General features: G+C 69.2%; 189 protein-coding genes and 3 pseudogenes. 95 read left to right on the forward strand and 97 right to left on the reverse strand.

From position 1 onward, the window contains the following. Window positions 1-282 precede the first annotated feature (282 nt). Both ACG00X_RS06085 and ACG00X_RS06090 read left to right on the forward strand, forming a co-directional pair. Complete coding sequence (locus ACG00X_RS06085; protein WP_394487137.1) at window positions 283-2,154, forward strand: ATP-binding cassette domain-containing protein; 1,872 nt, start codon at window positions 283-285, stop codon at window positions 2,152-2,154. 214 nt (window positions 2,155-2,368) lie between these two features. Next, the gene (locus ACG00X_RS06090) at window positions 2,369-2,749 is read left to right on the forward strand and encodes a hypothetical protein (RefSeq protein ID WP_394487138.1); all 381 of its coding nucleotides are present in this window, start codon (window positions 2,369-2,371) and stop codon (window positions 2,747-2,749) included. 20 nt (window positions 2,750-2,769) lie between these two features. Here ACG00X_RS06090 and ACG00X_RS06095 read toward each other — a convergent pair whose 3' ends face one another. The 8 genes from ACG00X_RS06095 to ACG00X_RS06130 all read right to left on the reverse strand — a co-directional run bounded on the left by ACG00X_RS06095 (window position 2,770) and on the right by ACG00X_RS06130 (window position 8,399). Continuing rightward, window positions 2,770-3,372, reverse strand: a complete 603-nt coding sequence (locus ACG00X_RS06095; RefSeq protein ID WP_394487139.1) for a response regulator — start codon at window positions 3,370-3,372, stop codon at window positions 2,770-2,772. Window positions 3,373-3,717: 345 nt separating this feature from the next. Then, window positions 3,718-4,215 carry a GNAT family N-acetyltransferase gene (locus ACG00X_RS06100; protein WP_394487140.1) on the reverse strand — a complete coding sequence of 166 codons (498 nt, stop codon included), beginning with the start codon at window positions 4,213-4,215 and terminating at the stop codon, window positions 3,718-3,720. A 15-nt stretch (window positions 4,216-4,230) separates the two neighbouring features. Next, the gene (locus ACG00X_RS06105; protein WP_394487141.1) at window positions 4,231-4,752 is read right to left on the reverse strand and encodes a phage tail protein; all 522 of its coding nucleotides are present in this window, start codon (window positions 4,750-4,752) and stop codon (window positions 4,231-4,233) included. A 10-nt stretch (window positions 4,753-4,762) separates the two neighbouring features. Continuing rightward, window positions 4,763-5,281: a phage tail protein gene (locus ACG00X_RS06110; protein WP_394487142.1), complete on the reverse strand. Its 519-nt coding sequence runs from the start codon at window positions 5,279-5,281 to the stop codon at window positions 4,763-4,765. 15 nt (window positions 5,282-5,296) lie between these two features. After that, window positions 5,297-5,806, reverse strand: a complete 510-nt coding sequence (locus tag ACG00X_RS06115) for a phage tail protein (protein ID WP_394487143.1) — start codon at window positions 5,804-5,806, stop codon at window positions 5,297-5,299. A gap of 57 nt (window positions 5,807-5,863) precedes the next feature. Beyond that, entirely contained in the window at window positions 5,864-6,169 is a 306-nt protein-coding gene (locus ACG00X_RS06120) for a DUF6916 family protein (protein WP_394487144.1), read from the reverse strand. Further along, entirely contained in the window at window positions 6,162-6,872 is a 711-nt protein-coding gene (locus ACG00X_RS06125) for a PEP-CTERM sorting domain-containing protein (protein ID WP_394487145.1), read from the reverse strand. Before ACG00X_RS06125 ends, ACG00X_RS06120 begins: the two co-directional genes overlap by 8 nt. 90 nt (window positions 6,873-6,962) lie before the next feature. Then, entirely contained in the window at window positions 6,963-8,399 is a 1,437-nt protein-coding gene (locus tag ACG00X_RS06130; protein WP_394487146.1) for an aminotransferase-like domain-containing protein, read from the reverse strand. A gap of 74 nt (window positions 8,400-8,473) precedes the next feature. Here ACG00X_RS06130 and ACG00X_RS06135 point away from each other — a divergent pair, with 74 nt between their 5' ends. The 29 genes from ACG00X_RS06135 to ACG00X_RS06275 all read left to right on the forward strand — a co-directional run bounded on the left by ACG00X_RS06135 (window position 8,474) and on the right by ACG00X_RS06275 (window position 35,385). Continuing rightward, a complete protein-coding gene (locus ACG00X_RS06135; protein ID WP_394487147.1) occupies window positions 8,474-9,439 on the forward strand; it encodes a DMT family transporter in 966 nt (321 codons plus the stop codon). Then, window positions 9,436-9,735, forward strand: a complete 300-nt coding sequence (locus tag ACG00X_RS06140; protein WP_394487148.1) for a DUF2917 domain-containing protein — start codon at window positions 9,436-9,438, stop codon at window positions 9,733-9,735. Before ACG00X_RS06135 ends, ACG00X_RS06140 begins: the two co-directional genes overlap by 4 nt. Further along, the gene (locus ACG00X_RS06145; RefSeq protein ID WP_394487150.1) at window positions 9,732-10,940 is read left to right on the forward strand and encodes an aminotransferase-like domain-containing protein; all 1,209 of its coding nucleotides are present in this window, start codon (window positions 9,732-9,734) and stop codon (window positions 10,938-10,940) included. The genes ACG00X_RS06140 and ACG00X_RS06145 overlap by 4 nt, the downstream gene beginning before the upstream one ends. A 171-nt stretch (window positions 10,941-11,111) precedes the next feature. Continuing rightward, the gene (locus ACG00X_RS06150; RefSeq protein ID WP_394487151.1) at window positions 11,112-12,341 is read left to right on the forward strand and encodes an ABC transporter substrate-binding protein; all 1,230 of its coding nucleotides are present in this window, start codon (window positions 11,112-11,114) and stop codon (window positions 12,339-12,341) included. 150 nt (window positions 12,342-12,491) lie between these two features. After that, complete coding sequence (locus tag ACG00X_RS06155) at window positions 12,492-13,367, forward strand: branched-chain amino acid ABC transporter permease (RefSeq protein ID WP_394487152.1); 876 nt, start codon at window positions 12,492-12,494, stop codon at window positions 13,365-13,367. A 15-nt stretch (window positions 13,368-13,382) separates the two neighbouring features. Continuing rightward, complete coding sequence (locus tag ACG00X_RS06160; protein WP_394487154.1) at window positions 13,383-15,374, forward strand: ABC transporter permease subunit; 1,992 nt, start codon at window positions 13,383-13,385, stop codon at window positions 15,372-15,374. Window position 15,375: 1 nt separating this feature from the next. Next, entirely contained in the window at window positions 15,376-16,098 is a 723-nt protein-coding gene (locus tag ACG00X_RS06165; RefSeq protein ID WP_394487156.1) for an ABC transporter ATP-binding protein, read from the forward strand. A 2-nt stretch (window positions 16,099-16,100) separates the two neighbouring features. Continuing rightward, window positions 16,101-16,553, forward strand: coding sequence for a GNAT family N-acetyltransferase (locus ACG00X_RS06170; protein ID WP_394487157.1), 453 nt, complete (start codon window positions 16,101-16,103; stop codon window positions 16,551-16,553). Continuing rightward, window positions 16,546-17,385 carry a PhzF family phenazine biosynthesis protein gene (locus ACG00X_RS06175; protein ID WP_394487158.1) on the forward strand — a complete coding sequence of 280 codons (840 nt, stop codon included), beginning with the start codon at window positions 16,546-16,548 and terminating at the stop codon, window positions 17,383-17,385. The genes ACG00X_RS06170 and ACG00X_RS06175 overlap by 8 nt, the downstream gene beginning before the upstream one ends. An 8-nt stretch (window positions 17,386-17,393) precedes the next feature. Continuing rightward, on the forward strand, window positions 17,394-18,113 hold the full coding sequence (locus tag ACG00X_RS06180) for an alanyl-tRNA editing protein (RefSeq protein WP_394487159.1): 720 nt from the start codon (window positions 17,394-17,396) through the stop codon (window positions 18,111-18,113). Between the two features lie 92 nt (window positions 18,114-18,205). Continuing rightward, on the forward strand, window positions 18,206-18,721 hold the full coding sequence (locus ACG00X_RS06185; protein ID WP_394487160.1) for a GNAT family N-acetyltransferase: 516 nt from the start codon (window positions 18,206-18,208) through the stop codon (window positions 18,719-18,721). Between the two features lie 262 nt (window positions 18,722-18,983). Then, window positions 18,984-19,886 carry an SMP-30/gluconolactonase/LRE family protein gene (locus ACG00X_RS06190; RefSeq protein ID WP_394487161.1) on the forward strand — a complete coding sequence of 301 codons (903 nt, stop codon included), beginning with the start codon at window positions 18,984-18,986 and terminating at the stop codon, window positions 19,884-19,886. Window positions 19,887-20,045: 159 nt separating this feature from the next. Next, window positions 20,046-20,549 (forward strand): ATP synthase subunit I, encoded by a 504-nt coding sequence (locus tag ACG00X_RS06195; protein ID WP_394487162.1) that lies wholly within the window; start codon window positions 20,046-20,048, stop codon window positions 20,547-20,549. Window positions 20,550-20,561: 12 nt separating this feature from the next. Next, entirely contained in the window at window positions 20,562-21,428 is an 867-nt protein-coding gene (gene atpB, locus ACG00X_RS06200) for a F0F1 ATP synthase subunit A (protein ID WP_394487163.1), read from the forward strand. Window positions 21,429-21,484: 56 nt separating this feature from the next. Beyond that, window positions 21,485-21,754 carry a F0F1 ATP synthase subunit C gene (atpE, locus tag ACG00X_RS06205; protein ID WP_394487164.1) on the forward strand — a complete coding sequence of 90 codons (270 nt, stop codon included), beginning with the start codon at window positions 21,485-21,487 and terminating at the stop codon, window positions 21,752-21,754. A 36-nt stretch (window positions 21,755-21,790) separates the two neighbouring features. Further along, complete coding sequence (locus tag ACG00X_RS06210; RefSeq protein ID WP_394487165.1) at window positions 21,791-22,261, forward strand: F0F1 ATP synthase subunit B; 471 nt, start codon at window positions 21,791-21,793, stop codon at window positions 22,259-22,261. 2 nt (window positions 22,262-22,263) lie between these two features. Next, window positions 22,264-22,809 (forward strand): F0F1 ATP synthase subunit delta, encoded by a 546-nt coding sequence (locus ACG00X_RS06215; RefSeq protein ID WP_394487166.1) that lies wholly within the window; start codon window positions 22,264-22,266, stop codon window positions 22,807-22,809. Window positions 22,810-22,851: 42 nt separating this feature from the next. Then, window positions 22,852-24,405, forward strand: a complete 1,554-nt coding sequence (gene atpA / locus ACG00X_RS06220; RefSeq protein ID WP_394487167.1) for a F0F1 ATP synthase subunit alpha — start codon at window positions 22,852-22,854, stop codon at window positions 24,403-24,405. 59 nt (window positions 24,406-24,464) lie between these two features. Next, window positions 24,465-25,337, forward strand: coding sequence for a F0F1 ATP synthase subunit gamma (gene atpG / locus ACG00X_RS06225; RefSeq protein ID WP_394487168.1), 873 nt, complete (start codon window positions 24,465-24,467; stop codon window positions 25,335-25,337). A gap of 43 nt (window positions 25,338-25,380) precedes the next feature. Further along, the gene (gene atpD / locus ACG00X_RS06230) at window positions 25,381-26,805 is read left to right on the forward strand and encodes a F0F1 ATP synthase subunit beta (protein WP_394487169.1); all 1,425 of its coding nucleotides are present in this window, start codon (window positions 25,381-25,383) and stop codon (window positions 26,803-26,805) included. A 132-nt stretch (window positions 26,806-26,937) separates the two neighbouring features. Beyond that, window positions 26,938-27,351 (forward strand): F0F1 ATP synthase subunit epsilon, encoded by a 414-nt coding sequence (locus ACG00X_RS06235; protein ID WP_394487170.1) that lies wholly within the window; start codon window positions 26,938-26,940, stop codon window positions 27,349-27,351. A gap of 197 nt (window positions 27,352-27,548) precedes the next feature. Further along, complete coding sequence (locus tag ACG00X_RS06240) at window positions 27,549-27,947, forward strand: hypothetical protein (RefSeq protein ID WP_394487172.1); 399 nt, start codon at window positions 27,549-27,551, stop codon at window positions 27,945-27,947. Between the two features lie 72 nt (window positions 27,948-28,019). Beyond that, the gene (locus tag ACG00X_RS06245) at window positions 28,020-28,973 is read left to right on the forward strand and encodes a CsgG/HfaB family protein (RefSeq protein ID WP_394487173.1); all 954 of its coding nucleotides are present in this window, start codon (window positions 28,020-28,022) and stop codon (window positions 28,971-28,973) included. Window positions 28,974-29,152: 179 nt separating this feature from the next. Continuing rightward, window positions 29,153-29,839, forward strand: a complete 687-nt coding sequence (locus tag ACG00X_RS06250) for a CsgG/HfaB family protein (protein WP_394487174.1) — start codon at window positions 29,153-29,155, stop codon at window positions 29,837-29,839. Between the two features lie 8 nt (window positions 29,840-29,847). Further along, window positions 29,848-30,246, forward strand: coding sequence for a DUF4810 domain-containing protein (locus ACG00X_RS06255; protein ID WP_394487175.1), 399 nt, complete (start codon window positions 29,848-29,850; stop codon window positions 30,244-30,246). A gap of 13 nt (window positions 30,247-30,259) precedes the next feature. Next, on the forward strand, window positions 30,260-30,961 hold the full coding sequence (locus ACG00X_RS06260) for a DUF799 domain-containing protein (RefSeq protein WP_394487176.1): 702 nt from the start codon (window positions 30,260-30,262) through the stop codon (window positions 30,959-30,961). Window positions 30,962-31,028: 67 nt separating this feature from the next. Continuing rightward, on the forward strand, window positions 31,029-31,871 hold the full coding sequence (locus tag ACG00X_RS06265; RefSeq protein ID WP_394487177.1) for a D-hexose-6-phosphate mutarotase: 843 nt from the start codon (window positions 31,029-31,031) through the stop codon (window positions 31,869-31,871). 39 nt (window positions 31,872-31,910) lie between these two features. After that, complete coding sequence (gene hemE / locus ACG00X_RS06270; protein WP_394487178.1) at window positions 31,911-32,990, forward strand: uroporphyrinogen decarboxylase; 1,080 nt, start codon at window positions 31,911-31,913, stop codon at window positions 32,988-32,990. A 298-nt stretch (window positions 32,991-33,288) separates the two neighbouring features. Then, window positions 33,289-35,385 carry a primosomal protein N' gene (locus tag ACG00X_RS06275; protein WP_394487179.1) on the forward strand — a complete coding sequence of 699 codons (2,097 nt, stop codon included), beginning with the start codon at window positions 33,289-33,291 and terminating at the stop codon, window positions 35,383-35,385. Between the two features lie 124 nt (window positions 35,386-35,509). Here the strand turns inward: ACG00X_RS06275 and ACG00X_RS06280 are convergent, their stop codons facing one another. From ACG00X_RS06280 to ACG00X_RS06290, 3 genes are all read right to left on the reverse strand, one after another. Then, window positions 35,510-35,869 carry a hypothetical protein gene (locus tag ACG00X_RS06280; RefSeq protein ID WP_394487181.1) on the reverse strand — a complete coding sequence of 120 codons (360 nt, stop codon included), beginning with the start codon at window positions 35,867-35,869 and terminating at the stop codon, window positions 35,510-35,512. A gap of 264 nt (window positions 35,870-36,133) precedes the next feature. Continuing rightward, complete coding sequence (locus tag ACG00X_RS06285; protein WP_394487183.1) at window positions 36,134-38,197, reverse strand: UvrD-helicase domain-containing protein; 2,064 nt, start codon at window positions 38,195-38,197, stop codon at window positions 36,134-36,136. A gap of 202 nt (window positions 38,198-38,399) precedes the next feature. Beyond that, window positions 38,400-39,335 carry a serine/threonine-protein kinase gene (locus tag ACG00X_RS06290; RefSeq protein ID WP_394487184.1) on the reverse strand — a complete coding sequence of 312 codons (936 nt, stop codon included), beginning with the start codon at window positions 39,333-39,335 and terminating at the stop codon, window positions 38,400-38,402. A gap of 106 nt (window positions 39,336-39,441) precedes the next feature. Between ACG00X_RS06290 and ACG00X_RS06295 the strand changes: the two genes are divergently transcribed. Beyond that, entirely contained in the window at window positions 39,442-40,410 is a 969-nt protein-coding gene (locus ACG00X_RS06295) for an AEC family transporter (RefSeq protein WP_394487185.1), read from the forward strand. A 25-nt stretch (window positions 40,411-40,435) separates the two neighbouring features. On the opposite strand, the gene ACG00X_RS06300 is transcribed toward ACG00X_RS06295, so the two are convergent. After that, window positions 40,436-41,791, reverse strand: a complete 1,356-nt coding sequence (locus tag ACG00X_RS06300; protein WP_394487186.1) for a sensor histidine kinase — start codon at window positions 41,789-41,791, stop codon at window positions 40,436-40,438. Next, on the reverse strand, window positions 41,788-43,128 hold the full coding sequence (locus ACG00X_RS06305; protein ID WP_394487187.1) for a sigma-54-dependent transcriptional regulator: 1,341 nt from the start codon (window positions 43,126-43,128) through the stop codon (window positions 41,788-41,790). Before ACG00X_RS06305 ends, ACG00X_RS06300 begins: the two co-directional genes overlap by 4 nt. Before the next feature lie 219 nt (window positions 43,129-43,347). Here ACG00X_RS06305 and ACG00X_RS06310 point away from each other — a divergent pair, with 219 nt between their 5' ends. From ACG00X_RS06310 to ACG00X_RS06325, 4 genes are all read left to right on the forward strand, one after another. Next, window positions 43,348-45,006 carry an OFA family MFS transporter gene (locus ACG00X_RS06310; protein ID WP_394487188.1) on the forward strand — a complete coding sequence of 553 codons (1,659 nt, stop codon included), beginning with the start codon at window positions 43,348-43,350 and terminating at the stop codon, window positions 45,004-45,006. A gap of 146 nt (window positions 45,007-45,152) precedes the next feature. Continuing rightward, complete coding sequence (locus ACG00X_RS06315) at window positions 45,153-47,432, forward strand: FdhF/YdeP family oxidoreductase (RefSeq protein ID WP_394487189.1); 2,280 nt, start codon at window positions 45,153-45,155, stop codon at window positions 47,430-47,432. After that, complete coding sequence (locus ACG00X_RS06320) at window positions 47,425-47,682, forward strand: hypothetical protein (RefSeq protein WP_394487190.1); 258 nt, start codon at window positions 47,425-47,427, stop codon at window positions 47,680-47,682. The genes ACG00X_RS06315 and ACG00X_RS06320 overlap by 8 nt, the downstream gene beginning before the upstream one ends. Further along, on the forward strand, window positions 47,679-48,293 hold the full coding sequence (locus tag ACG00X_RS06325) for a glutathione S-transferase family protein (protein WP_394487191.1): 615 nt from the start codon (window positions 47,679-47,681) through the stop codon (window positions 48,291-48,293). The genes ACG00X_RS06320 and ACG00X_RS06325 overlap by 4 nt, the downstream gene beginning before the upstream one ends. Before the next feature lie 113 nt (window positions 48,294-48,406). On the opposite strand, the gene ACG00X_RS06330 is transcribed toward ACG00X_RS06325, so the two are convergent. The 4 genes from ACG00X_RS06330 to ACG00X_RS06345 form a co-directional block, all read right to left on the reverse strand. Beyond that, on the reverse strand, window positions 48,407-49,954 hold the full coding sequence (locus ACG00X_RS06330) for a Do family serine endopeptidase (protein WP_394487192.1): 1,548 nt from the start codon (window positions 49,952-49,954) through the stop codon (window positions 48,407-48,409). Between the two features lie 341 nt (window positions 49,955-50,295). After that, complete coding sequence (locus ACG00X_RS06335) at window positions 50,296-50,502, reverse strand: hypothetical protein (protein WP_394487193.1); 207 nt, start codon at window positions 50,500-50,502, stop codon at window positions 50,296-50,298. Window positions 50,503-50,772: 270 nt separating this feature from the next. Next, window positions 50,773-51,063, reverse strand: coding sequence for a hypothetical protein (locus ACG00X_RS06340; protein ID WP_394487194.1), 291 nt, complete (start codon window positions 51,061-51,063; stop codon window positions 50,773-50,775). Between the two features lie 13 nt (window positions 51,064-51,076). Beyond that, window positions 51,077-51,889: an SOS response-associated peptidase gene (locus ACG00X_RS06345; RefSeq protein WP_394487195.1), complete on the reverse strand. Its 813-nt coding sequence runs from the start codon at window positions 51,887-51,889 to the stop codon at window positions 51,077-51,079. A gap of 358 nt (window positions 51,890-52,247) precedes the next feature. On the opposite strand from ACG00X_RS06345, the gene ACG00X_RS06350 reads away from it, so the two are divergent. The 6 genes from ACG00X_RS06350 to ACG00X_RS06375 all read left to right on the forward strand — a co-directional run bounded on the left by ACG00X_RS06350 (window position 52,248) and on the right by ACG00X_RS06375 (window position 59,228). After that, window positions 52,248-53,198 carry a LysR family transcriptional regulator gene (locus ACG00X_RS06350; RefSeq protein WP_394487196.1) on the forward strand — a complete coding sequence of 317 codons (951 nt, stop codon included), beginning with the start codon at window positions 52,248-52,250 and terminating at the stop codon, window positions 53,196-53,198. Beyond that, complete coding sequence (locus tag ACG00X_RS06355; protein WP_394487197.1) at window positions 53,195-55,291, forward strand: FUSC family protein; 2,097 nt, start codon at window positions 53,195-53,197, stop codon at window positions 55,289-55,291. Before ACG00X_RS06350 ends, ACG00X_RS06355 begins: the two co-directional genes overlap by 4 nt. Then, complete coding sequence (locus tag ACG00X_RS06360; RefSeq protein ID WP_394487198.1) at window positions 55,288-55,497, forward strand: DUF1656 domain-containing protein; 210 nt, start codon at window positions 55,288-55,290, stop codon at window positions 55,495-55,497. Before ACG00X_RS06355 ends, ACG00X_RS06360 begins: the two co-directional genes overlap by 4 nt. Then, complete coding sequence (locus tag ACG00X_RS06365) at window positions 55,494-56,507, forward strand: HlyD family secretion protein (protein WP_394487200.1); 1,014 nt, start codon at window positions 55,494-55,496, stop codon at window positions 56,505-56,507. The genes ACG00X_RS06360 and ACG00X_RS06365 overlap by 4 nt, the downstream gene beginning before the upstream one ends. Continuing rightward, window positions 56,504-57,916 carry an efflux transporter outer membrane subunit gene (locus ACG00X_RS06370; protein ID WP_394487201.1) on the forward strand — a complete coding sequence of 471 codons (1,413 nt, stop codon included), beginning with the start codon at window positions 56,504-56,506 and terminating at the stop codon, window positions 57,914-57,916. The genes ACG00X_RS06365 and ACG00X_RS06370 overlap by 4 nt, the downstream gene beginning before the upstream one ends. 184 nt (window positions 57,917-58,100) lie before the next feature. Then, complete coding sequence (locus tag ACG00X_RS06375; RefSeq protein WP_394487202.1) at window positions 58,101-59,228, forward strand: alpha/beta hydrolase; 1,128 nt, start codon at window positions 58,101-58,103, stop codon at window positions 59,226-59,228. Between the two features lie 4 nt (window positions 59,229-59,232). Here the strand turns inward: ACG00X_RS06375 and ACG00X_RS06380 are convergent, their stop codons facing one another. The 18 genes from ACG00X_RS06380 to glmS form a co-directional block, all read right to left on the reverse strand. Then, window positions 59,233-61,350 carry a site-2 protease family protein gene (locus ACG00X_RS06380; protein ID WP_394487203.1) on the reverse strand — a complete coding sequence of 706 codons (2,118 nt, stop codon included), beginning with the start codon at window positions 61,348-61,350 and terminating at the stop codon, window positions 59,233-59,235. Then, window positions 61,347-62,678: an efflux RND transporter periplasmic adaptor subunit gene (locus ACG00X_RS06385; RefSeq protein WP_394487204.1), complete on the reverse strand. Its 1,332-nt coding sequence runs from the start codon at window positions 62,676-62,678 to the stop codon at window positions 61,347-61,349. The genes ACG00X_RS06380 and ACG00X_RS06385 overlap by 4 nt, the downstream gene beginning before the upstream one ends. Next, window positions 62,675-63,454: an efflux RND transporter periplasmic adaptor subunit gene (locus ACG00X_RS06390; RefSeq protein WP_394487205.1), complete on the reverse strand. Its 780-nt coding sequence runs from the start codon at window positions 63,452-63,454 to the stop codon at window positions 62,675-62,677. Before ACG00X_RS06390 ends, ACG00X_RS06385 begins: the two co-directional genes overlap by 4 nt. Beyond that, window positions 63,451-64,965, reverse strand: coding sequence for a TolC family protein (locus tag ACG00X_RS06395; RefSeq protein ID WP_394487206.1), 1,515 nt, complete (start codon window positions 64,963-64,965; stop codon window positions 63,451-63,453). Before ACG00X_RS06395 ends, ACG00X_RS06390 begins: the two co-directional genes overlap by 4 nt. 34 nt (window positions 64,966-64,999) lie before the next feature. Next, entirely contained in the window at window positions 65,000-74,185 is a 9,186-nt protein-coding gene (locus ACG00X_RS06400; RefSeq protein WP_394487207.1) for a DUF4347 domain-containing protein, read from the reverse strand. Window positions 74,186-74,206: 21 nt separating this feature from the next. Then, entirely contained in the window at window positions 74,207-75,040 is an 834-nt protein-coding gene (locus tag ACG00X_RS06405; RefSeq protein WP_394487208.1) for a sulfotransferase family protein, read from the reverse strand. Between the two features lie 236 nt (window positions 75,041-75,276). Next, window positions 75,277-79,476, reverse strand: coding sequence for a hypothetical protein (locus tag ACG00X_RS06410; protein WP_394487209.1), 4,200 nt, complete (start codon window positions 79,474-79,476; stop codon window positions 75,277-75,279). 48 nt (window positions 79,477-79,524) lie between these two features. Continuing rightward, window positions 79,525-83,478 (reverse strand): GNAT family N-acetyltransferase, encoded by a 3,954-nt coding sequence (locus tag ACG00X_RS06415; protein ID WP_394487210.1) that lies wholly within the window; start codon window positions 83,476-83,478, stop codon window positions 79,525-79,527. Next, a complete protein-coding gene (gene virB11 / locus ACG00X_RS06420; protein WP_394487211.1) occupies window positions 83,475-84,503 on the reverse strand; it encodes a P-type DNA transfer ATPase VirB11 in 1,029 nt (342 codons plus the stop codon). The genes ACG00X_RS06415 and virB11 overlap by 4 nt, the downstream gene beginning before the upstream one ends. Continuing rightward, entirely contained in the window at window positions 84,500-85,690 is a 1,191-nt protein-coding gene (virB10, locus tag ACG00X_RS06425) for a type IV secretion system protein VirB10 (RefSeq protein ID WP_394487212.1), read from the reverse strand. Before virB10 ends, virB11 begins: the two co-directional genes overlap by 4 nt. Continuing rightward, on the reverse strand, window positions 85,687-86,532 hold the full coding sequence (locus ACG00X_RS06430; protein ID WP_394487213.1) for a TrbG/VirB9 family P-type conjugative transfer protein: 846 nt from the start codon (window positions 86,530-86,532) through the stop codon (window positions 85,687-85,689). The genes virB10 and ACG00X_RS06430 overlap by 4 nt, the downstream gene beginning before the upstream one ends. Next, entirely contained in the window at window positions 86,529-87,251 is a 723-nt protein-coding gene (locus ACG00X_RS06435) for a VirB8 family type IV secretion system protein (protein WP_394487214.1), read from the reverse strand. The genes ACG00X_RS06430 and ACG00X_RS06435 overlap by 4 nt, the downstream gene beginning before the upstream one ends. A 229-nt stretch (window positions 87,252-87,480) precedes the next feature. Next, a complete protein-coding gene (locus ACG00X_RS06440; protein WP_394487215.1) occupies window positions 87,481-88,902 on the reverse strand; it encodes a type IV secretion system protein in 1,422 nt (473 codons plus the stop codon). A gap of 3 nt (window positions 88,903-88,905) precedes the next feature. Then, window positions 88,906-91,275 carry a VirB4 family type IV secretion/conjugal transfer ATPase gene (locus ACG00X_RS06445; RefSeq protein ID WP_394487216.1) on the reverse strand — a complete coding sequence of 790 codons (2,370 nt, stop codon included), beginning with the start codon at window positions 91,273-91,275 and terminating at the stop codon, window positions 88,906-88,908. Then, window positions 91,272-91,655, reverse strand: coding sequence for a VirB3 family type IV secretion system protein (locus ACG00X_RS06450; RefSeq protein WP_394487217.1), 384 nt, complete (start codon window positions 91,653-91,655; stop codon window positions 91,272-91,274). The genes ACG00X_RS06445 and ACG00X_RS06450 overlap by 4 nt, the downstream gene beginning before the upstream one ends. A 109-nt stretch (window positions 91,656-91,764) precedes the next feature. Continuing rightward, window positions 91,765-92,055 carry a TrbC/VirB2 family protein gene (locus ACG00X_RS06455; protein ID WP_394487218.1) on the reverse strand — a complete coding sequence of 97 codons (291 nt, stop codon included), beginning with the start codon at window positions 92,053-92,055 and terminating at the stop codon, window positions 91,765-91,767. 20 nt (window positions 92,056-92,075) lie between these two features. Next, window positions 92,076-92,579, reverse strand: coding sequence for a lytic transglycosylase domain-containing protein (locus ACG00X_RS06460; protein ID WP_394487219.1), 504 nt, complete (start codon window positions 92,577-92,579; stop codon window positions 92,076-92,078). A 1,341-nt stretch (window positions 92,580-93,920) separates the two neighbouring features. Next, complete coding sequence (glmS, locus tag ACG00X_RS06465; RefSeq protein WP_394487221.1) at window positions 93,921-95,792, reverse strand: glutamine--fructose-6-phosphate transaminase (isomerizing); 1,872 nt, start codon at window positions 95,790-95,792, stop codon at window positions 93,921-93,923. Window positions 95,793-95,930: 138 nt separating this feature from the next. On the opposite strand from glmS, the gene ACG00X_RS06470 reads away from it, so the two are divergent. Further along, window positions 95,931-96,401 carry an Lrp/AsnC family transcriptional regulator gene (locus tag ACG00X_RS06470; protein ID WP_394487222.1) on the forward strand — a complete coding sequence of 157 codons (471 nt, stop codon included), beginning with the start codon at window positions 95,931-95,933 and terminating at the stop codon, window positions 96,399-96,401. Between the two features lie 79 nt (window positions 96,402-96,480). Beyond that, window positions 96,481-97,545, forward strand: a complete 1,065-nt coding sequence (locus ACG00X_RS06475; RefSeq protein WP_394487223.1) for an NF038122 family metalloprotease — start codon at window positions 96,481-96,483, stop codon at window positions 97,543-97,545. Here the strand turns inward: ACG00X_RS06475 and ACG00X_RS06480 are convergent, their stop codons facing one another. The 6 genes from ACG00X_RS06480 to ACG00X_RS06505 all read right to left on the reverse strand — a co-directional run bounded on the left by ACG00X_RS06480 (window position 97,546) and on the right by ACG00X_RS06505 (window position 103,945). Next, window positions 97,546-98,727 (reverse strand): class I SAM-dependent rRNA methyltransferase, encoded by a 1,182-nt coding sequence (locus ACG00X_RS06480; RefSeq protein WP_394487224.1) that lies wholly within the window; start codon window positions 98,725-98,727, stop codon window positions 97,546-97,548. It lies immediately after the preceding gene. Between the two features lie 82 nt (window positions 98,728-98,809). After that, on the reverse strand, window positions 98,810-100,330 hold the full coding sequence (locus ACG00X_RS06485; protein ID WP_394487225.1) for a hypothetical protein: 1,521 nt from the start codon (window positions 100,328-100,330) through the stop codon (window positions 98,810-98,812). Window positions 100,331-100,337: 7 nt separating this feature from the next. Further along, window positions 100,338-101,270 (reverse strand): tyrosine recombinase XerC, encoded by a 933-nt coding sequence (locus ACG00X_RS06490; RefSeq protein WP_394487226.1) that lies wholly within the window; start codon window positions 101,268-101,270, stop codon window positions 100,338-100,340. Window positions 101,271-101,387: 117 nt separating this feature from the next. Further along, entirely contained in the window at window positions 101,388-102,101 is a 714-nt protein-coding gene (locus ACG00X_RS06495; RefSeq protein ID WP_394487227.1) for a DUF484 family protein, read from the reverse strand. Next, entirely contained in the window at window positions 102,098-102,937 is an 840-nt protein-coding gene (gene dapF, locus ACG00X_RS06500; RefSeq protein WP_394487228.1) for a diaminopimelate epimerase, read from the reverse strand. The genes ACG00X_RS06495 and dapF overlap by 4 nt, the downstream gene beginning before the upstream one ends. 141 nt (window positions 102,938-103,078) lie before the next feature. Further along, window positions 103,079-103,945, reverse strand: coding sequence for a lysophospholipid acyltransferase family protein (locus ACG00X_RS06505; protein WP_394487229.1), 867 nt, complete (start codon window positions 103,943-103,945; stop codon window positions 103,079-103,081). 129 nt (window positions 103,946-104,074) lie between these two features. Here ACG00X_RS06505 and metK point away from each other — a divergent pair, with 129 nt between their 5' ends. Beyond that, complete coding sequence (metK, locus tag ACG00X_RS06510) at window positions 104,075-105,256, forward strand: methionine adenosyltransferase (protein ID WP_394487230.1); 1,182 nt, start codon at window positions 104,075-104,077, stop codon at window positions 105,254-105,256. Between the two features lie 556 nt (window positions 105,257-105,812). Further along, the gene (locus ACG00X_RS06515; RefSeq protein ID WP_394487231.1) at window positions 105,813-107,357 is read left to right on the forward strand and encodes a methyl-accepting chemotaxis protein; all 1,545 of its coding nucleotides are present in this window, start codon (window positions 105,813-105,815) and stop codon (window positions 107,355-107,357) included. A 13-nt stretch (window positions 107,358-107,370) separates the two neighbouring features. Here ACG00X_RS06515 and glcF read toward each other — a convergent pair whose 3' ends face one another. The 7 genes from glcF to ACG00X_RS06550 all read right to left on the reverse strand — a co-directional run bounded on the left by glcF (window position 107,371) and on the right by ACG00X_RS06550 (window position 114,321). Next, window positions 107,371-108,621 carry a glycolate oxidase subunit GlcF gene (glcF, locus tag ACG00X_RS06520; protein ID WP_394487232.1) on the reverse strand — a complete coding sequence of 417 codons (1,251 nt, stop codon included), beginning with the start codon at window positions 108,619-108,621 and terminating at the stop codon, window positions 107,371-107,373. Further along, entirely contained in the window at window positions 108,621-109,691 is a 1,071-nt protein-coding gene (gene glcE, locus ACG00X_RS06525; protein WP_394487233.1) for a glycolate oxidase subunit GlcE, read from the reverse strand. Before glcE ends, glcF begins: the two co-directional genes overlap by 1 nt. After that, entirely contained in the window at window positions 109,688-111,181 is a 1,494-nt protein-coding gene (locus ACG00X_RS06530; protein WP_394487235.1) for an FAD-linked oxidase C-terminal domain-containing protein, read from the reverse strand. Before ACG00X_RS06530 ends, glcE begins: the two co-directional genes overlap by 4 nt. A 78-nt stretch (window positions 111,182-111,259) precedes the next feature. Beyond that, the gene (locus ACG00X_RS06535; protein WP_394487236.1) at window positions 111,260-112,120 is read right to left on the reverse strand and encodes a substrate-binding periplasmic protein; all 861 of its coding nucleotides are present in this window, start codon (window positions 112,118-112,120) and stop codon (window positions 111,260-111,262) included. An 18-nt stretch (window positions 112,121-112,138) separates the two neighbouring features. Further along, window positions 112,139-112,885: a PhaM family polyhydroxyalkanoate granule multifunctional regulatory protein gene (locus tag ACG00X_RS06540; RefSeq protein WP_394487237.1), complete on the reverse strand. Its 747-nt coding sequence runs from the start codon at window positions 112,883-112,885 to the stop codon at window positions 112,139-112,141. A gap of 33 nt (window positions 112,886-112,918) precedes the next feature. Beyond that, window positions 112,919-113,839 carry a TraB/GumN family protein gene (locus ACG00X_RS06545; RefSeq protein ID WP_394487238.1) on the reverse strand — a complete coding sequence of 307 codons (921 nt, stop codon included), beginning with the start codon at window positions 113,837-113,839 and terminating at the stop codon, window positions 112,919-112,921. Continuing rightward, window positions 113,836-114,321 carry a retropepsin-like aspartic protease family protein gene (locus ACG00X_RS06550; RefSeq protein ID WP_394487239.1) on the reverse strand — a complete coding sequence of 162 codons (486 nt, stop codon included), beginning with the start codon at window positions 114,319-114,321 and terminating at the stop codon, window positions 113,836-113,838. The genes ACG00X_RS06545 and ACG00X_RS06550 overlap by 4 nt, the downstream gene beginning before the upstream one ends. A 68-nt stretch (window positions 114,322-114,389) precedes the next feature. Here ACG00X_RS06550 and ACG00X_RS06555 point away from each other — a divergent pair, with 68 nt between their 5' ends. Further along, window positions 114,390-114,863: a DUF6265 family protein gene (locus ACG00X_RS06555; RefSeq protein WP_394487240.1), complete on the forward strand. Its 474-nt coding sequence runs from the start codon at window positions 114,390-114,392 to the stop codon at window positions 114,861-114,863. A 176-nt stretch (window positions 114,864-115,039) separates the two neighbouring features. Further along, window positions 115,040-115,867, forward strand: coding sequence for a DUF6279 family lipoprotein (locus tag ACG00X_RS06560; RefSeq protein ID WP_394487241.1), 828 nt, complete (start codon window positions 115,040-115,042; stop codon window positions 115,865-115,867). 44 nt (window positions 115,868-115,911) lie between these two features. Here ACG00X_RS06560 and ACG00X_RS06565 read toward each other — a convergent pair whose 3' ends face one another. From ACG00X_RS06565 to ACG00X_RS06585, 5 genes are all read right to left on the reverse strand, one after another. Beyond that, on the reverse strand, window positions 115,912-117,141 hold the full coding sequence (locus ACG00X_RS06565) for an ABC transporter permease (protein WP_394487242.1): 1,230 nt from the start codon (window positions 117,139-117,141) through the stop codon (window positions 115,912-115,914). A gap of 57 nt (window positions 117,142-117,198) precedes the next feature. Further along, a complete protein-coding gene (locus ACG00X_RS06570; RefSeq protein WP_394487243.1) occupies window positions 117,199-118,506 on the reverse strand; it encodes an ABC transporter permease in 1,308 nt (435 codons plus the stop codon). Beyond that, the gene (locus ACG00X_RS06575) at window positions 118,506-119,768 is read right to left on the reverse strand and encodes a TolC family outer membrane protein (RefSeq protein ID WP_394487244.1); all 1,263 of its coding nucleotides are present in this window, start codon (window positions 119,766-119,768) and stop codon (window positions 118,506-118,508) included. Before ACG00X_RS06575 ends, ACG00X_RS06570 begins: the two co-directional genes overlap by 1 nt. A 132-nt stretch (window positions 119,769-119,900) precedes the next feature. After that, window positions 119,901-120,584, reverse strand: coding sequence for an ABC transporter ATP-binding protein (locus ACG00X_RS06580; RefSeq protein ID WP_394487245.1), 684 nt, complete (start codon window positions 120,582-120,584; stop codon window positions 119,901-119,903). Between the two features lie 664 nt (window positions 120,585-121,248). Next, complete coding sequence (locus ACG00X_RS06585; protein ID WP_394487246.1) at window positions 121,249-122,526, reverse strand: efflux RND transporter periplasmic adaptor subunit; 1,278 nt, start codon at window positions 122,524-122,526, stop codon at window positions 121,249-121,251. A 272-nt stretch (window positions 122,527-122,798) separates the two neighbouring features. Between ACG00X_RS06585 and ACG00X_RS06590 the strand changes: the two genes are divergently transcribed. Further along, window positions 122,799-124,472: a methyl-accepting chemotaxis protein gene (locus tag ACG00X_RS06590; RefSeq protein WP_394487247.1), complete on the forward strand. Its 1,674-nt coding sequence runs from the start codon at window positions 122,799-122,801 to the stop codon at window positions 124,470-124,472. A gap of 32 nt (window positions 124,473-124,504) precedes the next feature. On the opposite strand, the gene ACG00X_RS06595 is transcribed toward ACG00X_RS06590, so the two are convergent. From ACG00X_RS06595 to ACG00X_RS06605, 3 genes are all read right to left on the reverse strand, one after another. Next, window positions 124,505-124,876, reverse strand: coding sequence for a response regulator (locus ACG00X_RS06595; RefSeq protein WP_394487248.1), 372 nt, complete (start codon window positions 124,874-124,876; stop codon window positions 124,505-124,507). A 192-nt stretch (window positions 124,877-125,068) separates the two neighbouring features. Beyond that, window positions 125,069-125,788 (reverse strand): Hpt domain-containing protein, encoded by a 720-nt coding sequence (locus tag ACG00X_RS06600; RefSeq protein ID WP_394487249.1) that lies wholly within the window; start codon window positions 125,786-125,788, stop codon window positions 125,069-125,071. Between the two features lie 18 nt (window positions 125,789-125,806). Then, the gene (locus tag ACG00X_RS06605; RefSeq protein WP_394487250.1) at window positions 125,807-126,439 is read right to left on the reverse strand and encodes a helix-turn-helix domain-containing protein; all 633 of its coding nucleotides are present in this window, start codon (window positions 126,437-126,439) and stop codon (window positions 125,807-125,809) included. 89 nt (window positions 126,440-126,528) lie between these two features. Here ACG00X_RS06605 and ACG00X_RS06610 point away from each other — a divergent pair, with 89 nt between their 5' ends. Then, on the forward strand, window positions 126,529-127,197 hold the full coding sequence (locus ACG00X_RS06610) for an HD-GYP domain-containing protein (protein ID WP_394487251.1): 669 nt from the start codon (window positions 126,529-126,531) through the stop codon (window positions 127,195-127,197). A gap of 7 nt (window positions 127,198-127,204) precedes the next feature. On the opposite strand, the gene ACG00X_RS06615 is transcribed toward ACG00X_RS06610, so the two are convergent. The 5 genes from ACG00X_RS06615 to ACG00X_RS06635 all read right to left on the reverse strand — a co-directional run bounded on the left by ACG00X_RS06615 (window position 127,205) and on the right by ACG00X_RS06635 (window position 130,870). Next, entirely contained in the window at window positions 127,205-127,960 is a 756-nt protein-coding gene (locus ACG00X_RS06615) for an amino acid ABC transporter ATP-binding protein (RefSeq protein WP_394487252.1), read from the reverse strand. Then, window positions 127,950-128,597: an amino acid ABC transporter permease gene (locus ACG00X_RS06620; RefSeq protein WP_394487253.1), complete on the reverse strand. Its 648-nt coding sequence runs from the start codon at window positions 128,595-128,597 to the stop codon at window positions 127,950-127,952. The genes ACG00X_RS06615 and ACG00X_RS06620 overlap by 11 nt, the downstream gene beginning before the upstream one ends. Beyond that, window positions 128,594-129,265, reverse strand: a complete 672-nt coding sequence (locus ACG00X_RS06625; RefSeq protein ID WP_394487254.1) for an amino acid ABC transporter permease — start codon at window positions 129,263-129,265, stop codon at window positions 128,594-128,596. The genes ACG00X_RS06620 and ACG00X_RS06625 overlap by 4 nt, the downstream gene beginning before the upstream one ends. A 97-nt stretch (window positions 129,266-129,362) precedes the next feature. Next, window positions 129,363-130,151, reverse strand: coding sequence for a transporter substrate-binding domain-containing protein (locus tag ACG00X_RS06630; protein ID WP_394487255.1), 789 nt, complete (start codon window positions 130,149-130,151; stop codon window positions 129,363-129,365). After that, window positions 130,148-130,870, reverse strand: coding sequence for a GntR family transcriptional regulator (locus ACG00X_RS06635; protein ID WP_394487256.1), 723 nt, complete (start codon window positions 130,868-130,870; stop codon window positions 130,148-130,150). Before ACG00X_RS06635 ends, ACG00X_RS06630 begins: the two co-directional genes overlap by 4 nt. A gap of 186 nt (window positions 130,871-131,056) precedes the next feature. On the opposite strand from ACG00X_RS06635, the gene ACG00X_RS06640 reads away from it, so the two are divergent. Then, window positions 131,057-131,848 (forward strand): SDR family NAD(P)-dependent oxidoreductase, encoded by a 792-nt coding sequence (locus tag ACG00X_RS06640; RefSeq protein WP_394487257.1) that lies wholly within the window; start codon window positions 131,057-131,059, stop codon window positions 131,846-131,848. On the opposite strand, the gene ACG00X_RS06645 is transcribed toward ACG00X_RS06640, so the two are convergent. Beyond that, a complete protein-coding gene (locus tag ACG00X_RS06645; protein WP_394487258.1) occupies window positions 131,845-132,471 on the reverse strand; it encodes a choice-of-anchor R domain-containing protein in 627 nt (208 codons plus the stop codon). The genes ACG00X_RS06640 and ACG00X_RS06645 overlap by 4 nt on opposite strands. Before the next feature lie 18 nt (window positions 132,472-132,489). Beyond that, entirely contained in the window at window positions 132,490-134,706 is a 2,217-nt protein-coding gene (locus ACG00X_RS06650) for a phosphocholine-specific phospholipase C (protein ID WP_394487259.1), read from the reverse strand. Between the two features lie 206 nt (window positions 134,707-134,912). Between ACG00X_RS06650 and ACG00X_RS06655 the strand changes: the two genes are divergently transcribed. The 3 genes from ACG00X_RS06655 (at window position 134,913) to ACG00X_RS06665 (ending at window position 137,530) form a co-directional block, all read left to right on the forward strand. Next, entirely contained in the window at window positions 134,913-135,578 is a 666-nt protein-coding gene (locus tag ACG00X_RS06655) for a response regulator transcription factor (protein WP_394487260.1), read from the forward strand. A 210-nt stretch (window positions 135,579-135,788) separates the two neighbouring features. Beyond that, window positions 135,789-137,117: an ATP-binding protein gene (locus ACG00X_RS06660; protein WP_394487261.1), complete on the forward strand. Its 1,329-nt coding sequence runs from the start codon at window positions 135,789-135,791 to the stop codon at window positions 137,115-137,117. Beyond that, window positions 137,114-137,530: a hypothetical protein gene (locus ACG00X_RS06665; protein WP_394487262.1), complete on the forward strand. Its 417-nt coding sequence runs from the start codon at window positions 137,114-137,116 to the stop codon at window positions 137,528-137,530. Before ACG00X_RS06660 ends, ACG00X_RS06665 begins: the two co-directional genes overlap by 4 nt. On the opposite strand, the gene ACG00X_RS06670 is transcribed toward ACG00X_RS06665, so the two are convergent. Then, window positions 137,527-138,132, reverse strand: a complete 606-nt coding sequence (locus ACG00X_RS06670) for an alpha/beta fold hydrolase (protein WP_394487263.1) — start codon at window positions 138,130-138,132, stop codon at window positions 137,527-137,529. The genes ACG00X_RS06665 and ACG00X_RS06670 overlap by 4 nt on opposite strands. A gap of 115 nt (window positions 138,133-138,247) precedes the next feature. Between ACG00X_RS06670 and ACG00X_RS06675 the strand changes: the two genes are divergently transcribed. Further along, on the forward strand, window positions 138,248-138,832 hold the full coding sequence (locus tag ACG00X_RS06675; RefSeq protein ID WP_394487264.1) for a LysE family translocator: 585 nt from the start codon (window positions 138,248-138,250) through the stop codon (window positions 138,830-138,832). After that, window positions 138,832-140,295 (forward strand): aminotransferase-like domain-containing protein, encoded by a 1,464-nt coding sequence (locus ACG00X_RS06680; protein WP_394487265.1) that lies wholly within the window; start codon window positions 138,832-138,834, stop codon window positions 140,293-140,295. Before ACG00X_RS06675 ends, ACG00X_RS06680 begins: the two co-directional genes overlap by 1 nt. On the opposite strand, the gene ACG00X_RS06685 is transcribed toward ACG00X_RS06680, so the two are convergent. The 3 genes from ACG00X_RS06685 to ACG00X_RS06695 form a co-directional block, all read right to left on the reverse strand. Then, window positions 140,282-141,442, reverse strand: a complete 1,161-nt coding sequence (locus tag ACG00X_RS06685; protein WP_394487266.1) for an acetyltransferase domain-containing protein — start codon at window positions 141,440-141,442, stop codon at window positions 140,282-140,284. The two genes, ACG00X_RS06680 and ACG00X_RS06685, sit on opposite strands and share 14 nt — an antisense overlap. A 24-nt stretch (window positions 141,443-141,466) precedes the next feature. Then, on the reverse strand, window positions 141,467-143,539 hold the full coding sequence (locus ACG00X_RS06690; RefSeq protein ID WP_394487267.1) for a TonB-dependent siderophore receptor: 2,073 nt from the start codon (window positions 143,537-143,539) through the stop codon (window positions 141,467-141,469). A gap of 225 nt (window positions 143,540-143,764) precedes the next feature. Beyond that, the gene (locus ACG00X_RS06695) at window positions 143,765-144,133 is read right to left on the reverse strand and encodes a hypothetical protein (RefSeq protein WP_394487268.1); all 369 of its coding nucleotides are present in this window, start codon (window positions 144,131-144,133) and stop codon (window positions 143,765-143,767) included. A gap of 234 nt (window positions 144,134-144,367) precedes the next feature. Here ACG00X_RS06695 and ACG00X_RS06700 point away from each other — a divergent pair, with 234 nt between their 5' ends. The 15 genes from ACG00X_RS06700 (at window position 144,368) to ACG00X_RS06770 (ending at window position 165,494) form a co-directional block, all read left to right on the forward strand. Next, entirely contained in the window at window positions 144,368-146,707 is a 2,340-nt protein-coding gene (locus ACG00X_RS06700) for a TonB-dependent receptor (RefSeq protein WP_394487269.1), read from the forward strand. Window positions 146,708-146,867: 160 nt separating this feature from the next. Beyond that, a complete protein-coding gene (locus ACG00X_RS06705; RefSeq protein WP_394487270.1) occupies window positions 146,868-148,184 on the forward strand; it encodes an LLM class flavin-dependent oxidoreductase in 1,317 nt (438 codons plus the stop codon). Next, the gene (locus ACG00X_RS06710; protein ID WP_394487271.1) at window positions 148,181-149,107 is read left to right on the forward strand and encodes an aliphatic sulfonate ABC transporter substrate-binding protein; all 927 of its coding nucleotides are present in this window, start codon (window positions 148,181-148,183) and stop codon (window positions 149,105-149,107) included. Before ACG00X_RS06705 ends, ACG00X_RS06710 begins: the two co-directional genes overlap by 4 nt. A gap of 483 nt (window positions 149,108-149,590) precedes the next feature. Further along, window positions 149,591-150,739, forward strand: coding sequence for a galactonate dehydratase (dgoD, locus tag ACG00X_RS06715; RefSeq protein ID WP_394487272.1), 1,149 nt, complete (start codon window positions 149,591-149,593; stop codon window positions 150,737-150,739). Window positions 150,740-150,893: 154 nt separating this feature from the next. Beyond that, window positions 150,894-151,799: a 2-dehydro-3-deoxygalactonokinase gene (locus ACG00X_RS06720; protein ID WP_394487274.1), complete on the forward strand. Its 906-nt coding sequence runs from the start codon at window positions 150,894-150,896 to the stop codon at window positions 151,797-151,799. A gap of 1 nt (window position 151,800) precedes the next feature. Then, entirely contained in the window at window positions 151,801-152,418 is a 618-nt protein-coding gene (locus tag ACG00X_RS06725; protein WP_394487276.1) for a 2-dehydro-3-deoxy-6-phosphogalactonate aldolase, read from the forward strand. 33 nt (window positions 152,419-152,451) lie between these two features. Then, window positions 152,452-154,905: a beta-galactosidase gene (locus tag ACG00X_RS06730; protein WP_394487277.1), complete on the forward strand. Its 2,454-nt coding sequence runs from the start codon at window positions 152,452-152,454 to the stop codon at window positions 154,903-154,905. Between the two features lie 138 nt (window positions 154,906-155,043). Further along, window positions 155,044-157,686, forward strand: coding sequence for a TonB-dependent receptor (locus ACG00X_RS06735; RefSeq protein WP_394487279.1), 2,643 nt, complete (start codon window positions 155,044-155,046; stop codon window positions 157,684-157,686). After that, window positions 157,686-158,576, forward strand: coding sequence for an SMP-30/gluconolactonase/LRE family protein (locus ACG00X_RS06740; RefSeq protein WP_394487280.1), 891 nt, complete (start codon window positions 157,686-157,688; stop codon window positions 158,574-158,576). Before ACG00X_RS06735 ends, ACG00X_RS06740 begins: the two co-directional genes overlap by 1 nt. 20 nt (window positions 158,577-158,596) lie before the next feature. Beyond that, the gene (locus ACG00X_RS06745) at window positions 158,597-159,571 is read left to right on the forward strand and encodes an arabinose ABC transporter substrate-binding protein (RefSeq protein WP_394487435.1); all 975 of its coding nucleotides are present in this window, start codon (window positions 158,597-158,599) and stop codon (window positions 159,569-159,571) included. Window positions 159,572-159,709: 138 nt separating this feature from the next. Next, window positions 159,710-161,215 (forward strand): L-arabinose ABC transporter ATP-binding protein AraG, encoded by a 1,506-nt coding sequence (gene araG, locus ACG00X_RS06750; protein WP_394487281.1) that lies wholly within the window; start codon window positions 159,710-159,712, stop codon window positions 161,213-161,215. A 165-nt stretch (window positions 161,216-161,380) separates the two neighbouring features. After that, entirely contained in the window at window positions 161,381-162,373 is a 993-nt protein-coding gene (araH, locus tag ACG00X_RS06755) for an L-arabinose ABC transporter permease AraH (protein WP_394487282.1), read from the forward strand. Window positions 162,374-162,597: 224 nt separating this feature from the next. After that, window positions 162,598-163,767, forward strand: a complete 1,170-nt coding sequence (locus ACG00X_RS06760) for a glycosyl hydrolase 53 family protein (RefSeq protein WP_394487283.1) — start codon at window positions 162,598-162,600, stop codon at window positions 163,765-163,767. After that, the gene (locus ACG00X_RS06765) at window positions 163,764-164,537 is read left to right on the forward strand and encodes an SDR family oxidoreductase (protein ID WP_394487284.1); all 774 of its coding nucleotides are present in this window, start codon (window positions 163,764-163,766) and stop codon (window positions 164,535-164,537) included. The genes ACG00X_RS06760 and ACG00X_RS06765 overlap by 4 nt, the downstream gene beginning before the upstream one ends. 12 nt (window positions 164,538-164,549) lie before the next feature. Beyond that, the gene (locus tag ACG00X_RS06770) at window positions 164,550-165,494 is read left to right on the forward strand and encodes a LysR family transcriptional regulator (protein WP_394487286.1); all 945 of its coding nucleotides are present in this window, start codon (window positions 164,550-164,552) and stop codon (window positions 165,492-165,494) included. Between the two features lie 15 nt (window positions 165,495-165,509). Here the strand turns inward: ACG00X_RS06770 and ACG00X_RS06775 are convergent, their stop codons facing one another. Next, window positions 165,510-166,745: an MFS transporter gene (locus ACG00X_RS06775; RefSeq protein ID WP_394487287.1), complete on the reverse strand. Its 1,236-nt coding sequence runs from the start codon at window positions 166,743-166,745 to the stop codon at window positions 165,510-165,512. Between the two features lie 179 nt (window positions 166,746-166,924). Here ACG00X_RS06775 and ACG00X_RS06780 point away from each other — a divergent pair, with 179 nt between their 5' ends. Then, window positions 166,925-167,389 carry a hypothetical protein gene (locus tag ACG00X_RS06780; protein ID WP_394487288.1) on the forward strand — a complete coding sequence of 155 codons (465 nt, stop codon included), beginning with the start codon at window positions 166,925-166,927 and terminating at the stop codon, window positions 167,387-167,389. Window positions 167,390-167,470: 81 nt separating this feature from the next. Here ACG00X_RS06780 and ACG00X_RS06785 read toward each other — a convergent pair whose 3' ends face one another. Continuing rightward, complete coding sequence (locus ACG00X_RS06785) at window positions 167,471-169,360, reverse strand: AsmA family protein (protein ID WP_394487290.1); 1,890 nt, start codon at window positions 169,358-169,360, stop codon at window positions 167,471-167,473. Window positions 169,361-169,544: 184 nt separating this feature from the next. On the opposite strand from ACG00X_RS06785, the gene ACG00X_RS06790 reads away from it, so the two are divergent. The 4 genes from ACG00X_RS06790 (at window position 169,545) to ACG00X_RS06805 (ending at window position 173,930) form a co-directional block, all read left to right on the forward strand. Next, window positions 169,545-169,991, forward strand: coding sequence for a BON domain-containing protein (locus ACG00X_RS06790; protein ID WP_394487291.1), 447 nt, complete (start codon window positions 169,545-169,547; stop codon window positions 169,989-169,991). Window positions 169,992-170,088: 97 nt separating this feature from the next. After that, window positions 170,089-171,132 (forward strand): branched-chain amino acid ABC transporter permease, encoded by a 1,044-nt coding sequence (locus ACG00X_RS06795; protein ID WP_394487293.1) that lies wholly within the window; start codon window positions 170,089-170,091, stop codon window positions 171,130-171,132. 174 nt (window positions 171,133-171,306) lie between these two features. Continuing rightward, window positions 171,307-173,181 (forward strand): branched-chain amino acid ABC transporter ATP-binding protein/permease, encoded by a 1,875-nt coding sequence (locus ACG00X_RS06800; RefSeq protein ID WP_394487295.1) that lies wholly within the window; start codon window positions 171,307-171,309, stop codon window positions 173,179-173,181. After that, window positions 173,178-173,930 (forward strand): ABC transporter ATP-binding protein, encoded by a 753-nt coding sequence (locus ACG00X_RS06805; protein WP_394487296.1) that lies wholly within the window; start codon window positions 173,178-173,180, stop codon window positions 173,928-173,930. Before ACG00X_RS06800 ends, ACG00X_RS06805 begins: the two co-directional genes overlap by 4 nt. Before the next feature lie 75 nt (window positions 173,931-174,005). Here ACG00X_RS06805 and ACG00X_RS06810 read toward each other — a convergent pair whose 3' ends face one another. The 4 genes from ACG00X_RS06810 to ACG00X_RS06825 all read right to left on the reverse strand — a co-directional run bounded on the left by ACG00X_RS06810 (window position 174,006) and on the right by ACG00X_RS06825 (window position 178,084). Continuing rightward, window positions 174,006-174,623, reverse strand: coding sequence for a DUF938 domain-containing protein (locus tag ACG00X_RS06810; protein WP_394487437.1), 618 nt, complete (start codon window positions 174,621-174,623; stop codon window positions 174,006-174,008). Then, the gene (locus ACG00X_RS06815; protein WP_394487298.1) at window positions 174,620-176,374 is read right to left on the reverse strand and encodes a methyl-accepting chemotaxis protein; all 1,755 of its coding nucleotides are present in this window, start codon (window positions 176,372-176,374) and stop codon (window positions 174,620-174,622) included. The genes ACG00X_RS06810 and ACG00X_RS06815 overlap by 4 nt, the downstream gene beginning before the upstream one ends. A 159-nt stretch (window positions 176,375-176,533) precedes the next feature. After that, window positions 176,534-177,394 carry a pirin family protein gene (locus ACG00X_RS06820; protein ID WP_394487299.1) on the reverse strand — a complete coding sequence of 287 codons (861 nt, stop codon included), beginning with the start codon at window positions 177,392-177,394 and terminating at the stop codon, window positions 176,534-176,536. A gap of 84 nt (window positions 177,395-177,478) precedes the next feature. Continuing rightward, window positions 177,479-178,084, reverse strand: coding sequence for an FMN-dependent NADH-azoreductase (locus tag ACG00X_RS06825; protein ID WP_394487300.1), 606 nt, complete (start codon window positions 178,082-178,084; stop codon window positions 177,479-177,481). Window positions 178,085-178,196: 112 nt separating this feature from the next. On the opposite strand from ACG00X_RS06825, the gene ACG00X_RS06830 reads away from it, so the two are divergent. Then, window positions 178,197-179,111, forward strand: a complete 915-nt coding sequence (locus tag ACG00X_RS06830) for a LysR family transcriptional regulator (protein WP_394487301.1) — start codon at window positions 178,197-178,199, stop codon at window positions 179,109-179,111. 9 nt (window positions 179,112-179,120) lie between these two features. Here the strand turns inward: ACG00X_RS06830 and ACG00X_RS06835 are convergent, their stop codons facing one another. Then, the gene (locus tag ACG00X_RS06835) at window positions 179,121-179,513 is read right to left on the reverse strand and encodes a TonB family protein (RefSeq protein ID WP_394487302.1); all 393 of its coding nucleotides are present in this window, start codon (window positions 179,511-179,513) and stop codon (window positions 179,121-179,123) included. 488 nt (window positions 179,514-180,001) lie between these two features. After that, on the reverse strand, window positions 180,002-180,415 hold the full coding sequence (locus ACG00X_RS06840) for a MerR family transcriptional regulator (RefSeq protein ID WP_394487304.1): 414 nt from the start codon (window positions 180,413-180,415) through the stop codon (window positions 180,002-180,004). Window positions 180,416-180,465: 50 nt separating this feature from the next. On the opposite strand from ACG00X_RS06840, the gene ACG00X_RS06845 reads away from it, so the two are divergent. Beyond that, window positions 180,466-181,524 (forward strand): MBL fold metallo-hydrolase, encoded by a 1,059-nt coding sequence (locus tag ACG00X_RS06845; RefSeq protein WP_394487306.1) that lies wholly within the window; start codon window positions 180,466-180,468, stop codon window positions 181,522-181,524. A gap of 229 nt (window positions 181,525-181,753) precedes the next feature. Here the strand turns inward: ACG00X_RS06845 and ACG00X_RS06850 are convergent, their stop codons facing one another. The 7 genes from ACG00X_RS06850 to ACG00X_RS06880 all read right to left on the reverse strand — a co-directional run bounded on the left by ACG00X_RS06850 (window position 181,754) and on the right by ACG00X_RS06880 (window position 189,612). Next, the gene (locus tag ACG00X_RS06850) at window positions 181,754-182,563 is read right to left on the reverse strand and encodes a M48 family metallopeptidase (RefSeq protein ID WP_394487307.1); all 810 of its coding nucleotides are present in this window, start codon (window positions 182,561-182,563) and stop codon (window positions 181,754-181,756) included. 5 nt (window positions 182,564-182,568) lie between these two features. Next, the gene (locus ACG00X_RS06855; RefSeq protein WP_394487308.1) at window positions 182,569-183,363 is read right to left on the reverse strand and encodes a lysophospholipid acyltransferase family protein; all 795 of its coding nucleotides are present in this window, start codon (window positions 183,361-183,363) and stop codon (window positions 182,569-182,571) included. Further along, on the reverse strand, window positions 183,363-184,007 hold the full coding sequence (gmhB, locus tag ACG00X_RS06860; protein ID WP_394487309.1) for a D-glycero-beta-D-manno-heptose 1,7-bisphosphate 7-phosphatase: 645 nt from the start codon (window positions 184,005-184,007) through the stop codon (window positions 183,363-183,365). Before gmhB ends, ACG00X_RS06855 begins: the two co-directional genes overlap by 1 nt. 83 nt (window positions 184,008-184,090) lie before the next feature. After that, complete coding sequence (glyS, locus tag ACG00X_RS06865) at window positions 184,091-186,226, reverse strand: glycine--tRNA ligase subunit beta (RefSeq protein ID WP_394487310.1); 2,136 nt, start codon at window positions 186,224-186,226, stop codon at window positions 184,091-184,093. Next, on the reverse strand, window positions 186,226-187,158 hold the full coding sequence (gene glyQ / locus ACG00X_RS06870; RefSeq protein ID WP_394487311.1) for a glycine--tRNA ligase subunit alpha: 933 nt from the start codon (window positions 187,156-187,158) through the stop codon (window positions 186,226-186,228). The genes glyS and glyQ overlap by 1 nt, the downstream gene beginning before the upstream one ends. Before the next feature lie 133 nt (window positions 187,159-187,291). Next, window positions 187,292-188,734 (reverse strand): apolipoprotein N-acyltransferase, encoded by a 1,443-nt coding sequence (lnt, locus tag ACG00X_RS06875; RefSeq protein ID WP_394487312.1) that lies wholly within the window; start codon window positions 188,732-188,734, stop codon window positions 187,292-187,294. Continuing rightward, window positions 188,731-189,612, reverse strand: a complete 882-nt coding sequence (locus tag ACG00X_RS06880; protein WP_394487313.1) for an HlyC/CorC family transporter — start codon at window positions 189,610-189,612, stop codon at window positions 188,731-188,733. Before ACG00X_RS06880 ends, lnt begins: the two co-directional genes overlap by 4 nt. Window positions 189,613-189,724: 112 nt before the next feature. Between ACG00X_RS06880 and ACG00X_RS06885 the strand changes: the two genes are divergently transcribed. From ACG00X_RS06885 to ACG00X_RS06930, 10 genes and pseudogenes are all read left to right on the forward strand, one after another. Continuing rightward, window positions 189,725-190,789, forward strand: a complete 1,065-nt coding sequence (locus tag ACG00X_RS06885) for a CobW family GTP-binding protein (RefSeq protein ID WP_394487314.1) — start codon at window positions 189,725-189,727, stop codon at window positions 190,787-190,789. Between the two features lie 157 nt (window positions 190,790-190,946). Then, window positions 190,947-191,600, forward strand: coding sequence for an RNA polymerase-binding protein DksA (gene dksA, locus ACG00X_RS06890; protein ID WP_394487315.1), 654 nt, complete (start codon window positions 190,947-190,949; stop codon window positions 191,598-191,600). 139 nt (window positions 191,601-191,739) lie between these two features. Then, on the forward strand, window positions 191,740-193,518 hold the full coding sequence (locus ACG00X_RS06895; protein WP_394487316.1) for a hypothetical protein: 1,779 nt from the start codon (window positions 191,740-191,742) through the stop codon (window positions 193,516-193,518). A gap of 155 nt (window positions 193,519-193,673) precedes the next feature. Beyond that, window positions 193,674-194,240, forward strand: coding sequence for an ATP-dependent protease subunit HslV (hslV, locus tag ACG00X_RS06900; RefSeq protein WP_394487317.1), 567 nt, complete (start codon window positions 193,674-193,676; stop codon window positions 194,238-194,240). Next, entirely contained in the window at window positions 194,237-195,550 is a 1,314-nt protein-coding gene (hslU, locus tag ACG00X_RS06905) for an ATP-dependent protease ATPase subunit HslU (RefSeq protein WP_394487318.1), read from the forward strand. The genes hslV and hslU overlap by 4 nt, the downstream gene beginning before the upstream one ends. A gap of 43 nt (window positions 195,551-195,593) precedes the next feature. Beyond that, window positions 195,594-196,400, forward strand: a complete 807-nt coding sequence (locus tag ACG00X_RS06910; protein ID WP_394487320.1) for a potassium channel family protein — start codon at window positions 195,594-195,596, stop codon at window positions 196,398-196,400. Window positions 196,401-196,834: 434 nt separating this feature from the next. After that, entirely contained in the window at window positions 196,835-197,185 is a 351-nt protein-coding gene (locus ACG00X_RS06915; RefSeq protein WP_394487321.1) for a hypothetical protein, read from the forward strand. Between the two features lie 103 nt (window positions 197,186-197,288). After that, the gene (locus tag ACG00X_RS06920) at window positions 197,289-199,643 is read left to right on the forward strand and encodes a protein kinase domain-containing protein (RefSeq protein WP_394487322.1); all 2,355 of its coding nucleotides are present in this window, start codon (window positions 197,289-197,291) and stop codon (window positions 199,641-199,643) included. 113 nt (window positions 199,644-199,756) lie between these two features. Beyond that, complete coding sequence (locus ACG00X_RS06925) at window positions 199,757-200,209, forward strand: Imm26 family immunity protein (protein WP_394487323.1); 453 nt, start codon at window positions 199,757-199,759, stop codon at window positions 200,207-200,209. 183 nt (window positions 200,210-200,392) lie between these two features. Beyond that, window positions 200,393-200,801: pseudogene (locus tag ACG00X_RS06930) on the forward strand (IS1634 family transposase); the annotation flags it as partial. A 65-nt stretch (window positions 200,802-200,866) separates the two neighbouring features. On the opposite strand, the pseudogene ACG00X_RS06935 reads toward ACG00X_RS06930, so the two are convergent. The 5 genes and pseudogenes from ACG00X_RS06935 to ACG00X_RS06955 all read right to left on the reverse strand — a co-directional run. Next, window positions 200,867-201,220, reverse strand: a pseudogene (locus ACG00X_RS06935) (IS1634 family transposase); the annotation flags it as partial. Window positions 201,221-202,182: 962 nt separating this feature from the next. Continuing rightward, on the reverse strand, window positions 202,183-202,944 hold the full coding sequence (locus ACG00X_RS06940; RefSeq protein WP_394487324.1) for a type III pantothenate kinase: 762 nt from the start codon (window positions 202,942-202,944) through the stop codon (window positions 202,183-202,185). A 108-nt stretch (window positions 202,945-203,052) separates the two neighbouring features. After that, entirely contained in the window at window positions 203,053-205,821 is a 2,769-nt protein-coding gene (locus tag ACG00X_RS06945) for a nitrate reductase (RefSeq protein WP_394487325.1), read from the reverse strand. Window positions 205,822-205,845: 24 nt separating this feature from the next. Continuing rightward, window positions 205,846-206,634, reverse strand: coding sequence for a type IV pili methyl-accepting chemotaxis transducer N-terminal domain-containing protein (locus ACG00X_RS06950; protein WP_394487326.1), 789 nt, complete (start codon window positions 206,632-206,634; stop codon window positions 205,846-205,848). A gap of 11 nt (window positions 206,635-206,645) precedes the next feature. After that, a pseudogene (locus ACG00X_RS06955) lies at window positions 206,646-207,905 on the reverse strand (NAD(P)/FAD-dependent oxidoreductase); the annotation flags it as partial. 224 nt (window positions 207,906-208,129) lie between these two features. Here ACG00X_RS06955 and ACG00X_RS06960 point away from each other — a divergent pair. Further along, window positions 208,130-209,878, forward strand: a complete 1,749-nt coding sequence (locus tag ACG00X_RS06960) for a bifunctional protein-serine/threonine kinase/phosphatase (protein ID WP_394487327.1) — start codon at window positions 208,130-208,132, stop codon at window positions 209,876-209,878. Between the two features lie 64 nt (window positions 209,879-209,942). On the opposite strand, the gene ACG00X_RS06965 is transcribed toward ACG00X_RS06960, so the two are convergent. After that, complete coding sequence (locus tag ACG00X_RS06965; RefSeq protein ID WP_394487328.1) at window positions 209,943-211,205, reverse strand: MFS transporter; 1,263 nt, start codon at window positions 211,203-211,205, stop codon at window positions 209,943-209,945. A 186-nt stretch (window positions 211,206-211,391) separates the two neighbouring features. Between ACG00X_RS06965 and ACG00X_RS06970 the strand changes: the two genes are divergently transcribed. From ACG00X_RS06970 to ACG00X_RS06985, 4 genes are all read left to right on the forward strand, one after another. Beyond that, entirely contained in the window at window positions 211,392-212,639 is a 1,248-nt protein-coding gene (locus ACG00X_RS06970) for an ANTAR domain-containing response regulator (RefSeq protein WP_394487329.1), read from the forward strand. Window positions 212,640-212,756: 117 nt separating this feature from the next. Further along, window positions 212,757-213,653, forward strand: a complete 897-nt coding sequence (locus tag ACG00X_RS06975) for a dioxygenase family protein (RefSeq protein ID WP_394487330.1) — start codon at window positions 212,757-212,759, stop codon at window positions 213,651-213,653. Further along, a complete protein-coding gene (locus tag ACG00X_RS06980; RefSeq protein WP_394487331.1) occupies window positions 213,650-214,360 on the forward strand; it encodes a response regulator in 711 nt (236 codons plus the stop codon). The genes ACG00X_RS06975 and ACG00X_RS06980 overlap by 4 nt, the downstream gene beginning before the upstream one ends. Further along, the gene (locus tag ACG00X_RS06985; protein WP_394487332.1) at window positions 214,354-215,679 is read left to right on the forward strand and encodes an ATP-binding protein; all 1,326 of its coding nucleotides are present in this window, start codon (window positions 214,354-214,356) and stop codon (window positions 215,677-215,679) included. The genes ACG00X_RS06980 and ACG00X_RS06985 overlap by 7 nt, the downstream gene beginning before the upstream one ends. Here the strand turns inward: ACG00X_RS06985 and ACG00X_RS06990 are convergent. Then, window positions 215,570-216,097, reverse strand: coding sequence for a cupin domain-containing protein (locus tag ACG00X_RS06990; RefSeq protein ID WP_394487333.1), 528 nt, complete (start codon window positions 216,095-216,097; stop codon window positions 215,570-215,572). The genes ACG00X_RS06985 and ACG00X_RS06990 overlap by 110 nt on opposite strands. A gap of 77 nt (window positions 216,098-216,174) precedes the next feature. On the opposite strand from ACG00X_RS06990, the gene pdxR reads away from it, so the two are divergent. Both pdxR and ACG00X_RS07000 read left to right on the forward strand, forming a co-directional pair. Further along, window positions 216,175-217,620, forward strand: a complete 1,446-nt coding sequence (pdxR, locus tag ACG00X_RS06995) for a MocR-like pyridoxine biosynthesis transcription factor PdxR (RefSeq protein WP_394487335.1) — start codon at window positions 216,175-216,177, stop codon at window positions 217,618-217,620. A 75-nt stretch (window positions 217,621-217,695) separates the two neighbouring features. Further along, window positions 217,696-218,493, forward strand: a complete 798-nt coding sequence (locus ACG00X_RS07000; RefSeq protein WP_394487336.1) for an MBL fold metallo-hydrolase — start codon at window positions 217,696-217,698, stop codon at window positions 218,491-218,493. Between the two features lie 14 nt (window positions 218,494-218,507). On the opposite strand, the gene ACG00X_RS07005 is transcribed toward ACG00X_RS07000, so the two are convergent. From ACG00X_RS07005 to ACG00X_RS07040, 8 genes are all read right to left on the reverse strand, one after another. Continuing rightward, window positions 218,508-219,449 (reverse strand): HD-GYP domain-containing protein, encoded by a 942-nt coding sequence (locus ACG00X_RS07005; protein ID WP_394487338.1) that lies wholly within the window; start codon window positions 219,447-219,449, stop codon window positions 218,508-218,510. A 145-nt stretch (window positions 219,450-219,594) separates the two neighbouring features. Further along, window positions 219,595-220,395, reverse strand: coding sequence for an ABC transporter ATP-binding protein (locus ACG00X_RS07010; RefSeq protein ID WP_394487339.1), 801 nt, complete (start codon window positions 220,393-220,395; stop codon window positions 219,595-219,597). 4 nt (window positions 220,396-220,399) lie between these two features. After that, complete coding sequence (gene ntrB, locus ACG00X_RS07015) at window positions 220,400-221,305, reverse strand: nitrate ABC transporter permease (RefSeq protein ID WP_394487340.1); 906 nt, start codon at window positions 221,303-221,305, stop codon at window positions 220,400-220,402. 2 nt (window positions 221,306-221,307) lie between these two features. Further along, window positions 221,308-222,558: a CmpA/NrtA family ABC transporter substrate-binding protein gene (locus tag ACG00X_RS07020; RefSeq protein WP_394487341.1), complete on the reverse strand. Its 1,251-nt coding sequence runs from the start codon at window positions 222,556-222,558 to the stop codon at window positions 221,308-221,310. A 349-nt stretch (window positions 222,559-222,907) separates the two neighbouring features. After that, window positions 222,908-223,525: an ANTAR domain-containing response regulator gene (locus ACG00X_RS07025; protein ID WP_394487342.1), complete on the reverse strand. Its 618-nt coding sequence runs from the start codon at window positions 223,523-223,525 to the stop codon at window positions 222,908-222,910. 119 nt (window positions 223,526-223,644) lie between these two features. Further along, window positions 223,645-224,925 (reverse strand): TRAP transporter large permease, encoded by a 1,281-nt coding sequence (locus ACG00X_RS07030; RefSeq protein WP_394487343.1) that lies wholly within the window; start codon window positions 224,923-224,925, stop codon window positions 223,645-223,647. Next, a complete protein-coding gene (locus ACG00X_RS07035; RefSeq protein ID WP_394487344.1) occupies window positions 224,922-225,470 on the reverse strand; it encodes a TRAP transporter small permease in 549 nt (182 codons plus the stop codon). Before ACG00X_RS07035 ends, ACG00X_RS07030 begins: the two co-directional genes overlap by 4 nt. A 137-nt stretch (window positions 225,471-225,607) precedes the next feature. After that, window positions 225,608-226,606 carry a TRAP transporter substrate-binding protein gene (locus ACG00X_RS07040; RefSeq protein ID WP_394487345.1) on the reverse strand — a complete coding sequence of 333 codons (999 nt, stop codon included), beginning with the start codon at window positions 226,604-226,606 and terminating at the stop codon, window positions 225,608-225,610. Window positions 226,607-226,688 lie beyond the last annotated feature (82 nt).

A 226,688-nucleotide genomic window follows, 5' to 3' on the forward strand; every position in this document is an offset into this window, starting at 1 on the left:
TTGGGCCTGGAGCGCGCCGGGGCGAGTTGCGGGGCAAGGCAAGGCGCCGACGAGGCGTGGGATCGGCCCCCACAACGAGTCGGCAACGCCGAATTGCCCCGCAACTCGCCCCGGCCCTTCGGGTTGGGCCTGCGAGGAGGCTGATCCGTCGTTGCAAATGCTCGCTGGACATCGAGTCCAGCTCCGCTTTGCGCCTCGGCTGAGCCGCCTTGCAGGGCCAACGCGCTCCAGGCCCAATGCCCGACAGCCTCCTAGGCTGATCCCGCAGGGGACAATGCCGATATGGCTGTCCTCTCCCTCACCAACGCCCACCTCGCCTTCGGGCATGTTCCGCTGCTCGACGGCGCCGGCTTCTCGCTGGAGGTCGGCGAGCGCGTCGGCCTCATCGGCCGCAACGGCACCGGCAAGTCCTCGCTGCTGAAGATCCTCGCCGGGCTCGAGAAGCTCGACGACGGCCTGCTGCAGCAGCAACAGGGCCTCACCAACGTCTACGTGCCGCAGGAGCCCGAGCTGCGCGGCGACGCGACCATCTTCGACGTCGTCAGCGAGGGCGTGGCCGAGGCCAAGGCGCTGCGCGAGCGCTACGAGCGCCACGACGAGAACGACGACCTCGCCTGGGTGCAGGAGCGCATCGAACACATCGGTGCGTGGAACTGGGAGCAGCGCGTCGACGAGACGCTGCACCGCCTGGGCCTCGATGGCAGCCGCCTCGTCGGCAGCCTGTCCGGCGGCCTGAAGAAGCGCGTGGCGCTGGGCCGCGCGCTGGTGGCCCAGCCCGATGTGCTGCTGCTGGACGAACCCACCAACCACCTGGACCTGGACGCGATCAGCTGGCTCGAAGGCCTGCTGAACGACTTCAAGGGTTCGCTGCTGCTGATCACCCACGACCGGCAGTTCCTCGACAACGTGGCCAACCGCATCGTCGAGCTGGACCGCGGCCAGCTGCGCGGCTACCCCGGCAACTACGCCGCCTTCCAGGCCGCCAAGGCCTACGAGCTGGAGAACGAGGCGCTGGCCAACGCCCGCTTCGACAAGCTGCTGGCGCAGGAAGAGGTGTGGATCCGCAAGGGCGTGGAAGCGCGCCGCACCCGCTCCGTGGCCCGCGTGCAGCGGCTGCAGGAGATGCGGCTGCAGCACGCCGCGCGCCGCGATGTGCAGGGCAAGGTGAGGCTGGACATCGACACCGGCAGCGCCAGCGGCAAGATCGTCGCGGAGCTGGAGGATGTGGGGAAGAGCTATGGCGACCGCCCGATCGTGCGCGGCTTCACGAGCACCATCCTGCGTGGCGACAAGGTCGGCCTGATCGGCCCCAACGGTGCCGGCAAGACGACGCTGTTGAAGATGATCCTCGGCGAGCTGCCGCCCGACAGCGGCACCGTGCGCCTGGGCTCACGGCTGACGGTGGCCTACTTCGATCAGATGCGCGACACGCTGAATCTCGACGCCACGCTGGCCGACACCATCAGCCCCGGCTCGGAGTGGATCGAGATCGGCACGCAGAAGAAGCACGTGAAGAGCTATCTCGGCGACTTCCTGTTCTCGCCGGCGCGCGCCAACTCGCCGGTGCGCACGCTGTCGGGTGGCGAGCGCAACCGCCTGCTGCTGGCCCGCCTGTTCGCGCGGCCGGCCAACGTGTTGGTGCTGGACGAGCCGACCAACGACCTCGACATCGAGACGCTGGAGCTGCTGGAAGAACTGCTGGCCGAGTACGACGGCACGGTCTTCCTCGTCAGCCATGACCGCCGCTTCCTGGACAACGTCGTCACGTCGACCATCGTCTACGAGGGCGACGCGCGCTGGCGCGAGTACGAAGGCAGCGTGCAGGACTGGCTGACGCAGTCCAAGCGCGCCGCTGCACTGCAGGCCCAGGCGGCCCCCAAGGCGGCGCCAACGCCACCTCCGGCACCGGAGCCCGCGACGGTCGTCGCCACCAAGCGCAAGCTCAGCTACAAGGAGCAGCGCGAGCTCGACGAGATCCCCAAGCAGATCGCCGCGCTGGAGGCCGAGCAGACGCAGCTGAACGCCTTGATCGCCGGCAGCGAGCTCTACACGCAGGGCGCCAAGCGCATCGCCGAGGTCACCGATCGCGCGGCGGAGATCGACACCGAGCTGCTGGCGCTGATGGAGCGCTGGGAAGTGCTGGAAGCCAAGTGAGGCTGCCCCTCGCCCAGGCTGCGATCCTGATCGGTCTTGCAGACCGCGCCGCGGCAGTGCCGCAGCTCTTCGGCAGGCGCATGCCACCCACTGGGCGCCATGCCCCGAGGGGACGGCGATGCTTACGGCATGGAGCCGCAAGCACATCGTCTGCCGGCCGGCTTGAGGCGGCTCGGCGCCGAGCCGCCAATTTCATGCACGATGGATCGCTGAAATGAATGCCTTGCATCACGAATGGCTCGCCTTGCAGAGCCAGCACGAACGCTACGAGGTGCTGGCGCTGGGCGTGAAGCTGGCGGCGTTCGCCATCACGCTGTGCGCTGCAGCGCCCTGGCCCGTGCTGCCGCTGCTGGCCTTGCTGTGGCTGCAGGAGGGCGTGCTCAAGACCTTCCAGGCGCGCCTGGGTGAGCGACTGCTGGCCATCGAGCCGGCGTTGAGGTCGGGCGCCGACGCTGCCGCGATGCAACTGCACAGCGACTGGGCCGCCCGCCGCCCGCGCGGCCTGGCGTTGCTGGCCGGCTATCTGCGCAGCGCGCTGCGGCCCACGGTGGCGCTGCCGTATCCGCTGTTGATGGCCGTCGCCTGCTGGCGCTGATGTGAACGCGCGAGCGCGCCTCAGAGCCGCTGCAGCTCATGCAGCGGGATCAGCGCCGCCATGCCCTTGAGCTGCACGACGGTTTCGCCGGGGCGATGCACCACGTACTGCGCCACATGGCGCTCGCCCTTGTAGCGCACGGTGTCGCCGGGTTTGATGATGGGCTGCGGCGGTGCGGCGGGCACGACGACCCGTGGCGCGGGGCGTGCTGCGTCGCGCGGTAAGGCCGGCGCGTCCTTGGCCAGCGTTTCCAGCGAGCGCAGCATCTGCGTCTTGAGCTGGTCGGCCGTGAACGGCTTCTTCAGCAGGAAGTGCGCGCCGTGGGCCTGGGCCTGCTGCTCGTGGTCGGGCGTCACCTCGAAACTCAGCAGCGCCAGCTGCAGGCGTGGCTGCACTTCCTTCAGGCGCTGGAACAGCTTCAGGCCGTTCAGCGGTGTCTTGGGGAACCAGTCCGTGATGATGAAGTCGGGCTTGAACGCCAGGCCTTGCGCGAGCCCGCCCTCCGTGTCGGCGCAACACAGGATGGTGTCGGGCGCAAAGCCCTGGCTCTGCAGCAGTTGGCGGACGAAAGTCTGGACGCCGGCGAGCGGGTCGACAACGAGGAATTTGAGGGGGGTGGGCATGTCGCCTTCGACGCCGCAACCGATCGCGGCGCCGAAGGTCGCGGATTTTGCGGGTTGGGCCGGGGCGGCCTGGTAACAACAGGCGTTGAGCTGAGAACTATTCGTCGGCCTTGAAGCCGATGGAAGTCAGCGGGCACCCCTGTCTGCGTACGGCTGAGGTAGGAACTAGGGGTTCTCCCCGATCCGCGGTCAGTTCGTGAATACGGTTACCGGCGGTTTCTTGTGACAGCCGGCGCCGTGCCGTTTGGGCGGTGCGTCAGGCGGTAGCGGCGTCGACCTGCGGCGGATCCCCGGAGGCCCCGCCCGGCGAGGGTTTGCCGCCGTGCAGGAACTCGCGTCCGCTTATCAGGGCAGGCAGGCCTCGATGGGGGCCGCGGTCACGGGCCGCAGCATCGGCTGATACAGGCCTTGGGCTTCACCATCGGCCGCAAAACCCAGGCGTTCGTAAAGCCGCCGGGCCGGGTTGTGCACCTCGACCTGGATGCCCAGCGGCCGGTCCGTGGCGGCGGCCTCTTTGGCGAGGTTCAGCAGGCAGCGGGTGCCCAGGCCCCGGTCACGGAATGCGGGTAACAGCGAGATGTCGAGCACGTGCAGCCGATCCGCCCGGCTGTCCACCCAGAGTCTGCCGGCCACCGCGCCATCCACGAGGATGAGCTGACACAGCGATCGCGGGTAATGCCGCCAGTAGTGCTGCTGCTGGGCCCGGTGCTGCTGCGCGACGAAGGCGTCGCACTGCGCGCGCGGCCAGCCGGTCAGCGCAAGTTCCTCGGTGCGCGTGCTGGCATAGATGGCCAGTTGCCAGGCGTCGTCGCCCGGGCCCGTCGGGCGCAGCTGGTACTCCATGGCCGGTCTGGCGGTTCAGCCGCGTGGCGGGAAGATGCCCTGCAGCGCGATGCAGAAGGGCACGGCCAGGTAGGGTTGGCGGTTTTCGTGCGCCTGCCCGCCGCCTGCGGTGCCGAGCGATGCCGGCGCCATGGGCGCGGCAGCGCCTGGCGTGCGATAGACGTTGCCGCCACCGCTGGCTGTGGGGGACATCAGCGCGGCGGTCGGGCTGGTCGAGGCCGGCGTGGCGCCGGCCATCAAGTTGTGGCTGTGACCAGGCATCTGCTGCGGTTGCAGGGTCACCGTCGGAGCGCCGATAGCCTCGCCGAGCACACGATCGCTGAGCCCGGTGCCCTGGCCGGTGCCCATGGCGTAGTCGTTGCGAAGGTCGGGCAGCGCGAAGTTGGACACGCCGTTGCCGCCGTAGTAGGTGCCGAGCAGCGCGAAGAGGGCGGTGTTCTGGCTGATGGGCATCAGCTGGCCATCGCAGCGCGCCCAGCCCTTGGGCGCGAACGGGTAGGGCATGACTCGGATCTCGGCGACGAAGGGGTCAGACATGCCGTGCTCCTCAGTTGGGGGAAGGGAAGATGCCGTACAGCGCGATGATGTAGTTGACGGTCAGCGTCGGCGCCATGTTCTCGTGCGGTTGCGCGTTGCCCCAGGTGGTGTCGATGGCGCCGCTGGCCATGGCGGTGGAGGCCGGCCCCGGGCCATAGCTGGCCGCGGACGTGGCGGCCAGCACGTTGCCGCCGGGTGTGGCGACGCTCGCGGGCGCCGTGCTGGCATGCAGGGTGTGCGTGTGCAGCGGCGTCTGGTTGGTCAGCAAGGTCACGCGCTCGAAGCCAGCCGTCTCGCCCAGCGGGCGGGGCGACAGCCCCGGCCCCTGCCCCTGGTGCACGGGGACGCGGCCGCGCAGGTCGGGCAGCGCGAAGCTGCTCACCCCGTCGCCGCCGTAGGTCGTGCCGATCAGTGTGTACAGCGTCTCGTTGTCCGTGATCGCGATCAGCTGCCCCTGGCACAGCGCCCAGCCGGACGGTGCGAAGTTGCCGGCGAAGAGGCGGATCTCGCCCACATAGGGTTGCGACATGTCGATCTCCTCGTGTCAGTCACGGCTGGGGTAGATGCCGACCAGCGCGATGGCCCAGCTGAGCACCTGGTAGGGCTGCATGTTGGGATGGGGCTGGCCCCCCGCGTTCAGCGCGAACGAACCGGCATCCATCGGCGTGTCATTGCCCACCGGGGCATAGCGGTCGACGCCGCCGCGGCCCTTGGCGGCTGGCACGGCCCCGGCGGGTGCGCTGGCGCTGGCGACGTCGCTGGTGGCGATCAGGTGGTGCGTGTGTTCGGGCATCTGGTTGGCATTCAGCGTGACCGCCTCGGCGCCGGCCGCGGCGCCTTGCGGCAGCGCGTCGCTCACGTGCAGTGCCGTGCGGCCGCGCAGGTCCGGCAGCATGAAGGTGGTCTGGCCGTTGCCGCCATAGGTCGTGCCGAGCAACGAGAAGAGCGCCTGGTTCTGCTGGATGGGCAGTACCTGCCCGTTGCACAGCGCCCAGCCCTTGGGCGGGTTGGCGAAGCTCATCAGCCGGAGTTCGCCGAGGTAGGGAGTGGACATGGCGTGTTCCTTTGGGGCCGGTTGTGGCGGTGGTGCCGGGCACCGTCTGGCGGCACCTCAGCCGAAGACAGCTTCGTACTGCAGGCCGGTCGCGGTGCGGGCGACCGGCACGAGGAAGAGCTCCAGGCAGCCCAGTTGCTCGTGGTCGAGCCGGTAGGTGCGCTGCGGCAGGAGCGGCTCGGGTGCGGCTTCGAAGAGCAGGCTGAACGCGGTGGCGCTCAGGGGCCGTGTGGGCAGCGGGTGATGGCTCGCGCGCGCGTCCAGCAGCCGGGCGGTGGTGGGCGCCGCGCCGCCGGTGTGCAGCGTGAAATCGCTGCCGATCAGCGGCTGGAAGTCCGCGAGCGTGAGCGCAGCGTCAGCCACGCCGGCGGCGCGCCAGACCGGCACCCAGCGCGGCGGTCATGAACAGCGCCAGCGTGGCCGGCTCCGGCAACGGGTTGCCCGGGCCACCCGGGTTGGTGCTGCTATCCCGCGTGACGAGGTCGATGCGGAAATCGGCGTGATCGAAGCTGCTCCCCTTGCCGCGGCTAACGAACAGGATGTCGTCCAGATCCAGGCTCAGCGTGTCGGCGTCGATGAGGTGAACCAGGCTGGTGGCCGACGGGCCGAGCAGTCCGACGAAGCCGCTGTCGGCATAGCCATCGAAGACCGACACATTGAAGCCGACGATGGTCTTGCCGGCGATGCTCAGGCCGTCGAACTCGTAGCGGGCATGCTCGCCGCCGCTGCCGAGGTAGCCGGTCGTCGGCGACGGGCCGATGTCATAGCCTGCGTAGCTGCGCACGCGGATGGACTCGCCGACGAAGGTGACCTCCTCGCCGGCCAGCATCCAGGTGCCGGTGATGGGGCCGGGCGCGCCGGCCTGAAGGCCCGTGGCCAGGTTGGCGACACTGACCGTCTGCTGCTCGCTGATCGCACCGGGGATGCCGACAACGCCGCCGGGTGCGATCAACTTGACGACGATGTCGCTCTGGAAGCCGGCCCGGGCCGACAGCGAGCTCAGCGCCAGCAGCGTGCCGGCAGCGGCAAGCAACAGGCGACGGACGGGGGATGCAGTGGCGGGCATGGGGCGCTCCCAGGTGTTGACCGAGGCGCCAGTGGACGCGCCGTCACGGCGATGCACCAGTGCCGTGCCCCACGGATGAGGGGGAAAAACCTAGGGAGTCGTCATCGTGCCGTGGATGTCGTCCGCGCAGGCGCGCAGCTGACGCCAGAACGCCGGATCGAGCGACGTGGCCAGGTTGACGCGCATCAGCGAGCCGGGGCGGCGCGTGGCGCTGAACAGGGCACCCGGCGCGGTCAGCCAGCCGGCGTCCAGCAGCGGCTGGGCCAGGCGCTCGGTGTCCACGCCCACGTCCAGCCAGCCGAATAGGCCGTCGGGCGGCGCGGCCCAGGTGAAGCCGTGGCGCGTGGCCAGCGTCGCGACGCGTTGCCGCGCCTGGGCCAGCCGCTCGCGCAGGCGCTGCGCGTGCCGTCGCAGCCGCCCCTGTTCCAGGCACAGCGCGACGGCGCGTTCCATGACGGGTGAGCTGGTCAGCCCGTCCAGCAGCTTGATGTCGGTCAGCGCGACGAGCCGTTCGGGGCTGGTCGCGAGGTAGCCGACGCGCCAGGCCGGCGTCAGCACCTTGGAGAAGCCGCTGACGTAGACGACGCGGCGCAGGCCGTCGAGTGCGGCCAGCCGGGGCAGGTGCTCGGGCGCGAGGAAGCCGTAGCTGTCGTCCTCGAAGATCAGGAAGTCGTGTTCGTCCGCCAGCCGCAGCAGCCGGTGCGCGGTGGACAGGTCCAGGCTGTGGCCGGTCGGGTTGTGCAACACCGGCACCGTCAGGTAGGCGCGCGGCGCGTGGGCGGCCGCCAGAGCGGCAAGGGTGTCGAGGTCCGGCCCGTGGGCGCTGCGCGGCACGGGCAGCAGGCGGATGCCGGCCCGGCTCAGCCGCGCGAAGAGGATGGCCCAGCCGGGGTCGTCCACCAGCACGGCATCGCCCGGCTGCAGCTGCGTGCGGATCAGCAGGTCCAGCGCGTGCGTGGCGCCGTGCGTGGTGAGGATCTGGGCGGGCTCCGCATGGATGCCCAGGTCCGCCAGGCGCTGTGACAGCGCCGCGCGCAGCCGGGCGTCGCCGCTGGGGTCGCCGTAGCTGACCTGCAGACCGTGCGAGTCGGCCTGGTTGAGACGCCGCAGCGCCGACTGCAGCAGCACGGGGTCTAGCCAGTCGGCGGGCAGCGTGCCCAGGCCCGGCGAGCGCGCGGCGTCGGCCTCGAACATGCCGCGGATCAGCGCGGTGGCGTCCACCGGCGCCTGGCGCGTGGCGGCAGCCTGCGGCGGCGCGCTGCGCGTGGCGGCGGGGCGTGTCTCGCGCACGAAGAAGCCGCGCTGGCGGCGCGCCTCCAGCAGCCCGGCGGCCTGCAACTGGTCGTAGGCCGCCACGACGGTGTGCGGGCTGACGCCATGCTGGCGCGCGCAGTCGCGCACGGAGGGCAGGCGGGCGCCCGGCAGCAGCAGCCGTTCGCGGATGCGCTGGGCATAGCGTTCGGCGAGCTGCCCGGCGAGGGGCTGGCTGGCGCCGCGTTGCAGCGGCGGCGGTGTACCGGTCGGCATGGCAGTACAGAATCGGTCTGTGATGCGGTCGACTGTACTGGTTCTGTATCGGTTGCTGTCCCTAGACTGGCCGCATGCCAGCGATCTCCACGACGACTTCCTCCGACGCCACGCGCGGCCTGCTGCTCGGGCTGGCGGGCGTCGCCATGTTCGCGCTCAGCCTGCCGATGACGCGGCTGGCGGGCGGCTCCGTCGACGCGCCGCAACTGGCGCCGGCCTTCGTGGCCTTCGGGCGGGCCGTGGTGGCCGGCGTGCTGTCGTTGCTCTATCTCGCGGTCACCGGGGCGCGCTGGCCGCGCGGTGGCGAATGGCGGTTGCTGGCGCTGACGGCGGGCGGCGTGGTGTTCGGCTGGCCGCTGCTGTCGGGGCTGGCCGTGCGGCAGGTGGACGCCGTGCACGCCGCCGTCATCTCGGGCGTGCTGCCGTTGGCCACGGCGGTCATCGCCGCGCTGTCGCTGCGCCAGCGGCCCAGTGCGGCGTTCTGGGCATGCGCGCTGGCCGGCCTCGCGCTGGTGGTGGGGTTTGCGGCCTGGCGCGGTGCCGGTGGGCTGGAGCTGGCCGATGGCCTGTTGCTGGGTGCCGTGGTGTGTGCGTCGGCGGGCTATGTCAGCGGGGCGCGGCTGACGGTGGGGGCGGCCGCTCCAGGAGTGGCCGCATCGGGCGGAGCGCGCGGCGGCGCGGGCTTGTCGGCGGAGCAGGTGATCTGCTGGGTGCTCGTGATCAGCCTGCCGGCGACGCTGCCGCTGGCCATCGCCACACGCCCGGTGGCGCCGGTCGCCGCGTCCGCGTGGCTGGGCTTTGCCTATGTGTCGTTGTTCTCGATGTGGATCGGCTTCTTCGCCTGGTACCGCGGCCTCGCGCTGGGCGGCACGCTGCGCGTGAGCCAGGTGCAGGTGCTGCAACCTTTTCTTTCGATGCTGCTGGCGGTGCCGTTGCTGGGCGAGCGGCTGGATGCGATGACGCTGGTCTTCGCCGCGGCCGTGCTCGCGGTGGTGTGGGTGGGCAAGCGGCAGCCTGTCGATGTGCGGAGGTCGGCATGAGCGAGCACTTCACCACCCGGCTGCTGCCAGGCCAGGCGCTGACACTGCCGGCCGAGCGCCAGCCTCGCCTGCTGGTGGTCACGCAGGGGCGGCTGTGGGTCACATGGGCGGGGCATGCGCAAGACCATTGGCTCGCGGCCGGGGAGGCGCTGACGCTGCCGGCCGGCCTGGCGGCGGTGGCCGAGGGCTGGCCCGAGGCCCGGTTTCAGTTGTTGCAGCCGGCGGCGGTGCGTCGCGGCACCGCCCGGCCCGGTGCTAGGCTGATCCCTTTGACATTTCGCTTCACCACGTCATGAGCACCATCTGGACCCAGGCGCGCCGCGCCGCGCGCATGAACCCGTCCATCATTCGCGAGATTCTCAAGGTCACCGAGAAGCCGGGCGTGCTGTCCATGGCCGGCGGCCTGCCCAGCGCCGACACCTTTCCGGTCGACGCCATCAAGGCCGCCTGCGACCGCGTGCTGACCGCCACGCCGCGCGAGGCGCTGCAATACGCCTCCAGCGAGGGCTACGCACCGCTGCGCGAATGGGTGGCCGGGCGCGTCGCGTCGCTGGGCATGAAGGTCAAGCCCGAGCAGGTGCTCATCACCAGCGGCTCGCAGCAGGGGCTGGATCTCGTCGGCAAGATCCTCTGCGACGCCGGCGCGCCGGTGGCCGTGGAGACGCCCACCTACCTCGGCGCGCTGCAGGCCTTCACGCCGTTCGAGCCGCTGTTCGCCAGCCTCGCCAGCGATGAGGAAGGCCCGCGCCCCGAGGCCATTGCCACGCTGCCGCACGACGCACCCGGCACGCGCTTCGCGTACCTGCTGCCCAACTACCAGAACCCCACCGGCCGCGTCATGGGCGCGCCGCGCCGCGTGGAAGTCGTCGAGGCGCTGCGCAAGGCCAATGTGCCCTTCGTCGAGGACAACCCCTACGGTGACCTGTGGTTCGACGAGCCGCCGCCGGCCGCGTTGTCCAGCCTGTGGCCCGAGGGATCGCTCTACCTCGGCTCCTTCTCCAAGGTGCTGACGCCGGGCTTCCGGCTGGGCTACGTCATCGCGCCGCCGGAGCTCTACCCCAAGCTGCTGCAGGCCAAGCAGGCGGCCGACCTGCACACGCCGGGCTTCAACCAGCGTGTCGTGCACGAGGTCGTGAAGGACGGCTTCCTGGACAGCCATGTGCCGACCATCCGCTCGCTCTACAAGGCCAATCGCGACGCGATGGCCGAGGCCCTGCAGGCCCACCTGCCGCGTGGCTGTGAGTGGCAGCTGCCGCAAGGCGGTATGTTCTTCTGGGTGCGTCTGCCGGCGGGCCTGGACGCGATGGCGCTGTTGCCGCGTGCCGTGGATGCGGGCATTGCTTATGTGCCCGGCGCGGCCTTCTACGCGCACCAGCCCGATCCGCGCACGCTGCGACTGTCTTTCGTCACGCTGACCCCCGACCTCATCCGCGAGGGCGTCGAGAAGCTCGGCCGGCTGCTGCACGAGGCGCTGGAGCCGGTGGCCGAACACGCGCCGTAAAACTCGCCGCAGAGTTCGCAGTAAAGCGCCAGCCTGACAGCCAGCTGAAGCGGGGGTGCCCGGCCTACCCGGGTTTCCATATTCCCACGCCGCCCTCGCTCTGGCATCGTATGCAGCCGGCCCCCGGCGAAGCCGCCGGGGCGGATCGAATAACGACAGACGAGGCAAGCGATGAAACAGCTCTGGACGGCCGTCGCGACGGCGGCAATGGCGTGGGGTGCGCAGGCGGCGGAGCCGATCAAGATCGGCGTTTCGGGGCCGTTCACCGGCGGCTCGTCGTCGATGGGGGTCAGCATGCGCGACGGCGTGCGCCTCGCTGCCGACGAGATCAACAAGGCCGGGGGCGTGCTCGGCCGCCAGATCCAGCTCGTCGAGCGTGACGACGAGGCCAAGAACGAGCGCGGCGTGCAGATCGCACAGGAGCTGATCAACAAGGAAAAGGTCGCCGCGACCGTCGGCTACATCAACACCGGCGTCGCGCTCGCGTCGCAGCGCTTCTACCAGGACGCCAAGATCCCGGTCATGAACAACGTGGCCACGGGCTCCATCGTGACCAAGCAGTTCGAGGCCCAGCCCGACAACTACATCTTCCGCAATGCGGCGCACGACTCCATCCAGGCGCCGATGATCGTGGAAGAGGCCATCGCCAAGCGCGGCTTCAAGAAGGTCGCCATCCTGGCCGACTCCACGAACTACGGCCAGCTCGGCCGCGCCGACCTGGAGGCTGCGCTCAAGCTCAAGGGCATCGCGCCGGTGGCGGTCGAGAAGTTCAACATCAAGGACGTCGACATGACGGCGCAGCTGCTCAAGGCCAAGGAGGCCGGCGCCGAGGCGATCCTGACCTACGGCATCGGGCCCGAGCTGGCGCAGATCGCCAACGGCATGACCAAGCTGGGCTGGAAGGTGCCGATGATCGGTTCATGGACGCTGTCCATGGCCAACTACATCGACAACGCCGGCCCTGGCGGGGAGGGCGCGCGCATGCCGCAAACCTTCATCCAGGAGCCCACGACGCCCAAGCGCCAGAGCTTCATCATCAATTACCTGAAGACCTTCAACCCGAAGAACTCGCGCATCGAGTCGCCGGTGTCGGCCGCCCAGGGCTACGACTCCATCTACCTGCTGGCCGCAGCCATCAAGCAGGCCGGGGTCACCGACGGGCCCAAGATCAAGGCCGCGCTGGAAGACCTGAAGACGCCCGTGGACGGCGTCGTGACGACCTACAACAAGCCCTTCTCCAAGACCGACCACGAGGCCATCACGGCCAACATCCCGGTCATGGGCGAGGTCAAGGGCCAGCGGGTGGTCTACGCCTATCAGGAGGACTTCAAGAAGGCCTCCGACGTGCGCGTGAAGGACGTCAACGCCAAGGGCGCGCTGGAGCAGAAGAAGCGGCAGTAGGACAAGCCCACCCCCTACTCGCTGCGCGAGCCCCCTCAAGGGGGCGCCGCTGGCGGACCGGCGGAGCCGGATCCGCGGCGGCCGCTGGAGGGGCCGGGCGGGGGGGGGCGCTTCGCGACCCCGCCCTCTTGTTTTTGATGGGAACGACTGATGCAAATCCTGACCCAGCTCGTGTTCAGCGGCATCGCGCTGGGCATGATCTACGCCGTCATCGCCTTCGGCTACCAGCTCACGTTTGCGACCAGCGACACGCTGAACTTCGGGCAGGGCGAGTCGTTGATGCTGGGCGCGCTGGTGGGCCTGACGCTGGTCGGCTGGGGCGTCAACTACTGGTTGATGCTGCCGCTGGTGTGCCTGTTCGGCGGTTTCCAGGGCGCCGTGGTCGAGCGCGTCGGCGTGCGGCCGGCCATCAAGATGAAGAGCGAGTTCGGCTGGATCATGTCCACCATCGCGTTAGGCATCATCTTCAAGAACGTGGCCGAGAACGTCTGGGGCCGGGACGACCTGAAGTTCCCGTCGCCGCTGCCCGAGGCGCCGATGAAGGTGCTCGGCGCCAACGTGCTGCCGATGGAAGTGCTGGTCATCGTCGGCGCGGTGGGCATGATGCTGGCCGTGGAGTTGTTCAACCGCCGCAGCATCTACGGCAAGGCCGTCGTCGCGACCTTCAACGACCGTGATGCCGCCAAGCTGATGGGCATCAACACCGGCCTGGTCATCACGTTCTCGTATGCGCTGTCGTCGCTGACGGCCTCGTTTGCTGGCGTGCTGATCGCGCCGCTGACGCTGACCGGCGCGACGATGGGCGCGGTGTTGGGCCTGAAGGCCTTCGCCGTGGCCATCATCGGCGGGCTGACCAGCGGCATGGGCATCATCGTGGGCGGCATCATCCTCGGCGTGGCCGAGACGACGACGGGCTTCTACCTGTCCACCGGCTACAAGGACGTGCCGGGCCTCGTGTTGCTGCTCATCGTGCTGGCCGTCAAGCCGGCCGGCCTGTTCGGCAAGACCGCGATCAAGAAGGTCTGAGGGAAGGCCCGACACGTGAATCTCAAGAAACTCGTTCTCGGCGCCCTGGCCCTCGTGGCCGTCGCCGGCTTCCCCATCGCTTCGGGCAACCCGTACTACATCCATCTGGTCGAGACCATCATGATCTACGCGATCGTGCTGTTCGGCCTGGACATCGTGGTGGGCTACACCGGCCAGGTGTCGCTGGGGCATGCCGGGCTGTTCGGCATCGGCGCCTACACCGCCGGCGTGCTCATCCTCAAGCTCGACGCGCCCGTCTACGCGACGCTGCCGGCCGCCATCGCCGTGGCGGCCTGCTTCGGCGCCATGCTGGCACTGCCGGCGCTGCGCGTGACGGGGCCTTATCTCGCCATGGTCACGCTGGCCTTCGGCACCATCATCCAGATCCTCATCAACGAGATGACCTTCCTGACCGAGGGGCCGATGGGCATCACGCTGACCAAGCCCACGCTGCTCGGCCACCCGCTCGACGAGATGCAGTACTACTGGCTCGTCATGGCCTGCCTGGTCGCGGCGCTGGTCTTCGTGCACCGCGTGCTGCACTCGCAGCTGGGCCGCGCCTTCGAGGCGCTGCGCGGCAGCCCGGTCGCGTCGGACTGCATGGGCGTCTCGGTCTATCGCTACAAGGTCTATGCCTTCGTCATCTCGGCGGCGCTGGCTGGCCTGGCCGGCGCGCTGTATGCCTACTCCGAGCAGTACATCAGCCCCAATACCTACAACTTCGAGCAGACGGTGATGTTCCTGCTGGCCATCATCATGGGTGGCCGCAAGACGCGCACTGGCGCGTTGCTCGGCGCGGCCATCATCGTCATGCTGCCCAAGTTGCTGGACGACCTGGAGGTCTTTCGCATCGGTGCCGTCGTGCTGGCGGTCATCGTCACCCTGTCGGTCGGCGTGGCGATGAAGCGCGGCAAGATGACGGGCCAGCTCGCCGCCATTCCGGTGTGCGGCACGATCGGCCTGGCACTGCTGTCCTTCAAGTTGCAGACGATGACCGACTGGCGGCTGTCCATCTTCGGTCTCATCACGCTGTTCGTCGTGTACTACCTGCAGGACGGCATCGTCGGCTTCGTGCGCAGTGCGTTGAACCTCAAGGCCGGCGCCGATGCCGGCGATGGCGACGTGGCCGCGACGGCGTTGACGCGGGCCAGCGCTCAGGGCGAGGCCATCCTGCTGAAGGCCAGCGGCGTGCTGATGCAGTTCGGCGGGCTCAAGGCGCTGAACAACGTCGACCTCGTCGTGCAGCGCGGCAGCATCCACGGCCTCATCGGCCCTAACGGCTCCGGCAAGAGCACGATGATGAATGTGCTGACCGGCATCTACCAGCCCACCGCCGGGTCGGTCGTGTTCGCCGGCCAGACGGTCAATGGCCGCACGTCGTCGGACATCGCGCTGTCGGGCATCGCGCGCACCTTCCAGAACGTGCAGCTGTTCGGCGAGATGACGGCGCTGCAGAACGTGCTGGTCGGCCTGCATCACAGCTTCCGCAGCAACCTGGTGGAGGTGGCCCTGCATCTGCCGCGTTACCGCCGCGAGGATCGGGAGCAGCGCGCGCGGGCGAGGGCGCTGCTGGACTTCGTCGGGCTCGGCCAGTTGGCCGCCGAGGAGGCGCGCAACCTGCCCTACGGCAAACAGCGGCTGCTGGAGATCGCCCGGGCGCTCGCGCTGGACCCGCAGCTGCTGTTGCTGGATGAGCCCGCGGCCGGCCTGACCGCGCCGGACATCAAGGAGCTGCTGGAGATCATCCGCAAGATCCGCGACGCGGGGGTGACGGTCATCCTCATCGAGCATCACATGGACGTCGTCATGAGCCTGTGCGACCGGGTCTCTGTGCTGGACTTCGGTCAGAAGATCGCCGAAGGACTGCCCGCCGAAGTGCAGGCCAACGAGAAGGTCATCGAGGCCTATCTGGGTGGCCCCCAGGACGGTGGCGTACCGCCGTCACCCCCCGAGGGGGCGCCTGAAACTCGGGAGCGGCCCAGCGCTGCAGGGGGCGGAGGGGCCTGACATGCTGAGCATCAACAACCTCAGTGCCGGCTACGGCAAGGTGCAGGTCCTGCACGGCATCTCCCTGCAGGTGCCCAAGGGCCAGGTCGTGACGCTCATCGGCTCCAACGGCGCCGGCAAGACGACCACCATGCGCGCCGTCAGCGGCATGATCAAGCCCACCGGTGGCGAGATCAAGCTCAACGACCGCCGCATCGACGGGCTGGAGAGCTATCACATCGCACGCCGAGGCCTCGCGCATTCGCCGGAGGGACGCCGCGTGTTCGCGACGATGACCGTGACCGACAACCTGCGCCTGGGCGCGTTTCCGCGCTACACCGGCGAGCGACCCAAGGGCGACATTGCCGGCGACCTGGAGCGTGCGCTGGAGCTCTTCCCGCGCCTCAAGGAGCGGCGCCAGCAGCTGGCCGGCACCTTGTCGGGCGGCGAGCAGCAGATGCTGGCCATGGCGCGTGCGGTCATGCTCAACCCGGAGGTCGTGCTGCTGGACGAGCCATCGATGGGCCTGGCACCCATCCTGGTTGACGAGGTGTTCCGCATCATCGAGAGCCTGAAGGCGCGCGGCGTGACCATGTTGCTGGTCGAGCAGTTCGCGGCCGCCGCGCTGAAGGTGGCCGACTACGGCTATGTGCTGGAGAACGGCCGCATCGCCGTGCACGGCCCGGCCGAAAAGCTGCGCAGCGACCCTGCGGTGCAAGCGGCCTATCTCGGCGGCGGGCACTGATCGTGGAACGCCCTGGATACCGCCTCAGCTTTGCGGCGGAGGACATCGACGCCGTCGCGGCCCACGCCTTCCTGACCACCGCCTACTGGTGCGAGGGGATTCCGCTCGCGCTGATCGAGCGGGCCATCGCCAATTCGCTGTGCATTGCGCTGCATGCGACGGGCCAGGGCCAGGTGGGCTTCGCCCGCGTCGTCACGGACCGCACCACCTTCGCCTATCTCTGCGACGTCTACGTGCTGCAAGACCACAGGCAGCAGGGGCTGGCCGATTGGATGGTTCAATCGCTGCTCGCCCACCCGGACCTGCAAGGCCTGCGCCGCTTCATGCTGTTCACGCGAGACGCCCATTCGCTGTACGCCCGCCACGGCTTCCAGCCGCTGGTGACGCCTGAGCGCGGCATGGAGGTCGTGCGGCCGGGGATGTACCGCCAGCTCACCTCGCCCACCGATGTCTGAACTCCGCCGTTTTGCCCAGGTCGATGTTTTCACCGCCACGCCCCTGAAGGGCAACGCCCTGGCCGTCGTCATCGACGGCGCGGGCCTGTCAGAGGCCGACATGGCGGCGTTCGCGCGCTGGACCAATCTCTCCGAGACCACCTTCCTGCTGCCGCCCACCGATCCGGCCGCCGACTACCGCGTGCGCATCTTCACGCCGGGCGGCGAGCTGCCGTTTGCCGGCCACCCGACGCTGGGCAGCGCGCATGCCTTCCTGGCGAGCGGCGGCGACACGAAGAAGCCCGGCGAAGTGGTGCAGCAATGCGCCATCGGCCTCGTGCGCGTGAAGCGCGACGGCGCACGGCTGGCGTTTGCAGCGCCGCCGCTCAAGCGCAGCGGGCCGGTCGGGGATGCGGAGCGCGCGCAGGCGCTGGCGGCGCTGGGTGTGGCGCCGGATGCGGTGCTGGATGTGGTCTGGGTGGACAACGGCCCGGGCTGGCTGGCTGTGCGGCTTGCCGATGCAGCCCGCGTGCTGGCGCTGAAGCCGGACTTCGTCGCCATGCGCGGCCTCAAGGTCGGCGTCGTGGGCGCCTACCCGGCCGGCAGCGAATGCCAGTTCGAGGTGCGCGCCTTCGTGCCCGACATCGGCGTGCCGGAAGACCCGGTCACCGGCAGCCTCAATGCCGGCCTGGCCCTGTGGTTGCAGGCATCCGGCCTGGCGGGTGAGCGCTATGTGGCCGCGCAGGGCGCCGCACTGGGCCGCGCCGGCCGCGTGCATGTGACCCGCGACGCCGAAGCGACGTGGATCGGTGGCGACGTGGCTCCCCTCATCCATGGCCAGGTCCGCTTGTGACCCTCGCGATGAAGACCGACGAACTGTTCCGTGAGGACGCCACGCTGCTGGCCTGTGACGCCACGGTCATCGGCCACGGCGAGGGCGGCGTGCTGCTGGACCGTACCGTTTGCTATCCGCTGGGCGGCGGCCAGGCCGGCGACACCGGCTGGCTCGCCGAGGGCGGCCAACGCTGGCGTGTGGCCGATACGCGCAAGAGCAAGGAGCACCCGGGCGCCATCGTGCACCGAGTCGACGGTGAATCGCTGCCCGCCGTGGGCGCGACGGTGCGCGTCGAGGTGGACGCCGCCCGCCGCCAGGCGCACCGCCGCTTCCACACGGCCACGCATCTGCTGTGCGCGCTGCTGCCGTATCCGGTGGATGGCTGCTCGATCACCGAGACCTACGCGCGGCTGGACTTCCACACCGACGAGCCGTTCGACAAGGACGCCATCCAGGCCGGCCTGCAGCGCCTCGTGGCCGAGGCGCATCCGGTCCGTCATCGCTGGATCAGCGAAGAAGAGCTGGACGCCAACCCGGGCCTCGTGCGCTCCATGAGTGTGCAGCCGCCGCGCGGGCTGGGGCGCGTGCGCGTGCTGGAAGTGGAGGGCGTGGATCTGCAGCCCTGTGGCGGCACGCATGTGTCCAACACCGCCGAGATCGGCGCGATCGTCGTCACCAAGATCGAGAAGAAGGCGGCCAAGACCCGGCGCGTCGTGCTCGGCTTTGCGGACGCGAGCCTTCCCTGATGCGTTGCCGATGGAGCCGTGGCGATGCGCTCGGCAGCACTGCGAGGCGTGGGGATTCGTGGCGCGAGGCCAATCGCTAAACTGCGTCGCCTATGGCCGGCCCTGACATCCAGCTCATCACGCCCGAGTCCGCGGACGACTGGCACGAGACGCGCCTCGTGCTGCGCGACTATGCGGCCAGTCTCGAGGTCGATCTTTGCTTCCAGGGGTTCGAGGAGGAACTGGCGGATTTGCCCAGCACCTATGCGCCGCCCGGAGGCCTCATGCTGCTGGCCATCGTGGATGGTGCCGTTGCGGGCAGTGGTGCCTTCCGCCCGCTGCCTGATGCCGACTACCCCAACGCCTGCGAGATGAAGCGGCTGTTCGTGCGGCCGGCCTTCCGGCGCTTCGGCCTGGGGCGGCTGCTGGCGCAGTCGCTGATCGACCGTGCCACCGAAGCCGGCTATTCGTCCATGCTGCTCGACACGCTGGACGACATGGAGGCCGCGCGCGGCCTGTACGAGAGCCTGGGCTTCGTCGAGGTGCCGCCGTTCTACTTCAACCCCATCCCCGGCGCGCACTACCTGAAGGTGGATCTCGGCGCCTTCCGGCCGAGTTACTTCGGATAACGGCCCAGCCCGGATATCTCGCGAGGTACGCGGGAATTGCGCGGATGCCAGGCGCCGGCGGATGTGCCGAGACGGCCGCAGCCAATGCCCGTAGGCATTGGCGAGGAGTTGAGGTGCAGCCCACAAGCCTGGCGCCGGGCAAGCCCGCGTAGGCCCGTGAAGCCAAAGTAGGGATCGCGTTGAGCGGCGAGATCGCCGTGTTCATCGGTGTTGCAGGTCGGAGAGGGCCGGCCTCGCGAGATATCCGGGCTAGAGTGCCGCTATGGCACTTGAATTCGACATTCGCCCGCTGGGCACTCACCGCTGCCTGCTGGGTGAATCGCCGCTTTGGCATCCCACCGAGCAGGTGCTCTACAGCGTGGACATTCCCGGGCGTCAGGTGTTGCGCTGGCGCGCGGACGGAGGGGTGCCCGACGTATTCCCGCAGGACGCCGAGCCGGCCTGCATCGCGGCGCGCGCGACGGGTGGGCTGGTGGTGGCACGGCGCGACGGCTTGTGGGCGCTGGATACCGCCAGCGGCGCCGTCACGCCGCTGGCGTCGCCGCCCTACGACACCACCCGCCAGCGCTACAACGATGGCAAGCCGGACGCGGCCGGGCGGTTCTGGATCGGCGCCCTCAGCGATGCGCGTGAGCCAGAAGCGGCGCTGTACCGCATCGATGCGGCCGGCGCCGAGCCGCAACTGGACGGCATCGTCACGTCCAACGGCCTGGCCTGGAGCCCCGACGGCCACTGGCTCTACCGCAGCGACACCAAGGCCCACACGATCTGGCGCCATGCCTTCGACGTCGAGCGCGGCGGGCTGGGCGAGGGTCAGGTCTTCGCCCGCTTCACGCCGCGTGCAGCCGATCAGCCGTTGTCTGCCTACGGTGGCCGGCCCGACGGCGCGGCGGTGGATGAGTCCGGTGCCTACTGGGTGGCGATGTTCGAGGGCGCGCGGCTGCTGCGCTTCTCGGCCGCTGGCGAGTTGCTGCAGGACGTGGCGCTGCCGGTGCGTTGCCCCACCATGCCCTGCTTCGGCGGCGCGGACCGACGCACGCTGTATGTGACGACGGCGCGCGACAAACGGCCGGCCGATGAGCTGGCATGCGAGCCCTGGGCTGGCGCGGTGCTAACACTGCGTGTGGGCGTGCCGGGGCTGCCCGCCAACCTCTGCCAGCTGTAGCGCTGCGGCGCGCCAGCCACATCGCCGTCCCGGCGAGGGGCGCCCCTGCACCCGCGCCGACCGGGTGCATTTTGGGAGTGTGCGGGTTTCCACATATACTCCCGTGGTTTTGCCGGCCGGCATTTTGGGTCGGCGCCTCAACGTTCCGTCAACGCCGACATGACCGCCACCCACAAGGTTCGTCCTGCCAGCACTTCCGTTGACAAATGGGACGACGAAGCGCCCGATTCCGTGCCCGCGCCGCCCTGGACCGCCCAGCAGGTGCAAGCCTTGGTGGCGCGTGAACGGTCACTGTCGCCCTGGGCGCTCGTGGCTTGCCAGGCGGCAGTCGGCGGCTTGTTGATGCTGGTGTGGTGGCTGTTTGGCACCGCGCCGGCGCAGCAGGTGCGCGCCACGGTCTGGGGCGCGGCTGCGGTGGTGTTTCCCCATGCCTTGATGGCCTGGGGCTTGCGCCGCCAGGCCGCTCAGGCTCAGGCGGCGCTCCTGTCGTTCCTCATGTGGGAACTGGTCAAAGTGGGCTGCGCGGTCGCCATCCTGGTGGTGGCTGCGTGGCTGGTGCGGGACCTGAGCTGGCCAGCTCTGCTGGTGGCGGTGGTTGCGTGCCTGAAGGTGCATCTGGGGGCCTGGTGGTGGTTGAGCCGGCCCGTTCATGGAACGAATTGAGTCACAAAGACGATGAGCAGCGAACAGCACGCGCCCAGCGCCGGTGAGTACATCACCCACCATCTGCAGCATCTGCAGAAGAATTTTTCGTTCGAGAGCGTGAAGCAGACCAGCATCGTCGACTTCAGCCTCTTCAACCTCGACTCGCTGGTGTTCGCATCGGCGCTGGGCCTGCTGGGCGTCTTCCTGCTGTGGCTGGGCGTGCGCAAGGCCACGTCCGACGTGCCGGGGCGCTTCCAGGCGGCGGTCGAGATCCTGTTCGAACTGGTCGACAACCAGGCCAAGAGCGTCATCAGCGACGCCAACAGCCGCAAGTTCGTCGGCCCGCTGGCGCTGACCGTGTTCGTCTGGATCTTCCTGATGAACTTCATGGACATGCTGCCGGTGGACTGGCTGCCGTCGCTGGCCTCGAAGATGGCCGACGACCCGCAGCACGCCTTCCTGCGCGTCGTGCCCACGGCCGACCTGTCCACCACGCTGGGCATGTCCACCTTCGTGCTGCTGGCCTGCCTGTACTACAACGTCAAGATCAAGGGTCTGGGCGGCTGGGGCCATGAGCTGATCGCCGCCCCGTTCGGCGACCACTGGGCGCTGTGGCCGTTCAACTTCCTGATGCAGATGATCGAGTTCCTGGCCAAGACCGTGTCTCACGGCATGCGGCTGTTCGGCAACATGTTTGCCGGCGAACTGGTCTTCATGCTGATCGCGCTGATGGGCGGTGCCTGGGCCATGAACGCCACCGGGCTGAGCCTGGCGTTCGGTCACGTCGTCGCCGGCACGATCTGGACGCTGTTCCACATCCTCGTGATCGTGCTGCAGGCGTTCATCTTCATGATGCTCACGCTGATCTATATCGGTCAGGCGCACGACCATCACTGATCCCTGTTTTTCCTGTTCCTTTCCTTTTTTCCCTCACTGTCTCTAGGAGATTTCAAATGAACGACATCCTCGGTCTGGTTGCTCTGGCTTGCGGCATCATCGTGGGCCTCGGCGCCATTGGCGCTTCGATCGGCATTGCGCTGATGGGCGGCAAGTTCCTGGAGTCTTCTGCTCGTCAGCCGGAACTGATGAACCAGCTGCAAACCAAGATGTTCATCCTGGCCGGCCTGATCGACGCGGCCTTCCTGATCGGCGTTGCCATCGCCCTGCTGTTCGCGTTCGCCAACCCGTTCGCTGCCACCTTCCTGGCTTCCGTCGCTCACTAAGCACCTATCCCTTTCAGGCTTGAAAGGAGATAAGCCGTGAACATCAACGCAACACTGTGGATCCAGTGGATCCCGTTTGCGATCCTGGCATGGGTGACGGCCCAGTTCATCTGGCCCGTCATTGCCAAGGCGCTGGACGAACGCGTCGCGAAGATCGCCGACGGCCTGGCCGCGGCTGATCGCGCCAAGACTGAGCTGGCTTCCGCCAACAAGGCGGTCGAGGCTCAGCTGGCGCAGACGCGGACCGAATCGACGAAGCTGCTGGGCGACGCTGAAAAGCGCGCCACGGCCATCGTCGAGGAGGCCAAGAAGCGCGCCGAGGACGAAGCTGCCAAGATCATTGCGCAGGCCAAGGCCGAAGCCGAGCAACAGGTCGTGCGTGCCCGCGAGGCGCTGCGCGAGCAGGTCGCCGTGCTGGCCGTCAAGGGGGCTGAAGCCATCCTGCACAAGGAAGTCAACGCCGGCGTTCACGCCGATCTGTTGGCACGTCTGAAGCAGGAGCTCTGACCATGGCAGAACTCGCCACCATCGCCCGCCCCTACGCCGAGGCGCTGTTCCAGGTTGCCCGCAACGCCGACCTGCCCGCCTGGCGCGGTCAGCTCGACGCCCTGGCTGCCGTGGCGGGTGACGCCGCGCTGCGTCAGTTCGCCGAGGACCCCAAGGTCGCCGCCGGTCAGGTGGTCGGCCTGGCCGCTGAGGTCGCCGAGAAGAAGCTGGGCCAGCCCCTGCTGCCGGGCGTGCGCAACTTCCTGCAGACGGTGGTGGAGAACCGCCGGCTCGAGGCCTTGCCTGCTGCCGTGACGCAGTTCCACACGCTGGCCAGCGAAGCCCTGGGCGTCGCCGAAGCGACCGTCGAGAGCGCCTACCCGCTGGACGCGGCCCAGGTCGCCGAGCTGACCGAGGTGCTGCAGAAGCGCTTCGGCCGCAAGCTGACGCTGGACGTGCGCGTCGACCCGGCGCTGATCGGCGGCGTGCGCGCCACCGTCGGCGACGAAGTGCTCGACACCTCCGTGCGTGCCCGCCTGGAGCGCATGAAGACCGCGTTGATTGCCTAAACATCCAACCACCTGGCGCCTGGCGCCGGGCGGGAGACCGACATGCAACTGAACCCTGCAGAAATTTCCGAATTGATCAAGAGCCGCATCGAGGGCCTGGCCCCGAGCGCGGACATCCGCAACCAGGGCACCGTCGTGTCGGTCTCGGACGGCATCGTCCGTGTGCACGGCCTGTCGGACGTGATGCAGGGCGAAATGCTCGAATTCACGGCGGCTCCGGATGGCACTCCCACCTTCGGCCTGGCGCTGAACCTCGAGCGCGACTCCGTCGGCGCCGTGATTCTGGGCGCCTACGAGCACGTCTCGGAAGGCCAGACCGTCAAGTGCACGGGCCGCATCCTGGAAGTGCCGGTCGGCCCCGAGCTGATCGGCCGCGTCGTGAACGCGCTGGGTCAGCCCATCGACGGCAAGGGCCCGATCAACGCCAAGATGACCGACGTCATCGAGAAGGTCGCCCCGGGCGTGATCGCGCGTAAGTCGGTCGACCAGCCGGTGCAGACCGGCCTGAAGTCCATCGACGCCATGGTGCCCGTCGGCCGCGGTCAGCGCGAGCTGATCATCGGTGACCGCCAGACTGGTAAGACCGCCGTCGCCATCGACGCGATCATCAACCAGAAGGGTCAGAACATGACCTGCGTCTACGTCGCCATCGGCCAGAAGGCGTCGTCGATCAAGAACGTGGTGCGCGCGCTGGAGCAAGCCGGCGCGATGGACTACACCATCGTTGTGGCCGCCTCGGCCTCCGACTCCGCTGCCATGCAGTACGTGTCGGCCTACTCCGGCTGCACGATGGGCGAGTACTTCCGCGACCGCGGCCAGGACGCCCTGATCGTCTATGACGACCTGTCCAAGCAAGCCGTGGCCTATCGCCAGGTCTCGCTGCTGCTGCGCCGCCCGCCGGGCCGCGAAGCCTTCCCTGGCGACGTGTTCTATCTCCACAGCCGCCTGCTGGAGCGTGCCGCTCGCGTGAACGCCGACTACGTCGAAGCCTTCACCAAGGGTGAAGTCAAGGGCAAGACCGGTTCGCTGACGGCCCTGCCCATCATCGAAACGCAAGCTGGTGACGTGTCCGCCTTCGTGCCGACCAACGTGATCTCGATCACCGACGGCCAGATCTTCCTGGAAACCAACCTGTTCAACGCCGGTATCCGTCCCGCCATCAACGCCGGTATCTCGGTGTCGCGGGTCGGCGGTGCTGCCCAGACCAAGCTGATCAAGTCGCTGTCCGGCGGTATCCGTACCGACCTGGCCCAGTACCGTGAGCTGGCCGCGTTCGCGCAGTTCGCTTCCGACCTGGACGAAGCCACCCGCAAGCAGCTGGACCGCGGTGCCCGCGTGACCGAACTGCTGAAGCAGGCCCAGTACTCGCCGCTGCCCATCTCGCTGATGGCCGCCAGCCTGTACGCCGCCAACAAGGGCTTCATGGACAGCATCGAAGTGAAGAAGGTCCTGGCCTTCGAACACGGCCTGCACCAGTTCCTGAAGACCAGCCACGCTGCGCTGCTCCAGACCCTGGAGTCCAAGCAAGCGATGGACAAGGACGCCGAGGCCGAACTGAACGCCGCCATCACGGCTTTCAAGAAGTCCTTCGCCTGAAGCCACGGAACAGCGGGGCAGAGCCTCAACCCTCAGCCCCGCACTGACTAGGAGTTCGCATGGCTTCAAGCAAAGAAATCCGCGGCAAGATCAAGTCGGTCGAGAACACCAAGAAGATCACCAAGGCGATGGAGATGGTCGCCGCATCCAAGATGCGCAAGGCGCAGGACCGGATGCGTGCGGCTCGCCCCTACGCCGAGAAGGTCGCGCAGATCGCCGGCGCGCTGGGTGAGGCCCATCCCGAGTACCGTCATCCCTTCCTCGTCAAGAACGAGGGCGTGAAGACGGCCGGCATGGTGGTCGTCACGACCGACAAGGGCCTGTGCGGTGGTTTGAACACCAACCTGCTGCGCGCCGCGACGGCCAAGCTCAAGGATCTGGAAACCGACGGTCAGAAGACCGAGGTCGTTGCCATCGGCAGCAAGGGCCTGGGCTTCATGAACCGCATCGGTGCCAGGGTCGTGGCTCACGCCACCCAGCTGGGTGACGCGCCGCGTATCGAGTCGCTGATCGGCCCCGTCAAGGTGCTGCTGGACGCCTACGCCGAGGGCAAGCTCTCGGCGGTCTATCTGGCGTACACCAAGTTCATCAACACGATGAAGCAGGAAGTCGTCGTTCAGCAGCTGCTGCCGCTGAAGGCCGAAGACCTGTCGGCCAACAAGGCCGAGCACGCCTGGGACTACATCTACGAGCCCGACGCTGCGTCCGTGATCGACGAGCTGTTGCTGCGCTATACCGAGGCCCTGGTGTACCAGGCCGTTGCCGAGAACATGGCCAGCGAGCAGTCCGCCCGCATGGTGGCCATGAAGGCGGCGACCGACAACGCCGGCACGCTGATCGGCGAACTGAAGCTGGTCTACAACAAGACCCGTCAGGCCGCGATCACGAAGGAACTCTCCGAGATCGTCAGCGGCGCTGCCGCGGTGGGTTGATCGAGTTCAGGCACGCAAAGATTTGAATTGAAGGAACTACCAAATGGCTAACACCCAAGAGAACGTTAAGGCTTTGGGCAAGATCGTTCAGTGCATCGGCGCCGTCGTGGACGTGGAATTCCCGCGCGACGCCATGCCCAAGGTGTACGACGCCCTCAAGATGGAAGGCTCGGCGCTGACGCTGGAAGTGCAACAGCAGCTGGGTGACGGCGTGGTCCGCACCATTGCGCTGGGCTCGTCCGACGGCCTGCGTCGTGGCACCCAGGTCTACAACACCGGCGACACCATCCAGGTGCCGGTCGGCAAGGCGACCCTCGGCCGCATCATGGACGTGCTGGGCAACCCCATCGACGAGCGTGGCCCGGTCTCTTCCGAGCTGACCGCCTCCATCCACCGTGCCGCGCCGGCCTACGACGAGCTGAGCCCGTCGCAAGACCTGCTGGAAACCGGCATCAAGGTGATCGACCTGATCTGCCCGTTCGCCAAGGGCGGCAAGGTGGGCCTGTTCGGTGGCGCCGGTGTCGGCAAGACCGTGAACATGATGGAGCTCATCAACAACATCGCGAAGGCTCACTCGGGCCTGTCGGTGTTCGCTGGTGTGGGCGAGCGTACCCGTGAGGGCAACGACTTCTATCACGAGATGTCGGACTCGAACGTGGTCGTCCAGGACAAGCTGGAAGACTCCAAGGTCGCCATGGTCTACGGCCAGATGAACGAGCCCCCGGGCAACCGTCTGCGCGTCGCCCTGACCGGCCTGACCATCGCCGAGTCGTTCCGTGACGAAGGCCGTGACGTGCTGTTCTTCGTGGACAACATCTACCGCTACACGCTGGCTGGTACCGAAGTGTCCGCGCTGCTGGGCCGCATGCCTTCCGCCGTGGGCTACCAGCCGACGCTGGCCGAAGAAATGGGCCGCCTGCAAGAGCGCATCACGTCGACCAAGGTCGGCTCGATCACGTCCATCCAGGCCGTCTACGTCCCTGCGGACGACCTGACCGACCCGTCGCCTGCCACGACCTTCGCCCACTTGGATGCCACCGTCGTGCTGTCGCGTGACATCGCTTCGCTGGGTATCTACCCCGCGGTCGACCCGCTGGACTCCACCAGCCGCCAGATCGACCCGAACGTTGTCGGCGAAGAGCACTACTCGACGACCCGCTCGGTTCAGGCCGTGCTGCAGCGCTACAAGGAACTGCGCGACATCATCGCCATCCTGGGCATGGACGAACTGTCGCCGGAAGACAAACTGGCCGTGGCCCGCGCCCGCAAGATCCAGCGCTTCCTGTCGCAGCCCTTCCACGTGGCTGAAGTCTTCACCGGCTCGCCCGGCAAGTACGTGCCGCTGAAGGAAACCATCCGCGGCTTCAAGATGATCGTGGCCGGCGAGTGCGACCACCTGCCGGAGCAGGCGTTCTACATGGTCGGTACCATCGACGAAGCCTTCGAGAAGGCGAAGAAGATTCAGTAAGACTTCGCATTCGGGCGTGATGCGTCGTTGCCGTGCTCGCTGGACGCGAGTCCAGCTCTGCGCGGCGCCTAGCCTGACGCCCGACTGCTCGCTTACTGAACCTTCTTCAACATTCGCTAAGGAAGATTGAACATGGCAACCCTCCACGTCGACGTGGTCTCCGCCGAAGAGCAGATCTTCTCCGGCGAGGCCAAGTTCGTCGCCCTGCCGGGCGAATCCGGCGAGCTCGGCATCCTGCCGCAGCACACGCCGCTGATCACCCGCATCAAGCCGGGCGCGGTGCGCATCGAGCGCGCCGATGGCAGCGAAGAGTTCGTTTTCGTCGCCGGTGGCATCCTCGAAGTGCAGCCGCACCGCGTGACCGTGCTGGCCGACACCGCCATCCGCGGCAAGGACCTCGACGAAGCCAAGGCCTCCGAGGCCAAGAAGCTGGCCGAAGAAGCACTGAAGAACGCCAAGAGCGACATCGACCTCGCCAAGGCGCAGAGCGAACTGGCCATCCAGGCTGCGCAGCTCGCGGCGCTGCGCAAGTTCCTCAAGAAATAAGCAAGCCTCGGCAACGAGGCTGGCGCAAGAAGGCGACGGGTTTTCCCGTCGCCTTTTTTCGTTACGGCGCCACCCTCGGTTCAGGTGGGAAAAGTCACGGACAGGAGCGGGTGGTGGCGCGCGCGTCCGCGTAGCATGCATCGCTTCGCAATGGCCTGACAGTTGGCTGTCAAGGCGGCGCCGACGGAGCTTCCCAGATGATGAAGATCGTGACGTTGAAGTGGCTCGTCGCCGGCATGGCCAGTCTGCTGTCGGTCGTTGCACTGGCCCAAGTGCCGTATTACTTCAACTACAACCCCGGGCCCACGCGGGGCACGAAGTGGATGGCCAAGCCCTCGGACAGTCAGGTGGAATCGTCCGCGTCCGTGCTGATGGGCGCGCCGCGTCCGGTGTGGGCGCGGGTGTGCTACAGCATCGGGCCGTCCGACAGTGCGGTCACCGTCTACGCGCAGACGCGCAACGCTGAACCGAAGTCATCTGAAATTGCCTGGGGTGGCTGTACCGACGTGTTCGGCACCAGCATCTGGATCGGCAATCCCCACGGCCAGGTCGTGGGGGGCTACTACGGCATTGCTCCCGCAACGCCAGGAGACTGAACCTGGTATCCGTCTCGGCCGGGCCTCTGCCTGGCCACGCTTCAACACGCTCTTGATTACCCGGAGGAACTCATGACTGCATTCAGCGCACTGCGCACCACTGGTATCGCTCTTAGCCCATTGCTGCTGGCAGGTTGCCTGGCCACGGCGCCCAAGATGGGTGAGGACAAGGGCACGGTGTCTGGCGCCGCTGGCGGCGCGACGGCCGAGAACCAGAACAGTACGTTGGAGCGTTGCGACGAAACGCTGGGCACCATCACGCTGCAGGAGGACACCCAGGCGCCTTGGTGGGCCCAATTGCGCGAGCGTCAACTGGGTTCCACGATCCCGGTCCTGCGTCTGATGATTCAGCAGAGCAACTGCTTCGTGGTCGTCGAGCGCGGCCGTGCGTTTGCGAACATGGAGCGCGAGCGCGCGCTGATGCAGTCGGGCGAAACTCGCAGCGGCAGCAACTTCGGCCAGGGTCAGATGGTGGCGGCCGACTACACGCTGAGCCCGGAGATCCAGTTCTCCGGCAAGACCGGCGGCGGCGGGGGCGGCTTCGGGACCGGCGCGATCGGCCTGCTGACGGCCGTCGCGGCGAGCGTCAACAAGAATGAAGCGTCGACCACGCTGCTGTTGGTCGACAACCGCTCGGGTGTGCAGATCTCGGCGGCTGAAGGCACGGCGAAGAACTTCGACTTCGGCGTTGGCGGCTTCAGCTTCCTGGGCAACAGCGCCGTGGGCGGCGGTGCCTACGCGAAGACGCCGCAAGGCAAGGTGATCGTCGCGGCGTTCGCGGACTCCTTCAACCAGATGGTCAAGGCGCTGCGCAATTACAAGGCGCAGATGGTGAAGGGTGGGCTGGGTACCGGTGGGCGCCTGGGCGTTCAGGGTGGCTCGACGCCAGCCTCCAAGGAAGTCGACGCTGCCGCTGCGCCGGCGCCAGCTCCCAAGCCCGCCGCGAAGCCAGCGGCCAAGCCGGCGCCGAAGCCGGCCGCCAAGCCGGCCGCGCAGGCGGCTCCGGCACCGGCGAAGACCAACTGAAGCTGGCTTCTGCGCGGCCGGACGTCGCTGTCCGGCCAGTGGTTCGACAGGGCGATGGCACCAGGGGCCATCGCCCTTTGTCTTTGGGCATGCCGGGTGTTGTTGGGCGGTGATTTGACACGGAGCGTGTGTCCCGCCCGAACCTACACTGCCCGGCTCAACAAATTTGAGGGAGAACCATGACGAACACGAAGATCGCCAGCCGCCTGCTGACGCTGACAGCCCTGGCTGCGACGTTGGCCGGTTGCGCCGCCACCGAACAGTCCCGCACGCTGGAAGTACCCAAGGTGGCCGCGGCCACGGCACCGGCCTATCAGGGCGTTCGCGCGCCCATCGCCGTCGGCCGTTTCGACAACCGCAGCAACTACCAGCGCGGCATCTTCTCGGACGGCGTCGACCGCCTGGGCGCGCAAAGCAAGACCATCCTGGTCTCGCATCTGCAGCAGACCAACCGCTTCAACGTGCTGGACCGCGACAACCTCGAAGAGGCCAAGCAGGAAGCGCAATTCAAGGGCGCGGCGCAGGCCATCAAGGGCGCCGACTACCTCGTGACGGGTGCCGTCAGCGAGTTCGGGCGCAAGGAAGTCGGCGACCGGCAGCTGTTCGGCGTGCTGGGGCGCGGCAAGTCGCAGGTGGCGTATGCCAAGGTCACGCTGAACATCGTGAACCCGGCGACCTCCGAGGTCGTCTACTCCGTGCAGGGCGCGGGTGAATACAGCCTGTCCGAGCGCGAAGTGCTGGGCTTCGGTAGCACCGCGAGCTACGACGCCACCCTGAACGGCAAGGTGCTGGATCTGGCTGTCCGTGAGGCCGTCAACGCGCTGACCGCTGGCATCGACAGCGGCGCCTGGAAGCCGGTGAAGTGAGCGCGCCCATGAAAGCCTTGACCGCCGTGGCGACGTTGGCGCTGGTGGGCTGCGCGCAGCCACCCAAGCCCCTCTATCAGTGGGAGGGTTACCAGCCCGCCCTGTACCAGCATCTGAAGTCTGACGGCGCCGATTCCGGCGCTCAGATCCAGAAGCTGGAAGCCCAGTTGCAGAAGAACGCGGCAGCCGGGGCGGCGACGCCCCCGGGCATGCGCGCGCATCTGGCGCTGCTGTACACGCGTGCCGGCGACGATGTCGCCGCACGGCGACTGCTCGAGGAGGAGCGCGCCAGCTTCCCGGAGTCCGCTGCCTACGTGGACTTCCTGCTGAAGCCCAAGAACAAGGATGCCGCGCAGAGCGCTGCCGCCACGCCGCCCGCTGCTGCGGCGAGCCAATCGAAGATCTGACGGAGGCCCGCAAATGAATCAGTTGTTCCAGGCATTGCGCCGCTGGGGTGCCATGGCTGCGGGTGCGGCTGCGCTGCTCGTGCTGCAAGGCTGCGCCACGCCGGCCAAGCCCTATGACTACGCGGCCTATCACGCTGCCAAACCCGCCTCCATCATCGTGCTGCCGCCCGTCAATGCGACGCCGGAGGTGCTGGCGACGCCCGGCGTGATGGCGCAAGTGACGCTGCCGCTTGCCGAGTCCGGCTACTACGTGCTGCCCGTGTCTTTGGTGGATGAGACCTTGAAGCAGAACGGCGTCCTGACGGCCGACGAGGCGCAAGCGATTGACCGGACGAAGCTGCGGGAGATCTTCGGCGCCGACGCGGGGCTCTATCTGAAGGTGACCCGCTACGGCTCGGTCTACCGCGTCATCAACAGCGAGACGGCGGTCACGCTGGAGGCTCGGCTGGTGGACCTGCGCAGCGGCCAGCTGTTGTGGGACGGCAGCGCCTCGGCGTCCAGCGCCGAGCAGAACAACAACAACCAGGCCGGGTTGGTGGGCTTGCTGGTGAAAGCGTTGGTGGAGCAGATCGTGGCGTCGACCACGGACAAGAGCTACCCGATTGCCGGCATCGCCAGCGACCGCCTGCTGGCCGCTGGCCGCCCGAACGGGCTGCTGTTCGGCCCGCGTTCGCCGCGCTATGGCAAGCCCGAGGGGGGCAAGTCCGGCGGCTGATAATTCGGCACCGCCGCGAGCAGCCGCCTGAACGGGCGGCTGTTTTTATTTGTCCGTCCGAATTGCCATGACTCCAACCGCATCCCCCGACATCGTTGAACTGGTGGCACCCGACGGCGCCACCGCCACCTTGGCCCTTCACGGGGGGCATTTGCTGTCCTGGCGGCCTGCCAACTCACCCGAGCAGCTCTACCTGTCGCCGCGCAGCGAATACGCGAGTGGCAAGGCGATCCGGGGCGGTGTGCCGGTGTGCTTCCCGCAGTTCGCCGAGCGCGGGCCGCTGCCAAAGCATGGCTTCGCGCGCACGCTGCCTTGGGAGCTGGTGAGCCGGGAGGTCGGCAAGGAGGACGCGCTCGCCGTGCTGCGCCTGCGTGACAGCGACGCCACGCGGGCGATCTGGCCGCATGCCTTCGAGCTGGAGCTCAGCGTGCGCGTGGCCGGCAAAACACTGGACATCGAGCTCGCCTGCGAGAACAACGGCGAAGCCGCGTTGCAGTTCACGACCGCGCTGCACACCTATCTGCGCGTGGCGGATCTGGACGACGTCAGCGTCGAGGGCCTGGCTGGCCTGCGCTACTTCGACAGCATCAAGCAGGCCGAGGCGCTGCAGCGCATGGATTTGCTGCTGACCGGCGAGAAGGGCGTGCTGGACCTGGACCGCATCTACTTCGGCGTGAAGGAGAAGCCGTTGCTGGTGGCCGAGAACCGCCGTCAGGTCGTCATCACGCAGCAGGGGTTCGACGACGCGGTGATCTGGAACCCGGGCCCCGAGCGCTGCGCCAAGCTGGCGGACATGCCGCCGCAGGGGTGGTCGGAGATGCTTTGTGTGGAGGCCGCCAACATCGGTCGTCCCATCGAACTGCAGCCAGGCGACAGCTGGGTGGGCCGCCAGAGCCTGGCCTTGCTCTGAATCAGAGGCTGCGGACGGGGTGGCGTCGATAATCCGCCGATGTTCGCCCCCCTGCAAAACGACACCTTCCTGCGCGCCTGCCTGCGCCAGCCCACCGAACACACGCCCATCTGGCTGATGCGCCAGGCCGGGCGCTACCTGCCGGAATACCGCGCCACGCGTGACAAGGCGGGCAGCTTCATGGGGCTGGCCACCAACACGGACTACGCGACCGAGGTGACGCTGCAGCCGCTGGAGCGCTTCCCGCTCGACGCGGCCATCCTGTTCAGCGACATCCTGACCGTGCCCGACGCGATGGGCCTGGGCCTGTCGTTCCAGCAGGGCGAGGGGCCGAAGTTCGCGAAGGTGGTGCGTGACGAGGCGGCCGTCGCGGCGCTGGAAGTGCCGGACATGGGCAAGCTGCGCTATGTGTTCGACGCGGTCACCTCCATCCGCAAGGCCTTGAACGGCCGCGTGCCGCTGATCGGCTTCTCCGGCAGCCCGTGGACGCTGGCCTGCTACATGGTGGAAGGCGGCGGCTCCGACGACTACCGGCTCGTGAAGAGCCTGATGTATTCGCGCCCGGACCTGATGCATCGCATCCTGGACATCAACGCCCGCGCCGTCGCCGCCTACCTGAACGCGCAGATCGAGGCCGGCGCGCAAGCCGTCATGGTGTTCGACTCCTGGGGCGGCGTGCTGGCAGACGGCGCGTTCCAGCAGTTCAGCCTGGCCTATTCGCGCCAGGTGCTGGCGGCGGTCAAGACCGAGCACGACGGCGTGCGCATCCCGCGCATCCTGTTCACGAAGGGCGGCGGGCTGTGGCTGGACGAGATCGCCGGTGCCGGCTCCGACGTCGTGGGGCTGGACTGGACCGTGAACCTCGGCGCCGCCCGCGCGCGCGTGGGCGACCGCGTCGCGCTGCAGGGCAACCTGGACCCCAACGTGCTGTTTGCACCGCCTGACGCCGTGCGTGCCCAGGCGCGGGCCGTGCTGGACAGCTTCGGCAAGCCGGCGGCGGGCAGCGGGCACATCTTCAACCTGGGGCATGGCATCAGCCAGTTCACGCCGCCGGAGAGCGTTGCCGCCTTGGTGGATGAAGTGCACAACTACTCGCGGCGTCAGCGCGCAGAGGCCTGAACGGGTCGTGACATCCGCACTTGCCCTGGGACTTATCCCCAATTCTCGGGATGCGACGTGACCGCTCGAAAATTGCTGCGGCGCACATGATCGTTTTCCCTTGCTGATGCTAAGTCATTGATTTTCAAGGGATGCCCCAAAGGTGGGCGGCGCCAGCTAACGGGCTGGCACGCGGCACGCCGCGGCGAGCGCAAGCGTTGTTCCTCGTTTTGCTCACAAACTTATCCACAGATTTTGTGGGCAACCCAAGAAGCCTTTTCAATCATGGACTTGCCGCCGGTTCCTGAGTCAGAGCTTCATGAAGTGCGCGGAGTCGGCTGTGGTTGAAGCACCGGCGGGTGTGGTGGTGCGCGTGGCGGTGGACGCACCGCAGCACAGCGGGCTGAACGCCCCGCTTGACTATGCGAGTGAGCGGGCGCTCGCCTCTGGCTCGCTGGTGCGGGTGCCTCTGGGCAAGCGCGAATTGCTGGGCATCGTCTGGCCCGGTGACGCCGTCGGCGAGCCGGCGCCCGCGCTGCGCCCCGTAACGGCCGTCTTCGACGCGCTGCCGCCGCTGGGCCCGGCCTGGTGCCGCATGCTCGATTTCGCTGCCGGTTACTACCAGCGAAGCGTCGGAGAACTCGCCAGCGCCGTGCTGCCGCCGCAGTTGCGGGAGTTGTCGCCCGAGCAGCTGGTGGCCCGCCTGCGCAAGCTGCAGAAGAAGCTAGCGCGACCGGCTGCCGCAGAGCCCGTCAGGCCGGCGCTGGCCGCCGAGCAGGCCGAGGCGGTCGCGCGCATCCAGGCGCAGCTGGCGGCGCCGTCGCCCAAGCCCATGCTGCTGTTCGGTGTCACCGGCAGCGGCAAGACCGAGGTGTATCTGCGTGCCGCCGAGGCCGCGTTGGCGTCGGGGCGGCAGGTGCTGGTGTTGGTGCCCGAGATCAACCTGACGCCGCAGCTCGAAGCCCGCTTCACCGAGCGTTTTGCCGCCTTGCTGCCCGAGCCTATGGCCATCGTGTCTTTGCACAGCGCGTTGACACCGGCCCAGCGCCTGCAGAACTGGCTGGCCGCCCACCTCGGCCGCGCACGGCTGGTGCTGGGCACGCGGCTGGCCGTGTTCGCGTCGTTGCCGGATCTTGGGCTCATCGTCGTCGACGAGGAGCATGACCCGTCCTACAAGCAGCAGGACGGGGCCCGCTACTCCGCCCGCGATCTGGCCGTCTGGCGCGCGCACGACGCCAAGGTGCCCGTCGTGCTGGGCTCGGCCACGCCGTCGCTGGAGAGCTGGCAGCACGCCGAGAGCGGGCGGTACGAGCGCCTGACGTTGACCACGCGCATTGGCGGCGGCGCCTTGCCGCGCGTGAAGCTGTTCGACATGAAGACGCTGCCGCCGTCGGCGGGGGTGACGACGGCACTGACGGCGCCACTGCTGGCCGCGCTGAAGGAGCGGCTGGACCGCGGCGAGCAAAGCCTGGTGTTCCTGAACCGCCGCGGTTACGCGCCGGTGCTGCATTGCGGCGAATGCCAGTGGAAGAGCGATTGCCCGCACTGCAGCGCGTGGCGCGTCTTTCACAAGCGGGACCGCACGCTGCGCTGCCATCACTGCGGCTTCACCGAGCGCGTGCCGCAGGCCTGCCCCAACTGCGGCAACCACGACATCGCCCCCCTCGGCCGGGGCACCGAGCGGCTGGAGGAGCAGCTCGCCGAAGCGCTTCCCGGCGCCCGCGTGATGCGCATCGACGCCGACTCCACGCGCCGCAAGGGCGAGCTGGAGGCGCAGCTGCAGGCCGTGCATGACGGTGACGTGGACATCCTCGTCGGCACGCAGATGATCACGAAGGGGCACGACTTCCGCCGCATCCGCTTCGTCGCGGCGGTGAACCCGGACGGCGCGCTCTTCAGCAGCGACTTTCGTGCGCCGGAACGCTTGTTCGCCTTGCTGATGCAGGCCGGCGGCCGCGCCGGTCGCGACGCGGCCGGGGAGTCGCCCGCCGAGATGTGGGTGCAGACCTGGCATCGAGACCATGCGCTCTACCAGGCGCTGGCACGGCACGACTACGTCCGCTTTGCGCGGGACCAGCTCGCCGAGCGGCAGTCAGCCGGCCTGCCGCCGTTTGCCCATCTCGCTTTGCTGCGCGCCGAGGCCCGCACGGCGGAGGCGGCCCAGGCCTTCCTGGCGGCCGCCGCCGAACTGATGCAGGACGACGGGGTGCTGGTCTATCCGCCCGTGCCGCATGCGGTGGCGCGCGTGGCGGACGTGGAGCGCATGCAGATGCTGCTGGAGGCCCCGCAGCGCGGCCGCCTTCAGGCGTGTCTGCGGGCTTGGGTGCCGGCGCTCATCGCGCTCAAGCGAGAACGTTCCGCCGAATTCCGCGCCGTGCTGCGCTGGGCCGTGGACGTCGATCCGTTGGCGATTTAACCTAGATCCGGCCCCGCGGGCTTGCGTCGCTGCTCACCGATGTGGTGAACGTCGCCGAAAACGCAAGGCGTTGATACGGCTAGCGTTTCGATGCGTAGCGAGCGGTCAACTGCCGGATCTGGGTTTAGTGATGCAGCGTGCTGGCCAGCGCCGTGGCGCGGCGCTGCTGCTCCTGTCGGCGCAGGCGGCGCAGCGCCGGGCGTGACAGCGCGGCGCCCACCACGCCCAGCAGGATCAGCCATTGGCCCGGCTCGAACAGGGCCGTCAGCGAGTCGAAGCCTGCGCCATCGTCTGCCGAGCCCATGGCCTCGGCCCACGGGCCGCCGTCGGTGATGGTGGCCTGCGTCGCTTGCGAGAGTCTGCCGGCATCCGCCAGCACGGCGACGCGGGCGTCGTCGGTCGGCTCTTTGGGCTCACGGGGCGCGCCTGCCAGCGCGGCGGAACTGAGGGCAGCGAGGGCGGCAGCAAGGATCAGGGCTTTCATGGCGCGTGCTCACCGTGAGTCGGGACGGAAACGCATTGTTCTCAGACTAACGTGGCGAGGGTGTGAAGACTTCACGCGCTCAGGGGGCCCCCCCGTGAATGGGCGACTCAGCCTAGGAGGCTGTCGGGCTTTGGGCCTGGAGCGCGTTGGGCCTCCTAGATCCGGTAGTTGAGCAAGCCCGAGGGGCGGGCGAGGCGGGTCGCTGGCAAGGCGCGCCGCGCCGGCGTTTGTGCAACGGCTGACTGCAGTCAGTGCTCCTTAGGCTCAGTCCTTCGCCGTGTCGACACGGGCCGCGACCTTGGCGGCCAGCTCGGCGCGCATGCGTTTTAGCTTCTCCCGCGGGTCCTCGCGCGTGCCGCCTTCGTCCAGCTTCATCTCGGCCAGGAAACGGCTGGGAATGCCGACGACGGTGTCACGGCCCTTCTTGCGCCGGCGCAGCGTGGAGACGGCCAAGGTCGTGCGCGCGCGGGTGATGCCGACGTACATCAGGCGGCGCTCTTCCTGCAGGGCCTCGGCCGTCAGCTCGGCTTCTTCGCGCTTGAACGGCAGCAGCCCTTCGTTGACGCCGGCCAGCACGACGTGCGGCCATTCCAGGCCTTTGGAGGCGTGCAAGGTGGTGAGGGTCACCTGGTCCTGTTCGTCGCTGCGTTCTGCCAGTGACAGGATGACCGAGATCGTCTGGGCCACGTCCAGCACGCTCTGCTTGGGTTCGGTGAAGCTGACGCCTCCTTCCTCGCTGTGCTGGCCGCCGCAGCGCTTGGATACCCAGTCGACGAAGTCCAGCACGTTGCCCCAGCGGGCCTGGGCCACCTTCTCGTTTTCTTCGTTGTCGACCAGGTGCTGTTCGTAGCCGATGTCCTTGAGCCATTCCATCAGCAAGGCGTGGGCCGCCGTGTGGCCCTCGGTGTGCTTGGCCTTGTATTGCAGCTCGTTCACGGCGCGGCCGAACTCGTGCAGGCTGTCCAGGCCGCGCTTGGTGACGGCGCTGGCCAGGCTTTCGGAGAAGAGCGCCTCGAACATGCTGCATTTCCACTGGGCCGAAAACGTGCTCAGCGCGCCCAGCGTCGTGTGGCCGATGCCGCGCTTGGGCGTCGTGACGGCGCGCAGGAAGGCCGGGTCGTCGTCCTGGTTCACGAGCAGGCGCAGCCAGGCGCACAGGTCCTTGATCTCGGCCTTGTCGAAGAAGCTCTGGCCGCCGGACACCTTGTACGGGATCTGCGCACGGCGCAGCGCCTGCTCGAACACGCGCGCCTGGTGGTTGGCGCGGTAGAGGATGGCGAAGTCCTTGAAGTTGGGGCCCTTGCCGTCGCCGCGCAGCTGCTGGATGCGCGCCACGGCGCGTTCGGCCTCGTGCTCCTCGCCATCGGCCTCCAGCAGGGCGATGGGCTCGCCGTCGCCGTACTCACTCCACAGCTTCTTCTCGAACAGCTTGGGGTTGCCGGCGATGACGTTGTTGGCCGCACGCAGGATGCTGCCGGTGGAGCGGTAGTTCTGCTCCAGCGGGATGACCTTCAGCGCCGGGTAGTCCTGCGGCAGGCGCTTGAGGTTTTCGATGGTGGCGCCGCGCCAGCCGTAGATGCTTTGATCGTCGTCGCCCACGGCGGTGAACATGCCGCGCTCGCCCACCAACGCCTTCAGCAGCTCGTACTGCACGGCGTTGGTGTCCTGGTATTCGTCCACCAGCACGTAGCGCAGCTTGTTCTGCCACTTCTCGCGCGCCTCGGCGTCGGTGGTCAGCAGCTTCAGCGGCAGCGTGATGAGGTCGTCGAAGTCCACCGCCTGGTAGGCGGCCAGGCGTTCCTGGTAGCGCACCATCACGGCGGCGGCGGCACGCTCGTCGTCGTCCGCGGCGATCTGCGCCGCTTGCAGCGGGCCGATGCCTTGGTTCTTCCACAGCGAGATGGTCCATTGCCAGCGCTGCGCCTGCTTGGCGTCGGTCGTGCCGCCGGCGTCCTTCAGCACGTTGAGCACGTCGTCGCTGTCGAGGATGGAGAACTGCTCCTTCAGCCCGACGCGCGTGCCTTCCTCGCGCAGCAGCCGCACGCCCAGGCTGTGGAAGGTCGAGATGGCCAGGTCCTTGGCGGCCTTCTTGCCCACCAGATGCTGGGCGCGCTCGCGCATTTCCTGCGCGGCCTTGTTCGTGAACGTGATGGCGGCGATCTGGTTTGCGCGGTAGCCCGACTGCAGCAACTGCCAGATCTTGGTCGTGATGACCTTGGTCTTGCCCGAGCCCGCGCCGGCGATGACGAGGCAGGGGCCGTTCAGGTGATGGACGGCGGAGAGTTGGGCCGGGTTGAGGCCGGCGGAGGGCGGGGCGGAGGAAGACATGGAAAGCAGGAACTGGGCGGGCCGCACGCCGTGCCGACGCTGGACGGACGCGCTGGGGCGATGCGCGCGTGGCCTGGCGCCGCGCGGGCGGCCAGCCACTGTGCGCCTGGGATGCGCGGCGGCCATCATGCCATGCGCGCCGCGCCGCGCCCCAGCGCCCGCCAGCCCAGCCTCGGCCGCAGCGTGATGAACAGGTCGAAGCTCAGCCGCGCGGCGGCGCCGGGCGCAGCCAGCGCTTCCACCAGGGGCTCGCCCTGGGCGACTCGGCGGCCGCCGTTGCCCGGGAGGGGTTCAGGCTCAGCCATTCCCGCAGATCATCGGCGAGCCCCTCGGCGCCGCGCGTGCGCAGCTCGGGCGACTCGGCCATGGACGAGCGCAGCAGGTTGTCGAGCTTGAGCTGCTGCTGCTCGTGCATCTGCGGCCAGGTCTCGGCCACGCTGCCTCGGCGCGGGGCAGGGCCCTTGGGCGTGTCTTCCCAGCCGCAGATCAGCAGTCGCGCCAGCGCGCCGAGGCCGTAGACCTCGCTGGCCAGGCTGGGTGGCTCGCCGTTGCGGCATTCCGGCGCCAGAAAGGCAGGCGCCGCGCCCAGGCTGAGGCCGCGGTCGAACGGGTCGGTGGGATCGGGGATGCGGGCCAGGCCCAGGCCCATCAGCCGCACACCGCCGTCCGGGCCGATCCAGATCATGGCCGGGTCCACCTCCGCCAGCAGCCAGCCCTGCTGGTGCGCGGAGCGCAGCGCCTCGCACAGCTGCACCAGCAGTTCGATGCGTTCGCGCAGCGCCAGGCCGTGCAGGCGGGGCAGCAGCGGTTCGCCGTGCTCGCCTTGCAGGATGAGATAGGGGTGGGCGTCGGGCGTGACGCCGCTGTCGCTGGGCACGGCGATGTGCGGGTGCTGCAGCCGGGCGAGGTCGACAGCCTGATCGGCATAACGCAACATCACGCCGGCGCCGAGGTCGCTGCGGCTCAGCACGAGGACGGCCGCCTTCTGCGTCGTGGCCAGCCCGTGATGCGCGCTGTACCACTGGCCGGCGTGGGCCTGCTCACCATCGGGCAAGGGATTGTCCAGCCGCCACACGCCCAGCACCTGGTCTGCATCCAGCGTGGCGGCGGCAGGCGGTGGCAGAGAGAGGTTGGGCATGCGCATGGCGACGAATATTAGGGGTGTCCCGGAGGCTGGCGCCAGCCCCCCTGGGCATAAACGACGGCCACGGCCTCGCGCATGACGCCGATACTCGTTCGCCAGCATGGTTGATGTTCTCGCGACCACCATCCCGTTCTTCGCGCTGGTGCTCTGCGGCTGGCTGGCCGCGGAAAGTGGGCGCCTGCCGGACAGCGCCATTCCGGGGTTGAACGGCTTCGTGCTGTTCTTCGCCTTGCCCTGCCTGCTGTTCAGATTCGGGCGCGACACGCCGCTGCTGCAACTGCTCAATCCCGCACTGCTGGGTGTCTATGTGCTGGCGGCGTTGCTCATCGTGTTCTTCACCGTGGCGGTCACCTTGTCGCCGCGTGTGGGCATGAAGGACGCGGCGATGGGCGCGCTCGTGGCGGCCTTCCCGAACACCGGCTTCATGGGCGTGCCGTTGCTCGTTGCGCTGCTGGGCAGCTCGGCGGCAGGCGTCGTCATCGGCACGATCCTGGTCGACCTGTTCGTGACCAGTTCGGTCTGCATTGCGCTGGCACGGGCGGGCACGAACCTGCGCGCCGAGCGCTTGGCATTTCTTCAGGCGCTGAAGGCCGCTGGGTCCAATCCGCTGCCCTGGGCCATCGCGGCTGGCGCGGCTGCCGGGGCGTCGGGCCTGGCCTTGCCGGGGCCGTTGAACCGCACGGTGGCGATGCTGGCGGATGCCGCATCGCCGGTGGCCTTGTTCACCATCGGTGCGGTACTGAGCCGTGCGGCGCGTGTCAACCGCGCCGCCGGCCGTCTGACCCCACTCGCCGACTACCTCAGCGTGGCGGCCATCAAGCTGGTCGTGCATCCGGCGCTGGTGTTCACGCTGGCGGCGGCGGTGCGGTGGCTTGGCGCGCCGTTGTCGCATACGCAGCTCGCGGCGCTGACGCTGGCCGCGGCGCTGCCGAGTGCCAGCAATGTGTCACTGCTGGCCGAGCGTTATGGCGCCGACAACGGTCGCATCGCTCACATCATCCTGGCGTCGACGGTGCTGGCCTTCGTGAGCTTCAGCGCGCTGGCGGCGCTGCTCATCGACGCGCACTGAGCGCCTGCTGGCGTTGTGCGCGCCGTCAGCGCGGGCCGGGCAGGTGGATCGAGACGCGCAGGCCGCCATCGTCGCGGTTGACCAGCGTGACACGGCCGTCGTGGGCCTCGGCGATCTCGCGCACCAGCGCCAGCCCGAGGCCGGTGCCACCCTGCGTGCCACTCCGGGCGCCTGGCTCCGCACGCTTGGTCGAATAGAACGGCAGCAGGGCCTGGGCCAGCACGGCCTCGCTCATGCCAGGGCCGCGGTCCAGCACATCGATACGCTGCTCGGTGGCTGTCTGAGTCAGGCGCAGTGCGACCTCGTCTGTCGCGCTGCCGGATTCGTGCGCGTTCTTGATGAGGTTCAGCAGCGCCTGCTCGATCTGCGCGGCGTCGAACCAGCCGGGCAGCTCGGGCGGCGCGCTGTCGAGCCGGAACTCGCCCAGCGTGCTCAGCCGCGCCAGGAAGGCCGGCCAGTCGACGGGTTCGCGGCGCGGCGCCGGCAGTTTGGCGAAGCTGGCATAGCCGCTCAGAAAGCCATGCAGATGGGCCGCGCGCTCGCCGATGCTGGCGAGCACCTGGGGCAGCCGCTGCGTGTCGCCGCGGCGTGCCAGCTCTGCGCCGCTGTGGGCCAGCGACGAGATTGGCGCCAGTGAGTTGTTCAGTTCGTGGCTGAGCACGCGGATGACGCGCTTCCACGTCGACACCTCGGCGCGCGACAGGTCCCTCGTCATGCGGCGCAGCAGCCGCAGCCGGTGCGGCTGGCCCTGCAGGCGAAAGGCCCGTGTGCTGTGGTGGAAGGTTTCCTCCGTGCCATCGGGCAGCGTGACGGTGAACAGCCGGTCGCGGTCGCCCGCCAGGGCTTCGCGCAGCGTCTCGGGCTGCGTGGCGATGACGTGGCCGAACGCCAGCCCGACGAGGCTGCGGCCGTCGGAGAGCAGCTGGCGGGCTGCCAGGTTGGCGACGGCGACGCGCTCGTCCGGCCCGGTGAGCACCAGCGCCACCGGTGTGTTCTGCACCACGGTGTCCAGCAGCAGCTCGCGCTGGGCCAGGTGCTGCCTCTGCTCGCGCAGCGCCAAGCCCAGTTCGGCATGCAACTGGGCGAGCTGCCTGAGTTCGTGCGGCCCGTCAGGAGCGAGGTTGAGGCTGAAGTCGCCATCGCGATAGCTCAGCACCGCCCCCTCCAGTGCACGTGTCAGGCGCCGCAGCGGCGCCAGCCAGCGTGAGGCCAGCCAGCCCAGCAGGGGGGCCGTCAGCAGCGCCGCGGCAGCGGCGGCCTCGGTCTCGTCCAGCCCCAGGCGACGCGCGCCGGTGAAGAGCATGGGCGGCAACACCGCCGCGGCGGCCAGCGACAGCAGCGCGCGAGCACGCAGTGGCAGCGTCATAGCCACCATCGTCATGGTGTGATGCCGTAACGCTCGAGCCGCCGGTACAGGGCCTGACGCGACAGCCCCAGCTGCTGGGCCGCGCGGCTGACGTTGCCGCCGGCCGCGTCCAGCGCCGACATGACGGCGTCGCGATTTGGCTCGTCGAGGTTGCGCCAGGCCCCACCGCTTGCCTGCGCGTCCGCCAGGCCCAGCAGTGCCGCCGAAATGTCGCCGCCCTGGCTCAGCAGCGCCGCGCGCTCCACGGCGTTCTTCAGTTCACGCACGTTGCCGGGCCAGCGGTGCGCGAGCAGCGCGTCGCGTGCCGCGTCGGTGAGGCGCGCGCGGCCGGCCAGGAAATGCTCGGTCAGCGGCAGCACGTCGTCGCGGCGCTCGCCCAGCGGCGGCAGTTTCAGCTCGATGAGGTTGAGGCGGTACAGCAGGTCTTCTCGAAACGAACCGGCCCGGACCATGGCCCGCAGGTCTGCGTTGGTGGCGCTCAGCACGCGCACGCGGGTCTGGCGTGTCTTGCTCGACCCCAGCCGCTCGAACTGCCCGGTCTCCAGCACGCGCAGCAGCTTGACCTGACCGGCCAGCGGCAGGTTGCCGATTTCGTCGAGAAACAGCGTGCCGCCGTCGGCCGCCTCGAAGCGGCCGACGCGAGCCTTGGCGGCGCCGGTGTAGGCGCCGCTGTCGCTGCCGAACAGCTCGGCCTCGATGAGGTCGGCCGGCAGCGCGCCGCAGTTGAGCGCAACGAAGGGGCCGTCCTTGGCGGCAGAGTTGGCATGCACGAAGGCGGCAACGCGCTCCTTGCCGGCGCCGTTGGGCCCCGTGATGAGCACGGGCACGGGAGCGGCCGCCACCTGGCCGGCCAGCTCCAGCAGGCTCAGCATGGCGTCCGAGCCGAACACCAGACCGGCGAGGTCATGGCGACGCGCCAGCGCCGCGCGACGGCTCGCCCGTGCCTCTCGCAGCTGCGCGATCTCGCGGTTGGCCTCGCCCAGTTCCAGCAGGTTTTCCACCGTGGCGACGAGCTTGGCATCGTCCCAGGGCTTGGGCAGGTAGTCGGCCGCGCCGGCCTTCACCAGCGCAACAGCGGCATCCAGCCGCGTCCAGGCCGTCAGCAGGATCACGGGCAGGTCCGGGCGGCGGCCGCGGATGGCTCTGAACAAGGCCTCGCCTTCTTCGCCGGACGTGGTGTCGGCGGTGAAGTTCATGTCCTGAATCACGAGGCCGAAGGCTTGCGCGTCCAGCAGCGCGAGGCCTTCGGCCGGGCTGGCGGCCAGTCGCGTGTCGATGTCGTGCAGGGACAGCAGCAGCTCCAGGGCCTGGCCCACGCCGGGGTGGTCGTCGATGATCAAAACACGTCGCATGGCGCGCGAGGATAGGCGGTTTTTCGCCGCATCTGCCGCGCACACTACTAACGCATTGTTACAACGTAACTCGATGATCTAAGTGTTTGCCTTAACGAGTGCTCATGGTGGGCACTACATTGCGCGCTTATCCTGGCTGCACGAGCTGGCCGTGCCTGGCATGGGTGGCAGTGAAAGTCGCGTTAGCGGCAGTAACCGATGTTTTAAGGAATCCAAGGAATGACTTCCGTGGGAATTGATGTTGTGCCCGGTCCGGGCCCGAGCGCTGGCTGGCTGGCGAAGGAGCGGACCATCGCGGGTGCGGGGTTCAATCGCTGGCTGGTGCCGCCGGCTGCCCTCGCCATCCATCTTTGCATCGGCATGGCCTATGGCTTCTCGGTGTTCTGGTTGCCGCTGAGCAAGGCGGTGGGCGCCAAGTGCGGCCCGGAGGTCGGCTTCTTCGCCGAGTTCTTCGTCAGCGATTGCGACTGGAAGATTTCCACGTTGCAGCTCATGTACACGCTGTTCTTCGTGTTCCTCGGCTGCTCGGCCGCGCTGTGGGGCGGCTGGCTGGAGCGTGCGGGTCCGCGCAAGGCGGGTGTGGTGTCGGCGCTGTGCTGGTGCGGCGGCATGCTGCTCTCCGCCATCGGCATTCATCAGCATCAGCTGTGGCTGATGATCCTGGGCTCGGGCGTCATCGGGGGGATCGGGCTTGGGCTCGGCTACATCTCACCGGTGTCGACGCTGATCAAGTGGTTCCCGGACAAGCGCGGCATGGCGACCGGCATGGCCATCATGGGCTTCGGCGGTGGCGCGATGATCGGCTCGCCGCTGGCTGTGGAGCTGATGAAGAACTTCAGCTCGCCCACGGACGGCGGCGTGATGTTGACCTTCGTCGTCATGGCGCTCGTCTACTTCGTCTTCATGATGGGGGGCGCGCTGGGCTACCGCGTGCCGCCCACCGGCTGGAAGCCTGAAGGCTGGACGCCGCCCGAGGCGCAGACCAGCAACGCCATGATCACCGAGCACCATGTGCACGTGAAGAAGGTGTGGGGCATTCCGCAGTTCTGGCTGGTCTGGATCGTGCTGTGCATGAACGTCTCGGCCGGCATCGGCGTGATCGGCATGGCCAGCCCGATGCTGCAGGAGATCTTCGGTGGCAGCCTGATCGGCGTGGAAGCCAAGTTCGGCGACCTGAACAAGGAGCAGCTCACGGCCATCGCCGCTGTGGCCGGCGGCTTCACGGCGTTGCTCAGCCTGTTCAACATCGGTGGTCGCTTCTTCTGGGCCAGCCTGTCTGACAAGCTCGGCCGCAAGGCCACTTACGCGGTGTTCTTCGTGCTGGGCGGCATCATGTACGCCAGCCTGCCGAGCAGCGCGGCTGCGGGCTCCAAGCTGGCATTCGTGGGCGCGGTTTGCGTGATCCTGAGTATGTACGGCGGTGGCTTTGCCACGGTGCCGGCCTATCTGGCCGACCTGTTCGGCACGCAGATGGTGGGCGCCATCCACGGCCGCCTGCTGACGGCCTGGGCGACCGCGGGCATTCTGGGCCCCATCGTCGTGGGCTATATGCGCGACTATCAGCTGGGCCTGGGCATTCCGCGTGAGCAGGTCTACAACCAGACCATGTACATCCTGGTCGGCATGCTGGTCATCGGCTTCATCGCCAACCTGCTGGTGAAGCCGGTCGCGGCGCATCACTTCATGAGCGAAGAGGAGCTGGCTGAAGAGAAGCGACTGGCCAGCGAGCGTGCCGTGGCCGCCGAGGTGGGCGAGGGCAGCGGCACGGACGCTGTCACGCCGCCCGTGGTGGTGGTGCTGGCCTGGGCCGCTGTGGGCATTCCGCTGGCCTGGGGTGTCTACAAGACCCTGCTGAGCGTGGGCAAGTTCTTCTACTGAGACCTTGCTGCTAGGCTGTCCGGCCCCGCTGCCGTTGCAAGGCGCGGGGCCTTTTTCTTTGAAGACGATGACCCTGCCGCCCTCGTGCGCGCAGCCGGCGAGCCGCCAGGCTCGACGTGCTGCCGAAGAGGCCGGGAGCCACTGACATGAACGAACAGAAAATCGAGCTGTATGACGGCCCTGCCGGCGGTTGGGGCGCGTTGAAGAGCGTGGCCCGCAGCCTCAACGAGCAGGGCATCGCCATCAAGGGCGCCAAGACACTGCTGCACGCCAACCAGGCCGATGGCTTCGACTGCCCTGGCTGCGCCTGGCCCGACCGCGATCACCGCTCGACCTTCGAGTTCTGCGAGAACGGCGCCAAGGCCGTGGCCGCCGAGGCGACCGCACGCCGCGCGACACCCGAGGTCGTTGGCGCGAAGACGCTGAAGGAGTGGGCCGAGGTGTCGGACCACGAGCTCGAGGCCATGGGGCGGCTCACCGAGCCCATGCTCTACGACGCTGAGACCGACCGCTACCAGCGCACGAGCTGGGACGCCGCCTTCGCGCTGATCGCGAAGGAGCTGCAGGCCTTGCCCGACCCCAACCAGGCGATCTTCTACACGTCGGGTCGCACCAGCAACGAGGCTGCCTTCCTGTACCAGCTGTTCGTGCGCGAGTACGGCACGAACAACTTCCCTGACTGCTCCAACATGTGCCACGAGCCCAGCGGCTCGGGGCTGCGGCCGACCATCGGCGTGGGCAAGGGCACGGTCACGCTGCACGACTTCGAGCAGGCGGACTGCATCCTCGTGTTCGGCCAGAACCCCGGCACCAACCACCCGCGCATGCTGGGTGAGCTGCGCGCGGCCCGCAAACGCGGCGCGCGCATCGTCAGCTTCAACCCGCTGCGGGAACGGGGCCTGGAGCGCTTCGCCGACCCGCAGAACAAGATGGAGATGATGACGCTGGGCGATTCGCCGATCAGCAGTCACTACTTCCAGCTCAAGGTGGGCGGCGACTTCGCGCTGCTCAAGGGCATGTGCAAGGTCGTCGTCGAACGCGGCGTGCTGGACGATGCCTTCATTGCCGAGCACACGACTGGCTTCGACGCCTTCATTGCCGAACTGCGGGAGCAGCCGTGGGAGCCGCTCGTCGAGGCCTCGGGCCTGACGCGCGAGCAAATCGAGCAGGCAGCAGACATCTACGCGAGCAGCGAACGCGTCATCGCCTGCTGGGGCATGGGCATCACGCAGCACCGGCACTCGGTGGCGACCATCCAGATGATCGTCAACCTGCTGCTGCTGCGCGGCAACCTGGGCCGCGAAGGCGCGGGCGCCTGCCCGGTGCGCGGGCACAGCAACGTGCAGGGCGACCGCACGATGGGCATCTACGAGAAGCCGGCACCGGCCTTCCTCGACAAGCTCGGCGAGGTGTTCGGCTTCGAGCCGCCGCGCGAGCACGGCTACGACACGGTCGGCGCCATCCAGGCCATGCTCGATGGCAAGGGCAAGGTCTTCATTGCGATGGGGGGCAACTTCGCCGCCGCCACGCCCGACACCGCCGCCACCTGGCGCGCGCTGCGCCAGTGCGAGCTGACCGTCCATGTGACGACCAAGTTCAACCGCAGCCATGTCGTGCACGGCCGTCAGGCGTTGGTGCTGCCGGTGCTGGGCCGCACCGAGATCGACGTGCAGGCCACCGGGCCGCAGGGCGTCACCGTGGAAGACTCCATGAGCATGGTGCATCTGTCGTCGGGCATGAACGCACCGGCCAGCGAGCACCTGATCTCCGAGCCCATGCTGGTGGCGCGCATGGCCGCCGCGACGTTGCCGAACAGCCGCACGCCGTGGCTGGCGCTCGCGGGCGACTACGCCACCATTCGCGACAAAATCGAGGCCGTGCTGCCCGACTTCGCCGGCTTCAACGAGAAGATCAAGCAGCCGGGGGGCTTTCGCCTGCGCAACACGGCCAGCGAGCGCGTCTGGGTCAATCCCGCCGGCAAGGCCGTCTTCAGCACGCACGCGATGCCCACCGACCTGGCCGTCGAGCGCGTGGCCGAGCGCCAGCGCGATGTCCGTGTGTTCACGCTGACGACGGTGCGCTCGCACGATCAGTACAACACGACGATCTACGGCAACGACGATCGCTACCGTGGCGTCTACGGGCACCGGCGTGTCGTCTTTATCCACGCCGACGACCTGAAGGACCTCGGCATGAAATCCGGCGATTGGGTGGACATCACTAGCCTCTACATCGCGGAGTCGGGCAACGACGTGCAGCAGCGCCGAGCCGAGCGCTTCATGCTCGTCGAGTACGACATTCCGCGCGGCTGCTTGGCCAGCTACTTCCCCGAAACCAACCCGCTGGTGCCGCTGGAGAGTTTCTCGATCACGGCCCGCACGCCAACGAGCAAGTCCATCCCGGTGACCTTGAGCCGGCATGGCTGAGCACGCGCTGCTGCGCCTGCTGCTGGAACTGGACGAAGGCAGGGGCGTGGCGCTGGCGCGGCTGGCCAAGCGGCTGGACGAGCGCGTCAGCGTGCTGCTGCGGGAGGGCACGGCGCTCAGTGACGCCGTCATCGGCGGCGAGGCCGGGCCCGGCTGGGTGCGGCTGGTCTGCGACGATGCGGGTCGCTGGACCGCCCACCTTACCCCCGCCGGCCGCGAGGCCGCGCGGCAACTGCCTGCCCCGCCATGAAACTCCTCGGCCGCCTCGCCTCGATCAACGTCCGCAAGGTCATGTGGACCGCCGCCCAGCTGGGCCTGGCGCTTGAACGCGAGGACTGGGGGCCGGGCTTTCGATCGCCCAAGGAGCCTGAGTACCTGGCGCTGAACCCCAACGGCCTGATCCCCGTGCTCATCGACGGCGACTTCGTGCTGTGGGAGAGCAACACGATCTGCCGCTACCTCGCCACGCAGCGCTATGCGACGACGCTGCTGCCCACCGAGGCGCGGTCACGGGCCCACGTCGAGCAGTGGATGGACTGGCAGGCCGGCGAGCTGAACAACTCGTGGCGCGTTGCCTTCATGGCGCTGGTGCGCGGCCAGCCGGCGGCGCCCGATGCGGTCGAAGCAAGCGTGGCGAACTGGAACCGGCACATGACGATGCTGGACGCGCAGCTGGCCAAGACCGGCGCCTACGTTTGCGGTGACACCTTCACGCTGGCGGACGTGGTGCTGGGCCTGTCGGCGCAGCGCTGGCAGAACGCGCCCATAGCGCGGGTCGAACTGCCGGCGGTGGCGGCCTGGCTGCGGCGGTTGAGCCACCGGCCGGGGTTTGCGGAGTACGTGGGCAACGGCATGCCGTGAGCGTCACGCCAGCGGCCGCTGCGCCTGATTGCCGACGCTGACGTGGCAACAGCCCAGGCTCGGGCGTGCTGCGCCGAGCCTGGGCCAGATGGCGTGCGGGCCGAGAAGGACGATCAGCCCAGCCGCACCGGCACGAAGATCTGCTGGCCGTCGCGCGACACGAGCAGCGCCACCTGCTTGGGGTTGCTCTTGAGCGCGGCGCGCACCTGCTCGACGTCCTGCACGGGCTTGCCGTTCAGCGCCAGCAGCACGTCGCCCGGCTGCACGCCCGCCAGTTGCGACGGTCCGCCCACGCGTTCGATCAGCAGGCCGTGGTCCAGGCCGGAGCCGCGCAACTCCTGCGGTTGCAGCGGGCGCAGTGCCAGGCCCAGGGACGCGCCCTGCGGGGCGGCGGCGGCTTCCTGCACGTCCTTGTCGGCACGGCCCAACGCGACGGTCTCGCTGACCCGCGACTTGTCACGCCACAGTTCCAGCTTGAGCTTGTCGCCGGGGCGCGCCAGGCCCACGCGGCTGGACACATCACCCGCCACGCGCACCGGCTCGCCGTCGACGGTGGTGATGACGTCACCCGCCTTCAGGCCGGCCTTGGCTGCCGCGCTGCCGGGTTGCACGCTGGAGACGAGTGCGCCGTCGGGCGCGTCCAGCCCGAACGAGGCGGCCAGCGGCGCCGACAGGTCTTGCAGCGTCACGCCCAGGCGTGCGTGCTCGACCTTGCCGTGGGCGACGATCTGGTCCTTGACCTTCAGCGCCACGTCCACCGGGATGGAGAAGGCCAGGCCCTGGAAGCCGCCGCTTTGCGAGTAGATCTGCGCGTTGACGCCGACGACGCGGCCCGAGGCGTCGAACAGCGGGCCGCCCGAGTTGCCGGGGTTCACGGCGGCGTCGGTCTGGATGAAGGGCACGACGCTCTCGCCGGGCAACGAGCGGCCCTTGGCGCTGACGATGCCCTGCGTGGCCGACTGCTCGAAGCCGTAGGGCGCGCCGATGGCCAGCACGTAGTCGCCCACCTGCACCTGCTTGGGGTCGCCCAGCTGCACGGTGGGCAGGCCCTTGGCGTCGACCTTCAGCACGGCGATGTCGGTGGCCGGGTCGCTGCCCAGCACCTGGGCCGAGAACTCGCGGCGGTCGCTGAGCTTGACGGTCACCTGCTTGGCGTCGCGCACGACGTGGGCGTTGGTCAGCACCAGGCCGTCGCTGCTGATGATGAACCCCGAGCCCTGGCCGCGGAAGGGTTGGGCGCCGGGGTTCATCTGCTGCGGCATGCGCAGGCCCGGGATGCCCTGGAAGAAGCGGAAGAACGGATCGTCGCCGCCCTGGCCACGCGCGGCGCTGGGCGCGTCGTCATCCGACTCCATGTTGGCGACCTTGTGCAGCCCGGCGACCGTGATGCCGACGACGGCAGGGCCCTGGGTCTGCACGATGGCGCGGTAGTTCGGCACTTGCGCCACCGGCAGCACGGTGGCCGGCGCTGCCGTGGCGGCGAGCATCGCTGCGGAGGGCGCGCCGCCGCTGGTGTCGCCGGCCGTGCTCTTGGCTGCAGCGGCGGGCGGCTTGTTGAAGCCGGGCAGTGTCCAGCCCGAGGCCGTGGTGGTCAGTGTCACGCCGGCCGTCAGCAGCGCGGCAGCGGCGGCGGTCAATGTCATCTTGGCGGTCTGGGTCATCGAGAGCTCCTCTGAACGGGCTGCGGTGCAGCCCACGTCGCTGACTCTAGGCAGGGCGGGTGAGGGCTCGATGAGGGGAAGGTGAGGCCAAGATTAGGGCGAGCGTCGTGGGCTGCGCCGGCGCTGTCCTGTGGCGGCCTGTGGGCGACGGCGCCAAGCCGATCGCGAGGCGGCGCGCAAGGCCGGCGGCGAATGTTGCGCGCATGGTCTCGGGCGCATGGCCCGGGCGGCTTGTGCGGCGCTTTTGCCGATGGGCGGCGTCGGGCATCTGAACCGGTGGCTGGCGAAGCCCGGCGCGCGGGCTGGTCGATCACCGTGCGGCCGGTGGCCGCGGCGCGCTGTCAGCGCGTGGCGGGGGCAGCCGCCGGGGTGGTGGACCACTGCGGTTGCCGGGCCAGTTCGGCGGCGGTGACTTCGTCGGCGGTCACGGCGTATTCATTGCTGCTGCGCTCCACGAAGTAGGCGGAGCGGAAACGTTGCAGCAGGCCGCCGAGTGCCTGGCGCGCCTGGTGGGCGGGGCCGTTGAACGTGAGGGTCAGCGTGGTCATGGTCGTCACTTTCATGCAGAGCCGGCAGAAGCTTGTGGTGGCTGCCGGTCACTCATGAACGTCAGTGTGCCCAGTGCGTTGACGACCGATTGCTACAGCTTGTGAGCGTGTGAAATTGCAGTGGCATCGGTGTATCGCCTCGCCGGGCCGGCCGACCGCCCGGATACAAAAAAGGGCTCGGCGGCCGATGCCGCCAAGCCCAAAGCCGCGTCGTCAACGAGACGCACGGCAACTGCTCGGGTGAAACGGCCAGCGGCCAAGCGTGTCGGGTCAGGCCGGCGAGGCGGCGCCCGTGCCAGGCGCCGCCCATGCTGCCGCGGCCCCGGGCAGCTCGTCTTCACGGGCCATCTCCGCCATCCGTTGCCGGCGGCGCTCCTGGGCCGACTGCCGGCGCAGCCGCTGCAGGTCGGGGTCGGCCGCAATCAGGCGCCGGGCCGCGCCGATGCTGTGCGCGAACTCGGGGCTGGCCTTGGCCTTGTAGTCGAGGTAGCTGTCGTGCCGGCCCGGCCAAACGCGCCACCACGCCACGATGCTGTCCACATTGTTCAGGTCGAGTTGCATCGGATGCTCCTTGTCAGAAAAGGTCGCCCGTCGTCGGTGCGGCGCGCTCGGGGGCGGGCGGCGGCACCGCACGAGGTGGCCGCGCTCGGCGTCGGCGAGGGGGCTGGGGCTCGGCGGCCAGCGCATGCCATTCGGGCGCGAACATGTCGAGGCTCAGCGCCCAGCTGCTGGGTTCGCGTGGCGCTTTGAACAGCGGCGCGGTGGACGTGACCTGCAACTGTGCAGCGGGGTAGCGCGCCAACAGCCGCTCGGCGTCTTTCAGCGAGCCCAACAACCACAGGTCCTGCGAGCTGGCCGGCAGGATGGCCGGCATGCGCTTCTCATGGTCGGGGGCGCCCATGCGACCGAAGACCTCGTGGCCGTCGGCCTTGACGGTGAGCAGGGCGAAGGTCGGCACCGGGTCGCCTCCCGGGCCGGGCCAGTCGTTCCACAGGCCGGCCACGCGCAGCGGCTCGTCGTCGGCATGCTGGATATGGCACAGCTCGGGGCGGCCGGATTCGTGGCGCCATTCGGCGATCCACTGGACCGGGACGACGCAGCGACGCCCCGACCACCAGCTTTCCCGGAAAGTGGGCTGGGACTTCATCGTCTCGACGCGGCAGTGGCTGCCCTGGCGCGCCATGCCGATGTCGCCGGCGAAATGGGGCAGCAAGCCGTGCAGCCCCAGGCGCGCCTGGGCCGGTGCGGCGCCGGCGCGCACGATGAAGGGCGCCACCAGGCCGGCCCCTGCCCAGGGCGGCGCGGCCTCCGCTGCGTCGGGCAGCGAGACGCCGAAGCTGGCGAGCAGCTGCGTCGGGTCGGTGACGGGTTCGTAGGTCGGGCTCATGGGCGAGGGCCTCTGGCGGGGACGGTGGACGGCGCCGAGGTCGTCATGTCGCAATGCGCGGATGGTACTGTATATAAAAACAGTATTTCAAGCCCTGCGCGCCGGCCCGTCGGCCTGATGCCGACCGGCGCCGATTTTTGCAGCGCCGCAGCCCCGGAGTGTTGAGTGCCGTGCGCCTGCTGCCTGCGTGCCGACGTCTGTATTTCGGCTATTTGCGCCCTGATATTTGCCAAATTGGCAATAAACCATTCTCGGCGGGCATGTTGTGCCCGCCGGTGGCGCCAAACAGAATGCATCCATTCGCAGATCGTTGCCCGATCCGCAACATCCAACCCGCGCCTCCGGCGAGATTCCTCTCATGGACCGACTGCACAGCCTGCAAGCCTTCTGCCGCGTCATCGACCTGCAGGGCTTCTCTGCGGCAGCGCGCGAGATGGGGTTGTCGCCCTCGGTGATCACCCGGCTCATCAACGACCTGGAGGCGCACATCGGCGTGCGCCTGATCAACCGCACGACGCGCCGGCTGGCCCTGACGGAGGCCGGCGAGGCCTACCTGGAGCAGGTGCGCCGGGCGCTGGCCGAGCTGGACGAGGCGGATGCCTCGGTGCGCTCCAGCAGCCACTCGCTGAACGGCCACCTCAAGGTGCTGGCGCCGCCGGCCTTCGCCACGCACCAGCTAGCGCCCTTGCTCACCGGTTTCCGGCGGCGTTACCCCAAGCTCACGGTCCACCTGTCGTCACCCGGGCCGGTGGAGACGCTGGACGAGAGCTTCGACGTCAGCATCCTGACCTCGCGCGGCACGGTGGAGGGCGAGTTCGTGGCGCGGCGGCTGGCGCGCTCGCACATGATCCTGTGCGCCGCGCCGGCCTACCTGGCGCGCCACGGCCGGCCTGTCCAGCCGCGCGACCTGCACGACCACGAGGTCATGCTGCCGCCACTCGCCAAGGACTTGACCTTGCACCGCGACCGCGATGCCGACGCCGGCCACGACCCCGTGCAGTTCACGCCGCTGAACGTACCGCTCGCCACGGCCCATATGGACATCGCGCTGTCGGCCACCACCGCCGGCCTGGGCATCAGCGCCATGCCCAGCTATGCCGTGGCCCAGGCCATTGCCGAGCGGCGGCTGGAGCGCGTGCTGCCGGGCTGGCATCTGTTCGAGATCTTCGTCTTCGCCGCCATGCCGTCGCGCAAATACGTGCCGGCCAAGACGCGCGCATTGCTGGACTTTCTGCTGGAGGTCTTCCCCGACGACGACAGCGACCCCTGGCTGCCGGGCCGGGCGCCGCAGCTGGGAGCCGCGCGATGAGCGCCGCCGCTGCGCCGCAGCCGTGGCTTGAGCGCCTCGACCGTGTCACGCGCCACTTGCCCACGGGGGCCGAGTGGCTGCTCTCCGCCAAGACCTTCGCGGCGGCGCTGCTGGCGTTCTATCTGGCGTTGTCCATCGGTCTGCCGCGGCCGTACTGGGCGTTCGCGACGGCCTACGTGGTGTCCAACGCGCTGACCGGCGCGACGCGCTCCAAGGGCCTGTACCGCATGCTCGGCACGCTCATCGGCGCGGGCGCTGCGGTGCTGGTGCTGCCCGTCCTCGTGGACACGCCGGTGCTGCTGAGCCTGTTCGTGTCGGTCTGGACCGGCACGCTGCTCTACCTGTCGTTCCTGGACCGGCTGCCGAGCAACTACGTCTACATGCTGTCGGCGTACTCGCTGCCGATGCTCGCGCTGTCGATGGTGCAGACGCCGGATCAGGTGTTCCCGCTGGCCGTGGCGCGCAGCGAGGAGATCCTGCTGGGCATCCTGTGCGCCGGCCTGGTGTCTTCGCTCGTGTTGCCCGGCAAGGTGGCACCGGTGCTGCAGGCGCGCTTCCAGGCCTGGCTGGCCGACGCCGGCAGCTGGGCCACCGGCCTGCTGCGCAGCGAGGCGGCCGGCACGCCGCGCGACGCGGCCACGCAGGTCAGCAGCCACCGCCTGGCGGGCGACGTGCTGGCACTGGACCAGTTCATCAGCCATCTGCGCTACGACACCGACAGCGCCGACGCCGTGCGCCTGGCGCGCGAGCTGCGCATGCGCCTGGGGCTGCTGCTGCCCACGCTGTCGTCGCTGAGCACGGCGGTGCGGGCGTTGCGTGCGTCGCGCCAGGGTGTGCCGCCCGCGCTGGCCGCACGCATGGACGAGATCGCCGACTGGATCGCGGCGCCCGCGTCCGTCGAGGGCGCCATGCGCGGCGAGCGGCTGCAGCAGCAGTTGCGCGAGCTGGTGCTGCCCGGCCGGCCGTCGCAGGGGTGGGACGCACTGCTGCACCGCCACGTGCTCAAGCGCCTCGAAGGTCTGGTGCAGCTCTGGCGCGATGGCCAGGCCCTGCAGCGCATGATGGCCGCCGGCCGCATGGACCCGGCCTGGACGCCGGCCTACGAGCGCTGGACCTTCAGCCCATCCGTGCGCCACCACGACCGCGGCATGCAGCTGTTCTCGGCGGCGTCCGTCAGCGCGGTGACGTTCCTGGCCAGCATGATCTGGATCTGGAGTGGCTGGAGCGACGGCGCGGGCATGGTGATCATGTGCGCCGTCGTGGCCTGCTTCTTCGCCGCGCAGGACGAGCCGGCGCCGGCCCAGTTCGGCTTCTTCGTGGCCAACACCTTGTGCCTGTTGCTGGGCGTGGCGTTGCTGTTCCTCGTGCTGCCGGCCGCGCACGAGTTCGAGACCCTCGCGCTGGCGCTGGCGCCGATCTTCCTGCTGATCGGCACGCTGGTGGCGCGCCCGGCCTTCGCCGTCATTGCGCTGGGGCTGACGGTCACGCTGGCCACCAACCTGGCGCTGGGCGACGCCTACAGCGCCGACTTCGGCGTGTTCGCCAACAGCGGCCTCGCGGCCATCGCCGGCAACCTGCTGGCCTTCGTGTGGACGCTGCTCACCCGCCCGTTCGGCGCGTCGCTCAGCCTGCACCGGCTGCTGCACGCCACCTGGCGTGACCTGGCGCGCACGGCGGCCGGCCGGCAGCGCGGTGACGTGCCGGAGCTGCGCGCCCGCATGATCGACCGCCTGAGCCAGCTGATGCCGCGTCTGGCCAGCAGCACCGGCCTGCATGGCACCGACGGCTTGCCCGAACTGCGCGTGGGGCTGAGCGCCGTCATGCTGCAGCAGCGCCGGGCCGCGCTGCCGGCCGCCGCGCAGTTGCGCGTGCAGGCGGCGCTGGACGCCGTGGCGCTGCACTACCGCCGGCGGCTGCAGGCACCGGGCGCGCGGGCTGCGGGCGTCGTGCTGCGCGGCCGGCTCGACCGCGCCATCGACACGCTGGCGCCGCTCGCCCCCACGTCCGACGACGCCCGCGAAGCGCTGCACGGGCTCACCGAACTTCGACTGACCTTGGTGACCCCCACCGCCACTCCCGGAACCTCCTCATGATCGGCGACCTCACGATCTACGGCCTCTACCTGCCGGCCATCGCGCTGCCGATGCTGCTGGCCTACGCCCTCATGGGCGGCGTGCGCTGGCTGCTGGGCCGCGCCGGCGCCTACCGCTGGGTGTGGCACCGCTCTCTCTTCAACTTCTCGCTCTACCTGATCGCGCTCTACGCCATGGTGCGCTGGACCGCCGCCTGGACGTCATGAAACGCAAAGCCTTCTCTTCCATCGCTCCGCTGGCGCGCCGGCTGGCCCCCGTGGCGCTGACGCTGGCGCTGACCGCCGCCGGCTGGGTGGCCGGCCGCAACGTGTGGACGCACTACACCGATTCGCCGTGGACGCGTGACGCGCACATCCGCGCCGATGTGCTGCAGATCTCGCCCGACGTGTCGGGCCTCATCACCGCGGTGAACGTGCGCGACAACCAGCCCGTGCATCGCGGCGACGTGCTGTTCATGGTCGACCGCGCACGCTTCGACCTCGCGCTGGGCCAGGCCCGCGCTGCGCTGGCCCAGGCGCGTGCCGCGGCCGGGCAGGCTCGCGCCAACCTGGCCAACCAGCGCGCGCTGCTGGCGCAGGCCGAGCGCGAGGACGCGCGCAACCGGCGCCTGGCCGACCTGGTGGCGCAGGAGAGCGTCGAGCAGGGCCAGCTCAAGGTCAGCCAGGCCCAGGCGGCGCTCGCGCTGGCGCAGGCCGGGCACGACGCGGCGCAGGCCAGCGTGGCGGCCGCCAGCGCCACGATGCAGGTCGCCGAGCTGAACCTCGAACGCACGACGGTGCGCAGCCCCGTGGACGGCTACCTGAACGACCGCGCGCCGCATGTGGGCGACTACGTGGCCACCGGCCGTGCCGTGCTGTCCATGGTGGACGCCGGCGCCGTCTACGTGGACGGTTATTTCGAGGAGACCAAGCTCGACAAGGTGCACGTCGGCGAAGCCGTCAACATCCAGATCATGGGCCAGTCGCAGACGCTGCAGGGGCGGGTGCAGAGCATCGCCGCCGGCATCGAGGACCGCGACCGCAGCAGCGGCAGCAACCTGCTGCCCAACGTGAACCCGAGCTTCAACTGGGTGCGGCTGGCCCAGCGCATTCCGGTGCGCATCAGCATCGACCACTGGCCCGCCGGGCAGCGGCCCACCGTCGGCCGCACGGCCACGGTGTCGGTCATGGGCGACGCCGCCGGCCACACCGCCGCGACGGCCCGGGAGCACACATGAGGTACGCGCTTGCCGCCGCTGCCGCCGCCACGCTGGTGCTGGCGGCCTGCAGCACCGTCGGCCCCGACTACCACCTGCCCGACCAGGCGGTCGTGCATCGGCCGGCGGCCCAGGCGGCGCTGCAGCAGGCCCAGGGCGAGGCCGTCAGCGTGACGGCGCTGCCTGCGCATTGGTGGCAGCTGTACCGCAGCGAGGAGCTGGATGCGCTGGTCACGCAGGCCCTGGCCGCCAACACCTCGCTGCGCGTCGCCGAGGCGCACCTGCGCCGGGCCACCGCGCTGCGCGCCCAGGTCGATGGTGAGCGTGATCCACACGTCGCTGCCGTCGCGACCGTGAAGCGCGCCCGCGAATCGGGCGAGTCCTTCCTGATGCCCGAGCAGCTGCCGGTCATGAACGAGGGCGAACTGGCGCTGCAGGTGTCCTACCAGCTCGACCTGTGGGGCCAGCTGCGGCGCGGCGAGGAGGCGGCCGAGGCCAACCTCCAGGCCGTCGAAGCCGCGCAGGACGTCGCCCGGGTCAGCGTCGTCGCGCAGACCGTGCAGGCCTATCTGCAGCTGTGCCATGCGCAGGCCGAGAAGCAGGTGGCCGTCCACGCGCTGGAGGTGCAGCAGCGCAGCCTGGCGTTGAGCGAGCGCCTCTTGGCGGCCGGCCGTGGCAGCAGCGCCGACGTGCTGCGCGCGCAGGGGCAGCTCGAGGCCCAACGCGCCGCGCTGCCGCGCTTCGATGCCGACCGCGACACCGCCTTCTACCGCCTGGCCGCCGTGCTGGGCAAGGCGCCGGCCGAGTTGTCGCCGGCCGCCGCCACCTGCGCGGTGGCGCCGCAGCTGGCGCAGCCACTGCCGGTGGGCGACGGCGGCGCGCTGCTCAAGCGCCGGCCCGACGTGCGCCAGGCCGAGCGTGAGGTCGCTGTGGCCAGTGCCCGCATCGGCGTGGCCACGGCGGCGCTCTATCCCAACATCAGCATCGGTGCGTCGGCCGGCCTCGTCGGCGTGGCGGAGCACCTGGGGCAGCCGGCCACGCAGTCCTATGGCATCGGGCCGCTGCTGCACTGGCACATCCCCGACGCCGGCGCCAAGGCGAGGGTGCGCATGGCCGAGGCCGACGAGCAGGCCGCGCTGGCCACCTTCGACGGCGTCGTGCTGCGCGCGCTGGCCGAGACCGAGGGGGCACTGAGCCATTACCGCCGCACGCTGGAGCGCCAGGCGGCATTGGGTGCCGCGCGCGACCTTGCCGCCGCGCTGGCCGCCGAGCAGCGCCGCTTTGTCGAGGAGGGGCGGCGCCGCTATGCCAGCAGCCTGGATGCGCAGCGCGTGCTGATCAACGCCGAGGCCGCGCTCGCCGCGGCCGATGCTGAGGTCGCGCAGGACCAGGTGCGCGTCTTTCTGGCGCTGGGGGGCGGCTGGGAGTGAAGGAGCGGCAGCGCTGCAGTGAACGATTTCCGGCGGCGGAATCCGACATGAGCACCTGGGTAATGTTGATGATTGCATAACGCATCAACAACACGACACTGGCGCGGTCGACAGGCCACGCGAGGACTTGCCGGCAATGCCCGTTGGCATTCGCCCCTCGCGCTCCAACCCCCAGGAGATGGTCATGAGCTTTCCCACCCGCACCTACATGTTGTCGAACCGGGTCAACGAGGCCGATTGCACGGCGCCGGGGCCCGTGGTGTATCTGAGCAACATGAACTTTCCGGCGCAGGCCTACAACGAGCTGCTGCCTCAGCACGTGGTGGACAAGGCCGCGTGGATTGCCCAGCTCGCCGACGACCTCGTTCGCGTCTGCGTGGACCCGAGCCGGCCGGTGGTGCTGGCCTTCTACATTCATGGTTATGACACCTCGGCCACCGATGCCCGTCTGGCGCACGCTCTCTACGGTTCGCGCCTGAGCAGCACGGGGCTCGGGCAGAGCCTGGTGGTGGCCGCGAGTTGGCCGTCCAACTGCGACACGCCGTACTGGGCGCGTCAGTACGCCGAGCAGTCGGCCAACCTGATGGCGGCCATGCTCGACGCGATTCCGCTGGTCAGGAAGCAGCTGGAAGCGAAGTACGGCAAGCGGGCGCCGCTGCTCGTCACGGCCGTCATTGCGCACTCCATGGGCAACTACCTGATGAGCACCACGCTGGCCAGCCGCACCGTGCCCAACTACATCGGTGCCGTGGACTGGGTGCTGATGCTCGCGCCGGACGTGGACCACGCCATCTTCACGCGTGGCAGCTTGGTCGAGAACCAGGGCCAGGCGATCTACCAGATGGCCGGCGGCAATGTCTGGGTGTTCTGGACCTGGAACGACGATGTGTTGAAGGCCGACGAGTACGCCGGGAATTGGTATGTGCTCGGCTATCGCGGGCCGCAGCGGCCAATCTCGCCGACCACGCCGGGCGTCTTGTTCATCGATTCCGGCACGGTGGCGTATGCGGGCAATGCGGAGTCGTATGTGCCTTACGACTACGGCACGCTGGCCGCTGTGCACAGCTCCTACCGCTTCGTCACGCAGCTGGTGTTCTGGCAGATCCTGGCCTTGCGCTACGGCAAGCCTGACGAGGCGCTGCAGCGCGTCATCGATGCCAGGGCGGCGGGCGAGGACGCCGCTGCGGCGGCCCCGGCACAGATGCCGCTCGATCAGTTCATCTACCAGAACCTGCGCCGGCGCTCGCACGCGTCGAAGGCGGTTTGCGGGCCTTGCAGCGCCACGCCGCCGCAGGTCGCGCCGTCTGCCTGACGGTTCAGAGGGCGGCCTCGCGCCGGAACCACGCGACGATGTGCAGCCAGGCCGCCGCCGCCAGGCTGCGGCGCTCGCCCTGCAGCCAGACCTGCCCGGCAAGCTCCCGGTCCAGCGTGTGCCGTTCGCAGTCCGTCAGACGGGCGCGGTAGGTGGCGTTCAGTGGCCGCAGCTCCTGGCCTTGCTGGACGGCACTGACGGGCCCGCCGTAGACGCTGGCCAGGGCCGGTTGCGTCAGGCTGCGCAGATTGACGGCGTCCAGCTGCACGGTGGCGCAGGCCACGCTGCCGAACTCCGGCAGGTTGGCGATGAAGCGTGAGGGCCCGGGTTCGCGGTGCCGCAGCGTGGCGAGGTCGGTTTCGTCGACCAGCGCCTCCACCTTCAGGCTGCCGGCGGCGCCGACGATCTGGAACAGCCGCTCGCCGCGCGTGAACCAGGCGTTGTCGGCCAGCATGGGATGGGCCGTGACGATGGTGCCGGCGAACGGCGCGCGCACCTCCAGCTGCCCACGCTGGCGGCCGAGCCCGGCCACTTCCTCGCGAGCCGCCTGCCAGCGCTGGTGCAGCGCCTGGCCTTCCTGCAGCAAGCGGCTGTCCAGCGGCTGCTGTTCCACCTGCCACCGCAGCAGGGCTTCCTGCAGCGAGGCGACCTTCAGGCGCTGCTCCAGCTCGGGAGAAGTCAGCCGCACCAGCAACTGGCCCGCGGTAACGGTGGCGCCTTCGGGCACCGCCGCGCCGGTCTGCCGGGCGGTTTCTGCCGCATACAGGGCCTGGCTTTCGCTGTGGCTGAGCACGGCTGGGGCGGTCACGCCGCGTTGCCAGGGCAGCAGCACCCACAGGCACAAGCCCAGGGCGACGCCCAGGCTGCGCGCCGTGGCCCGGTTCCAGCGCAGCTCACCGCGCCGCTCCCACCAGACCTTCAGTTCGCGCCACACCGGGAGGGCGATGAACCAGCCCAGCTCCACGGCCATCATCAGCAGGCCCAGCGCCTTGAAGAACAGGTGATAGACCAGCAGCGCGATGCCAAAGAACAGCACCAGGCGGTAGAGCCAGGTCGCGAACGCGAATGCGATGAGAAAGCGCTGCCGTGCGGGCGGGAAGGCTTCGGGCGGCGTGTCGCCGAAGCCGTAGAGCGCTTCGCGCAGCCACCAGCGGCCCTGGGCGAAGGCCCGCTCGTGCAGGTTGGGCAGGTTCAGCGCATCGACCAGCAGGAAGTAGCCGTCGAAGCGCATGAAGGGGCTGGCATTGATGCCCAGCGTGATCAGCCAACTGCTGGTGGCCAGCAGAAAGGCGCCGGCGCGCAGCGGGCCGTCGGGCAGGAAGCTCCAGGCCAGCGTGGCCGCGGCCGCCAGTGCCAGTTCGGCCAGCATGCCGGCGGCGGCGATCTGCAGGCGCTGCTGGCGGCGCGACAGCTTCCAGGCTTCGTTGGTGTCGGTGTAGAGCACCGGCCACAGCACGAGGAAGGCCACGCCCATCGCCGGCACGCGGCAGCCGTGGCGGTAGGCGGTGAGGGCATGCCCCAGCTCGTGCAGCACCTTGGCGAGGCTCAGCGCGATGCCCACGCCCAGCAGGCCGCCGGGGCTGGTGTAGGCCGAGAACGTGTGCGTGAACTCGTCCCAGCGCCGCGAAACGAGGAACAGGCCCAGCAACGCGGCGGCGGCCACGCCCCACCAGAAGCCGGGGCGGAACAGGCCACGGGTGAGTGGCAGCAGTCGGCGCAGCAGCGGCTCGGGCCGCAGCAGCGGGATGCGGAAGAACAGGTAGTGCTTGAGCAGCCACATGGCATGGCTGCTGCGGCTGGCGTCGGCGGCGCGAGCCAGGCGGCGCGAGTGTTCGGCGCTGTGCGGCAGCAGCAGGTGGTGCTGGGTCAGGAACTGCAGCACGGCCTGCAGGTCGTGCGCCTGCAGCGCCAGCGTGGTCTCGCGCGCGACGGCGGCCAGCACGGCATCGGGGCGGCCCAGCGGCCAGCGCGAGATCAGCTCGAAGGCCGGCCACGACAACTGGTGGAAGCGATGCGCGGCGGGGTCGTGCAGCGTCCACGTCGGGGCGCCGTCGGGGTCGGGCGGCCCGGCGTGCAGGCTGAGGTCCTGCCGCAATGGCGGGAGCGTGGCGGCGGCTGTCACCAGCCGGTCCACTGCCGCAGCGTCGCGATCGGGCGGCGCAGGGCGTAATACGCGAACGGCACCCAGCGGCCGGACAGCCGCACCGTGCCGCGCTGGCCCAGCCGCGGCAGGGCCTGGCCGGCGCTGAACTCGGCGCGCACGCGGTAGGCCAGCACGCCCTGGTCGGTGGGCTCGGCGCTGTAGGCAACGCTGGCGATGCGGGCCTCGTAGCCGTCGGCGGGGCTGGCATCGGGGTAGAGCGTGACGACGTCGCCGGGCTGCAGCTCGATTTGGTCGGCCGCCGGCATGCGGGCCACCAGCTCCACCTGCGCGGGGTCGGCCAGCAGCAGCACTTTTTCGCCGGTGGTGACGGCCTTGCCCTGCCAGTCGTTGACGTCGCCGAACACGGCCACGCCGCCGCGCTCGGCCTTGACCTGCACGCGCTCCAGCTGCTGGGACAGGTATTGCAGTTCCAGCGCCCGCTGCTCCAGCTCGCCGCGCACCGTGCCCATCTTCAGGCGCCCCTTGTCGTCGGTGACGGCGAGTTGCGCCGACTGGCGGTATTCCTCCAGCGCGGTGTCGTGCGCACGCAGGGCGACGGCGCGGCGTGTCTGCAGCGCGGCGGTGTCCAGATCGAACAGCGGTGCGCCGGCCTCGACGGCCTGATCCGGCTGCACATGGAAGCGGCCGATGACGCCGTCCATCGGCGCACGCACGAGGAAGGGCTGGCGCGGTGTCACCTCGGCCGGCGCGAGCACGCTCAGCCGCACCGGCACCAGGCACGCCACCAGCAGGCCGGCCAGCACGCGCCGCTGCAGCCGGCCGGGGCGCAGCACGGACAGCAGCCGTGCCAGCGCGTGTTCGCGCGGCCGAAAGCCCGCCAGCGCATGCCCATACGTGCCGGCCAGCTCGGTCAGCAAGGTCTGCTCGGCGGGGTCGAACGGCGCGTCGCGGGCCAGCAGCAGCCCGCCTTCCCGCTGGCCGCCGTGGGCCGTCAATGGCAGCCACAGCGCATGTGCCGGCAGCCAGGCGGCCCAGTCGTCACCGCAATGGGCGGGTGCGCTGCTGGCGTCGAGCGCCTGCAGCCCGCCGGCCTTGGCCAGCGCGCGGCAGAGCCGGTTGAGCCATTGCAGGTAGGGCGTGTTCGGGTCGACCTGCGGCAAGCCCGAGACGGCCACGACGCCGCCCAGCCCGGCCTCGCTCCACAGCGCGGCCTGGCGGTAGGGCAGCACGCTCAGCGTCTCGTTGACGATGACGAAGCCGAGTGCCGGCACGCTGTCGGCCTCACGCGCCCGGCGGCCGAGCTGCAACAGCCCCAGCAGGGCCTGGACGGCGGCGTCCTGGCTCACTGCACGCCGGAGAAACTGGCCCAGCCGCTCATGCCGGGCTGCAAGCCGGCGTGGTTGCCGTTGACCTGGCCCGTGATGGTGACCGACTGGCTGACCGGGTCGATGCGCGCGCCGATGCGGATGACGCGCGCCGGGTAGCTCCGCCCCAGCTCGTCCACCGTGACGGTGAACTCGCTGCCCGGCTTCAGGCGCGCGAGCCAGCGTGACGGCACGATCAGCTGCAGCTCCGGCGGGCTGCCGTCGACGATCTCCAGCAAAGGCCGGCCTGGCGTGGCGAACTCGGCGCCCGCCGCCAGCCGCTTGGCGACGCGGCCGGCGAACGGCGCGGGGATCACGCACTTGCCGACGGTGGCGCGCATGTAGGCGGCCTCGGCCGCGCTTTCCTTCACCCGCGCCTCGGCCTGTTCAAGCTCCAGCCGGCTGGCGGAGTTGAGCTCGGCCAGGCGCTGCTGCACGGCCAGCGTCTTGCGGGCGGCCTCGTTGCTGGCCTCGGCCTTGTGGAGCTGGGCCTCGAACAGTGCGCAGTCGAAGGCCACCAGCGGCTGGCCGGCCCTGAAGCTGTCGCCTTCCTTCAACGGCAGCCGTGCGATGCGGGCGCTGATTTCACTGGCGATGACGGCGGTCTCGCGGGCGCTGAGCTGTGTGCGGATGCGGCCGTCACGGTCGGGTTCTGCGAAGTTCTTGCCCCCGGCGACGGCCGGTGCGGCGGGCTGGGCCTGCGCGAGCAACGGCCCCATGGCGGCCAGCAGGCCGGCCAGTGCATGTCGGCAGGTCATGGGGTCGGGGTCGCCTTGCTGCCGCCTTGTTGCAGCTGTTGGTCGCGTTGGGCGAAGGCCGCCCGCAGCGTGGGCAGGTCGTGCGCGGGCAGGCTGTTGGGCATGGGATCCAGGCCCAGTGTCATCAGCATCTGGCCGTAGGCGTTTTGCAGCGCGCCGTAGCTCTGGTAGAGCCGCAGCTCCGACATGACGGCGCCGGCCTGCGCGCGGATCTCGGCGAGCTTGTTCTGCGCGTTGGCGCTGGTGGCGTTGCGGGTGTGGCCGAGGATGCTCTGGTCCACCTGGTTGAGTTCGTCGGCCAGCTCGAACTGGCGCTGGCGGCCGGCCAGGTCGCGGTAGGCGACATGCACCTGCGTGAGCACGGCCATGCTCAGCGCGAGCTTTTGCTGGCGGGCGATGTCGTACTGGGCCTGCGCCGCGTCGCGGATCTGGCCGTAGCTCAACACGTTCAGCAGGTTCCAGCTGACGCGCAGGCCGGCCTCGCCCCAGCTGTTGTTGATGAGGTAGCTGTCGTTGTCGTAGCGGGGGCCGAGGTCGATGCTGACGCCCGGCAGCACGCGGGCCAGCGCCTTGCGCGTCTCCAGCAGGCCGATGCGCTCCTGGTAGCTGGCTTCCACCAGCTCGGGGCGCTGCAGCAGTGCGGTTTCTTCCATCGCCTCGACCGGCAACGGCAGGCGTGGCGTGGCCAGCGCACCCGGGGCGGCCAGCTCGAAGGCCTGGCCCGGCGGCACATTCATCATTGCGGCGAGCCGCGGCCTGGCCTGTGCCAGCTCGTCGCGCACGGCCTCGAGCTGCCGCACGAGGTCCAGCAGCTGGCGCTGGTAGCCCAGGCTCTCCAGCGGCGGCTGCAGCTTCTCGCGCTCGACGCGCCGTGAATCGGCCAGCGCGCTGCGCGTGAGTTCCAGCAGCGGCACGATCTTCGTCTCCAGCTGCTGTGCGCCCACGGCCTGCCAGTAGGCCTGGCGCAGCTGCTGCATGAGCTGGTGGATGACTTTGCGGCGGCGCTCCTGCATGACGAGCACGCGGTCCGCCTGCTGCTTGGCGCCGTAGTAGCTGACGCCGAAGTCCAGCGCATTCCACGACAGCGTGAGCCCGGCGGTGCCGTGTTCCCGGTCGGACGACGTCGACGGCGCGAGGGACTGCTGGCCGGTCACGAGGTCGCGCGACGACGACGCTCGATCATTGCTGCGCCAGGCGTAGCCGGCATCCGCCACCAGCCGCGGCAGCAGGTCGAAGCTGGCCAGGCCCAGCTGGCGCTGGGACAGCGCCTCTTCCATGAGCTTGATGCGGTGGTCGAGGTTGTACTTCAGCGTGCGCGCCGCGGCTTCTTCCAGCGTCAGCGGGCCCTGCAGCGGCGGTTGATCGGCGAACAGCGCCTGGCGCTGCGAGGCCAGGGCTGCCTTGGCTTCATCGGGGGTGATGGGCTGCGGCGTGATGGCACAACCCGTCAGTGCGACGGTGATCAGCGCGGCGAGGGGCTTCAGCGGCAGTCGTGTGCGGGTGTGTTTCAACGGCGTCTCCTGGTTTGGAATGAGGGCGCGACGATCAGGCCGGCTCGACCGGTCGGCTTTCTTGTTGTTCAGCCTGCTGCTGGAGTTGGTGCAACAGGCGTGCGGTGTCGGGCTGGCGGTGCTGGCGGGCGAGCAGCTCGAACTGGCCGGTCAGTGACAGCCGGCCCTGCGGCGGCGCGGCGGATTCGGCCGGCATGCCCAGCTGCCCCAGCAGGGCCGCGAGCGGCCGGGCATCGGGCGTCGGCGGTGCCTCGGAGCTGGAGCGCGGCTTGTCGGGTGTCTGCGTGGAGAGCTTGATCGTGCTGACGACTTCGTGCCCGGCGGCGTCGCGGGCAATCACCCGGATCGCCAGCTCGCCGCTCAGGCCGGGTGGCGCCTTGCCGCTCAGCGTGCCGGTGACGGGGTCGAAGCGCAGCCAGCTCGGCAGTGCCTGCCCATTGGCCATGCGTGCTGTCAGCACGATGGGGCTGCTGCCATCGGAGCTGGTGAACGTGCCTGCCGGGATGGCGAAGTTGATGGACCGGTCGGTGCTCAGCGTGACCGTGCCCATGTTCGGGATGGCGGTCTGCAGCGACGATTCGCGCGTCGAGCCCTGCGACGTGAGCCGCACGAAGCCCGACGACGAGGGCAGAACGAAGTCAGGCCTTGACGCCACAACATCGTTGCGCGAGGTGTCGACCGTGAGGGGCAGGTACGGTTGGGGGGGCTGCGCGACGGTCGTCAGCGCGGGCGGCGCGTCGGCGCGGAACGTGTAGATGCCGGTACCCAGCGGCCCGAGGCCGACCGCCGTTGGGCTCGTCGTGGTCGACGTGTCGACGGTGTAGATCGGCAGACTGCTGGTGAACGTCGGCGTGATGGGCGGCGGCGGTGCGACGGGCGATGGCGCGGGGGGCAGGGCGATCGGCAGCGCGGCGTTCACGTGCACGCCCTGGCCATCGGCGGCTGGCAGCGTGGTTGTCATCGGGTTGCCGGTGAGGTCTTGCACGACGGCGCCGCGCGCCTCGTAGCCGGTGATGGTGATGCCCTGCAGCGCCACCTGGCCTGGCAGCACGGTGTAGCGGAAGTTCAGCGTGTCGGTGCCGGTGCTGCCCACGTAATCGGCGAAGGCCTGGCCGCCGTTTTGCAGCTGGATGACGAGGCGCGGCGTGCCGGCGCCGGTGTCGATCCGCACGGCCTCGCTGAGTTGCAGGCTGAAGTCCAGCGTGTCGCCGATGCCATAGGTGCCGTCGGTCGGCAGCTTGATCGACGTGACGGTGGGCACGACGCGGTCGACGGCATAGGCCTCACCGGCCAAGCCGCCGCTGAGCACGTTGCCGGCCACGTCGACGATGCCCGTCGCGCTGCCCTTGAGGTTGAGCTGCAGGTTGCCGGTGCCGGCGACGTTGCCGAGCTGCACCGTGTAGGTGTGGGCGTCGACCTGCGTGACGCCGGTGATGCTGCCGCTGGCGCTGCCGGTGGCGGCGAGCGTGAAGTCGGTGGCATCGACGCCGCTGACGTCTTCGGAGAAGCTGACCGTGAAGCCCAGGCTGCCCGCGGCCGTTGGCGTCGGGTTCACGCGCACGATGCTGACGGGCGTCGGCGCAGTGGTGTCCACGCGCACGGCGGTGGTGGACGCAACGCTGTTGAGCGTGAGCGTGAGGGCGTTGCCGGCCGCATCACGCAGCGTGCCGCCGTTGGCCTGCAGGCTGCCGACGGCGATGCCGTCCGCATCGGTATCGCCGGTCTGCACGGTGTAGCGGAACTGCAGTGCGCTGCCGCCGGAGCCCGAGACGTAGCTGGCGTACACCGTGCTGCCGCCGATATCCAGCGCCAGCCGCGGCGTGCCGCCGCTGGTGTCGATGATGACCGCCTCGCTGGTGTTGACGGTGAAGCTCAACACGTCGCCGGCCTTGTAGGTGCCGACCGCGGGCACGCCCACGCTGGCCACCGTCGGCACGATGGCATCGACCAGCACGCCGGTCGTCGCGCCCACGCTGTTGAGCGTCGCGACCGCGTCGTTGCCGACCGCGTCGCGCACCGTGCCGCCGTTGAGGTCCAGCGTGCTGCCCAGCGTGATGCCGTTGCTGTCGAGCTGACCGCTGGCGACGGTGAGCCGGAACACCAGCGTGCCGCTGCCCGAGCCGCTGAGGTAGTCGGCGTAGATCGTGCCGCCGGTGTCCAGCGTGACCGCCAGCCGAGGCGTGCCGCCGCTGGTGTCGACGACGACGGCCTCGCTGAGGTTCACGCTGAAGTCCAGGTGCTGGCCGGCCACATAGGTGCCGCTGGCCGGCACGGCCACGGCGGTCACGGCCGGTGCATCGCGGTCGACCGCGTAGGCCTCACCGGCCAAGCCGCCGTTGATCGCGTTGCCGGCCACGTCGACGATGCCCGTCGCGCTGCCCTTGAGGTTGAGCTGCAGGTTGCCGGTGCCGGCGACGTTGCCGAGCTGCACCGTGTAGGTGTGGGCGTCGACCTGCGTGACGCCGGTGATGCTGCCGCTGGCGCTGCCGGTGGCGGCGAGCGTGAAGTCGGTGGCGTCGACGCCGGTCACGTCTTCCGAGAAGCTGACCGTGAAGCCCAGGCTGCCCGCGGCCGTCGGCGTCGGGTTCACGCGCACGATGCTGGCGGGCGTCGGTGCGGTGGTGTCCACACGCACGGCGGCGGTGCTGGCCACGCTGTTCAGCGGCAGTGCCATGTTGTTGCCGGCCGCATCACGCAGCGTGCCGCCGTTGGCCTGCAGGCTGCCGACGGCGATGCCGTCCGCATCGGTGTCGCCAGCCTGCACGGTGTAGCGGAACTGCAGCGCGCTGCCGCCGGAGCCCGAGACGTAGCTGGCGTACACCGTGCTGCCGCCGATATCCAGCGCCAGCCGCGGCGTGCCGCCGCTGGTGTCGATGATGACCGCCTCGCTGGTGTTGACGGTGAAGCTCAGCACGTCGCCGGCCTTGTAGGTGCCGGCCGCCGGCACGCCCACGCTGGCCACCGTCGGCACGATGGCGTCGACCAGCACGCCGGTCGTCGCGCCCACGCTGTTGAGCGTCGCGACCGCGTCGTTGCCGACCGCGTCGCGCACCGTGCCGCCGTTGAGGTCCAGCGTGCTGCCCAGCGTGATGCCGTTGCTGTCGAGCTGACCGCTGGCGACGGTGAGCCGGAACACCAGCGTGCCGCTGCCCGAGCCGCTGAGGTAGTCGGCGTAGACCGTGCCGCCGGTGTCCAGCGTGACCGCCAGCCGAGGCGTGCCGCCGCTGGTGTCGACGACGACGGCCTCGCTGAGGCTCACGCTGAAGTCCAGGTTCTGGCCAGCCACATAGGTCGCGTTGGCAGGCACGCTGACCGAGATCACGACCGGCACATCGCGATCGACGGCATAGGCCGCGCCGGCCAAGCCGCCGTTGATCGCGTTGCCGGCCACGTCGACGATGCCCGTCGCGCTGCCCTTGAGGTTGAGCTGCAGGTTGCCGGTGCCGGCGACGTTGCCGAGCTGCACCGTGTAGGTGTGGGCGTCGACCTGCGTGACGCCGGTGATGCTGCCGCTGGCGCTGCCGGTGGCGGCGAGCGTGAAGTCGGTGGCGTCGACGCCGGTCACGTCTTCCGAGAAGCTGACCGTGAAGCCCAGGCTGCCTGCGGCGGTCGGCGTCGGGTTCACGCGCACGATGCTGACGGGCGTGGGCGCGGTGGTGTCCACGCGCACGGCGGCGGTGGACGCAACGCTGTTGAGCGTGAGCGTGAGGGCGTTGCCGGCCGCATCACGCAGCGTGCCGCCGTTGGCCTGCAGGCTGCCGACGGCGATGCCGTCCGCATCGGTATCGCCGGTCTGCACGGTGTAGCGGAACTGCAGTGCGCTGCCGCCGGAGCCCGAGACGTAGCTGGCGTACACCGTGCTGCCGCCGATATCCAGCGCCAGCCGCGGCGTGCCGCCGCTGGTGTCGATGATGACCGCCTCGCTGGTGTTGACGGTGAAGCTCAGCACGTCGCCGGCCTTGTAGGTGCCGGCCGCCGGCACGCCCACACTGGCCACCGTCGGCACGATAGCATCGACCAGCACGCCGGTCGTCGCGCCCACGCTGTTGAGCGTCGCGACCGCGTCGTTGCCGACCGCGTCGCGCACCGTGCCGCCGTTGAGGTCCAGCGTGCTGCCCAGCGTGATGCCGTTGCTGTCGAGCTGACCGCTGGCGACGGTGAGCCGGAACACCAGCGTGCCGCTGCCCGAGCCGCTGAGGTAGTCGGCGTAGACCGTGCCGCCGGTGTCCAGCGTGACCGCCAGCCGAGGCGTGCCGCCGCTGGTGTCGACGACGACGGCCTCGCTGAGGTTCACGCTGAAGTCCTGGTGCTGGCCGGCCACATAGGTGCCGCTGGCCGGCACGGCCACGGCGGTCACGGTGGGGGCGATGCCGTCGATGACCAGCGCGCTCTGGCCCGCCAGCGAGTTGGCGCCGCCCAGTGTCGGCAGCGTCAGCACGGCAGCGTCGCCACCGGTGCTGCGGATCGTCGCGCCGTTCAGCGCCAGGGCGGCGGTCGACGCGGCGTCGAGGTCGCCCGAGCTGTCGCCGGCCTGCACGGTGTAGGCGAAGGCCAGCGTGTTGGTGCCTGAACCGGAGAGGTAGATGGCGTTGCGGTCGATGCTGCCTGTTTCCAGCAGCAGCGTCGGCGTGCCGCCAGAGGTGTCGACGTTGACGTCCATGTCGAAGGTCACCGTCACCAGCACCGTATCGCCGACCTTGTAGCCGCCGTTCGACGAGGCGGCCTGCACCGTCGTGACGGTCGGGTTGAGCGGGCTGACGGTGATGGCGATGGCGTCGGTGTCGGTTTTGGCACCGCCGGGCCCGGTCGCGCCCTGGTCGTTGCTGGTGATCTGCAGCGTGGCCGCGCCGTTGTAGCCGGTGGTGGGTGTGAAGCTGAGACCGGCCAGGGCGGTGTTGGCGTCGGCGGCCGTGCCGGTGAACGTCATCGTGGCGTCACCCGTGCCGGTGCCGACGAAGAAGACCAGGCCCGAGGTGCCAGACAGCGACAGCAGGCCGTGCGTGGCCGTGAGCGTGATCTGCAGCGAACTGCCGCCCAGGTCGACGTCGCTGACCGAGATCAGGTTGCCGTTGCCGGACGAGAACACGAGGCTCTGATCCTGGCGCATCGTCTGCGCCGCAGGCACGCCGTTGACCGGCGTGTCGTTGACGGCAGTGACCGTGACGCTGCGGGTGGCTGCCACGCTGTCGAGGCCGCCGTCGTTGGTGACGAAGCTGATCGTGCGTGTCGCCGTGTTGGGCGTGTCGGAGCCGTTGCTGTAGGTGACGCTGCGCAGCGCCGCCTGCCATTGCGCCAGCGTCGCGCTGCCGCCTGCCGAACTCAGCGTCAGCACGCCGGTGCCGCTGGTGTAGCTCGCGGTGATGTTGCCCATCGTCGCGCCGTCATTGCTGAACGCCAGCACGTCCTGCGCGGATTGGAAGTTGCCGGTGATGGTGACGGTGGCGCTGGCCAGTGTGGGCGAATCCGAATCGGCCACGAGCAGGCCGCTGTCGATGACCACGGGTGTCGAGCTGGTGCCGTCGGCCTCGACGAAGGCCGCGCTGCCGCCGCTGGTGACCACGGAGGGCGCGTCGTTGACGGCGGTGACGGTGATGCTGGCGGTGTCGCTCGCCGACGAGAACGGCGTGCTGCCGCCCGTGCTGCCGGCGTTCACCTTGGTGCCCTGCTGGCCGGCGGTGGCGCCGGTCTGGTCCCAGCCGACATAGCTGAGGCTGCCGGTGGTGCCGGTGACGCCATCGGGCACGAAGCGCACGAGGTCGGCGCTGCGCAGCAGCAGCGCACTGGCCGACGTCACGGTGCCGACGTTGCTCCAGCTGCTGCCGCCGTTCGTGCTGTACTGCCAGGTGCCGGTGCCCGACACCAGGCCGGTGACGGCGATGCCCTGCACGGCGCCGCTGTCGACGTCGGTGATGCTGCTGCCGATGATGCTGGCGACCGTCTGCCCGGCGTTGTTGATGTCGCTGTCCGTGAGTCCGGTCAGCGTGGGCGACGCGGGCGTCAGCACCGGGGCGTCATTGACCGAGGTCACCGTCAGGCTGGCCTGTGCGGTGCCGTTGGAGAAGGCCGTCGTGCCGCCGTTGGTGCCGGTGTCGGCGGTGTTGCGCGTGGCGTTGGTCGAGGCGATGCCGCTGGTCTGGTCCCAGGCGCGGAAGGTCAGCGTGGCGGTTTCGCCGTTGGTCGCGTCGGGCACGTAGCGCAGCCGCGTGCCGCTGGTCAGCAGCAGCGCCGCGCTGGCCGACACGCTGCCCACGCCGTTCCACGTGACGCCGTCGGTCGAGTACTGCCAGGTGCCGTTGCCGGTGCCCGCGGTGATGGCGATGCCGGACGACGCGCTGGCGTCGACGTCGGCGTAGGTCAGGCCCGCGAGCAGCGTGGACACCAGCGTGCCGGCGGTGGTGGTGTCCTCGGTGGTGCCGGTCAGCGCGTAGGGGCCGCCTGAGAGCGTGGGCGCGTCGTTGACGGCCACCACCGAGACGGTGGAGGAGACCGATAGGCTCGTGGTGTCGACGCCGCCGTTCGCGGTGCCGCCGTTGTCCTGGATGCTGGTCAGCGTGACCACGCGGTTCGTCGTGGTCGGCGCCTCGCTGCTGTTGCGGTAGGTCATGCCGTTGACCAGCGTCTGCGTCGCCGCCGTGCTCAGGCCGCCGGCCTTGGTCAGCGTCACCGTGGCGGTGCCGGCAGAGACCGAGACGCTGTAGCTGACCGAGTTGGTCGCAGTGGTGCCGCTGTTGCCGTTGGTCAGCGCGAAGGTGCTGCCGTCGGTGGCGATGATCTCGTTTGCGCCGTCGCTGACGTTGCTGACGGTGAAGGTCAGCGAGGTGATCGTCTGGCCCGACTCGACGGTGGCGACGCTGGTGCCGCTGAACAGCGTGACTGCGCTGCCGTTCTCGGTGAAGGTGGGCGTGCCGCCGGTGCTGCTCAGCGTCGGCGCGTCGTTGACGGCGACGACGCTGACGCTGATGTCGGAGCTGTTGCTGTTGCCGCCGCCGTCGCCGTCGTTGACCGTGACGCGCACCGTGCGTGCCAACGAGGCGGGCTCCGTGCCGTTGCTGTTGCTGTAGGTCAGGTTGCGCACCAGGGCCTGCACCGCCGTCGGCGTGGCGCTGGCGTTCAGCGTGATGACGAGGTCGTTGGTGCCGGACCCGCCGGCCAGGGTGCCGATGGTGACGCCGCCGTACGTGACGTTGCTGCCCGACACGCCGATCTGGCCCGCGCCCGTGCCTTCATTGCGGACGCCCAGCACGTCTTCGCCGCTGACTCGGTTGGTGACGATGGAGGCCGTCACATTGCCGCCACTGAGGTCGGCCGAGTCGCTGTCGGTCAGCGTGGCGTTGCTGCCGCTGTCCAGCAGCGTCGCGCTGCCACCCTCGGTGTAGCTGATGCTGTCTCCAGCCAGGCCGGCGACGGCTGGTGGGGCGTTGTAGCTGGTGTTGAGCGTGCCGAGGGTGGTGCCGCTCGACCCCGTCGAGCCATTGCCGCTCGCTGGCGAGATGCCGACGCTGCCCGCCACGCCCGTGTTCCCCGTGGACAGCGAGGCGTTGGTCGTGGCATCGAGGTTGACGGTGCCGCTGGGGTTCCAGATGCCCGCGATGCCAGAGCCAGCATTGCCGCCGCTGCCGGAGTGGGCTCCGTAGGCGCCGCCACCACCGCCACCACCTGCGGCGATGTTGCCGGTGATCGAGCTGCGCACGATGGTCAGCGTGCCGGTGTTGTAGACGGCGGCCGCAGCGTTGCCGCCGCGCCCGCCAGCGTAGTTGTAGCCGGCGCCGCCGCCGCCGCCGCCGATGCTGATGGAGCCGTTGTTGGCTGTGGCGCCGTTGCCGCCGTTGGTGTAGGTGCCACCGTAAGTGGCCCCCGCACCGCCGGTGGTGCTGCCACCTCGCCCGCCCATGTTGGTAAAGCCCGCGCCGGTGCCACCGGTTCCAGCCGTACCCGCATTGCCGCTGATCCCGTTGTTGCTGCCGCCCGCGCCGCCAGGCGTCGTGCCGAAGCCGCCGCCGCCGCCGCCCGCACCGCCGCCGCTGGCCGCGCCGCCGCCGCCGCCGCCGCCGCCTGCAGCCTTGTTGGCCGTGATCGTGCTGTCCGAGATGGTCAGCGCGCCGGCGTTGCGGATGCCCGCGCCCAGCGCGTCGCCGCCGGCCAGCCCCGCACTGTTGCCTGGCGTGTTGCCACCGGCGCCGGTCAGGAAGCCGTTGGTGATGGTCAGGTGGTCGATGGCGACCGCGCTGCCGGCACCGCTGGTGCTGACGTTGAGCACCTGCGTCAGGTTGTTGCCGCTCAGCGTGTAGCCAGCGCCCGCGATGCTCATCGTGTGGCCGTCGGTGACGTTGATCGTGATCGTGTCGGCGGCGCTGGCGAAGGTGATGTTGCCGGTCAGCGTGATGACGTCGTCCACGCCATCCGTGTTGCCCGTGGCAATGGCGGACTTCAGCGCGCTCACCGAGCTGACGACGGTCGTGACCAGCAGGTCGTTGTAGGCCGCGAGCTGGGTGGCATCCAGCGCCTGGCTGGTGCCGATGGTGCCGGTGGAGACTTCCAGGTCCCAGTTGCCGCCGCGCGCGGCGGTGCCGGTGCCGTCGGTCGACGCGGCAATGTCGGCGCCTGTCACGTCGGCCAGCTTGGCGAGGAAGGCCGCACCCTCCGTGCCGGCACCGACGTCGCAGCCGTACAGCCGGATGTCGCCGTCGGCCTTCAGCGCATGGCCGATGGTTGCGAGCTGGCCGGTGTAGCGATCGACGTTGCCGTTGAACAGCGGCCCGCTGCCGAGCAGCAGCAGCCCGTCGTCGCCGTGCGAGATGATGTGCACCGCATCGATGTCGTGGCGCGTCGCGAGCGCATCGGCGATCTGCTGCACGCCGTCGCTGTGCGTGTCCAGCAGCACCACGTCGACGCCGGGAGCCACCGCGTCGACCAGCTTCTGGTAGTTCGGCACGCGCGTGTCAACAAACACGATCTCGTGCCGAGCCTCGGCCACTGCCGGCGCGATCACGATGCGTGAAGCTTCTGAGTGATCTGCCGCATGCGCAGTGTCAGGCGCCGCGTGTGCGACGTCCGCGTGTGCGGCTTCGGCCGCAACAGCCACGGTGCTGCCGGCCGCCGCGTCGAACATGATGCGCGGCTCCAGCGGGATCATCAGGGCCAGCGTCGGCTGGCCCGTGGGCCGCAGCGCGGGTTTGGCTGGAGGAACGGCGGTGGTGGAGGGCTTGAACCAGTGCTTCACGGTCGTGTCTCCCGGTGGCGCTCAAGCGCCCTTGATGCGAATGACGTTGGCGGCGCTGCCGCTGCCGTCCTGCCAGAACGACAGCGCGGCGTACTGCTCGAAGAGGTCCGGTGGCAGGATGCTGCGCCGTGGTTCCAGCGAGACGCGTGGCCTGACCTTGTGCATGCCCTTCAGGCCCAGCGCCTCGTCGAACTCGGGCGCGTCGTACTCGATGTGCTCGAAGTCATGCGCATGCCACGGCTCGCCGATGAAGTCGTAGATCAGGCGCAAGACCTTTTCCGGCGCCTTGGCGAGCAGGTCGTACTCCACGAGCAGCAGCGACTTGGCGTGCTCACCGTAGTAGGCGTCCTTCAGCGCCGACCAGGCAAAGCCCACCAGACGGTTGCGCTGGGCCAGGGTGTCGACGCGGCTGTAGACCGTGCTGCGCTCGGCGTCGTCGCTGAACAGCTTGGTGTTCTCGTAGGGGTTGGCGCGGTAGAGCTTTTCGATGCTGTCCATCACCCAGGCCACATTGCGCACGCAGCCGATCACCTTGGCCTGCGGGAACAGCTGCATGAGGGCGGGCAGCTTGGCGCACCACAGGCGGTTGGTGTCGAACACCACGGGCGTGTCGGCCACATCGCCGTAGTAGTTGGTGAAGATGCCGCCGAGCAGGCGATGGCGCTGCTCTTGCGTGATGACGGGGCCGAACTCGCTGCCGGCGCTGAACTGAGCGAGCAGCGCGTTGAACAGGCTGCCCACCGGGCTGCTCATGCCGGCATGGAAGCGGGGGTTCTGCCTGAGCAAGGCTGCCAGCAGTGTCGAGCCTGATCTCGGCAACCCGGAGATGAAATGGAATTGCTGGCTGGATGCCAAGCTGCCCCCCTTGGTGTCAGGTGGTGTCTCCTGGGCTCATGCTACGACGAGCGTCCGGAATTGCCGAGCTGAATCTGGCGGGGGGCGGCGCCCCGAGGCTGTGGCAGCGCTTCTACTGATTGACCCTGATTGACCCGGGCATGCCGAGCACCTCACCTCCTGGCACCAGCCACGCGCGTGTGTCTGCTCCCGCGGTGGCGTGGATCGGCAGCCGCGCCATCGGGCGGCGGCCTGCTTTATGCGGTGGTCGGTCCCGGTGTCTCGGGCCGCGTCAACGCCTCGTACTGCGAGAGAAGCTCCAGGGGGCGGCCCATGCCGGCCGACTCGAGTGCGGTCAGGATGTCGCGGTTCTCCGCGCGCCGCAGCATGGTGTCGAGCGCCTTCGCCGTGGCGTGGTCGAGCATGTCCGTGCCCGATGGGTAGCCTGCGCTTTGCGCGCTGCTGGTCGAGCGCTTCGACCGTCCCGTCACGCCCTTGACCTTGGACGAGGTGTCCTGGTTCTTGAACCCGCCCGCTGCGCCGATGGTCGAGTAGTTCAGGCTGTTGTTCAGAATGGTCTCGCGCACCAAGGGCCCGTCGCGACGATTGATCTTCGCGGCGGCGAGGCGTGCGGCCGCAGCGGGCGTGAGCGCTGCCGTCACGTTGATCGTGAGGTTGTCGTTCGGCGGCGTCTGCGGCTCTGTGAGATCGCCGTCCGTGGGCTGCGGGCTCTCTCGGAGGTCGTCGTCCGTGCGCTCCTTGCGCACGGTGATGACGCCGGCTTTGCTGTAGTGGCTTGCCAGCGTGGACAGGCACAGCAGCTTGGTGACGGTCTCCTTCTCGATCGGCGGCATATCGCGGCCGCCGTCGGCGATGCGCTGTGACACAGTGGCGCTGATCAGGCCTATCTCGTTGACCAGGTTGTTGACGAGCAGCCGGCCGTCGGTGGAGGTCTTGCTGTCGCGTACCAGAGACGGGATCTCATTGCCGAACTGGTCGCGAACCACCCGTTTGTAGAGCTCCTTGTACTCACGGGAATGCTCGATGCCACGACTGAGCTTGGTCACGTCGACGTTCATGCCGTAGCGGAAGCGAGGCACCTCCTTGGCCCGATCGGCCGCCAATTTCGCCGCGTCGCGCGCCGCGATGGCCTCGGCGTGATCGTCCCCCAGTTGTTGAGCCAAGCGACTCGCTTCCTTGCTGGCCTCCTCGCTCAAATGGGCGGCCACGCCCCCGTCTGTCAGCACGCCGCCCCCTAGCCGCATCGAGAGGCCGGCGCTGGCGGAGCGGGTGTCGGAGAAGGTGTCGCTCGCGGTGAACTTGTGGAGCGTGGCCGTGCTGATGGTCTCCTCGCGGAAGCTGTGGGACATCTTGCCGTCGAGGGCCACCGCGATCCGACCCGAAAACTGGCCATGGTTCATCCCATCGGGAAAAAATGATTCGGACGCGGTCACACCCGCTGGAGATATGCCCTCACCGAACGACAGCGTCGTCGTGACCTCCTTGCGCTCGATCAGCGGCTCGAGCGTCGCGCGGTCCGTCGCGGCGAAGAAGCGGTTGAGGTTGTCCCACCCGTCGATGGTCGTGTTGACGGTCTGGAGGTTGTCGACCTCCGGCTTGCTGAAGAGCGCCTGGTTCACGTTGTCGTTGATGGCCAGGTGCGTGGCTCCGGCGAGCTTGGCGTTCGAGGCCGTGCCGTCGAGCACCGGGGCCTTGTGCACCATGCACACCAGACCCGGTCCCTTGTTCTGGATGGTCACGCGCTCGAAGCCGATGCCGGCGTTGCCTGCCGCTGCGAAGGCCGTCGGCCCCAGCATGGAGGCGCCGAACGAGAAGTTGCCTTTCAGCGTGCCCTTGTCGACCTTGGTCTCGAGATCGACGATGGCCTTCATGGCGTACGCGCTCGATTCGAGCAGCACGAGGCTGTTGGGGACCTCGTTGCGTACCGGTGCCAACATGTGGTAATCCGTCGGGAACTGGCGGGCGAGAGAGCCGTCCAGGCTGCCGTTGAGGCTCACCGCGCCACCCACCTTGCCCCCTATGGAAGCGCCGAAATTGCCGGAGAGGTTCATGTTTTCCGCGATCACGGCATCGGTGCCGCATCGGGGGTCGTTGTCGGCAAGCTGGCGCAGCAGGATTTCCGGCTCCGTAGCGTTGGCGTCGCGGACGTAGTTCTCCATCAGGAACATGCGCTGTTCCAGCCGCTTCACAGCGTCGGGACGGTCCGCGCGCTGCGCATTTGCGGTCTGCTCGGCAACCTCGTAGGGCCGCAACAAGGCCTTCGCTGCGCTCACCGCGTTGTTGACCTCGTCGCGCCCGTAGCTTGTCTCTGCCTTGTAATCGGGGTTTACCTCGAGGACGCTTGCGCGCAGAGCATCCAGGCGCATGCGGGCGTTGGCGCGTTGCTCGACCGGGTCGTAGCTGGCGCCGGTGGAGCCGTTGCGCAGCATCTTCAGCATGTCCGGGCTGTTGCCCAGTTCGGTGACGTACCGCTCCTGCGTGCGCTGCAGGTTCGCGGCCAGGCCCCTGACGTCAGCGCCGTGATCCAGGATGCACTTCGCGAGCTTGACGTTGAGCTTGTCCTGCTGCGCCACGTCGTCACCTGGCGGGCGTTTGATCAGGCGCTGAAAGGAAGCCTCGAAGTTGCGAGCGACTGCGGCGCCCGGATCGCCCGGATCGCCCTGGAACAGCGCGTCGAGTTGGCGCTGGAGCGCGCCCGTCTTGGCGGCTGCACGCACATGCATGGCGATCGACGTGAGTTCGGCATGTACCTTCTCCATGTCACGCGCCTGCTCGTGGCGCACCTTGCCGGGTGCATCTGCCGGCGCTTGCGCGGCCGGGGCCCAGGCGGTGCGGTAGATGCCCTTGTAGGCGCGCAGGACCTCGTCGAGCGGTGGGCCGTTCATCTCGGCCAGCCTTTGCAGGAACTCTCTTGCGCTCTGATCCTTGATGAAGCCGGGACGCTCGTTGGTCAGCTCGGTGACCAGTTCGATGACCCGGTGATCCTGGCGGCCTACGGCGGCGTCGTCGATGGACAGGCTGTCGATACGGCGGCTGATGTTCGCCCGATCTATCGGGTCGTGCACGGCTTCGAGCGCTTGGTCGATACGGCGTTCGGCCACGACCTTGGTCATCACTTGGGCGTGCAGCGTCGCGCGCTCGGCTGGGGACGTCGCTGGACTCGCGATCTTTTTGATGTCGTCCGCGTAGTTTCCAGGCGAGCCGGACCCGAGCTGGTTCCGGACGAAGTCCGTGTACTGGCGCTCGAAGTCTTCGAGCTCCTTCCTGGTGTCCCGGCACTGTCCTTCAAGGCGCTCCGCAGACTCCTGCAAGTCATCACGCTCCGCCGGCTTATGGTCTGATACAGAAGGCTGCCGGATCGATGCCTGCAGCGCCATCCCCTCGGACAGCAGGTTCAAGGTCTTGATGCCCTGCTCGATGTGGGCTTCCGGTGTCCGCGCGACGGTGTCGACCTGTCGGTCCGCATAGTCGGTGTTACTCGGTGGCATGGCTGCGACCGTGCGAACGTAGTTGGCGGTGTGCGCGAACGCCGTGGCTTCGAGCTTGGAGTTGACGCAGTCGTGCAGGACCTGCTTCGTGGCGGTGCTGTCTGCGCGCAGGTTCTGCAACAGGTTGGTGTTGCGCGCCAGGCGTACGGCCAGCGCGTCGCTGTTCACCCGCGCGAGCGCTTTCACGTCGGCCCGGTCGGTGGTGGCGAGCGTCTCCGCCGGCTTGAGTTTTGCCAAAGCGGCATCAGTCATCGACGTGTAGATGCTTGCGCTCTTGTCCGCAATGGACAGGGGCTCGCTGATCGTCGACTTTGTCTTGCTGTACCACAGGCTCGAATGGCTGGTCGTTTGCTTCAGCAGCCTGGCGTTCTTGCGGGTGACCGCCTTCAACGCGAGATCCACCGGCGGCCGAAGCAGCGGCACGGTGGCCTTCTTGATGCCCCTGGTCGCGGCGTTCGCGACGCTGGAGACGGCGTCCACCACCATCGTGCCAAGCGCCTGCGCCTGAGCCACAGTGGGTAGCCTGGGTCGCCAGCGTCCACCGTCCGGGGTCGCAGCGATTTCGCCCGTATCGGCGGCGCCCCGCTGCGCTTCGAGGTCGGGGCCGTGATCCCTATGCGTCGATGACAGGTCCACCATCGGGACGTCCGGCGTCTGGTGCTGGATGGCCCCAGATGACGAGCCCTCGGCGCGTGCCTGCTGCTGGGATTGCGGTGACAGCGACTGCTCCGAGATCGGCTGCAGGCTCGGCTGCCAGCCCTGGCCAACCTGGCCTGCGGCGGTTTCCCACTGCGCTTCAAGGTCGCGTTCGACGTCCCGGGGCCGCGTTGGCAGTTCCGACATCGGGACGTCCTGCCCTGGCGTCAGCAGCGGGCGGGCAAGCGTTTCGCGGACGGGGGTCTCGACGGAGCGTGCGGGGGCCAAAGGGTTTTTGATGAATCTCTCCATTGCAGGTCTCCGGTGAGGCGTGTGGCGGCGTGACGCAGCGCCGAGAGGTCAGGCCGGCGCCAGAGCGGCTTGTTCTGCGCGCAGGCGGTTGAGTGCATCCAGCACCTCGGGTGTCACGTCCGAGGGGCGGCCGTGGTGCAGGACGCGGGTGTCGTCGTCGCCGGGGGGCGTGGCCACGTCGAGGGCATGGAAGCCCAGGCGCGTCAGCGCGCCGAGCGAGCGTCGGTTGGTGTGCTCGACCGCCGCGAAGACATGGCGCAGGCCCGCGCGGCGCAGCATTGCGAGCAGCAGGCGCGCGGCGGCGGGGCCGTATTCCCGGGCCTGGTGTTCGGCGGCGATCCAGAAGTGAAACCAGCCGGCGTCGCCCAGGGTGTCGACGCCGACCATGCCGATCTCGCCCCACGCCTCGTGCAGGACGACGCAGGCGACGGCGCGCTCGTCGTCGGCGACCGAGGCGATCCATGCCGCGGTGTCGTCGAGCGACGTCCAGTTGGCGCGGCGCAACGCGTGGGTCAGGTCGGTGCCCTGGCTCTGCATCCACAGCGCGGCTGCATGGTGGGCGGCCAGCGGTTGCAAACGCAACGGCCCGGCGACTGCGCCCGCATGGTCGAACCATGGGGTGGATGTCAGCGCCTGTTCGCGGCGATACAGCTCGACAGCGATCTGCCGGTGGGTGGCATCCGTTTCGCCGCCCGCCACGGCCTCGGCGCGGGCGAGGGCCCGGTGCGCGGCGTCGTAGTCACCGGTGTGCAGGCCGCACAGCGCCTCCAGGTGCAGGTCCTGCACGTGATCACCGGCCACGGCCCGGCCGGCGCCCACCGCTTCGCGCGCCAGCGCGAAGTGCCCCAGCTGCACAGCGAGGGCGGCCACCGCGCTGTGGACGGCATGCCCGGTGGCGACCGGCAGGGCCAGCCGCCAGGCCTGCTCCAGCGCGTGGTGCCATGCGCGGTGCGGCAGGCCGGCATCGGCCCAGTCGAGGGCGGCGAGTGTGTCGTACATCGCCAGCAGCACATGAGGATCGTGTTCGGCGCGGCGTAGCGCGGCGAGACACTGGCCCGCCGACGGTGCGCCGCCGGACCGCAGCAGGGCCGCCTCGGCGCTGGCTTGGCGGATGCCTGCAAGCGGGTCGGCCAGCCGCGTCAGGTCGCCGATGTGGCCGGGCATCGGCCCCATGATCAGCAGCAGGTCGGGCGCGCTGTCGCCGCCGCTCTCCAGCGAGACTTCTAGCGCCATCTTGCGAGCCAGTGCCACCAGCGCGTGGTAGTTCGCGCGCAGCGGCGGTGGCGGCACCGCCAGGTCCTTCGGCAGTGCCAGCGCACCGGCACGAACATCGGGCTCACGGGAGACTGCGGCGTCGGCCGCGAGCAGCAGGAACCGCCCCTCCGCCAGCCGGTGCACGGCTTCGAGCACCTCGGCACCCGCCAGCGGCAGCCGCAACGTCGACGGCGACGCTGACCGTGCGCAGGCGTCGAGCCAGGACTGCAGCATCGGTGAGTGCCGCGTCATGTTGAGTGCAGGCCATTCGGCCTCGAGCGTGACGCGGGCGTCGCCGCCTGCCGACGCCCTGGCCTTCACCTGGCCCACGGCCGGCACGTCGTGCGCCATGGACACGAGCGTGTGCGGTAGCGCCGAGAACAAGGCCTCCGCCACGACGACGATCGGGTTGACCGACAGCAGCGGGTCGTCGCTGGACAGCAGCTCCTCGCGCGGCATGGCCGTGAAAACCCCGCTGGCCACGAGGTCAGCGAAGTAGGGGTGGGCCTCGAGCGTGTGCGCGTGGTCGGTGTCCGAGGTGCAGGCCACGTACCGCAGCGGCGGGAATCCATCGCCCAGCAACGCGAGGCGCTCCTGCAGGGCCAGCAAGAGCTTCCACGTGAACTCGCCATCGGCGGGCTGCAGTTCGATGAGGAGCACCGGCTCGTCGGCTGTCAGCGCGCCGCGTTCGGCGAACAGGCGCCAATACGCCACGATGGCGTCGATGTACGCCTTCGCAACCGTCACGGTGGGTACGGCATGCGTGGCCGGCGCGCTGAGCTGCAGCGCCTCGTGCAGCGTGTCGTACGGCAGGGCCTGCGACGGCAAGTCCTTCAGCAGCGGATGCACAGAGGTTGCGGGCGGGCGCGCGACGGCCGCCGGTGCCGGGAGGGGGGCGGCTTGCGGTGCGGGTACCGCCGGTGCGGGCAGCGCCGGGCCTGCAACCGGTGGCGACGTCTCATGCTTCAGCGCGGTCGCATAGAACTCGCTGCTCGCGACGGCCGCGTGGTACGGCGCCCAGTCGCCCGATGGCAGTGCGGCCGGGATGGGCACCTTGCGGCGGTCGCCGCCGACGTTCACTTCGTGCATGGGCACGGCGGTGAAGCGCTCGCTGAAGTACGGGTCGGTGAAGTAGCGGATCTTGTCGGCCCGGATGACCGGCATGCCCGAGCGCACGATGAGCTCCAGGTCCTTGCTCATCTGCAGCAGCTCCTGCGGCAGCATGATGGCGCGCGACTGGTACTGCTCCGTGGTGCTGGGGTTGCCGCCGTCGCTCTTCACGCCGAACAGGCTGCCTTGCGGCGTCGAATGGCTAGACGTCGCCACGGTGTCGTTGCCGATCATCTTGGAGTACTCCTCCGCCTCCGAGATCTGCGACGGCGTGAAGTAGATGACCGCGCCCATGTTGCTGACGATGTTGTGCGCGTCTTCCTTGCCGTACACCGCCTCGAGCTGGTTCTTGTCCTGGATCACGATGGCCAGGCGCATGTTGTAGCCGGCCATGTAGCCCACGCCCTTGGCGATGATGTCCACCTTGCCCATGGCGGTGAACTCGTCCATCAGCAGCAGGCACTGGTGCTTGAGCTCGGGGTTTTGCTCGGGCAGCTCCTTGACGTTCTCGTTGATCAGCTGCGAGAAGAACAGCTTGATGATGGGCGCTGCCTGCAGGATCTCCCCGGCGGGGATGTTCAGGTAGATCGTCATCTTCTTGCGGCGCACGTCGCGCAGGTCGAAGTCGTCGCCGGAGGTCGCCTTGTCGATCACCGCGTTGGCCCAGGGCGTGAGCGACGCGGTGAACGTGGCGTGGACGCCCTTGAGGGCCTGCTCGCCGCTGTTGAGGAAGCGGTTCAGCGCGTCGCGGCAGACGCTGGACAGCGGCCGGTCGCCGGCCGCGCGCAGGTCCATCACCTTGCGCAGATACTCGTCGATCGCCATGCCCTTGCCCGAGCCCTGGCGCAGGATCTCCCCGATGGTCGGGCTGAGCTCGGGTGTCTCGAGCACAAGCAGCCCGAGGCCGATGAAGAGGTTCTTCGCCGCGTCAGACCAGAAGGGGTCTTTCTCGTTGACGGGGTAGATGATGGTCGCGAGGGCCATCAGATCGTTGGCGCGGAAGTTCGGGTCCGTCGAGACATAGCTCAACGGGTTCCAGCGGTGCGTGGAGGCCGAGAACGGGTTGAAGTAGATGATTTCGTTGCCGAGATAGCGGCGGCGGAACTCCGAGGTCAGGTTGTAGTTCTCGCCCTTGATGTCCAGCACCACGGCGGAGCCGGCGAACTGCAGCAGGTTGGGCACGCAGAAGCCCACGCCCTTGCCGGTGCGGGTCGGGGCCGCGAGCAGCACGAACTCGTAGCCGCCCAGGCGCAGCAGGCGGTCCTTGAACCTGCCGATCACCACGCCCTTGTCGCCGTCGAGCTTCTCGTTCTGGATGTCCTTGCGGGTGGCGAACCGGGCCTTGCCGAACAGCGTCTTGTTGGTGATGCGGTCTCGCACCGACATATAGGCCGCGAACGTGCCGCCGAAGCACAGCAGCATCGACATGAAGAACAAGGTCTTCACGCGCAGCAGGATGGCCGGCTCCGTGTAGGAGAAGTAGGCCTGCTCGATGGTGAACAGTCCCGCTTTCAACGGCGACTGCTTGAACGACACAAACAGCATCACGCCGGCCAGATAGTTCGCGACGGCGAACAGCAGGAGCGCGCCGCACACGATGGCGGCAACCGTCAGAGGGTGCTTGAGTTCTTTCTTCATGAGAACGCCGCGAGCTTCTTGTGGGGGTCGAAATAGATCTCGCTGATGAAGCGCTCGCCATCGTGGTTCTGGAACTGCACGACGACGTCGATGGTGAGCGTCAGCAGCCGCTTGATCACATCGAAGGTCAGGTTCGCTCCTCCCGGAGAGTCCTGGATCATGATGGCCAGCTGCTCGAAGGCCAGCGCCGGCGAGCCGGCATGGCAGCTGGTGATGCTGCCGGGGTGGCCCGAGGCCGCGTTGCGCACGTAGTACAGGCACTCGTCGCCGCGCACTTCGGCCAGCAGGATGCGGTCGGGCTTCATGCGCAGGCAGCTCTCGAGTAGGTCCTTCGGGCGGACCTTGGACTTGTCCTGCCCGCCTTTGCTGTAGAGCAGATGGACGCAGTTCTCGTGCGGCAGGAACAGCTCGCGCACGTCCTCGATCGTGATCAGGCGCTCCGTCATCGGGATCTGCCGCACCAGACCCTTCATGAACGTCGTTTTTCCCGAGCCCGTGGCGCCCGAGACGATGATGTTCTTGCGGTAGCGCACCGACTGCTTGATGAACTCCTCGTAGTGCTCCGCCTTGAGCAGGTCGAGCAGCTCCTGGTCCTGCGCGCTGACCTGGCCCTGCAACGGGCGGACCTTGCGGAACAGGCCTTCCGCCGCGAAGTCCTCGATGCCGCGGATCAGCCGGGACGGCTTGCGCATCGTGAAGGAGTAGCGCCCTTCCTCGACTGCGGGTGGCATGACCAGCTGGATGCGTGAGCCGTCAGGCATGGAGGCGCTCAGGATCGGGGCCGTTTCATCCCACTTCTGGTTGGAGTAGGTGGCCACGGCGGTGCCGAGGGCGCGCAGCTGTGCACTGACGGCCTCGGGGCAGGCGTGGCGGGTCCAGGTTGAGTGCGCCTCCACCCACACGACGCCGGGGGCGTTGACCGCGATCTCGGTGACCTCCGGGTCGTCCATCCACGCCTTGAACGGCTGCAGGAAGACGAGGACCGAGGTCTCGCGCGCCAGGCCGGGAGTCGCCAGCGAACTCATGGGGCCGCCGTCTCCGTGTGGGTGTAGACCGTGTTGAACCAGAGGTCGCGGTTGAGGTACACCGTCACCCGGTCACCGCGGTTTTTCGAGATCGTCGGCGGGATGTTGATCGTCGACTCGAGCACCTTCTCCGCCAGGCTCTTGGAGGTGTTTTGCGTGTTCTGGCCCGTCACGACCGTCGTCGACGCGTTCGAGGCCTTGGCCTTCTCGATGTCGATGGCGTCACCCACGATGGACAGCAGCACCGCTGCACCGATGCGTTGGGGCCAGTGATAGTCGATCCCGCCTTCGACGCCCATCGCCCCGACGGCGTCGGTCGTCGGCGAGTCGACATCGATCACTACGCCCGTGGGCGTCTTGATGCGCTGCCACAGGATGGCGATGCGCACGCTGCCCTGGTTCACGTTGGACTTGTACTCGCCGATGATCTTGCTGCCCTTCTCGATCAGCAGCACCTTGCCGTTCTCCGAATACACATGCTCCGGCACCACGCAGTTGGAGCTGCCCGAGATGGTGGAGATGAGCTGGGTCTCCAGCACGCAGGGAATGAAGGAGCCGCGCGCCAGCAGATAGGAGCGATCACCGAACTTGCGGGCGCTGACCTGGGCCGTGGTGGTTGGCACCTTCATGCCATCCGCCGTGTGTTCGGCATAGGCTTCGATGGTGCGCATCCGTGGCGGCTCGGCGCCCGATGGCTGCTGCGCCAGCCCGAGCGCCTGCGTCGGGGCCGCCGTCAATGCCAGTGCTGGTGCCGTCGCTGGTGCCGCCGGCGTCGCGCTGCCCAGCATCATGTTGGGTGGCGGGGGAGGCGGGGCTTGCGGGCCCGCAGGCGCGCTCGCTGAGGTGACCACCGGGATCGCCGCTGGCGCAGAGGGCGGCGGGGTCGGGATGGCCGGGGTGAGGGCGGTGCGCAGCACATCCTCGAAGCGGCGCGTCTCCGGCGGCTTTTCGTCGACCTTCAGATGCTGTTCGCTCGCCGTGGGTTGGGTCTGCGCCCGCATGAAGTTGGCGATCTTCGTCTTGATGAAGTAGGCCGTGCCGCCGATCACGGCCAGGCAGACCACGAAGCCGACGACGATCTTCGGGAAGACGTTGGACTTGCGGCGGGTGCGCTCGACGTCGAACCGGTGCGGGTCGTAGTCGTCGGCGGGCACCGCCGCTGCGGCGGCGTTGGGTTCGGTGCTCATGGCTGGTCCACGCGCGTCACGCCGGGGAACACCGTCTTCGTCCCGGAGCCCACGCCCATCGCGTCATAGGCCTCGTTGAACACCCCGACCATGGACCCGGCCAGGCGCAGGTTCCACAGCGGCGCCACTGCGTGCAGCACGAGCCAGTCGCCCTCCATGTGCGAGTTGACGACGACCTCTTCCTCCGTGCCGGGCACGCTCTTGTAGACGGCGGGCAGTTCCTGGTTGCGCGGGAACAGCAGCCAGGTGAAGCGGCCGTCGTCGAAGGCCTCGCGGGGGCGGATGTCCACCGTCTCGGACACCACCTGCATCGTGTAGCTGGCGTTGCGGTAGGGCTGGTGGTTGGCGCCGGCCATGGGCATCGCCTCCAGGCCAGGGCGCTTGCCGGACGAGGCGTTCGCAGCGGCGGACGAGGCAGCGCCGGAGCCGGGCGACGCTGCGCCGTCGTAGTCGAACACCACCTTGGACATCCGCAGGTCGACGCCTCCCTTGGGTGACGGCCGCAGCGGGATGAGATCGAACACGTAGGAACGGCTGCGGGTCGTCACCAGCATCGTGGCCTTTGTGGCTGTTGTGAGCGCACGCACGAACAGGCGAGAGCCGCGCTTTTGAACCTCCCACCCCGAGATGCCACCCCCGGCGACGTCTTCGATGACCTCGGCGGCGCTGAGCTCGATGAGCACCGGGTGATCGATGGCGCCCAGCACACGCGTGACGGTGTCAGCCGCGTACGGGACCCGCGTGATCCGGCCCGACTCGGCGCCCTGATTCAACATCGGCGCCGCAATGGCGCAGCTGCTCCAGAGCAGACCAACAAGAACGGCAGCGGCGGTGAGTTTCATTTGAGCGCTCCAGCGGGCATGGGAGATTCCGTGACGTACTCCTGGTCGGTGTGGTACGCCACCACGGTGAACCCCAGTGGGTTTGCGATGAGGTCGGCTTCTTTGACGAGCGTCTTGGCCTGGTAGGTGAACTTCAGCGTCGCGATGCGGCGGCTGGTGGAGCTCAGGCTGCCTTGCTTGGTGTCGCGCTTGACGAGGTCGTAGCGCACCGTGGCGGTGTTGTCGGCGTGCAGCACGATGCTCAGGATGCTGGGCACTGCCTCGATCGAGTCGCCAATCCGTTTGTCGAGCGCATTGGCGCCGTTGAACTGCGCGGAGTAGTCCTTCCACAGCGGGCCATCGGCGAGCACGCGCACCGTGTCGTAATCCCGCTGCAGCAACTTGTAGATGTATCGCTCGCGCGCGACGACGTATTCCCGGATCCAGTACTTGTGCGTCAGATCGCTTTCGCCGACGAACTTGGGGCCGGTCGATGCGAGCTGCGCCTCGCCGGTCTGCTTGTCCACGGTGATGACGTAGGGGATGGCCTGCTTGAGCGGGATCAGCAAGGCCAGGCAGATCGTCATCACCACGAGCAAGGCGCCAGCGGCGGTCGCGACACGCCAGGCCAGGATGCGCGACTGGCGCTCGAGCACCACCACGTCCGCTTCCCAGCTCAGCTGCGGCGGGGCGGCGGGGGCCTCCTGCGTTGGCGGCTTGTCCCTGCGCAGCTTGATCACGGCTGTGCTCCGGACGATGCAACGCTGGCGCCCGATGTCGGCACGTCGGTGACCTTGTGCGGCCTGGCCGACGGCGGGTTGATCGGCACCCGGACGCTGCCGTCGGGGTAGGCGGGCTTTTGCGGGGGGTGGGAGCAGGCGGTCGTCAGAAGCGCGCCGCAGAGGATGGCGCCAACGCGGCGGAGGTGTCTAGGCATGGCTGTGCGGGATGCAGAAGTGGTGGAGTGGGTCAGTCCGCTTTGGGGCGCTTGCCGCGCTGCCAGGCGTCACGGAAGGCCTGGCCCGCGCGGTTGGAAGAATTCATGCTGGCTTCCTTGGCCGGATCAGAAAACCGCATCGACGTGGAGAGGTTTTGGCGGGCCGTGGAGAGCTTTCGGCGGGCCTGTTGGGCCATGGCCGGCAACTGGGTTCGGCCCACGGTTCGGCCCGCCAGCGCCCCGGCGCCGTAGGCGGTCATGTTGGCCAGGCGCTGCTTGGCGCGGCTGGCCATCGACCTGGGCGCGGTGGCGCTCGCGGCACCCCCAACGGCGCCGCTGCTGGCACCGCCGGCACCGCTCACCGGGCTGGCCCCGCTCTTCGCGGCGCCGCCACTGCCGCCAGTACCGCCGCTCGGCACATGCATGCCCGCAGCGCCCAGGGCCAGGCCTTTCATGGCGCCCTTGACGCCACCGCCGCCCATGCCGCCCTGGACCATGCCCTTCATGGCGCCGATGGCAGAGCCTTGCGCTGCGCGCACCATGCCGATGGCGTTGCTGGCGATGCCGAACGAGCCCACCATGTCGCCCGCGATGCTGCTCGCCTTGGCCAGCAGCGCGGACAGCACGATCATGATGGCGATGATCTTGCCCTGCTCCTGGTAGAGCGGGGAGCCGACCGAACTCCCCATCGGGATCAGATCAAAGCCGTTGGCGCGGCTTTCCAGCAGGCGGATGAAGTTCTCCGCCTGTTGTTTCGCCGCGATCACGACCACCAGCAGCACGATGGCCGTCATCACGTACTTGACGGCCGACGTGAGCCATCCCTCCGCCCACTTCGCCGTGGACTCGAAGGCGAAGCCGGCCAGGAACAGCGGGCCGAACGCCAGCACGATGACGATGGACTGGCTGATCACCTGCACGTCGATGAACGCGAAGATGCCGAAGGCCAGGATGAAGAAGCTGACGATGGCCTGCAGGATGATGGCCGGCACGCCGTCCAGGTGAATGCCCTTGCACCCGAACACGCAGATCTCGATGGAGAGGTGCTCACGCTCGTAGAGCAGCGAATGCACGGTCTCGAACGTCGAGATGCCGGACTGCATCACCGCGTCGAGCTCGGCGTAGATGTCGCCACTGCCGCCGCTCACATAAGTGGTCAGGCTGTCCTGCAGCTCCTTGAAGATCGGGCGAACTTCGGAGGAATAGGCGTTCCCCGTCAGGCAGATGGCAAAGACCAGGAAGGCCCGCATGGCCTTGGCGAACACGTCCAGGAAGTGGTTCGATCCCCCGGTGCCGCGAATGACCGCGGCGCCGTGGAACGCCACCTGCAGGCTCACGCCAGCGGCCACCAGGGGGATGACACCGTTCGCGAGCTGGCCCGGCAGGTTCGTCGCCAGCGGCTCGAACGCGGTTTCCATCCACGAGTTGATTTCTGTGAAGGCTGAGAAGGGCATCGCTCACTGCAGGAAGTGGGGCATCCAGTCGGCCGGGTCGTTGCCGTGAATGGCTCTGAGCCGGTCGAGCTTCTGCACGTTGGCCGTGTTGCCTGACAACACCTTCAACTCCTCGTCGAAGCCGGTCAGGTTGAAGCTGGCGAGAGACACCGCTTCGCCTTGTTTGATCAGGAACTGACGCGAGCCTTCGCCCAGGCCCTTGAGGAGTTCGAACTCCGTCGGCGTGAGCTTGAATCCGTCGACGTAGTCGCCTTCGTCCGCTGTCGGGTTCGGAAGAAAGATGAAGGTGGCCGTCTGCTCGATCAGGGCGCGCGCGATAGGGCTGCGCAAGGTGTCCGATGGGCTTTGCGTCATGTAGACGCCGAACCCGTTCTGCTTGCGAATCGTCTTTTGCTTGTTCTTCGCGAAGTCCTCGAAGTAGGACACCGACAGCGCCTTCCAGTACTCGTCCATGAAGAACGCGAAGCGCCTACCGTCGATCATGGCTTCGACGCGGTACATCAGGTAAATCATGATCGCCGGGCAGGTCGCCGGGTCGTCCAGGAGGTCGGTGTAGTCGAACCCGAAGATGCCGCCGTCGTCGAACTGCAAGGCGTCGTCGGCGCAGTCCAGCGCCCAGCCGAGTGAGCCCGATGCCGTCCAGCGCTTCAGCCGCTCGGCCACGCTGTTCTGGTCGACGTTGGGCAGGTTCTGGATGACCGCCTCGAACCCGCGCAGTTCGCGCGGTAGCCGCGCCACGGCGCGCACCGCATGGGTGATCTCGGCTTCTTCGCGCGGGGAATGCGGCATCTCCGCGCGGTAGGTGCAGAACCGAACCAGGTCGTCCCAGAACAGCAGATTGCTCTCGGTGGGCTCCATCTTGAAGGGGTTGAACTGCGTCGGCTCTCCCTTGCGCAGCGAGAGGTACTTGCCGCCCGCCGCGCGGATGGCGATCTCGGCGCCGCGGTCCTTGTCGAAGTAGACGACCTGGGTGCCGTACTTGCGCAGGTTCAACAGCAGGTACAGCGCGAGCACGGTCTTGCCCGAGCCCGACTGCCCGATGATCTGGCAGTTGCCCAGCGCGGACTGGCCCGTGGAGTCCTCGTGCAGCGGCGTCGTGTGGAAGTTGAAGTAGTAGGGCTGCGCCGCTGGCGTGCGAAAGATCGTGACCGCCTCGCCCCACGGGTTGCCGTCGCGCTTGCCGGGCTGGAAGTTGTGCAGCGAGCACAGGCCTGCGAAGTTGCGTGAACTGAGGTGGGCCGACCGCGGCCGCGCTCGCCAGTTGCCGGGAAGCTGGGACAGGTAGGCTTGGTCCACCACCAGGTCGACCGGCACGCCGAGGAAGCCGATGGACTGCATGCGCTCCAGGGCGATGGCCCGGCAGTCTTTGACGTCCTTCACCGAGTCGCCAATGATCTGCATCACGTAGTGGTACTCGCCGAAGGCAAACGAGCCGCTGATGACGCCGTCGATTGCCGCGTCCAGTTCCACGATCTGGCTGACGGCGCCGTCGTCGGCGCTGGCGAGCCTGCGGCGCTGGATGCGCAGCGCGGCCAGCGCGTCCATCGTGTGCTTCGGCGAGAACGACTGCGTCTCGATGTACTCGAACGGCAGCGCGATCATCGTGTTGAGGATGCCTGGCTCGGAGTACTCGGCGTAGTCCTTGATGTCGATGAAGGTCGAGTAATGGGTGCCGAGGGGGCCGCGCGTTTCGACGATCTCGTTGCCGAACAGCACGCGCGACAGCGACAGGTAGTCATGCAGCGGAACGTCCTTGACCGGCACGGGGCGCCACACGCCATTGATCAGGTAGCCGTAGAACTCCTGCTGATGGCTGTAGGTGACGCCCTCGTGCTCGTAGTCGGTCAGCAGCGTCGGGCCGTAAGAGGCCAGCGAGGTCGAGACCTGCTTCTGCAGATCGCCCATCCGCTCCAGGATCTCCAGTTCCTCGTGCCGCATTTCCTCCACGGTGTGCGCGGGGCGTGCCGTCAGCCGCCCCGCCTTCTGCGGGAAGGGCCGGTACAGCACCGTCAGGTAGATCTCGGTGGCCATCAGGCCTTCGTTGTTCAACTGCTCGTAGTACTTTTCCACCACGTGCTGGGCAAACGTCTCCTGCGGCGCGGTGAGGCGGGCGCCGGTGAAGCGCCGCAGCCGATGCACCCAGAACGCGAACTTGCCGTTCGACAGGCTGCGCACGAGCACGTTGAACGCTTCCATCTTGGCGTAGGCCTCGGCGATGGAGAGGCCGTCGAACGCCAGCCCGTCGATCTGCCAGGTCGACATGTAGTCACCGGTGCGGGCCGAGACCACCGTGCTGGTGATGCGGGCCGACATGGGGATGTGCCGGCTCAGCACGTCGTCCTGGTTGGCCAGGCGCTGCGTCGAGCTTCTCATTGGCCACCCTGCTCGATGCCGGAGCGCCGGGTATAGCGCGTGGCGCCAAAGCTCTTCGCACCCCAGTGAGGCAGGTTGCGCTTGGCGGGGAAGCCGCGGATCAGCAGCATGTACTGCAGCAGCCGCTGGTCGTCCTGCGAGCTGATGTGGCGCATCGCGAGGACGCAGATGACGCACGACAGCGCGATGCCCGTGGCCACGAAGAAGCCGACCAGGATCGCCGCCCACATGCCGATCATGATGTGCAGGCCCACCACCAGAATGAAGGGCACCACCGGCACGCCGGCCATCGTGGCCGGGCGGGTCGCCCCTTTGAAGATCACGTCGCGATAGTTCATGGCAAGAACGGAGGCAGATGGGCGCCAACGGCGGCTGGTCATGTCGGTCGCCCAAACATCGGGCGCGCACGATCACACCGGCGCCGGCAACGCAGCGCCAGGAAGACCGATACCGAAGGGAGAGGTCGCGACCTAACGGTGCGACGAGGCGTCAGCTGATCAGCTGCGGGCCGATGGCCGCGGCAGAGCCGATCAGCACGCCGCCCCAGAAGACGGGGGCCACGTCTTTCCACTCAGCCGCCTGGAACACCATGCGAAAGCCCACGAACATCAGCGCGCAGGTCACGATGACGCCGCCGATGCCCAGCATCCATGAATTGACGTTCCCGAGAAGCGTGCCGGCCGTGCTGCTGATTTGCGCAAATGCCGGGTGGGCCGACAGCAATAGCAGCGCGGCGACGAGGGCGAGTTTGGAGGTCGATTGAATGGGTGATTTGTTCATGGTGATTTTTTGAGAAGTTGTTAATCGAACATTGATCGGAAAGGCGATTTTTTCGGCGGCGGTGATTTGTCGCCGCCATCGGCAAGGACTTTGCTCACATAGCCAGATTTCTCGCCATCCAAGTAATTGCCGGAGTTGTAGCAAGACAGCGCTGCGCGCACGGCGCCATCCTGGATGTCGGGTACGGGTGACCGAGTTGCGCCCTGTTTGCAGCGAACATAGACGTCGGCCCCGGCCTCCAGATTTCTGCAGATATCGAAGCCTTTCTGGATGTCGCCGCTCCAGCCGAGCCGCTTGAAATGAATCCGATTGATCTGACTCAGGCCAATTGAATAGTTGTAGCCGGCCGTTTCGAGTTGTTGAACGGTCAGCACAGCCTCCTGCAGGTTGGTGGGCTGTCTTTGAAGCCGACCACCTACAACCCCGATGGCAAACGGATTGCCCGATGACTCCACCCGAACGATCTTCGACATGATTTCCGCCTCGGCCAGGCCGGGGCAGTCGATGGCCGGTAAGTCAAACATGTCGATGGGCTGAAGGGGATTGGTTCTGCGGGGCACAAAAACAAATGACAGACGTCATGTCTATTGATCCATTGTTGAAGGGCGCGCCCATGCTGGTGAATAGCTGCTCTGCCGCTGATGGTGGGATTTTTCTCGCACCATCTGCCTGAATTGAATGTCAATTGGCTGCGATCTTGTGCCGTTTGGTTGAATGATTAGGTTGGCCGCAAGCGTACTGCGCGGGCTTATTAAAATTTATTAAGGAAACATGGCACTCTTGTCATCCCGCGTAAGGCGATGCAACAGGCGCGAGGGAAGTTCTCATGCGGGCCGAGCGCCGCAGCGGTTTGCATTGCCGATCCGGCGATCGCGGCGTTTGCCGCCGTGGAGCTGCCGCGGCCGGCATTCGACATGGCGCGGCGCCCACAGTTGAGCGCGGCGCCGCAGTCATCGACACGTGGATGGCGATCGGCGAGCCCGGCCCGCGCTGGCGCTGCTGGAATTGCTTTGAGGGATTGCGCCCGGCCGGACAGTGCTGGACTCGCCCGCGCGAGTGACGTGGGCGCTGTCAGCCCGATGGCGCTGGTCGGGCACGGCCACGGCAAGACCCGATGCGCCTACTTTTTGAACGGCCGCAGCCACAGGTCAGCGCGTTGCCGTCCACTGCCGGAGGTGTTCCCAGGCCTGCTGGCGCGTGGCTCACGCGAGCCGACACCCGGACACCTAAACTCGCAAGATGGTGGATTCTGAAGTCGTTCGCCGCGCGATGCGTGAGGCTCACGGGGAGGATGCGTACCGGCGCTTCGTGGTGGAGTTGCTGGGGCCATGCCAGGCACTTGGGCGAATGCGTTGGTGGCAAGAGCGCATGTGGGAGCCGGTCCGTGTTGCGCTGAACCTCGAAGCGTCCGGTTTGGCTCAGCTCACCGTCATGTTCCGTCAGTGCCCTGTGCATCGACTGACGCTCGAGCCGGGCGTGGTGCCCGTCGTTTACGGCACTTTCTCGCCCGCCCCGCGAGAGGAGCTCGAGACGGCGAGTCGGCTATTTCCGTTCGCGTGCGAGCGCGCATACGGCCCTTGTTGGGGTGGTGGAGCGCCTCAGCGGGACGTTCTCTTCTGCCCCGACTGCCGCAGGGCTCACCAGGAATGGAAGTCGCGCCAAGCGGAGTCGTGAGTGTGGCGGGCGACCGCCAGTTCCCGCTGCTGACGGCCGGCGTGCTTTAGGCTTTGGTCGCCGGGCGGGCTCGTTGCCAATGAGCGCAGTCGCCCCGCCGAAGACGACGCGCATCATCGTTGCGCGTCCATTTCACGTTGCGCCGGCTGCTTTTTCGGTTAGGAAAAAGCGAGCCGCAACGGCTGCTCGACTCACTCCACCGTCACACTCTTGGCGAGGTTACGTGGCTTGTCGACGTCGGTGCCTCGGGCGCAGGCGGTGTGGTAGGCCAGCAGCTGCAGCGGCACGACGTGCAGGATGGGTGACAGCGCGCCGTAATGCTCGGGCATGCGGATGACGTGCAGGCCGGCTTCGCTTTCGATGGCGGTGTCGCCGTCGGCGAAGACGTAGAGCTGGCCGCCGCGGGCGCGGACTTCCTGCATGTTGCTCTTGAGCTTCTCCAGCAGCGCGTCGTTCGGGGCGACCGTCACGACGGGCATCTCGGCCGTGACGAGGGCCAGCGGGCCGTGTTTGAGTTCGCCGGCCGGGTAGGCCTCGGCGTGGATGTAGCTGATCTCCTTGAGCTTGAGCGCCCCTTCGAGTGCGATGGGGTAGTGCAGGCCGCGGCCGAGGAAGAGGGCGTTCTCCTTGCGCGCGAATTCTTCGCTCCAGGCGATGACCTGCGGCTCCAGCGCGAGCACGGCCTGCACGGCGACCGGCAGGTGGCGCAGGTCCTTCAGATGCTGGGCCTCGGCGGCCTCGCTGAGGTGGCCGCGTGTCTGCGCGAGCGCGAGCGTGAGCAGGAACAGGCCGACGAGTTGCGTGGTGAAGGCCTTGGTGGAGGCCACGCCGATCTCGGCGCCCGCGCGGGTGATGTAGGCCAGCTCGCACTCGCGCACCATGGCGCTGGTAGCCACGTTGCAGATGGTCAGCGTGTGCATCATGCCGAGCGCGCGAGCGTGCTTGAGTGCGGCGATGGTGTCGGCGGTCTCGCCGCTCTGGCTGATGGTGACGACCAGCGTGCGCGGGTCGGGCACGCTGTCGCGGTAGCGGTACTCGCTGGCGATCTCCACGCTGGTGGGGATCTTGGCGATGCTTTCCAGCCAGTACTTGGCGGTGGAGCCGGAGTAGTAGCTGGTGCCGCAGGCCAGGATGAGGACCTTGTCCACTTCCTTGAAGACGCGGTAGGCGCCGTCACCGAAGAGTTCGGGTGTGATGCTGGTGATGGCTTCGAGCGTGTTGGCGATGGCGGTCGGCTGCTCGAAGATTTCCTTCTGCATGTAGTGCCGGTAGGGGCCCAGTTCGGCGGCGCCGCTGTGGGCGTGCACGGTCTTGACTTCGCGCTGCGCAGCGGCGTAGCGGCCGGTGGCGGCGTCCAGCCGGCTGATCCAGTAACGGCCCAGCTGCAGGTCGACGACGTCGCCTTCCTCGAGGTAGACGATCTGATCGGTCACGCCGGCCAGCGCCATGGCGTCGGAGGCGACGAAGTTCTCGCCTTCGCCCACGCCCAGCACCAGCGGCGAGCCCTCGCGCGCGGCCACGACGCGGTGCGGCTCGTCGCGGCAGAACACCGCCACGGCATAGGCGCCCTTCAGGCGGGGCAGTGCCTGCTGCACGGCCTCCAGCAGGTCGCCGTTGTAGAGGTGATCGATGAGGTGGGCGATGACCTCGGTGTCGGTCTGGCTGGAGAAGACATAGCCGCGGGCCTTGAGTTCGGCGCGCAGTTCGTCGTGGTTCTCGATGATGCCGTTATGCACCAGCGCCACGCGGCCGACGGCGGCTTGGCTGCCTGCGGTAGCGGCGTTGGGGCCCACCGAGAAGTGCGGGTGCGCGTTGTGCACGGCCGGGGCGCCGTGGGTGGCCCAGCGCGTGTGGGCGATGCCGGTGCCGGCGGCGATGCCGTCTTGCTGGGCCTGGTGCTGCAGCTCGGCCACGCGTGACGTGGAGCGGGCGCGGCGCAGGGCGCCGTCCTGGTGGACGGCCACGCCACAGGAGTCATAGCCGCGGTATTCGAGGCGCTTCAGGCCTTCGACGAGGATGGGAACGATGTTGCGCTGACTGACCGCGCCGACGATGCCGCACATGGGATGACTCGCTGTTTTCGGGAATGGCATGCATGCTAGGCATGCTGAGGTGATGGATGCATGCAAAATTGCTATTCACATGAATGAATATTTCGTCGCGACATGTTGATGAAATATTCTTTTGAAATTGATGTGCATATGAATGAATTGGATGCCGTTGACCTGCGGCTGCTGCAAGCGCTGCAGCTGGATGCCTCGCTGAGCAACCAGGCGCTGGCCGACCGTGTGGCGGTGTCGCCGGCCACCTGCCTGCGCCGCGTGAAGCGGCTCGTGGAGGCGGGCATCGTCGAGCGCCGGGTGGCCATCCTGTCGCCCGACAAGCTGGGCGCCGGGCTGTCGGCCATCGTGGAGATCACGCTGGACCGCCAGGGCGCGGAGCATCTGGACGCCTTCGAGGCCCGCGCCATCGAGGAGCCGGCCGTGCAGCAATGCTGGCGGGTGTCGCCCGGGCCGGACTTCGTGCTCGTCGTGCAGGTGGCCGACATGCCGGCCTATCACGCGCTGACGCAGCGGTTGCTGACCCAGGACGCCAATGTGCGGAACATCAAGGCCTTCTTCAGCGTGAAGCGTGCCAAGTTCGACACCCGCATCTGCGTGCCCACTCCCTAGTTTGCTGTCGGCCGGCGCCAGGGGGCGCTGAGGCCGACGCCCAGAATTCCGGCCGTTCATTGGTTTGCTGGAGTTCTGGATGTTTGCCCCGCTGTCTCGCCGTCCCGCCGCGCTGTTGCTTGCCGCCGGGCTTGCCTGGGGCGCCCCGGGGGCGCAGGCGCTGAACATCGTCTTCAACGATGTCGGCACGACGGCGATGAGCGGCCAGCAGTTCGCCGCTTTCGAGGCCGCGGCCGCCTTCTGGGAAAACCGCCTGTCGGACAGCGTCACCGTCTACATCAACATCGGCTTCGACAACCTCGGCACCACGGCGCTGGGCACGACGAGCTGGGCTCAGCGCGAGGTGGGTTACGGTGAATTGCGCAGCCTGCTGACGGCCGATGCCACCTCGGCCGTGGATGCCAGTGCCGTGGCGCACCTGCAGCCCGGCGGGTCTCTGAGCTTCATCGCGACGCAGACCAACCTGAGCACGCGGCTGGACCGGGATGGGTCGGCGAACAACAGCCGGCTCAAGCTGACGACGGCGAACGCCAAGGCGCTGGGCCTGAATGCCACCACAAGCATTGCCAACCCTGACGCGACGATCCGTTTTTCCAGCAGCTACGCCAGCAGCTTCGACTACAGCCGGGCCAGTGGGCTGGCCTTTGACCAGATCGACTTCGTCTCGCTGGCCGAGCACGAGATCGGCCACGCGCTGGGTTTCGTGTCCGGTGTCGACAGCATCGACGCGTGCATCAGCCAGGCCACGCACTGCGGTGCGATCCGCGGGCTGGAGGGGCGGGCCTGGTACACGGCGCTGGACCTGTTCCGCTACTCGGCTCCCGGCACGCTCAACCTGAGCGTTGGCTCAGGGGCGCAGCCGTATTTTTCGGTGGATGGCGGCGAGACGGCGCTGCAGAGCTTTGCCACTGGCCGCAACCACGGCGACGGCACGCAGGCCAGCCACTTCAAGGACGGCGGCGGTTCGCTGATGGCGCCGTACATGGCCTATGGCCGTGCCTACGACGCTGCCGACGCCGACCTGATGGCGTTGGATGCGATCGGCTGGGACGTCAGCACCGCGCCCGTGCCGGAGCCGGGCACCTACGCGCTGCTGCTCAGCGGCCTGGCGGTGCTGGCCTGGGCCGGCCGCCGGCGCAGCTGATCAGCGTTTGAGCAGGCCCAGGCCCTTGAGGTAGTCGCCCTCGGGGAAGCACACCGTCTGGGGGTGGTCGGCCGCAGCCGACAGGCGCTCGACGATGTAGCCGTCCACGCCCGCGTCCAGCCCGGCGCCGGCGACGATCTTGTGGAACAAGTCGGGTGCGATGCCGCCCGAGCACGAGAACGTGTAGAGCAGCCCGCCGTCGTTCAGCAGCATGAAGGCCAGGCGGTTGATGTCCTTGTAGGCCCGCGATGCGCGCTCGGCATGCGCCACGGTGGGCGCGAACTTGGGCGGATCGAGCACGATGGCGTCGAAGCGCCGGCCTTCGGCGAGGCAGCGGCGCAGCGTGGCGTTGACGTCGGCATCCCAGGCTTCGTGGCGGCCGGCGTCGAAGCCGTTCAGCGCGACATGCGCCTTGGCGCGTTCCAGCGCCGGGCCGGATGAATCCACGCTGACCACCTGCTCAGCGCCACCCGCGAGCGCCGCGACCGAGAAGCCGCCGGTGTAGCTGAAGCAGTTCAGCACCGTCTTCACGCCGTACTGCTTCACCGCGTCGGCAAAGCGCTTGCGGCTGTCGCGCTGGTCCAGGTAGTAGCCGGTCTTGTGGCCCTCGGCGACGTCCAGCGTCAGGCGCCAGTCGTGCTCGTGGATGGTCAGCGCCGTGTCGCCAGAGCCGCGCAGCCAGCCCGTTTGCACGGGCAGGCCTTCCCACTCGCGGGCCTGGGCGTCGGAGCGCTCGTACAGCCGCGAAAGGCCGGTCTCGGCCAGCAGCGCATCCGCGATGACGGCCTTCCAGCGCTCGGCGCCGGCGCTGCCGAACTGCGCAACGAGTGTGTCGCCATAGCGGTCGACGATCAGGCCCGGCAGCCCGTCGGCCTCGCCGTGGATCAGCCGCCAGGCGTCCGACGCAATGGCCAGCCGCTGGCGCATCGCCACGGCCTGCGCGATGCGGCGCGTGAAGAAGGCCGCGTCGATGCGTTCAGCTTCGTCGAAGCTCCAGGCGCGCAGCCGGATCTGCGACTTGGGGCTGAACGCCGCCCAGGCCAGGAACTGGCCGTCGGCGGCCTCCACGCGCACCGTCTCGCCCGAGTCACCGCCGCCACGGGCGATGGAGCTTTCGAACACCCAGGGGTGGCGCTTGGCGAGCGAGCGCTCCTTGCCGGCGCGCAGAACAATTTTTTTCATCGCCGGGCCGCCCCAAGATGAAAAGCGCCCCCGCTGGGGGCAGTGGCCACACAAGGTGCGGCCGCGTGGGGGCTGGTGTTTCTCATCGTTGCAAGGTGCCGAAGGCGTAGCTGAGTTGCAGATGGGTGAGCGCGGAGGACTGGTCGCCGCCGCGCAATGTGCGGAACTGGCCCACACCGGCGCGCAGCCGCAGCCGCTCGGCCAGTTGCCACTGAGCCCAGACTTCGGCCTGCATCACCGCGCCGCCGCCGACCTGGACGCCGCCGCCACCCGCCGCGCCGGCCAGCCACTCGGCGCCGATGCGCGTGTGGCCCCACAGTGGCGCGCTCTGCACGCCCAGCCCGACGAGGCCGAACGAGTAAGCCCCGGCGCTGCCAGCCGCAGCGCTGCCGGCCTGCGCCGTGCCGTAGACATGCGACGAGAACTCGCGCGACATGCTCACAGCCAGGTGGCTGACCGCTTCCTCGCGGCCGTTCTTGAAGCGCACGCGGGGCAGGTGCAGCACGCTGGCGCCCAGCTGCTGCACGCGCACCGTGCCACCGGGGTCGCTGCCGATCAGCGTGGGCGTGCGGTCCAGCGGCATGGCCAGCACGGCGCGCACATAGGGCGCCGTGTAGGCGCCGCTGGGCGCGTAGGTGTAGCCGGCGTCCATGCGCACGGTGGGGCCCCACGGCGTGATCCAGCGCAGCGTCGGGCCGGCGCGCATCAGCCAGCCATTGCCGGTGTCCACGTTGCCGCCGCCGCCCAGGCCGCCGGCGAGCTGGCCGCCCACGCGCAGGCGCGGCGTGCCGAACAAGGCCCAGTCCTGGCCGATCTGGCCCAGCACTTCCATGTAGCCGTCGACGCCGCCCTTGGCCGCGCCGGCCGCCTCCACGCCCCACCAGCTGCCCTCGGCGATGTACTGGCGCAGTTCCCCGCCCGCCTTGCCGACCTTGCCCGAGTAGGGTGCGCCACCACGCGTGCGGCTGGAGGCGCGCGGCTTTTCGAAGCCCGCAGTCAACGCGATCTCGTCGAAGCCCAGGCCCGTGCGCCGGCCCGCGCGGGCCCGGCGGCCGGCGTCGTCTGGCGAGAAACTGGCGAAGTCCATCGCGCGGCCGACCGTGAAGGCCAGGCCGACGCTGCTCTTCACGTTGCCGCTCGGGAAGCGGATCTGCGAGACGCCGATGCCGGTGTACCAGGCGCCGTTTTCGGTGCGCAGCGACAGCTCCGGCCGCAGCATGAGGCCGCCGCCGAAGCGCGTCTGCGCGCTCGACAGGCCGCCGCCCGCGCCGACGTAGAGGCTGGCCGCCACATGCGTGTTGGCGGACAGGCGCCAGCGCCGCTGGCCCGTGAAGCCCACCGTGAAGATGCCGCCGTAGTTGCCCTTGGCCGTGCCGTAGAAGCCCGGGCCGAAGCCCCAGTCGTCGTCGAAGGCCATCAGGTAGCTCATCGACGTGAAGGCCGTGCGGCCGCCGTCGGGCATCTTCATGGACGTCCAGTTGGCCTCGACGGCCGCGGGGCGCACCGCGTTCAGCCGCGCCGGATTCTCGAAGGGCGTGTCATCGGGTGTGGCCAGCGCGCAGGTCGGCAGCAGCGCCACCAGCATGGCAGCTCGATAGGTCATGGGTGGGTCATTTCTTGGCGCGCGGATGGGCAGCGTCGTAGATGCGCGCGAGGTGTTGGTGATCCAGTTGCGTGTAGACCTGGGTCGTCGTGATGTGGGCGTGCCCCAGCAACTCCTGCACGGCGCGCAGGTCACCGCTGGACTGCAGCAGGTGCGACGCGAAGCTGTGCCGCAGCATGTGTGGATGCACGTGGGCCGGCATGCCGGCGCTGATGGCCCGGGCCGACAGCATCGCACGCAGCGTGGAGCCTGCCAGGCGCTGGCCGCGCGCGCCGACGAACAGCGCGGGCTCGCCGGGCGCTGCCAGCTGCCCGCGCACCGCCAGCCAGTCCTGCAGCGCCTGCGCTGCCGCCCGGCCCAGCGGCGTGCTGCGGCGTTTGCCGCCCTTGCCCAGCACATGGGCTTCGCCGGATTGCAGGTCCACCCAGCCTTCGGCCGCACCGCTGGCCTGGGCGTCCAGGCCGATCAGCTCGGCCGCACGCAGGCCGGCGCCGTACAGCAGCTCCACGATGGCGCGGTCGCGTGCCTCCAGCCGCGAGTCGGGCATCTCGTCGGGCACATGGCTGGCCAGTTGCACGGCGTCGTCCACGCCCAGTGCCTTGGGCAGCGGCTTGGGCGCCTTGGGCGCGCGCAGGCCGTCGAAGGGGTTCAGCGCGACGCGGCCCTGCAGCCCCAGCCAGCGGTAGCAGCTGCGCCAGACCGACAGCTGCAGTGCGATCGACTTGGCCGCCAGGCCTTCGCGGTGCAGCAGTGCTGCGAGGCGCCGTGCCTGGGCGAGGTTGAGCGCGCGGGCGTCGATGGCCGCGTCGGCCAGCAGGCGCTGCAGGCGCGCCAGCCCGTCGGTGTAGAGCGTCAGGGTGCGCGGGCTCAGGCGCTGCTGCACGCGGGCGTGCTGCAGGAAATCGCTGAAATCCCCGCTGAGCGACACACTGTCAGGCATGACAAGCGGCAGCGCGTACCAGGCGAACACCCGTCCAGCGGCTGCCGCAGAGCCGGCCTTGCCGGGCCACGGGCAGCGCCCCCTCGAGGGGGGCGGCGAAGCCGGTACGGGGTGGGCTCATGCCGCCAGCAGGCCCGCCAGGCCGGCGCTGGCGATCTCGCCGACGCGGGTCAGGAAGTCGGTGCCCATTTCGGCCGTGTAGCGCGTCGGGTCCGGCGAGCCCAGCACCAGCAGGCCGAAGGGCTTGCCTTCGTTGATCTTGGTCAGGCTCAGCGGAATCAGCGCCAGGGATGTCGCCGTGCCGCCGCTCTCGCTCAGGCCCAGCCAGCGCGCGGCCTCGAAGCCCGAGTTCACGCCGCAGTAGGGCTGGCTCAGGCTGGCCGCGAAGCTCTTCACGTCGGCACTGACCGACGCGGCAAACTCGGCCGCCTCGTGCGCGGGCGCCACCCCCCACAGGCGCAGGCTGGCCTGCGGAATCATGAACTGGTGGCGCAACTCGGCGAGCAGCACTTTCGGCAGCTCGGCAGGCGCACCGGCGGCCCGCATGACGGCCAGCGTCCAGCGGTGCAGGCGATCGGCGAGGGCCACGTTGTCCTGGCCGTTGCGGATCATGTCGATGATGCGCAGCTCCAGGCCCTTGATCTTGTCGCGCAGCATCTCGGCCTGGCGCTCCTGCAGCGACACGGCGCGGGCGCCATGCGGGTGCTGCAGTTGCACCGAAGCCAGCAACGCCGCGTGGCGCTCGAAAAAGCCGGGCGTGGTCGCCAGGTAGTTGGCGATGTCGGTTTCGGTGATGCCTTGCACCGCATCGGCGGCGGGGTTGGAACTCACAGCTCGATCTCTCCGTCAAAAACTTTGGTGGCCGGGCCGGTCATCAGCACGGGGCTATCGCCTCCCGCCCATTCGATGCGCAGCAGACCGCCGCGGGTCTGCACTTCCACGGCTGCGTCCAGCCAGCCGGCGCGGATGCCCACGACGACGGCCGCGCAGGCGCCGGTGCCGCAGGCCAGCGTCTCGCCGGCATCGCGCTCGAACACGCGCAGCGCGACGCGGTCGCGGGCGAGGATCTGCATGAAGCCGGCGTTCACGCGCCGGGCGAAGCGCGCGTGGCGTTCGATGACCGGGCCCAGCGTGGCCACCGGCGCGGTTTCGACGTCGGCCACGCGCTGCACCGCGTGCGGGTTGCCCATGGACACGACGCCCAGCTCCACGCCCTCGACCGGCCACAGCTCGAAGCCGTTGACGAGCCGCGGCGTCAGGCCGGCAGCGTCGAAGGGCAGGGCGGCAGGGTCGAAGTTCGGGGCGCCCATGTTGACGGTCACGCGGCCATCGTCCTGCAGCGCCAGCCGCAGGCGGCGGTTCATCGTGTCCACGGCGATCTCGCGCTTGGCGGTCAGCCCGGCGTCGACGACGTAGCGCACGAAGCAGCGCGAGCCGTTGCCGCAATGCTCCACCTCGTCGCCGGTGTTGTTGAAGATGCGGTAGCGGAAGTCCGCGCCGGCATCAGTGCTGGGCTCGATGACGAGGATCTGGTCGCAACCCACGCCGAAGCGGCGGTCGCCGAGGAACCTCATCTGTTGGGGCGTCAGGCTCAAGGGCTGCTTCGTCGCATCGATGACGACGAAGTCATTGCCCGCGCCGTGCATCTTGGTGAAGCGCAATCTCATAGCCGCCGATTATCCGGCGCGAGGCCACGCGCGCGGCCCGATCGATTTGAATTGAAGGGGCAGCTCCCGCAGAGCCGGCGTTCCCGGGCTGCCCGTGGCGCCCCCTGAGCGGGCCGCCGAAGCCGGTCGGGGGTGGGCTCATCACTCGGGCGCCGCCCCGATGTCGAGGCCGCGCGGCGACTTGTAGCGGTGATAGCCCCACAGGTATTGCCCCGGCGCGCGCAGGATCACGCTTTCCATGGCCGCGTTGATCGTCGTGGCGGCGTCCTCGGCGGAGGCGTCGCGGGCGATCTCCGGGGCCGGCATCACGTGCACGACGAAGCCTTCGCCGCCGGGCAGGCGCTCGCCCCAGATCAGCAGCAGCGCCGCGCCCGTCTGCTGCACGAGGCGGGCGGCCAGCGTCATCGTGTAGGCCGGCTTGCCGAAGAAGGGCGCCCACACGCCCAGGCCGTCGGGCGGCACCTGGTCGGGCAGCAGGCCGATGACCTCGCCACGGCGCAGCGCGCGGATCATCTGGCGCACGCCGGCCAGCGAGGCCGGTGCCGTGGCCAGGCCCGGTCGCTCGCGCGAGCCGGCCATCACGTCGCGCAGCGACGCCTGGCGTGCCGGGCGGTAGAGCACGGTGATGGGGGATTCTGGCGAGGTGAAACGCTCGGCGATGGCCTGGGCGCAGATCTCGAAGCAGCCCATGTGCGGCGTCAGCATGACCAGGCCGCGCCGCTCGGCCAGTGCGGCCTCGATCAGCTCGCCGCCGTCCCAGCGCAGCTTGCTGCCCAGCGGCTGGCGCCGCGTGCCCACCCACAGCCACGGCAGCTCGGCGGCCATGCGCCCGGCCGCCGCGATGGCGGGCCGCGCCAGCGCCCACGGCAGGCCGGCCTGCGCGACGTTGGCCTGGAACCGGCGCCGGTAAACCCCCGAAGACAAATAGACGATCCAGCCCAGAATTGACCCGATGGCGTGCAAAAACGCCAGTGGCAGGTGCGACAAGCAACGAAAGACCCAGCCCATGTTTTCTATACTGCGCTCATCGCCGAGTTAATGAACTACTTGCGGGGCGATCCACAAATCCCGCTAAAGCGTTCGCCGCACCCTCCTCAGGCAAGGCAACGCCGACCCACAAGCAACAGGAGTTTAAAAGTGGCGAACGATTTCCTCTTCACGTCCGAGTCGGTCTCGGAAGGGCACCCCGACAAGGTGGCCGACCAGATCTCCGACGCCATCCTCGACGCCATCTTCGAGCAGGACCCGCGCAGCCGCGTGGCCGCCGAGACGCTGTGCAACACCGGCCTCGTCGTGCTGGCCGGCGAGATCACCACCAACGCGCACGTCGACTACATCCAGGTCGCGCGCGACACCATCAAGCGCATCGGCTACGACAACACCGACTACGGCATCGACTACAAGGGCTGCGCGGTGCTCGTCGCCTACGACAAGCAGAGCAACGACATCGCCCAGGGCGTGGACCACGCGTCCGACGACCACCTCAACACCGGTGCCGGCGACCAGGGCCTGATGTTCGGCTATGCCTGTGACGAGACGCCCGAGCTGATGCCCGCGCCGATCTACTACGCCCACCGCCTCGTGGAGCGCCAGGCCCAGCTGCGCAAGGACGGCCGCCTGCCCTTCCTGCGCCCCGACGCCAAGAGCCAGGTCACGATGCGCTATGTGGACGGCAAGCCGCACAGCATCGACACGGTCGTGCTGTCCACGCAGCACGCGCCCGAGTACAGCCTGGGCGACCGCATGACGGACGAGTTCTACGAGGCCATCCGCGAGGAACTCATCAAGCCGGTGCTGCCCAAGGCCTGGCTGACGGCCGACACCAAGTACCTGATCAACCCGACCGGCCGCTTCGTCATCGGCGGCCCGCAAGGTGACTGCGGCCTGACCGGGCGCAAGATCATCGTCGACACCTACGGTGGCGCCTGCCCGCACGGCGGCGGTGCGTTCTCGGGCAAGGACCCGTCCAAGGTCGACCGCTCGGCCGCCTACGCGGCGCGCTACGTCGCCAAGAACATCGTCGCCGCCGGCCTGGCGCGCCAGTGCCAGATCCAGGTCGCCTACGCCATCGGCGTGGCCCGCCCGATGAACGTCACTGTCTACACCGAAGGCACCGGCGTCATCCCCGACGAGCAGATCGCCAAGCTGGTGGGCGAGCATTTCGACCTGCGCCCCAAGGGCATCATCCAGATGCTGGACCTGCTGCGCCCGATCTATTCCAAGACCGCCGCCTACGGCCACTTCGGCCGCGAAGAGCCCGAGTTCACGTGGGAAAAGACGGACAAGGCCCAGGCGCTGCGTGCAGCGGCCGGGCTGTAAGCACGGCGTTCGCGTCAGCGAACCCTGGGGCTTGGGGCGAAGTTCATGTCGCTTGCGACATGAACGCAGACCACAAGGCTGCGGCCCTGCGGGCTGCAGCCGGCCTGTAAAGGCCGCCGCGCGTCGCGCGGTTCGGTGCGTGGGCGCAGGCTCACTTCCTCAGCGAAGTGAAGGGCCGCAGGCCCGGCCGAAGCCAAGGCACCGACAAAGCTGCATCCCTGAAGACTTGCACCGCCTGTTGCGCCGGGCCGCCGTGAGGCGCCCCCGGCGCGTCGTATTGATAGAGCCGACATCACCGCGCAGCGGCGGGCGACGAGCCTGCAAACGCTGGCACGTCGCCCGCCGTGTTCTGCCCGATGCCGGGGCTACCAGCGCTTCGTGGCATGCGTCACGCTTCGCCGAGCTGACTTGCAACCGATTGCCAAGTCCTGCCCGCCAAATCGAATTTATCAAATCAATTTGATTGCATCAATTCGCGTGCCGACTTAGAGTCATCCCATGAGAAATGAGCCGGGCCTTCCGTCCGGCGCTCACGTCTTGACCAAGGAAGCAGGCCATGAACATGCAATCACTCAGGATCGGTACCCGGCTCGCATTCGGCTTCGGCCTCGTGCTGCTGCTGCTGGCGCTGGCCGTCGGCCTGAGCTACCGGCAGATGGATGCCATCGGGCCACGCGTCGACCGGCTGATGCAACTGCAGGAGCAGCAGGACATGGCCCAGGACTGGCGCACCCAGACGCAGCTCAACGTGACGCGCACCGATGCGGTTGCCCGCGCCGGCGGCACCGGCCCGGTGGCCGAATTCTTTGCACCGGCCATCAAGGCCGGCAGCGCCAAGATCACCGAATTGCAGGAGCGCCTGTCCAAGCAGGCCGACAGCGATCGCGGCAAGGCCTTGCTGGAGGAGATCGCGGCCGGGCGCAAGGCCTATGTCGACATCCGCAACCAGGTCTTCGCCCAGCTCAAGGCTGGCGAGACCGACAAGGCATTGCAGACGCTGGAAGGCAAGATGCGGCCCGCCTCGGAGGCCTACCTCGCAACCATCACCCGCATGGCCGACTTCCAGGGCGAGCGCGTGCGCGAGGAGACGCAGCAGGTGCTGGAGGATGCCCGCCGCACGCAGTTCGTGATGCTGGCCATTGCCGCCGCCTGCCTGAGCGCGGGCGTGGCGGCGGCCTGGCTGATCACGCGGTCGGTCGTGCGGCCGCTGCGCCTGGCCATCGAGGAGGCCGAGCAGGTGGGCCGCGGCGATCTGTCGCGTGAGATTCGCTCGGAGGGCCGCGACGAAACCTCGCAGCTCACCGGTGCGCTGGCGGGCATGCAGGATGCGCTGCGTCACCTGGTGAACTCCGTGCGCGTGAACGCGGACGAGGTGGCGACGGCCAGTTCCGAGATCGCGATGGGCAGCAACGACCTGTCGTCGCGCACCGAGCAGCAGGCCAGTGCCATCCAGCAGACGGCGGCGTCGATGGAGCAGTTGTCTGCCACGGTGAAGCTCAACGCCGACAACGCCAACCAGGCGGATCAACTCGCCACCGAGGCGAGCGAGGTGGCGCGTCAGGGCGGCGCGGTCGTCAGCGAGGCCGTGCAGCGCATGCATGGCATCGAGGAGAGCTCGCGCAAGATCGGCGACATCATCGGCACCATCGACGCCATCGCTTTCCAGACCAACATCCTGGCGTTGAACGCGGCCGTCGAGGCGGCGCGGGCGGGCGAACAGGGCCGGGGCTTCGCGGTGGTGGCCGGCGAGGTGCGCACGCTGGCGCAGCGTTCGGCTGAGGCGGCCAAGGAGATCAAGGCGCTGATCGGCGACAGCGTCGAGCGCGTCGAGCAGGGCGCCGCGCTGGTCAACCGCGCCGGCCAGACCATGGACCAGGTCGTCACGTCCATCGGGCGTGTCGCCACCATCGTGCGTGAGATCAGCTCGGCCAGCCGCGAGCAGAGCAGCGGCGTCAGCCAGGTCGGCCAGGCCATCGCCCAGATGGACGAGGCCACGCAGCAGAACGCCGCGCTGGTCGAGCAGAGCGCCGCCGCCGCCGAGAGCCTGCGCTACCAGGCCAGCGAGCTGGTCACGCTGGTGTCGACGTTCAAGACCCAGTGACGCGGGTGTTGGGTCAGACGCCCCGCAGCGCGTCGTCCAGCACTTCCACCCAATGCCGCACCGGCTGGGCGCTGCCGCTCTGCAGGTGCTGGATGCAGCCGATGTTGGCCGAGACGATCTGGTCGGCCTTCAGCGGGGCCAGCGCCGCGAGCTTGCGGTCGCGCAGCTGCTTGGAGAGTTCGGGCTGCAGCACCGAGTAAGTGCCGGCCGAGCCGCAGCATAGGTGGGCGTCGCTGGGCGCGCAGTCGATGCGAAAGCCGAGCTCGCGCAGTGCCGCCTCGACGCCGCCCTTGAGCTTCTGGCCGTGCTGCAGCGTGCAGGGCGGGTGGAAGGCCAGTTGCCGGGCGCTGGCGCTGGCACGGTGCAGGCGGCCCCTGAGTGCGGGCACCAGGTCGGGCAGCAGCTCGCTGAGGTCTTTCGTGAGTTCGCTGATGCGCTTCGCTTTGTCGGCATAGGCCGGGTCGCCGGCGAGTGCGTGGCCGTAGTCCTTCACTGTCACGCCGCAGCCCGACGCGTTCATCACCAGCGCCTCCACGCGCTCGCCCGGCCCGGCCACCAGCGGCCACCAGGCGTCGATGTTGCGCCGCATGTCGTCCAGCGCGCCGCTGTGATCGCCCAGGTGCTCGCGGATGGCGCCGCAGCAGCGTGCCGCCTCGGCGACGACGCTCTGGATGCCCGCCGCGTCCAGCACGCGCGCCGTCGCGCTGTTGATGTTGGGTGCCATGGCCGGTTGCACGCAGCCCAGCAGCAGCAGCACCTTGCGATTGAGCTGTCGCGTGGGCCAGTCGTGCGCCGTGGCGGGCGGTTTGGCCGGCACCTTGTCCTTCAGCGACGCGGGCACGAGCGGCCGGAACAGCTGGCCCAGCTTCATCGCCGGCTTGAACAGCGGTGACGTCAGCCCCTCCTTCAGCAGCCAGCGCGCGCGGCGTTCGCTGCCCGGCCGCTCGACCCGGGCGTCGACGACGCGCCGCCCGATGTCCACCAGGTGGCCGTATTCGACGCCCGAGGGGCAGGTCGACTCGCAGTTGCGGCAGGTCAGGCAGCGGTCCAGGTGCGTTTGCGTCTCGCGTGTGGGCGTGGCGCCTTCCAGCACCTGCTTGATGAGGTAGATGCGGCCGCGCGGGCCGTCGAGTTCGTCGCCCAGCAGCTGATAGGTGGGGCAGGTGGCCGTGCAGAAGCCGCAGTGCACGCAGCGCCGCAGGATGGCCTCGGCCTCGGCGCCTTCCGGCGTGCCGGCGAATTCGGGGGCGAGGGTGGTTTGCATCAGAACTGCGTGTAGAGCCGGCCGGGGTTGAACACGCCGTGCGGGTCGAAGCTGGCCTTGAGCCGCCGGTGGATGGCTGCGAGCGGCGCGCTCAGCGGGGCGAACGCGCCACAGGCCTTGTCCTGCACGCGGAACAGCGTGGCATGCCCGCCGACGGCAGCAACCGCGTCGCGCAGCGCAGCCGGCTCCATCGGCGTGACGACCCAGCGCTGGGCGCCGCCCCATTCGATGAGCTGCTCGCCGTGCAGCTTGAGCGCGGGCGCCGTGCTGGGCAGGCCCAGCCGCCACAGCCGGGCGCCGCCGGCCACCGCGCGCTCGGCGCCGACGAAGAACTCGTCGCTCTGGTCGCGCAGGCCGGTCCAGAACGGTGTGGCCATGTCGGCAGGGATGACATCGCCGCCGAGCTGGCGCGTGGCGGCCTCCACGGCAGCGCTCGCGCCGGCCAGCCGCAGCAGCAGCGCACCGTCCCACCAGGCGCTGGCCTCGATGGGCAGGGGTTGGCCGCCCCAGCGGTTGATGGCGGTCAGCGCGGCGGGCTGGTCGAACTCGAAGCGCAGCGTGGCCGTTGCCGCCGGCAGCGGCAGCACCTTCAGCGTGACCTCGGTGATGAGGCCTAACTGCCCCATCGACCCGGCCAGCGCACGGCTGACATCGAAGCCCGCGACGTTCTTCATGACGGTGCCGCCGAAGCTCAGCAACTCGCCGCGGCCATCGATGAGCACGGCGCCCAGCAGGTGGTCGCGCACCGAGCCCAACGCCGCCCGGGTGGGCCCCGAGAGGCCGGCCGCCACCATGCCGCCCACCGTGCCGCGGCCGCCGAATCGGGGCGGCTCGAAGGCCAGGCGCTGGCGCTGCTGCGCGAGCCGCTCTTCGAGGTCGGCCAGCGGCGTGCCGGCGAGTGCGCTGACGTACAGCTCGCTGGGTTCGTAGGCGGTGATGCCGTTCAGGCTCAGCGTGGACAGCGGGCTGCCCGACGGCGCCTCGCCATAGAAATCCTTGCTGCCATGGCCGGTGAAGCGCAGCGGTGCGCGGGCCTCGCGGATGAGGTGTTGCAGGTCGGCCAGGTTCAAAACCGTTCCAGCTCCGGAAAGGCGAGCAGCCCGCGCGTCACATGCATGCGGCCGTATTCGGCGCAGCGGTGCAGCGTCGGGATCTGCTTGCCGGGGTTGAGGGTGCCGGCAGGGTCGAACGCGTGCTTGAGCGCCAGCATCTGCTCGCGCTCTGCGTCGCTGAACTGCACGCACATCGAATTGAGCTTCTCGACGCCCACGCCGTGCTCGCCGGTCACGGTGCCGCCTAAAGCGACGCTGCGCTCCAGGATCTCGGCGCCGAACTGCTCGCAGCGGTGCAGCTGGTCGGGGTCGTTGGCGTCGAACAGGATCAGCGGGTGCAGATTGCCGTCGCCGGCATGGAAGACGTTGGCGCAGCGCAGGCCGTACTTCTGCTCCATCTGCTGGATGTCCAGCAGGATGGTGGCGAGGTGCTTGCGCGGGATGGTCGAGTCCATGCACATGTAGTCGGGGCTGATGCGGCCCGACGCCGGGAAGGCGTTCTTGCGGCCGCTCCAGAACTTCAGCCGCTGGGCCTCGCCGTCGCTGACCTGGCAGCGCGTGGCGCCGCTGGCCTGCAGCACGGCTTCCATGCGCTCGATTTCCTCGGCCACCTCCTCGGGCGTGCCGTCGCTCTCGCACAGCAGGATGGCCTCGGCGTCCAGGTCGTAGCCGGCATGGACGAAGTCTTCCACCGCCGCCGTCATCGGCTTGTCCATCATCTCCAGGCCGGCCGGGATGATGCCGGCCGCGATGATGGCGGCCACCGCGTCGCCGGCCTTGCGCACGTCATCGAAGCTGGCCATGACGCAGCGCGCCAGTTGCGGCTTGGGCACCAGCTTGACGGTCACCTCGGTGACGACGGCCAGCATGCCTTCGCTGCCGATGACCAGCGCCAGCAGGTCCAGCCCCGGTGCGTCCAGCGCCTCGCTGCCGAACTCCACCGGCTCGCCTGCGGCCGTGAAGCCACGCACGCGCAGCACGTTGTGCAGCGTCAGGCCGTATTTCAGGCAATGCACGCCGCCGGAGTTCTCGGCCACGTTGCCGCCGATGGTGCAGGCGATCTGGCTGCTGGGGTCGGGGGCGTAGTACAGGCCATGGGCTGCGGCGGCCTCGGAGATGGCGAGGTTGCGCACGCCGCATTGCACACGGGCAGTGCGGGCCAGCGGGTCGATGGACAGGATGCGGTTGAACCGGGCCAGGGCCAAGGTGAGCCCGGCCTCGTGTGGCATGGCGCCGCCGGACAGCCCGGTGCCGGCGCCGCGCGCGACGACGGGCACGCCCAGTGCGTGGCAGGCCTTCAGCACGGCGGCCACCTGCGCCTCGGTCTCGGGCAGCGCCACGGCCAGCGGCCGCTGGCGATAGGCGGTCAGCCCGTCGCATTCGTACGGCGTGGTCTGCTCGCTGTGGTGCAGCAGCGCGTGGGCCGGTAGCAGCGGCGCCAGGGCCGTCACCAGTTGCTGCAGGCGTGCGGCACGGTCAAGGCCAGAGGCGGGGAGGGAGGCATTCATCACTGCCGGTTCGGGGTCGTCCAACGCCCGGGCAACTGTAGCCGTAGCGCGGCAGCTTTCAGGCCACAGTTAAGGGGGTCAATCCAGCATGAACCAGTAACCAGGTTTGTCCAGCGGCGTTGCGGCCGGCAGCAGCGGGTTGCGCAGCACGATCTGCGCGCGCTGGCGCAGCCGGTGGCGGCGGATCAGGTCGCCGAAGTGTTGCTGGAACAGCCGGGCGAAGCTGCCGTCGGCCACCATCAGGTCCAGCCCGCGTTGCAGGTCGGCCGCGAGCGTGGGCCGGTCGCGTCGCACGAACAGATAGGACGCGGCCGGGTAGCGCAGCAGCACATGGGGCTCGATGACCAGGCCGTGGGCGATGCCGCTGTCGATCTCGCCATCGATCTCGAAGGCCGAGCGTGGAAAGTAGTCGATGCGCCCGGCGCGCAGCATGTCGAACAGCGCCGTGTACTGCTGCGATGTCGACACCTTCAAGCCGTTGGTGCGCAGGATCTCGGTGTCAGGCCAATCCTGGCCCTGGCCTGCCACGTAGGGGCGCAGGCCGCGCAGAGCTGTCACGTCTTTCCAGCGGTCCACATGTTCGGGCCGCACGAGGGCCAGCCGAAAGCCGATGAGGCCGCGCTCCACCGGCACGCGCACCGGCTGCAGCAGGGCCTCGCGCTCGACGCTGGTCATCGTCCAGGCCAGGTCCAGCCGGCCGGTGCCGTCTGCCAGTTCGCGCAGCACGCGGGCCTGCGTCATCGGCACGGTGGATTCGACGATGCCGTATGACGTGCCGCTGCGTTGCAGCGCCAGCCGCACGAGGTCTTCGTGATAGCGCCATTGCTGCTGGCCGGCAGCGTCGTGCAAGGGGTAGATCAGCGCCGGCTGGCGCGGTGTGGCGGCCACCGACGATCCGGCGCCGAGCACCAGCAGAGAAAGCAGTTGCCGCCGTTGCATGGCGGGTCGGGCAGGGCGTCAGGCCTTGCGCCGAGGAGAGGCAGGGCGTTTGCGTGCGGGTTTGGCGGGCGCGGGTGGTGCACTGCTGGCCGTGCCGGCCAGCCCCTTGGCGACGCCACCGACCATCGCGCCCGGCATGCTAGCGGCGCGCTTGAGCGTGTCGCTGGCCGCGTCGAAGCTCTGCTTGACGAGGCTGCCGGCCAACTGCTTGGCCGCATCGGTGGCCGTGTCCTTCATGGCCGAGGTGGCGAGTTGCGAGAACTGCTGGCTCAGGGCCGTCCACCACTGCGTCGGGTCGACGACGGCGGCAGCGGGTGGCACCACCGGCTTCGCGCCACTGGCCGTCTTGCCGGCTTTGTTGGTGACCTTGGCGGCGGTTCGCGCGGCCGGGCCGGTCGTGGCGCGGGGCGCTGCGGCTGCGGGCGCGGCTTGGGCTGGCGCCGGCGGCCAGATCGGCGCGTCGCCGGCGGTCGGCAGCTTGAGGCTGTCGCGCAGCTGGGTCAGCGGCACGTTCATCGTCTGCAGCGTCGACAGCGTCATGCGTTGCACCTCCAGGGCCTGGATGGTGGTCGCCAGCATGCGGGCGTTCTGCTCCAGCCAGAACTGCACAGTGCGCAGCTCCTCGATGCGTTTGCCCAGCTCCTCGGGGTTGAGTGTGGGCGCGACCCACTGCCCGATGCCCGGCAGCGCGGCGCCCGCGTTCTTGACGAGCCCCTGCAGGAAGTCAAAACCCGGCACGAATTTGGTGAAGCTGTTGTCGGTCATCGCGTCTCCTCTGCGCCAGCCGTGACCCCCATGCTACTGCCGTGGCGTCACCACCTCGACAGTGAAGCCCTGGCGAGCCAGCAGCAGCGGCAGCGCCTGCGGGCCGCTCATGTGCAGCGCACCCACGGCCACCAGCAGCCGCTGGCCCGCGCCGTGCAGCGCGACGATGCGGCTGGCGAGCGCCACGTTGCGGTCGTCGTTGAGCCGCTTGAACCAGGCGCGTTCGGCCGGCGTGTCGGCGCAGGCGCACCAGCGCGGGTAGTCGGCCAGCGTGCGCATGTCGCCGCGCGACCAGGCCTCGGCCAGCTTGCGCAGCGGTGCGCGGGTCTGGCCGGTCCGCAACTGGTGCAGGGCGCTGTCGACCATGGCCGGCACATCGGCCGTGGGTGGCGACAGTGCCTCCAGCTGCTCGGCCACGGTCTCCAGCGACTGCACGGGCCGGCTGTCTGCGCGGGCCCAGGCCAGCAGCATCAAGTCCTGGCCGAAGCCGGCGTCGAAGCCGTCGCGCCGGGCTTCGAGCAGCGTCAGCGTGCTGACCTGCAGCACCGCCGGCAGGCTGGTGAGCACGCCCGGCGGCAGGCAGGCCACGCGCGCCTGGGCTTCCACGCGTTGCGCCAGCGCGGTTGGCAGCGGCTCGGGCGTGCCGGCGGCCGTCAGCGCGGGGCCCACGTCGGCGGGGTCCAGTTCGACGGCCAGCACCTCGGTCTCGGCCCAGGCGCGGCGCAAGGCCGGGCCCGGGTAGGCCCAATCGGGCTTGCCCACATGCAGGCTGCCGAACAGATAGCTGCTGTGCCCGTCGCGGCTGATGCGCCACAGCGGCCCACGATCGGGGGCCTTGGCCGCCCAGGCGGCCTGCTGTGCCGCGCTGGGCAGCGCCGGCACCGGCGGGCAGGCGGCGTGTGCGTGGCCAAGCGTGAGCGTGAGCGTCAGCAGAAGGAGGAGGCGGCGGATCATTCTTTGGGGGTGACGCGGAGTTCGCCGGGCTTTTGCGAGAAGTGCAGACGGCCAAGCACGTCCATGCCGAGCAGGGGCGCGTCCAGGTGGGGCAGCACCGTGACAACCAGCTGCGTTGCGCTGACGCCGCCGTCGAGCGTGATGTCGGCTCGCGCCGCGAAGCCTTCGGCGATGCCGCCAGCCGTGCGGCTCTGCACGGCCCCGAGCGATGTCAGCCCGAGCCGCTCGGCCAGCGCCTGCGGCAGCGCCGTGGAGGTGGCGCCGGTGTCGACGAGGAAGTCCACGTCGACCTGGCCGACGCGGCCCGGCCAGTGGAAGTGGCCATCGGGGGCGCGTGTCAGCACGATGGTCTGGCCAGCCAGCTGGAACCGGCTGGCGTTGCGTTCACGCTCCCAGGCCTGGAAGCCGAGGAAGATCAGCAGGCCGATCAGCAACCAGATGGTCAGCAGCTTGAAGTTGGGGGGCAGGTCTTTGGAGGACATCCTCTACCGTAGGGGGGCAAGGGTTTGCGCGGGCATGAACGATAACCGCGAGCGACAAAATCCCCGGCATGAAGTCGATGCTGCCTCTCCTGGTCCTGGCCCACCTGCCGTTGGCGCAGGCGCAGACCGATTCGCTGGCGCCAGTCGCGTGGATGGCCGGTTGCTGGGCCGAGCAGGGCCGTGACCCGGGTTCGGTCGAGCAGTGGATGCCGCCGGCCGGCGGCCTCATGCTGGGCATGGCGCGCACGCTCAAAGGTGGCCGCGTGGTGGACTTCGAGTTCATGCAGATCCGCACCGGCAGCGACGGCAAGCTGATCTACATCGACCAGCCACAGGGCCGCGCGGCGACCGAATTCAAGTATGTGCGCCAGCCCGGCCAGAAAGACACCGAGGCCGTGTTCGAGAACCCGGCGCACGGCTTTCCGCAGCGCGTGGTCTACCGTCTGGCGTCGCCGGATCGGCTCGCGGCGCGCATCGAGGGCACGCTCAACGGCAAGGAGTTGAGTGTGGACAGCACGCTGCTGCGCACCACCTGCCCTTGAGCGTGAATGTGCCGGCGGCCGCCGCGGCAGGGGGCAGGCGCGCCGATTGCCCCAGCGACCGCAGCTGAGGCCTGGGCGTGGGTCGGCCGCAGCCTGCGGCGTTGCCCGCCTTCCGACCTGCGATGACAACGGCATGACCGCCAGGCCGACACCGGCCGGATGGGTCATGATGCGCCATGCCCTGGATGAAACGACTGTTCTCCACTGCCTGCTTGGGCCTGCTGCTCGTGCTGGCCGGCTGTTCCAGCCTGACGCTGGCCTACCAGCAATTGCCGCTGCTGGCCGGCCTGTGGGCGAACAGTTATCTCGATCTCGACAGCGACCAGCGCGCGAGGATGAAGGTGCAACTCCAGGCCTGGCAGGCCTGGCACCGCCGCGAGGAACTGCCGCACTGGCAGGCCTTGCTGCGCGAGGCGCAGGCGGCACTGGACGTTGGCTTCACGCGTGAGGCCTTGCTGTCGCTGGAGCGGGGCGCGCGGGCCAGCGTCGAGCGCAGCCTCGCGCATGCGGCACCGCTGGCCGAGCCGCTGCTGGCCAGCCTGCGGCCCGAGCAGTGGCAACACCTGCAGCAGGAGATGCAGGAGAACACGGCCGAGTGGCGCGAGCGCCATGCCGGCCGCAGCGGGCCGGGCGAGCGGGCCAAGCGTTATGCCACCAATCTGGAGCGTTGGCTGGGCGGCCTGGACCGAGCCACGCTGAAGCAGGCTCGTGCGGACGCCGAGGCCTGGCACTTCGACCTGCAGGCCATGGCACAGGGGCGGGTAACCCGCCAGGCGCGGACCGTCGACGCCTTGCGCGCGTGGGCGCGGCACGACCTGGCCGAGGGCAACGCGCTGCTGATGCAGAACCTGCTGCCGCTGCCGGCCGAGCAGGCCTACCGCGACGAGATCATCGCCAGCGTGCTGAAGCTGCTCAACGGCTTGAACGCCGAGCAGCGCGGCCATGTGCGCCAGCACTGGGGCGATTGGCAGCGGGACCTGCGCACGCTGCACGCCGACGGCTGAAGCCCGCTGGCGCGCGCCGTGCGGGCGCTGGCCCGCAGCGCGCCTCAGGCCCGCAGCGCGGCCACCGGCGACAGCCGCGCCGCACGGCGCGCCGGCACCCACACGGCCAGCTGGCCCAGCAACCACAGCGACGCCGCACCGGCCGGCAGGTAGAGCCAGGGCAGACGCGGCACCGCGTAGCTCTGCATCAGCAACTGGCTCAGTGCCATGGCGCCCACCGTGCCGATGGCGATGCCGGTGCTCGTCAGCAGCAGGTTCTCGAGCTGGAAGTAGCGGCGGATCTGGCCCTCGGTGGCGCCCAAAGCGCGGCGTGTGCCGATCATGCGCGTGCGCTGCTGCACCCAGAAGCTGGCCAGCCCGACGATGCCCATGGCCGTGACGAGCAGCAGCGCCACGCAGACGCCCCCCATCAGCCAGGCCATCGCGCGGTCCTGGGCGTAGAACTCGTCGCGCATCTGCGTCAGCGGGCGGGCCTGCGTGACGACGCGGCTGCGGTCGGCCTGCTCCAGTGCGGCGGTGGCGGCCTTGATCTGCGCGTCCAGCTGGCCCGGTTCGGCGCGGATGATGTAGGACCCGCCGCCGCGCAGCGGCAGGATCATCGCCGCGCCGCCGCCCTCGCCGCGCGCGCGGTGCATCTGCGTGTGCGTCAGGGTGTCGACGACGCCGATGATGGTCGACGCCGCACTGCCGAACACGTAGACCGTTTTGCCCAGCGCCGACTGGCCGGGGAACAGCTTGTCGGCCATGACCTTGTTGACGATGAGCAGGCCGATCTTGGGGTCGGGGGTGTTGAAGGCCTGGTAGTTGTCGAGGATCTCGTCGGGCGTGAAGTTGCGGCCCTCGAGCAGCTTGAGCCCGAAGGTCGGCAGCATCTGATCGTCGGAGGAGTACTGCGCCGCTCCGATGCGCAGGCCTTTGCTGTCGGGGTCCAGCGAGACGCTGCTGTTGTTGCTGTTGCCGCCGAAGACGATCTGGTTGGCCACCGTCGCCGCCTTGATGCCGGGCAGCGCGCGCAGGTTGGCGAGGTCCTCGGCGACGATGCTGCCGGTGCGCTCGGGCGGCTGCGGCTTGCTGCCGCGCAGCGTCAGCACGGCGATCTCGGATTCGACCAGGCCGGAGCTGGCGCCGAGCGCGTCGACGCGGGTCTGGATCAGGTGCAGCGCGTTGGTGACGATGGCGCAGGACAGCGCCACTTCCAACACGATCAGGCCGGCCGCGATCTTGTGGCGGCGCAGCGTGGAGAGGATGGGCATGAGGTCGGTGAACATCGTCATGTCAGGTATGGATTGCGTTGGCGGGCCGGGCGCCGGGCTGGGCGAGGGGCTGCGGCACTACTGCACCTTCAACTGAACGGCGGGGGGAATGAGTGCGGCGCGCCAGGCGGGCAGCAGCCCGGCCAGCAGGCTGGCCAGCAGCGCCAGGCCCAGCGTCAGGGCCAGCATGCTGGCGTCCAGCTGGGCCAGGCGGGCGTAGTCGCTGGGGCTCTGGCGCACCAGCCACAGGCCCGCCTGCGCGAACATCAGCCCCAGCAGCGCGCCGGCCATGCCGAGCAGGCCCGCCTCGACGACGAACTGCCGGAAGATGTCGCCGCGCGTCGCACCGAGCGCGCGGCGCACACCGATCTCGCCGCCACGGCGCAAGGTCTTGGCCAGCAGCAGGCCCACCATGTTCACGACGCACACCGCCAGGAAGCCGAAGGCCAGCCAGGTCTGCAGGCGCACGTCGGCGGGCAGCACCCGTTGCGCGCCCAGCCAGTCCATCACGTTGCGCAGGCGCACGTTGGTCGGGCGCTCGAAGCGGCCGGCCTTGCGCTGGGTTTCGGAGTAAGCGACGAGGTAGTCGCGGTAGGCCGCGGCATCTTCCGGCCTGGTGAACTCCACCCAGTACTGCACCCATGCGCAACTGGCGGCCATGTCCAGCGAGCTGCCGCCGTTGGCGCCCTTGGCCCAGCAGTCCATGCTGCCCCAGTGGCCCATCTTCAGTGCCATGGCCGTCGAGAACGGCAGGTAGAAGTCCTCGGTCTCGGTGTAGCTGCCCAGCGTCAGGTCCCAGAAGTGCGGCAACACCTTCCACGGCTTGAGCACGCCGATGATGCGCAGCGGCTGGCCGCGCACGATGACCTCACGGCCCACGCTGTTGATGCCGCCGAACAGTTTCTCGTTCAGGGCCGACGAGATCACGGCCACGCGCGCCTCGCCTTCGTCGTCGGCAGCGCTCCAGCCGCCGCCGTGCTGCCAGGGCGCGTCGAACATCGCGAAGAAGTCGGCCGAGGTCATGCGCACGCTGGAGAAGATGGGCTTGATCTGCGCGTCGGGCAATGACACCGAGGTGTTGAAGCCGCTGGACATGACCTGGCGCATGGCCTTCTTCTCGCGCAGCAGCGTGGTGGCGTCGAAGCGGGTCAGGTCGAACGTGGGCTCTTCGCCCGCCTTCCAGCCGATCAGGGAGCCAGCATCCAGCTGCACGTTGAACAGCCGCGCGCTCTTGGCGGGAATGGGGTCGCCGGACAGCACGTGGTAGACGGTCAGCGTCGTCATGCAGGCGCCGATGCCCAGGGCCAGCGCCAGCACCATCAGGGCGCTCAGCCCCTTGGAGGCGCGGGCGCTGCGGGCGGCGAGTTCGAGGTAGTGGAGAAACATCAGCGGCTTTCGAGAAGAGCGTTGACGGTGGCCAGCTCGGCGTCGCCCAGCGAGCCGGCGGCTAGGTGCAGGGCCAGTAGTGCAAGCACGTGGCGGTGGCGCGCGTTGGTCTGCGCGTTCTGCGCGCTGGCCAGGGTCTGGATGGCCAGCAGCAGGTCAGTGATGGAGCGGGTGCCCAGCGTCAGGCCGGTGCGCGTGGCGTTCAGCGAACGCTCGGCGGCCTCGACGGCGGCCTGCGTGGCGCGCAACTGCGTGTCACCCTGGCTGACGGCCAGGTGCTCGGCGCGCACCTCGCGCAGCACGGCGCGGCGGCCGGCTTCTAGCTGCTCCTGCGCGGCGGCGCGCTGGAAGCCGGCGCGGTCGGCCGCGGCGGCGGTCGCCCCACCGGCAAACAGCGGCACGGTCAGGCGCAGTGCCACCTGCGTCGGCGTGCGGCTGGCGTCGAAGGCGGACACGCCGTCGCCGCGCTGGCGCGTCGTGTCCACGCCCAGGCTCAGCGTCGGCAGATGACCGGCGCGTGCAGACGAGATGCGCTGCTCGCTGGCCCGCACGTCCAGCTGCAGTGCGCGCAGTTCGGGGTTGCCTTGCAGCGCACGTTCGGCCCAGGCGTCGGCGGCGTCGGGCAGCGGTTGCGCGGTCAGCGCCTGGCCGAGCGGCTGCAGCGCCGGGACTGCAGCGCCGGTCAGCTGGGCCAGCGCCTCGCGGGCATCGGCCAGGGCAGCCTCGGCCGACAGCGTGCCGGTGCGGGCCAGCTCGCGGTAGGCGCTCGACTGGTCGGCCTCGACCTGGGCCGACAGCCCGGCCTTGAAGCGCGTGTTCGCCTCGCTGACCTGGCGCGCGAAGGCGTCTTCGTTGGCTCGTGCGGTGACGAGCTGGGCCTGGGCGGACAACAGGCCGAAATAGGCGGTGGCCACCCGCAGCCGCGCGGCTTGCTCGGCGGCGGTGAGCCGGGCGGCCTGCGCCGAGGCATCGCTGCGGCTGGCGTCCCAGGTGCGCAGGGCGGCGAGGTCCACGAGCGGCTGGCTCAGGCTGCTGGTGGTGGTGTTCCAGCGCGTGCCGCCGGTCTCGCGCAGCTCGTTGCGCTGCAGCTGCCACTGCGGCAGCAAGGCGGCGCGCGACTCGCGGGCTGCCGCCTCCTGCGCGCTGCTCAGCGCAGCGGCCTGGCGCAATGTCGGGTCGGCCGCGCGCGCCTGGGCCCAGACCTGCAGCAGGTCGTCGGCGTGGGCTGTCGCTGCCGTGCACAGTGCGAGCACGAGCGCCATGAATTTCGCGGGCCGAGCGCCGGGCCGCTCCCAAGCCGGCCCGCTCAGGCGATGTGCTGGCGGCTCAACGCCGCCAGCATCGCCGTCCCCGCGGGGGACCGGCCAAGGTACTCCTTGGACGAGGGGCTTCATTTATGCGGCCAGCTCCGCCGTCAGGTCGACGACCTGCCCGTCGATGACGTGGACATTGCGCTGCGCGCGGGCGGCCAGTTGCGGGTCGTGCGTGACCATGACGATGGTGGCGCCGTCGCGGTTGAGCTCCTCCAGCAGCTCCATGACGCTGCGGGCCATCGTGCTGTCGAGGTTGCCGGTGGGCTCGTCGGCCAGCAGCAGGCGCGGCTCGCCGGCCAGCGCACGGGCGATGGCCACGCGCTGCTGCTGGCCGCCGGACAGCTCCGCCGGGTAGTGCTTGCCGCGCGCGGACAGGCCCACGCGCGCCAGCGCCTCGGCGGCGCGCTTGCGGCGCTCGGCAGCGCCGAACCCGCGGTAGCGCAGCGGCACCTCGATGTTGTCGAGCACGTTGAGGTCGGGGATCAGGTTGAAGGCCTGGAAGATGAAGCCGATCTTCTGGTTGCGGATGCGCGAACGTTCGCCGTCGCCCATGCGGCTGACGTCGATGCCGTCCAGCGTGTAGGTGCCGCCGCTGAAGGCCTCCAGCAGGCCGGCGATGGTCAGGAATGTCGTCTTGCCGGAGCCGGACGGGCCGGTCACGGCGACGAACTCGCCTTCCTTGACGGTCAGGTTGAAGTCGCGCAGCGCGTAGGTCTCGACCATCTCGGTGCGATAGACCTTCTGCAGTTTTTCCATTTGGAGCATGGTGGGTGTCCTGTTCACCGAGGTGTGGCTTGGGAGGAAGTTGGGCGCGTGAGCCGCACTTGTTTCGTGCCCAGTGAGGTGCCGGGAGTCCGCCCCGGCGGGCGGGTAACTTTTCTCTGTCTTGCCAGAGAAAAGTCACCAAAAGAGAGGCGCTGAACCGCAAGCCGTCCCGACGTCGCCAGGAGAAGCGCGCGAAAACGACCGGTGTCACTGCGGGCAGACGCGAGCCGCTGCGCTCTCGCGGCTGTCCCTGTGGCGAGCACCACATATCGCAGCTTCACGCCCGTTAACGCCGGCTGCACGCCGGGCTCACCAGCCAATGCCGCGTCGCTGGGGCGACGGCACGAGCAGTCGTGCTCGACCGCGCCGCCCGAGCGGCGCTGTCTTGGGTTTGCCTCTCGTGAGCACGGCGTGCAGCCGCGCGTTAGGCGGGGTGCCGTGGCGATAGATGATGCTGGTGACAAGGACAGCCGCGAGAGCGCAGCGGTTCGCGTGTGGGCGCCATCCATGGCCAAACCCATCAACCCACTGGCGTGCGGATTCAGGGCCTCTTCTTTGGTGACTTTCTTCTGGCTCCGCAGAAGAAAGTTACCCCGCCGCCGGGCGGGACTCCCGGCGATCGCCCGATGAGCAGCAGATTTCGAGAAGCCATCCATCAGCAACCTCAATCCGCCATCAGGACGCGGTCTGCGCCCTTGAAGTTGTCCGAGCCGGAGATGACCACCCGGTCGCCGGCCGCGAGGCCTGACAGCACCTCCACCCGGTCCAGCGAGCGTGCGCCCAGCTTCACGGCCATCTTCTCGGCGACACCGCCGCGCACCACATAGGCATAGCTGCCGCCGCTTTCGTCGACGAAGCTGCCGCGCGCCACGCCCAGCACCTTGTCCCGCTTGTCCAGCAGCACGCGTACCGACAGGCGCTGGTTCTGGCGCAGCTGCTCGGGCTGGCGGCCGTCGAAACGCAGCCGTGCGCTGACCTCGCCGTTGACGACCTCGGGCGACACCGAGCTGACCAGGCCGGCCCAGTGCTGCCCGTTGCCGCTGATTTCGCCCGGCATGCCCGGCTGCAATTCGCGCGCGAAGCTCTCGGCGACCTGCATCTGCACCTCCAGTGCCGAGAGGTCGATGACCGACAGCAGCCTGGCGTCGCGGGCGACGTTGGTGCGGTCGGCGATGAAGAGCTGGCCCACCTGGCCATCCACCGGCGAGCGCACGTTCAGCTCGGCCACCTGGCGCTGCAGCTCCGCCACCAGCAGCTGCTGGCGGGCGAGGGCGCTCTGCTTGGCCTGTACGTCGAGCTTCAGGCTGTCGGTCTTCAGGCCGCGCAGGTCGCGCGCCTGGTCCAGCGCCAGCGTGGCCTTGGCGAGGGCGTCCTGCGCGCGCTCGACCTGCATGCGCGCCGTGGCGCCGGCCTCGAAAGCCTGCGTCTGGCGGGCCAGGTCGTTCTGCGCGGTCTGCTGGTCGATGCGGGCGTTTTCAAACGCGCTCTGCAGCGCCGCGGCCTGCTGGCGTGCCTCCACCTCGGCGCGGGCGAGGTCGGCCCGCAGCGCGTCGACGTTGCTGCGCTCCTGCGCGAGGCGGTTGGTCAGTTCGGGCGAATCGATGGTGGCCAGCACCTGGCCCTGCTTGACCGGGTCGCCCGCCTTCACGGCCAGCGTCGCCGTGCCGGCGCCCTGGGCGAACAGCGTCGGGCTCTGCGCCGCGACGACGCGCCCCTCGCCGGCCACGTCGCGCGTCAGCGGCGCGTAGTCGACGGTGGCGATGCTCAGCCGCGCGGTGCTGACGGCGGCATCGGTGGACAGCGCCTGCCGCAGCCGGCCACCCATGGTCAACGCGAGGACCGCGGCGATGACGGCGCCGCCGGCCAGCAGCCAGGGCCAGCGCTTGGGGCGGGTGAGGAGCGGCCGGTCTTGCTCGGAGGTGTCGCGAAAGCGGGTGTTCATACCCGGTCATTTCGCAAGCCACGTGCCAGCGCAGCGGGCCAGGCAAATCAAGCACTTGGCGATGCGCGGGCTGTCCGCGGACAGTGGCGGACAGTCCGAACGCCGCCGTGAACGGACAGGCGTCGGCGCTCGGCGCCTGCGTCGAGACCGCGTTGGAATGCGAAATATCACCGCTCGACGCGTGGGAGCTCCAACGGCTTGACCGAGCGCAAACGATGCGCGGATGCCGCTCCTAGCATCGCGCGCCTTCTCTGTCTCCGTGTCATTCCGTCATGCCGAATCCCGATGCCGCCGTGCTGCGGCAGCCCAGCTCACCGCGCCAAGTCCTGCCACTGATCGCCGCGCGCGACGGCTTCTTCGCTCACCACGGCCTGTGGGCGCCGGGTGTGCGGCTGTTTCGGAACCTGCAGTTCGGCGCCAAGGCGCTGTTGATCTCCGCGACCTTCGTGCTGCCGGTTGTGGCGCTGCTGGGCTGGCTGATCGTCAGCCAGGCCGATGCGCAGATGCGTGAGCGTCAGGGCGCACTGCGCCAGCATGTGGAGATCGCGCACGGCGTGCTGGCCTGGGCGCAGGGCCTGGAAGCCGGCGGCCTGCCACGCGAGGACGCGCAGGCGCGGGCCCGCGAGATGATCGGCCGGCTGCGCTACGAGGGCCGCGAGTATTTCTGGATCAACGACATGCAAAGTCGCATCGTCATGCATCCGGTCAAGCCCGAGCTGGACGGCAAGGACGGCAGCGGCATCGTCGACCCCAACGGCGTGGCCTTGTTCAAGGCCTGTGTCGATGAGGTGCGGCGCCATGGTCAGGGCTTCGTGGCCTATCAGTGGCCCAAGCCGGGCCAGCAGCAGCCGGTCGACAAGATCTCCTACGTGAAAGGCTTCGAGCCCTGGGGCTGGGTGATTGGCTCGGGGCTGTATGTGGACGACCTGCGCGACGCGAAGCTGGCGGCGATGCGCGGCGTGGCGGCCGTGCTGGCCGTCGTGCTGGCGGTGGCGGGCTACCTGTTCCTGAGCTTCTACAAGGTCATGGAGGGCGGCCTGAACGAGACCCGCCGGCACCTGCGCGCGATGACCGGCGGCGACCTGACCACGAGTCCGTCGCCCTGGGGCCGTGACGAGGCAGCGGTGCTGATGCGCGAGCTCGCGGCCATGCAGGAGTCGCTGCGTCGGATGGTGCGGCGCGTGCGCGGGGCCAGCGAGGAGATCATGCATTCGAGCGACGAGATCGCGACCGGCGCGATGGACCTGTCGGCCCGCACGGAACAGACCGCCGCCAACATCGAGGAGTCGGCCGCGTCGATGGAGCAGATCTCGGTGACGGTGGCGACGAGCGCGGAGCACACCGCCGAGGCGTCGCGCATGGCGCGCTTGAATGCCGAGACGGCCGCAGAGGGCGGGCGTGTCATGCATGAGGTGGTGCAGACGATGGACGGCATCCGCTCGGCGTCGTCGCGGATTGCCGAGATCATCACGACGATCGACGGCATCTCGTTCCAGACCAACATCCTCGCGCTCAACGCTGCGGTCGAGGCCGCTCGCGCGGGCGAGCAAGGGCGCGGCTTCGCCGTCGTGGCGGGAGAAGTGCGCATGCTGGCCCAGCGCAGCACCGAGGCGGCGCGGGAGATCAAGACGCTGATTGGCCGCAGCGTGGAGCAGGTGGAGATCGGCGCCACCATCGTGCACCGTGCTGGCGGCACGATCGAGCAGATCGTCGACGGCTCCAAGCGGGTCGATCAACTGCTGGGTGAGGTGGCGCGCGCGGCGCGCGAGGAGAGCCAGGGCATCGAGCAGATCGGGCAGGCGGTGCAGGAACTCGATCGCGCCACGCAGCAGAACGCCGCGCTCGTCGAGCAGACGGCGGCGGCGGCCACGTCGATGAAGTCACAGGCCGACAGCCTGGTGGCGGAGGTCGCGCGGTTTTCCCTGCCGGCTGCGATGAGCGATTGACCGGCAAGGCGCCGGGGTGAGAGGCGGGGGCGCTAGCCCAGCCAGCGCGTCAGCTGCTGGAGCGTGGCGGCCACGTCCAAGGGCTTGGACCAGTAGCCGTCGAATCCGCCGCGCTGGGCCAGGTCGGCGGCCACGCTGTCGGGTTCGGCGGTGACCAGCACCGCCGGCACGCCGGGGGCCAGCCCGTTGGCGCGCAGCTCGACGAGCAGGGCGTCCCCGTGGGCATCCGGCAGATGCATGTCGCACAGCAGCAGGTCCACCCGGTGCTCGGCGACGAAGCGCCGGGCCTCGGCGCCGGTGCCGGCCACGTGCAGCTGATAGGCCGGGCGCAGCTCGAAGATGCCTTGCATCAGCATGGCGTTGACCTCGTCGTCCTCGACGTAGAGCGCCAGGGGCATCGTCATGCTCCTCGACGCCGCGGCTGCACGCCGGGCGCGCCAGGCGCCAGTGGTGGGGGGGGACGAAGCATGGTCATGTCGGACAAGGCAGGGCGGCAGGCTTGCATTATCAAATTCAACGAATGTGACCGTTGTAAAGCCTGCGTAAACCCAACTCCGCCACTGCGGATTTGCTGGATATGGCGCTTGTGGTTCGCATCACCGGCGCCGCTGCGCGCCCAGCTGTGACAGGCCCTGGGCCAGCGCTGGCCAGCCGGGGTCGACATGGCCTTGAGCGCCGGCGTCCTCGATGGCGCGCGCCCGGGCCGCCAAGTCAGGGTGGCCAATCAGCTCCAGCACCGCTTTGAGCCCGTGGGCCACGCGGCGCAGCGTGGCCGCATCCCCCCCGGAGTAGGCGGCGTCTCCCTGGGCCAGATCGTCGGAGAAGCGGCTGATGCAGCCGGCGCGAAAACTCTCGAACAAGGCGCGGTCGCCGCCGAAATGGCGCTGGACCGGATCGTCCGCTGCGGGCGGCGGCGGCAGGGAGGGCGTCTGGCCCAGCAATTCGGCCACGGTGTCCAGCAATTCGATGAGGCCCACCGGCTTGCGCAGCGTGCGCGCCACGCCGCGGGCAGCCAGCGCGGCACGCCGGTTCTCCTGCAGGCCGGCGCTGAAGACCACCCAGCGCGGCGCACCGTCGGCTTCGGCAAAGCCCTCGGTCAGCAGCGTCTCGGCCGAGCCGTCCGGCAGCATCAGATCGCTGATGACCAGGTGCCAGCCGCCCGGCTGCAAGGCCTGGCGTGCACCGGCCAGTGTGCGCACGACGTTGAACTCGATGCGGGGCAGCGCGGGTGCGTGGCCCGGCAGTTCCTCCAGCGCCAGCTCGACGAAGCGTGCAATCGAGGCGTCGTCCTCGATCAGCAGCAGCCGCGCAGTCATGGGATGGGGGCTGCGTGATCAGGCGGCGAAGGCGGCCGCGGCTTCGGCCAGCAGCCGTGGCAGCTGCGTGACCAGCTCGGTCTTGTGCACGACCGGTACGCCTTCGAGGGCGAACTGGTAGGGCGCGCGCTGGGCCTCGTCCAGCGCCGTGATCACCAGCAGCCGGCTGCGTGCGAACTGCGGGTGGGAGCGCAGGCTGGTGATGAGGGCTGCGCCATCGATGCCGGGCAGCAGGATGTCGATGAGCAGCACGTCGGGCTCCAGCCGGCCCGCCAGCGCAAGGCCGGCGATGCCGTCGGAGGCGATGTGCAACTCGGCCTCGGGCAGCTCGCGCTTCACGACGAGGCTGATGAGGTTCTGGAAGTGGACGGAGTCTTCGATGAGCAGCAGCGTCATCGGCCGCCCAGGGGTTGCGAGCCTGGGCTGGGCCGGCGTGGGTGCCGTGGCCGTTGCGCTGCCGCCACGGTTCGCCAGCCAGGCGTCAAGGGAACTGCGCAGGATACGGCGGTGGCCCCCTGGTGTTTTCCAGGCCTGCAGCTCGCCGCGATCCACCATCAACTGGACGGAACGTACGGCCATGCCCAGGCGCTGGGCGGCTTCGGTCGTGGAACAGGTGTCCGGAACATTGGAGTTGGCATTCACGCGGGACATTTTGCCGAATTCCGGGGCTGGCGCACAGTTGTGCATATTTGATAAAAACGAGCTCAATCGATAATGATCACAACAGCAGGAGACACACCATGCCGTCCATCCTTATCCCCGCCCCACTTGCGCCCACCACGAGCAGCCCCAGTGCCGCGCTGCCGCCGCGCCGTGGTGCCGCGGGCGGCCGGGCTCATGCGCAGGCGCGCAGCCAGCGCGTGCGGTTGGGGCATTTGTCGGAGCTGCTGGCTTGCCGGCTGGGGCTGGATGCAGAGACTGCCCAACTGCTGCGGCTGGCCGCACCGTTGTTCGACGTTGCCGAGTCGGACCTGACGACCGCGTTCGAGCCGTGGTGGCCACTGACGACCGGCGAGGAGCGCCGCCGTCGTGAGGCCCAGTCCGAGCGTGAGGCTGCGCTGGTGGGGGGCTCGCGGCTGCCGCTGTTCGCCTTGGCTGCCGAGATCGCCCTTCACTATCGCGAGCGCTGGGACGGCAACGGTTACCCCCAGGGGCTGAGCGGCAAGGCCATTCCCTTGTCGGCCCGCATCGTCGCGGTGGTGGACTACTTCGACGCGCTGACCAAGCGGCGCCGCTACCGCCCGGCGCGGGCGGACGACCTCGGCCTCGCGATGCTGGCTGAACAGGCGGGTACGGCGTTCGACCCCGAGATCGTCTCGGCCTTCATCAACCATGCGCCGGAACTCATCGCGCTGCGCGATCGTCTCGACGACATGGGTTTGGCGGCGGCGCTGGACCAGGACGGCTGACGTCACGTCAGTCGTGCAAGGCCGACAGGAACTGCTGCAGTTCCGGCGTGCGGGGGTTGTTGAACAGCTCACCCGGCGGGCCGATCTCGTGCACGCGGCCCTGGTGCATGAAGATGACGCGGTCGGCCACCTTGCGGGCGAAGTTCATCTCGTGCGTGACCATCAGCAGCGTCATGCCTTCCTCGGCCAGCGCCTCGACGACGCGCAGCACCTCGCCCACCAGCTCCGGGTCCAGCGCCGAGGTGATCTCGTCGCACAGCAGCACCGCCGGCTCCATGGCCAGCGCCCGCGCGATCGCCACACGTTGCTGCTGGCCGCCTGAGAGCTGGTCGGGCATGGCGTTGAACTTGTCGGCCAGCCCCACGCGGTTGAGCAGCTTGGTTGCCTGCTCGGCGGCCTGGTTGGGGCTGCGCTGCTTCACGAGCGTGGGGGCCAGCATCACGTTGCGCCCGACGCTGAGGTGAGGGAACAGGTTGAAGCCCTGGAAGATCATGCCCACCTGCTGCCGCAGTGCGCGCATGGCCATCGCGCTGTCATGCAGCAGCGGCCGGCCATTGACGGTCAGTGAACCGTCCTGGAACTGTTCCAGCCCGTTCACGCAGCGCAGCAGCGTGCTCTTGCCCGAGCCGCTCTTGCCGATGATGGCGATGACCTCGCCGCGCTTCACGTCCAGGTCGATGCCCTTGAGCACCTCGTTAGCTCCGTAGGACTTGCGCAGCGCGGTGATGCGCACGATGGGGTCGGCGAGGGCTTCAGCGGACATGAGACTTGCCTTCGAGATGTTGGGCGAACAGGCTGATGGGGAAGCACAGCGCGAAATACAGCAGCGCCACGCAGCCGAAGACGAGGAAGGGCTTGAAGCTGGCGTTGGCGATCATGCTGCCGGCCTTGGTCAGCTCCACGAAGCCGATGACCGACGCGAGCGCCGTGCCCTTGATGACCTGCACGAGGAAGCCCACCGTCGGCGCGATGGCCAGCCGGCCGGCCTGCGGCAGGATGACGTGGCGCAGCTGCTCGCCGAAGGACAGCGCCAGGCTGCGTGCGGCCTCCCACTGGCCGCGCGGCACGGCGTCCACGCAGCCGCGCCAGATCTCGACGAGATAGGCGCTGGTGTAGAGCGTCAGCGCCAGCGCGGCGGCCGCCCAGGCCGAGACGTCCAGCCCCAGCAGCGCCAGGCCGAAGTAGGCGAGGAAGAGCTGCATCAGCAGCGGCGTGCCCTGGAACAGCTGCACATACCAGCCGATGACGCGGCGTGTGCGCGAACCCAGCCCCAGGCGCAGCGTCAGCAGCAGGGCGCCGACGAGGCCGCCGCCGATGAAGGCGATCAGCGACAGCGCCACCGTCCAGCGCAGCGCCAGCAACAGGTTGCGGACGATGTCCCACAGCGTGAACTCAATCATGGCTGGGTTCCTCCGCCGAAGACGAAGCGCGGGCCCGCCCACATCAGCAGCCGGCGCGCGGCGATGGCGAGCGCCAGGTAGGCCAGCGTGGCGATGATGAAAGCCTCGAACGCGCGGAAGTTGCGGCTCTGGATCAGGTTGGCGGCGTAGCTGAGCTCTTCGGTGGAGATCTGCCCGCAGACGGCCGAACCCAGCATGACGATGATGATCTGGCTCGTCAGCGCCGGCCACACGCGTTGCAGCGCCGGCGGCAGCACGACGCGCGTGAACACCTGCACCGGGCTCAGCGCCAGGCTCTGCGCCGCCTCCCACTGGCCGCGCGGCGTGGCCTGGATGCCGGCGCGCAGGATCTCGCAGCCGTAAGCGCCCAGATTGAGCGTCATCGCGATCAACGACGCCGCCTCGGGCGACATCTTCACGCCCAGCGCGGGCAGGCCGAAGAAGATGAAGAACAGCTGCACGATGAAGGGCGTGTTGCGCAGCAGCTCGACGTAGACACCCAAGCCGCGGCGCAGCCAGGCCGGCCCGCAGGCGCGCGACCAGGCGGCCAGCGTCGCGATCAGCAGGCCCAGCGGCGTGGCGATGAGCGTGAGCCCCAGCGTCCACGCCAGCCCCTTCAGCAGCAGCGGCCATTCGGCCAGCACGGCGATGAAATCAAACTGAATCATGCGTAGACCCTTGATTCGAGTTGCCCGATGCCTTCAGCCGGGCCGCAGGCCACGGCGCCCCCTCGAAGGGGGCCGGCGAAGCCGGCAGGGGATGGGCTCACAACGGCAGATCACCCGTGCCGCGGCCCAGCCACTTCTTGGACAGCGCCTCCAGCTCGCCGGCCGCCTTGGCCGCCGCGATGATGGCGTTGACCTTGGCCAGCAGCGCGTCCTCGCCCTTGGCCACGCCCACAAAGCAGGGGCTGTCCTTGAGCAGCAGCTTGTATTCGGTGTTCAGCTCGGGCTTGCGCTGCATCAGGTTGCCGGCGACGGCGGCGCTGGTGGCCAGCACCTGGGTCTGGCCGGCCGCGAAGGCGGCGATGGTGGCGTTGTTGTCCTCGAAGCGCTTGAACTCCAGCGTCGGCGGCGCCACCTTGCCCAGCTCCTGGTCTTCCATCGCGCCGCGCGTGACGGCGACGCTCTTGCCGGCCAGGTCGGCCCAGCTCTTGACGGGCAAGCTCTTGGCCGCGAACACGGCCTGGAAGAACGGCGCGTAGGCGGCGCTGAAGTTGATGACCTTCTCGCGCTCCGGGTTCTTGCCCAGCGTGGAGATGACGAGGTCGGCCTTCTTGGTCTGCAGGTAGGGGATGCGGTTGGCGCTGGTCACCGGCACCAGCTCCACCTTCGCGCCCAGCTTGGCGGCGATGAGTTCGGCCATGGCGACGTCCAGGCCTTGCGGCTTCATGTCGGGGCCGACGAAACCGTAGGGCGGGTAGTCGGTCGGGATGGCGATCTTGATCGTCTTGCTCTTCGTGATCGCGTCCAGCGCGGTCTGGGCCTGGGCACCGAGGGCCAGCAGGCCGAGGCCGGCGGCGATCAGCAGGCGGCGGGGGAACGACGGGGTCATAGCAAGGCTCCTAGATAGGCCGGGTCGGCAGGTACATCGGGGTGAGTGGAGGGCAGCGGCGCGAGCGCCTCGCGCAGCTGCTGCAGCGGGTCGTCGTCGGCGGGCAGGCGCAGCGCGGCCTGCACGCTGGCCAGGTGCTGCGCCATCAGCGCCTCGGCGCGGGCGCTGTCGCCGTCGGCCAGTGCGCTGACGATGGCGACATGCTCCTGGCAGGACAGCGCCGCATCGTGGGAGGACTGGTAGCGCATCGCGATCAGCGTCGTGCGCGCCGTGAAGTCGCGCAGCGTGTCGGCCAGCAGGCCATTGCCCAGGCACTCGGCCAGGCAGACGTGGAAGTCCCCGAGCAGGAAGCTGCGCGTGCCGACGTCGCTGCCCTGCAGCGCTGCCTGCTCCTGCTGCAGATGTTGTTGCAGCCGCGCGATGGCCTCGGCCGGCAGCCGGCCCTGGCCGCGGATCAGCCCCAGCTCGATGACGCGGCGGGCCTCGAAGGCCTCGCGGACTTCGTCGGGCGTCGGCGCGATCAGATACCAGCCGCGCCGTGCGCTGACGGTGACGATGCCGCGCGCCGCCAGCCGCGTCAGCGCCTCTCGGACGATGGTGCGGCTGCAGTCGAACAGCATCGCGAGCTGCTGCTCGCCCAGGCGCGCGCCGGGGGCGAGCTTCTGCGCGAGCACCGCTTCGACGATGCGCTGGCTGATGTCGGTGGCCGAGATGCCCATGACGGCTGCATCGCAGCTTTCATGCCAGCGTTCATCTGTCTTGTATGCAAGCGCGGTGCACAAAACCGGGACGATCTGTCGACGGGGCGCACTGCTGCGGTGCCGAGTAGCCCCAACCCGAGTCGGGGCGTGTGGGATCGGCTACACCTGGCATCCCGTCAGCCCCCCCCCTCGAGGACCATCACCATGGATTTGCAACTGAAGAATCGTCTGGCGCTCGTGTCCGGCAGCACGGCCGGCATCGGCTTCGCCATCGCGCAATCGCTCGCCGCCGAGGGCGCGCGTGTCATCGTCAACGGCCGTCAGCAGCCGGCCGTCGACGCGGCCGTCGCCGCCATTGCGGCCGCCACGGGCAACAAGCCGCTGGGCTTTGCCGGCGATCTGAGTGTGGCGGAGGTGGCCGAAGCGCTGGTGCGCCAGCACCCCGGCATCGAGATCCTCGTCAACAACCTCGGCATCTTCGAGGCCAAGGCCTTCGAGGACATCCCTGACGCTGACTGGCAGCGTTTCTTCGACGTCAACGTGCTGAGTGGCGTGCGCCTGGCGCGGCTGGTGCTGCCGGCGATGAAGGCGGCCAACTGGGGCCGCATCGTCTTCATCTCCAGCGAAAGCGGCGTGCAGATCCCGGCCGAGATGGTTCACTACGGCATCACCAAGACCGCCCAGCTGGCCGTGTCACGCGGCCTGGCCGAGTCGCTGGCCGGCACGGGCATCACCGTCAACAGCGTGCTGCCCGGCCCGACGCGCTCGCGGGGTGTCAACGACTTCGTCGGCCAGATGGCCGAGGCTGGCGGCAAGAGCTTCGCGCAGGTCGAGAAGGAGTTCTTCGAGACGGTGCGGCCCACGTCGCTGATCAAGCGCTTTTCCACGCCCGAGGAAGTCGCCGCGATGGTGACCTATGTCGTCAGTGGTCTCGCATCGGCCACCACCGGTGCGGCGTTGCGCGTCGATGGCGGCACGACGAAGAGCGCGTTCTAACGCTGACGGCGGCGGGCGGCGAGCAGCAGCCCGGCGCCGCCCAGCATCAGCGCCGCCGAGGCCGGTTCCGGCACGGCCTGCACGCTGACCGACATCTGATAAGGCGCGAACGCCGTGTTCGCGTTGCTGCCGAACAGGGCGCTGTAGTTGCTGCCGCCGGCCACACCGGTGCCGCTCAGGTCTTGCGACCACGACCATTCGACCGCGCTGGCGCCGAGCGACTCGATCTGCACCCAGTACGTCGTGTCGGCCGCGAGCGCCACGCCGTGCGTGGGCGTGAAGGTGTAGGCGGCGAAGTGGTTCGTCGCCACCGCCGCGCTGGACAGCGTGCCCAGCGTCGTGAGCAGCGCGCCGGGCCCGCTGGCACCGTCGCTGTAGAGGCTGACGCGCAGGTCGCCGACGAGGTCGGCACTGTCGCTCTTCAGCAGCGCCGTCACCTGCGTCAACACCAGGCCCGCCTGCGTGCCGGTGTTGAAGGAGTCGGCCAGCGGGCCGTAGCTCAGCAGCGGGTCGGCGCCGTCGCGCGAGGCGCCGAGGTTGTCGAACAGCGTGGCGGCGTGGGCCGCGGTCATCGTGGCGGCCAGCATCGCGGCGAGCAGCAGGGGCTTCGAGAGGAAATGCATCGTGGGGTCCTGGAAGAGTCAGAGCAGCGGGTCGCTGGTGCCGGCGGCGCCGGTCTCGACGTGGCCCGCGAACTGCGCAACGAAGCGGGTGTCGCCGCCGGCGCTGACGAGCAGGTCGTACCAGCGCGCGCTGGTCTGCAGCGACCAGTCCGAGCGGAAGCTCGCGCCCGGCTGCAGCAGCTGGTGCGCGGTGGCGCGGGTGTAGCCGTCGGTCACCGTCACGTCGCTGGCCGTGCTGCCGGCGTTGGTCACGGTCAGCGACACGCCGCCGCTGGCGCGGTCGTAGCTGCAGCGCGCGACGAGGCGCGCGGCGCCCGCAGCCAGGCTGCCAGCGTAGTGGCGGAAGAAGCCGTTGGGGCCGTGTACCGACAGGTCGTAGGCGGCGCCGGGTGCGGTCCAGCTGTCGGCCAATGTCTTGCCGGCTTCCACCGTGTAGCCCCAGGGACCGGTGCCGCCGCCGGCGACGCAGTTGTTGGCCGTGCGCACATGCAGCCAGGCACCGGCCGTGCCGGTGTTGGCGAAGGCGATGCCGAAGCTGGTGCCGTCGCTGCCGGGTGTCCCGTCGGCCTGCAGCTCGTAGGGCAGCGCGCGCGCCAGCCGCACGCCGTTCTCCTGGGTCGGCATGGCCTGGTTGGCCGGCACGGTGGGCGTGTAGGTGCCGTACTTCTTGCCGCTGACGACGTCGGCCTGCGGCGGCGCATAGGACGCCGTGCTGGGCAGGCGCGCGGCCGTTGCGTTGGGCAGCGTGAAGTCGAGCGTGGACGTCAGGTCGCCGCAGACCGCGCGGCGCCACGGCGAGATGTTGGGCTCCATGACGCCGAAGCGCTTCTCGATGAAGCGGATGATGGACGTGTGGTCGAAGGTCTCGGAGCAGACCCAGCCGCCCTTGCTCCACGGCGAGATGACGAGCATGGGTACGCGCGCACCCAGGCCGTAGGGGCCGGCGGCGTAGCTGCCCGTGCCGGGGTAGAGCTCGTTGACGGTGCTGACGGTGGACTTGCCCTGTGCGGCCGTTGCCGGCGGCGTCGGCGCGACGATGTGATCGAAGAAGCCGTCGTTCTCGTCGAAGCAGATGACGAAGACCGTGCGGGCCCAGACCGCCGGGTTGGCCGTCAGCGCGTTCAGCACGTTCTGGATGTACCAGGTGCCGTAGCTGGTGGGCCAGTTGCTGTGCTCGCTGTAGGCCTCGGGGGCGGCGATCCAGGACACCTGCGGCAGCGTGCCGTTCAGCACGTCGGCGCGCAGCTGGTCGAACAGCGTGCCGTTGTTGAAGGCGCCGCCGTTGAGCAGGTCGGTGCCGGTGCGGGCGCGTTCGTACAACGCGTCGCCGGGCTGGGCGTTGCGGTACTGGTTGAAGTACAGCAGCGAGTTGTCACCGTAGTTGCCGATGTAGGGGTTGCTGCCGTCCCAGCCCCAGGAGCCGCCGTCGTCCAGCCCGTGGCCGATGTCCTGGTAGATCTTCCATGTGACGCCCGCCTGCTGCAGCCGTTCGGGATAGGTCGTCCAGCCGTAGCCGCGTTCGGCGTTGTTGACGACCGGCCCGTAGGGCGCCGTGCCGTTGCCGGCGTCTGCGCCGCTGGCGTTGAGCGCCAGCGCGCCCGGCGTGCTGCCGGTGTTGGCCACGTTGAGGCCTCCCGGCAGCGTGCCGTTCTGCCCGCACCAGCCGCTCCACAGGTAGTAGCGGTTGGGGTCGGTCGACGCCATGATGGAGCAGTGGTAGGCGTCGCAGATCGTGAAGGCGTCGGCCAGCGCGTAGTAGAACGGGATGTCTGCGCGTTGCAGATAGGCCATCGACACCTTGCCCTTGGCCGGCACCCAGCGGTCGTTGTGGCCGTTGTTCCAGGCCTTGTGCGCGTCGGCCCAGGCATGCGGCAGGCCGGTCAGGAACTGCTGACCGAGGTTGGCCACCGTCGGATGAAACGGCAGGATGGTGGCGGGCGACTGCGTCACGCCGGCCGCGTTCAGGTTGGGCTGCTCGAAGATGGACTTGCCCGAGCCGTACTGCTTCACCGCGCGCGGGTCGTTGTAGCCGCGCACACCGCGCAGCGTGCCGAAGTAGTGGTCGAACGAGCGGTTCTCCTGCATCAGCACGACGATGTGCTGGACATCGTTGATCGTGCCCGTCGTGCCTTGCGGCTGGATCGCCAGCGCCTGGCGGATGCTGTCGGGCAGCGCGGCGGTGGCGCCTGCGCCGGCCAGGCCGCGCAGCACGGCGCGGCGGTCCATCGTTGTCATGTGCGTCCTCGTTGACTGCCGGCGCTGCATGCGCCGTCGTGCGGAAATTCTGGGAACGCTTTGTGGCGCCGTCGTGGCAGTTCCGTGGCAAACCCGCGTTATGGCGGCGGCTGGTCGCCGGGTGGCATCGCCGCAGAACGCACGCTGCCCGGCTTACGCTTGCGACCCCGACACAATGCTGTCGTTTTTGAAACAGACCCGGAACCATGCGCCTGCTCCTCGTCGAAGACGACCCCATGATCGGCGACAGCCTGCGCGAAGCGCTGCGCCGCCAGGGCTATGCGGCCGATTGGGTACGTGACGGCCTGGCGGCCGATACGGTGCTGGCCAGCGGCGAGCGTTTCGATGCCGTGCTGCTGGACCTCGGCCTGCCCAAGCGCAGCGGCGTGGAGGTGCTGCGCGCGCTGCGCAGCCGTGGCGACGCGACGCCGGTCATCGTGCTGACCGCGCGCGACGCGACGGCCGACAAGGTCGCGGGCCTGGACGCCGGGGCCGACGACTACCTCGTCAAGCCCTTCGAACTGGACGAGCTGCTGGCACGGTTGCGGGTGGTGGCGCGGCGTCAGAGTGGGCGCACCGATTCCGCCCTGCAGGTGGCCGACCTGCGCCTGGACCCGGCCACGCGCGAGGTCACGCGGGCCGGGCGGCCGGTGCTGCTGTCGGCGCGCGAGTTCGCGCTGCTGCAGGCGCTGCTGGAGCGGCCCGGCGCCATCGTGTCGCGCGCGCAGCTGGAGGACCGCCTCTACGGCTGGGGCGAGGAGCTGGAGAGCAACGCCATCAGCGTCTACATGCACCAGCTGCGCAAGAAGCTGGGCGCGGACCTGCTGCACACGGTGCGCGGCTTGGGCTATTACGCGGGCCCCGAGAAATGAGGCCCCTCGCGCAAGGCGTACCTTGGCCGGGACCGCGCTGCGGCCGGAGGTCGCAGCGCTTCGGCAGGCACAACGAGTCCACCGGACTCGCTGTGTCCGGCCTCAGCCCCCGAGGGGACGGCGATGCTTGCCGGCCAGGCCGGCAAGCACATCGCCAGACGGGCCTGCTTGGGGGCGGCCCGGCGCTCGGCCCGAAAAAGTCACCACGCCATGATTAAGAAGTGGCTCTCCACACTGCGCGGCCGTCTGTTCGCGCTGTTGGCCGTGCTGGGCGCCGTGACGTCGCTGGCGGTGGGCGGGGCCACCTACGTCAGCGTGCGGGCCGAGGCGGACGCGTTGTTCGACTACCAGCTGCGCCAGACGGCCCTGTCGCTGCGCGACCAGGGACAGGTCGCGCCCGACGAGGCGGCGGTGCTGGCCGACCCGAGCTTCGACTATGTCGTGCAGATCTGGTCGCTGCAGGGGCTGTCGCTGTATTCCAGCCGGCCGCAGGGCATGACCGAGCCGTTGCCGGCGCGTGCCGTGCTGGGTTACTCCAACCTGCGCTTGGGCGGACAGGACTGGCGCGTGTTCGGCGCGGCCACGCCGCTGCGGGTGGTGCAGGTGGCGCAGCCACTGCGTGTGCGCCAGCGGCTGGCGGCGCTGGCTGCGCTGCGCAGCGTGTTGCCGGTGGCCGTGGCGTTGCCGCTGGTGGCGGCGGCGGTGTGGTGGCTGATTGGCGTGTCGCTGGCGCCGCTGGCCCGCGTCACGCATGCGGCGCAGGCCCGCGGCGCGACGGCGCTGGAGGCCTTGCCAACGGCCGGCCTGCCCGGCGAGGTGGCGCCGCTGGTGGACGCCTTCAACGGCCTGCTGGGGCGCCTGGCCGAGGCGTTCGAGACGCAGCGCAGCTTCGTCGCCGATGCGGCCCACGAGTTGCGCTCGCCGCTGACGGCACTGAAGCTGCAGCTGGGCCTGCTGCGCGACTCGGCGCCGGGGCCCGAGCAGGCTGCGTCCATCGCCCGCTTGCGTGGCGGTATCGACCGTGCGGTGCGGCTGGTCGAGCAACTGCTGGCCCTGGCGCGGGCGGAGCCCGGGGCGCAGTCGGCGGGCCTGCCGCTGGACCTGGCCGAGCTGGCCCGGCAGGCCGTGAGCGACGTGCGGCCGCTGGCGGACACCGCCGGCGTCGTGCTGACGCTGACCGCGCCCGACCCGCTGCCGCTCACGGGTGATCCGCAGTCGCTGCGCGGCGCGCTGCGCAACCTCATCGACAACGCGGTGAAGTACGGGGCGCGCACCGTGCAGGTCGCCGCACTGCGCGGTGAGCGGGGCGCGCCGCTGCTGCGCGTGGACGACGACGGCCCGGGCATCCCGCCAGAGGCCCGCGAGCGCGTGTTCGACCGCTTCCAGCGCGGCGAGGACGCATCCGTGGAGGGCAGTGGCCTGGGCCTGGCCATCGTGCGCGCGGCGGCGCGGCAGCAGGGGGCGGTCGTGCAACTGGCGGACGCCCCGCTGGGCGGCTTGCGCGCCGAAATTCGCTGGCCGCGTGCCGCCCGGTCATGAGGCGATCGCGGCGTATCGGGGCGGTGCTGGGCGGCGTGGGGCTGCTGGTGGGGCTGGCCTGGCTCGCGCATTCACCCGGTGAGGGCCTGTGCGACACCACGGTGCTGCGCGAGCTGCCGTCACCGTCGGCGCGCTTCAAGGCCGTGCTTTTGTCGCGCGACTGCGGTGCAACGACAGGCTTCAACCGCCATGTGCAGGTCTTGCGCGCCACAGAAACGCTGGGCGACGACTCGCCTTTTGTGATCGACGACGACCATGGCAAGTCCACGCTGGACGTGGAGATGCGCTGGGACAGCGACGCCCGTCTCGTCGTGCATCACGACGCGCAGGCCCGGGTGTTCCGCGCCGAGCATTCGGCACGCGGCGTGGCGATGCGCTACGAGCCCTTGCTGCGGGCGGACGTTCCGCGCTAGCGCAGGTGCGCCGCAATCAACGCGGCCACACGCTCGGGCTGCTCCAGCGCCAGGCTGTGCGTGCCACCGGGCACAACATGCAGGGTCGCATTCGGCAGCCGTGACGCGAGGTATTCGCCGGCGGCCACCGGGCTGATGGCGTCCTCATCGCCCCAGATCAGCAGCACCGGCATGCGCAGCCGGGCCAGCTCGTCGGTCAGGTCGGGCGGCGGTGCCAGGGCCCAGGCCGGCGTGGCCGGGAAGGACTGCAGGAAGCCGGGGCGCCAGTCCGTGGCGCCGTGGCGGCGCACGTCGAAGCCGCCGGACGTGGCCACGAGCACGAGGTGCGTGACGAGTTCGGGGTGCCGTGCCGCCAACTGAATGGCCAGCACGCCGCCCATCGACTGCGCCACGACGGCGGTGGGCCGCGTCAGCGCCTGCGCTGCCCGTGCGAGCAGATCGTCCGGCCCGTTGACGTCGGCGGACGCGGGCTGCCGGCCCAGGCCGGGATAGCTGACGAAGGTGTTGACGCTGCCGGTGGGCAGCAGCTCGGCGACGGGCCGCCAGAACGCGCCGTCGCCGGTGATGCCCGGCAGGAAAAGCAGATGAGAGGTCTCGCGCATGGTGGCTGCATCATCGTGGACACCGGCTGTGTGGGTCTCGGCACTGATACAGCACGCTGCGGCGGCATCCCCGCTGCCCCTTCCCGGGCGCGTCGGCACCCGCTGCAATGCCGGCATGAACGAGCTGCTGCCCTTGCTGACCTACTGCGCGCTGATGTCCGGCACGCCTGGCCCCAACAACATGATGCTGGTGGCCAGCGGCGCGCACCACGGCTACCGCAGAACGCTGCCGGCCATCCTGGGTATCAACGCCGGTGGGGCGGTGCAGACCTTCGTGACCTGCCTGGGCCTGGGGGCGCTGTTCCTGGCCTGGCCGCCCGCGCACCTGGCGCTGAAGCTGGCCGGCACGGCCTACATGCTGGTGCTGGCGTGGAAGCTGGCCGGCAGCCCGGCCGCGCAGGAGCGGCCGCCGCAGCGCGTGGGGTTCGGCGAGGCGGCGCTGTTCCAGGCCGTGAACCCCAAGAGCTGGATCAAGGCCGTCACCATCGCGTCGGTGTTCATGCCGGCCGGCATGGGCGTGGTGGCGGGGGCCTTGCTCGTCAGCGGCATCGGCGCGCTGGTGGGCTTTCCGTGCATCTCGATGTGGGCGCTGTTCGGCGCGTGGATCGGCCGCTTCCTGAAGAGCCCGGCGCGGCGGCGCGTGTTCAATGCCATCATGGCCGCCTCCCTGGCCGTGCTGGCCGTCACCTTGATGTGCTGATGTTCTCGCTGGATCGCGACTCCTCCACGCCGCTGGCCGACCAGATCGAGCAGCGCCTGCATGCGCTCATCCTCGCCACGCAGCTGCCGCCCGGTGCGCGGCTGACGTCCATCCGCCAGCTGGCCACGCAACTGGGCGTCAGCCCCAACACGGTGGTGACGGCCTATGACCGGCTGGTGGCGGCCGGCCTCATCGATGCGCGCGGCACGGCCGGGTTCTACGTGGCCGAGGGGCCGGCCAACGCGATGCCCGACGCGGCGCGCGTGGAGGCCGGCGAGGAGCAGGAGGCCGTCTGGCTGGCCCAGCAGGCCAACGACCAGAAGGCCGGCGTCTTGCTGGCCAGCAGCGGGGCCTTGCCCGCGAGCTGGCTGGAAGACGCCGTGCCCGCCGCCGCAGTGCAGCGGGGCCTGGCGCGCGCCCAGGCCGGCATGGCCTCGCGCTGCCCGCCGCAGGGCCTGCCCGAGCTGCGGGAGCGCATTGCGATGCTGCTGCGCGGCCAGGGCATCGCCGTGGACGCGGGGCGCGTGCTGACGACTTACGGCGGCACCCAGGCCATCGACCTGATCTGCCGCGCCTTTCTGCGGCCGGGCGACGCGGTGGCCGTGGAGACGCCGGGTTATTTCCTGCTGTTCGACCGCCTGCGCCAGGCCGGCGTGACCATCGTGCCAGTGCCGCGCCGGCATGACGGCATCGACCTGCAGGCGCTCGACGCCGCCTGCGCGGCGCACCGCCCGCGGCTGCTGTTCATCCAGAGCGTGCTGCACAACCCCACCGGCTGGGGCAGCACGGCCGCCAACCTGCACCGCGTGCTGATGCTGGCGCAGCGCCACGGCCTGCTGATCGCCGAAGACGACGTGCAGGGGCACTTTCACCCCGGCACGCCAAACACGCCCACGCGGCTGGCGCAGCTGTCGGGGCTGGACGGCGTCATCTACTACTCCAGCTTCGCCAAGGCCATGAGCCCGGCGCTGCGCATGGGCTACATGGCCGCCGAGCCGGCGCTGATCAAGGCGCTGCTGCGCGAGAAGATCGTCTCGGTGCTGACGACGGCGGCACTCAATGAATACGTGCTGCTGGAAGTGCTGGCCGCCGGTCGCTGGCGCAAGCACCTGGACCGTCTGCAGCAACGCCTGGCCCAGGCGCGCGGCGCGGCCACGCGGCAGTTGCGGGAGGCCGGCGTGCTGCTGGACCACCCGGGCGAGGGCGGGCTGTTCCTGTGGGGCGCGCTGCCGGCCGGCGTGGACGTGGACGCGCTGGTGAAGGACGCCTTCCGCAACGGCATTCTGCTGGTGCGTGGCGCCACTTTTGCGGCAGACGGCGCCCGCGACGCGCACCTGCGATTCAACGTCGCGTTCGCCCAGCCGCCCCGGCTGGCCCAGTACCTGCGTGAGCAGCTCAGCGCCGGTGCCAGCACACAGCGTGCGCTGGAACGCGCGCGCAGCGCGGCACTCAGAAGTACTTGAGCCAGGCCTTGCCCGAGCGCCGCTTGAAGCGCGCGAACGCACGCACCGGGCCGTACAGCAGCGGCAGCAGGCCCAGCCAGATCGCCCAGATCAGCCAGAACTGATCGGCCCCCGCGCCGAAGCGCGCGCCCTGGTTCGGCCCCCACAGCCACAGTGCCAGCCGATAACCCGCCAGCAGCACGTACAGGTGCAGCAGGTAATAGAACATCGGCGCACCGCCGAAGGTGGCGCAGACGCGGGTGAAGGCGTTGTCGGCCCGCTCCAGCAGCGCCAGCAACAGCAGGCCGATGCCCAGCGTGAGCAGCAGGAAGTCCAGTGACGGCGGGTACTTGGTGAAGTTGAGCCAGGACATGGCCGTCTCCAGCGCGGTGGCGCCGTGCTGCCAGGGCGCGTTTTCGCCGTACAGGTTGAAGCCGCGCAGCAGGGCCAGCAGCGCCAGGCACGCCACGCCGGTGGCCAGCAGCAGGGCGCGCCGCCGCACGGCACTTGCTGTGGCGGCGAACGCCGGCGCGAAGCACCAGCCCAGCAGGATGACGCCCACCCACGGCAGCACCGGGTAGGTCAGGCGCACGCGCACCCAGCCCTCCTCCACCAGCCAGCCGCGCTGCAGCAGCACGGTCCACAGCGCGTGCCACGGGCTGTCGGGCGCCACCTGCACGTCGGCCAGCAGGTTGTGGCCCGCGACGATGAGCGCACCCAAGCCCAGCAGCACGGCGCGCGGCAGGCTCAGCAGGGCTGCGAGCGCCAGCATGCTCAGGCCGATGGCCCACATCACCTGCAGGTACAGCACCTCGTAGCGCCCGCTCCAGGCCAGGTTCACCAGCGTCAGCTCCAGCGCGATCAGAAACAGCCCGCGCTTGAGCAGAAAGCTGCGGGCATCGCGCGGCGCGCCTTGCGGCGGGTGCGCGTACAGCCAGGCCGACAGGCCGGTGAGGAACACGAACACCGGCGCGCACAAGTGCGCCGCCAGCCGCGAGAAGAACACCTCCGGCGGCGTGCCGGGCACGGCCATGGGGTCGCTGACCTGCAGGTGCAGGAAGAAGGTCTCGCGCACGTGGTCCAGCAGCATGACCATCATGACGAGGCCGCGCAGTGCATCGATGGAGCCGATGCGCTGTGCGTGCGCGACGGAAGACGGGGACGACATCAGGCAGCCCTCCTCAGTTCTCGATCAGAACGCATGGCGCAGCGACAGCGTGAACCGCCGGCCGTCGCCCGGCTGCACCCAGACCTGGCTGTAAGAGCTGGCATAGGTGGTCTTGTCGAACAGGTTGTCCACGTCCAGCGCCACGCGCCAGGCGGGTGCAGGCTGCCAGCTGCCCAGCAGCTTGACGGTGGTGTAGGCCGGCAGCCGGAAGTCGTCGGCCGCGCTCAGCGGCGCCACGGCCCCTTCGCGCACGCCCACGTGCGTCAACCCCAGGCCGGCGGTGGCGCGGCGCCCGCCCAGCTCGAAGGCCTGCACCAGCAGCAGGTTGCCGCTGTGCCGCGGCACGTTGGCCAGCTGCCGGCCGACGAGAAAGGCATTGTGGTCTTGCACCACGCTCGCATCGGTGAAGGCGTAGGCCAGCGACAGCCGCAGGCCCCGCGACAGCTCACCGCCCACGTCCAGCTCCACGCCGCGGCTCTGCACCTCGCCGGCGGCCACCGAGAAGTTGTTCGGGTCGGTCGGGTCCGGCGTCAGCACGTTGTTCTTGTCGATGCGGTAGAGGGCCAGCGTGGCCGAGAGGCGGCCGTCTGCGGCGTCGTACTTGGCACCCACCTCGGTGGAGCGCCCGCGCTCGGCGGGGAAGGGGGCGAAGCTGCGACTGACGCCGCTGTTGGGCCGGAAGCTGCGCGCGGCGGTCGCGTATAGCGACACCGTGCGGCCCGGCTGGTAGACCACGCCCACGCGGGGCGACACGGCGTCCAGATCCTGCTGCGTCGTGACGCTGCTGCGGCGATTCAGCAGCGCCTGGTCGTAGCGATCATGGCGGGCGCCCAGCAGCAGCTTCCAGGGCGTGCCCAGGTCGATCTGGTCCTGCACATACAGCCCCAGCGCGCGCTGGGTTTCGCGCGTCCAGGTGTTCAGCGTCATGGGCGGTGGCACCGCGCCGTAGACCGGCGCGTGGATGTCGATGGGCGTGGACGTTGCCACACGGTACTGCTCGCGTTGGTCGACGAAGCGGTAGGCATCCACGCCCGCGAGCAGGTGGTGGCGCCACCCGCCGGCCTGCACCTTGCCCAGCAGCTCGACGCGGCCCGACACGTCCAGCGCCGAGTTCTCGCGCGTGCGGCGCTGGCGCGTCAGCGTGTGATCGTCGGCCTGCAGGAAGCGCGCCTCGGTGGCGATACCGCTGAGAGAACTGCGCCGATGGCTGATCCCGGCCTGCAGCGACCAGTCGTCACTGAAATGGTGTTGCACGAACACCTGGTTGCCCAGCGCCTCGATGGTGTTGGGGCCGTCGCCGGGTTCGCCGTAGAAGGCACTGCGCGGCACCTCGCCGAGGCGCCCCTTCACGGCCACCACGCCGCGATCAAAGGGGGCTTGCTGGCGGGCGTATTCCAGCTCGTAAGACACCGTGGTGTCGGGGCTGAGCATCCACAGCAGCGACGGCGCGAGCAGCGTGCGCTCGGACCGCACATGGTCACGAAAGCTCCCGGCCCGCTCATGCGCCAGGTTGACGCGGTAGGCCAGCTGCTCGGTCAGCGGCCCCGTCAGGTCCGCCGTCGCCCGGTAGGCATCGTGGCTGCCGGCGGACGTCTCCAGCGAACGCGCGTGAACGAACAGCGGCTTCTTGGTCGTGATGTTGACCGTGCCGCCGGGCTCGCCACGCCCATACAGCGCCGACGCCGGGCCCTTGAGCACCTCCACCGCTGCCGCGTTGGCGGTGTCGCGCCGGCCGTTGTAGCCCCGGCTGTAGTTGAAGCCGTTGACGAGGAAGTCCGAACCAAAGCTCGGGTCGCCCGTGAAGCCGCGCATGGCGTAGCTGTCCCACAGGCCGCCCAGATTGCTCTGGCGCGAGATGCCGCTGCCCAGGTCCAGTGCCTGGTCCAGGCGGGTGACGCCGGCATCCGCCAGCAGCTCGGCAGACAGCACGCGCACGCTCTGCGCCAGGTCGCGTGCCGGCGTGTCGGTCTTCATCGCGCCGGAGACGAACAACGTGCGGTAGGGCTGGGCCTGGCCGCGCACCGTGACGGCCTCCAGCGTGGCAGGGGGATCCTCGGCTTGCGCCGCGCAGGCGACGGTGAAGCACAGGCTTAACAAGGGCAGGCGCGCGATGCGACGACGCCGGGGGGCCGACAAGGAGCGGCGGAGCGAACGGGGCACCGACGCGGGTGCCGACAAACGGGGGTGATTCATGAAACGCAAGGCAGGGGCGCCCACGGCGCGAAGGCGGCGCGGGCAGACGCGAGAGGCGACGGCGGCGCGCAGTGCACGCGGCGCCGTCGAAGGACGCACCGGCGCGATGGCCGGCGTTGACAAAGCCTCTCAGCCCCGCGGTGGCCCGCGCGCGTGCGCCGCGTTGGCGCACCGCCCCACTGGCAGCCCGCAACGCGGCGGCTGAGCCCGCGCGATGACGGTGGCGGGCGCCGCAACCGGCAGCGGCGCCGCGGCCGGCACGCTGGCCTGCAGATGGAACAGGCACCACGCGCAGGCGTCGCCGGCCTTCAGACCCTCTTCACTGACGTCGTCACGGCCTTCTTGCGGCGCGGCGTCGCCGGCCAGGTGGATCGTCGACGCGAGCTCGCTCGCCCAATGCGCGATGTGCCAGTTCTCGTGCAGCGGCCGGCCGAGCAGGCTGCAGGCCAGCAGCAGCATCAGCAGCCAGGGACGATGAAGGGGGCGGGCGACGTTCATGTGGGCGAAAGCGTGGCGCTATTTTCACGCACGAGCGCAGGGCCGCGCGGGGCTCGGTGACGCGGCGGATGCGCCTCGGCCCTGCATCGCGCTGGCCATCGCGCGGCCGGCTTGTCACGCAAACCGAGAAAGCAAACGCGCTTTTGTCGTTTGTGCCGCCGCGAGCCGGGGCCCACGATGCCGTCCGTGTTGGCGCTGGCGTGGCCGGCGAAAAAATCAATCAAGGATTTGGCAATGAGGGAAGTCTTCCAAGGGGAGGCCGGGGTGGCTCGGGCGTCGGGCCGGCCGTGGTCGAGGCCATCACGCCCCACCGTGCTGGTGCTGGCGTTGCTGGCAGCGGCGCCGGTGCTGGCCCAGCAGGCCGGTGATGCCAGTGACGGTGGCGCCAGCGGCGCTGCAGAGGGTGACACGGTGCGGCTCGCGCCCGTCACCGTCACGGCGACGCGCCGCGCCGAGTCGCTGCAAAGCGTGCCGTTGGCCGTGTCGGTCGTGTCTGGCGACGCGCTGGAGCAGGCCAACCGCAACACGCTGGGCGCACTGGCCAGCGCCGTGCCCAGCGTCAATTTCCGCACCGGCGCCTCCAACAAGGACACCTCGCTGTTCGTGCGGGGTGTCGGCACCATCTCCACCTCGCCGGGCGTGGAGCCGACGGTCTCCACCGTCATCGATGGCGTCGTGCTGGCACGGCCCGGGCAGGCCACGCTGGACCTGCTGGACGTGGACCGCGTCGAGGTGCTGCGCGGCAGCCAGGGCACCTTGTTCGGCAAGAACGCGTCGGCCGGCGTCGTCAACATCGTCACCCGGGCACCGTCGTCGGTGACCGAGGGCTATCTGGATGTTGCTCACTTCTCGGGCGGCAACGAGAACCGCCTGCGTGCCGGCATCAGCGGTGCGATCGCGCCGGGCCTGAACGGCTCGGTGACGGCGCTGCTGGGGCGCTATGACGGCAACGTCACCAACGTCTATGACGGCAGCACCGTCAACGGCTACGACAAGCAAGGCGTGCGCGCCAAGCTGGCGTGGCAGGCCAACGCGACGCTGAAGTTCACGCTGGCGGCCGATGCGCTGAACTCCCACGACGACATTCCCACCGGCGTCGTCACGCGAACGCAGCTCGTGGCCTACCCGAGCGGTGCGGTGACGGCCTATCCGGCCTTTGCGGCCGCGCTCGCGCCGGTGGTCGCCAGCAGCGACAACCGCCGCATCAACGCCAACCTGAAGACCGAGGTGAAGGACCGCAGCCGTGGCGCGTCGCTGACCGGCGAGGCCCGCCTGGGCGAGCACACGCTGACGGCCATCACCGCCTGGCGTGGCTGGGACAACACCCAGCTGCAGGACGGCGACCGCCTGGCCGCACCCGTGGCCGGCCAGCCGCAGTCGCACGACCGCGGCACCGTGGCCTTCCAGCAATGGTCGCAGGAGTTTCGGCTTGCGTCGCCGCAGGGCGAGACCTTCGATTACGTGGCCGGCGTCTACTACCTGCACACCCGCGACGCCGAGACCTACCGGCGTGACGTGAAGCGCGTGGGCGCCGGCGGCGCGCTGTTGGAGGACTGGGGCGTGGCGGCGTTCGGGTCGTCGTCTGACAGCACGGCGGCGTTCGGCGAGGGGCGCTGGCATCTGCGGCCCGACGTGCACGCGTTGCTGGGCCTGCGCTGGACGGAGGACCAGCTCGACTTTCACCACCAGCGCACGCGCTCCGTGCCTGACGCGCAGTTCGCCGGCACCGTGCCGGGCGTGAATGCCGACGTGGCGCAGAGTGGCGGCACCAGCCGCAACGCCACCTCGGGCCGTGCCGGCCTGCAATGGGACGTGGACGCGACGACAACCAGCTACCTGACCTATTCGCGGGGCTACAAGGGGCCGGCGTTCAATGTGTTCTTCAACATGCTGCCGCGCGACACGCTCGCGCTGAACCCGGAGACCTCACGGGGCCTGGAGGCTGGCCTGAAGACGGAGCTGCTGGACCGCCGGCTGCGGCTCAACCTAGCGCTGTTCAGCACCAAGTACCGCAACTACCAGGCCAACTTCTATGACCTGGTGTCCGGCTCGGTCGTCACGCGGCTCATCAACGCGGGTGATGTGTCGTCGCGTGGCGCGGAGCTGGACGCGACATGGCGGGCGAGCGCAGCGCTGTCCTTCGGTGCGGCCCTGGCCTACACGAAGGCGCGCATCGACCATTTCAACTGCCCGGCCGGCGCGGCCACCAGCTGCCAGGTCGACGGCCAGCCGCTGCCGTTCGCGCCGGACTGGAAGACGGCCATCAACGCGAACTACAAGGTCTCGCTTTCCGGTGGCTGGCAGGCCGACATCGGCACCGACTACAGCTGGCAGAGCCGCACGCAGTTCGACATCGGCCAGACCGCCGACACCGTGCAGGGCGCCTACGGCATCTGGAACGCTTCGCTGGCGTTCACGCAGGCGCAGCGCGGCTGGCGCGTCGCGCTGCTGGCGAAGAACCTGACGGATCGCTCCTATGCCGCGTTCCTCGCCCGTGGCGGCAGCTATGTGAACCGCGCTGTGCCGCGTGACGACCAGCGCTACTTCGGCGTCAACGTGCGCAAGGACTTTTAAAAGCTATGACCGAACCCCACACGCCCGCTCATCCCGCCGCGACGCCGCCACTCGGCGTTGCAAATGCTCGCAGTAGTACCGGCGACTGCTCCGCGTTGCGCCTTGATTGGCGACGCCGCGACGGCCTGCTCGGCCGCGTGGATTTCGGAGATGGCTTCTGATGACACGCGAACTTCACCTGGGCGCCTTTCTGATGGAGTCGGGCCACCATGTGGCCGCCTGGCGCGACCCCGGCGTGCCCGACCGTGCCGGGCTGGACTTCGGGCTCTACAGGCGCCTGGCGCAGACGGCCGAGGCCGCGCTGTTCGACCTGGTGTTCTTCGCCGACAGCGTCGCCGTGGAAGAGGGCGCCGGCGCCGAGCGGTTCTCGCGCTCGGCGCGCTTCGAGCCGTTGACGTTGCTGTCGGCGCTGGCGGCGGTGACCGATCGCATCGGCCTCGTCGGCACCGTGACGGCCACCTACAACGAGCCCTATCACGTGGCGCGCAAGTTCGCGTCGCTGGATCACCTGTCCGGCGGCCGCTCGGGCTGGAACCTCGTCACGTCGGACAACGCCTCGGAGGCGGGCAACTTCGGCCGCGACCAGCATGTCGGCCACGCCGACCGCTACGCGCGTGCCGAGGAGTTCCTGCGTGTCGTGCGCGGGCTGTGGGACAGCTGGGATGACGACGCCTTCGTCAACGATCGCGCCAGCGGCCTCTATTACCGGCCCGAGTCGCGCCATGTGCTGGCCCACGAGGGCGAGCACTTCAAGGTGCGTGGGCCGCTGAATGTGGCCCGCTCGCCGCAAGGGCAGCCGGTCGTCGTGCAGGCCGGTGCGTCCGAGGCCGGGCGGCAGCTGGCCGCGGCGAGCGCCGAGCTGGTGTTCACGGCGCAGCCGACGCTGCAGGCGGCCCAGGCCTTCTATGCCGACCTGAAGTCACGCGCCGAGGCCGCCGGGCGGCCGGCAGACGCGATCAAGATCCTGCCCGGCGTCTATGCGGTGGTGGGCGAGAGCCGCGCCGAAGCGGAGGACAAGCAGGGCGCGCTGCAGGCGCTCGTCGACCCGACCGCGGCCGTGGGCCTGCTGTCGCGCATGATCGGCAACTTCGACCTCAGCGGCTATGCGCTGGACGAGCCGCTGCCCGAGCTGCCGCTGACGGACACCGGCCAACGCAGCCGCCAGCAGCTGCTCAGCGGCCTGGCGCGGGACGGCCAGCTGACGCTGCGGCAACTGGCGCTGAAGATCGCCGGTGGCCGGGGCCACCTGAGCCTCGTGGGCACTGCGGCCGACGTGGCCGATGTGTTGCAGCAATGGTTCGAGCAGGGCGCTGCCGACGGCTTCAATGTGATGCCGCCCACACTGCCGGCCGGGCTCGACGACTTCGCCCATCTCGTGGTGCCCGAGCTGCAGCGGCGCGGTCTGTTCCGCACGCGCTATGTGGGCCGCACGTTGCGGGAGCACCTGGGGCTGAAGCGGCCGGTGGTGTCGCGATGAGGCGCCGCCTGCTGGTGGGGGCGGCGGCAGCCTGGCCCGTGGCCGCCTTCGCGGCGCCGTCGCGCCTGCGCATCGGCTTCCAGAAGGGCGGGCTGTTGCTGCTCGTCAAGCTGCGTGGCTCGCTGGAGAAGGCGCTGCCGGGCGTGGCCATCGAGTGGAAAGAATTCCCGGCGGGGCCGCCGCTGCTGGAGGCGCTGGATGCCGGCGCCATCGACTTCGGCGTCACCGGCGCGCCGCCGCCGGTGTTCGCGCAGGCGGCCGGCCGTGACTTCGTCGCCGTGGCGGCCGAGCCGGGCCTGCTGCACAGCGAGGCGCTGGTGGTGCGCGCGTCAAGCCCGGTGCACACACTGGCCGAGCTGCGTGGGCAACGCATCGCGCTGGCCAAGGGCTCGAGTTCGCACTACCTGCTGCTCGCGTCGCTGCAGAAGGCCGGGCTGCGGGTGGCGGATGTGCAACCCGTCTACCTCGGCCCGGCCGATGCCCGCGCGGCATTCGAGAGTGGTGCTGTCGCCGCCTGGGTGGTGTGGGACCCTTACCTGAGCATCGTGCAGGCCGCGCAGCCCGTGCGCGTGCTGGCGGATTTCGGGGCGCTGGCACCGGCGGTCCAGCCGCCCTGGAGCTTCTACGAAGCCCGGCGCCCGTTCGCGCAGGCGCAAGGCGCGCTGTTGCGGCAGGTCATCGACGTGATCGCCGCTGAAGGCGCCTGGGCTACGGCCAACCCCGAGGCCGCCGCCCGCATCGGCGCTCCGCTGCTGGGCCTGAGCCTGGACGTGTTGCTGCCCATGCACCGCCGCGCGCGCTTCGGCGCCGTGCCGGTGAACGAGGCCATCGCGGCCGACCAGCAACGCGTGGCCGACGCCTTCCACGCCCAGGGCCTGATCCCGCGGCCGATCAAGGTGAGGGAGAGTTTTTGGTGGGGGTGACCCGCCCCGACCCGCCCCGACGCGGCGGGCCCACAAACGACACGGGGCGCCTTTGGCGCCCCGGGGAGGTGTCTGGGTTCTCAGTCGGCGGGCGACACCAGTCGCATCTGCCTTTGCCGCGAGATGACCCAGCGGCGCCACGGCGCCAGGAGTCAGGCGCGGGTCAGCGCCGTCTTGACGGGGCTGCGGCCCAGCAGGTCGCCGAGTTGAGCGACGACGGCAACGACCGAGAAGGCCAGCGTGATGATCAGCAGTTCCATTTCTTTCCCTTTTCTTGGTGCTTTGTTGATGTGCCGGCATTCTAAGGGTTTTTACCTGGTAACCAAGGGTTAACCCTGTAGCTTGTTGGGGTGTCATACGCCGTTCATCTGACATTGGGTGCGTTACCTATTCAAACTGAGGATAGGAGAAGCTGAATAAACGATATTTCAGAACTAGCTGCCACTCCTAAGCTCCCGGCGTCCTTGAACGACCCTTGAGCTCATGCGAATCACGAAGCTGACGACCTACCGTGTGCCTCCGCGGTGGATGTTCCTGAAAATCGAAACCGACGAAGGTGTCGTCGGTTGGGGCGAGCCGGTTCTCGAAGGCCGCGCCCGCACCGTCGAGGCGGCCGTGCACGAGCTGTCCGAATACCTGGTGGGCCAGGACCCGGCCCGCATCAACGACCTCTGGCAGGTCATGTACCGCGCCGGCTTCTACCGTGGCGGCCCCATCCTGATGAGTGCGATCGCCGGCATCGACCAGGCGCTGTGGGACATCAAGGGCAAGGTCATGGGCCAGCCGGTGTACGAGCTGCTGGGCGGCCTGGTGCGCGACAAGATGAAGGTCTATTCCTGGGTTGGCGGCGACCGCCCGGCGGACATCATTCGCGACATCAAGCGCCTGCGCGAAGGCGGCTTCGACACCTTCAAGATGAATGGCACTGAGGAACTCGGCATCGTCGACAGCGCCCGCAAGGTGGACGAGGCCGTGGCCCGTATCGCCGAGATCCGCGAAGCCTTCGGCCATGACATCGAGTTCGGCATCGACTTCCACGGCCGTGTGGCCGCGCCGATGGCCAAGCCGCTGCTGAAGGCGCTGGAGCCCTACCGCCCGCTGTTCGTCGAGGAGCCGGTGCTGGCCGAGCAGGCCGAGTACTACCCCAAGCTGGCCGAGCAGACCGCCATCCCGCTGGCGGCCGGCGAGCGCATGTTCTCGCGCTTCGACTTCAAGCGTGTGTTCCAGGCCGGCGGCATCTCCATCGTGCAGCCCGACCTGTCGCACGCCGGGGGCATCACCGAGTGCTTCAAGATCGCTGGCATGGCCGAGGCGCACGATGTGGCCTTCGCGCCGCACTGCCCGCTGGGCCCGGTGGCGCTGGCGTCCTGCCTGGCGGTGGACTTCGTGTCCCACAACGCCGTGCTGCAGGAGCAGAGCATGGGCATCCACTACAACAAGGGTGCCGAGCTGCTGGACTTCGTCAAGAACAAGGACGACTTCCGCATCGAGGACGGCTTCATCAACCCGCTGCGCAAGCCGGGCCTGGGCGTCGAGATCGACGAGGAGCGCGTCATCGAGGCGAGCAAGAACGTCACTGACTGGCGCAATCCGGTCTGGCGTCACGCCGACGGCTCGGTGGCCGAGTGGTGAGCCCCTCGCCCGGTCTCGCGTCGGCTGAACGCCGGCAAGGCCGGTCGGTCCCCCGAGGGGACGCCGATGCTTGCGGCGTTGAGCCGCAAGCACATCGCCTGACGGGCCGGCTTGGGAGCGGCCCGGCGCTCGGCCCGCAAAACGGATACCTGACATGACTGCTTCTAGACTGATCGCGCTGGACTGGGGCAGCACGCGGCTGCGCGCCTTTCTGCTGGGTGATGGCGGCGAGGTGCTGCAGACGCGCCAGTCCAATGACGGCGCCGCCACGTTGAAGGGCGCCGACCAGTACGCCGCCGCGCTGGCGGCGCTGGTGGGCGACTGGCGCGCCGACCACCCCGAAGTCCAGCTGCTGGCCTGCGGCATGGTGGGCAGCCAGTACGGCTGGCGCGAGGCGCCCTATGTGCGCTGCCCGGCCGATGCCGCGGCGCTGGCCGGCCAGGTGCTGAAGCTGGACGACAGCATCAGCATCATCCCCGGCCTTGTTGACGACGCGGCCCAGCCCGACGTCATGCGCGGCGAGGAGACGCAGATCGTCGGCGCGCTGGCGCTGAACCCGGCGCTGGCCGACGACGCCTGCCTGGTGCTGCCCGGCACGCACTCGAAGTGGGCGCGCGTGAAGGCCGGCCGCGTGACCGGTTTTGCCACCCACATGACCGGCGAGCTGTTCGCGCTGCTGCGCCAGCATTCGGTGTTGAACCGGCTGATGCCGGCCGACGGCAGCTCGCCGGCATCGCCGGAGGCCTTCCTGAAAGGCGTGGACGCTGCGCGCGAAGAGGGGGCCTTGAGCCACCAGCTGTTCGCCGTGCGCACGCTGGGGCTGTTCAAGCAGCTGGGCCCGGAACAGCTGCCCGACTACCTCTCCGGCCTGCTGATCGGCCACGAACTCGCCCATGAACTCCAGGGCAGCCAGCCGCGCGTCGCGCTCATCGGCGACCCCGCGCTGTGTGCCCGTTATGCGCAGGCGCTCGCGCGCTTCGGCCAGCCCGAACCGCTGCTGCTGGACAACACCGCGCCGGCCGGCCTGTGGGCCCTGGCGCAAACCATGAATCTGAATTGACATGCTGAACGCTGCCCTGCAACACCTGCCCCTCGTCGCCATCCTGCGCGGTGTCAAGCCCGTGGAGGTGGAGGCCGTCGCCGATGCGCTCTACGCCGAGGGCTTCCGCGTCATCGAGGTGCCGCTGAACTCGCCCGATGCACTCGACTCCATCGCCCGCCTGGCCCGCCGCATGCCGGCCGATGCCGTCGTTGGCGCCGGCACGGTGCTGAGCGTGCAGGCCGTGACCGACGTGGCCGCCGCGGGCGGCAAGGTCATCGTCATGCCGCATGCCGACGTGGAAGTCATCCGCGCGGCCAAGGGGCGCGACCTGTTCTGCGTGCCGGGTGCGGCCACGCCGACGGAGGCCTTTGCCGCCGTGCACGCGGGGGCTGATGCGGTCAAGCTGTTCCCGGCCGAGCTGATCACGCCCACCATCGTGAAGGCCATGCGCGCCGTGCTGCCCAAGACGCTGCGCTTGCTGCCGGTGGGCGGCATCACGCCCGACAACATGGCGCCCTATGTGAAGGCGGGCGCCACCGGTTTCGGCCTGGGCTCGGCGCTGTATGCCCCGGGCCTCACGGCGGCGGAGGTGGGCGAGCGGGCCCGCGCCTTCGCGGCCGCCTGGCGCGCGCTCTGATCCGATAAAAAAACAAATCACCCGGAGACAACCATGAACTGCACCCACTCGCTCAAGGCAGCGAAGGACCGCCCCTGCGCGGCGCCCGCATCGCAGCGCCTGGCGCAACGCCTGCTCGCCGCGCTGCTGGCGGCGGCGCTCGCTCCGGCGGCGCTGGCCGACACGCTCAAGCTCGACGCGCGCGCACCGGTGGCCGAGCCGCTGACCGGCCATCTGAAGCTGGGGACGGCAACGTCGCCGCAGGGTGAGACGCTGGCGGCCAACAGCCGGTACCTGCTGAAGGACGGCAAGCCCTGGCTGCCGGTCATGGGCGAATACCACTTCAGCCGCGCGCCGGCGTCGCAGTGGGCCGACCAGTTGCGCCTGATGAAGGCGGCCGGCATCGACATCGTCGCGAGCTATGTGTTCTGGAATCACCACCAGGAGCAGCCCGGCGCCTTCAACTGGCGGGGTAACCACGACCTGCGTCGCTTCGTGCAACTGGCGCAGGCCGCCGGCCTGAAGGTCGTCGTGCGGCTGGGGCCCTGGGCGCACGGCGAGGCCCGCTATGGCGGCATCCCGGATTGGGTGGTCGACAAGATGCCCACGCGCGGCAACGACCCCGAGTACATGGGCCATGTCGAGAGGCTCTACGCCGAGATCGGCGGGCAGCTCAAGGGCCTGCTGTGGAAGGACGGCGGGCCCGTCATCGGCGTGCAGCTGGAGAACGAATACAACATCCGTGGCGCCGGCAAGGGCGAGGCCCACATCAGCGCGCTGAAGGCGCTGGCGCTGAAGGCCGGCATGGACGTGCCGCTCTACACCGTCACCGGCTGGGACGGCACGGTCTATCCGTCCGGCGAGGTGATGCCCGTGTTCGGCGGTTACCCCGACGAGCCCTGGGCCACCAGCACCAAGGAGCTGCCGCCCAAGGAGACGCATGCCTTCCGCTTCGACACGCGTGTCAGCGGCGACCTCGGCGCACAGACCCAGTCCCATCAGCCTGGCACGGCCGAGACGGACAAGGACAAGGTGCCCTTCCTCGGCGCCGAATACGGGCCCGGCCTGCCGGCCATGTACCGCCGGCGCACGCTGGTGTCGCCCGACGACATCGCGGCCATGCTGCCGGTGCAGCTGGGCTCGGGCGTCAACCTGTTCGGCTATTACATGTTCCACGGCGGCCGCAACCCGGTCGGCGTGGGCGGCACGGGGCTGGAGGAAAGCACACTGAGCGGCGGCTACAACGACACGCCGCGCATCAGCTACGACTTCCAGGCGCCGCTGGGCCCGGACGGCCAGCAGCGCCCGGTGCTGACCAAGCTGCGGCCGTTCCACTACTTCCTGCGCGACTACGGCGCCCAGCTCGCCACGATGACCGTGCGCCAGCCCGAGCGCTCGCCCGCCAACCCGGCCGACCTGCAGACGCCGCGCTGGTCGGTGCGCAGCAATGGCGACAGCGGCTTCCTGTTCTTCAACAACCATGTGCGCCAGTACCCGATGCCGACGCAGGCGGGTGTGCGCTTCGAAGTGCAGTTGCCAGGCGGCGCCGTCACGCTGCCCAGCCAGCCGGTGGACATCCCCGACGGGGCCTATTTCATCTGGCCGGTCAACCTCGACCTCGATGGCGTGGCGCTGCGCTACGCCACCGCGCAGCCGGTGACGCGCGTGGACGCGGGCGCCCAGGGCATCGTGCACGTCTTCGTGACGACGGCAGGGCTGCCGGCGGAGTTCGCACTGGCAGACCGCCTTCAGGTGCTCAAGCCCGGGTCTGGCCTGCAGCGCCTGGGCGTGACGGCCGCGGGCCGCGCGGTGAGCGTGCTGCTGCTGTCGCCGGCGCAGGCCGAACAACTCAACGTGCTGGAGATTGCCGGCCAGCGGCGGCTGGTGTTCAGCGAGCAGCAGGCCTGGGTGGCCGACGGACGGCTGCAGCTGCGCGGCGTGGGCCCGCACCCGCTGGGGGCGGCCGTGTTCCCGGCACTCGCCCGGCCGCGCGCGCCCGGCCTGCAGGTTCGCCAGGACGGCGTGCTGCAGCGGCTGGCGCTGCCCGGCAGCATCCCGCAGCCGACGTTGAAGATCCTGCCCACGCGCCCGGCCGGCAACGCGCCGCGCGTGCTCAAGGGCGGGCTGGCCAATGCTGCGGTGCAGCCCGTGCCGGAAGCCTTCGCCACGGCCGCCACCTGGGCGCTGACCCTGCCGGCCAAGCTGCCCGCGCAGGCCGAGGACGTGCTGCTGGAGCTGGACTTCGTGGGTGACATCGGCCGCGTCTTCGCCGGCACGCGCATGCTGGATGACTGGTATTACAACGGCCAGCACTGGCAGCTGGGCCTGCGGCAGTTCGGCCTGAAGCCGGGCGCCGAGTTGCAGCTCAGCGTGCTGCCGCTGCGGGCCGACGCGCCCATCTACATCGACGCGGCGCACCGCCCTGCGTTCGCTGCCGGCCAGGCCCAGGCCGCCGAGCTGCGCGGCGCTCGCCTGCTCACGGTTCGCCGTATGAGTATTTCCCCTTGAGATATACGAAAACTGGATAGTTAAGACCAGATATTCGATTAGTGCGGAATGGAACGGTTCCGTAACTTACGGGACCCGGCATCGTTGGGCGGGCCGGCCTGTTAGAGCCCAAAACTACAAGAACCCGGAGATATTCGCTTGTCCTACACGCATCGCGCGCTCACGCGCCATCCGCTGGCCCTGGCTGCCAGTCTCGTTTTCGCCGCTCCCGTCTGGGCCCAGGAGGCTCCGCCGCCAGCCAGCGAGTCCCTGGAAACCGTCGTCGTCACCGGCATGAAGGCCAGCCTGAGCAAGGCTCAGGACCGCAAGCGCAATGCGGACCAGGTCGTCGATTCCATCGTCGCCGACGACATCGGCAAGCTGCCGGATGCCAACGTGGCCGAGGCGCTGCAGCGCATCGCCGGCGTGCAGATCTCGCGCAACCGCGGCGAGGGCGACCGCGTGCAGGTGCGCGGCCTGTCGCAGACGCAGACGCTGCTCAACGGCCGCTCCATCTTCAGCGCCGGCAAGGAGCGCGGCCTGTCGTTCCAGGACGTACCCGCCGAGCTGCTGGCCGGTGCCGACGTCTACAAGACACCGACGGCCGACCAGGTCGAGGGCGGCATCGCCGGCCTGATCGACCTGCGCACCCGCAAGCCCTTCGACTTCAGCGGCGCGAAGTTCGCCGCCACGGTCAAGGACAGCTACGCCGACCTGGCCGGCAAGAGCAAGCTCGAAGGCTCCGTGCTGGCCAGCAACCGCTGGGACCTGGGCGGCGGCCGCCAGCTGGGCGGGCTGATCAGCCTGGCCAAGCAAAAGCGCGCCTACCGCTCCGACACGCAGGAACTGGGCGCGCCGGCCCAGCTGGCTGATGGCTCGGGGGTCTATGCGCCGCTGGGCGTGTGGAACGCCTACGAGCTGGGCTCGCGGGACCGTACCGGCGCGACGGCCGCGCTGCAGTACCGGCCCAGCCGCGACACCGAGTACACGCTGGATGTGCATCACACCCGGCTGAAGACGCAGACCGACACCTACGGCTTCTACGGCTCACCGTATTGGGCCAACTGGGACGCGGCCACCAGCCTCGGCGCGCTGTGGCCCAACGGCACGATCACGAAGGATGCCAACGGCAACTTCTCCAAGGGCGCGTTCTGGGGTGCCAGCATGAGCACCTCGGCCTTCGTGGCCGACAACGACACCAAGACCACGCAGGCCGCGCTCAGCGGCAAGTGGCAGCTGGCGGAGTGGACGGTCAAGTCGGAGCTGGGCCACACCAAGAGCGACTACAGCCGCATCTACCAGGAAGCGCGCCTGGGCTTCTGGACCAACAACCCCGGCTTCGCCTATGACCTGACCACGGACGTGCCGTCGGCCGCGCCGGTGCTCGCCGCCGCCAGCGACCTGACGACGCCTGCGCAGTACTGGGCCGACAAGGCGCTGTACTTCCGCCAGGAAAACAGCGCCAAGGAAACGACCTTCCGCATCGACGGCGAGCGCCGCTTCGACGGGCTGCTGTCGCGCGTGCGCACCGGTCTGCGGGTGGCCGACCGCAAGGCCACCAGCGCCGAGATCAACACGCTCGACGACCTGTTCAGCAACAGCGCCACCGGCCCCGTCGCGGGCGCTGCACCGGCGCTGGCCGCCAAGATCGGCGTCATCGCCTACGACGACCTGCTGAAGTACGCCGGCAGCGGCGACACGCCGCGCCAGTGGCTGTCCGTCACCGACCTGGGCTGGCTGCGTGACCCGGCCACCGCCCGTGCGGCGATGGGCCTGACCGTGCCCGGCTTCGACGCCGCCCAGACCTTCGACTACCGCGAAAAGACGCAGGCCGCCTACGGCGTGGCCGACCTCGACGGCGAACTCGCCGGCATGCCGTGGTCCGGCAACGTGGGCCTGCGCTTCGTGCGCACGGAAGGCACCCGTGGCTACACCACGGTGGCTGGCACGCCTGCGTCGCTCAAGAGCAGCGACAACGACTGGCTGCCGAGCGTCAACTTCCGGCTCGACATCAGCAGCAAGCTGGTGGCGCGCCTGGGCGCTTCCAAGGTCGTCACGCAGCCCAACTTCGACCAGCTGACCCCGTCGCTCAGCCTCAACGCCAACGACAAGACCGGCTACCTCGGCAACCCGACGCTCGGGGCGCTGCATGCCCGCCAGCTGGACTTCTCGCTCGAGTACTACCTCAACAAGAGCGACCACATCTACGCGGCCGCCTTCCACAAGCGCGTGGACGGCTTCCTGCAGACGACGACGCAGAGCCTGACCTACGGCGGCAGCACCTACACCGTCTCCACGCCCAGCAATGGCGAGGACGGCAGCATCAAGGGCCTGGAAGTCGGCTATCAGGCCTTCTTCACCAGCCTGCCGGGGCTGCTGCGCGGCCTGGGCGTGCAGGCCAACTACACCTACGTCGACAGCTCGGCGCCCGGCCCGATCAACGGCCAGAAGACGCAGCTGGAAGGCCTGTCGCGCGACAGCTTCAACGTGGTGGGCATGTACGACTACGAGCAGTTCGCGCTGCGCCTGGCCTACAACTACCGCAGCAAGTACATCGCCGGCACCAGCAACTACTACGCGAACAACGGCACCACCATCGCCCAGACGCCCATCACGTTCAAGGGCTACGGCATGCTGGACGCCTATGTGAGCTGGGCCATCACGCCTCAGCTCAAGCTCGCCGTCGAGGCCAACAACCTCACGCGCACCGTGCGCCACAGCACCTACGGCATCGGCGATCTGGCCCGCGGCACTTACGCCGACGACCGCCGCTACGCGGTCAGCCTGCACCTGGACCTGTGATGAACGGCCAGCTGGACCTGGCGCTGCCGCAGGCGGCCACCCTCGGTGAAGGCCTGCTGTGGCAGGGCGGACGCTGGTGGTGGACCGACATCGAGGCGTCCACGCTGTTCGCGTGGCGCCCGGGCAGCGACGCGCCGCAGCTGTGCCGTCTGCCGGACCGGCTGGGTTGCTTTGCGCACACCAAGTCCGGCCGCATGCTGCTGGGGCTGGCCAAGCGGCTGGCGCTGGCCTCGCTGGGCGATCAGCTCGAGCTGACGCTGCTGCAGACGCTGGTGCCGGTGGACGCCGCCGAGCCGCGCACGCGCATCAACGACGGCCGCACCGACCGGCGCGGCTACTTCGTGTTCGGCACGCTCAACGAAGCCAAGGAGAAGCGGCCCATCGCCAGCTTCTACCAATACTCGTTGGCGCACGGCCTGCGCCGGCTTGCGCTGCCGGCCGTGGCCATTGCCAACAGCATCTGCTTCAGCGTCGACGGGCGCACGATGTACTTCTGCGACACGCTGTCGCGCCGCATCCAGCAGTGCGACTACGACGCCGAGACCGCCCAGGTCGAGAATGTCCGGCTGTTCACGGAGATGGATGTCGCCGAGGCCTGGCCCGACGGCTCCGTCATCGACGCCGAGGGCTGCCTGTGGAACGCGCAGTGGGGCGCCGGACGTGTGGCACGCTACGACCCCGACGGCCGCCTGATGGGCGTGTTAACAGCACCGGCGGCCCACAGCACCTGCCCGGCGTTCGGGGGTGAGGGGCTGAACCAGCTGATGCTCACGACCGCGCGGGCCGAGCTGGACCGCGACGCGCTGACCGCGCAGCCGCTGTCCGGCAGCCTGTTCGGGCTGCGCCTGCCGAAGGCGCTGGGCGTGCCCGACACCCTGTTTGAAGATTGATTGGAGACGAGACGATGAAGATGCAACGACGTGCCGCCCTTGCCCTGGCCCTGCTGGCCAGCCCCTTCGCGCTGCAGGCTGCGGAGCCCGTCAAGGTCGGCTTCCTCGTCAAGCAGGCCGAGGAGCCCTGGTTCCAGGACGAATGGCGCTTCGCCGAGCAGGCCGCCAAGGAAAAGGGCTTCACGCTGGTCAAGATCGGGGTGCCCAACGGCGAGAAGACGCTGGCCGCCATCGACAACCTGGCCGCGCAGAAGGCCGTCGGCTTCGTCATCTGCGCGCCCGACGTGAAGTTGGGTGTGGCCATCAACCGGGCCGCCAAGCGCAACAACCTCAAGGTCATGTCGGTGGACGACCAGCTCGTCGACGGCGGCGGCAAGCCCATCGCCGGCATTCCCCACATGGGCATCTCGGGCTACGAGATCGGCAAGCAGGTCGGTGCCGGGCTGCTGGCCGAAATCAAGGCCCGCGGCTGGAAGCTCGACGAAGTCGGCGTGCTGCGCGTGGCCTACGACCAACTGCCCACCGGCCGTGACCGCACCATGGGCGCGGCCGACGCGCTGAAGGCCGCCGGCGTGCCGGCCGCCAACCTCATCGACGCGCCCCAGGCCAAGACCGACACCGAGAGCGCCTTCAACGCCGCCAACATCGCCTTCACGAAGAACGCCAAGTTCAAGAAGTGGGTCGCGTTCGGTCTGAACGACGAAGCCGCGCTGGGCGCCGTGCGCGCCGCCGAAGGCCGCGGCATCAAGGCCGACGCGATGCTGGCCATCGGCATCGGCGGCAGCCAGACGGCCCTGAACGAGTTCACCAAGCCCACGCCGACGGCCTTCTTCGGCACCGTGCTGATCAGCCCCAAGCGCCACGGCTATGAGACGGCCATCGCCGTGTACGAATGGGCCACGGCCGGCAAGACGCCGCCGCCGGTGACGCTGACCAGCGGCGTGCTGATGACCCGCCAGAACCAGGGCGAACTGCGCAAGCAGATGGGGCTGTGACCCACCGCCGATGCGCTTCGCGCCGCCTCCCCCAGGCGGCGCCACCCGCGGGGCGGCCATGCCGGTGCCGTGGTGTCTGCGCGTTCAACCTCTCTCTTGGTTCCACCCTCGCGTCGCCAGGCGGCCAGGGCGAATGACATGTCATCCTTGCAGTTCGACAACATCACGAAGACCTTCCCCGGCGTCAAGGCGCTCAACGGGGTGAGCTTCGAGGCGCGGCCCGGTCAGGTCATGGGCCTGCTCGGCGAGAACGGCGCCGGCAAAAGCACGCTGCTGAAGATCCTCGGCGGCCAGTACAAGCCCGACGGCGGCCGCCTGGTCATCGACGGTCAGGAGCGCCGCTTCACATCGGCCGGCGACGCCATTCGCGCCGGCGTGGCCATCATCCACCAGGAGCTGCAGTACGTGGCCGAGCTGACCGTGGCCGAGAACGTGCTGCTGGGGCGGCTGCCCACGCGCTTCGGGCTGGTGGACCACCAGGCCGCGCGCAAGATGGTGGCCGCGCAGCTCGCCGCCATCGGCGTGGAGCTGGACCCGGCGGCCCGCCTGTCTGAGCTGTCCATCGCGCAGCGCCAGATGGTGGAGATCTGCAAGGCAGTCATGCAGGACGCCAAGGTCATCGCCTTCGACGAGCCCACCAGCAGCCTGTCGCACCGCGAGACCGAGATCCTGTTCAAGCTCGTCAAGCGCCTGCGCTCCGAAGGCCGCACGCTGATCTACATCTCGCACCGGCTCGAAGAGCTGTACGAGCTGTGCGATGCCTGCACGATCTTCCGCGACGGCCGCAAGATCGTCACGCACGACGTCATGGCCGAGGTGCCGCGCGATCGCCTCATCAGCGACATGGTGGGCCGCGAGGTGAAGGACATCTACGACTACCGCACGCGCCCGCAGGGCCCGATCCGGCTGGAGGCGCGCGGCCTGCACAGCGCCCGCCTGCCCGAGCCGCTGAGCTTCGCCGTGCGCGGCGGCGAGGTGCTGGGCTTCTTCGGCCTCGTCGGCGCGGGCCGCAGCGAGCTGATGCGGCTGATGTACGGCGCCGACGCGCGCCGGGGCGGCGACGTCTGGCTGGACGGTCATGCGGTGTCTGCCGACAGCCCGGCCGACGCCATCGCCGCCGGCATCGTGCTGTGCCCGGAGGACCGCAAGGAGCAGGGCATCCTGGCGCATTCGTCGGTGGCCGAGAACATCAACATCAGCTGCCGCCGCCACGGCCTGGCGGGCGGCGTGTTCCTGCGCCACGGCCAGGAGGCGCAGCGGGCCGACGACTTCATCAAGAAGCTGCGCATCAAGACGCCCAACCGCGAGCAGGAGATCCGCCTGCTGTCCGGTGGCAACCAGCAGAAGGTCATCCTGGCGCGCTGGCTGGCCGAGCCGGGCCTGAAGGTGCTCATCCTCGACGAGCCCACGCGTGGCATCGACGTCGGTGCCAAGAACGAGATCTACAAGATCATCCACGACGTGGCCGCGGCGGGCTGCTGTGTCATCGTCATCTCCAGCGAGCTGCCGGAGGTGCTGGGCATCAGCGACCGCCTCATCGTCATGCGCGACGGCCGCATCAGCGGCGAGCTTGCGCGCGAGGAGGCCAGCGAGACCGCCGCGCTCGCGCTCGCGTTGCCCGATGGGGCCGCTGCCGTCCACTGAGAGACGTCGTGAACGACCCCCACACGCTCGCTCGTCCCACCGCAACGCCACCACCCGGCGTTGCACACGCTCACCGCAGCACTGGCTGCCACTCCGCTTTGCGCCTTGACGGGCGCCGCCGCGACGGCCTGCACGGCCGCGCAGGACTCATTCGCTGCTTCTGACATGAACACGACCACCCAACCGACTCCCGCCGCGCCCGGCTCCGCCATGAACACCAAGTCCCGCGCCCTGCTCAAGGAACACAGCATGACGCTGGGCTATGCGCTGCTGTTCGTGGTGCTGGCCCTCACGGTCGAGAACTTCTTCTCCGGCGCCAACATCGTTGGCCTGCTGCTGTCGGTCGCGCAGATCGGCATGGTGGCCTGCACGATGATGCTGTGCCTGGCCTCGCGCGACTTCGACCTCTCCGTCGGCTCCACGATCGCCTTCGCCGGCGTGCTGGGCGCCATGGTGCTGGAGCGCACCGGCAGCATCGGCCTGGCCATCGGCAGCGGCCTGCTCGCCGGTGCGCTGATCGGTGCCGGCAACGGTGTGCTGATCGCCTATCTGCGCGTCAACGCGCTCATCGCCACGCTGGCCACCATGCTGATGGTGCGCGGCCTGGCCTTCATCGCGTCCAAGGGCCAGGCCGTGGGCATTGCCGACGAGGGCTTCATCTCGTTCGGCGACACCGCCGTGCTGGGCCTGCCGCTGCCCATCTGGCTGACGGTGCTGTGCTTCATCGTGTTCGGCGTGCTGCTCAACCACACGGTGTTCGGCCGCAACACGTTGGCCATCGGCGGCAACCCGGAAGCCGCTCGCCTGGCGGGTGTGCGCGTGGAGCGGCTGCGCGTGTGGATCTTCCTGCTGCAGGGCGTGGTCACGGCGCTGGCCGGGCTCGTGCTGTCGGCGCGCATCACCAGCGGCCAGCCCAATGCGGCCACCGGCTTCGAGCTGGACGTCATCTCCGCCTGCGTGCTGGGCGGCGTGTCGCTGCAGGGCGGCAAGGCGCGCATCTTCGGCGTCGTCATCGGTGTGCTCATCATGGGCACGGTCGAGAACGTCATGAACCTGCTGAACGTCGACGCGTTCTACCAGTACCTCGTGCGCGGCCTCATCCTGCTGGCCGCTGTTCTCCTCGACCAGCTGAAGACCCGCGGTGAACGCCGTGCTTGAAATGATGGCGCCCCTCGCCCAAGGCAAGCCTTGGTCGGTCTTGCAGACCGCGCTGCGGCTTGTGCCGCAGCCCTTCGGCAGGCACGGGCCGTCCACCGGACGCCCCGTGTACGGCCTCAGCCCCCTGGGGGACGGCGATGCTTGCGGCGTCGAGCCGCAAGCACATCGCCAGAGCGGGCCGGCTTGGGAGCGGCCCGGCGCTCGGCCCGCAAGGAATCACTGAGATGTCTATCCAACGTCGTACTTTGCTGGCTGCGTCGCTAGCCAGCGCGCTGCCCGCACATGCCGCGGCGAAAGCGCCACTGCTGGCCGGTGGCGATATCTCCGCGCTGACGTGGATGGAACACGCCGGGGCGGTCTACAAGGACCGTGACGGCAAGCCGGGCGACTGCCTGGAAATCCTGAAGCGCTACGGCCACAACATCGTGCGCATCCGCATGTATGACCGCACCGGGCCGGGCACGGGCAACGACGGCTGGTACTGGCCCGAGGGCTCGATGGACCTGGCCGACGTGCTGCGCCTGGCGCGCCGCGCCAAGGCGCAGGGCATGCAGATTCAGTTCACGCTGCACTACAGCGACTTCTGGACCAACTCCAAGACGCAGACGCCGCCCACCGCCTGGCGCAAGGCGCTGGACCAGCTGGACGACGACACGGCCCGCTTCGAGCGCCTGCTGGCGCTCGTGGAGGCGCGCAGCCGCCTCGTCGTCAAGGCGCTGGTGGACCAGGGCACGCCGCCTGAGTTCGTGTCGCTGGGCAACGAGATCGAGCATGGCCTGCTCTACCCCTGGGGCAGCACCGCCAACTGGCAGCGCCTGGGCGCTCTGCTGAAGGCCGGCCATGCCGGCGTGAAGGCGGCCCATCCGGGGGCCAAGATCGTGCTGCACCTGGACGACGGCGGCAACGAGGCCAAGTACATCGACTGGTTCGACCATGCCCGCGAGCAGGGCGTGAAGTGGGACGTCATCGGCCCGTCCTACTACCCGTTCTGGACCCAGAAGAACGTCGGCCAGCTGATGAGCTTCTGCGACACGGTCTCGGCCCGCTACGACAGCGACATCCTCGTCATGGAAGCCGGCTTCAACTTCGCGCCCAACCGTGCCGACGGCTGGCCGGGCCAGCTGGAGAACAACGGCCCCTATCCGGCCAGCATGAGCACCCCCGAAGGCCAACGCGACTTCATGGCCGAGCTGCTGGCCGCCTGCCAGGCGCATCCGCGCGTGCTGGGCGTGCTGTACTGGGACCCGATCTTCATCGCCAACCGCAAGGTCGGCTGGGCGCTGAAGGAAGGCTCCGGCGAGCCCGGGCCCAACGTCGTCTCCAACACCACCTTGTTCGACTTCAAGGGCCGGGCGCTGCCCGTGCTGGACATCTGGAAGCAGTACACGCAATGAGTTCTCCGCGTCTGCAAGGCAAGGTGGCGTTGGTGACTGGCGCCACCCAGGGCATCGGCAAGGCCATCGCGCGGCTGTTCGTCGCCGAGGGTGCCAAGGTCATCCTGAACGGCCTGGCCGCCGATGCGGCGCTGGCTGCGGAACTCGTCCGGGAGCTGGGCGAGGACAACGTGATGTTCATCGCCGCCGACATCGCCGATGAAGCCGCGGTGCGCGCCATGGCCGCGAATGGCGCCGAGTGCTTCGGCCCCATCAACGTGCTGATCAACAACGCCGGCATGAACGTGTTCGCCGAGCCGCTGGAGATGACGTCGGCGCAGTGGCAGCGCTGCTTCGCGGTGGACCTGGAGGGCGCCTTGCATTGCAGCCGCGCCGTGCTGCCGGGCATGCTGGCGGCGGGCGGCGGCAGCATCGTCAACATCGCGTCGGTGCATGGCCACCGCATCATTCCCGACGCCTTCCCCTACCCGGTGGCCAAGCATGCGCTGATCGGCATGACCAAGGCGCTGGGCATCCAGTACGCGGCTCGCAACGTGCGCGTCAACTCGATCTCGCCCGGGCTGATCCTGTCGGAGCGTGTGGTCGAATGGCTGGGCAGCATCAGCCCCGAGGAGGCCCAGCGCCAGGTGGATCTGCTGCCTACCAAGCGCATCGGTGAGCCCATCGAGGTGGCCTACACGGCGTTGTTCCTGGCCAGCGACGAAGCCCGGTTCATCAACGCGACGGATATCCTCATCGACGGGGGCCGCTCCCAGCTCTATCACGACTAGATCTTCGTTGCCATGACCGACCCGCGCTCGGATCGCTTCGTCCGCTCCCACCTGAAGACCCGGCAGCTGGTGCTGCTGGTGGAGCTGGGGCGGCACGGGTCCATCCTGCATGCGGCGCAGGCGGCCAACCTGACGCAGCCGGCCGCGTCCAAGCTGCTGGCCGACCTGGAGCATGCGTTGGGCGTGAAGCTGTTCGAGCGCCTGCCGCGCGGCGTGGCGCCCACCTGGTATGGCGAGGTCATGATCCGCCGCGCCGGGGCGGCGCTGGCGGAGCTGGACGCCGGGCACCAGGAGGTCATGGAGCTGTTGTCCGGCCTGGCGGGGCGTGTCGCGGTCGGCGCGGTGCTGACACCGTCGACCACCTTGCTGCCGGCTGCCGTCGTCGAGCTCAAGGCGCGCCAGCCGCGCGTGCATGTGGCCATCACGGTGGACACCAGCAAGATCCTGACGCAGCAACTGCAGAGCGGCGAGCTGGACCTCGTCATCGGCCGCGTGCTGGACAGCGAGTCGGCCGCCCAGCTCAGCTTCGAGCCGCTGACTGACGAGCCGCACAGCCTCATCGTGCGGGCCGGGCATCCGCTCGTGGGGCGTACCGACCTGGGCCTGCCCGAGCTGGCGCGGCAGAGCTGGATCCTGCCGCCCGGCGGCAGCATCCTGCGCGACCGGTTGACGTCGCTGTTCCTGACCGCGGGGCTGGGCCAGCCGCAGCAGGCCGTGGAGACGCTGTCGCTGCCGGTCATCACCAGCCTGTTGGCGCAGTCCGACATGGTGGTGGCGCTGCCCGAGGAGCTCATGCGCCCCTACCTCGACGCGGGTTTGCTGACCGTGCTGCCGATGGAGCTGGGCCTGCGCATGGATGCCTACGGCATCGTCACGCGGCGCGGCCACCAGCTGTCGCCGGGCGCCGAGCTCATGCTGAACTGCCTGCGCGCGCAGGCACGCCAGCGCCTGGGCTGAGCGCCGGCCCGCCGCTCACTGGGGCGGTTTGCGCTTGAGCAGTGCCAGCAGCACGCAGACCGTCAGCGTGGTGCCGATCAGCACATTGCCCACCCACGGGAAATGCTCGAGCTTGCCGTCCGCGCCGATGGTCACGATGTGCCCCGAGACGAGGGCCGCCAGCCCGCCGGCCAGCTGCTGCAGCGCGGCGTTGACGGCCGTGAACGCGCCGCGCTGCTCGGGCGCGGGAATGCCGGTGACGATGACCTGCCAGGGCACCATGCGCGAGAAGATGCCGGCGAACATGACGACGTTGATGACCACCAGCGTCGTCAGCGACGACGGCCCCAGCCGCGTGTAGATCGCCACCATCGCGATGGTGATCGCGCTGCCGGCATAGAACACCGGCAGCGGGCCGAGGCGGTCGGACAGCCGGCCCACCAGCGGCGCGACGACCATCGTGCTGATGCCGGTGATGAGGTAGACGATGGGCAGATGGTGCAGGTCGATGCCGACGTTGTTCACCGAGAACGCGCTGGCGAACGGCATGATCATGAAGCCGCCGGTCGTCAGCAGTGCGGTGATGAGGAAGGCATGCAGATGGCGCTTCACCGCCACCGTGTGCCACAGGTGGGCGAAGGCGCTGCGGTCGGTCTGCAGGGTCAGGTGGCCGTCCACCGGCGCCATGCGCCAGGCGATCAGCAGGCCGCCGAGCACGCCGAACACCACCAGTGCCAGAAAGGGCGCGTGCCAGTCCCAGTGGTTGGCCAGATAGAGCCCGAACGGCAGCCCCAGCACCTGGCTGGCGGCGAAGCCGCCCTGCAGCAACCCCATGACACGGCCACGCAGCGCGGGCTCGAACAGGTCGGCCGCGATCGCCATGACGATGGAGCCGATGACGCCGCCGAACAGGCCCGTGACGATGCGGGCCAGCAGCAGCGACTCGAAACTCGTCGCCAGCCCGCACCACAGCGTGCCGAGCAGGAAGCCGCTGAAGAAGAACAGCAGCAGCCGCTTGCGGTCGAACCGGTCGGCGAAGCCGGCCGTCAGCACGCCCGAGATGCCGGCGCTGAACGCATAGGCCGAGACGACGAGGCCGAACTGCTGCGTCGTCATCGACATGGCGGGCATGATCATCGCGCCCAGCGGCGACATGATCATGAAGTCCAGGATGACGGCGAACTGCAGCAGCGTCAGCAGCCCCGTGACGAAGCGCTGGTAGGGCGTGAAGGTGGCGGGCGGGGCTGAGGCGAGGGGCGCGGCGGTGCTCATGACCGCAGTGTCAGGCCGCCAGCGCCGGGATGTGGCAGCAGCGTGTGTCGTTTTTTATCGATCGTTGTCGTTGCGTTGCTGCCGAGGCCTTGTCCTACGCGCCGTCGCGCCGCGGCCTCACGGGGGCGGGCGCGGCCGCGCGCGACAGTGGCGCCATCCATCCTCAGCGGAGAAGCACCATGTCAGTCACGGACTGCCCCCCGCGGCCGGCGCCGCCCACCCCTCCCGCCGCAGACCGCATGATCTGCGTCGTCGGCACGGCCGACGTGTTGCGTCGCTTCGAGCGCGACCTGAGCGTGTTCCGCGCCGACGATGTCGGCGTGATGACCTGGTGCCTGGACGACGACTTCGGCGAGCCGCCGGCCGCTGCCGACTGGTGCGACGGCCTGGTGGTGCTGAACTCGGACGTGTGGGCCGCGCCCACCGGCTGCGCCCGCCTGCAGGCGCTGCTGAAGATGGCCTGGCGCTGCGGTCGCACGGTGGCGCTGTGCGGTGACGCCGTGACCTCGGTCAGCGTGCTGGGCTTCGCGAACGACGTGCCCGCCGAGGCCGAGGGCCTGTTCCTGTGCCCGCAAGGCCCCTGCCACGAGACGCTGGCCGAGTTCCTCGATGCCGTGAGCGAGCAGCCGCATCGCCGGCGCTGAAGCCGGCCCTGTTGAAGTGCCTCACTGACGCCCGCCTGCGCGCTGCAGGCGGGCGTCGGTTCTTTCGTGCCCGGTCCTGCCTCAGCTCTTCGGGCGCGGTGCGAGGCGGCAGTCCACCGGCGGCAGCTTTTCGCCCGGGTCGACAAAGGCCAGCAGCGCGGCCGGCGGGGCGAGCGCACCCAGCGCGAGTGCAGCCACGGCCCGGCCACCGAGGCTGCGGCCTTCCAGTGCCACGCGCGGGTCGGCCAGCGAACCCTGCAGCCGCAGCGGCGCGCGCAGCGTCAGTGGCGAGAAGTCTTTGGGGCTGGCCACCGCGCGCAGGTCCAGCGTCTCGCTGGCCAGGCTGATGCTGCCGTCCAGGTCGATGCGGCTGTCGCGGTTGTCGACGATGGCCGTGCGCGGGCGCAACACGCCGGCGGTGAAGCTGCCGTCCAGCCGCGCGCAGTTCAGCGGCAGGTTGCTGTCGCCCTTGAGCAGCATGCCCAGGCCCTGCGCGATGTCCAGGCCGATGGCCTCCGTCAGCAGATGGGACACGCTGCCGTTCTCCACACGCAGCTGCACCGGGCCGCTGAGGCTGGCGAGCAGCTCGGCCGTGCTGTGGCCACGGCCCTGCACGTCGATCTGTCCCTTCAGCTGGCCGGTCAGCGGGTGCTCGGTCAGCGCCTTCATGTCGGGTTTGAACCAGCGCTCGACGGCGAGGTCGTTGGCGTCCAGGCTGATGCGCCAGATGGGCGGCACGGGTTGGGTGTCGAGCTGGGCCGAGCCCGCGATGCGCCCGCCGGCCACGCCGGCCTTCAGCTGGCTCAGCGTCAGCACGCCGCTGCTGAGCACCACACGGCCGTTGACGGGGGAGAGCGGCTCCAGCGCGGTCGTGCCGAGGTCGAGCTGCTTCAAGGCCACGTCGACGTTCGCGTCCATCATGTGCAGCGCGGGCAGGTCCAGCGGCCGGTCGGGCAGCACGCGGTCGGCGCGGCTGGGCGGCGTGTCCGCGCCGATGGCGGGCCCCAGGTCGGCCAGACGCAGCGGGCCGCCGCGCAGCGTGCCGCTGAGCACGGGGCGGCGGGGCCGGGTGTCGAAGGCGAAGTCGCCGCCCAGCCGGCTGCCGCCGACCTGCGCGCGCACGGCGCCGAAGCGCCACACGCCGGCCTCGTGCTGGAGCCGGCCCGCGAGGTCCACGGGCGGCGTGTTGGGCAGCGTCACGCCGAAGGGGCGACCCACCGCATTCAGCGAGCTGCCGCGCACACGCAGCTGGCCGTCGAGCGCGCGGGCGTCCAGCAAGGACGACGCCGCGCCCTCGAAGCTCAGGTGCTGCGGCCCCTGGCGGAGGTCGACCGCCAGCCGCACGGGCGGCTCGTCGGCGTCGGCGGGGGAGAGCAGCGCCAGGCCCGCGCTGGCCTGGGCGTCCAAGGCGAGTTGCTGGCCGCGCAGCTCGCCCTTGACGTCGGCGCGCCAGCGGCCGTCGGCGTCCGTCGAGAAGTGCGCGTTGGCCTGCAGCAGCAGCGGTGCGTCGCTGACCCGCGCCGTGCCTCGGTGAATGAGGAGCCGATCGATCTGCGGCACGGCGGCCGGGGCGTCGGACGGGCCCTGGCGCTTCTCCGGCAAGGGCCAGGCGGTGCGGCCGTCGGCGTCGCGCTGCCAATCCAGCGACAGCGCGTCCGCCTTCACGGTGCGCAGCCGCAGAACGTCGCCCCGGTGCCAGCGCCACAGGTCCAGCCACGACCAGCCCAGCACCACGGCGCGGGCATCGGCCAGCGTTTCGCCCTGGGCCGCGACGAGGCGCAGCGACGAGGCCTCCAGCTGCGGGTGCCACAGCAGACGCAGGCGGCTGTCCGCGTCGACTTGCAGGCCTGGCACGCTGCGGGCGGCCAGGCGCGGGGCGAGGCCGGGCCAGCCGGCGAGCTCCATGCCGCCGAGGGCGGCGAGGGCCGCCACGGCGATCGCACTGGCGACGAGGGCAGTTTTTCGCTTCATGCCGGCATGCTCGGCAATCGGTGCGCCGGCCCGGGTGGGACGGCGGCGGCGCTCGCTGTAGGACGCCGCGCGGTGCGGCGCGGTCCGACATCACGTCGGCGCGCGGGCTGAATGCCGAAGGCCTGCCCCGCAGCCACAGTTGCATGGCCGGCCCTCGAGGCCTCAACCCCCGGAAGGACGACCGATGAAACAGCACCTCACCCGACTCCCCGTGCTCGCTGCCCTCGCGGTGGCCGCGGCACTGACCGCCTGCGGCAAGCATGACGACGAACGCACGGCCGGCCAGCGCCTGGACGGCGCCATCGCCGACGCCAAGCAATCTGCCGCCGAAACCAAGCGCGATGCTCAGAAGGCCGTGAACGACGCCGAGCGTTCGGCTGAACAGGCCGGCGACAAGGCCGCGCAGGTGACCAGCGACGTGACCATCACCGCCAAGGTCAACGCCGCCCTGGTGGCCGATGACAAGCTCAAGGCCACGCAGATCAACGTGGACACCCGCGAAGGCCAGGTCACGCTGACCGGCCAGGCGCCCGACGCGCAGTCGCGCGAGCGCGCCACGACGCTGGCCTCCGCCGTCGACGGCGTGAAGCACGTCAACAACCAGCTGGTCGTCAGCCCCAAGAACGGCTGATTGCACGGCTCGCTCGGGCGCTCCTGGTGGGAGCGCCCTTTTTGTCATGGCTTGCCCCGGGCCGTGGCGGCGGGGATCGCCGATACGATGGCCCGCCATGGATCTCAGCATCGCCGCCATCCTGGGCCTGGACGGCCTGACCAACGGGGCCATCTACGCCCTCGTCGCGCTGGCGCTGGTGCTGGTGTTTTCGGTCACCCGTGTCATCTTCATTCCGCAGGGCGAGTTCGTCGCCTACGGCGCGCTGACGCTGGCCTCGCTGCAGGCCGGCCAGCTGCCCGGCACGGTGTGGCTGCTGGTGCTGCTGGCACTGGCCGCGCTGGCGCTGGACGCGGCGCAAGCCTGGCGCGAACGCTGGGCGCCGGTGCGGCTGTTGCGGCAGTCGGCGATGGCCGCCGCCGCGCTGGCAGTGGCGGGTCTCACGGCCGTGTTGGCGCGGAGTCCGTGGGGCCCGGTGCCGCTGCTGCTGCAGGTGGTGCTGACGCTGGCGGTCGTCACGGCGATGGGGCCGCTGCTGCACCGCCTGGCCTACCGCGCGATGTCCGGCGCCAGCGTGCTGACGCTGCTCATCGTCTCCGTCGGTGTGCACTTCGCGCTCACGGGCCTGGGCCTGGTGTTCTTCGGTGCCGAGGGCTACCGCACGCCGGCATTCTGGGAGGCGCGCTTCGACGTCGGCCCCCTGAGCCTGACGGGGCAGACGCTGATCATCTTCGGCGTGTCGGCCGCGCTCATCGGCGCGCTGTTTGTCTTCTTCGAGCACACGCTGACGGGCAAGGCGCTGCGTGCCACCTCGGTCAACCGCACCGGCGCGCGGCTGATGGGCATCTCGGGTGATGCGGCCGGCGCGCTGAGCTTCACGATGGCGGCCTTCATCGGCGCGCTGTCGGGGCTGCTGATCTCGCCGTCCACGACCATCTATTACGACACCGGCTTCCTGATCGGCCTCAAGGGCTTCGTCGCCGCCGTGTTCGGCGGCCTGGCGAGCTTTCCGATGGCGCTGGGCGGCGCGATCGGCGTGGGCCTCATCGAGAGCTTCGGCGCCTTCTACGCGAGTGCGTTCAAGGAGGTCATCGTCTTCACGGTGATCCTGCCGGTGCTGCTGTGGCGGTCGTTCGTCGATCCGCATCGCGAGGAGCACTGAGGTGATGGTGCCCCTCGCCCAACCTCGCGTCGCTAGACGCGAGCGAGTCTGGTCGGTCCCCCGTGGGGACGGCGATGCTCGCGGCGTTGAGCCGCGAGCACATCGCCATCGCGGGCCGGCTTGGGAGCGGCCCGGCGTCCGGCCCGATCGGGATCAGGCGTCGCCGGTGCTGACATGACGCGCTCCCATCTGGCGGCCATCGCCGCCGCTGTTGTCTTCGCGCTGCCGTTTGCGCCGGTGCCGGACTTCTGGATCACGCAGCTGAACTACATCGGCCTGTTCTCGCTGGTCGTGCTGGGCCTGGTGCTGCTGACCGGCGTGGGCGGGCTCACGTCGTTTGGCCAGGCCGCGTTCGCCGGGGTGGGGGCTTACGCGACGGCCTACCTGACCGTCGTGCTGGGGCTGTCGCCGTGGCTGGGCCTGCTCGCCGGGCTGGCCATCACGGGTGTGCTGGCGTTGCTCATCGGCGTGCTGACGCTGCGCATGTCGGGCCACTACCTGCCGCTGGCCACCATCTGCTGGTGCCTGGCGCTGTACTACCTGGTCGGCAACCTCGAGCCGCTGGGCAAGTACGACGGCCTGCTGGGCCTGCCGGCGGTTCAGTTGGGCGAGTTCAGCCTGCAGAGCGAGCGCCGCCTGTACGGGCTGATCTGGGCCGTGGCGCTGCTGGCGGCCCTGGGCATCACGCGGCTGCTGGACTCGCGGCCCGGCCGCGTCATGCGCGCACTGAACGCGCACCGCGGCGGCGGCGTGACCATGCCCGAGGCGATGGGCGCGAGCACCTTCCGCTACAAGCTGGTGATGTTCGTCATCGCCGCGCTGCTGGCGTCCGTCTCCGGCTGGCTGTATGCCCACATGCAGCGCAGCGTGAACCCGTCGCCCTTCGGCATCAAGTTCGGCATCGAGTACCTGTTCATGGCCGTGCTGGGCGGCATCGGCACGGTGGGCGGGGCGTTCACCGGCGCAGCGCTGGTGAAGCTGGCGGAGGACCAGCTCAAGGTCTGGCTGCCGCTGCTGTTCGGCGGCTCGGGCAACTACGAAATCATCGTGTTCGGCGTCGTGCTGGTGTTGGTGCTGCGCTTCGCGCCCGACGGGCTGTGGCCTCTGTTCGCCCGGGTGTTGGCGCGCTGGCTGCCGGCGCGGGCTGACCGGGCGGTAGAGGAGGGCGCGCCACCACTGCCATCACGCCGCCGCCCCGAGCGCGGCGCGCCGTTGCTGCGCGTGCGCAAGATCCGCAAGACCTTCGGCGGGCTGGTGGCCGTGGACGACATCAGCTTCAGCCTCAGCGCGGGCGACATCGTGGGTCTCATCGGCCCCAACGGCGCGGGCAAGAGCACGACGTTCAACCTCGTGTCCGGCGTGCTGCCGCTCAGTGGTGGCGAGGTCGAGCTGGCGCAGCAGCGCGTGGACGGCCGGCCGAGCCGCGACATCGCCCGCGCGGGCCTGAGCCGCACCTTCCAGCACGTGAAGCTGGTGCCCGACATGACGGTGCTGGAGAACGTCGCCCTGGGCTGCTATGGGCGCACCCGCTGCGGCACGCTGGCCGCCATGCTGGGCCTGGACCGCGCCGAGGAGCGCCAGGCCCGCGCCGAGGCGATGCGCCAGTTGAAGCGCGTGGGCCTGGGCGAGCAAGCCCAGGCGCTGGCCGGCAACCTCGCGCTCGGCCCGCAGCGCCTCGTCGAAATCGCTCGCGCGCTGGCCAGCGACCCCGCGCTGCTGCTGCTGGACGAGCCCGCCGCCGGCCTGCGTCACCAGGAGAAGGTGGCCCTTGCCGACGTGCTCAGGCAGCTCAAGGCCGAGGGCCTGTCGCTGCTGCTCGTGGAGCACGACATGGACTTCGTCATGAAGCTCACCGACCGCATCGTCGTCATGGAGTTCGGCCGCTGGCTGATGGAGGGCACGCCGGCCGAGGTGCAGGCCAGCCCGGCCGTGCGCGCGGCCTACCTGGGGGCGGACGATTTGCCGGACGAGCGCGCGGCCGGGCCCAAGCCGGCCGGCATCCCCCCGGTGGATCGGCCGATGTACCCATCGGGCGAGGCGCGGACATGAGCGCGCTGCTGGAGGTCGTCGACTTGCATGCGGGCTATGGCCGCGCGGAGGTGCTGCAAGGCCTGAGCCTCGCGGTGCAGCCCAAGAGCGTCGTCACCGTGATCGGCCCCAACGGCGCCGGCAAATCCACGTTGCTCGGCGCGCTGATGGGGCTGATCCCGTCGCGCAGCGCCGCCCTCCGTTTGGCGGGTGAGGACATCGCCCGGATGACGCTCGAAGAACGCGTCATGGCCGGCCTGGCCCTGGTGCCCGAGAAGCGCGAGCTGTTCGCCACGATGAGCGTGGAAGACAACCTGCTGCTGGGCGGCTGGCGGCCACGCAAGCTCGGCGACAAGCGCTGGCGCGACGGGCTGGAGAGCGTGTATGCGCGCTTCCCGAGGCTGAAGGAGCGCCGCGTGCAGGCGGCGGGCACGCTGTCTGGCGGCGAGCGCCAGATGCTCGCTTTAGGCCGCGCGCTGATGGGCCAGCCCAGGCTCTTGATGCTGGACGAACCCAGCCTGGGCCTGGCGCCGCTGATCGTCCGCGAGATCTTCGCCATCGTCGACGACCTGCGCGCCGCAGGCGTGAGCATCCTGCTCGTCGAGCAGAATGCCCGCGCGGCGCTGCGCGTGGCGGATCACGGCCATGTGCTGGAGACGGGGGAGTTCGTACTCAGCGGGGCGGCGGAACAACTCGCCACGGACCCGAGGGTCATGGACACCTATCTCGGCGCAGCAGGCCCGCAGACCGGGCCAACGCAGCCGACCTGAAGGCGCGCTCCAGCGCCACATCGAGTTCAAGCGCTGCGGTCGGTGCAGCCAGGCACGATTCGGAGCAGCCTGTGCTTATTCGCGACTCCAAGCCAGCAGCTTGTTGTTGGCCGGCAGGTCCTGCCGCGCATGCAGTTGCAGACCCTCGCTGGCTGCGGCATCGCTCACGTCGCCCAGCTGCCGCAGGCCCCAGCGCGGGTCGCGGCCGCGCAGGTCGATGTCAAAGGCCAGATTGCTCGGCGCCGTCGCCTCGCCGTCCACGAGGTAAGGCCCATAGGTGATCAGCAGCCCGCCCGGCGCCAGGTGCCGCGCCGCCCCGCGCATCAGTCCGATCGTGCAGGCCCAGGGCGCGATGTGGATCATGTTGGCGCAGAAGATCGCGTCGACCTTCTGCGGCACGCCGGGCCAGTCGGTGTCCAGCACATCCAGCGTGAGCGGCGACCGGACGCGCGCCAGCCCTTCGCACCAGGCCGCGATCGACGGCAGCGAGCCGGCGTCGACGTCGCTGGGCTGCCATTGCCAGCCCGGCAGCCCTTCGCTCAGAAACGCCGCGTGCTGGCCGGTGCCACTGGCGATCTCCAGCAAGACGCTGGTCGGTGGCAGCAATCGCTGCAGCGCGGCAAGGATGGGCGGGCCGTTGCGCTCGGCCGCCGGGCTGTGGCGGGTGGCCGGTGAGTGCGGTGAGGTCGTCAGAAGCTGGTCCAGTCGTCATCACCGGCGGGTGCCGGTGCCCTGGCTGCCGGTGCGGGTGCCTGGGTGGGGGCCGGGCTCGTTGTCGGCGGGCGAGGTGCTGCCGGCCGGGCGGCGGGCGCAGGCCGGGGCGATGCGGCGGCCACGCGGGTCGGGGTGGCTCTGACGGGGCTCGGCGTCGGGGCGGTGGCGGTGCTGCGGGGGGCGTCACCGCTGACGCGGAACACCGACACGATCTCCACCATCTGCATGGCCTGCTGCTTGAGGCTCTCTGCAGCGGCGGCGGATTCCTCGACGAGCGCCGCATTCTGCTGCGTGACCTGGTCCATCTGCGATACGGCCTGCTCGACCTGACCCACGCCGTCGGCCTGTTCGACGCTGGCGTTGCTGATCTCGCCGACGATGTCGGTCACGCGCTGGATGGCCTGCACCAGCGAGTCCATCGACGCGCCGGCCGTGTCGACCTGCTGGCTGCCGCGCTCCACCTGCTCGACGCTGCTGGTGATGAGGCCTTTGATCTCCTTGGCGGCCTCGGCGCTGCGCTGGGCCAGCGTGCGCACTTCACCGGCCACGACGGCGAAGCCCCGGCCCTGCTCACCGGCACGGGCGGCTTCGACGGCGGCGTTCAGCGCCAGGATGTTGGTCTGGAAGGCGATGCCGTCGATGGTGCCGATGATGTCGGCGATCTTGCGGCTGGAGTCGCTGATGCCGCGCATGGTGTTGACGACGTCGCCCACGGCGCTGCCGCCCTGGCGAGCCGCGTCGACGGCGCTGCGGGCCAGTTGGTCGGCCTGGCGCGCGTTGTCGGCGTTGCTGCGCACGGTGCTGGCCAGCTCCGACATCGTGGCCGCCGTTTGCTGCAGCGCGGAGGCCTGTTGCTCGGTGCGCTGGCTCAGGTCGGCGTTGCCCTGGGCGATCTCGCTGCTGGCGGTGGAGACCGATTCGGCATTGGCACGCACACGGGACACGGTGTTCATGAGGCCTTGCCGCATGCGTTCGAGGGCCCGCATCAACTGCGCCGCCTCGTCGCCGCCGCGGGCGTCCACCGTTTGGTGCAGGTCGCCGTCGGCCACGGCGTCGGCCACGGTCACGGCGCGTTGCAGCGGGCCGGTGATGGAGCGGATGAGCAGCCGCGACAACAGCAGCGCCACGATGGCCACGGCAACGAGGGCGGAGATCACGACGTTGCGCCCCGTGGCGTAAGCACCGTCGGCGGTGCCGCTGGCCTGGTTCGCTCCCCGGGTGTTCAGCTCGACGAGCTTGTCCAGTGTGTCGGAGGCCGCATCGAAGGCCTTGCGCGATTCGCCCTCCAGGATGGCGCGGGCTTTTTCGGTCTCGTTCTTGCGCGAGAAGGCGTAGAGCTTGTCATGGGCAGCCATGTAGCTCTTCCAGTCGGCCATGAATTCGTCGTAGAGCTTTTGTTCTTCCGGTGAGCTGATGAGCTTGGCGTAGGCTGAGCGGTTCTTCTCCCAGCTCGCCATGATGTTGGCCATCTGCTTGTCCTTGACGGCCATGTCGGCGTCTTCCGTGGCCAGCACATGGCCGATCTCGGCGACGCGGTAGTCGGAGCAGTTGGTGTTGAGCTGGTTCACCAGCGCGACGCTGGGCAGCCAGTTGGAGGTGATGTCGTGCGTCTGCTCCTGCATGCGCTTCATCTGCAGCACGGCCAACGCGGACATCAGCATCAGCAGCGCCAGCATGACGCCCATGACCGCCGCCAGGCGGGGCCCGATCTTCCATTGCATGGGATTCATTCGATTCCTCCGTGCGTCTCGACGCGCGGCCCGGCGGGTGGCGTCGACTTGACACGGGGCAGTCTCGCCTGCGGCAACGGCGATGTCCATGCGGCCGCCGTCGTGTTTTGCCATTAATTTGGCAAATTCGGCAAAAACAAATCTGCCGATTCAGGCCAGTTAGCCGGACTGGAAGTCCCGCACGGCCTGCAGCAGTTCGGCCTCGGTGTTCATGACGAAGGGGCCATGTTGCGCGATGGGCTCACCCAGCGGCTGGCCGGCCACCAGGATGGCGCGGGTGGACGCATCGCCGGCCTGCAGCCGCACGCCGTCGCTGCCCGGTGTGTTGGCCAGCACGGCCATGCGGCCGGCGGGCTGAAGGCAGCCACCGTCGTGTTGCAGCGCGCCCTCATACACATACAGGAAGGCGTTGTGCGTGGCCGGCAGCGGCTGCTCGAACCGCGCGCCGGGGGCCAAGTGCACATCGAGGTACAGCGGCTCGGTGACCGCCCGCTGTACGGCGCCCTTCACGCCATGGCTCTCGCCGGCAATGACGCGCACCGTCACGCCGCCCAGCGTGTAGGTCGGCACTTCGGTGCTGGCGATGTCCCGGTACCAGGGTTCGCGCAGCTTGTCCCGGGCGGGCAGGTTCAGCCAGAGCTGGAAGCCGGCCATGCGGCCGTCGGTCTGCTCGGGGGTCTCGCTGTGGATGACACCGCGGCCCGCCGTCATCCACTGCACGCCGCCGTCGGTGACCAGGCCTTCGTTGCCGGCGGAGTCGCGGTGGCGGATGCGCCCCTGCAGCATGTAGGTGACGGTTTCGAAGCCCCGATGCGGATGCTCGGGGAAGCCGGCGATGTAGTCGTCCGGGTTGTCGGAGCTGAAGTGGTCCAGCATCAGGAAGGGGTCCAGCCGGCGCTGCAGGTTGCGTGTCAACACGCGGCTGAGCTGGACGCCCGCGCCGTCACGGGTGGGCTGGCCGGCGACCAGGTGTTCCACCCGGCGCGGCTGGTTCAGCGATGAGGGGGCCATGGTGTTCATGAGGCGGTCCTGTTCAAGGGGAGGGGCGGGCGGCGCGTGAAGGGCGCTGCCCGCCGCCAGGTGGCGCTTGCAGCGCCTGGCGGCTCAGGCCGCCAGCAGTTCGGTGATCTGGGCGCGGGCGCTGGCCAGCCCCTGATCTGCGGCGAACGCCATGCCCTCGGCATACACGAACGACACGTCCGTCATGCCCAGGAAGGCCAGCACGGCGCGCAGATAAGGCGTCATCTGGTCGCTGGGCTGGTCGCGGTGGATGCCGCCGCGGCTGGTGACGACATAGACCTTCTTGCCGGTGACCAGCCCCACGGGGCCCTTCTCGGTGTAGCGGAAGGTGACGCCGGCGCGGGCCACGGCGTCGATCCAGTTCTTGAACTGGGCCGTCACGTTGAAGTTGTACATCGGCACGCCGATGACGATGGTGTCGGCCGCGAGCAGTTCGGCGATGACGGCGTCGTCCTGGGCGACGCGTGCGGCCTGCTCCGGCGTGCGCTGGTCGGCGGGTGTGAACAGGGCGCCGAGCGCGGCTTCGTCCAGCAGCGGCTGGGGAGACACGGCCAGGTCGCGCACCGTGACGGTGGCGTCGGGGTGGGCCGCGCGCAGGCCGGCGGTCAGTTCATTGGCCAGGCGGGTCGAGACCGAGCCCTGGTCGTCTTGGAGGCGGCGGGCACTGGCGTTGATTTGCAGGATGTTCATTCGGCGCTCCGGTGGGGGCTGTTGCGATGGAATGAACTCTAGGGCTGTTGAATCAGCGATAGAAGGCGCGGAATTGCATAAGATTGTTCCGTCAATGGATCAATGACTGGCCATGGAATCAGATGCCGACGACCTCCTGCTGTTCGCGCGCGTCATGGACGCTGGCAGCTTCAGCCGTGCCGCCGAGCGCGTGCGGTGGCCCAAGAGCACCGTGTCGCGGCGCATCGCCGCGCTGGAAGCGCGCCTCGGCGAGAAGCTGCTGCAGCGCACGACGCGCAAGCTGACGCTGACCGACTTTGGCGCGGGCGTGCTGGAGCATGCGCGTGCGGTGGCGGCCGAAGTGGATGGCGCACTGGCGCTGGCGCTGCACCGCCAGCAAAAGCCCAGTGGCCGGCTGCGCGTCAGCATGCCTGCGGATTTCGCGGAGCGCGTGGCAGCCGGCATGCTGGCGCAGTTCGCGCTGGACTACCCCGAGGTCCAGCTGATGCTGGACCTGACGCCGCGTCGCGTGGACCTCATCGGCGAGGGCTTCGATCTCGCCATCCGCATGGGTCAGCTGGACGACGACAGCCAGCTCGCCGCCCGCAAGCTGGCCACGTCGCACTGGGGGCTGTATGCCGCGCCCGAGTACCTGGCGCGTGTCGGCGAGCCGCTGCTGCCCCCGGCGCTGGAGGCCATGCACGCGCTGATGCTGCTGACGCGAACGGGCGACCCGGTGCCATGGCGGCTGGAGCGCGAGGGTGCCGAGCCGGTGGTCGTGAACCCTGCCCAGCGGACGCTGGCCAATTCGCCCAGCCTACTGGCTCAGCTGGCGCTGAGCGGTGTCGGTATCGCGGGCCTGGACCGGCTGCTGGTGCGCCACGCGGCCGACCTGGGCCGGCTGCAGCGTGTGTTGCCGGACTGGCAGCTGCCGGGCTCCAGCTGCTGGGCGGTGTTCCCGGAGCGGCGGCTGATGCCGCTGCGCACGCGGGTGTTTCTCGAAGCGATGTCGGCCTTGCTCGAGGCCTGCCCGTCACCGGAGCCCTGAGCGGCCGCGTCAGTCCTCGGAGTTGTTGAACGCGAACTCCACGGCCACTTCGCGGGCCGTCGGAATCGGCGAGAAGCGCCATTGCTTGACGGCATCGACCGACGCCGTGCCCAGCCGGCTGTGGCTGGCAGCGAGCGTCTCGGCCGAGGCGACCGAACCGTCGGGCGCCACGGTGAACTTGACGCGCGCATAGCCACTGGTGAACGAGGTCTGCTGCAGCTGGCGCGGAATGCTAGGGTTGACCCGAAGCAGCAATTTGAGCGGCACCTCTTCTTCCTCTTCGACGGCGGGCGGCTCGGCCACCCGTGCGGCGGTGGGGAGGGGGGCTGCCGGAGCGGGTGTGGGCGAGGCCGAGGCCAGCAGCGTCGACTGCTGCGCGTCGGGCTTTGATGCGGCGGCCATGGCTGGCGCCGAAGCCGCCGCCGTCTTGGTGCTTGCTGCTGCGGCGGCTACAGGAGCGGGCGCGGGGGCAGCCTTGCGGGGCGCGGCAGCAGTTGCCGGGGCGGGAGCCGGCGCCGGGGCGGGGGCAGGTGAGCCGGCGGGCGCGGGCGCTGCGGCAGCCGCGCCTTGGCGGGTTGCCCCCTTGTCGCCATTCAACTTGATCCAATTGAACACTGCGTCGGCGGCCTTTTGCGCGCGCTCCATGCCCTTCGGAACTTGAGCGGGTTCGGTCTGGGCGGTCGCCAGCTGCGTCAGCAGCATCGCGGCGGCAATGGTGGTCAGCTTGAACGTGAGGACAGCGTTCGGGCCAGGGATCATGACGGCTCCACGGGATGACAGCGAAAATACGGGGGGCAGGCTTTATGCCCGACTCTATTCAACGCCGCGCGCAGCACCAGCCGGGTTTGCCCCGCCAATCGTGCAATTTGTCCAGGTATTGCGTTGTAACTTCACGTACCGTTGAGTAAGGAGCGGCAGCGCTTTTCGTGCTGCCGAATTTCCGCCAGCGTGACCTCAATATCGTCGCGCTGCTGCTCCAGTTGTTGCCGATGCTGCGCCAGGATGGTCAGAAATGCGCGCAGCTGTGGTGCGGCGCTGGCCTGGCTGTCATACATGTCGACAAGCTGCTTGATTTCCTGCAGTGACAACCCCAGCCGCTTGCCACGCAGCGTGAGCTTCAGACGCGTGCGGTCGCGCTGGCTGTAGACGCGGTTGCGCCCCTTGCGGCCCGGCTCCAGCAGGCCCGCTTCTTCGTAGAAGCGAATGGCGCGTGGCGTGATGTCGAACTCCGCGGCAAGCTCGGTGATCGTGAAGGTCGACTGCGGCGGTTCGGTCGCGACGGAGACTGGCTTGCGAGAGGGCATGGCTACACTCGATTGACGTAAACGTCAGTCTAAATCCCACCCGCAGCACCATGGCCAACGCCCGCGAATCCGAACTGCAATACCCCCTTGGCGACACGCTGCCGCAGCCCGGCCGTGTGCTGGATCTGGCGCCCGGCGTGCGCTGGGTGCGCATGGGGCTGCCCTTTGCGCTGGACCATATCAACCTGTGGCTGCTGCGGGACCGGCTGGACGGTCGCGAGGGATGGACGATCGTGGACTGCGGCATCGCATCCGACGACACGCGGGCCCATTGGGAGCAGGTGTTCGCCGAGGGGCTCGACGGCCTGCCGGTGCTGCGCGTGATGGCCACGCATTTCCACCCCGACCATCTCGGCCTCGCCCACTGGCTGACCGAGCGTTGGGCCTGCCGGCTGTGGATGAGCGCGACCGACTTCAACCTGGCAAGGCTGGCCAGCAGTTCCACCGTGGGCATGGGCGGCGAGACGGTAGCCGCGTTTTTCGGCAGCCATGGGCTGACCGATCCGGAGTCGCTGGAGAAGATCCGCGCCCGGGCCGACTACTACCCACGCATGGTGCCGCAGGTGCCGCGCAGCTACCGGCGCTTGATGGACGGCATGCAGGTCGATATTGGCGGGCGTGCCTGGCGCTGCATTGCCGGTTACGGCCATGCGCCGGAGCACATCAGCCTGTTCTGCCAGGAGGAGGCGCTGCTGATCAGCGGCGACATGGTGCTGCCGCGCATCTCGACGAATGTGTCCGTCGTCGACGTCGAACCCGAGGCTGACCCGCTGACGCTGTATCTGGCATCGCTCGGCCGCTATGCGGACCTGCCGTCTGACACATTGGTGCTGCCGTCGCATGGCAAGCCGTTCACCGGCTTGCACGCACGTATCGATCAACTGCGTGAGCACCATGACGAGCGCCTGGCGGACGTGATGGCGGCCTGCCGGCAGGCGCCAACGGATGCGGCTGCGCTGCTGGGTGTGCTGTTCAAGCGCAAGCTGGACCTGCACCAGACAACCTTCGCGATGGGCGAAGCCATTGCCCACTTGAACGCGCTGTGGCTGAGCGGGCAGCTGAGCCGCGTGCTGGGCAGCGACGGCATCTACCGGTTCTCAGCCGCCTGAAGGCTGGCGGCGTGGCGCACAAAGTAAAACGCCGCCCCGGAATCATCCGGTGGCGGCGTTTCTGCCCGGTACCTTTACTCCCTCAATCTCCGCCGGCCTTTGGCCGACCTCGGTACCTCTGATGACAGCGTCGTCAGCTAGTGTTGCTGAATGTGAATGACTTGGTATGACAAAGGTCAGGAAATATTCACTTGCAAACGATTGCAGTTGCGACTGAGTCGCATCTGCGTCACTGTACGACGATGGATTCGCCCTTCAAGGCCTCCCGTGAGCGTTCGAAATCGGGCAACACGGAGCGCACGGTGTCCCAGAAGGCCGGGCTGTGATTCATCTCGCGCAGGTGGGCCAGTTCATGCGCGACGACGTAGTCGATGATGGCCGGCGCGAAGTGGATGAGCCGCCAGTTCAGCCGGATGGAACCGTCGGCGCTCGCGCTGCCCCAGCGCGTCTGGGCGGATGACAGTCGCAGGGATTTCATCGTCACACCGAGTCGCTCGGCGAAATGCCGGCAGCGGGGCAGGAAGTCTTCCCGCGCGCGGGCCTGCAGCCAGGCCTGGGTGAGGTCGCGGATCTGTTCGGCGGCGGCGCCGTGCGGCAGCGGCAGCCGCAACTCGCGGGTGTCGGCATCCCAGCTGACCACCCGCTCGGACGGGGCGACAACCAGTGTCAGCGGCTGGCCCAGGTAGGGCAGGCGGCCGCCGTCAATCCAGTCGATGCGGGCAGCCTGCAGGCGCTGCTGGCGCTCACGCTGTTCGACGAGCTTGCGCAGGATCCACTCGCCCTTGTGATGCAGGGCCCGCTCGATCTCGGCGATAGGCACCCAGCGCGGCGCGCTGACGCGCAAGCCCTGCGGCCCGACGACGAAACCGATGGAGCGCCGCCTTGCGCGTTTGAGTTCATAGCCGACGCGGTGCTGGCCCAGCCAGAGCTCGCGCCGCGCGCGGGCTGCGCCGGGGTCGGCCGGCTCGACGTCTGCTGTCGCGTCGAACAGCGACAGCTGGCTGTCGTTCAGCAGCGTGGCCGGGCGCTTGGGCGGCATGGGGCTCAGTGCTGGCTGGCCGCGCTGCCGATGCTGGCGGGCGCTGCGGGGGCATAGGCGTCGGGGTCGAGCCGGCGCATCTCGCTCTCGATCCAGTCCTTGACCTCGAGCATCAGCTCCCCAGGCTCGCGGCCCTCCGGCCGGATCTGGCGGCCGATGGAGATGTCCACGACGCCCGGCTTGAGCAGGAAGCTCTTGCGCGGCCAGCAGCGTGCGGCCGTGGCGGCGATGGGCACCACGGGCAGGCCGGCCTCGATGGCCAGGCGCGTGCCACCGGTCTTGTACTCACCCACCTGGCCGCGTGCGATGCGCGTGCCTTCCGGGAACATGATGACCCAGTTGCCCTGACCGCCCAGGCGTTTGCCCTGCTTGAGGACCTTGTTCCAGGCCTCCGTGCGGCGGCCGCGATCGATGTGGATCATGTCCATGCGCGCCATCGCCCAGCCGAAGAAGGGCACGTACAGCAGCTCCCGCTTGAACACATAGGCCAGCGGGTGGCTCAGCAGCGCCGGGTAGGCGAAGGTCTCCCAGGTGCTCTGGTGCTTGGACAGCAGCACCACGCCGGCCTGCCGGTCTTCGGCGGGAGGCAGGTTCTCCATGCCGTGGATGCGCCAGCGCACGCCGCAGATGTAGCGGGCGCTCCAGATGGCGATCTTGAGCCAGTTGGCGCAGGCCCAGTAGATGGGGTCGCCGCGCCGGAAGATGGACAGCACCAGCACGCCGAGGGCCCAGGGAATGACCGTCACGACCAGGACGAGGATGAAGATCAGCGAGCGGATGGCGCTCAGCAGGGTGGACATCAGTGAAGGTCTCCGGCCTGGGTATCGGGGGGCATGGCCTGGCCGCGCTGCTCCGCAACGCGCCGGCGTTCTTCCTGGATGAGCGCTTCGGCAAAGCTCATCAAATCGTCGTGCACACGGGCGCCCGGCACTTGACCGAGCAGGTTGGCGAGTTCGGTGGGCCCGAGGCTGCCGAAGGGGCCGGTGAGCACGAGGTGGGGGATGCAGCCGGCGTTCTGGGCCGTCAGCAAGTCGGTCAGCGACGCGCCGACCATGTGGACCTGGGGCAGCTCCACATCGAAACGCTCGCCGATCTGCTGGATCAGGCCCGGCAGCGGCTTGCGGCAGTCGCAGCCCTCTTCGGGCGTGTGCGGGCAGAAGAAGGCGGCGTCCAGGCGCCCGCCCTTCTCGGCGAGCAGCTGGTTCAGCCGCAGGTGCACGGCGTTCAGCGAGGCCATGTCGAGCAGGCCCCGCCCGATGCCGGCCTGGTTGGTGGCCAGCACCGTGTGCCAGCCGGCATGGTTCAGCCGGGCAACGGCCTCGAGGGCCCCGGGCAGCGGATCGAGTTCTTCCGGCGCCTTGACGTGGTCGTCGCGGTAGCGGTTGATCGTGCCGTCACGGCCGAGGATGACCAGCTTCATGCCGTGGGCGTGGTCGGCGCGCATGTCAGCGACACCCGGCCGGCCGAGGCCACGAAGCGCTGCGGGGCGCGGTGGTGGGCGAGCAGGGTGGGCGTGTCATGGGGTCCTCAGGCAAGGCGTGACAGATCGGCGACGCGGTTCATGGCGGCGTGCAGGCGGCCCAGCAGCGCGAGCCGGTTGGCGCGCAGCGCCGGGTCTTCGGCATTCACCATGACGTCCTCGAAGAAGGTGTCGACCGGGCCCCTCAGCGCGGCTAGGGCCTTGAGCGAGCCGGTGTAGTCGTGCTGCTCGAACAACGAGTCAGCCTGTGGCTGTACGTCGGCGATGGCCTTCGCGAGCGCTTGCTCGGCAGCTTCCGTCAGCAGCTCGGGCTTGACCTCGGTCGGCAGCTCGCCCTCGACCTTCTTCAGGATGTTGCCGACACGCTTGTTTGCGGCCGCCAGCGACGCGGCCTCGGCCAGCGCGGCGAAGGCACGCACGGCCTCCAGGCGCTTGGGCACCTCGCCCAGGCGCGTGGGGGCCAGCGCCAGCACGGCGTCGACTTCCTGGGCGCTGTAGCCCTGGTCGCGCAAGGAGACGGCCAGGCGGTCGGCGAAGAAGGTCAGCAGCGCATCACGGGGATTCGTGATCAGTTCGCCGAACGCCGGCACGGCCGCGTCGATCAGCGCGGGCAGCTCCAGCGGCAGGTTTTTCTCGACGAGGATGCGGATCACGCCCAGCGCGTGGCGGCGCAGCGCGAACGGGTCCTTGTCGCCCGTGGGCAGCTGGCCGATGCCGAACAAGCCCACCAGCGTCTCCAGCTTGTCGGCCAGCGCGACGACCGTGCCGGTGTGGTTGCGCGGCAGCGCGTCACCGGCGAAGCGGGGCTTGTAGTGGTCCTCGATCGCGATGGCGACGCCGTCGCGCAGGCCCTCGTGGCGGGCGTAGTAGCCGCCCATGATGCCCTGCAGCTCGGGGAACTCGCCGACCATGTCGGTCAGCAGGTCGCACTTGGCCAGCAGCGAGGCCTGCTTGACCTTGCTGTCGAGCACCTTGAACTCGTCGTCGGCCTCCACCGTGTAGGGCAGCGTCGCCATGCTGAGCTGCTGCACGATGGCATGGGCGATGGCCTGCACGCGGGCCGTGCGCTCGCCCTGCGAGCCCAGCTTGCCGTGGTAGACCACCTTGGCCAGGCCGGGCAGGCGGTCTTCGAGCTTCTTCTTGCGGTCCTGGTCGAAGAAGAACTTGGCGTCGGCCAGGCGCGGGCGCACGACGCGCTCGTTGCCGCCGGTCACGGCAGACGCGTCGGCGGGTGCGATGTTGCTGACGACGAGGAAGTGGCGGGTCAGCTTGCCCGCCGCGTCCAGCAGCGGGAAGTACTTCTGGTTGGCCTTCATCGTGAGAATCAGGCACTCCTGCGGCACCGCCAGGAACTCGGGCTCGAAGGCGCAGGTCAGCACGTTGGGGCGCTCGACCAGCGCGGTCACTTCGTCCAGCAGCGCGTCGTCGGCTATGGGTGTCAGGCTCAGCGCATCGGCCGCGCCCTTGAGCTGGCGCGCGATCTCGGCGCGGCGCTCGGCGAAGCTGGCGATGACGGCGCCCTGCTCGCGCAACTGAGCGGCATAGCTGTCGGCCGAGTTGATGCTGACCGCGGCCTGCGCGGCCTCGAAGCGGTGGCCTTGCGTCACTCGGCCGGAGCTCAGGCCCAGGGACTGGACGGGCACGACCTCGGCACCATGCAGCGCGATGAGGCCGTGCGCCGGGCGCACGAACTTCACGTCCGTCCAGCCGTCGGCCAGCTGGTAGGTCATGACCTTCGGGATCGGCAGCTTGGCCAGCGTTTCGTCCAGTGCCTTTTGCAGGCCCTGGGCCAGCGTGGCGCCGGGCTGGATGCTGTCCCAGAACAGCGCTTCGGCCTTGCCATCGGGCAGGCGCTTGAGCTGCGGCACGACTTCCGGGCCGGCGCCGACGGCCGCGAGCTTCTTCAGCAGCGCGGGCGTGGCCTGGCCGTCGGCGGTCAGCGCGACGGCGACGGGCATCAGCTTCTGCTGCACGGCCTTGTCGGCGGCCTTGGGCGAGACGCCCTGGACATGCACGCCCAGCCGGCGCGGCGACGCGAAGGCGGTGACGGCGGCGTCGGCGCCCGCCAGGCCTTGTGCCTTCAGGCTGTCGGCCAGCACGGCGGCGAAAGACTCGCCCAGTTTCTTGAGCGCCTTGGGCGGCAGCTCTTCGACAAACAGTTCAACCAGGAGGTTTGCAGACATCACGCGGCCGCCTTCTTGTTGTTCTTCAGTTCGATCTGCGCAACCACTTCATCGGCCCAGGCCTTGGGCGCCATCGGGAAGCCCAGGCGCGCGCGGCTTTCGAGATAGCTCTGCGCCACGGCGCGGGCCAGGTTGCGGATGCGGCCGATGTAGGCCGCGCGCTCCGTCACCGAGATGGCGCCGCGCGCGTCCAGCAGGTTGAAGCTGTGGCCGGCCTTCAGCAGCTGCTCGTAGGCGGGCAGGGCCAGCTTCTCGACCATCAGCTCCTGGCTCTTGCGCTCGTGCGCGGCAAAGGCCGACAGCAGAAAGTCCACGTCGCTGTGCTCGAAGTTGTAGGTGCTCTGCTCCACCTCGTTCTGGTGGAACACGTCACCGTAGGTCAGGCCGTCGGTGTAGACCAGGTCGTAGACCGATTCCTTGCCCTGCAGATACATCGCCAGGCGTTCCAGCCCGTAGGTGATCTCGCCGGTGATGGGCTTGCAGTCGATGCCGCCGACCTGCTGGAAATAGGTGAACTGCGTCACTTCCATGCCGTTGAGCCAGACCTCCCAGCCCAGGCCCCAGCAGCCGAGCGTCGGGTTCTCCCAGTCGTCCTCGACAAAGCGCACGTCGTTCTTCTTCAGATCGAAGCCCAGCGCCTCCAGCGAGCCCAGGTACAGCTCCAGGATGTTGGCCGGCGCGGGCTTGAGCACGACCTGGTACTGGTAGTAGTGCTGCAGGCGGTTGGGGTTCTCGCCGTAGCGGCCGTCCTTGGGGCGGCGGCTGGGCTGCACGTAGGCGGCCTTCCAGGGCTCGGGGCCCAGGGCGCGCAGGAAGGTGGCCGTGTGGCTGGTGCCAGCGCCGACTTCCATGTCGTAGGGCTGCAGCAGCGCGCAGCCTTGTTTGGACCAGTAGTCCTGCAGGGTCAGGATGATTTGCTGGAAGGTCAGCATGTCAGTGGCGCCCGGCCGCCCGAAGCCACTCAGCGCCCCCTAGCGGGGTGGCGAGCGGCAGCGAGCGTGGGGGCATGTTGTTTTGGGACGAAAGGGGGTGGCCGATTCTATTGGGCGCCACCATGGCCCGACGTTATCGGGCGGCTCTGTGCAGCCCCGCCAGCGCCAGCAGTGCCAGCAGCCAGAGTGGCCACAGGCCCAGGGCGGCCAGCCAGCGGGCGTAGGGCGTGCTGCCGAGGCGCCCGTCGACGCTGACCTCCAGCACGCCGCGCGCCAGCGCGGGCAGCCTATCGGTGACAAGGCCGTGGTGGTCGATGACGGCGGTGGCGCCGGTGTTGGTGGAGCGGACGAGCGGCCGCTGGAACTCCAGCGCACGCATCTGCGAGAACTGCAGGTGCTGGTCCTGGATCATGAGGGTGCCGAACCAGGCGAGGTTGCTGACGTTGACGAACATCGTCGCGGCCTGCGGGCCGACGGCGCTCTGCACCACGTCCTCGCCGAACAGATCCTCGTAGCAGATCAGCGGCCGCAGGCGCTGGCCCGCCACGTCCCAGGCCTGCTGGTGGTCGCCGCGCGCCTGGTCGTCCATCGGAATGCCCATGGCGCGCACAAACCAGCCCAGGCCCGGCGGGATGAATTCGCCGAAGGGCAGCAGATGGCGCTTGCCGTAGTGATAACTGCTGCCGAGGTCGACGACGGAGTTCACATAGCCGCTCTCGGCGCTGCCCAGGAAGGTGCCCAGCAGCACCGGGTGGCCCGGGCGCGACAGGCGATCAAGGGTGCCGGCATCCAGCTCCGAGAGCGGCAGCGGCAGCACGGATTCCGGCGTGATGACGACCTGGCCCTTGGCGGACTCGATGAGGCCGGCCAGCGTTTCCAGGTTGGCGGAGAAGCGTTCGGGGTCGAACTTCTGATCCTGCGGGATACTGGGCTGCACCAGCGACAGCGCGACGCTGCCGCTGGAGGTCGTGAAGTCCTGCGGCAGCAACAGGCCGGCCAGTGGCAGCACGAGCGCCGGGGCGGCCCAGGTCCAGGCGCGCTCCTTCAGCAAGGCCAGGCCCACAGACGCCAGTGCGGCCAGCGCGGTGATGCCATAGACGCCCACCCACGCCGCCCAGCCGGCCAGCGGGCCGACGGTGTGGGCGTAGCCGGAGGCGATCCAGGGGAAGCCGGTGAACCAGGTCGCCCGGGCGAGTTCGGCCAGCAGCCACGCGGGCGCCAGCGCCAGCAGCCGCCAGCGGCCGGCCGGCAGCCAGCGCGCGGTCAGGCCCAGTGCCAGCGCGTAGTAGCAGCTCAGGAAGGCCGCCAGCAACGCGACGGCGGCCGCGGCTGCCAGCCACGGGATGCGGCCGAACTGGTGCATGCTGATGTGCAGCCACCACAGGCCCGAGGCCAGCCAGCTGAAGCCGAACAGCCCGCCGCACCAGGCCGCCACCCGCGGCGTGGCGTGGGCAATCAGGCCGAACAGCAAGGCCTGCGCGGCGATCTGGGCCCACCAGGCGTCGGTCGGGGCGAAAGAGGCGGTCTGCAACAGGCCGGCCGCCAACGCGGCGGCAGCAGCAAGGCGCGGCCTCACGCTTCGGTCTCTTCGGCGGGCGCCCGCGTCACCTTGAACCAGCGCACGGCGCCACCGCGCGTCAGCATGACCGCGAAGTTCAGCCCGGCCACCTGCACGGCCTCGCCGCGGCGCGGCACTCGCCCGTGCTCATGGGCGACCAGGCCGCCGATGGTGTCGAAGTCGCTGTCGGGCAGCGCCAGGCTGAAGGCACCGTTGACGGCCGCGATGCTCGCATCGCCCGCCACGCGCTGGCTGCCATCGGCCAGCGTGTAGATGCCGGTGTCGGAACTCTGCTCGTCGAACTCGTCCTCGATCTCGCCGACGATTTCCTCCAGCACGTCCTCGATGGTGATCAGGCCGGCCGTGTTGCCGAATTCGTCGATGACGATGGCCAGGTGGTTGCGATTCGAACGAAAGTCGCGCAGCAGCTCGTTGAGCCCTTTGCTCTCCGGCACGAAGACGGTGGGGCGCAGCAGCGCCCGCAGGTTCAGCTCGGGCGCGCGCTGCATCTTCAGCAGGTCCTTGGCCAGCAGGATGCCGATGATGTTGTCGCGGTGGCCCTCGTAGACCGGGAAGCGCGAGTGGCCGGTGTCGATGACGACGGCCAGCAACTCGTCGTAGGGAGCGTCGATGTCCAGCTGGTCCATGCGGGGCGCGGCCACCATGGCGTCGCCGGCCGACAGCTCGGCCATTCGCAGCACGCCTTCGAGCATCTGCCGCGACTCGGGCTCGATGAGCTCGCGTTGCTCGGCGTCTGCCAGCGTTTCGATCAGTTCGGTCTTGGAGTCAGGGCCGGGGTGCAGGAACTCCAGCATGCGCTCCAGCAGGCCGCGGGCCTCGGGCGGTTGTTTGGCGGCCCCGCGCAATGGGGGGCGGCCTGAATGCGGTTCGCTCAAGGGGAGCTGTCAGGGTATTGCGGAAGGGACAGAATAGCCGATTGGTTTGACAAGACCTTGTCCCGGGGCGCCTAGTCCCCATATCTGCTGCCTTCCCGAAACGGTCCCCACCATGTCCACTGCCCAAGGCCTCATCCCTGCAACCATCCTCACGGGCTTCCTCGGCGCCGGCAAGACCACGCTGCTCAAGCGGGTGCTGACCGAGGCGCACGGCCAGAAGATTGCCGTCATCGAAAACGAGTTCGGTGAAGAGAACATCGACACCGACATCCTGGTGTCGGACACCAACGAGCAGATCATCCAGATGAGCAACGGCTGCGTGTGCTGCACGATCCGCGAGGACCTGCGCACGACGCTGTCGGACCTGGCGGCCAAGCGTCGCAAGGGGGAGCTGGACTTCGAGCGCGTCGTCATCGAGACCACCGGCCTGGCCGACCCCGGCCCCGTGGCGCAGACCTTTTTCATGGACGACGAGATCGCCGAGGCCTACCTGCTGGACTCGGTGCTGACGCTGGTGGACGCCAAGCACGCCGACCAGCAGCTCAACACGCGCCAGGAAGCGCGCATGCAGGTGGGCTTCGCCGACCAGATCTTCATCAGCAAGAGCGACCTGGTCGAGCCGGCTGCCGTGGAGGCGCTGATCCACCGCATCAAGCACATGAACCCGCGCGCGCCCATCCAGACCGCGCATTTCGGCGAGGTGGCGCTGAGCAAGGTGTTCGACCTGCGCGGCTTCAACCTGAACGCCAAGCTGGAGATCGACCCGGACTTCCTGAAGGCCGACGATCACGGGCACGACCACCACCATCATCACGACCATGATCACCACGATCATGAGCATGGCGAGCATTGCGATCATCCGCACCACCATCATCACGATGACGACGTGAAGAGTTTCGTGTTCCGCGCCGACAAGCCGTTCAACCCGGCCAAGCTGGAGGACTTCCTCGGCGCCATCGTGCAGGTCTACGGGCCCAAGATGCTGCGATACAAGGGTGTCCTACACATGAAAGGCACGGAGAAGAAGGTCATCTTCCAGGGCGTTCACCAGATGATGGGGTCTGATCTCGGCCCGAAGTGGATGCCGGGCGAGAAAAAGCAGAGCAAGATGGTGTTCATCGGGATCGACCTGCCAAAAGAGGTGCTGTTGCAAGGCCTGGAAGGTTGCCTGGCGTGATGTTTTATGGCCGGCTGCGGCCATATTTTGTGTGTGCGTCGGTGGGCGGATCGACATGGCTACAATCCGGCGCGCTCAAAGTTGGGCAGCAGGCTGGAAAGCAGTGGGATCAAGGTCTGACACCGCGCCGATGCAAGCCCTGAGTGAGGAGAAGACTGTGAGCAAGACCCCGGCCCCCAAAGCCGCCGCCGCGCCCGCCAAGGGCAGCAAGACGGCCTCCAAGACCGAAGCCGGCAACGACGTTGCGACCCTGGACGTGCCGGCATCGACCAATCGTTTCGCGGACCGCTTCGCGCCGCCCAAGCCGCCCGTGCGCGGCGCTGGTGCGGCCGACGATGCGCCGCGCGTGGCCGCCAAGGGCGACCCCAAGCTGGTCAACGCCTGGAAAACCAAATCAGGCGCCGAACTCAGCGACGCCGAAGTCCTGGCCATGCCGGACTCGGAGTACATGAACGCCAAGCAGGTGGAGTTCTTCCGCGCCAAGCTGGAAGGCCTCAAGAACGAGGTGCTCTCCAATGCCGGTGAAACCACCGAGCACCTGCGCGAGGACACCACCATCGTTCCCGATCCGGCCGACCGCGCCACGATCGAGGAAGAGCACGCGCTGGAACTGCGTACGCGGGACCGCGAGCGCAAGCTGCTGAAGAAGATCGTGCAGTCCATCGGTCGACTCGACAGCGGCGACTATGGCTACTGCGACGAGACCGGCGAGCCCATCGGTCTGGGCCGTCTCATCGCCCGCCCGACGGCGACGCTGTCGCTCGAGGCGCAGCAACGTCGCGAGCTCAAGCAGAAGATGTTCGGCGACTGAAAAAGGCCATCGTCCAGGGCAGTTCTTGGACGATTCCCGGGTGGGGTGGCGGTGCTGGGGGCGTTAAGCTCCCGGTGTTCCGCCTGGATGCAGCGCACCGGCGGCGCGCTGGCGTAGTCGATAGAGGGATATTCCGCACATGACCGAGTCCAAGCCCGCAGACCCCAAGGAAGGCGACAGTTTCTTCCGCAAGGTGGCGCGCTTCGTGGCCAACCCGACCACGGATTGGGCCGAGATCAACTCGCGCCAGGACGACCCCGAAGGCGATCTCGCCAAGGCCGAGCTGCGCGCCATGGTGGAGCGCAAGCGCCGCAACGACTTCGTGCGCAAGCGCGAGCTCGACATGCTGCGCCGTATCCGCCGCGAGGGCCTGACCCCCGACCAACTGGCCGCGCTGGCCGCGTCACCGTCGCGCATGGGTGACGATGAGCGCACCAGCGAGCTCAGCTCCAAGATCGATCTCGGCGTGAAGGCCAAGATCGACGAGATCGAGCAGCAGATGGTGGGCGAGAGCTTCGCGACGACGCAGGCGGTGCCCAACAAGCACTCAGGCTTCTACGACGCCAGCACACGGCCGGCCGCGTTTGCGCCAACGGCCAGCACGCCCGGGGGCGACGTCGCCGGAGCGCGTGCCAGCGGTTTCGCCCCGCTGCCGGAGACGCAGCGGCCTGCTGCGCCGACGCCGCATGTTCCGGTGCGCATCGGCGCAGGCGTGCCGCCGCAGCTCGCCGCAGCGGCCGCCGTTCAGCCGCCGGCTGCGGTGCCGCCGGCCCGCCCGCCGGAGCTGCCGCCACTGGATCTGTCGTTCACGCTGGCGGACCCCAGCGCGCCGATGGAAGTGCAGGAGGTGGTGCACGACCCCGAGCTGGACGAGGCGGTCATCGCGTTCGCGAATGCCGACTATGAGCACAGCGAGCACGCGCTGACCGAGCTGGTGCGCCCGGGCGGCAGCCGCCACAAGCATGGTGAGACGTGGTTGGTGCTGTTCGACCACTACCGCGCCACGGGCTCGCAGGGCAAGTTCGAGGCGCTGGCCGTCGAGTACGCGCACGACTTCGGGCTGTCCGCGCCGCAGTGGTTCTCGATGCCCAAGCTGCTGGCGGAGTCCACGCGCCAGGCCAGCCGCACGCCGATGGGCAAGTCCAGCCAGATCAGCTGGACGTCGCCTTCGCTGCTGACGGCGGAAGACGTCACCAACCTGCAGCGGCGCTCCGAGACTTTGCCGATGCCCTGGGTCTTCGACTGGAGCCTGCTGGACGAAGTCGAGATCGAGGCCGCCATCCAGTTGCGCGAGCTGCTGCACCGCTGGGCGCCGCAGTCCGTCGACCAGCGCTGGGTGGGTGGTGCGCATCTCCTGGACCGGCTCAAGGAGCTGGCCCCTGTCGGTGAGCGCGACACCGACCCCGCGTTGTGGATGCTGCGCCTGGAGGCGTTGCGCCTGGCAAACCGTCCCGACCAGTTCGACGAAGCCGCCATCGATTACTGCGTCACCTACGAGGTGTCGCCGCCGTCCTGGGAGCGCGCCAATTGCCGGGTGCGTATCGGCGGCGAAGGCGCCTCCACGAACAGTGCGCCGAGCAGCTCGATGCAGGGGGAAGCACAGTCCAGCTTCCTGGACAGCGGCGTCGCCGAGGCCCACATCGCTCAGCTCGACCTCATGGGCCAGCTCAGCGGCGACATCTCCGACACGCTGGGCATCATGGCCAAGGAAGTGGGCGATGCGGGCCTGATCAACATCAGCTGCACCAAGCTGATCCGCCTGGACTTCATGGCGGCGGGCGACCTGCTGAACTGGGTGCTGACGCGCCGCAGCGAGAACCGGTCGGTCGTCTTCAGCGATGCGCACCGCCTGGTGGCCCTGTTCTTCGGAGCGATGGGCATCAACGAGCACGCGAAGGTCAAGGTCCGGGTGAATTAGCCCACCCCCTACGCGCTGACGCGCGCCCCCTCAAGGGGGCACTGCCGACGGCCCGGCAAAGCCGGGTCCGTGGCAGTCGCTGGGTCAACCAGCTCGTGGGTTGGGTGATTTCGCAACCTTGCGAAACTCGGGCTGGGCCTTATCTGGAACAGCCTATGTCTTCCGATTCTTCTGCTGCCGTCTATCACGGCACCACCATCGTCTCGGTGCGCCGCCAGACGCCTACCGGCTGGCAGGTTGCCATCGGCGGCGATGGCCAGGTCACGCTGGGCCACACCGTCGTCAAGGCCAGTGCCCGCAAGGTGCGCAAGCTCTACCGGGAGCAGGTGCTCGCGGGCTTCGCCGGCGCGACGGCCGATGCCTTCACGCTGTTCGAGCGCTTCGAGGCCAAGCTGGAAAAACACCAGGGCCATCTGGTGCGCGCCGCCGTCGAGCTGACGCGCGACTGGCGCACCGACCGCGTGCTGCGCCGGCTGGAGGCCATGCTGGCCGTGGCCGACCGGACCGCCTCGCTCATCATCACCGGCAACGGCGACGTGCTGGAGCCCGAGCAGGGCATCGTCGCCATCGGCTCGGGCGGCGCCTATGCCCAGGCGGCAGCCAAGGCGCTGCTGGCCAACACCGAGCTGAGTGCCGCTGACATCGTCAAGAAGTCGCTGGAGATCGCCGGCGAGATCTGCATCTACACGAACCAGAACCACACGCTGGAGGTCTTGGAATGAGCTCGATGACGCCTCAGGAAATCGTCTCCGAGCTGGACCGCCACATCGTCGGCCAGCAGGCCGCCAAGCGCGCCGTGGCCATTGCGATGCGCAACCGCTGGCGGCGCCAGCAGGTCGACGACAAGCTGCGCGGCGAGATCACGCCCAAGAACATCCTGATGATCGGCCCCACCGGCGTCGGCAAGACCGAGATCGCGCGCCGCCTGGCCCGGCTGGCCGGTGCGCCGTTCATCAAGGTCGAGGCCACCAAGTTCACCGAGGTGGGCTATGTCGGCAAGGACGTGGACTCCATCATCCGCGACCTCGTCGAGGTGGCCGTCAAGCAGGAGCGCGAAGGCGCCATGCGCCGCTGCCAGACGCGCGCCGAGGACGCCGCCGAAGAGCGCATCCTCGACGTGCTGCTGCCCGGTTCCGACGCTGACAACCCCACCCGCCAGAGCTTTCGCAAGAAGCTGCGCGAAGGTCAGTTGAACGACAAAGACATCGAGCTGGACCTGCTGGCCCCCAAACCCACGCTGGAGGTGCTGACGCCCTTCGGCAACCAGCCCGGCATGGAAGACATGGCCGAGCAGTTGAAGGGCATGTTCGGCCAGTTCGGCGGCGGGCTGAAGAAGACGCGCAAGCTCAAGATCGGCGAGGCCATGAAGCTGCTCGTCGACGAGGAGGCCGCCAAGCTCGTCAACGAGGAAGAGATCCGCGCGACGGCGCTGGCCAACGCGCAGGAGATGGGCATCGTCTTCATCGACGAGATCGACAAGGTCGCGTCGCGGCAGGAGAGCGGCGGCGCCGAGGTGTCGCGCCAGGGCGTGCAGCGCGACCTGCTGCCCCTGGTGGAGGGCACGACGGTGTCGACCAAGTACGGCCTCGTGAAGACCGATCACATCCTCTTCATCGCCAGCGGCGCCTTCCACTTGGCCAAGCCCAGCGACCTCATTCCGGAACTGCAGGGGCGCCTGCCCATCCGCGTGGAGCTGGACTCGCTGTCCGTGGCCGACTTCGAGGCCATCCTGAAGAGCACGCACGCCAGCCTGGTCAAGCAATACCAGGCCTTGCTGGCGACCGAAGGCGTCACGCTGGACCTGCGCGACGAAGCCATCCGTCGCATCGCGCAGATCGCCTTCGAGGTCAACGAGCGCACCGAGAACATCGGCGCGCGGCGGCTGGCGACCGTCATGGAGCGCCTGCTCGACGAGATCAGCTTCGACGCGCCCAACCGCTCGGGCCAGACGTTGACGCTGGATGCGGCGGCCGTCGAAGCCAAGCTGGGCGCGCTGGCGGCCAACGAGGACCTGTCCCGCTTCATCCTTTGAGCCAGCGCAAGCCAGCCGCATGGCTGGCGCGCTAGGCTGGGGCATGACCCGGCCTGCCTCCTCCCGCGCCTGGGGGCTGGCGCGGCCCCCGGGGTCAAGCGCGGCCGCCAGCCGCGAGCTCATGCGCTGGCGCTGGCCGGTGCTGGCGGCGCTGCTCAGCACCATCCCTGCGTTCTACATCGAGCTGCTGGAGCAGTTGCCGACCCCCGCGGCCACGGCGCTCTACGTGCTGGCTGCCGGCGTGCTGGCGCTGGCGTTGTGGCGCGTGTCACGCCGGCTGGATCACCCGCGCCAGCACCTGCGCCGCAATGCGCTGGACTTCGCGCTCATCGCCGGCTTCCTGCTGTCGGCGCTGCTGCCGGCGAGCACCGGCTCGCCGCTGAGCCTGGCCATCCGGCTCGGGGTCGCGCTGCTGAGCCTGGTGCGCATCGTGTGGATGCTGCGCCCTTGGCTGACGCGTGGGGGCCTGGTCTATCTGCTGGTGCTGGCCTTCGCCGTGCTGTGCTTTTGCGGCGTGGGCTTCTGGGCCCTGGAGCCGCACGTGCCGACGCTGGGCGATGGCCTGTGGCTGGCCTTCACGACGGCGGCGACGGTGGGTTACGGCGACATCGTGCCCAGCACGCCGGCCTCCAAGATCTTCTCCGTGTTCGTCGTGCTGCTCGGTTATGCCGTGCTGTCGCTGGTGACGGCGGCCATTGCGGCCATGTGGGTGGAGACGCGTGTGGAGACCACCGAGCGGCGCCTGGAACGCGACATCCTGCGCGAGATGCATGCCGAGATCAGCGCGCTGCGCGAGGAGGTGGCGGCGCTGCGCCGGGGCGCTGGCGATGGTGGTCAGGCGGACGGGTAGCGGGCTGGGCGAGCGGGTCGAGCCGTTGTGAGCGTGGTCGGTTTGGTGCCTGCGATGGTTGGACGCCTCTCGGCCAGGAGCGGCCGGTGACGACGGACTACTCCATGGCGGCCCCGGGGCTTGTGGCTCGCGCATCAGCTGTCGAGTTAGCGTCGCCACCGCCGAAGCCGACCTGATGCGACGACCTGGCACCAGGGTTCTCCGCGTGAGCGACGGGCTACTGGCAATGGCAACATTCATGCGCCCACAGGCCGGCGTCATCCCTCGACCAGTTTGTAACCGGCGCGGCATTTATGCGGGGGAATAGCACCCGATTAGCAGCGCGGCGGGCCGGAGGAAATTTATATGCAACAAGCACTTATCCCGGCTGCCGGGCGACCCGTTACTGCGCGGGTTTGTATGATAAACCGCGCCGTCCTTCGGTCTACAACACGTTGGGCATCACCATGAATGTCGCGAGTGGCGTATCAGAAAAAGTTGAGCAGCAAGCCCTGGCTGCGGTGGCCGTTCACCCTTTGCACGTGGAGGCAAAGTCCTGGGCGCACTGTGTCAGCGATGTGTTCGAAGAGGCCAAGACATTCGTTGAACGATTGCGCCTTACGGATGAGGAGAAGGCGGCAGTTCAATCAGCTCTTCAGGATGTCAAAACGGTACTTGTGGTGAGCTACTGGACTGCTGAAAGAAAGCCGGAGCCAATGACTGGCGGCGGAAAGCACTATGCGTTTTTCGTTCATCCACAGTCGTTTGTTGTTCTCCATTCAGCGGTGGGAACTTGGCGTTCATAACTAGTCCCGTGTGCATGCCCAACCCTTCGCTGCAGCGGAGAAGCCCAGCACCAGACTAGCTATCCCGGCACTCAGCATCTAGCCAAACAACTCGGGAGGAGAAATGAGCAACGTTGACCTTGAGGCTCTAAAAGTCGAGTTCTCAGAGAGAAGTCGGCCGATTGTTTTCTGGACAGGCGCGGGCCTTAGCGCCCCAGTGATTCCGTCTTGGTCGGGGCTTAGAGACCATCTGTTGGCGTATCTAAAGGAACACGCCAAGTCGCTCAACCCCGCTGATCAGCGCGAGCAGCTGCAAGTGCATTCACAGATTAAGGACACGAAAGACCTTTGGGTTGCATTTGAGCGTCTTGAAAAGGCGATCGGGCGGGAAGCGTATGTCCAAAGAATAAAGGAATGCCTTTCCCAAAGTGAAAGGGGAGCGCTTCCGCAAGCGCACACGCGCCTCTGGGAGCTTGCGCCGACCGGCGTAGTTACCCTCAACCTGGATCTGTTCACTCAGCGCGGTGCCGGCTCACACCCTACAAATGCGATTCCGATTCAGATCCATCCAGGCAAGTTCACGGAGCATCTAAACGTACTGCGGGAACGGAGACCTTTCATTGCCTACCCGCACGGGCACCTAGACAACCCGAATCTCTGGACATTCACAAAGTCTGAGCTGGAAAAGCGGCTAGCCGACTCCCGATATGTCGAATGGTTAAACGTGCTGTTTCGTGCGAGCACAGTAGTCTTTGTAGGCGTCACCGCGGACGACATCGCGATTGGCAGCCCTATCGAGCGAATTGCTAGCAATCGCATCCCCTTAAGCGGCCACTTCTGGCTAACCGCACGCGACGACGTTGCGGCGGATCAGTGGGCCGGTAGCCACGGTACTCGTGTCATCCGATATGACAACAAGACACGCGACCACTCCGAGCTGCTTCATATCCTCCACGGATTGCGCTCCCCTATACGACAGGAAGACCCCGCAAAGGAACGCCCCGTCTTTCCACGGTCGGCTCTACCTGCAATCACTGAACTCCCAGATCCCGACACCCTCGCCGCAGAGCCAGACGAAAGAAAGAGGCAGCTGCTCAACGCCCGCGCCAAGCAAATACTCCAGAACCCTGATGAATCCGCTAGAGACAGCGAGTACGCGGACTTTCTTCAGCGATACGGGCGCTCAGTCTATGGCGCCTGGTACGCATCACCAGTCCCTGGGGAGAATGAGTTTCTCGGATATCACCTAATGTCCGAAGTTGACGGTGGTGCTTTTGGCACTGTCTTCAAAGCAACAGATGCAGAGGGCAACACGGTAGCGATCAAGATTCTCAAGTCTGAGAACTTTAGGAAGCCAGGGTTTCACAGGAGCTTTCGGCGAGGCGCGAACTCGCTGCGAATAATTACAGAAAGAGGCATCGACGGCGTCGTTGAATTCATTGATGCAGCCGAAATCCCTCCGTCAATCGTGATGAGTTGGAGTGACGGACAGAGTCTCATCCAACTTGTTGAGTCAGGTCAGGTTTCCGATTGGATGGAAAGAGTAGAAGTCGCGCTTCAGCTAGCCTCCATACTGAAGATCTGCCACGGCCTGCCAGAGCGCGTGTTCCACCGTGACCTGCGCCCGGCGAATGTGATGATTGAGAACTCATTCGACAGTCTTAGCGAATGGAAGGTAGTCGTCCTCGATTTCGATCTGTCATGGCATAAGGGCGCAGAAGACCACTCAATCATGCACTCGCCCGCGTTTGGCTACTTGGCACCAGAGCAGCGCCAAAAGGGAAAGTTCACGACTCGAAATGCGCTGGTTGATTCGTACGGCTTTGGCATGTCGATGTACTTCTTGTGCACTGGGAAGAATCCTTTTCCAGATCAGCATTTGCATGTGAACTGGACCCAAGACCTGTTTAGACAGCTTGAAAGCAAGAGATGCTCGACTTGGGTAAGCCTTCCTCGTCGATTGGCGCGGCTCATTCAGAACGTCACACAACATGAGCAATCGGCAAGAGCGACCATGAGTCAAATTGAAGGCGAACTCGAGTCGCTTCGATCTGCACTGTCAACGGCAGCAAAGATCCAGATCGTTGATGTCATAGCAGAGGAACTCGCGGCTCGAACTGAGCACTTCCATGGCTACGCTTGGTCCGATGCTGAGTCCAAGGCAAGTTTTACTTCCGCTAGCGGTTTGAGCCTTAGTTTGCAGGCATTGTCTGGGAAAAGAATAATTCAATTCACAGCTGCTTGGTCGAACAGTGGCGCCCAGGACTGGAACCATATTGATCGGATGCTCTCGCAGGCACTTCCAAAACTTACCGACTCATTGAGGAAGGTCGCCGAGCACGTTGACGTAGACAAGGCCAGGCGCGCGTTCTCTGTAACGGCGCAGATCGACGCCGATAGGGTTCGTTCCGATCCTGCCGAAGTCGCAAAGGAGTTGGATCGAGCAGTAGAGCACGCCACCTCTATTGCGAACTTCTAGCGCGGCACACCGCTCCATCTTGCTACGCGCGCCGATGCCTAATCGGGTAGCAGCAGGCGGCGGAGTTTTGCGGCGCGGGCTGCCGAATAAACCAATAGTTGGGCGTCACACGAATGAAGAAGCAACAGCGCGTCGTGGGAGCGGTACTGGCCGTGCCACTTGGCGACGAGACGACCTGCTACGCAATCACGCTACACGAAGCTGATTTCGCGTTCTTTGAAGCGCGTACTAGCGACGCGTCACCACCAGACGATCTATTGGAAAGACCCGCTCCGTTCCGAGTCGCAGTCCACAAGTCAGCGTGGTCAAACGGTCGCTGGCTGAGGGTAGCTAAGGTAGAGCTCCCCGAGCAATTCAGGCGGTCGGAACCAAAGTTCATGCAAGACGCGCTCAACCCAGGTCAGTTCCAAATCTACGTTGGAGGAGAAATTCGACCTGCATCACGTGCAGAGTGCGAAGGCCTCGAACGGGCGGCTGTATGGGATCCAGAGCACGTGGAGTCGCGTCTTCGTGATCACTATGCTGGCGTACCAAATCAATGGCTCGAATCCCTTCGCCTAAAGTGACGCCCAACCCTTCCATCGAGAGGGACACCCGAGTTCGACACCAAACAGCCGTTTCGAGCGTTTTCCGCCAGCTGGTCCATTTGGAATCAACAACTTAGGCGCGCATTGGTCGATTTTCTGTAGTGGCACGTTTGCTTATTTGGCGTGTTGGCACGCTGCCGTTGACTTGACTACACTCGCGCCATGTTCATCAAGCTCACTCGATCTGGTTCGCGCACCTACGCGCAGCTGGTCGAGTCCTTCCGCGATGAGCTTGGCAAGCCCCGCCAGCGCACCGTCGCCACGCTGGGCCGCGTCGATGAGCAGGATGGCCAGGTCGATGCGCTGCTCAACGGCCTGCTGCGCGCCAAGGGGCGCCCCGTCGGTGCAACCGAGGGCACCTCAGGTGCGCTTCGAGTCGGCACTGTCGCTGGGCGATGTCTGGGCGCTGGATGCGCTGTGGCACGAACTGGGCTTCGATGGCCTGGCCGCTGTGTTCCGGCGCGCACGCTTCACCACCGCCGTCGAGGCCGCCATCCGTGTGATGGTCTTCAATCGGCTGTGCGATCCAGAGTCCAAGCTGGGCGTGCTGCGCTGGCTGCAGACCGTGAGCCCCCGAGTTCGACACCAACCGCCGTAAGTGCCTGATCCGTATAGGCTGGCCCTTCGGAATTGCCACTACAGCAGGGTCAGTTGGGTGTCGATGGTCGGTTTCTTGATGCGAAGTGCGGCCAGGGCTTGAGTCTGGCGGGGTTGAACGGTGGACACGCCGTGGATGGGCGCGCTGCCGTCGATGCTGACGGTGTGACGCTGGATGCGGCGCAGGTCCGCCAAGGCGGCTTCGGGTGACAGCTCACTGCCAGCCAGCTTCAGGCGCTGGCGCATCACGCGGTACAGGATCAGCGCCATGAAGCAGATGCTGGCGTGGGCCTTGATGCGCTCGGGCAGGCGGTGGAAGACCGGGGCGATCTCGAGCTCGGACTTCAGCACCTTGAAGCCGCGCTCGATGTCGGCCAGCGCCTTGTAGCGCCTCTCATGTCAAACGTCGAACATCCGGTTCGCGGCGGCTCCCTTGGCCCAGGCGTACTTCTGCTTCGGGTCGACAGCCGGTACTGAATGCCTACTTCTTGAACGCGAGAGTCCAGGCACCCGTTGGGTGCTCGCCTCGCTCACGCCATGCGCTTACATGCTGACCGCAGACCGCGTTGCTGGCTGTTGGCATCCGCGTGAGGCCCAGCCGGGATTTCGTCCCGGCGGCCGACCTACTTTCTTGCGCGCGCAAGAAAGTAGGCAAAGAAAGCGCCCCTGTTCCGTCGCCCCATCGCGATGCGAAGGGGTCCCCTGCGTGCCATGCCGCTTGCATGCGGCACGGCGTTCGTCAGGCGTCGCGCAGCACGCAGGTGCTGCGCTCGGTCCTGTCTCACTGCGTCGGAGCCCAGGGCCGCGCCGAACTCACTTCGCTACGCTGCGTTCAAACAGGCGGCGCGAAGTCAGAGCTTGAGGCTCGCTGCGCTCGCGCCCTGGGCTCCTGCGCTTCTCGGCTCCTCCAAAGGGGAACCCCGGAACAGTCAACAGCCAAGCCCCGAAGCCGGCTGCCGCGAGGTATTCGTCTTGCCCCCTTTAGCACCGCCGAGCAGCGCAAGGCCTTGAGGGCGTGCGCGAAGCGCACTTCGTGAACTGACTCCGCGCAACTGTTTGAGCAGAGCGTAGCGGCGCGAGTTTTGCGCGGGCCCTCAAGGCCTGAGCAGCGCAGGGAACCCGCAGCTTTGCTGCGGGCGGTGCGGTCGGGGGGAGCTCTTTGCCTACTTTCTGGCGGCCCAGAAAGTAGGTCGCCCGCCGGGGCGAAATCCCGGCGCGATGCAACGGGTCAAGCCGATCGTCGCCAAAACATCCTCAACAGCGCGCACCGAAAGGCGCGCCATGCGGACGGCTGTCGGTGCTCACCGCACTCGACCTGCCGCCATGGCCGACGCCTGCACGCCGTTCGGGTGCGATCAGCCGCGGGCCTGCAGCGCCAGCAGGCCGTCGAAGATCAGGCCTTCCACCAACTCGTGGGCGACGTCCAGTGCCGGCGCCACCTTCCAACCGGCGCCGCCGGTCATCAGCAGCAGCGGCTCGCGGCCCTCGCGCTGGCGCAGCAGACGGTGCATGCGTTCGATGGCGCCGGTGATGGCGAAGGTGCCGCCGGTGGTCAGCGCGTCGCTGGTGTTGGTGGGGAAGCTGCGTACCTCGCCGGTGGGCACGCGCAGGCCGGCCGTGCCGCCTTCGAGCGCGCGCAACATGATGCCGTGGCCCGGCAGGATGAGGCCGCCGAGGAACTGGCCGTCGCTGGAGAGCGCGTCCACCGTGACGGCGGTGCCCACCATGACGGTCAGCACCGGCCCGTCGAAGCCGCGCTTGCGCGCATGCGCATGCGCGCCGATGACGGCCACCCAGCGGTCGGCGCCCAAGCGCGTCGGGTGGTCGTAGCCGTTGCGGATGCCGGCGGCCTCCGCCGAGGGCACCACCCAGCGCGGCGTCAGGTCCCAGTGCTCCATCTGCTCCTCGACGCGGCGCCGCACGGCGTCGCCGGCCACGTTGCTGCCCAGCACGCGGTCGGGGGCGGCCAGGCCGCGCCAGTCCTCCTCGGCGAGTCGGTCGATGTTTTCAAGGAAGACGGCGCCATGCTGCAGCGGCGCGCTGCCAGGCGCGGCGTCGTGGGCATAGAGGGCCCATTTGAGCCGGGTGTTGCCGATGTCGATGGCCAGGAAGCTCATGGCGGACGGGGCGTGGACGATGGGCGCGAGCCTACCAGCAGGCGCGGCGTTCGCGGCCATCCCGGCCCGGCGGGCCATTGCTTGGTTCAGGCGTGGTTCCGGCGCGGTTCAGGCCGGCGCCGAGGCGGTGGCGGGCTCGGGCGTGGCGGCGACGAGCCGGCGCAGCGTCGGCAGGCAGGAGCCGCACTGCGTGCCGCAGCGCTTTTGCGCCTGCAGCTGCGCCAGGCGTTGCGCCGGGCTGCCGCTGCAGTGGCTCAGCGTCAACCGGATGACGTCCTCACGCACATCGAAGCAGTTGCAGACCTGCGTGCTGGCCGGTGCGCCGGCACTGGTGGGCGGTGCGTCGGGCGACAGCAGCCAGCGGCCGGCTGCAGACGCCGCCGTGCGCGCGCGCCAGAGGTCCACGAGCCAGGCGCCTTCGTCGTGCTGGCCTATGCGCAGCAGGGCCTGCAGCGGCGCGGCTTGCGGGTCGCTGCGGCCGTCCAGTGCAAGCAGGCGCAGCCGGGCGCGGCCGGCGTCGGCGTAGCGCAGCACGGCCGGGCCGCTCAGGCCGAGGATGACGGTCAGCTCGTCGACGAGGTCAGCGGCCGGGGGCTCGGCGCAGGCGGCCTCGAACGCCCATCCCGCCAGGCCGTCACGGCCGGGCTCGGGCAGGCAGTGCGCGTAGCCGAAGCGGGGCATCAGTGCGCGCAGCCGCTCGCGCAGCCGGGCGCCGTCGTCGGCGGCGACCCAGGCGCAGGCGCTGAGCCGCCAGGGCAGCTCGGCCGTCTCGATGGCGACCGCGCTGAATTTCAGCTCGGGCTGCTTGGAGTCGGGGCAGAAGCTGCCCTGCGTCACCGCGTTGATGCCGCCTTGGGCGCCGACGAATTCGTCGCCCCAATGCATGGCGATGTCTGCGCCGGTGGGCGCGACGTTGCCGTCCAGCTTGAGCGGCAGCACCAGCTCGCCACGGCGGGACCGCACGCGCACCAGTTGCCCGTCGGCGAGTGCGGCGCGAGCGGCGTCGGCCGGGTTCAGGCGCACCAGCGGCCGGCCTTCGTGCGCGAACAGCCGTGGCACGGTGCCGCTGCGGCTCATGCCATGCCATTGGTCGCGCAGGCGGCCGGTGGTCAGCGCGAACGGGCGTTCGTCGCTGGTGGCCTCGGCCGTCGGCTCGTAAGCCCTGGCGACGAAGCGGGCCCGGCCATCGGCGGTGGCGAAGCGGCCGTCGGTGTAGAGCCGGGCTGTGGGGCCGTCGACATAGGGCCACTGCTGCGGGCCGTCGGCATCCAGCGTGGCCCAGCTCAGGCCGGTGATGTCGAGGTCACGGCCCCGCGTGGCGGCGCGGTGCTCCAGCCACAGGTCTTCGGCGGTGCGGGCCTGCAGGCGCGGCTTGCGCCCCAGGCCGGCGTCGATGAGCTGCGCGATGTCCTGCACGATGCGCCAGTCGGCGCGGGCCTGGCCGGCCGGCGGCACGGCCTGGCGCACGCGGCTGATGCGGCGCTCGCTGTTCGTGACGGTGCCGTCCTTCTCGCCCCAGGTGGCGGCGGGCAGCAGGTAGTCCGCGTAGCGGGCCGTGGCAGTGTGGGCGAAGGCCTCCTGCAGGATGACCAGCTCGCAGCGCGCCAGCGCCTCGCGCACCACCGCCTGGTCGGGCATGGATTGGGCGGGGTTGGTGCAGGCGATCCACAGCGCCTTGAGCTCGCCGCGGGCCGCCGCCTCGAACATCTCGACGGCGGTGTGGCCGCGCCGGCCGGGCAGGTCTTGCGGTGCATCGAGCCCCCACAGCGCCGCGATCTCGGCCCAATCCTCGCCGCTGGCGGGGTCGCGGTGGCCGGGCAGCAGCGTGGCCATGCCGCCGCTCTCGCGGCCGCCCATGGCGTTGGGTTGGCCCGTCAGCGAGAACGGGCCGGCACCGGGGCGGCCGATCTGGCCGGTGGCGAGGTGCAGGTTGATGAGCGCGGTGTTCTTCGCGGTGCCGGCGCTGCTCTGGTTCAGGCCCTGGCAATACAGGCTGAGCGACGACGGCGCGTTGGCAAACCACTCGGCGGCCTGCCAGAGGTCGGCCTCGCGGATGCCGCAGACCTCGGCGGCCCGGGCCGGCGGCCAGGCGTCGACGAGCGCCTTCAGTGCGTCGAAGCCAGCCGTGGAGGCGGCGATGAAGTCGGCGGCTATCCAGCCGCGGGCGATGACGGCATGCAGCAGGCCGTGGCTGAGTGCCACGTCGGTGCCGGGGCGGATCTGCAGGTGCAGGTCGGCCAGCTCGGCGGTCTCGGTGCGGCGTGGGTCGACGACGATGAGCTTGTGGCCGGGTTTGTCGTTGCGCGCGGCCTCGAGGCGGCGGAACAGGATGGGGTGCGCCCAGGCCGGGTTGGCGCCGCTGACGAGGATGCAGTCGGCCAGCTCGATGTCTTCGTAGCTGCAGGGCGGGGCGTCGGCGCCCAGCGACTGCTTGTAGCCCACGACGGCCGAACTCATGCACAGGCGCGAGTTGGAGTCGATGTGCGGTGTGCCGATCACCGCGCGCGCGAGCTTGTTGAACGCGTGATAGTCCTCGGTCAGCAGCTGGCCGGAGATGTAGATGCCGATGGATTCGGGGCCGTGCGCGGCGCGGATGGCCAGCAGCCGCTCGGCAATCTCGCGGTTGGCCTGCTCCCAGCCGATGACCTCGGGCGTGGCGCCGCGCGCGCTGCGGCGCTGCGGGTCGCGCAGGCGCTGGTGCTGCAGGACGACGGGCGTGGCCGTCAGGTGCAGGTTGGTGCCCTTGGTGCAGAGCCGGCCGAAGTTGGCCGGATGCGCCGGGTCGCCGCGCACGCCGGTGATCTGCCCGCCGTCGTGCTCGATGACGACGCCGCAGCCGACGCCGCAATAGGGGCAGGTGGACTGGGTTTCGTTCATGCGTGGGACCGGTTGAAGGGGGTGTCAGGCCTGGCGCAACTGGCGCGCGAATTGACCCGTGACCGTCTCCATGACGGACAGCAGGTGTTCGCTCGCGACAAAGACTTCGGTGGCGGCCTTGGGCCCCTGGCTCTGGCCGCTGAGCGCCGCCTGCAGGAAGATCCACTGGCCCTGGGCCAGCTGCAGGTTGGCCTGGATGGCCGCCGTGGTTTCGGGGGCGCTGGTCAGCAGGCGCATGGCGGCCTCGAATTCGGTCTGCGCCTTGGCCATCTCCTGGCGCGCCAGGTCGGGCCGCGCGCCTTCCTGGTCGGCCAGGAAGAACAGCGCCAGGCGTTGCGACAGCATGCGCTGGCGCCCCGCAACGTTGACGAGTTTGGCGCCGGGCTCGCCCGACCGCGCCTGCAGCTGGCCGGTGGCGACATGGGCCAGGCTGAGCATCTCGTTGGAACTCTTCAGCAGGTCGTTGACGTGCTCGCGACTGGGCGCACTCTGCAGCAGCGCGCGGTAGTCGACGAAGCGATGCTGCATGGCCTTGTAGCTGCCGGCGATCTCGGGCGTGGGTGCGTAGGCGAGCAGTTCGGCGAGCTGGCCCTCGAAGCGCTTCTCGCTGGCGGCCAGCACGCTGCGCGCGCGCGTGGCCAGCTCCGGCAGCAGCTGGCCCAACCAGGCCTTGCCCATGCGCTGGCTCAGCATGCGCTGGGCGCCGGCTTTGTCGATGGCATCGCCCAGCTGCTCGATGCGGGCCTGGGCGGGAGATTGGGTGCTGGCCAGGGTGAGGCCGGCCAGCAGTGCACAGCGGCGGGTGATTTTCATGACGGGGCTCATGCAGCGGCGCGCGAGGCGTCGTTGGCGGCGGTGTTGGCGGCGTGTTCGCCGAACATCAGGTGGTCGCGGATGTCAGCGATGTTGCGGCGTTCGCGCAGCAGCTTGAAATACCAGCTGCCGTCGGTGGTGTCGCCGTACAGGCAGGCGCCCACCAGGCGGTCGTTCTGGATGACCAGCTTCTTGTAGATGCCGGCGAGCGGGTCGCTGAGCACGATGGCTTCCGTGCCGGCGCCGCCGGCGAAATTGCCGGCGGAAAAGAGGTCGATGCCCGTGACCTTGAGCTTGGTGCTGACCTGCGAGCCGAGGTAGCGGCCGATGCCGACCTGCGCCAGGTGCGTGGCGCAGACCTGGCCCTGCTCGAACAGCGGTGCGACGAGGCCATAGGCGACGCCGCGGTGGGCGGCGCATTCACCCACGGCGTAGATGCGCGGGTCGGTCACGGTCTGCAGCGTGTCGGTCACGACGATGCCGCGCTGGCAATGCAGGCCGGCCTGCTCCGCCAGCGCCGTGTTGGGCCGCACGCCGGCGGCCATGACGACGAGATCGGCCGGCAGCTCGAAGAGCCGGCCCTCGGCGTCCTTGAGCTGCACGGCGCGCACGCGGCCGTCTTCGCCGGGCAGCAGCGCCTGGGTCTGCGCGGCCAGCGCGAACTGCAGGCCGCGTTCGGTGAGGGACTGGCGCAGCAGGTCGGCGGCCACGGCGTCGAGCTGGCGCTCCATCAGCGTGCCGCTGAGGTGGACGACCGTCACGTGCATGCCACGCTGCACGAGGCCGTTGGCGGCTTCCAGCCCCAGCAGCCCGCCACCGATGACGACGGCGTGCCGGTAGCGCGTGGCGGCGTCGATCATCGTGTTGGTGTCGGCGATGTCGCGGTAGGCGATGACGCCGGCCAGCTCCCGGCCCGGGACCGGCGGCACGAACGGGCTGGAGCCGGTGGCGATCAGCAGGCGGTCGTAGTGGGCCACCGTGCCGTCGGCAGCGACGACGCGGCGATGCCGACGGTCGATCTCGGTGACCGGCGTGCCCAGGTGCAGCCGGATGCCGTGTTCCTCGTACCAGGACAGCGGGTTGAGGATGATCTCGTCGAGCGTCTGCTCGCCGGCGAGCACCGGCGACAGCAGGATGCGGTTGTAGTTCGGGTGCGGCTCCGCGCCGAAGACGGTGATGTCGTAGAGGTCCGGGCTGATCTTCAGCAGCTCTTCGAGTGTGCGGACCCCGGCCATGCCGTTGCCGATCATCACGAGCTTCATCTTCTTCATGCCGTACTCCTGGTCTGCCACTTGCTTCGCAAGGCATGTGCCAGCGATGAAGCTGGCCTCCAGCCCGGCCGCAGCGTGAACAACGCCCAGCGGCGCCCCACGCCGAAGCGTCAAATGGCCCGGTGCGGGTGCGCTCATCCCTGAAATTGCACCAGGAGCGTGCTTCGGCGCCGCGCGGGCCGGCAGCCTGCCCTTCTTCACCTCACTCTTCCACCCCCTCGCGCATGCGCTTTGAACTCGACTCCGGCCTGTCCAGCCTGCAGGGCAGGCGGGCGCGCAACGAAGATTTCGCGGGCGTGCAGGCGCCGGCAGCACACGAGGCCGAGCGCGGCTGGGTGGCGGCGCTGGCCGATGGCGTCAGCGGCGCCGAGCCGGGGCAGGGCGAGGGGCTGATGGCGGCGCAGACCTCGGTCATGAGTTTGCTGCGCGACTTCCACGCGGTGCCGGCCGATTGGGACAGCAGCGTCGCGCTGGACCGCCTGCTGGGCCACCAGAACGCCTGGCTGGCCGCCTACAACCGCCGGCCCGGCGCCGACGGCCGGCCGCGCGAGGCGCTGACCACGCTGACGGCGCTGGCGCTGCGCGGCCGCCGCTACGCGCTGGCCCATGTGGGCGACAGCCGCGCCTGGCTGCTGCGTGGCGGCGAGTGCCTGCTGCTCACGCAAGACCATCGCATGGAGCGCCGCGACTTCGCCGGCCTCACGCGCGCGCTGGGGCTGGACGACGCACTGCGGCTGGACCACAGCGCCGGGGAGCTGAAGGTGGGCGACCGGCTGCTGCTGACCAGCGACGGCGTGCATGGCGTGTTGCCGGCGCGGCAGATCGCGGCGCTGTTGCGCGCCACGCCCGGTGCGCAGGCGGCGGCCGATGCGCTGACCGCTGCCGCACTGGCGGCCGGCGGCCACGACAACGCGACCGCGCTGGTGCTCGACATCCTCGGCCTGGCCGACCCGGGCATGGCCGACCTCGCCGCGCTGGGCGAGGCGCTGCCCAGCCCGGGCCCGCTGGCGGTGGGCGCCGTGCTCGACGGCTACCAGGTCACCGCGCTGGTGGCCGACAACGGCGTGCACCGGCTGCTGCAGGCCAGCGAACTGGCCACCGGCCGGCTCGTGGCCCTCAAGATGCTGCATGCCGGCCGGGCCGACGACCCCCAGGAGCGCGCCATGCTGGCGCACGAGATCTGGCTGGGGCTGCGGCTGGCCGACGCGCCGCGCCACCGCCGCCGGGCCGGCAGCCCGGGCTTCGTGCGCGTGCATGCGCCGGCCGAAGGGGCGTCGCACTTCTATGCCGTGTTCGACTGGCATGCCGGCCGCACGCTGGAGCAACTGCTGGCGCAGGGGCCGCTGGAGGCGTCGCAGGTCATCGCGCTGGGCGGCGCCCTGGCGCAGGCGCTGAGCCTGCTGCACGCCGCCGGCATCGTGCACCGCGACATCAAGCCCGCCAACCTGCACCTGGGCGACGATGGCCAGTGGCGCCTGCTGGACCTGGGTGTGGCGCTGAGCCCGCGTGCGCCGGCCGCGCTGCGCGAGCTGCATGCCGGCACGCCCAGCTACATCAACCCCGAGCAGTGGCAGGACCCGCCGCTGCCCGCAGACGCGGGCTCGGACCTGTTCGCGCTGGGCGTCACGCTCTACCAGGCGCTGACCGGGCGTTTGCCGTACGGCGAGGTGGAGCCCTATCAGCTGGCGCGCTACCGGCGCGACCCGGTGGCGGTGAGCCGGCTGCAACCCAGCGTGCCGGTGCCGCTGGAGCGGCTGGTGCTGCGCGCCGTGGCGCGTGAGGCCAAGGCGCGCTTCGAGACGGCCGACGAGTTGCAGCTCGCGCTGGAGCGCCTGGCCGCGCGTGACCAGGTCACGCCGCCGCGCCCGGTGCGTGCGGCCGCCGACCCGGCGGTGCCCTGGCAGATCGCGCTGGCGATCTCGGTGCTGCTGAACCTGCTGCTGGTGTACTGGCTGGTGGCGCTGCCGCACTGACGGCGGCGGCGGCGGGGGATGGGCGGTTGGACCGACCCGCCGCCCGCGCCCCGTGCAGATGAGGTCAGGCGCGCTGGTAATGCACCGGGTCGTCGGTGTTGTCCGTGGTGGCCGGCGCCATGTGGCGGGCGCGGCCGCCTTTTTCGGCCCAGGTGCGCGTCCAGCGGATCTGCACGATGCGCAGCATGGCCAGCATCACGAGCGACAGCAGCGCGAATGCGACGAAGCCCCAGAGGTAGCTGCCGGTGTGCTGCAGGCTCTGGCCCATGGCATTGGGCAGGAAGCCGCCACCCAGCGCGCCGACCTCGCCGATCATCGAGCCCGCGACGGCGGTGGTCAGCGGCCAGCGCAGCGGCACCAGCTGGAAGAGGGCGCCGTTGCCGGCCCCGAACGCCGCGAAGCACAGCATGAAGAGCAGCGTGGTCAGCACCAGCGACTGCCCGGCCATGCCGCAGGCCAGCAGCGACACGGCCACCAGCACCAGCACGCCCGTCAGCGTGGCAACGCCGCCGATGCGGTCGGCCAGCGCACCGCCGGCCACGCGCACGGCCGAGCCCATCAGCGTGGCCAGCATGGTCAGCTGGCCGGCCTCCACCTTGGTGACCTTGAACTGGTCGTAGAAATACGTGGGCAGGAAGCTCGCCAGGCCGATGAAGCCGCCGAAGCTGACGATGTAGATCAGGCTGAATGCCCAGCCGTCCTTCTCGAACAGGCAGCTGACGTGCTCGCGCAGGCTCTGGTGCTCGCGATCGGGCGGTTCCTTGGCGGCCAGCCACATCACGGCCATCGGCAGCAGCATCGTCAGCGCGGCCAGGCCGTAGACGGTCTGCCAGCCGAACTTGGTCGCCAGCGGCGGCGCGAACAGCACGGCCAGCACCGTGCCGGAGTTGCCGGCGCCGGCAATGCCCATGGCCAGGCCCTTGTAGCGCGGCGGGTACCAACCCGAGCCCAGGCTCAGCGCCACGCCGAAGCTGGCGCCGGCAATGCCCAGCAGCACGCCCATGGCCAGCACGGAGTCGTAGCTGCCGACGAACAGGAAGCCGAAGGTCAGCGCGGCCACGATCAGGCCCATCTCCACCATCGCCGCGTTCTTGCGGCCGATGTACTGCGCCAGCACGCCCAGCGGGAAGCGCATCAGCGCGCCGGCCAGGATGGGCACGGAAATCATGAAGCCCTTCTGGGCGGGCGACAGCGCGAAGGCCTCGCTGATGAAGGGCGCCATCGCGCCGTTCAGCACCCAGATCGCAAAGCAGAAATCGAAATAGAGGAACGCAGCCAGCAGCGTGGGCCAGTGGCCGGCGCGCTTGAAGTTTTGCAGGGCAGACATCTCGGGCTCCAACAGGCATGCCGAGTGTGCGCCCGCCAGTCGCGAGCCAGGGCGGCGCGGACGTTCGGCGGGGAGGATGCCTGCACCATTGCCTGCATCGACCTCGATACTTGCAAGCCTCGTGCCCGGCTGCTTCCGGCGCTTGGCCTGCTTCTTGCGCCTTTTTGGGGCGCGCCCGACTAACCGATGCCCGACACCCTCGCCACCCCCTCGTCTCCATTGCTGATCTGCCACCCGGCGCCGCCCCCTCAGGCGGCCGATCTGGAGGCCCGGGGCTGGCGTTTGTGCACCGCCACGGCGCTGCCGCCGGCGGTCGACCCGGCCGGGTTGGGGCTGCTGTGGTGCCCGGATCGCACCGCCTTGGCGCAGTTGCTGCACCCGGATCGGGCCTGGCAGCTGCCGTCGCTGTTGCTGGCACCAGCGCTCGAGGCGGCCGAGCGCGACGCGGCGCTGGCCCGTGGCGTGCTGCAGTGGCTGCCCGCCGAGGTGGACGCCGCGCTGCTCGATGGCGTGCTGCGCTGGACCGCCGCGCTGGCCGCGCAGCAGCAGGCGCGCGACAGCGCCGCCCAGGCCAAGCTCGACGAGCGCAAATGGACCGAGCGCGCCAAGGGCCTGCTGATGCAGGCGCGCGGCATCGACGAGGCGGCGGCGTTCGCGCTGCTGCGCAACACGGCGATGCAGACGCAGTCCAAGCTGCCCGAGGTGGCGCGCGGTGTGGTGCACACCTCCGAGCTGGCCGAGGCGCTGGAGCGCGCCGGTGCCCAGCGCATGCTGAGCCAGCGCCTCGTGAAGCTGCAGGCGCTGCGCCAGTGGCCGCGGCTGGCGCCGCCGGAGCGCCGGGAGGCGCAGGCGCTGCTGGACGCGTCCACCGAGCGCGTGACGGGCAATCTCGCCCGGCTGGCCGAGTTGCTGCGCGACGACCTGGCCGACGAGCTCAGTGCCGTGGCGGCCGCGTGGGCGCAGCTGGAGGCGGCGCTGTCGGGGCGCCAGCCCGACCTGGCCCGCAGCGACCGCGCCGCCCAGCGGCTGCTGGACAGCAGCGAGACGCTGGTGGCGCGGCTGTCCGAGCGCGCTGGCCAGCGGCCGGTGGGGCTGCTGGCCCAGGTCACGCGGCTGCGCCTGCTCAGCCAGCGCCTGGCCAAGGAGGGCCTGCTGGCCCAGGTGCAGCCCGGCCATGACACCAGCGGCCTGGCGGCGGGCCTGGACGAGTTCATCAAGGCCTACGACGCCGTGCGCGCCGCGCCGCTGGCCGGGCCCGCGCTGCAGCCGGCCTTCGCCGAGGTGGACGAAGCCTGGCTCGTGCTGCTGCGCGGCCTGCGCGTGGAGCAGGGCGATGCCGTGCAGCGCATGCACCAGGGCAGCGAGCGGCTGCTGCAGGCGCTGGAGGCGTTGACGAGGGCGTTGCAGGGGTCGTTGCAGTTGATCCTGGGGTGAACCGGGCGCGCTTGCCTGCTGCGGTGGGCGGGGCATGTCGAGTTGGACACAATCTGTCGATGCCCTCGATACATCGGCCCGCTGCAATGCGTCCATTCCACTGTTGAAGGAGACGCCATGCAGCACGACCAACACGACCACGACCTGGGCCTGGCCCATGACCTGATCCGCCTGCAGCAGCAGGCCCTGGAGCGCCGCGCCGCGTTGCGCTGGCTGCTGGGCGCCGGTGCCGCGTCGCTGGGCGGCGCGGGCACGCTGGCGCTGGTGGGTTGCGGCGGTGGTGGCGACGACAGCAGCGCCTCGTCGTCCGGTTCATCGTCTTCCTCTTCCGGCTCGTCGTCCGGCAGCACCGGCAGCAGCAGCACGAGCTGCTCGGTCATCCCGGAGGAGACCCAAGGCCCCTATCCGGGCGACGGCTCCAACACCGCCAACGGCAGCATCGCCAATGTGCTGACGCTGTCGGGCGTCGTGCGCAGCGACATCCGCAGCAGCATCGGCGGCGCCACCGGCGTTGCCACCGGCGTGCCGCTTCAGGTCATCATCGAGCTTGTGAACACCAACGCGTCCTGCGCCGACCTGTCCGGCTACGCCATCTACCTGTGGCATTGCGATGCGCTGGGCCGCTACTCCATGTACTCCAGCGGCGTGACCGGCGAGAACTACCTGCGCGGTGTGCAGGCCACCGGCAGCGACGGCACGGCGACGTTCCAGACCATCTACCCGGGCTGCTACGCGGGCCGCATGCCGCACATCCATTTCGAGGTCTACCGCAGCGCCAACTCGGCCAGCAGCTACAGCAACAAGCTCAAGACCTCGCAGCTCGCGTTCCCGAACGACATCAGCACGGCCGTCTACGCGACCAGCGGCTACACGGGCAGCGCCACGAACCTGTCGCAGATCAGCTTCGCGACGGACAACATCTTCAGCGACGGCTATTCGCTGCAACTCGCGACGCTGACCGGCTCGGCCAGCGCCGGCTACGTCGCGACCCTCAGAGTCGGGATCTCCGCATGAATGGACATTGCCTCGTCGTCGACGATGACGCCGAGATCCGCACCAGCCTGAAGACCTATCTGCAGGGATTCGGCTGGCTGATCAGCACGGCGGCCGACGGTGGTGGCATGCGGCAGGCCATGGCGGCCGCCAAGCCCGATGTGATCGTGCTGGACCTGATGCTGCCCGGCGAGGACGGCCTGGCCTTGCTGCGCTGGCTCTCCACGCAGCCGGATTCGCCGCCCGTGCTGATGCTGACGGCGCGTGGCGACACGATGAGCCGCGTCGTGGGCCTGGAGTTGGGCGCGGACGACTACCTCGCCAAGCCCTTCGAGCCGCGCGAGCTGGTGGCGCGTCTGCAGGCACTTCTGCGGCGGGCCAACAAGGGCACGCCCGCGCAGGACGACACGCGCACGCTGCGCTTTGGCCGCTGGCGCTTCGACCGGCTGGCCCGCCAGCTCGTCAGCCCCGACGATGTCGGCGTGGCGCTGTCGAGCGCCGAATTCCGGCTGCTGGCCGCCTTCGTGCAACGGCCGGGGCGTGTGCTGACGCGTGACCAGCTCATCGAGCTGACGCGCGCGCCCGGCGTGGAGGTCAACGACCGCAGCATCGACCTGGCCGTGTCGCGGCTGCGCGCCAAGCTCGGCGACACCGCTCGCGAACCCAGCGTCATCCGCACCGTGCGTGGCGAGGGCTATCTGTTCGACGCCGAGGTGAGTGCGTGCTGAGCCGCCTGAAGTCCTGGGATCGCCTGGGGCTTCGCCTGTTTCTGCTGATGTGGGGGGCGCTGGCGTTCAGTCACCTGGTGGCCTGGTTGATGCTGTCGCAACTGCTGCACGGCAACCTGGGCATGACGCCACCCGCGGGCGGCCCGGCGCCGATGCGCGCCGACGGCCCGGGCCGCCCGCCGGCCGGGCCGCTGCGTGGTTTCGGGCCGGGCGGGTTTCGCGACGAGGGCGCCGAGGACTTCGGCGACGGCCGCCCGCCTCCGCAGGACGGGCCCCACAGGGCACCGCCAGCCGGCCGGCAGGCGCATCTGCCCACCTTCCCGTCGCTGCCGCCCAACCTGCCGTGGAACGCCAGCCTCATCGACTACGGCGTGCGCCTGCTCATCATCGCGCTGGCGGCCTGGTGGGGTTCGCGCTGGCTGGCGGGCCCGGTGCGCCGGCTCGTCAGCGCCGCGCAGCGGCTCACACCCGCGCTCACGCAGGGGCGGCCGGCGCCCAGCCTCGACGAGGAGCACGGCACCCGCGAGGTTCAGGAGGCCGCCGTCGTGTTCAACCGCATGGCTGCCGAACTGAGCGGACAGTTCGAGGAGCGCGGCCTGATGATCGCCGCCATCTCGCATGATCTGCGCACGCCGCTGACGCGCATGCGCCTGCGGCTGGAGACGGGCGAGGTCGAGCCTCGGGTGCGCGACCGCTGCATCGACGACCTGCGCGAGATGAACCGTCTTGTCGAAAGCGTCATGGAGGTGTTCCGCCCCGCCGACATGGCGCAGCCGCAGCGTGTGGATCTGTCGGCGCTGGCGCAGTCGGCCGTCGACGACCTGGCCGAGACGGGCCTGACCGTCAGTTTCGACGGGCCGCCCGCCGTCGTGCGTGCCGACCCCGTCTCGATGCGCCGCGTCATCGACAACCTCATCGGCAACGCGCTGCGCTATGCGGGCAATGCGCGGGTCTGCGTGCAGCTCACCACCGACGCCATTCGGCTGGTGGTGGACGACGACGGCCCCGGCATTCCCGAGGCCGAACTGGAGCGGGTGCGCCAGCCATTCCGCCGTGTGGAGAGCTCGCGCAACCGCGAGACCGGCGGCACCGGCCTGGGCTTGTATATCGCGCAGCAGCTGGTGCGCCGCCAGGGTGCCGTGCTGGCGCTGAGCAACCGGCCGGAGGGCGGGCTGCGGGCGGAGGTGGTGTTCTCCGGGGGCGTGAGCATTACGGCAGTCGGCCTGCCTGGTGGCAGTGCGCGGCGCCGATCAGCCTGGCCTGAAGGCCACGTGCGGCGCAGAACGCGCGGTAGTCGGCCATGCGGTCGGCCGTGGTGATGCGGCGCTGCACGCGGCCGTCGGCGCCCACGTAGTCGACATCGCCGCGCACGACGACATGCAGCACCAGCACGTCGTCGCCCACCGCCTCCCAGCTGTCGACATTGCCATCGGGCTCGAAGACGTAGTCGCCGGCCTGCACCAGCTGGCCGTCGTCGAGCCGCCGGCTGCCCTGCAGGTTCAGGCCGTGCACCTCGCCGTGGTGACGGTGCAGCGTCAGCCGTGTGCCGGGCGCGACGCGCATGAGCTCCACCCAGCCGCCGCCTTCGGCCATGGGCAGGAACTGCAGCGGAAGCGACCATTTGCCTACGCCTTCGGGGATCCACGCGTCCAGCCCGGCGCGCGTCATCGCCGCGCGGACGTGGGCGTGGACATGGGGTTGCAGGCCTTCGAAGGGTGGCAGATCGGTGGGGGTCATGAGCAGCCTCCAGGGAGTGAAGGCCTTAGAGTGCCGGGCTGGATGGCTCCTTCAAAGGGCCAAGTTGGACGAAGAACATGGATCCAAGCCTGGAACTCGACCTGCAGCCCGGTGCGCGCGGCACGCGGCTGGCCCGGCTGCACGGGGCGTTGCGCGAGGCCATCGCCAGCGGCCGCCTCGCGCCGGGGCTGCGGCTGCCGTCGTCGCGCGAACTGGCGGCGAGCGCGGGCGTGTCGCGCAACACGGCGGTGGCGGCCTACGAGCTGCTGGCGTCGGAAGGCTGGCTGGAGGCGCGCGGCGCGGGCGGCAGCTTCGTCGCCGACCTGCCGCGCGCGGCCGTGGCGATGTCGGACCGCGCCAGCGTGGCGCCCTGGGCCGACAGTCGCTGGCTGCGGCGCGACGGCGGCGGCTGGCCGGCGCCGTTGGTCAGCGGGCCGGCGCCGGGCTATCGCTTCCAGACGGGGGTGCCGGAGATCGCCCACTTTCCGTTCGACGTGCTGCGGCGGCTGCAGACGCGGGCGCTGCAGGCGCTGGGCCACGAGCCGGCCCGCTACCCCGAAGCGCAGGGCCTGCGTGCGTTGCGCGAGGCGATCGCGGGGCATGTGTCGTCGTCGCGCGCGGTGGCCTGCTCGGCCGACGACATCGTCATCACGGCGGGCGCGCAACAGGCCTTCGACCTGATCGCGCGCGTGCTCATCACGCCGGGGCGCACGGTCGCGGCGGTCGAGAACCCGGGCTACCCGCCGTTGCGCGTGGCGCTGCTCGGGGCGGGGGCGATGCTCGCGCCCGTGCCGCTGGATGCCGAGGGCCTGGTGGTGGACGCGCTGTCCGGCGATGCATGCATCGTCTGCGTGACGCCATCTCACCAGGCGCCGCTGGGCATGCCGATGTCGCTGGCGCGGCGGCGCGAGCTGCTGAACTGGGCGGCTCGCCGGCAGGCCGTGGTCATCGAGGACGACTACGACGGCGAGTTCCGCTTCACGGCGCGGCCACTGGATGCGCTCAAGACGCTGGACCGCGACGGCCGCGTGTTCTACGTCGGCACGCTGTCCAAGAGCATGTTCCCGGCGCTGCGGCTGGGCTATGTCGTGGCGCCAGCCTGGGCGCGGGAGGCGCTGGTCGCGGCGCAGCGGGCCGCAAGCCTGAGCATGCCGGTGCTGATGCAGGCCGCCGTGGCGGACTTCATCGCCGAGGGGCATCTGCTGCGCCATGTGCGGCGCATGCGTGGCGAGTACGCCGAACGCCGCCGTGCGCTGGAGCGCCTGCTGCCCCGCCATCTCGGGGCGCGTGCTGCCGTGCTGCCGGCCATTGCGGGCCTGCACCTGGCGGTGGCGCTGGACGGTGTGGACGCCGATGAGCTGGTGCGCCGCGCCTGGGCGGCTGGCGTGGGCGTGGAGCCGCTGAGCCGCTACTGGCTGGGCGAGGGCGGCCCGCAGGGGCTGGTGCTGGGCTACGGCAGCATCACGGCCGGCCGCATCCCGGAGGCGCTCAAGCGGCTGGGCCTCGCGCTTGGCACCCTGTGATTCGCCTGGCTTGGCTCTGTGCCGTGATGCGCGGCCTGCCTACGCTTCGAGGCCCGATCACCGATGGAGCTTTCGATGCCCTGTTTCATGTGCCGCACCTGTGGCACCGAGCACGACGACACCCCCGAGCCGCCCGCGCTGTGCCGCATCTGCAGCGATGAGCGCCAGTACGTGGGCTGGCAGGGGCAGTCGTGGACGACGCACGATGCCTTGGCCGCCACGCACTGCAACCGGCTGGAGATGGACCACGCGCTGTTCGGCGTCGGCCTGACACCGGCTTTCGCCATCCCGCAGCGGGCGTTGCACCTGCCGCAGGCCGGCGTGCTGTGGGAGACCACGGCGCTGGTCACCGACGAGGCGGTGGCGGCGCTCAAGCAGCGTGGCGGCGTGGCGCGCATCGCCATCTCGCACCCGCATTTCTATGCCGCCATGGCGCGCTGGAGCGAGGCGCTGGGCGGCGTGCCCATCTTCTTGCACGAGAACGACCGGGCGTGGGTGAGCCGCACGTCGCGCTGGCTGGAGTTCTGGCGGGGCGACACGCTGGACCTGGGGCGTGGCGCGACGCTGCTGCGCTGCCCGGGGCATTTCGCTGGCAGCACGGTACTGCACTGGCAGGGCCCGACGGGTGCGCTGCTGCTGGCCGGCGATGCCTTGCACGTGGCGCAGGACCGCCGGCATGTGAGCTTCATGTACAGCGTGCCCAACCACGTGCCGGCCCGGCCGGCGCTGGTGCGCGAGACGCAGGCCCGCCTGCGCGGCGTGCCGTTCGATGACGTCTATGGGTTCACGTGGGGGCTGAACATCATCGGCGGCGGGCGGGCCGCCGTGGATGCGTCGTTCGAGCGCTATTTCGAGCAGGTCGGCGGCGGCTGAGCGCCGCGCTGGTGTCAGCGGGTGCGCAGCACGTCGGTCGGCGTGAACAGCTCGGCCAGGCCGGCGTCGCGCGCCGCGCCGGCCACCGGGCGGCCGGCGTCCTTGCCGGTGGCCGCGCCCACCGGGGCGTCCAGCGGCTGGCCGCGTTCGTCGGTCAGCAGGGCCACCATGGGGCGCAGCGGGTCGGTGGTGCGGGCCGTCACGATGGCCTGCTCGCCGGTGTTCAGCGACACCAGCGCGCCCGGCGGGAACACGCCGATGGTGCTGACGACGGACGCGCCGAACTTGTTGGCGCTGCGCTGGTGGAAGATGGACATCGCCGCCGTGGGGCTGAGCATGGCCGGCCGGCCGGTGCGCGGGCTCATCTTGGCGCAGAACACATCGCAGGTGCGCAGCACGTCGGCCAGGTCGGTCACGCGGCTCACGCCCATCGGGTAGCCCAGGCCATCGGGTTGTTCATGGTGCTGGGCCACGGCCGACAGCCAGTCCTCGTCGGTCACGCCCAGGCTGCGCAGCAGCGCCTCGCTCTCCAGCGGATGTTCGCGGATGGACTGGCGTTGAGCGTCGTCCAGCGGGGCGACCTGCAGGGCCAGCGTGGTCTGCAGCGCCGTCACGGCGAGGTTCATCGTCAGCGCCGCCTTCAGCGCGCACAGGCGCTTGGGCAGCGTCCATTCCTTGCGGTGCGCCACGAGCCACACGACGCAGGCGGTGTGCAGCGAATGCAGGGAGCCGTAGCGCGAGAGTTTGTCGGGGCTGATGCGCACCACCTCGAACACGCCGAGGTCGACGTCGGTGGACATCAGGGTGTCGAGTTCGACGGTCAGGCTGTGCAGCGTGGCGGGGAAGTCTCCGTCTGCCTGGGGCGAAAGCAGCAACCGGTCCAGCCGCTCCGACAGCGACTGCAGCGCCTGCCAGCGGCCCAGGGCGGGATGCTCGGATTCGGGGGCTTCTGCCATGCGGGACTCCGTCCAGAGAGGAGTCTTGATGCTAGGACGAAGTGTGTCGCCGTGGTCGGGCACGCCCGTGCTGGAAACCACGCGTTGCGGAGAATCGCGCCGGGCGGCGCCTCCCGGCGCCGGCCGCTGAAGGCTAGCCGTAAGCTCAGGCCGCCTGCTCGACGTGGGCGTGGCGGGTGTAGAGGAAGTCGATGACCTCCTTGCGGGCCGCCACGTAGCGCGCGTCCTCGGCCAGCTCGACACGCACGCGCGGGCGCGGGATGTCCACGGCGAGGATCTCGCCGATGGTGGCCGCCGGGCCGTTGGTCATCATGACGATGCGGTCGGACAGCAGCACGGCTTCGTCCACGTCGTGCGTGACCATGATGACGGTGCTGCGCGTGCGGGCGACGATGCGCAGCAGTTCGTCCTGCAGCTTGGCGCGCGTCAGGGCGTCCAGCGCGCCGAAGGGCTCGTCCATCAGCAGCACCTTGGGCTCCATGGCCAGGGCGCGTGCGATGCCCACGCGCTGCTTCATGCCGCCGGAGATCTCGTGCGGGCGCTTGTGCAGCGCATGGCTCATGCCGACCAGCTCGAGCGCCCCGCGCGCGCGCACCTTGAGTTGGGCCGGCGTCTCCTTGCCGCCGAAAACGGACTCGACGGCCAGCAGCACGTTGTCCAGGCAGGACAGCCAGGGCAGCAGCGAGTGGTTCTGGAACACGACGGCGCGCTCGGGGCCGGGGGCGGCAATCTCGCGGCCATCGCAGATCAGCCCGCCGGAGGTGGGCGTCAGCAGCCCGGCGATGAGGTTGAGCAGCGTGGACTTGCCGCAGCCCGAGTGGCCGATCAGCGTGATGAACTCGCCGCGCTGCACGTCCAGGTTGACGTTCTGCAGCGCGTGAAAGCGCCCCTTGCGGGTGGTGAACACCATCTCGGCGTCTTGCACTTGGATGAAAGGCTTGGTCATGGCGTCAGTCCTCTTCAAAGGTGAAGTGCTTGGCAAGGGAGATCAGCGCCCATTCGAGCAGCAGCCCGACGGTGCCGATGACGAAGATGGCGATGAGGATGTGGGCGACGTTGAGGTTGTTCCACTCGTCCCAGACCCAGAAACCGATGCCCACGCCGCCGGTCAGCATCTCGGCCGCGACGATGACCAGCCAGGCCGTGCCCACCGACAGGCGCACGCCCGTCAGCACATAGGGCAGCACCGCGGGCAGCAGGATGCGCGTGATGACCTTCCACTCGCTGAGCTTGAGCACGCGGGCGACGTTGAGGTAGTCCTGCGGCACGCGCTGCACGCCGACGGCCGTGTTGACGACCATGGGCCAGATCGAGCAGATGAAGATGGTCCAGATGGCGGCCGGGTTGGCGCTCTTGAACACCAGCAGCCCGATGGGCAGCCAGGCCAGCGGCGACACCGGCTTGAGCAGCGCGATGAGGGGCGACACCATGCGGTTGGCGAACTCGAAGCGCCCGATCAGGAAGCCCAGCGGGATGCCCACCAGCGCCGCCAGGCCGAAGCCCACGCCGACGCGTGCCAGCGAGTTCAGGATGTTCCAGCCGATGCCCTGGTCATTCGGACCGTTGCGGTAGAAGGGGTCGGAGAACAGCTGCACGGCGGCGTCGAAGGTGGCGGCCGGCGTCGGGAAGCTGCCGCCCTTCATCGTGGCGATGGCCCACAGGCCGACGAGCAGCGCGATGCTCAGCACCGGCGGCAGCACGCGCAGCGCCAGGGCTCGCCAGTCGTAGGCTGCCGTCTTGACGGCGGGCTTGGGGGTTTCAGCTGGCATCGCGGCCTCGTTGGCTGCCGGGCGGTCGACGTGGGTCGCGGCCGGCGTGGCGGGTTCGCTGGGGGAGTGGAAGACGGCTGAGACCATGATTACGCCTTGATCTTGAAGCTGTCGGCGTACTTCGCCGGGTCCTTGCCATCCCAGACCACGCCGTCGAGCAGCTTGGCTGAGCGGAAGTCACTCTTGGGGATGCTGACGCCCATGGCGCCAGCGGCCTGCTTGTAGAGCGCCGTCTGGTTGATCTGCTTGGCGACGGCCAGGTAGTCGGGGTGGCTCTTGAGCAGGCCCCAGCGCTTGTGCTGGGTCAGGAACCACATGCCGTCCGACAGATAGGGATAGTTCACCGCGCCGTCGTTGAAGAACTTCATGTGGTTGGCGTCGTCCCAGGTCTTGCCCAGCCCGTTCTGGTAGCGGCCCAGGATGCGCTGGTTGATGGCGTCCACGCCGGTGTTGATGTAGGACTTCTGCGCCACGGTCTCGGCCATCTTGAGCTTGTTGGACAGGCTGGCGTCGATCCAGCGGCTGGCCTCCAGCACGGCCATGATGACGGCGCGGCAGGTGTTGGGGTACTTCTGGACGAACTCGGCGGTCGCGCCCAGCACCTTCTCGGGGTGGTCCTTCCAGATGTCCTGCGTCGTGTTGGCGGTGATGCCGATGCCGTCCATGATGGCGCGGTGGTTCCAGGGCTCGCCCACGCAGAAGCCGTCCATGTTGCCCACGCGCATGTTGGCCACCATCTGCGGCGGCGGCACGGTGATGAGCTTGGCGCCCGCCACGGGGTTGATGCCGGCTGCGGCCAGCCAGTAGTGCATCCACATCGCGTGGGTGCCGGTGGGGAAGGTGCCGGCGAAGGTGTACTCGCGCGGGTTGGCGGCCATGACCTTGGCCAGCGACGGGCCGTCCACGGCGCCCTTCTCGGCCAGCGCCTTGGACAGCGTGATGGCCTGCCCGTTGTTGTTGAGGGACATCAGCACGGCCATGTCCTTCTTCGGCCCGCCGATGCCCAGATGCACGCCGTAGACCAGGCCGTAGAGCACGTGCGACATGTCCAGCTCGCCGTTGACGAGCTTGTCGCGCACGCCCGCCCACGAGGCCTCCTTGGAGGGAACGATCTTGATGCCGTACTTCTTGTCGAACCCGAGCACCGAGGCCATGACGACGCTGGCGCAGTCGGTCAGCGGGATGAAGCCGATCTTGACCTCTTCCTTCTCGGGCTTGTCCGAACCCTGGGCCCAGGCGCCACCGGCAAGCGCCGTCAGGGGCAGCGCGGCCGCGGCGGCGAGCAGGCTGCGGCGTTGCGGATGGGGCGTGGCGGTCGAGTTGTTGTCGAAAGCGGTCATCACGGGCTCCTGGTTCATGCAGGGCGCAACGACGCGCAGCCACGCTCTCGCCCCACCGTGGGAAGCGAAGACGAATAGGAGGAGATGGACGCCGTTGTCCCGAAGTGCCGACCGAGTCACAGCCGGTCGGCCCGAGAGACCTGCGCCATTGCAGACCTCACTCGCCTCTCAGCAGGTTGCGTGCCAGCCTTGGCGGGCCGTTTGGCGCGTGTTTGTGCACGGGCTTGGCGCAACCGGCGGGGCGTGCGCCCGGCCTGCGTCGTGCCGGTGCGTCGGGCGATTGAACTTGTTGGTGCGCGGTGCCCCAAGCCGGCGAACGGCGGCGGGTGCCCTTCGAGCCCGTCCAGGTTCAGCGCGCGCGCAGCAGCTGGTCGGCGTCGATGAGCCGGGCGGCCACGCTGGCCAGCGTCTGGCCGCCGGTCATCGCCAGCTGGCGCAGTCGCTGGAAGGCGGCTTCCTCGTCCAGCCCCTGCTCGCGCATCAGGATGCCGCGCGCCCGTTCGACGAGCTTGCGCTCGGCGAGCTGCGTCTGGGTGTGGCGCAGGTCGCGCTGCAGCGCCTGGTCGTGCTCGAAGCGGGCCAGCGTGAGCTGCAGCAGCGGGCCGAGGCGCTGCAGCGCCAGCCCGGCGAGCTGCGGCAGGCTGATGCCGGCCGTCAGCGCGGAACGCATCTGGTCGGGCGTCATCTGCTCGGCGAAGAGCAGCACGGCGCGGGGCTGGGCTTGCAGGGACTCGCCCAGTTGCTCCAGCAGGGGCAGGGCCGGTTGTTCGCAATCGATGAGAACCAGGTCGGGGGCCAGGCGCTCCAGGGCGGCCGGCAGGGCGTCCGGCTGGGCGCCGAGATCGATGACGTCGACGAGCTGGCAGCGCAGGCGGATCAGCTCCAGACGGATGGCCGGGCTGCGGCGCTGGCCGGCGTCGGCCATCAGCACGCGCAGGCCCGGCAGGGAAAGGGACGGGGTGTTCATCACGCGGCTTCGTGCAAATAGCGTGCCGCCGCCTGGCATGGGCCGGCCGTTGACAGCAGCTGGAAAGAAAAACGGGGACCCGCAGGTCCCCGTGTTGGCAGTTGATGCCGTCGTCGGGCTTACTTCGCGAGCAGCTGTGGCAGCCACAGCGTCAGGCCCGGCCAGTAGGTCACGACCATCAGGAAGCCCAGCATCGTCAGCAGCCAGGGCATGACGGCCATGGTCAGCTCGCTGATGCCCATCTTCGTGATGCCCGAGGCGACATACAGGTTCAGGCCCACCGGCGGGTGGCACATGCCGACCTCCATGTTCACGACGATCAGGATGCCGAAGTGGATGGGGTCGATGCCCAGCTTCATCGCCACCGGGAACAGGATGGGCGCCAGGATCAGGATGATCGAGCTGGGCTCCATCACGTTGCCGGCCAGCAGCAGCAGGATGTTGACGACGAGCAGGAAGGCGATGGGGCCGAAGCCTTGCGCGATCATCCAGTCGGCCATGGCCTGCGGGATGTTCTCGCTGGTCATCAGGAAGCTGAACAGCACCGCGTTGGTGATGATGTAGAGCAGCATGGCGCTCATGCTGGCCGAGTCCAGCAGCACCTTGGGCAGGCGCTTGAGCGGCAGGTCCTTGTAGACGAACACCGCGATGATGAAGGCGTAGACCGCCGCCATCGCCGCCGCCTCGGTGGGCGTGAAGATGCCGCTGTAGATGCCGCCCATGACGACCACGATCAGCAGCAGGCCCCAGATGCTCTCCTTGAAGGCGATCAGGCGCTCCTTGGCGCTGGCCTTGGGCAGGCGCGGGTAGTTGTTCTTGCGCGCGATGTTCCAGGTGGTCAGGCCCAGCAGGAAGGCCAGGCACAGGCCCGGCACGATGCCGGCGATGAACATGGCGCCCACCGACACATTGGTGGACACCGAGTACATGACCATCGCGATGGACGGCGGGATCAGGATGCCCAGCGAGCCGGACGTGGTGATGATGCCGGCGCCGAACTTGTTCGGGAAGCCTTGCTTGACCATGGCCGGCAGGATGACCGAGCCGATGGCCACCACCGTGGCCGGCGACGAGCCCGACACGGCCGCGAACAGCGCGCAGGCCATGACGCCCGCCAGGCCCAGGCCGCCGTGCCAGTGGCCCACCATGCTGGAGGCGAAGCGGATCATGCGCCGCGCCACGCCGCCGTGCGTCAGGAAGTTGCCGGCCAGGATGAAGAACGGGATCGCCATGATCTCGAACTTCTCGATGCCGGTGAACAGCTTCAGCGCCACCGATTCGACGGGCACATCCGTCATCGTGAACAGGAAGGTCAGGACCGTCAGGCCCAGCGAGATGCTGATCGGCATGCCCGTGAGCATGAGCACGATCAGCAGCACGAAAATGATGGATGCGTTCATGCCTTGATCTCCTCCACGCCTTCGACGTGACCGTGGTCGTGGTGGGGCAGCTCACCGCCGCGGAAGAAGTTCCAGGCCACCTGCAGGAAGCGGTAGCACATCAGGCTGGAGCCCACGGGCACGCAGCTGTAGACCCACCACATCGGCACTTCGAGGTCAGCGGAGGTCTGGTCGGTCTGGGCGATGTGCCAGACGAAGTTGCCGCCCAGCACGGCGACGGTGCCGGTGAACACGGCGCCGGCCAGCAGGCCGAACACCACGAGGCCGCGGTAGGCGCCGCCGTTGAGCTTGCGCAGCACCACGTCCACGCCGACGTGGATGCCGGTGCGCACGCCGTAGGCAGCGCCGAACTTGGCCATCCAGACGAACATGAAGATGCACAGCTCCTGCGCCCAGGACAGGTTGATCTGCACGGTGTAGTCCTGGATGTAGGGCACGCCGGACAGGAAGCGGTGCACGACGGCGACGAAGATCAGCAGCGTCGCGGCGCCGATGAGGAAGGCGATCAGCCATTCCTCGAGGTGGTTCAGCACTCGATTGATCATGGAAACTCCCTCACGGGACAACTAGGTCGGGCGGGCATGGGGCGCCGCCGCTCATGTGACAACACCCGCGCAAGCCGCATGAACGACCGGCCGGGTGTGCCTGGTGGGGCGGCCACGCGGGCCGCCGGAAACACGCGTTACTTCGGGGCGACGAAGCCGGTCGCCTTGTAGGCGGCCTCGACGGTGGTCTTGCCGACGCGCGACTCCATTTCCTTGTGGACCGGCATCAGCGCCTTCTTCCACTCGGTGATCTCGGCCGGTGTCGGCGTGTAGATGGTGGTCTTGCCGGAGGCCTTGATCTTGTCGAGCGACGTGGCGTTTTCCGTCGCGGCGATGGCGTTGGCGTAGACGGTGGCGTCCTTCACGGCGCCTTCGAGCTGCGTGCGGATGTCGGCAGGCAGGCCGTCCCAGAACTTCTTGTTGACGATGACCGCATAGGCCAGGTGGCCGTGGTTGGACAGCGTCATGTGCTTCTGCACTTCGAAGATCTTCTGCGTGTAGAAGTTGCTCGGCACGCCTTCGGTGCCGTCGACCACGCCGCTCTGCAGCGCCTGGTAGAGCTCAGAGAAGGCCATGACCTGCGGAATGGCGCCCAGTGCGCGCATTTGCGCGTCCAGCACCTTGCTGGACTGGATGCGCATCTTCATGCCCTTGAAGTCCGCCACGGTGTGCAGCGGCTTGTTGGCGCTCATGATGTGGAAGCCGTTGTCCCAGTAGGCCAGGCCCTTGATGCCCTTGGGCTCGAGCTTCTTGAACAGGTCGGCACCCAGCTGGCCGTCGGTCACGGCGCGGAAGGCGGCGGTGTCCTTGAAGATGAAGGGCAGGTCGAAGACCTCGAACTCCTTCGCGCCCAGCGGGCCGAACTTGGCCAGCGAGGGGGCCAGCATCTGCACCGAGCCCAGTTGCAGGGCTTCGAGCTCTTCCTTGTCCTTGTAGAGCTGGCTGTTGGGATACAGCTCCACCTTGACCTTGCCGCCGGTGCGCTGTTCGGCCAGTTCCTTGAAGCGCTGCGCGCCCTTGCCCTTGGGCGTGTCGGGCGCCACGACGTGGCTGAACTTGATGACGATGGGGGCCTGGGCGAAAGCGGTGAAGGGCAGGGCCAGCGCGGCGGCCAGCACGAGACGACGCAAGGTCATGTTTGTCTCCGAATGTGGGTATGGCGCGCATTCTTTCGAGGCGGCGCATGACGGGGTAGTTGTGGAGTTCCACATTTCGGGT

The sequence above is a fragment of the Pelomonas nitida genome (genome assembly GCF_043555975.1).
In the GTDB taxonomy this organism is placed as follows: Bacteria; Pseudomonadota; Gammaproteobacteria; order Burkholderiales; family Burkholderiaceae_C; genus Pelomonas; species Pelomonas nitida.

Bases quoted from the DNA above. Each gene is read 5' to 3' on its own strand.
- ACG00X_RS06415 (WP_394487210.1), bottom strand. From the start codon at position 83,478: ATGAAGAAAGAACTCAAGCACCCTCTGACGGTTGCCGCCATCGTGTGC.
- ACG00X_RS06150 (WP_394487151.1), top strand. From the start codon at position 11,112: ATGAAACAGCTCTGGACGGCCGTCGCGACGGCGGCAATGGCGTGGGGT.
- ACG00X_RS06100 (WP_394487140.1), bottom strand. From the start codon at position 4,215: ATGGAGTACCAGCTGCGCCCGACGGGCCCGGGCGACGACGCCTGGCAA.
- ACG00X_RS06260 (WP_394487176.1), top strand. From the start codon at position 30,260: ATGAATCAGTTGTTCCAGGCATTGCGCCGCTGGGGTGCCATGGCTGCG.
- ACG00X_RS06375 (WP_394487202.1), top strand. From the start codon at position 58,101: ATGAGCTTTCCCACCCGCACCTACATGTTGTCGAACCGGGTCAACGAG.
- ACG00X_RS06545 (WP_394487238.1), bottom strand. From the start codon at position 113,839: ATGATCCGCCGCCTCCTCCTTCTGCTGACGCTCACGCTCACGCTTGGC.
- ACG00X_RS06185 (WP_394487160.1), top strand. From the start codon at position 18,206: ATGGCCGGCCCTGACATCCAGCTCATCACGCCCGAGTCCGCGGACGAC.
- ACG00X_RS06925 (WP_394487323.1), top strand. From the start codon at position 199,757: ATGAAGAAGCAACAGCGCGTCGTGGGAGCGGTACTGGCCGTGCCACTT.
- ACG00X_RS06345 (WP_394487195.1), bottom strand. From the start codon at position 51,889: ATGAGCCCGACCTACGAACCCGTCACCGACCCGACGCAGCTGCTCGCC.
- ACG00X_RS06235 (WP_394487170.1), top strand. From the start codon at position 26,938: ATGGCAACCCTCCACGTCGACGTGGTCTCCGCCGAAGAGCAGATCTTC.
- ACG00X_RS06910 (WP_394487320.1), top strand. From the start codon at position 195,594: ATGACCCGGCCTGCCTCCTCCCGCGCCTGGGGGCTGGCGCGGCCCCCG.
- ACG00X_RS06620 (WP_394487253.1), bottom strand. From the start codon at position 128,597: ATGATTGAGTTCACGCTGTGGGACATCGTCCGCAACCTGTTGCTGGCG.
- ACG00X_RS06655 (WP_394487260.1), top strand. From the start codon at position 134,913: ATGCGCCTGCTCCTCGTCGAAGACGACCCCATGATCGGCGACAGCCTG.
- ACG00X_RS06310 (WP_394487188.1), top strand. From the start codon at position 43,348: ATGACTTCCGTGGGAATTGATGTTGTGCCCGGTCCGGGCCCGAGCGCT.
- ACG00X_RS06685 (WP_394487266.1), bottom strand. From the start codon at position 141,442: ATGTCGTCCCCGTCTTCCGTCGCGCACGCACAGCGCATCGGCTCCATC.
- ACG00X_RS06370 (WP_394487201.1), top strand. From the start codon at position 56,504: ATGAGGTACGCGCTTGCCGCCGCTGCCGCCGCCACGCTGGTGCTGGCG.
- ACG00X_RS06780 (WP_394487288.1), top strand. From the start codon at position 166,925: ATGTCAGTCACGGACTGCCCCCCGCGGCCGGCGCCGCCCACCCCTCCC.
- ACG00X_RS06775 (WP_394487287.1), bottom strand. From the start codon at position 166,745: ATGAGCACCGCCGCGCCCCTCGCCTCAGCCCCGCCCGCCACCTTCACG.
- ACG00X_RS06855 (WP_394487308.1), bottom strand. From the start codon at position 183,363: ATGTCCACCCTGCTGAGCGCCATCCGCTCGCTGATCTTCATCCTCGTC.
- ACG00X_RS07000 (WP_394487336.1), top strand. From the start codon at position 217,696: ATGCCCTGTTTCATGTGCCGCACCTGTGGCACCGAGCACGACGACACC.
- ACG00X_RS06325 (WP_394487191.1), top strand. From the start codon at position 47,679: ATGAAACTCCTCGGCCGCCTCGCCTCGATCAACGTCCGCAAGGTCATG.
- ACG00X_RS06795 (WP_394487293.1), top strand. From the start codon at position 170,089: ATGGATCTCAGCATCGCCGCCATCCTGGGCCTGGACGGCCTGACCAAC.
- ACG00X_RS06365 (WP_394487200.1), top strand. From the start codon at position 55,494: ATGAAACGCAAAGCCTTCTCTTCCATCGCTCCGCTGGCGCGCCGGCTG.
- ACG00X_RS06705 (WP_394487270.1), top strand. From the start codon at position 146,868: ATGACACGCGAACTTCACCTGGGCGCCTTTCTGATGGAGTCGGGCCAC.
- ACG00X_RS06790 (WP_394487291.1), top strand. From the start codon at position 169,545: ATGAAACAGCACCTCACCCGACTCCCCGTGCTCGCTGCCCTCGCGGTG.
- ACG00X_RS06490 (WP_394487226.1), bottom strand. From the start codon at position 101,270: ATGCCTGACAGTGTGTCGCTCAGCGGGGATTTCAGCGATTTCCTGCAG.
- ACG00X_RS06440 (WP_394487215.1), bottom strand. From the start codon at position 88,902: ATGCCCTTCTCAGCCTTCACAGAAATCAACTCGTGGATGGAAACCGCG.
- ACG00X_RS06245 (WP_394487173.1), top strand. From the start codon at position 28,020: ATGACTGCATTCAGCGCACTGCGCACCACTGGTATCGCTCTTAGCCCA.
- ACG00X_RS06300 (WP_394487186.1), bottom strand. From the start codon at position 41,791: ATGACGATGGTGGCTATGACGCTGCCACTGCGTGCTCGCGCGCTGCTG.
- ACG00X_RS06700 (WP_394487269.1), top strand. From the start codon at position 144,368: ATGAGGGAAGTCTTCCAAGGGGAGGCCGGGGTGGCTCGGGCGTCGGGC.
- ACG00X_RS06945 (WP_394487325.1), bottom strand. From the start codon at position 205,821: ATGAACGAAACCCAGTCCACCTGCCCCTATTGCGGCGTCGGCTGCGGC.
- ACG00X_RS06515 (WP_394487231.1), top strand. From the start codon at position 105,813: ATGAACATGCAATCACTCAGGATCGGTACCCGGCTCGCATTCGGCTTC.
- gmhB (WP_394487309.1), bottom strand. From the start codon at position 184,007: ATGCGCGCCGACCACGCCCACGGCATGAAGCTGGTCATCCTCGGCCGT.
- ACG00X_RS06675 (WP_394487264.1), top strand. From the start codon at position 138,248: ATGAACGAGCTGCTGCCCTTGCTGACCTACTGCGCGCTGATGTCCGGC.
- atpG (WP_394487168.1), top strand. From the start codon at position 24,465: ATGGCTTCAAGCAAAGAAATCCGCGGCAAGATCAAGTCGGTCGAGAAC.
- ACG00X_RS06970 (WP_394487329.1), top strand. From the start codon at position 211,392: ATGCCCGACACCCTCGCCACCCCCTCGTCTCCATTGCTGATCTGCCAC.
- ACG00X_RS06950 (WP_394487326.1), bottom strand. From the start codon at position 206,634: ATGAAAATCACCCGCCGCTGTGCACTGCTGGCCGGCCTCACCCTGGCC.
- ACG00X_RS06555 (WP_394487240.1), top strand. From the start codon at position 114,390: ATGAAGTCGATGCTGCCTCTCCTGGTCCTGGCCCACCTGCCGTTGGCG.
- ACG00X_RS06840 (WP_394487304.1), bottom strand. From the start codon at position 180,415: ATGCCCTCTCGCAAGCCAGTCTCCGTCGCGACCGAACCGCCGCAGTCG.
- araG (WP_394487281.1), top strand. From the start codon at position 159,710: ATGTCATCCTTGCAGTTCGACAACATCACGAAGACCTTCCCCGGCGTC.
- ntrB (WP_394487340.1), bottom strand. From the start codon at position 221,305: ATGGTCTCAGCCGTCTTCCACTCCCCCAGCGAACCCGCCACGCCGGCC.
- ACG00X_RS06835 (WP_394487302.1), bottom strand. From the start codon at position 179,513: ATGGCCGCCGCATCAAAGCCCGACGCGCAGCAGTCGACGCTGCTGGCC.
- ACG00X_RS06275 (WP_394487179.1), top strand. From the start codon at position 33,289: ATGAAGTGCGCGGAGTCGGCTGTGGTTGAAGCACCGGCGGGTGTGGTG.
- ACG00X_RS06765 (WP_394487284.1), top strand. From the start codon at position 163,764: ATGAGTTCTCCGCGTCTGCAAGGCAAGGTGGCGTTGGTGACTGGCGCC.
- ACG00X_RS06695 (WP_394487268.1), bottom strand. From the start codon at position 144,133: ATGAACGTCGCCCGCCCCCTTCATCGTCCCTGGCTGCTGATGCTGCTG.
- ACG00X_RS06155 (WP_394487152.1), top strand. From the start codon at position 12,492: ATGCAAATCCTGACCCAGCTCGTGTTCAGCGGCATCGCGCTGGGCATG.
- ACG00X_RS07025 (WP_394487342.1), bottom strand. From the start codon at position 223,525: ATGAACACCCCGTCCCTTTCCCTGCCGGGCCTGCGCGTGCTGATGGCC.
- ACG00X_RS06255 (WP_394487175.1), top strand. From the start codon at position 29,848: ATGAAAGCCTTGACCGCCGTGGCGACGTTGGCGCTGGTGGGCTGCGCG.
- ACG00X_RS06550 (WP_394487239.1), bottom strand. From the start codon at position 114,321: ATGTCCTCCAAAGACCTGCCCCCCAACTTCAAGCTGCTGACCATCTGG.
- ACG00X_RS06580 (WP_394487245.1), bottom strand. From the start codon at position 120,584: ATGCTCCAAATGGAAAAACTGCAGAAGGTCTATCGCACCGAGATGGTC.
- virB11 (WP_394487211.1), bottom strand. From the start codon at position 84,503: ATGAGTTCGCTGGCGACTCCCGGCCTGGCGCGCGAGACCTCGGTCCTC.
- ACG00X_RS06885 (WP_394487314.1), top strand. From the start codon at position 189,725: ATGTCCACTGCCCAAGGCCTCATCCCTGCAACCATCCTCACGGGCTTC.
- glmS (WP_394487221.1), bottom strand. From the start codon at position 95,792: ATGTGCGGCATCGTCGGCGCGGTCAGTCAGCGCAACATCGTTCCCATC.
- ACG00X_RS06980 (WP_394487331.1), top strand. From the start codon at position 213,650: ATGAATGGACATTGCCTCGTCGTCGACGATGACGCCGAGATCCGCACC.
- ACG00X_RS06815 (WP_394487298.1), bottom strand. From the start codon at position 176,374: ATGAATCCCATGCAATGGAAGATCGGGCCCCGCCTGGCGGCGGTCATG.
- ACG00X_RS06095 (WP_394487139.1), bottom strand. From the start codon at position 3,372: ATGCCCACCCCCCTCAAATTCCTCGTTGTCGACCCGCTCGCCGGCGTC.
- ACG00X_RS06785 (WP_394487290.1), bottom strand. From the start codon at position 169,360: ATGAAGCGAAAAACTGCCCTCGTCGCCAGTGCGATCGCCGTGGCGGCC.
- pdxR (WP_394487335.1), top strand. From the start codon at position 216,175: ATGGATCCAAGCCTGGAACTCGACCTGCAGCCCGGTGCGCGCGGCACG.
- ACG00X_RS06660 (WP_394487261.1), top strand. From the start codon at position 135,789: ATGATTAAGAAGTGGCTCTCCACACTGCGCGGCCGTCTGTTCGCGCTG.
- ACG00X_RS06975 (WP_394487330.1), top strand. From the start codon at position 212,757: ATGCAGCACGACCAACACGACCACGACCTGGGCCTGGCCCATGACCTG.
- ACG00X_RS06745 (WP_394487435.1), top strand. From the start codon at position 158,597: ATGCAACGACGTGCCGCCCTTGCCCTGGCCCTGCTGGCCAGCCCCTTC.
- ACG00X_RS06190 (WP_394487161.1), top strand. From the start codon at position 18,984: ATGGCACTTGAATTCGACATTCGCCCGCTGGGCACTCACCGCTGCCTG.
- ACG00X_RS06895 (WP_394487316.1), top strand. From the start codon at position 191,740: ATGACCGAGTCCAAGCCCGCAGACCCCAAGGAAGGCGACAGTTTCTTC.
- ACG00X_RS06110 (WP_394487142.1), bottom strand. From the start codon at position 5,281: ATGTCGCAACCCTATGTGGGCGAGATCCGCCTCTTCGCCGGCAACTTC.
- ACG00X_RS06485 (WP_394487225.1), bottom strand. From the start codon at position 100,330: ATGACCTATCGAGCTGCCATGCTGGTGGCGCTGCTGCCGACCTGCGCG.
- ACG00X_RS06610 (WP_394487251.1), top strand. From the start codon at position 126,529: ATGCCGTCCATCCTTATCCCCGCCCCACTTGCGCCCACCACGAGCAGC.
- dapF (WP_394487228.1), bottom strand. From the start codon at position 102,937: ATGAGATTGCGCTTCACCAAGATGCACGGCGCGGGCAATGACTTCGTC.
- ACG00X_RS06590 (WP_394487247.1), top strand. From the start codon at position 122,799: ATGCCGAATCCCGATGCCGCCGTGCTGCGGCAGCCCAGCTCACCGCGC.
- ACG00X_RS06410 (WP_394487209.1), bottom strand. From the start codon at position 79,476: ATGGAGAGATTCATCAAAAACCCTTTGGCCCCCGCACGCTCCGTCGAG.
- glyQ (WP_394487311.1), bottom strand. From the start codon at position 187,158: ATGCTGACCTTCCAGCAAATCATCCTGACCCTGCAGGACTACTGGTCC.
- ACG00X_RS06725 (WP_394487276.1), top strand. From the start codon at position 151,801: ATGCTGAACGCTGCCCTGCAACACCTGCCCCTCGTCGCCATCCTGCGC.
- ACG00X_RS06710 (WP_394487271.1), top strand. From the start codon at position 148,181: ATGAGGCGCCGCCTGCTGGTGGGGGCGGCGGCAGCCTGGCCCGTGGCC.
- ACG00X_RS06340 (WP_394487194.1), bottom strand. From the start codon at position 51,063: ATGCAACTCGACCTGAACAATGTGGACAGCATCGTGGCGTGGTGGCGC.
- ACG00X_RS07005 (WP_394487338.1), bottom strand. From the start codon at position 219,449: ATGGCAGAAGCCCCCGAATCCGAGCATCCCGCCCTGGGCCGCTGGCAG.
- ACG00X_RS06350 (WP_394487196.1), top strand. From the start codon at position 52,248: ATGGACCGACTGCACAGCCTGCAAGCCTTCTGCCGCGTCATCGACCTG.
- ACG00X_RS06965 (WP_394487328.1), bottom strand. From the start codon at position 211,205: ATGTCTGCCCTGCAAAACTTCAAGCGCGCCGGCCACTGGCCCACGCTG.
- ACG00X_RS06085 (WP_394487137.1), top strand. From the start codon at position 283: ATGGCTGTCCTCTCCCTCACCAACGCCCACCTCGCCTTCGGGCATGTT.
- ACG00X_RS06305 (WP_394487187.1), bottom strand. From the start codon at position 43,128: ATGCGACGTGTTTTGATCATCGACGACCACCCCGGCGTGGGCCAGGCC.
- ACG00X_RS06090 (WP_394487138.1), top strand. From the start codon at position 2,369: ATGAATGCCTTGCATCACGAATGGCTCGCCTTGCAGAGCCAGCACGAA.
- ACG00X_RS06640 (WP_394487257.1), top strand. From the start codon at position 131,057: ATGGATTTGCAACTGAAGAATCGTCTGGCGCTCGTGTCCGGCAGCACG.
- ACG00X_RS06145 (WP_394487150.1), top strand. From the start codon at position 9,732: ATGAGCACCATCTGGACCCAGGCGCGCCGCGCCGCGCGCATGAACCCG.
- ACG00X_RS06760 (WP_394487283.1), top strand. From the start codon at position 162,598: ATGTCTATCCAACGTCGTACTTTGCTGGCTGCGTCGCTAGCCAGCGCG.
- ACG00X_RS06320 (WP_394487190.1), top strand. From the start codon at position 47,425: ATGGCTGAGCACGCGCTGCTGCGCCTGCTGCTGGAACTGGACGAAGGC.
- ACG00X_RS06290 (WP_394487184.1), bottom strand. From the start codon at position 39,335: ATGCCCAACCTCTCTCTGCCACCGCCTGCCGCCGCCACGCTGGATGCA.
- ACG00X_RS07040 (WP_394487345.1), bottom strand. From the start codon at position 226,606: ATGACCTTGCGTCGTCTCGTGCTGGCCGCCGCGCTGGCCCTGCCCTTC.
- virB10 (WP_394487212.1), bottom strand. From the start codon at position 85,690: ATGAGCACCGAACCCAACGCCGCCGCAGCGGCGGTGCCCGCCGACGAC.
- ACG00X_RS06830 (WP_394487301.1), top strand. From the start codon at position 178,197: ATGGAATCAGATGCCGACGACCTCCTGCTGTTCGCGCGCGTCATGGAC.
- ACG00X_RS06175 (WP_394487158.1), top strand. From the start codon at position 16,546: ATGTCTGAACTCCGCCGTTTTGCCCAGGTCGATGTTTTCACCGCCACG.
- atpD (WP_394487169.1), top strand. From the start codon at position 25,381: ATGGCTAACACCCAAGAGAACGTTAAGGCTTTGGGCAAGATCGTTCAG.
- ACG00X_RS06575 (WP_394487244.1), bottom strand. From the start codon at position 119,768: ATGGCGCTCGTGCTCGCACTGTGCACGGCAGCGACAGCCCACGCCGAC.
- glcF (WP_394487232.1), bottom strand. From the start codon at position 108,621: ATGCAAACCACCCTCGCCCCCGAATTCGCCGGCACGCCGGAAGGCGCC.
- ACG00X_RS06240 (WP_394487172.1), top strand. From the start codon at position 27,549: ATGATGAAGATCGTGACGTTGAAGTGGCTCGTCGCCGGCATGGCCAGT.
- ACG00X_RS06920 (WP_394487322.1), top strand. From the start codon at position 197,289: ATGAGCAACGTTGACCTTGAGGCTCTAAAAGTCGAGTTCTCAGAGAGA.
- ACG00X_RS06480 (WP_394487224.1), bottom strand. From the start codon at position 98,727: ATGAAAAAAATTGTTCTGCGCGCCGGCAAGGAGCGCTCGCTCGCCAAG.
- hslU (WP_394487318.1), top strand. From the start codon at position 194,237: ATGAGCTCGATGACGCCTCAGGAAATCGTCTCCGAGCTGGACCGCCAC.
- ACG00X_RS06130 (WP_394487146.1), bottom strand. From the start codon at position 8,399: ATGCCGACCGGTACACCGCCGCCGCTGCAACGCGGCGCCAGCCAGCCC.
- ACG00X_RS06470 (WP_394487222.1), top strand. From the start codon at position 95,931: ATGAATGAATTGGATGCCGTTGACCTGCGGCTGCTGCAAGCGCTGCAG.
- ACG00X_RS06730 (WP_394487277.1), top strand. From the start codon at position 152,452: ATGAACTGCACCCACTCGCTCAAGGCAGCGAAGGACCGCCCCTGCGCG.
- ACG00X_RS06535 (WP_394487236.1), bottom strand. From the start codon at position 112,120: ATGCAACGGCGGCAACTGCTTTCTCTGCTGGTGCTCGGCGCCGGATCG.
- ACG00X_RS06770 (WP_394487286.1), top strand. From the start codon at position 164,550: ATGACCGACCCGCGCTCGGATCGCTTCGTCCGCTCCCACCTGAAGACC.
- ACG00X_RS06125 (WP_394487145.1), bottom strand. From the start codon at position 6,872: ATGCCCGCCACTGCATCCCCCGTCCGTCGCCTGTTGCTTGCCGCTGCC.
- ACG00X_RS06645 (WP_394487258.1), bottom strand. From the start codon at position 132,471: ATGCATTTCCTCTCGAAGCCCCTGCTGCTCGCCGCGATGCTGGCCGCC.
- ACG00X_RS06390 (WP_394487205.1), bottom strand. From the start codon at position 63,454: ATGACCTGCCGACATGCACTGGCCGGCCTGCTGGCCGCCATGGGGCCG.
- hslV (WP_394487317.1), top strand. From the start codon at position 193,674: ATGTCTTCCGATTCTTCTGCTGCCGTCTATCACGGCACCACCATCGTC.
- ACG00X_RS06280 (WP_394487181.1), bottom strand. From the start codon at position 35,869: ATGAAAGCCCTGATCCTTGCTGCCGCCCTCGCTGCCCTCAGTTCCGCC.
- ACG00X_RS06295 (WP_394487185.1), top strand. From the start codon at position 39,442: ATGGTTGATGTTCTCGCGACCACCATCCCGTTCTTCGCGCTGGTGCTC.
- ACG00X_RS06195 (WP_394487162.1), top strand. From the start codon at position 20,046: ATGACCGCCACCCACAAGGTTCGTCCTGCCAGCACTTCCGTTGACAAA.
- hemE (WP_394487178.1), top strand. From the start codon at position 31,911: ATGTTCGCCCCCCTGCAAAACGACACCTTCCTGCGCGCCTGCCTGCGC.
- ACG00X_RS06635 (WP_394487256.1), bottom strand. From the start codon at position 130,870: ATGGGCATCTCGGCCACCGACATCAGCCAGCGCATCGTCGAAGCGGTG.
- ACG00X_RS06850 (WP_394487307.1), bottom strand. From the start codon at position 182,563: ATGCCGCCCAAGCGCCCGGCCACGCTGCTGAACGACAGCCAGCTGTCG.
- ACG00X_RS06250 (WP_394487174.1), top strand. From the start codon at position 29,153: ATGACGAACACGAAGATCGCCAGCCGCCTGCTGACGCTGACAGCCCTG.
- ACG00X_RS06505 (WP_394487229.1), bottom strand. From the start codon at position 103,945: ATGGGCTGGGTCTTTCGTTGCTTGTCGCACCTGCCACTGGCGTTTTTG.
- ACG00X_RS06570 (WP_394487243.1), bottom strand. From the start codon at position 118,506: ATGTTTCTCCACTACCTCGAACTCGCCGCCCGCAGCGCCCGCGCCTCC.
- ACG00X_RS06330 (WP_394487192.1), bottom strand. From the start codon at position 49,954: ATGACCCAGACCGCCAAGATGACATTGACCGCCGCCGCTGCCGCGCTG.
- ACG00X_RS06990 (WP_394487333.1), bottom strand. From the start codon at position 216,097: ATGACCCCCACCGATCTGCCACCCTTCGAAGGCCTGCAACCCCATGTC.
- ACG00X_RS06615 (WP_394487252.1), bottom strand. From the start codon at position 127,960: ATGTCCGCTGAAGCCCTCGCCGACCCCATCGTGCGCATCACCGCGCTG.
- ACG00X_RS06475 (WP_394487223.1), top strand. From the start codon at position 96,481: ATGTTTGCCCCGCTGTCTCGCCGTCCCGCCGCGCTGTTGCTTGCCGCC.
- ACG00X_RS06530 (WP_394487235.1), bottom strand. From the start codon at position 111,181: ATGAATGCCTCCCTCCCCGCCTCTGGCCTTGACCGTGCCGCACGCCTG.
- atpE (WP_394487164.1), top strand. From the start codon at position 21,485: ATGAACGACATCCTCGGTCTGGTTGCTCTGGCTTGCGGCATCATCGTG.
- ACG00X_RS06665 (WP_394487262.1), top strand. From the start codon at position 137,114: ATGAGGCGATCGCGGCGTATCGGGGCGGTGCTGGGCGGCGTGGGGCTG.
- ACG00X_RS06800 (WP_394487295.1), top strand. From the start codon at position 171,307: ATGACGCGCTCCCATCTGGCGGCCATCGCCGCCGCTGTTGTCTTCGCG.
- ACG00X_RS06845 (WP_394487306.1), top strand. From the start codon at position 180,466: ATGGCCAACGCCCGCGAATCCGAACTGCAATACCCCCTTGGCGACACG.
- ACG00X_RS06105 (WP_394487141.1), bottom strand. From the start codon at position 4,752: ATGTCTGACCCCTTCGTCGCCGAGATCCGAGTCATGCCCTACCCGTTC.
- glyS (WP_394487310.1), bottom strand. From the start codon at position 186,226: ATGTCTGCAAACCTCCTGGTTGAACTGTTTGTCGAAGAGCTGCCGCCC.
- ACG00X_RS06560 (WP_394487241.1), top strand. From the start codon at position 115,040: ATGCCCTGGATGAAACGACTGTTCTCCACTGCCTGCTTGGGCCTGCTG.
- ACG00X_RS07030 (WP_394487343.1), bottom strand. From the start codon at position 224,925: ATGAACGCATCCATCATTTTCGTGCTGCTGATCGTGCTCATGCTCACG.
- ACG00X_RS06680 (WP_394487265.1), top strand. From the start codon at position 138,832: ATGTTCTCGCTGGATCGCGACTCCTCCACGCCGCTGGCCGACCAGATC.
- ACG00X_RS06565 (WP_394487242.1), bottom strand. From the start codon at position 117,141: ATGACGATGTTCACCGACCTCATGCCCATCCTCTCCACGCTGCGCCGC.
- ACG00X_RS06600 (WP_394487249.1), bottom strand. From the start codon at position 125,788: ATGACTGCGCGGCTGCTGCTGATCGAGGACGACGCCTCGATTGCACGC.
- araH (WP_394487282.1), top strand. From the start codon at position 161,381: ATGAACACGACCACCCAACCGACTCCCGCCGCGCCCGGCTCCGCCATG.
- ACG00X_RS06740 (WP_394487280.1), top strand. From the start codon at position 157,686: ATGAACGGCCAGCTGGACCTGGCGCTGCCGCAGGCGGCCACCCTCGGT.
- ACG00X_RS06165 (WP_394487156.1), top strand. From the start codon at position 15,376: ATGCTGAGCATCAACAACCTCAGTGCCGGCTACGGCAAGGTGCAGGTC.
- ACG00X_RS06450 (WP_394487217.1), bottom strand. From the start codon at position 91,655: ATGACCAGCCGCCGTTGGCGCCCATCTGCCTCCGTTCTTGCCATGAAC.
- ACG00X_RS06360 (WP_394487198.1), top strand. From the start codon at position 55,288: ATGATCGGCGACCTCACGATCTACGGCCTCTACCTGCCGGCCATCGCG.
- ACG00X_RS06650 (WP_394487259.1), bottom strand. From the start codon at position 134,706: ATGACAACGATGGACCGCCGCGCCGTGCTGCGCGGCCTGGCCGGCGCA.
- ACG00X_RS06630 (WP_394487255.1), bottom strand. From the start codon at position 130,151: ATGACCCCGTCGTTCCCCCGCCGCCTGCTGATCGCCGCCGGCCTCGGC.
- ACG00X_RS06285 (WP_394487183.1), bottom strand. From the start codon at position 38,197: ATGTCTTCCTCCGCCCCGCCCTCCGCCGGCCTCAACCCGGCCCAACTC.
- ACG00X_RS06445 (WP_394487216.1), bottom strand. From the start codon at position 91,275: ATGAGAAGCTCGACGCAGCGCCTGGCCAACCAGGACGACGTGCTGAGC.
- ACG00X_RS06820 (WP_394487299.1), bottom strand. From the start codon at position 177,394: ATGAACACCATGGCCCCCTCATCGCTGAACCAGCCGCGCCGGGTGGAA.
- ACG00X_RS07010 (WP_394487339.1), bottom strand. From the start codon at position 220,395: ATGACCAAGCCTTTCATCCAAGTGCAAGACGCCGAGATGGTGTTCACC.
- ACG00X_RS06825 (WP_394487300.1), bottom strand. From the start codon at position 178,084: ATGAACATCCTGCAAATCAACGCCAGTGCCCGCCGCCTCCAAGACGAC.
- ACG00X_RS06805 (WP_394487296.1), top strand. From the start codon at position 173,178: ATGAGCGCGCTGCTGGAGGTCGTCGACTTGCATGCGGGCTATGGCCGC.
- atpA (WP_394487167.1), top strand. From the start codon at position 22,852: ATGCAACTGAACCCTGCAGAAATTTCCGAATTGATCAAGAGCCGCATC.
- ACG00X_RS06595 (WP_394487248.1), bottom strand. From the start codon at position 124,876: ATGACGATGCCCCTGGCGCTCTACGTCGAGGACGACGAGGTCAACGCC.
- ACG00X_RS07020 (WP_394487341.1), bottom strand. From the start codon at position 222,558: ATGACCGCTTTCGACAACAACTCGACCGCCACGCCCCATCCGCAACGC.
- ACG00X_RS06315 (WP_394487189.1), top strand. From the start codon at position 45,153: ATGAACGAACAGAAAATCGAGCTGTATGACGGCCCTGCCGGCGGTTGG.
- ACG00X_RS06605 (WP_394487250.1), bottom strand. From the start codon at position 126,439: ATGTCCCGCGTGAATGCCAACTCCAATGTTCCGGACACCTGTTCCACG.
- ACG00X_RS06115 (WP_394487143.1), bottom strand. From the start codon at position 5,806: ATGTCCACTCCCTACCTCGGCGAACTCCGGCTGATGAGCTTCGCCAAC.
- ACG00X_RS06135 (WP_394487147.1), top strand. From the start codon at position 8,474: ATGCCAGCGATCTCCACGACGACTTCCTCCGACGCCACGCGCGGCCTG.
- ACG00X_RS06140 (WP_394487148.1), top strand. From the start codon at position 9,436: ATGAGCGAGCACTTCACCACCCGGCTGCTGCCAGGCCAGGCGCTGACA.
- ACG00X_RS06670 (WP_394487263.1), bottom strand. From the start codon at position 138,132: ATGCGCGAGACCTCTCATCTGCTTTTCCTGCCGGGCATCACCGGCGAC.
- ACG00X_RS06430 (WP_394487213.1), bottom strand. From the start codon at position 86,532: ATGAAACTCACCGCCGCTGCCGTTCTTGTTGGTCTGCTCTGGAGCAGC.
- ACG00X_RS06335 (WP_394487193.1), bottom strand. From the start codon at position 50,502: ATGACCACGCTGACCCTCACGTTCAACGGCCCCGCCCACCAGGCGCGC.
- ACG00X_RS06540 (WP_394487237.1), bottom strand. From the start codon at position 112,885: ATGACCGACAACAGCTTCACCAAATTCGTGCCGGGTTTTGACTTCCTG.
- ACG00X_RS06960 (WP_394487327.1), top strand. From the start codon at position 208,130: ATGCGCTTTGAACTCGACTCCGGCCTGTCCAGCCTGCAGGGCAGGCGG.
- ACG00X_RS06455 (WP_394487218.1), bottom strand. From the start codon at position 92,055: ATGAACAAATCACCCATTCAATCGACCTCCAAACTCGCCCTCGTCGCC.
- ACG00X_RS06180 (WP_394487159.1), top strand. From the start codon at position 17,394: ATGAAGACCGACGAACTGTTCCGTGAGGACGCCACGCTGCTGGCCTGT.
- ACG00X_RS06720 (WP_394487274.1), top strand. From the start codon at position 150,894: ATGACTGCTTCTAGACTGATCGCGCTGGACTGGGGCAGCACGCGGCTG.
- ACG00X_RS06265 (WP_394487177.1), top strand. From the start codon at position 31,029: ATGACTCCAACCGCATCCCCCGACATCGTTGAACTGGTGGCACCCGAC.
- ACG00X_RS07035 (WP_394487344.1), bottom strand. From the start codon at position 225,470: ATGATCAATCGAGTGCTGAACCACCTCGAGGAATGGCTGATCGCCTTC.
- ACG00X_RS06585 (WP_394487246.1), bottom strand. From the start codon at position 122,526: ATGAACACCCGCTTTCGCGACACCTCCGAGCAAGACCGGCCGCTCCTC.
- ACG00X_RS06940 (WP_394487324.1), bottom strand. From the start codon at position 202,944: ATGAGCTTCCTGGCCATCGACATCGGCAACACCCGGCTCAAATGGGCC.
- ACG00X_RS06355 (WP_394487197.1), top strand. From the start codon at position 53,195: ATGAGCGCCGCCGCTGCGCCGCAGCCGTGGCTTGAGCGCCTCGACCGT.
- ACG00X_RS06625 (WP_394487254.1), bottom strand. From the start codon at position 129,265: ATGATTCAGTTTGATTTCATCGCCGTGCTGGCCGAATGGCCGCTGCTG.
- atpB (WP_394487163.1), top strand. From the start codon at position 20,562: ATGAGCAGCGAACAGCACGCGCCCAGCGCCGGTGAGTACATCACCCAC.
- dgoD (WP_394487272.1), top strand. From the start codon at position 149,591: ATGCGAATCACGAAGCTGACGACCTACCGTGTGCCTCCGCGGTGGATG.
- ACG00X_RS06215 (WP_394487166.1), top strand. From the start codon at position 22,264: ATGGCAGAACTCGCCACCATCGCCCGCCCCTACGCCGAGGCGCTGTTC.
- ACG00X_RS06460 (WP_394487219.1), bottom strand. From the start codon at position 92,579: ATGTTTGACTTACCGGCCATCGACTGCCCCGGCCTGGCCGAGGCGGAA.